The sequence below is a fragment of the Rhodanobacter sp. OR92 genome (assembly GCF_000427545.1).
Taxonomy (GTDB): domain Bacteria; phylum Pseudomonadota; class Gammaproteobacteria; order Xanthomonadales; family Rhodanobacteraceae; genus Rhodanobacter; species Rhodanobacter denitrificans.
This window is the reverse complement of record NZ_ATYF01000001.1, coordinates 110,777-328,045: the sequence shown is the minus strand read 5'-3', so window position 1 is coordinate 328,045 and position 217,269 is coordinate 110,777. Positions and strand designations below refer to the sequence as shown.

Below are 217,269 nucleotides of genomic sequence, written 5' to 3'. Positions count from 1 at the left end.
GCTCGCGCGCCAGCACGGCTTCGGGCATGCCGGTCATGCCGACCAGGTCGCAGCCATCGCGCTTCATGCGGGCGATCTCGGCGCGGGTTTCCAGCCGCGGCCCCTGGGTGGCGCCATAGCAGCCGCCATCGACCACCTCGACGCCCGCCGCGCGCGCCGCCGCCAGCAGTTGCCGGCGCAGCGCTTCGGTGTACGGCTCGCTGAAGTCGATGTGCCTCACCTCGGCGCCCTCGACGTCGCAGTAGCTGGTGATGCGGCCGTGGGTGTAGTCGATCAGCTGGTCGGGCACCACGATCATCCGCGGCCCCATGTCGCTGCGGATGCCGCCCACCGCGTTGACCCCGACCACCCGGCGCGCGCCCAGGCTGTGCAGCGCCCACAGATTGGCGCGGTAGTTCACCCGGTGCGGCGGCAGCGTGTGGCTCTCGCCGTGGCGGGCCAGGAAGGCCAGCCGCTTGCCGGCGAAGTCGCCGAGCACCACGTCGCCCGAAGCGGGCCCGTAGGGCGTGTCGACCGCCTGTCGCGTGGCGTTTTCCAGGCCCGGGAAGTTGTACAGGCCGCTGCCGCCGATGACGGCGAGGTCGAGGGGGGCCTGGTCAGGGTGAGGCATCGTGATGATCCATGTCCGGGTGAAGCCAACGGGGGGAACCTGCTTTGCCCCCTCCCCTGCACAGCAGGGGAGGGTTGGGGTGGGGTCGCTCTTGATCTTCAAGTCAAAGGCAAGAGCTTTACCCCCTCCCGGCCTCCCCCTGCAAGCAGGGGGAGGAGCAAAACCCTATTCCGCGCTCTCGGCTTTCAAGGCATAGATCCCCGGCAAATTGCGGCCCTGCTCGTAGTAGTCCATGCCGTAGCCGAACACGTAGCGGTCCGGCAGTTCGACACCGTTGAAATCCGACGCGATGCCTTCGACCAGGCGGTCGTGCCGCTTGGTGCACAGGCTGGCGATCAGCACGCGCTTCGCGCCGCGCCGGTAGCAGTCGTCGCGCACCGCCTTCAGCGTGTGGCCTTCGTCGAGGATGTCGTCGACCAGCAGCACCGTGCGGCCGGCCAGCGGCACCGCCGGCTCGCGCAGCCAGTGCAGCTCGCTGCCGCTGGTGGCGCCGCGGTAGCGGGTGGCGTGCACGTAGTCGAACTCGAGGTCAGTGCGGATCGCCAGCGCCAGATGCCCGGCGAAGATCAGCGCGCCGTTCATCACGGTGAGGAACACCGCGCGCTCGCCGTCCAGCGCGGCGTCGATCTGCCGGCCCATGTCGGCGATCACGCTTTCCAAGGTGCCGCGGTCGTGCAGCAGTTCGGCCTGCGCCAAGGCGTCGGCCAGGGAAGGGGTTGGGGTGTTCATGCAGTTCCTTGGTCAACGTGCAGTGCCGTGATGCGCGCGACGAAACGGTCGCGCTGCGGGTTGTCCAGAAGGCCGGCCCAGCTGGAACCCAGCGACCCGCGCAGGGCGGCCAGTGGCGGCGGCACCGGCGAGGCGTCGGCCGGCAACGCGGCGATCGCCTCGTCCACCACCTCGGGGAAGCAGGCCAGCACCAGGTCGCAGCCGGCGTCCAGGTGCGCGCGCACGCGCTCGCCCACGCTGCCGGCGGCACCGGCGGCGGCCATGCTGATGTCGTCGCTGACCACCGCGCCGGCGAAACCCAGCTCGCCGCGCAGGATCTGTTCGATCCACACCTTCGAGTAGCCCGCCGGCCTGCTGTCCACCGCCGGATAGGTGACGTGCGCCATCATCACCGCCTCGACCCGCGCCTCGATGCACTCGGCGAACGGCAGCAGGTCGTCGCGGCGGATCTGCGCCAGGCTGCGCCGGTCGATCGCCGGCGCCTTGTGCGTGTCGGTGGCGACCGAGCCGTGCCCCGGAAAATGCTTGAGCGCCGCCGCCATGCCGCCCAGGTGCATGCCGCGCACGTAGGCCTGGCCCAGCTCGGCGGTCACCGCCGGATCGGCGTGAAACGCGCGCAGGCCGATCGCGGCATTGCCGCGGGCCAGGTCCACCACCGGCGCGAAACTGAAATCGACGCCGCTGGCGCGCAGCTCGCTGGCCATCACCCAGGCGTGCTCCTCGGCCAGGCGGACCGCCTCGGCGGGGTCGCGGTCGTAGACCGCGCCGATCGCAGCCAGCGGCGGCAGGCGGGTGAAGCCGTCACGGAAGCGCTGCACTGGGCCGCCTTCCTGGTCCACCGCGATCAGCAGGTCGTCGCCGCCGGCCTCGCGGATCGCCTCGCACAGCGCGATCAGCTGTTCGCGCGACGCATAGTTGCGCGCAAACAACAGCACCCCGGCCACCCCCGCCGCACGGAGCCAGCGCTTCTCGTGTTCGGCCAGCTGCAGTCCGGCCACGCCGATCATCAGCATGCGGCGTCCTCCGCGGCGCGCTCCGCCAGCGACCACTGTCGGTACGGATGCGCGATCAGGTTCACGTTGTAGTAGCGCGCCAGCGCGCTCACCTCGCGGCCCAGCCATGGCGGGCGCGGGAACGGCGCGTCGACCGCCGGCAGCTCGACCTCGGCCACCACCAGGCCCGCGTTGTCACCCGCGAACTCGTCGACCTCGAACAGTGTGCCGTCGACCCGCACGTGATGGCGCGTCTTCTCCAGCACGCCGTTGCACAGCGTGACCAGCATGGTCTGCGCCTCGTCGGGCGGGATCGGATACTCGAACTCGGCCCGCGCGATGGCGAGCGTGGCGGCCTTGATGTTGAGCCACGCGCGCGCGCCCGCCACGCGCACACGCACCGACGCATGCGCCAGCCCGGCGCGCAGCGCCTGCGCATCCACCAGGTAGCCCTGCGCCATCGGCTCGCTGCGCTCGACCTGCGCGTGCCAACTGTCGTCGCGCAACAGGAATTTCCTCTCGATCTCTACAGGCACGGACAGACGCTCTCAGCCAATGACAAAAGCCGGATGAAGCGAGGCTTCATCGAAGAGTGCGGCCATGGATGGCCGCTTCTTGATCTTCGCATTCACGGACGAATGCACAAGCATCACCGCACAAATACCGCTATGGATTCGACGTGCGAGGTATGCGGGAACATATCCATGACGCCGGCCGAGGCCAGCCTGAAGCCATGCCGCTCGACCAGGATGCCGGCGTCGCGCGCCAGCGAGGCGGGATGGCAGGAGACGTAGACGATACGCCGCGTCTGCTTGTGCGGCAGGTATTCCAGCACCTTGTCCGCGCCGGCACGCGGCGGATCGAGCAGCAGCTTGTCCCATGGCTGCTTCGCCCAGTCGGCGGCGCGCTGGTCCTCGAACAGGTTCGCCACGTGGAAGCGCGCGTTGCCGATGCCGTTGCGCACGGCGTTCTGCGCGGCGCGCTCGACCAGGCCGTGCTCGCCTTCCACGCCGACCACCTCGGCCACGCGGCGGGCGATCGGCAGGGTGAAGTTGCCGAGGCCGCAGAACAGGTCCAGCACGCGGTCGCCCGGCTGCGGGTCGAGCAGTTCCAGCGCGCGCGCCATCATCAGCTGGTTCATGCCGGCGTTGACCTGCACGAAGTCGAGCGGCTGGAACTCCAGTTCGACGTCGGCAAAACGCGCGTCGCCGCTGGCGATGCGGAACGCCAGCCGCGGGTTCTCCGGCCACAGCGGATGCACGCTGCTGGTGCCGCCCGGCTGCAGGTAGATCGCGAAACCGTGCTGCCCGCCGAACGCGATCAGTGCGGCACGGTCGCGCTCGCTCAGCGGCTGCATGTGGCGGAACACCAGCGCCATCAGGTCGTCGCCGGCGGCGAACTCGATCTGCGGGATGTCGTTGACCGCGTCCATCGTGCCGAGCAGGTCGGCGAGCAGGCCGACCTTGGGGCCGAGCGCCGGGTGCATCACCTCGCATTGCCGGATCTCGGTGACGAAGCGCGGGTTCTGTTCCTCGCGGAAACCCACCAGCACGCGCTCCTTCTTGGCCACATGGCGCACCGACAGCCGGCCCTTGCGCCGGTAGCCCCACGGCTCGGCCGTGAGCGGCGGCAGCCATGCCTGCGGCGCGACCTTGCCGATGCGCTCGAAGTTTTCCGCCAGCACGCGCTGCTTGGTCTCGATCTGGGTGGCGGCGTCCAGGTGCTGCAGCGAGCAGCCGCTGCACTCGGCGAAGTGGCGGCAGCGAGGCTCCACCCGGTGCGGCGAGGCAACGATCACCTCGACCACGTCCGCCTCGTCGAAGTGGCGGTGGCGCTTGCGCAGCTTCGCCGTCACCTGCTCGCCGAGCAGGGCGCCGCTGATGAACACCGCCTTGCCGTCGACCCGCGCCACGCCACGGCCGTCGTGGCCGAGATCGGTGATGTGGGCTTCGAAAAGCGTCGACGGAACGGAGTTGGATCGGGACATGGGGTGCGGATCGTGAGGCTGGCTCCCGATTATCCCAGATCAGTCCTCGCTGCGCCTGCGGGAGCGCACCCTGTGCGCGATGCTTGCCGTGACGTGACGCAAGGCATCGCGCGCAGGGTTGCATTCATTTTTTCTGCCAGGCGCCGGAGGCGTCCTGGTAGTACCAGCCTGCGTGCGCCTTCTCGATCCAGCTCTTGGCGAAGGTGGTGCGGATCTGCGCCTCCCACTCCGGATGGTTGTTGGCGTTGGCGATTTCGCGGTACAGCGCGGTGCGGTCGCGGTTCTCGTCGGCCACGGTGGCATTTGCCTGCGCGCGCTGGCTCAGCGGCACCTTGGCGGCGTCGCGCATGGCCACCATGCCGTCGCGGGTGAAGCCCACCGCGCCGCTGTCGAGCAGTTCGCCCAGCGCGCCCTGGAAGCGGCCCTGCATGCGGCCACGGATCGCCTCGGTGGCGGCGGTCTGGATGCGGATGTCCGGCGTGTCGGCGGCATGCGCGGCCGGCACCAGCAGGTCGAGCAGCATCGCCGACGGCTGCGCGCCGCCATCCTTCGCCGCCGGCTGCTGCACCTTCGGTGCCGGCTTGGCGGGCGCCGCCTGGTTCAGCACGTTGCCGATGAACTGGTCGGCGGCCTTCTGCGCGGCGGCCTCGGGAAAGTACACGTTGATGGTGACGCAGCCGACCAGCGCCACGGCCAGCGAGGTCAGAATGACGTAGACGAGCTTGCGCATGACGAACTCCTGTCGTTGAAAGGGGTGGAAGAGCCGCCATCCGCAGCTGGGTTCAGCGGATCTGCGGCGCTCCTCCGTGGATCGCATCCTGCAGGCGCCGCACCAGGGTCGGCCAGTCGACCTGGGTCTGGTGACCGACCACCTGCAACCGCGGCAAGCCGCTGCCTTCGACGATAGTGTAGCCGTCGTCGGTGGCCTCCAGACCGCTCATCCGGCACAACGTGCCCTGCAGCGTGCAGTTGAGGCCGATGCGCTTGTAGCCGAAGGTCTTGAACAGCTTCAGCACGGCGCCCTGCAGGCCGGCCGCCATGCCGCCGCCACCGACCGCAGTGAGGTTGTTCACCGCGCGCTGGCTGATCCGGCCGCCCTCGCCTGCCAGCAGGCTGGCCTTGAACGCGACCGGGCTCCAGTTGACCAGGCGCAGATCCTCGATCGAACCGTCCAGCGGGCCGGTGATGCCGCCGAAGTCGAACACGCTGGTGATCGCGGCCAGGTCCAGCTGCTTCAGGGTGATGTTACCCGTCAGTACCGGGGTGGCGCCGAACGGCTGTTGCAGCGAGAGATCGGTGATGTCGACGAAGCCGCCGAACAGGCTGGCCGACAGGCCGCCGTCCAGCTCGAAACGGTCGTCGACCCAGCGCAGCGACGGAATCGCCCCGCCGAGCGTGCCGGGAAACGCCGGCCAGCCCATCGCCTGGCTGAAGGCGGCCATGTCGACGCCGGTCAGCGCCAGCGAGGCCGCCAGCCGCTGTCCCTTGGCCGCTGCCGGGCGCCAGTCCAGCTGGCCAATGCGCAACTGGCCCTGCAGCACCGGCACCAGCAGCGGCTGCTGCAGGCTGAGCATGCCGGCGCGGCTCCGCCACTGCGATTGCGCGGCGCCGTTCGCTATCCGGTGGAACTGCAGCTTGTGCCAGCTCAGCGTGGTAGCCGGCCGTTCGCCGTCGATCGCCCAATCCAGCCCGCCATGCAGGCCATCGACCGCCAGCCGGCCATCGGCGTCGGCCAGGTCCAGCCCGTCGGTGTCGAACGCGAAGCCGTGCGGGCCATCCGCACGCAGGTCCAGCCTGCCACTCAGCTGGCCGGTGATGCGCATGTCGCGCAGGCCCAGCGTGCTCAGCCACGCCTCGCCGTAGCGCTGGTAGGCCGCCGGGAAGTTCGCGCGCAGGCGGTCCAGCCGCAGGCTCTTCAGCGTGCCGTTCGCGTCGAAGGCCAGCGCGCCGTCGAGCTGCAGCGCGTCGGCATCGTTCAGGCGCAGGTGGCTCAGTTCGAAGGCGCCGTTCTGCGCATTCGCATGCAGGGCCAGCTGGACCGGATGACCCGGCAGCTTCGCGTAGATCGGCCCCAGCAGCAGCTCGCCGCCACGCAGGCTGGCATCCAGCTCGATCCGCGCCGGGCCGGCGGTGGTGTCGAGGCTGAAGCGCCCGCTGCCGTCCAGTCCCTGCCCGGCCAGGGTGCCGCTTGGGGTGTCGAAGCCCAGCTTGACCAGGGTGAACTGCCCGGACGACTGCAGGCCGGGATCGCGCAGGTCCAGCGCCAGTTCGGCATCCAGCCGGCCGCCAGTGGGACGCCCCGACCAGACCGTGCCGAGCAGGCCTTGCAGCCAGCCGACGGGGAGATTGTCCAGGCTGATCTGCGCATGCGTGGGCTGGTCCAGCGGCAACGCGGTGCTGGCATGGGCCTTGCCCTGCACGATATCGACGAGCAGGGTGTTGGCCGCTTCGCTGAGCACGATGTTCACGTGGGCGTCGCTGAGCGCACCGCCCGGCGCACCGGCCAGGCGCACGTTGCCGTCGAGGCTCCAGCGCAGGCGGGCGTCCCGTTGCAGGTTGCCATCGAGGCTCAGGCCCAGCCGCCGCCAGCCCATCGCCGGCACGTCGGCCTGCTCCGCGCTCAGTTGCAGCCGCAGTCCGCCGGCGGCATCTTCGCCGAGGCGCAGGGTGACCGCCTGCAGGCGGGCGCCGGGCACGCTGATCGACTTCGCCGTCAACAGCACCTCCGCCCGCGCAGGCAGCGTCCAGCCGAACCCCAGCAGCAGGCAGCAGCACAGCAGGAAGTGGCTTGAAGTCGGGCGCATGTCAGGCCATTCTGCCAAATCAAGATGAACGATATGGATTTCGTCATGAACAGCCCCCTTGCCAACACCGATTCCGACCCGATCGGCACTGCCCGTGCCCACGTACTGGTGGCCGACGACGATCCCGGCAGTTGCCGTTTCCTGTGCGACGGGCTGGACTCGATGGGCGCCCAGACCGAAGCCTGCATGGACGGCATGGCGGCCCTGCAACGGGCACGCGCCGAACCGTTCGACCTGCTGCTGCTGGATTGCCGCATGCCCGGCGCCGGCGCGCTGCAGATCCTGACCGCGCTGCGCGCGGACCAGCGGGCGTGCTCGGCGGAAAGCATCGCGGTGGCCACCACGGCCGAGCTGGAACCCGGCGGCCGCCAGTCGCTGCTCGACGCGGGCTTCAGCCAGATCCTGCTGAAGCCCTGTGGCCTGGCCGAGCTGCAGCAGGTGCTGGCACTGGTGCAGCCGGATCGTCACCCCGCCGGCATGCTGGACGACCGGGCCGCGCTGACCGCCACCGGCGATGCCACCACCATGCGCGCGCTGCGCCTGCTGCTGCGCGAGGAGCTGGCCCTGCTGCACCAGGAGCTGGATGCGCTGAGCCGCGACCGTGCCGGTTTCAGCGAGCGCCTGCACCGGCTGCGTTCGTCCTGCGGTTTCTGCGGCGCGACCGCGCTGTCGGCGCAGACCGTGCTGCTGCAGCAGCAACTGCTGCAGCGCGGCGCCACGCCGATCGCGCTGGCACGCTTCCGCCAGGCCCTGCTGGCGACGCTGCAGGCGCTGGACAGCTAATCAGGCGTTGCCCTGCGCCCCGAGACCGCCGTCGCCAGCACCCGCCAGGCGCGCAGCTCGCCGCCGCCCAGGTGGAAGCGGATCACCTCACGCATCATGTCGCGCAAGGCCTTGAGGCCACGGGCGTCGGGCACCCGGTCCTGGCCGAGTGCCAGCAGGTCGCTGCCGCGCAGCGCATGGGGGCGGTCGGCGGCGCAGCGCACCGCCCCCTGCTCGACCAGGTAGCGGTAGCTGGCCGCCGCCGCCAGCGGTTCGCCGGAGTCCGAGTCGTGCTGCAGTTGCAGGCCGTAGCCAATCGCCTCCAGCAGATCGCGCTCGAAGCGGCGCAGGCTCCAGGCCAGCGATTCACCGGCAGCCAGCCGCGCCAGGGTGCCGGCATAGGCGTCGAACAGCCGCGGGTACGGGTCCTGCCGGCCGGTCAGGCGCACCACCAGCTCGTTGAGATACAGCCCGGCCAGGCCGGCGTCGCCCGGCAGGCGCAACGGCGTGCCTACCGTTTCGACTCCGGTCAGCGTGGCCATCTCGCCGCGCAGCAGCAGGTCCATTGCCAACGGCTGGAACGGTTCCAGCTGGGCCCGGCGCAGGCGCGAGCGTTCGCCGCGCACGCCGCGCGCCACCACGCCGAGCCGGCCATGCTCACGGGTCAGGCATTCGAGCAGCAGCGACGTCTCGCGATAGGGGCGCGCATGCAGGACGTAGCTGGGTTGCTGTTCGAGGCGCATGGCTGGTGGGCAGGGAATAGGAAATCGAGCATGGGGAACAGGAACAAAGCCGCGATCCCGACGATTCCCGATGCCCTCAATCGGTATAGCCGAACTTCTTCAGCATGTTCTCGTCGTCGACCCAGCCTTCGCGCACCTTCACCCACAGCTTGAGGAACACCTTGCGCTCGAACATGCGTTCCATGTGACGCCGCGCGCCCGTGCCGATCGCCTTGAGCTGGGCGCCGCCGTTGCCGATCACGATCGCCTTCTGGCCGGCGCGCTCGACCCAGATGATCGCGTGGATCTCGGCGATGCCGTCGGGACGGTCGTTGAACTGCTCGATCTCCACCGTGGTGGCATAGGGCAGCTCCTGGTCGAGCCGCAGCATCAGCTGCTCGCGCACCATCTCGGCAGCGAGGAAGCGCTCGCTGCGGTCGGTGACCTCGTCCTCGCCGAACACCGGTGGGCGCACCGGCAGGCGCTGCAGGATCGCCTGCTCCAGTTCCTGCAGGCCCTGCCCCTTGAGCGCGCTGACGTAGTGGATCTCGTCATAGCTGTGCTTCGCCACCAGTTCGGCCACGAACGGCAGCATCACCGTCTTGTCCTTGTTGAGGTCGACCTTGTTGATCACCAGCAGGCGCGGCGACGACTGCTCGACCAGGGCGGCGTACAATGCCTCGTCCTCGTCGGTCCAGCGGCCGGCCTCGATCACCTGCACCACCAGGTCGACATCGCTGATCGCCGAGCGCGCGGCGCGGTTCAGGCTGCGGTTCATCGCACGCTTGGCGCCGCGATGCAGCCCGGGCGTGTCGACGTACATGATCTGCCCGGCCTCGCTGGTGTTGATGCCGAGGATGCGGTGGCGGGTGGTCTGCGGCCGCGGGCTGGTGATCGACAGGCGAAAACCGATCAGCGCGTTGAGCAGGGTGGACTTGCCCACGTTGGGACGCCCGGCCAGCGCGACCGTGCCGCAGCGGAAGTTATCGTGCGGCAGGCTGCCGGCGGCGGAGTCCAGTTCTTGGTTCATGACGCGGGTTGCTCGACGGGTCGGGTGGCAAGTGTAGTGCTTCGCCGGAAGCGGCAGGCGGGCGGTTCAGGTGGCGAGGCGGCGAGGTCAGGCGTCGCGCTGCTGCTCCAGCAGCTGGTTGAGCACGGCCTCGGCCGCGTCCTGCTCCGCGGCGCGGCGGCTGCCGCCATGGGCTTCGGCGGTGAATGCGATCGGCTCGCCGATGCTGCAGCTGACCTCGAAGGTCTTGGCGTGGTCCTCGCCGTGGCTGGCCACCAGTTCGTAGTGCGGCAGCGGCAGACCCTTGGCCTGCAGCCACTCCTGCAACCGCGTCTTGGCATCCTTGGAGGAGCGGCGCAAGGCGGCGATGCGCTCGGCGAACAGCCCGCGCACGAATTCGCGGCAGGCATCGAAGCCGCCATCCTGGTAGACCGCGGCGACCATCGCCTCGAACGCATCGGCGAGGATCGAATCGCGTCGGAAGCCGCCGCTCTTCAATTCGCCCGGGCCGAGCTTCAGCCCGTCGCCCAGGTCCAATTCGCGGGCCACCACGGCCAGCGCCTGGCCATTGACCAGTTGCGCGCGCAGCCGCGACAGCTCGCCTTCGCTGGCCCGGGGATGCGCTTCGTAAAGCATCTCGGCGACGATCGCGCCGAGCAGCGCATCACCGAGGAACTCCAGCCGCTCGTTGTTCGGTTTGCCGACGCTGCGGTGGGTCAGTGCCAGCTGCGCCAGCGTCGGGTCGCGAAAACGGTAGTTCGGTTCCAAATTTACTCGCCCACGTTGCCCTGCAGCGGCACGCTCTTGTCGAAGTGCAGCAGGAAGTCGATGTTGTACATGAACGGAATCTGCTTGTCGTAGGCCACGCGCAGCTGGTTGGCGCCGCCGCTGTTGCGCACGATGGTGATGTTCGCCGGCTTGATGGTGGCGTCGTCGACGTACTGGAAGCCCATCTTGAACATCAGGCCACGGCGAATATCGTCCAGCGACTTGCCGTTGGTGCCCTCGGTGGCGACCTGGTTCATCGCCTTGACCACGCCCATATACTCCGAGTAGGACGGCAGCAACTTCATGCCCATATAGGCCAGGAAGCCAACGATGGCCATGATGATCAGGAACCCGATCAGGGTGACGCCGGACTGCTTCGATTTCATAGTCCCCTCGCTATGCCGCCTGTTCGGCGTGCCTGTCTGTGAATGGTGATCCGGGCATGGCGACCGTGGCCGCCCCCGCCGGCGTGCCGATTATGCCTGCGGATTCTCGCACTGTCGGCGGCCGCGCGTGCGCAGCGGTTCGATCCCGTCACGCTTTCGCCCACCGGCCGGCCGCGGCCGGCCTCAGTGGATCACCGTGCCGATGCGCGAGAAGTCCACGCCGCCCGTGCCCCAGCCCTTCCAGCTCATCCAGATCAGGAACGCCTTGCCGGCCAGGTTCTGCTCCGGCATGCAGCCCCACCAGCGGCTGTCCAGGCTGTCGTAGCGGTTGTCGCCCATCACCAGGTAGCAGCCCGGCGGCACCTTCGAGGGCACCCGGTCGTTCGGGATCGAATTGGGCGTGGTGTAGGCCGGCATGCGCGCGATCATGTGGTTGACCTTGCCCAGGTGCTCGGTCCATACCGTGGCGCCCATGTTCAGCATGATCTGGTCCACGCTGCGCTGCGGGTTGCCCACGTACGGGCCGATCTCCTCGGCGTTCACCCGCTGGCCGTTGACCCACAGCTCGGCACCGTGCACCTCGATGCTGTCGCCCGGCAGGCCGATCACCCGCTTGATCCAGTTCTGCGCCGGTACCGGCGCATGCGGGTCGTTGCAGCTCATGTCGCCGCTGCGCACCAGCGTGTCGCCGTCCTGGCACAGGTAGCCGGGGAAGCGGAACACCACCACGTCGCCGCGCTGCGGCTCGCCGAGGTCGACCAGCTTGTTGTTGAACGCCGGCATGCGCAGGCCGTAGGCGAACTTGTTGACCAGGATGAAGTCGCCCACGTCCAGCGTCGGCATCATCGAGCCGGACGGGATGCGAAAGGGTTCTGCCACGAACGAGCGCAGCAGCAGCACCGCCAGCACCACCGGGAACAGCGAGCGCGACCAGTCCACCGGCATCGGGTCGCGGTATTCCTCGCCGGCCGCCTCCAGCCGCGCCTTGCGCTTCTTGTACAGGAACAGGCGGTCCAGACCCCACACCACGCCGAACAGCACGGTGAGGCCAAGCAGAATCGCCGAGAAATCGAATTCCATGCCTTAACTCCAGGTTGCCTGACGGATCATCGCTGATCGCACTTGTTATTTGTCGACCTTCAGTACAGCCAGGAACGCTTCCTGCGGAATCTCCACGCGACCGACCTGCTTCATGCGCTTCTTGCCTTCCTTCTGCTTTTCCAGAAGCTTCTTCTTGCGGCTGACGTCGCCGCCGTAGCACTTGGCCAGAACATTCTTGCGCAGGGCTTTCACCGTGGAGCGCGCGATAATTTGGGCACCCACGGCGGCCTGGATCGCCACGTCGAACTGCTGGCGTGGAATCAGATCCTTCATCCGCTCGACCAGGTCGCGTCCGCGGCGGTCGGCGTGGCTGCGGTGCACGATCAGCGACAGCGCGTCGACGCGATCGCCGTTGATCAGCACGTCCACGCGCACGAACGGGCCGGCATCGAAACGCTCGAAGTGGTAGTCCATCGAGGCATAGCCGCGCGAAACGGATTTCAGCCGGTCGAAGAAGTCCATCACCACTTCGGCCAGCGGCATTTCGTAGCTGATCTGCACCTGGGTCGCCAGGTACTGGATCGAACGCTGCACGCCGCGCTTTTCCTCGCACAAGGTGATCACGTTGCCGATGTAGTCCGGCGGGGTGAGGATGTTGGCGACGATGATCGGTTCGCGGATTTCCTGCACCAGGCTGGAATTCGTCGGCAACTTGGCCGGGTTGTCCAGCATCATCGTCGAACCGTCGGTCTTGAGCACCTCGTACACCACGGTCGGCGCGGTGGTGATCAGGTCAAGGTCGTACTCGCGTTCCAGCCGCTCCTGCACGATTTCCATGTGCAGCATGCCGAGGAAGCCGCAGCGGAAGCCGAAACCCATCGCCTCGGAGGATTCCGGCTCGAAGAACAGCGCGGCGTCGTTCAGGCGCAGCTTGTCCAGCGCCTCGCGCATCGCCGGGAAGTCGTCCGACGAGACCGGGAACAGGCCGGCGAACACCCGCGGCTGCATGGTCTGGAAACCGGGCAGCGCCTTGTCGGCCGGCTTGCCGGCCAAGGTCAGCGTGTCGCCGACGGGCGCGCCGTGCACGTCCTTGATCGAGGCATTGATCCAGCCCACCTCGCCGGCGCCGAGCTTGTCCAGCTTCTTGCGCTTGGGCGTGAACACGCCGACGTCGTCCACCTCGTGGGTGCGCCCGGTGGACATCACCAGCAGCTTGTCGCCGGGCTTGATCTCGCCCTGCATCACGCGCACCAGCGAGACCACGCCCAGGTAGTTGTCGAACCACGAGTCGATGATCAGCGCCTGCAGCCGGTCGGTGTCGCGCGGCTTGGGCGGCGGGATGCGCGCCACGATCGCCTCCAGCACCTCGACCACGTTGAGGCCGGTCTTGGCGCTGATCGCCACCGCATCGGTGGCGTCGATGCCGATCACCGCCTCGATCTCGCCCTTCACCTTCTCGATGTCGGCCGTCGGCAGGTCGATCTTGTTCAGCACCGGCACCACTTCCAGCCCCATCTCCACCGCGGTGTAGCAGTTGGCGACGGACTGCGCCTCCACGCCCTGGGCGGCATCCACCACCAGCAGCGCGCCTTCGCAGGCGGCCAGCGAGCGGCTGACCTCGTAGGAGAAGTCGACGTGGCCGGGGGTGTCGATGAAGTTGAGCTGATAGGTCTTGCCGTCGCGCGCGGTGTACGGCAGCGACACCGATTGCGCCTTGATGGTGATGCCGCGCTCGCGCTCGATCGGATTGTTGTCCAGCACCTGCGCCTCCATCTCGCGGTCGGCCAGGCCGCCGCAGAGGTGGATGATGCGATCGGCCAGGGTCGACTTGCCGTGGTCGATGTGGGCGATGATGGAGAAGTTGCGGATCAATTCCATGGAGCGCGGGCGGCCTGTCGGGCTTGGGCTTGCCGCCACGCACCATGCGTGGCGGCGCATCGGCATGAAGCGATGCTAACCCGGTATTGTCGCACGGAACCCGCCAGCGCCAAGCACGCCCCCCGCGGCGCGGGGTACCCCGCGGGGTGTCATGCGAACCGCGGTTCGATCACTTGTCATCCGGCACGGTCAGGCCGACGAAGTTGCTCTGCTCGCCGCGGCGCACCAGCAGCAGCACCGTGCTGCCAGCCTTCACGCCCTTGGTGGCCGCCTCGAACTCGGCCACGCTGCCGATCTTCTGCTGGTTGACCATCAGGATCACGTCGCCCGCACGCAGCCCGGCCTGTGCCGCCACCGGCCCGGCGATGTCGCCGATCACCACGCCCTGACCCGGCTTCAGTCCGAGCTGCGTGCGGGTGCCGTCGTCGATCGACTGCACGGTCAGGCCCAGCGCGGCCGAGCCGCTGTGTGCCAGCGACGGGGCGGTGCCCTGGCCGTTCACCGCGTTGCGGTCGCGCGCGGCCTCGCTGATGGTGACTTGAAGCGTCTGCTTCCTGCCGTTGCGCAGGATTTCCACCGGCACCTTGCTGCCCGGCTTGGTCATGCCCACCAGCGGCGGCAGGTCCGAGGCCTGCTGCAGCGTGCGCCCGTCGTAGGCCAGGATGACGTCGCCGGACTGGATGCCGGCCCTGGCCGCACCGCTGTTCGCCGTGACGTCGACCACCGCGGCGCCCACACCGTTGTCCAGGCCGAACGCCTTGACCATGTCGTCGTCGACCGGCTGCACCGTCACCCCGAGCATGCCGCGCGACACGTAGCCCTTGCTCTTGAGCTGCTGCACCGCGTTCATCGCCACGTCGATCGGGATCGAAAACGCCACCCCGGAGTAGGTGCCGGTGTTGGAATAGATCTGCGAGTTGATGCCGACCACCCGGCCCTGCAGGTCGAACAGCGGACCGCCGGAATTGCCGCGGTTGATCGGCACGTCGGTCTGGATGAACGAGGTGTACGGCTGGTCGCGCTGGCCCAGGTTGCGGCCCACCGCGCTGACGATGCCCTGGGTCACGGTGTAGTCGAAACCGAACGGCGAGCCGATCGCCAGCACCCACTGGCCGGGCTTCAGGCTGCGCGAATCGCCGAGGGTCACCGCCGGCAGGCTGCCGCCGGCATCCACCTTGAGCAGGGCGATGTCGTAGGTCGGGTCGGTGCCGATCACCCTGGCCGTCAGCGTACGCCGGTCCTGCAGGCGCACGGTGACCTTGTCGGCATGGTCGACCACGTGATTGTTGGTGAGGATGTAGCCGTCGCCCGAGATGATGAAGCCCGAACCCAGCGAGGTGTGCCGCTGCTCCTGCGGCGACGGCATCATCGGCATGCCGAAGAAGCGCCGCAGGATCTCCGCCTGCGGGTCGTCCGGCATGCCTTGGCCGGGCATCATCTGCCCGCCGATGCTGCGGCTGCTGCCCTGCCGCTCGCCGTTGTAGCGGGCCTCGACGTGCACCACGGCCGGCGCGTTCTTCTGCACGATGCCGGTGAAGTCCGGCAGCGCCGCTGCGGCCGGCGCCTGCGCCTGCACCGTGCCGGCAGCGGCGATGCCCAGCAGCGCGCAGCACGCCAGGCTGCGCAAGATGGAATGGTTCATGACTCCTCCTTGGTTGATTTCGGTCGACACGCTTCAAGTGGATGGATGACTCCGGCGGCGCCGTGCCCGCTCCGCACGCGCACCACCGATCGACCCGGGCGGCGGGTCGATGGAGGCGGGAACAGCGAGAACGAGCCGCGGGCAATCACACGCGGACCCGTGTCATTGCGCGACGGCGGAAGCCCGGCGCGAGGTGTCCGGGGCCACCGGCTGCTCCGGCTCGAGCAGCAGCAGGTAGCTGCCGTCGTTGTTGTCGAGCGTGCGGTAGCGGGGCATCGAGGGGTAACCGGACAGGCGCCGCGCATACGCCGACTGGCTCTGGCCGAACGGCGTACCGAAGGTCGCCGAGGCCTGCTGGCTGAGCAGTCCGGCGGAATTGCCGCTGAGCCATGGCGGCACGGCGGCCGGAGCGACCGGCTTGTTCGCCGGCGCGGCGGCAACTGCACTGGCCTGCCGGGCGGTCGACGCGGTCAGGCGTTCGGCATCGCCGGTCGGCTGGCCGATCATCAGGGCGGCGGCGGCCACGCTGGCGGCGATCGCGCCGCCGGTGGACCAGCGCAGCCAGTGGCTGCGCCGGGGCGACGTCGCGGCCGGCGACGACTCCTGTTCGATCGCCAGCATCACCCGCGCGGCAAAACCGGCCCCGGCCAGCGGCGGCAACTGCTGGCGCAGGCTGTCGCGGGCGATGTGGTAACGGGTCCAGGCCTGCTGCAGCGAAGCGTCATGGTCGAGCCGGCGCAGCAGGAAACGCAGCTGCTCCCTCGACAATTCGCCATCGATGCCCGCGGAAAGGCTTTCCCGGGTGTCCTGATTCATGCCTGCCTGCTTCATGTCTGATCCTCGCGGTCCGACAACAGGGGCCGCAGCTTCTCGTCGATCGCCTCGCGCGCCCGGAAGATGCGCGAACGCACCGTACCGATCGGGCAGCCCATCGCTTCGGCGATTTCATCGTAGCTGAGGCCATCCACTTCGCGCAGCGTGATGGCGGTCCGCAGCTCTTCGGGCAAGGCTTGGACAGTGGAAAACACGGATTGTTCAATTTCCTGGCGCATCAGCTCGCGCTCGGGCGTGGCGCTGTCGTGCATGCGTTCGGCGCCGGCCATGAACTCCGCGTCATCGGCATCGATGTCGCCGGCCGGCGGCCGCCGGCCCATCGCCACCAGGTGGTTCTTGGCCGTGTTCACCGCGATCTTGTACAGCCAGGTGTAGAACGCGCTGTCGCCGCGGAACGAGCCGATCGCCCGCCACGCACGGATGAACGACTCCTGCGCGATGTCCTCGCATTCGGCGTGGCTGCGCACGTAGCGCGAGACCAGTCCGATCACCTTGTGCTGGTACTTGCGCACCAGCAGGTCGAAGGCCCGCTTGTCCCCCTGCTGGACCCGCTCGACCAGCAGGCGATCCAGTTCGTTTTCGCCCGTCCGGGCCGTATCCGTCGTCAATGCCGTCTTCCGCTGCGGGAGCTGTTTTGAACTGAACGCGGCGCTCAGACCACGATCCGGCGCCCGAGTTCAGCATGCACCGGGTCTCGCCTCCACCACAACGTACAGCCTGTCGACTGCCTGTCGTGCCTGGCCCGCGCCCCGGACCCGTGCCGGGTCGGCTTAGTTATGGGGACGCCTGCCGCCGGCTCAAGCCGGTTCGGCCACGCGCGCCTCCAGCAGGCGTTGGCGCTCGGCCAGCAACTTGTCGAAACTGACCGGCGGCAGCGGACGGCAGAACAGGTAGCCCTGCAACTCGTCGCAACCGTGCTGGCGCAGGAACTGCAGGTGCTGCTCGATCTCCACGCCTTCGGCCACCACGGCACGCTTCAGCCGGTGTGCCATTTCGACGGTGGCACGCACGATCGCCTCGTCGTCGGGGTCCACCCCGATGTTGCGCACGAAGCTCTGGTCGATCTTGATGCGGTCGGCCGGCAGCCGGCGCAGGTAGTCCAGCGAGGCCGCGCCGGTGCCGAAATCGTCGATCGCGATGTGGCAGCCCAGCCGGTGCAGCGCATGCAGGTTCTCGACCAGGTTCGGCGCCTCCTTGATGCTGATGCTCTCGGTGACCTCCATCTCCAGCAAGGTGGGGTCCAGCCCGGTTTCGCGCAGCACGGCCGCCACGGTGTCCAGCAGCTGCGGCTCCATCAGCTGCACCGCGGACAGGTTCACGCCCAGCCGCAGGCGCAAGCCGTAGCGTTGCTCCCATTCCTTCGCCTGGCGACAGGCGGTGCGCATCACCCACTCGCCGATCGAGACGATCAGGCCGCTTTCCTCGGCCAGCGGGATGAACACCGCCGGGCTGATCATGCCCAGTTCGGGATGCTCCCAGCGCACCAGCGCCTCCATCCCCATGATGTCCTCGGTCTCGGTGTTGACCTGCGGCTGGTAGACCACGCGCAGTTCGCCGTTGCCCTCAGCGTGGCGCAGGCGGGTCTTCAGCGCGATGCCGTGCTGCTGGGCGTACTCCGGACTCACCTCGTAGATCTGGAACGTGTTGCGGCCCTGGTGCTTGGCCGCGTACATCGCCTCGTCGGCATGCTTGAGCAGGGTCTGCGCGTCGCCGGCGTCGTCGGGGAAGAAGCTCAGGCCCATCGAGGCGGTGACCTGCAACTCGGTGCCGTCCTCCAGGAACAGCGGCGTCTCCATCACCTGCACGATCTTCTCGGCCACGCGCAGCACGTCGTCGTTCTTCACGATATGGCGCAGCACGACGGTGAACTCGTCGCCGGCATAGCGGGCCACCGTGTCGGACGCGCGAATGCTGCCGCACAGGCGCTGGGTGACCGAGCGCAGCACCTGGTCGCCGGCGGCATGGCCGTAGGTGTCGTTGATTGCCTTGAAGCGGTCGAGGTCGACGAACAGCACTGCGAAGCACTCGCCGTTGCGGGTTGCCTCGCGGATGATGGTGTCCAGCCGGTCGTTGAACAGCAGCCGGTTCGGCAGGCCGGTCAGGGCGTCCACCAGGCCCTCTGCACGACCCTGCTCGCGGGTGCGGCCCAGTTCCAGCATCTGCGCGAAGCGCGCCGCGGCGCAGCGCAGTACCGGTTCGATGATGCCCATCTTGCCGAAACCGCGCCGGCTGCCGGCCAGCATCGCGCCGAGTACGGTGTGACGCTCGTCGTACAGCGGCAGTCCGGCAAACCCGGCCAGGTCGAGCTGCTGCAGCAGCGGGTCGACCGACGCCAGCCGTTTCGCATCGGTGCGATACAGGATCGGCTTGCCGCCCAGCACCAGCTGCAGCGAGCTCTGCAGCTGCGCCGGCGGCCACGCCGGGGCATCGCCGTTCCACAGCTGCAGCATCTGGGCCGGCGCGTCGGCGCCGTCCTGGCGCGCCGACCATACAGCGAGGTAATCCAGCCCCAGCTCGTCGAACAGCAAGCGACCGGAGGCAGTCTGCGCGTCGACGCCGCTGGTCGAGGCGAAGATGCGCGACAGCAACGACAGGGCGGCTTCCGCCCGCAGGTCGGCGCGATCGCTGCGGAACATCAAGGCCAGCGCCTCGCGCCCGGCGTGCCGGATGCGCCGCACGCTGGCCTGGCCGGTGTCGGCACCCTGCGCCGACTTGCGCTGGCAGGGATACCAGCCGCGGTTGGCCTCGGCCAGCACCTGGTCGATCGTGATGCCCTCGAAACGCAGCACTTCAGCCAGCGGCAGGCCCTCCCACTGGCTGGCGTGCATGCGGCTGTGCCGTGCCACCGTGGGACTGACCTCGAGCAGGCGGCCGGTTTGCGCATCGGCGATCAGCCACTCGCTGTCGCCCTCCTCGAACACGTAGCGGTAGTCCTCGTGCGCACTGCCGTCGGACGTGGCGGCCAGCGGGCGCGGCCGCTGGCCGTTGCCGGCCTGCCAGCGCCGCCAGCGCGGCACCAGTTCGCTGCCGATCTGCGCGGCCGAAAGCCAGTCGGCGATGTCGGCAGGCAGGTCGGCCGCACTCAGCGTGGCATCCTCGCCCAACACCACGATCAGCGGCGTGTCCGTGCCGCCCGGCAGACGATGCAGTTGCTCGCAACTGATGCGCGCCTGCTGTTCGTCGCCGGACAGCACCGCCACGATCAGCTGCAGCGGCGGCAACGATGCGCGGCCCTCGAGCAGGATGGCTGCGTGCGATACGTCGCGCGCACTGTGGATCTGCGGATAACCCGCCTGGTCGAGCGCATCGAACAGGCTGCGGCGCAGTTCGCGCTGGGCGGCAACCACCAGAATGCCGGAACTCATCTGCGTGTCGGCCTCAGACCAGCCAGCGGCCGTCGCGCAGGCGCAGGCGGCGCGGCTGGCTGTCTTCGCTGCCCACGTGCGCCGCCAGTTCGCCAAGGTGCTCGACCAGCGCCACCGGCGCGTCGATCAGCACGACACGGCGCAGATGACCCTTCGGCGCGCGTGCAAGCTGGCGCAGCAAGGTGGCGTCCATCGCCGACAGCGGCAGCTCCAGCCCGAGCAGGAAGTAAACGCCGAAATGCATGCTCTGCTGCATGTAGCGCAAGGCGTTGCCCAGCCGCTGACAGTCCGGCACCCGGACCTGCGCATCGCGCAGGCTGCCGAGGCCGGTATCGGGCTGCCACAGGTACACCGCCTGCCCGGTGTGCCGGGCGATCGCGCGGAACTGGTCGATCAGGACGTGCACGTCCTTGCAGTCCAGCACCACCAGGCCGCTGGGAGCCGCCAGGATACGCTCGAAAATCTCGGCGCCGGCTTGTGGCGGAACGGAGGCCAGTACTGAGGTCATTGCGTCTCCGTCCTGCCGTGTCGGCGATAGTGCACTGGTGAATCCGGCCCGCTGGCAACCACCCGTGGCTCAGCCCATCGAACCATGCGTGGCCCATTGAACCACGACGGATGGCTCCGCGGTCCGACGGTCCCGCGCTGCGCCGTGACACGATCGGCCCGCCGCACCGCCCGGCTGGCCACGACAGGCGGTTTCCCCGAAGAAGGCTCGATTTCACACCGGCGCCGGTACAGGGTCAAGCAAGCACGTCACATCTCGCAATCACGGCGGCGGGACGGTATGGTTCAGGCCTCGACCACCACGCCTGTACGCCCATGTTCGAAGGATTGCGTTTCAACCACTGGAAGACCAGCCAAGGCGACGACGGCGTCGTCACGCTGACCCTCGACCGCGCCGACAGCAGCGTCAATGCGATCTCCCGTGCAGTGCTGGACGAGCTCGAACAGATCGTCGAGCGGCTGGCGATCGACAAGCCGGCCGGCGTCATCGTGCATTCGGCCAAATCCTCGGGGTTTGCCGTCGGTGCCGACGTGAAGGAATTCATCGAGTACGCGAAGCACGACAGCGTGCTGGAGAACATCGAGCACGGCCAGCGCGTCTACGAGGCACTGGCGCGACTGCCCTGCCCCACCGTGGCCGCCGTGCACGGTGCCTGCATGGGCGGCGGCACCGAGCTGATCCTGGCCTGCCGCCAGCGCATCGCCGCCGACGACGAGAGGACCCGGATCGCCCTGCCCGAGGTGATGTTGGGCATCCACCCCGGCTGGGGCGGCACCGCGCGCCTGCCGCGACTGATCGGCGCCACCGAGGCGCTGCCGCTGATGCTGACCGGCAAGTCGCTGTCGGCGAAACGCGCGCTGGGCCTGGGCGTGGTCGATCGGCTGGCCCGCGCCGACGAACTGCTGGCCGAAGCGAAACTGCTGCTGCGCCATCCCGCCTCGCGCCCGTTCGCCCGGCGCGCCAGGGCCTGGGCCAGCAACACCTGGCTGGCGCGGCAGATCCTGGCGCCGATGGTGTTCAAGCAGACTGCCGCGAAGGTGCGCAAGGAACATTACCCCGCGCCGTTCGCGATGATCGACGTATGGAAGCGCGGCGGCTCGGCCATCCAGCAGCGGCTGAAACTCGAGGCGCGCTCGGTGGCGAAGCTGGCGCAGACGCCGACCGCGCAGAACCTGATCCGCATCTTCTTCCTGCAGGAACGGCTGAAGGGCCAGGGCGGCGGCATCGAGCACGGCATCAAGCACGTGCACGTGGTCGGCGCCGGCGTGATGGGCGGCGACATCGCCGCATGGGCTGCGCTCAAGGGTTTCGAGGTGACCTTGCAGGACCGCGAGATGAAATTCGTCCAGCCCGCGCTGGACCGCGCCCGGGCGCTGTACGAGAAGAAGCTGAAGGCGCCTGAGAAGGTCGAGGTGGCCATGCGGCGCCTGCGTGCGGACGTCGAAGGCAGCGGCGTGGCTTCGGCCGACCTGGCGATCGAGGCGATCTACGAGAACGCGCGGGCGAAGGAAGCGCTGTACGCCGGCATCGAGCCGCAGTTCCAGGCCGACGAAATCCTCGCCAGCAACACCTCCAGCATCCCGCTGGACGAGCTGCGCAAGAACCTTGCCGCGCCGCAGCGCTTCCTCGGCCTGCACTTCTTCAACCCGGTGGCGCAGATGCCGCTGGTCGAGGTGGTGCGCCACGACCGGCTCGACCCGGCCATCGAAAAACGCGCGTTGGCGTTCTGCAAGGCGATCGGCAAGCTGCCGGTGGCGGTCAAGGGCACCCCGGGCTTCCTGGTCAACCGCATCCTGATGCCGTACCTGCTGGAAGCCATGCGGCTATACAGCGAAGGCGTGCCCGGCCCGGTGCTCGATCGCGAGGCGAAGAAGTTCGGCATGCCGATGGGCCCGATCGAACTGGCCGACACGGTAGGCCTCGATGTCTGCGCCTCGGTCGGCAAGGAACTGGCGCCATTCCTTGGGCTGGAAGTGCCGCCCGGACTGGACGAAAAACTCGCGGCCGGCAAGCGCGGCAAGAAGGACGGCCAGGGCCTGTACGTGTGGCAGGACGGCAAGCCGCAGAAGCCCGAGATCGACAAGGATTACGTGACGCCGCCGGACGTGCAGGAGCGCATGATCCTGCCGATGGTCAACGAGGCGATCGCCTGCCTCGCCGACGGCGTGGTCGACGATGCCGACCTGCTCGACGCCGGCGTGATCTTCGGCACCGGCTTCGCGCCGTTCCGCGGCGGCCCGATCCAGTACACGCGCAGCGAAGGCGCCGACAAGCTCAAGGCCAGGCTTGAACAGCTGGCGCAGCGCTACGGCGACCGGTTCAAGCCGAAGCACGGCTGGGAGCTTCCGGCGCTGGCGCAGCGTGGTTTCGGGTTGCCGGCCGCTTCCGCCGACTGACCGGTTTGCGATGACCGGCGTGAAAACGCCCGGCACGGCCGGGCGTTTCCGTTGACGCAGACCGGCATCACCACATCAGGTCGTCGGGCACGCCGTCATCGCCCGCGCCGGCGGCATTCGGGTCGACCAGCAGCGCCAGCTGGTGCGGATCGATGTCGCGTACCTGCTCGGCAATCTCGCGACTGACCAGCAGATAGCGACCGCCCTGCTGCACCACGCCCAGTTCGCCGGCATTGAGGGCCGCCAGTTGCGCGGCATCCACGTGCACGCGGCGGATCTTGCCGCCGTATTCGAAATTGCGCGGCTGGTCGGCATCGGCCTTGTTCAACGCCTTGCCGTCCAGCAACTGCTGGATCTTCTGCTTGCGCTCGCGCCGCAGCCTGGCCTGTTCGGCGGCCTCCCGCTCGACCCGCTGGCGTTCGCGGGCTTCGGTTTGTGCGCGCAACGCGTACGCCTTGGCCAGGTCGATGTCCTGCTGGCTCTGCCCCGACGGTCGTGCGGCGTGCGACGCGGCATGTGGCTTGCCGCCCTTGCGCACGGGCTTGCCGGACGACGGCGCAGCCGGGCGTTTCGGCTCGCGCGCCCGGTCCTGTTGGACCTGTTTGACGATGCCGCTCTTGAGCAGCTGATCGCGCAGGGAATCGGCCATGCGGGAGTTCCGTGATCGGTAGGCTGGATGGATCGGATCAGTAATGCGGCGGCGGCGGTTCGTCGTGCGGATCGTCGCCCTGCGCGATGCGCATCGACGCCATCTCGCCGCGCAGGTCGCGCAACGCGCGCTCCAGCGCGGCAATCCGCTGCGACTGGTCGGCATCCGCCGTGGTCAACGCCTGCACCGCCTCATCGATGAAGGTCAGCTTGACCTCCATCTCGTCGAGCCGCCGGGCAAGCATGTCGTTCGAGTCGTTCATCGCGATACTTGCAGGCTGCGGCCGCGGCCGATGCCGTAATAGGCCAGGCCCGCCTCCTCCACCACGAGCGGGTCGTACAGGTTGCGCCCGTCGAAGATCGCCGGCACCGCCAGCGTGGCGCGGATGGCCCTGAAATCCGGGCTGCGAAAGGCCTTCCACTCAGTGACCACCGCCAGCACGTCCGCGCCTTGCAGGGCATCCATGGCGTGCTCGCACAGCACCAGGTCATCGCGATCGCCATACAGCCGCTGCGCTTCTCCGCGTGCCTCCGGATCGAACGCGCGCACCTTCGCGCCGGCTTCCCACAGCTGTTCCATCAGGCGCCGGCTGGAGGCCTCGCGCATGTCGTCGGTATTCGGTTTGAACGCCAGGCCCCACAGCGCAATCGTGCGGCCGGCCAGCCGGCCGTCGAAATGGCGCGAGATCAGCTCGAACAGCTTGCCCTTCTGCTGCCGGTTGACCGCCTCGACCGCACCGAGCAGGCGCGCCTCGTAGCCGTGCGCGTGCGCGGTGCGCTCCAGCGCCTGCACGTCCTTGGGGAAGCACGAACCGCCGTACCCGGCGCCTGGATAGATGAAGCTGTAGCCGATGCGCGGATCCGAGCCGATGCCCTGGCGCACCAGTTCCACGTCGGCGCCCACCCGCTCGGCGATGTTCGCGATCTCGTTCATGAAACTGATCTTGGTCGCCAGCATCGCGTTGGCGGCGTACTTGGTCAGCTCGGCCGAACGCTCGTCCATCACCACCATGCGGTCGTGGTTGCGGTTGAACGGTGCATACAGCTTGCGCAGCAGCGCCACCGCGCGCGTGCTGGACGTTCCCACCACGATGCGATCGGGACGCAGGCAGTCCTCCACCGCGGCGCCTTCCTTCAGGAACTCCGGATTCGACACCACGTCGAACTCCACCGTGGCCTGGCGCACCGCCAGCTCGGCCGCAATCGCCTCGCGCACGCGGTCGGCGGTGCCCACCGGCACGGTCGACTTGTTCACCACCACGGCGTAACGCTGCAGGTGCCGGCCGATCGTGCCGGCCACCTTCTGCACGTACTGCAGGTCGGCGCTGCCGTCTTCGTCCGGCGGCGTACCGACGGCGATGAAGATCAGCTCGCCGTGGGCGATCGCCGGTGCTGCCTCGGTGGTGAAATCGAGCCGGCCGCCGGCGTGGTTGCTCTGCACGATCGCTTCCAGACCCGGCTCGTAGATCGGGATCTCGCCACGCTTCAGCCGATCGACCTTGCCCGCGTCGATGTCGACGCAGACCACGTGGTTGCCCATCTCCGCCAGGCAGGCACCGGTGACCAGGCCGACGTAGCCGGTACCGAAAATGGTGACTTTCATCATCGTCGCAGCAATCCCTTGAAAACCGAGCCGTCTATTCTAACCGCTCAAACGCACCGCACGGCACCGCGCCGCCATCGGCGAAAACGCAGAAGGGCGCGAATCGCTTCGCGCCCTTCTGCTTGGTCAACGCCGCACAACGGCGATGGACTTCTGATTACTTGTCGGCCGGAGCCGCACCAGCCGGCGTCGGGCCGGTCTTGACCAGGGTCACGTCGAAGATCAGCGTGGCATTCGGCGGCATCGGCGGCTGCGGCTCTGCGCCGTAGGCCAGCGCTGCCGGGATGAACAGCTTGTAATGACCGCTCACCTGCATCAGCTGCAGGCCTTCGCGGAAACCGGGGATCACGCCGGCCAACGGGATCTTGGCCGCGCCCGGCGGATTGTGCTTGGCGGAGGCATCGAACACCTGGCCATCGACGAAGGTACCGGTGTAGTTGATCTCGACGGTATCGTTCGGGCCCGGGCGAGCGCCGGTGCCCTGGCTGATCACCTGGTACTGCAGGCCCGAGGCGGTCGTCTTCACGCCCGGCGCAGTCTTGTTCTTGGCCAGGAAGGCGTCGCCCTCGGCCTTGTTCTTGGCCGCCAGCTTGGTCATCTCGGCCTGGTACTTGGCCTGGATCTTGGCCATGAAGGCCTCATGCACCTGCTTGGCTTCGGTTTCGCTCATGGTCGGCTTCTGGCCGGACAGCGCCGCCTTCACCGCGTTGGCCACCGCATTCGGATCCAGTTCGTCGCGCATGATCGGCGGAACCTGGGAAGCAATCTCCCAGCCCACAACGTAGCTGGCCTTCGCCTTGTCGACGGTACCGGCAGCGCCGGCCGTCTGGGCGGCAGCGCCGGCCGTCATGCCCAGCGCAACGGCCATCGCCACCGCCGTCAGCGTGGGACGCAGAAAGTGCTTCATTCGTAACTCCCTCATGTATGGATATGCCGGCGTTGCCGGCCGGGCCCCCCCGATGGGGGCAGGCCTCGCATTGTGCGGTGCTTGTCCGGTCTTGGCAACGATTCAGGGTTCAGACCGTCAGTCGGGATAAAGGTTCACGCCACTGCCGGCCGGCCCCGCCGATCAGCCCGCGCCGCCCCCGGAAGGGCCCGGCTTCTCCAAGGTCTCCTTCAGCGCCGCCTGCAGACGCGCATGCATCTTTACCAGGCCGCGCCACAACACCACCGCCACCACCACGCCCAGCACGATCAGGGACAGCGCGATACCGCGGGGCGGCAGAATCGCCGAACTGAGCCCACTTACCAGCAACGCCAGCGCCAGCAGCGTCGCCAGCGGGATGACCCTGGCCAGCACGTTGCGGATGGCCAGGGTATACGAACCGGCAAACCGCTCGCGTATGCCGATCTCCGCCAGCAGCATGCCCAGCGCCTCGGCCTTGCGGTAGACCGCGATCAGCATGGGCAGGGACAGGAACAGCGCACCGGCCCAGATCAGCGTATGGCGCAGGTTCCGGTCGATGCCGAGCATCGAGAACCAGCTCCAGTTGTGCGTATTGATGTAGGCGCCAATGACGAACAGCGCCACCACCAGCAGCACGTTGATGCCGATATGCCAGAGCAGGCGCCGGAACATGGCGGCGATCGCCGCGTTCTCGTTGACCGGCTTGAGGTTTTCCAGCCAACCGCTGTAGCTGGTCGCCAGCAGCCTCAACGAGCGCGGCGTCACCCGGCGCAAGCCGTTCGCCAACCCGTCGGCCGAACGATTCATGTACGGCGAGGCGGCCATGCACAGCACCGAAACCGCCACCGCAATCGGATAGATGAAATCGCTGATCACGCCAAGCGAAAGCCCGAGCGTGGCGATGACGAAGGAGAACTCGCCGATCTGCGCCATGCCCAGCCCCGAGCGCAGCGCCGTGCGCGCGTCGTGCCCGACCACGAAGATGCCCAGGCTGCACGCCAGCGTCTTGCCGACGATGACGACCGCCGCGATGAGCAGCGCCGGCAGTGCGTACTGCAGCAACATCGCCGGATCGATCTTCAGGCCGATCGCCACGAAGAACAGCGCCGCGAACATGTCGCGCAGCGGTTCCACCAGGTGCAGCACGCGCCCCACGCTGCGCGACTCGGCCACCACCGCGCCCGCCAGGAAGGCGCCCAGCGCCACGCTGAAACCCATCCAGGCCGCGAGCAGGCTGGTGCCGAAACAGATGCCGAGCACGCTGACCAGCAGCGTTTCGTCGCGATCGAAGCCAGCCACGTAATCCACCAGCCGCGGCAGCAACAACAGGCCGAGGATCATCCCGACAATCACGAACAGGCCCAGGTGACCGACCAGGGTGAACGCGGTCTCCGCCTGCACCGAGCCGCCGATCGCCACCGCCGTGAGCAAGGTCAGCATGACGATGGCCAGCATGTCCTCGGCCACCAGCAGCCCCACCACCAGTTGGGCGAACGGTTGATGCCGCTGCCCGCTCTCCGCCAGCGTGCGGGTGGCCACCATCGTGGACGAGAGCGAGATGATCGCGCCAAGGAACAGCGCGTCCATGCCGGTCCAGCCGAACAGGCCGCCGATGCCGTAGCCGATCCACAGCATCAGCCCGACTTCGGCCACGGCTGCGGCCAGCACGCCGATGCCGACCTCGCGCAGCTTGCGCACGCTGAATTCAAGGCCCAGCGTGAACATCAGCAACACCACGCCGAGATTGGAGATGTCGTCGATCGTGCGCGGATCGCCGACCAGCACGCCCGGCGTGTGCGGCCCGATCAGCACGCCAGCCAGGATGTAGCCCAGCAACACCGGCTGGCGCATCCGCTGGAACAGTATCGTGGTGGCGCCTGCCACGATCATCACCACGGCAAGGTCGCGAATGAAGCCGATTTCGTGCATTCGTCAACTCTTCGAAACGACGCAAGTCGCTGCAGCTTAAACGAAGCACGGCAGTACCCGGCCGGCCGTCGAACGAGGCGATGGGCGACGGATGATTCCTGCGCCGGGATGCTGAAAAAAAGCTTGACGGATATGTGGCCCGCACCTATTCTTCTCGGCTTCCAGCGGCGGGGCCATAGCTCAGCTGGGAGAGCGCCTGCATGGCATGCAGGAGGTCGGCGGTTCGATCCCGCCTGGCTCCACCATTGATTCAGTGCAAGTGTCCTTTGCGAGAACCCGCACTTCCATGTGCGGACTTTTCGAAAAAGCAACGTCCCCATCGTCTAGAGGCCTAGGACATCACCCTTTCACGGTGGCGACCGGGGTTCGAATCCCCGTGGGGACGCCACTTTAACCCGGCAGTCGACGTTGGCTGTCGAGGTCAAATGGCAAGTTGGTTGAGACGCTGGAAGATGCTGCAAATGCGGAGTGGTAGTTCAGTCGGTTAGAATGCTGGCCTGTCACGCCGGAGGTCGCGGGTTCGAGTCCCGTCCACTCCGCCACTATTCAAGTAGAAAGCCCGCCTTGCGCGGGCTTTTTGCTGCGGTGTATTTGTGCGCTCATCCATGTGCGCAAAGATCAAGAAGCAGCCATCCATGGCTGCACTTGCTGTACTTGTGCGCTCATCCCTGAGCGCGAGAAAGTCAAAAGGCGGCCATCCCTGGCCGCACTTTCAAACGAGGCCGCCGCTTTCTGATTGTCCCGGTTGCGGCTCCAGCGTACCGATGGAATGCCCCTGCTCGGCCAGGTACTCCAGCCAGCGCGACAGGAATCCGTTCATGCGCAGGCGATGCTGGAACACGGTGTGTGCCGGCGAGAACGGCCCCAGCACCTGCCACAGGTGCCGACCGGGATGGCAGTGCAAGGCTTCCGCCACATGCGCATCGGTATACATGCGCAATTGCGCCGAGGGCGCGCGCTGACCGGTGTGCGCGTCCACGAAGTCGTAGGTGAGTTCCAGTTCCAGCGTGTACGGATGGCATTCCTGCACGTGCAGGTGCACGTCCAGTCCGTCGCCCACGTCGGACACGTATCGGCCTGGCGCCAGCTGCTGCGGCGCGAACAACCGCGCCAGCCGGTGGTAGTTTTCCGCATACAGCCCCATCAGGAACTCGAAGCGTCCGGGCAGCAGGCTGTGGCGGTTGTCCAGTACGACGCTCATGCGGAGTGCAGGCTCCAATCAGAACATGGTCCGCTCGATGCCGAAGCGGTCGAAGATCTTGCTGGCGATTTCCTCGATCGACACGTGCGTGGTGTTGAGGCTGGGGATGCCGGCCTGGCGCATCAACCGGTCGGCCTGCTCCAGTTCCCAGCGGCACTGCTGCAGGGTGGCGTAGCGGCTGCCGGCGCGACGCTGTTCGCGGATCTGCGCCAGCCGCACCGGGTCGATGGTCAGGCCATACAGCCGGTCCCGGTACGGCCCCAGGCGCGCCGGCAGTTCGAGTTTCTCGAGGTCCTCGTCGGTAAGCGGATAATTGGCGGCGCGTACGCCGTAATGCAAGGCCATGTAGAGGCAGGTCGGCGTCTTGCCCGAACGCGATACGCCAACCAGGATCAGGTCGGCCTCGGCATAGTTCACGTCGATGCCGTCGTCATGCGTGAGTGCATAGTTGGTGGCGTTGATGCGCGCCTCGTACTTGTCGAAATCGACCAGGCCGTGCGAGCGGTTCACCAGGCCGGTGCGCTTGCTTCCCAGCTCGTCCTCCAGCGGGCCGATGAACGGCGCAAACACGTCCAGCATCAACGCGCCGCTGGCGGCGACGATCTCGCACAGCGCACGGTCGGCCATGGTGTTGACCACGATCGGCCGCTGCCCGCTCTGCGCATAGTTGGTCTTGATCCGCAGCGCAGCGGCTTCCGCCTTGTGCGCGTTGTCGGTGAACGGCAGCCGGTGCTTGTCGAACCGCACGCCCTCGAACTGCGCCAGGATGCTGTTGCCGATCGTCTCCGCGGTGATGCCGGTGGAGTCGGAGATGAAGAAAACCGTTCGCTGCATACAAGGTCCTGGTTCGTGGAAAGAGCCGTTTGCCGGCACCTTAGCGCAAGCACGAAATCCACCGCCAGCTGACTGGTATGGCGTTGGAATGACATCGGTCGGCAATGGTCTTCTTGTGCCGCGCACCATCCGCAGCGGACAATACCAGTTCTTTGCAACCCGCTCCGGGCCTTCGTGCCGCGCCCATTCCACTTATCCGCGTTTTCCCTGAGGAGACACCCTTGAACGACCTGGTGCTTTGGCTCGACCAACTGCGCATGACCGACCTGGGCAAGGTCGGCGGCAAGAACGCCTCGCTCGGCGAGATGATCGGCAACCTCGCCAAGCTCGGCGTGTCGGTGCCCGGCGGCTTCGCCACCACCGCCAGCGCGTTCCAGCAGTACCTGGAAAAGAGCGGCCTGGCCCGGCGCATCCAGGACCGGCTGGCCACGCTCGACGTCGATGACGTCGACGCGCTGGTCGCCGCCGGCAGGGAAATCCGCAGCTGGATCATCGACACCGCGCTGCCGGCCGAGCTCGAACAGGCGATCCGCGCGGCCTACCTCAAGCTGTGCAAGGACGCCGGTGCCGACGATATAGCCGTGGCCGTGCGTTCCTCGGCCACGGCCGAGGACCTGCCCGACGCCTCGTTCGCCGGCCAACAGGAAACCTTCCTCAACGTGGTCGGCATCGACGACGTGCTGCACAAGGTGAAGGAGGTCTTCGCCTCGCTGTACAACGACCGCGCGATCGCCTACCGCGTGCACCAGGGCTTCAAGCACGAGGAGGTGTTCCTCTCCGCCGGCGTGCAGCTGATGGTGCGCTCGGACGTGGGCGCCTCCGGCGTGCTGTTCACGCTGGACACCGAGTCGGGCTTCCGTGACGTGGTGTTCGTCACCGGCAGCTACGGCCTGGGCGAGATGGTCGTGCAGGGTGCGGTGAATCCCGACGAATTCTACGTGTTCAAGCCCACGCTGAAGGCCGGCAAGCCCGCCCTGCTGCGCCGCAGTCTCGGCGCCAAGCAGCAGCGCATGGTGTATTCAGGCGCACCGGGCGAGCGGGTCAGGATCGAGGAGACCCCGGCCGAGTTGCGCCGCACGTTCTGCGTCAGCGATGCCGATGTGCAGGAGCTGGCCAAGCAGGCGCTGGTCATCGAACAACACTACGGTCGGCCGATGGACATCGAGTGGGCGAAGGACGGCCACACCGGCAAGCTGTACATCGTGCAGGCACGTCCCGAGACGGTGAAGTCGCGCGCACACGCCACCCAGCTGGAGCGCTTCAGTCTCGGCGAAAAAGGCAAGGTACTGGCCGAGGGCCGCTCGATCGGCCAGAAGATCGGCGCCGGCAAGGCCCGCGTGATCCGTTCGCTGGCCGATATGAACAAGGTGCAGGTCGGCGACGTGCTGGTCGCGGACATGACCGACCCCGACTGGGAGCCGGTGATGAAGCGTGCCTCGGCGATCGTCACCAACCGCGGCGGCCGCACCTGCCACGCAGCGATCATCGCGCGCGAGCTGGGCGTGCCGGCGGTGGTCGGCACCGGCAACGCGCTGGAGCTGATTCCGGACGGCGCCGACGTCACCGTGTCCTGCGCCGAAGGCGACACCGGCACGATCTACGAGGGCATCCTGAAGTTCGAGCGCATCACCGCCGACCTTGGCGCGATGCCCGAGGCGCCGCTGAAGATCATGATGAACGTGGCCAACCCCGAGCGCGCGTTCGACTTCGGCATGCTGCCGAACGCCGGCATCGGCCTGGCCCGGCTGGAGATGATCATCGCCAGCCACATCGGCGTGCATCCGAAGGCGTTGCTGGAATATGCCGAACAGGACGCCGAGACCAGGGCGAAGATCGACGAGCGCATGGCCGGCTACGCCGATCCGGTGTCGTTCTACGTCGAGCGCCTGGCCGAAGGGATCGCCACGATCGCCGCCTCGGTCTACCCCAAGCCGGTGATCGTGCGCCTGTCCGACTTCAAGTCGAACGAGTACGCCGGCCTGATCGGCGGCTCGCGCTACGAACCGCGCGAGGAAAATCCGATGATCGGCTTCCGCGGCGCGAGTCGCTACGTCGACCCGAGTTTCGCCGAGGCGTTCGCGCTGGAGTGCAAGGCGGTCAAGCACGTGCGCGAGGTGATGGGTCTGACCAACGTGTGGGTGATGATCCCGTTCGTGCGCACGCTCGGCGAAGGCCGCAAGGTGATCGAGGTGCTGGCGAAGAACGGCCTCAAGCAGGGCGAGCACGAACTCAAGGTCATCATGATGTGCGAGGTGCCATCCAATGCCCTGCTCGCCGACGAGTTCCTCGATATCTTCGACGGCTTCTCGATCGGCTCCAACGATCTCACCCAGCTCACCCTGGGCCTCGACCGCGATTCGGGCATCGTCGCCAGCCTGTTCGACGAGCGCGACCCGGCCGTGAAGAAACTGCTGGCGATGGCGATCAAGACCGCCCGCGCCAGGGGCAAGTACATCGGCATCTGCGGCCAGGGTCCCAGCGACCATCCGGACCTGGCCGAATGGCTGATGGAACAGGGCATCGAATCGGTATCGCTGAACCCGGACACCGTCGTCGACACCTGGCTGCGGCTGGCGAAAAAGAAGGCCGGCTGAACCGACGGACCCCGCATTCGCCCCACCGATCGACCAAAGGGCCGGAATCATCCGGCCCTTTTTGGTGACGGACGGCGCGTGGCCGGGTTCAGCTGGAACGCACGAGCAACACCGTGACGTTGTCGTCGCCGCCGCTGTCGAGCGCACTCAGCAGCAACTGGTCCACGCACTCCTGGGCGGCCAGGTCGGTGCGTGCCACCACACGCGCGATCGAGGCGTCGCTGACGCCCTCGGTCAGTCCGTCGCTGCATAGCAGGAAGCCCATGCCCGGCTCCAATTGCCCCCGCGCCATGCCGACATGCAACTGCTCGATGGCGGTCACGCCCAGCGCCTGGGTCAACACATTGCGCTGCGGATGCTGGGCAACCTGCGCCGGATCGAGCTGGCCGGCCTCGACCAGCGCCTGTACCAGCGAGTGGTCGTGGCTGATCTGCCGCAGTTCCTTCTTCCACAGGTAGATCCGGCTGTCGCCGACCCAGGCGACCTCATAGCCCTCGCCGCTGATCCGCAGCGCGGCGATGGTCGTGCCCATCGGCAGCACGTCGAAACTGGGCCGGGTATGCGCCAGCAGCCGTTCGGCGGCAGCGTGCACGGCTTCGATCAGGCCGTGCCCCTTGCCGACCAGCTCGACCACCCCGTCGCGCACCAGCGCCGACGCCACCTCCCCATGCTGGTGCCCGCCCATGCCGTCGGCCACCAGGAACAGGCCCAGTGAGGCATCAGCGTAATAGGTGTCCTCATTGCGCGTGCGGCGCAAGCCGACATGCGTTCCGTGTCCGAATTCGATCATGGGTTTTCAGTAGGTGCGAGCCGTTGCAGCATGCCGGAAGACCGGGCTGTTGTCACGGCAAGTTCGCTCGCGTATGATTCCCGGCTCGCATGCGCCACCATGCACCGCACCGGAGAGGTGGCAGAGTGGTCGAATGTACCTGACTCGAAATCAGGCGTACGTGCAAGCGTACCGTGGGTTCGAATCCCACCCTCTCCGCCAGAAAAGCATTTAGGCCCCTGATTATAGGGGCTTTTTTGTGCCTGCCTGATTTTGTTCCCTTGCAAGTTCCCCACTGATCGCAATGGCAGGTGTTCGCACTCTTCAGTGCTGCCGGTTGTGCGTACAGCCTCGATCAGTTCCCGGTCGCTGCAGCTGAAGCAGCCGCACCGCGATCAAGTCCTGGTCGCGGAAGTCTTTACGGGCCCACACTCGCAGCACCTGATTTAGGACACGGGAAGGCTTGTATCTGCGACAGAATCGCAACGGCAGCATCGGGCATCTGATGGCTTTTGGGGTTTGCGTCCATGTACTTCACGTACAGCTTGGCCAAGGTGAGCCTCGGCGCCGCCACTGACGGGCAAACGGCCATGGGGTATCCGGCCTGGCCATTTGTAATCAACGCCGCATGGATGCCGTCAAGCCATCCTGCCGCGCCAATTGCGGCGTAATCTTCATCCGTGTCAGGTATCGATATTCGGCCTTCGGCCAGATCAATCGCTCGTGTCAGGTCGTGATATCTCAGGTCAGCACTGGGCATCTGAGCAAAGCTATTCCGCGCCAGCAAAGCTCCAAGAAAGATAAGGAAAAAGACGATTCGTTTCATGGCTTTCCCTGTTAAGTCAATCGTCAATGGCTCGTGCCCAGCAATGTCAGTGACCGTAGCTCGGTGCCGCATAAGGGTCTTTCATGCCCGCCTTGCCGTTGTATGGGTTGACGTTCGGCTTGCTCGACCAGTTGTCAGTTTTGGTCTGATTCGGCGCTGTCCGGTAGCTGGGCGCCACATAAGTTCCCGCCCTGGTTACATGTCCGCTAACGCGAACCGGGGCGGAGCGGGCGGATTTGTGCGTAGGGGCGCGGTAGCGCGACGTTCTAGGAAAGGCGAGTGCTGTCGAGCAAAAGAGTAGGGCAGCAACTGCGATAGCGATCTTCATGATGTTTGCTCCATCGTGAGTGTATGGGTATAGCCGGTGCCATCGTCAGTGAGTTCGATTTCTACCGATCCGCTACTGTCGTCAATGGAATCAATCGTTGCCTCATGATCCTCACCATCAGCGTCGTTGTGGTAAGTGATGCTTTGCCCCACGCGGACTAAATTGCCATCTTCAATGGTTACCGAGTTACCGTTCTCGTCTGTGCCATCCCAAGCAAGCGCCGGGCCGGCGAAGAAAAGCGCCAGCACAGCAGCCACCATAGCAATTCGTTTCATACCCCCCCCCCGGAGTAGCCGCGCGTTTCATGGCGGCTGCATTAATCTTGCGCTGATCCGTTCACGTCGTCCAACACTGTTGTCCGCATAGCGCCCACCTCTCGCAGCATGGACGCTCCGACTGCGTTACGTGTTCATCGGCTGTCCTGCTGCGCCTGCTGGATGAGGTCAGCCGCAGCCTTGAGGTCAGGATCGCCGTTGCTCCTGGCCATTTGATACAGGTTGACCAGATTCGGGATCTGCCCGCTATAGGGCACGTCGATGCTGCGCTTGAGGAATCGCACGAACGCAGGGTTCGTCATCAGACGCGCGGCAAGGTTCGCCGATGCTGCCCCGGCGGCAATGCCTCCTGCTGTCCCTGGGTGCCCAGTGAGCGCCGACATGATGAAGGCGCCAGCGGTTCCCAATTGCAGGCCAGCCGTCGCCGTCCCCGACGGGTTGGCGAACACCTTCGACCCCGCGCGCACGTTCGCCGCCATGCGTGCCACTGCGTCCATATCGTCGCTGAAACCGCGGCCGAACCGACCGAACAGATTGGACTTCGCCTGCGGACTGAGCTTGTTCCAATTCGTGAGGAACGTGGCCATGCTGAACTGATCGCCGGCCGCGTTCTGCTGGCCCGGTGTGGCCTTGCCAAGTCGGCGGACGATGGTCGATGCAAGTACCTTCTGCTCATCTGGCTTCAAGCTCTGCATGACTGTACGCAGCGTAGTTGCTCCGTACTTCGTCCCGGACGTGGCGGCGTTGAATACCGACTCCGGGCCGCCGTTCTTGTCGATCACGCGGGATAGCGCGTCGATGCGCGACATGCCGGCGGCGTGATAAGCGTTCGCCCGGTTCAGCGCTGACTTTGCCTCGGGAATATTGCTCACCGCCTCCTTCATGTCCTGCGACAGCGCTGCATACAGGCGCTTGAGATCGGAGCGGGCAATGGAGCTGTCCCCGATACCGAAACCCATGTCCGCCAACTTCTCGCCGATGCGCGTGCGCAGCTCCTTCATGCCCTGATATGGCACGGTGCGGCCGCGGCCCATGATCGCGTTCCAATCCAAGTCTTCGCCCAGCGCTGTCCGGATGTTGGCCAGCTTGTTGTCGATGAACTGGCCGGATGTGGCCTGCATGCGGCTGGCCGGTGTCGTCATGCGCGACAGCATGGTTTCGGTGTTGTTAGCGAAGATCGGTGTATTCGGCGGAAAGACCTGATCAAGCTTGCTGTAGAGCTGGCGAGACTCTTCCTTGAACCGGTCCATGAAGCCACCCGCTCCGGAAATGCCGCGCTCGATCACTCGGCCCGCCTTTGCCGGGTCGGTAGCCGGCGACAGCCTGCTGGCGATCGACTCCATGCCTTGCGATACCTGATCGGCTTGGCGTTCGGCGGCACCGCGCATGTAACCGGCCGCGCCGGGTGTCTTGGATAGCAAGGACTCAGCGCCTTGCATGCGTGCGTTCTGCGTGGCTTGCGCGACGGTCGGCATGGTGCCAGACGCCTCGAAGTCGGCGATGTTTTGGGCCACCCGTTGCCGGCCAGCTTCGCCGCCACGAAAGACACCCTGAAATCCGACTTGTGCCAATTGTTTCGCCGATGGCACCGCGCCGCCCAGCAACCCGGCTGCCGTTTGCAGGACCGGCCCCGCGCCGGCCTCGTGCGCCGCTTCCGCCGATGCCGCGCCAGTCGCTGTGCTAGCGATCTGGGTTCCGGCGTTTGCCGTCATGGATTCACCCAAGCCGGCAAGCAGCGGCTGTGCGGACCCCATCAGCGCCTTGCCGGCACCGATGAAGCCGCCAGCACCAGCCACGCCGCGATCCACGGCATTCACCACGCGCTCCGTCGCATTCTCCGGCTGCGGGTTCGGGATACCCATGGCGTTCATGTACGAATCGAGCTGTTGCCCGCCCGGGTTGATACGCGAGTCCGAGCCGACGGCCGAGGCGATGGCGTTGTATGGCGTCATCACCAGCGCGTCGTGCAGCAGCGCAGGAATGCCAGCGGCACCCTGGACGACGTTGCGGCCGGTCATGATCGCCGCGCGACCCAGGTCTTGACCGATGGTGCGCGGTGGCGTGACATAACCGCCTTGGACATCGCTGAAGTCGGCATGCTGCACCGGATGGCCGGCCTGCACGTCAGGATGCTGATAATTCGCTTGCGCATAGGCCAGCACCTGGTCCTGCGTAGCCCCTTCGGGCGCGGTGACCGTGTAGCTATTGCCGTCCGGCGCAGTGATTTTGTACTTCTGGGACTTCGATTCGGTTGCGGCATTATTGATCTGCCCCGTGTCACGCATTTGCACATACGCCTGTGCAAGTCGGCGCGCATCGTCCGAGTTTCCGGCTGCGTCGGCTCGGCGCAGTGCTTCTCCAATCTGTTCAAGGGTCGGCATGATTATTTCTCCATCTCATTGGTGCGTGGTTTGTGTGGTATGTGAGGTTCGCTTGCCTCGCGCTCGGTTAGAGAAGCCAGCAAGCGGGCTTTCTGCTGGTGGAATGAACCAACCAGCTCAGGTGATGCGGCTGAAAGCGCATCTTTGATCTGGCGATAATTCAGGGTGAATTCGTCGCCTTCGTTGATTTCGCGTATCGCAATTCCGACTAAAACGCCGGTGTCAGCAGCGGCCTTTATATTTGGATTGAGGTCGTGATTCATGTACCGCCCGCAGACCGTCCACTTGCCGCTAGTCATCAACGTGCATACACGGTCCCCCGCCTTGAAGTAGCCGCCACTGACGACACCAAGCCCTTCAATGGTGGATGGCAACACGCGATGCCTGCGATCGCCGTCGATATCAATTGGTTTCGGCATCGTCAGTGCGGCAGCGTCCATCTGCTCTTGCGTTACCCCGATTTCGTTCAAGAAATCTTTGAAATCGTCGGGCTGTCGTTGCGCGCCGCGTCGCTTCCGCAGGTTCGCCGTCACCCTAGCCTTGCCATCGACGGTGCGCGGGCCTGTGGAACAGCCGCCGTGCCACTTGCAGCGGCGTTTGCCGGGCACGCTCAGCGCGGTACAGGGCTGCCCATCGCTGCGCCGTCGGCCGCCACAGGGCACGCGCATATGTGCCGCCAGCCGGCCATGCTTTTGCAGGTAGGTCACCGCCCAGGCGGGCAAACCAACTAAGTCAATCGCGCATGTGCGTACTGATGTCGAATCTTGGTTGATCGTCATGGGTGATCCCTAAGTTGTTCGCGCGCACGGATGCGTCCATAAACTCTCATGGCCCGCCCTCCCCAATTGGCTTGTGACCGGCGCACGTATGCCGCTGCATCGGGTAGTGCGCGCCCATGCTGGCGCCACAGGCGCCCATGCCCGCGCCCGGGTTGATCGTGTCCCGGCTGAAGTGTCCGCAGCCCTCACAGGTCACGGCTGGCCGCGGGATATAGCCGCCTGCCTTGCGAACGAAGCACCACGGGCAGCCCAGTGCACGCGGCCAGCCGTCGACCACGGGTAACACCGCCGCAATGTCGGGATGAATCCATACCGGGCCGCACCCTCTGCACAGCATCCGTGCCGTGTCGCCAGCCGGCACACGTCCGGTGTGGCGGTCGTCGGTGTCACGTTGCATCGACTCCAGCGCACCGCCTGCACCAAGCGCACCAGATGCACCAGAAGTGGCACCCGAACGCGCACCAAGCGCAGCCTCCTTTGGTGCGCGGTCATTTCCTTGCAAAGCGTTGTCTGCCAAGGCTTTGAGTGATGTTTTAGGGCTTTGGTGCGTTGGTGCGTTCCCTAGTGGTGCACCAGCGCACCAAGCGCCATTCTGGTCAGGCGTCATAGTCGTCACCTCGCGGCGTCGCGGGCTTGTTTGCCCGCTTAGGCTTCGGGGTGTAGCGGCCCGCGTCCTTAGCCTTATTCAGTGCGCGCACCACGGTCGAATGGTTCACGCCCAGCTCGCCGCCGATCTCGCGCATGGTCAGGCCCAGCCCGGCCAGCTCGATCATTTGTTCTTCGCTGGCATCAGATACCGCGCGTGTCGCCCATGTCTGGGTGCCGTCCGGCAGCGTGGTAAGCGCAGCCTCGAAGGGGGACACGTCTTGCCCGTACAGCGCGCGGGCTTTCTCGAAGTGAACCTCGAACCGTGCACCTTGGTCGGGTTCGTAATCGGCGGGCTTGCGGAGTGCGATAACTGTGTCCAGTACATCCTCGCGCTTGGACGTGCCGCGTTGCTGACCACCCTTGCCGGCGTGGTGAACGAAAACCACGCTAAGACCTTGCGAGCGCATCTGTAACGCCCACTCCTGCACGGGCTGCCAGGACTCTCCCTCGTTCTCCTTGCCGCCGCGCACCAGACAGCTGAGGTTATCCACGATAATCACGCGAGCGGCTCCTATCGCCGCGTTGATGGCTTCCCGGCCTTCCGGCTGATACAGGTTCGGCATCACGCCGTCTTCTTGCAGATCGGGCGTGACAAACCGCAGGTATCCAGCCGCCGCTTCTTGGTCATTGCTGGCGATGACGGTCGCAACGCGGGCTTTCAGGTCCGCGCCGGGCATCTCGCCGTCCAGATACAGCACCGGGGTTTGCGCCGTTGCCTGCCAGCCCAGGAACTCGCCCCCCGACGCGAGCGCGTAAGCCACGCCCAGCGCCATGTGCGTTTTACCGATGCCCCGCGGTGCATAGATCATCGCCAGCGATTGCGTGGTCAGCCACGGCTTCAGAAGCTTGTCGCGCGGCGGGAACTTCGCCGATAGCAGGCGGGCAGCGTCGACCACCACCACCTTACGCGGCGGTTTTTCGTCTTGGTGCGTTGGTGCATTCTCAGGGTTTGCACCAGTGCACCAAGATTCCCGCGCCGCCAATTCCTCGATTGCGGCAACCTGTTCAGCGGCCATGGGTCAGCACCTCCCGTGCGTCGCGGATGCGGTCACGGGCGACGCCTACGCGCTTCAGGTCGTCATCGGTCAGGGCCTGTCCCTCGGCGAGCGTGCGGGCAGCGATATGCACCACGCCGACTTCAAGCTGCAAGGCGTTCAATGCCGCTTTCCATTGCGCCTGTTTGGCGTGTTCGCGCAGGGCATCACGTTGGGTGGGCGACATGTTCGCGGTGATCCGTGGCGGGAACAGATCAGGCACGCCCAGGCCAACAGCAGCCAGCACGTCATGTACCAGGCAGCCCGCGAAGCAATGCAGCAGCACGCGGCCGTCATCGCCTTGCGCGATGCTCAGTGACGCGGAACGGTCAGAGTGCGCGGGACACTTGGCAATCCAGCCCTTGCCGGATTTGCGCACGCCGTCCAGTCGCCCCAGTAGACGGTCGACATGGTTGGCGATAGGATGAGCGAACGAAGTGTTTGACATGCCCCCGGAACGGTTGCCGCCGTTGCCGGGGGTTTTCGTATGCGCGGCGTTCAAACTTCACCCGCCTTGCCCAGCCGCTCGGGTAGGGTGCGCAGGCTCTCTACGATGACGTAGCGTTTTGCGCCTAGCTTGAATGTTTCGACCAGGCCGGCGTTTGCCAGCTCATAGGCGACGGTCTTGCTTATGCCGTGTTCGCGGCAGGCTTCCAGAAACGGGCGGTATGCGGGGGTGTTCGGTGTTGCCATGTTGTCGTTCTCCGGCCGCACGGGGTTGTGCGGGTTCGGATAGACAAGCTATGGCTCTTTCTCGATACGTTGCAGTCCGCGTGCATGCATACGCACTGTGGATGCATGCAGGCGCCCCCCGTATGCGTGCACACCCACCTACTTGATCCCCGCCTTTCGGAACCAATCGGTAATGGTTGTTTTTGGATCGGCGCCGGTCAGTGGCTCGCCAGCTTCGCGCGCAGCAGCAACAATCTCGGCCTCCATGCGGCGTATAGCCTCGGCGCGCGAAAACTTCGGCGCGGGCATCTCGCGTCGGCGCTGAAACGCCAGCTCTTTGACCGGATCAAGTCTCGACCAGCGCGCAATAGATGCTAGCGTTCTTTCTGATCTACGTTCGGCATAGTTCATGGCATCCATCGCAGGCAATATCAATGTCAACGTCCCAACAACATTAGATAGAGAATTGAGCGTTCTACCAGCTTGTGCCTCTTTAGATGCATGCTTAAGCATTCTGTAAAGCCACGGGAATATTGAATCTATTGAATCATCATCGAAACATTCCGATAAACTCTTAAACATTCCATTTTCCTTGCGCCCGTATTCGGCAGACATTTTTTCGGCAGATTCTTCATCGTTAGCACCCATCATGGCACCAACTTCGCTCATTATTCCTTTAATCTGATATATGGTTCTTTTCAACTACTTGGCTACATCATCAGGCAGTTTCAGTTCAGCGGCTAACTCGTGATAGCCACTCTCGGCGCGCCTCTGGGTTGCGTCCAGTTCCGCATCGCTCGGGGCGTCCGTTGAGCATATTTTTGACTTGCTATTCGGCTTAATCATCACGCACCTCACGCCCCTGTAAAGGAACCGCGCCAGCCGGGCCAGCTAGCGCGGAGTGAAGGGTTAGGACCGTTTCAACGGCAACCGATGCAATGCGCGACGCGCCAGGAATAGCAGCCGATCCCTCTCCGGCAGCAACTCGCTTTCGCGCTTGTCCGCTATCTCTGCCTCGATGTGGCCCGCCGCATCCCTTGCGCTCATTCCATTGACCACCAGGTGAGCGAAGCAATGCTCATTGAATGCAGTCCAGTGGCCGCGATTCACGACTGGAAAGGGGATGATCTGCGCACTCATGCCAGCTCCCTCACCCAACGATCCGCTTTGCGGCGTGCGGAGCCTTTCAAGTGTGCGATAGGGACGATCAGAGACACGACCGGCTCGTCACGCTTGCTGGTGAATGCTGCGACGATGGCCAGCCATTCGCCGTTGGCACGCATCAGGGATAGCACCTTGCCCCTGCGGGTGGGCTTCATGCGCTGCTTGCGGCGTTCTTCTCTTGCGGCGCCGGCCGTCATGGTGGAAAGAAATTCACTGAATGTGGTGCTCATGCCGTCACCTCCGGCAAGAAGCGGATAACTGACTGGCGCTGCTTTGGCGTCCAGGCCTCAACCTGTGCGGCGCTGTGCGGGAACAATCCAGCCTTGACGGCACGGAGGATGCGTAGCACGTCTTGCCGCTCTTCGGCGTTCATGGCCTCCATGTCTCGCATGAGAGACGCCGCGGCCGGCGTGACGTACAGCACCTCACCGCCCGGCTCATCCGGGTGCTGCTGGAAGATCACGGTCACGGTCTTTTCGGAATGCTTGGCCATGATCATGATTGCGCCGCCTTGCGCGGGTACGCGCCATGCACGCTATTCGACAAAGCCCGGATGACGTCGGCTGTGAACGCCACCAGATAGGCGATCTCAGAGGACATGCCGTCCTCCACGGCTTGATCGGCGATGTGCCCGATCGATTCGGCAAGGCAGGCCGCCAGACTGGTGGCTTGATCGACATCAATGCCGGCGCGAACCTCGAACAGATCGTTGTCGATGACCGGGATATTGCCGAAGGTGGCTCGAATGGTGAGGCCGTTGGCTTCGTTCTTCATGACTTCACCTCCGCTGTGCCGCAACACCCGCTTGCGTTCTCACGAACTTCACCGAGGACTCGTTCAGCATGGTCACCCAGCTCGACCATTGCTAGGCTCAACGCTTCCACATCGCAAACATTGAGGCCGTGATAGCTAACATCGTCGTTTTCGCGCGCATCACTTTTCCCACGCTGATCACGGATCAACATTTCGGCGATTCGGTTGCTGGCATACAAGGCACGATCTACAGTAGCCAGCCGACGCCATACACCCACGGATAACGCCGGCTCTCTCTCTCGCCACTGCGTGTCATTACACCATTCCGTTACCGCCTGAAGTTCGCCGTCATGCACTACCCTACTCGCCATGATCCACCTCGTCTTCGTGACTGAAGGAACCACCCTCTGCATTGCGCAATCAGGGTGGCGGACGTACAGGTTTGGCGAACCGGGGATCAAGGAAGCCCGGCCAGCCCGAGGGCTGCCCTGCACGCCCGCCATAGAAGCGGGCATGACGCAACGGGCACAAAAAAAGCGCCATCGGCGCCGTTGCGCCTTGATCCAATCAGGTCGCCAAACCTGGTCACCGATTTTGCGGCGACGATTGGATCGTACTCGTCGTTTTGGATACAGGCAAGCGACATAGGACTCATCTTCCCAAGTGGCTAGCGTGGGTGATATCTCATGGCTACAACAATGCATAAGACAGTCGAGTTTTCCCGCGAGGAACTCTTCGATAAGGTGTGGCAAACGCCCGTGCTCAAGGCGGCACAAGAGATAGGTGTTTCTGATGTCGCACTTGCCAAAGCTTGCCGCAAAGCAGGTATTCCTTTGCCTGGGCGTGGTCATTGGGCCAAAAAAGAACGAGCGAGATCGAAAAGGCCGCATTTGCCCAAGATCACAACTCACGCTAACGAGATCATCCAGTTCACTGTGTTCGATCCGACGTTAGCCCCTCGCCGTCCAGTGAAACCCAAGGCCCCGTCGGTGGATGTGCCTGATGTTCTTATAGCGCCTCACGCGCTGGTGCAAGCAACGCTCAAGGCAGCCAGTAACACAGACGCTGTCGAAGGGCGCGTTCGACTCGACCGAAAGCGGACCTTGAATATACGTGTTTCGCCGATCCTTCTGGATCGGGCGGTTCGTATCTTCGATGCTCTTATCAAAGCTTCCGAACAGATGGGGTGCGTTTGGAAAATCACTTCCGAAGGCACGACGATCGTCACAACGAATGGCCGTTCCATAAAGGTTGAGCTAAAGGAGCGACTGTCGAAACGCGAGCTACCACCCCCACCACCTGTTTTGCCTGACCGCAAACGCAAAGGCATATGGGGACCGAGCTATTCCGCGATTTTTTCTGCTCCGGTGTATGAATGGATTTCTACCGGACAGCTGACCTTTTTGCTAGACGAAGATCTAGACGGGAGCACACGCAAGACATGGAACGATACGGCTAACACCAAGCTTGAAGAGAAGCTCGGTGACATCTTGGTCACGTTCCCTGTGGCTGCTGCAGTGCTCGATAGGTTGGATGAGGAGCGTGCCGAATGGCGTCGAAAATTTGAAATCGAGGAGCGTCAACTAGTCGAAGAAGCTAGGCTGGTAGAAGAACAAAGGCGATTGCGTAAGAAGCTTGTTTCCGCCATGCAAAGCTGGGAAAGGGCAGCGCGCATTCGTGCTTTCTGTGCCGCCGTTGCGGCAGACGTCGTTGAGGGAACGGCAGAGCATCAGATGGCTGTACCGTGGATAGCATGGGCATTGGAACAGGCAAAAGGCCTCGACCCATTGTGCAGCGACTTAAGCGATCTCCTTCGCCTCAGAGCCCCTGTTGAGGAATGGTTTACGGGAGATCAAGCTTATTCAGGAAACGGCGTCGACTGGTGGGGTGAGAGGCGCTAGCTCCGAAGCTCGCGCATTGCGCGACTCAGCCAGCTTTTCGCTTGATCGCAATGACGTCGCCGCCGACCCTCAGCGTGTCCAGGTAGGCCGCCCAATCAGCCATCAGGCGCTTGCGCCGTTGCAGCAGATCCCCGCGCTGATACGCGGCCTCGGCAGCATCCTTGAGTCGGTGCGCCATCGCGGCTTCAATCACTTCGCGGGGGTGTTGGGTCGTCTCGGCTGCCCAGTCGCGGAACGTGCTACGGAAGCCGTGCGCGGTGATACCGGGCTGCATTTCTTTCAGCAGCGCCATGCCGGCAGCGGTCGTGATCGCCTTGCCCTTGTTGCCGGGGAAGATGTAGCCGTGCGGTTTGACGGGCTTTCCCTTGGTTTTGGGGATCATGGAGCGCAGCAGCGCCACGGCAGCGTCAGACAGAGGCACGCGATGTTCCTTGCCGGCCTTCATGCGTTCTTCGGGGATGATCCACAGCGCGCCGTCCAGGTCGATCTCTTCCCATCGTGCGCCGGATGCTTCACCGGGCCGCGTGGCGGTCAGGATTTGCAGTTCCAGCACGCGAGCGGCTAGCCCGGCACGATCGCGCAGCCGTTCCATGAACTCGGCAATGCCGACATAGGGCAGCGCGGGACGATGCTCGACCTTCTGCACCTTGGAACGCTTGGGGAGTAGTTGGTCTAGATGGTTGCGCCACGCGGCAGGGTTGTCGCCGATGCGATACTTGCGCACGGTCGCCCACGCCAGCACGGACTCGATACGGCCACGCAAGCGGCTGGCGGTTTCGGTCTTGGTCGTCCAGATGGGGTCAAGGCATTTCATGACCAGCGCGGTATCGACCGCAGCCACGTCCAGCGGCCACAGGGGCGCGCAGTAGGTGCGCAGGGTGCTATCCCACTGCTCGGCATGCTTGGCGTTGCGCCAGCCGCTTCTATGGGCCTCGATATACAGCTCAGAGCATCGCCCGAACGTCATCCGCTTGGCCTGCTCGGTACGCGCCTTCTGTTTGACCTCGTTTGCGGAGTCGATGGGGTCGATGCCGTCGCGGAGCATGCGGCGATACTCGGCGGCACGTTCGCGGGCTTCCGGCAGGCTCACGTCCCACGCCGGCCCCATACCCTTGTCCCGTACCTTGCCGGTCAGCGGAGCGCGATAGCGGAACGTCCAGGTTTTGCGCCCGTCGCCCTTCACCAGCAGGTAAAGGTTGCCGCCGTCGCCGTGACGGCCGGGCTTGGCGTTCTTGATCGCCAGGGCAGTCAGACGGTTGATTTTGTGCGCCATGAAAAGTGTCCACCAAAGTCCAGCATACCACTCGCCGTTCCCATCACGCTGCTCCGGCTTTAGGCGGCTGTCAAGGGTCTAGCGCGAACTGCTGGGAACGTTGTATGACAACGCCTACAGGGGTTTTACTGTCCCTAGACGTTCGGGCGGTTTCATGGGTCTACTTTGACGGATGACACCCTCTCCGCCAGAAAGGCAAAACGCCCCCATGTGGGGCGTTTTGCCTTTCTGGCGGTGATGGCTGGGTGAGAACCCACCCAGGTTATTCGGCGCATCCTGTGCCTCACCCTTCGGGCCGTCGGCTTCGCCGGGTTCGCTCCGGCATCCTGCCTTCGCAGTCGACAAATTCGTCAGGAACAAATCTGGACAGCCGCAGGCTGGCCCCGCAGCGCCCAGCGCGGAGAGGTTCGGCCCAAGGATGGGCCGAACAATCTCGCCAGCAACCCCGCGGTATCCGCCCTCCTGCCCTTCCGACCACCACGGTCGTCGCCAAGCACCGGCGCCGCACCACCTCACAACCGCCGCCACACGCTCTGCCCATCCGCACTGCTCTTGTCCAGCGCGGCCAGGCGCTGCTCGTGCGCCGATATCTCCTCTGCCGATGCACGCAGCACACGTGGCCGCGCATGCAGCACCGCCGGTACCATCACCATCACATCGCGCTGCTCGGCGGCGCCCTCGAAGCCCAGGTCGAACGCCACCTGCCCCGAAGTCATCGCCAGGTACACGTCGGCCAGCAGTTGCGCGTCGATCAGGCCCCCGTGCAAATCGCGCCGCGAGTTGTCCACACCCAACCGCTTGCACAGGGCATCGAGGCTGTTGCGCTGCCCCGGGTAGCGCTCGCGCGCCATCGCCAGGGTATCCAGCACGCTGCAGCGGTCGCCGATCCGGCCCGCGGCATTGCCCAGTCGGGCCAGTTCGGCGTCGAGGAAGCCGATGTCGAAGCTGGCGTTGTGGATGATCAGCTCGGCGCCGTCGATGAAGGCCAGGAACTCCTCCGCCACCTCGGCAAAGCGCGGCTTGTCGAGCAGGAACTCGTCTTCGATGCCGGTGACCAGCCGGGCGCCCTCGTCGATCGCCCGATCCGGGTTCAGGTAGGTCTGGTAGTGCCGGCCGGTAAGCCGGCGCTCGACCAGTTCGACACAGGCGATTTCCACCAGGCGATGGCCCTGGCGCACTTCCAGGCCGGTGGTTTCGGTATCGAGAACGATCTGCCTCATGCCCTGCCCTTCATCAGCTCGGCCTGTTTGCGCGCGGCCTGGTCGACCTGCTCGTTTTCGATGTGGCCGTTGTGGCCCTTCACCCACTTCCAGCGCACCTGATGGGCGCCGACCGCATCGGACAGCCGTTGCCACAGGTCCTGGTTCTTCACCGGCTTCCGGTCGGCGGTACGCCAGCCATTCGCGCGCCACTTCGGCATCCACTGCTCGATGCCCTGCATCACGTAGCGCGAGTCGGTGGTGAGCGTCACCCGACACGGCCGCTTCAATGCTTCCAGCGCGCCGATCGCCGCCATCAGCTCCATCCGGTTGTTGGTGGTGGCCGGCTCGCCACCGGACACCATGCGCTCGCTACCCTGCGCCCGCAACAGGGCGGCCCAACCGCCAGGGCCCGGATTGCCGAGGCAGGCACCGTCGGTAAATGCTTCCACTTCGCTCATCGTTGCTCACGTATTCCATTGGAAATCACGGCGCCGCACTGCGCCGGGTACCCGGCGACAACCGGCCGTTCGCCGGCACGCGTACCGGTACCGGCGCAAGCCGCAGCGGCATGGCCGGACGCCGACGCTTGCGTGCCACCAGCACGTAGCCGCCACCGAAAGCACCGGCCAATGCGCCCCACGGTGCCTTCCGCCCCGGCCACACACCACCTACCCGCTGCAACTGCTCGACAGTCAGACCAGCCCGTTCGAGTTGATGCCGGAGCCGCCACGGCATCTGCAATGCCGGCGGCTTGCGGCGTGCATGCCAGTAGCACCACGGCGACCAGCCGCCGAGCGGATGCACGCCGGTCAACGCCAGCACGCCACCGGGTGCCAGCACGCGCATCGCTTCGTCGAGCAGGCTCGAAGGCAGCGGCGCCACCTCCAGCGCATGCCGTAACAGCACCAGCTCGAACGCGTCGTCGATGAAGGGCAACGGCTCGTCCGCGGCGGCCCGCAGATCGCCCTGGTAACGCCCGTCCCGCAGCTGCAAGCAGGTCCAGCAGCCGAACATCGGCAACGCCGGTGGCGCATCGTCACGGGAAGCGCCCAACAGCAGGGCGTGAGTGCCGAAGCAGCGCTGCAGGACCGGCTTCAACGCGCACGTCTGCGCATCCAGCAAGCGGCGCAATGGCGCGCTGGCATAGATGTCGTCACCCCGTTGCTGCTTGCGGTCGACCCGGTCATTCATCTGTATCGAGAGTGTAGCGGCTGACGACAACGGGCAGCAGTTCGAAGGCGGAGCGGAACTGCCGCACGCGGCTGAACAGCCGCCCGGCGTGTTAACGTTCTGCTAACGAGCCGGCACCGGCGCCCCTTTATATTCGACCGCCTCATGCGCGCCCCGGACGGTTGCGTCTGTCGTTCCCCAGGAAAGGCACCCGGCCTGCCGGGTGCTCCTCAAACGCAGCGGAGCCCGCCTTGCACCTCATCCCGTTACCGGCATTGGCCGACAACTACATCTGGCTGCTGCACGATGACCATGGCAACGCTGTCGTGGTCGACCCGGGCGATGCTGCGGTCGTCGAGCAGGCGCTGGTCGCGCATCGGCTGCAACTGCGCGCGATCCTGCTGACTCATCACCACCACGATCACATTGGCGGCGTGCCGGCCCTGCGTGCGCACCACGACGTACCGGTTCATGCGCCGGACGACGAGCGCATCGGCGAAGCGACTGCGCGAGTGCGCGATGGCGACCGGGTCGAGTTGGCCGAGCCCTCCGTGCAATTCGAGGTGATTGCGGTTCCCGGTCACACGCTCAGTCATGTGGCCTACGTCGGCGCCGGTATTCTGCTGTGCGGCGATACCTTGTTCAGCCTCGGCTGCGGCCGCCTGTTCGAGGGCACGCCGGCGCAGATGCTCGCCTCGCTGGATCGCCTCGCCCAATTGCCGGGGGACACCCTGGTATGCGGCGGCCACGAGTACACCGAGGCGAACGGACGTTTTGCACGCACCATCGAGCCGGCCAATGCCGATTTGCAGCAGCGGCTGCAGGAAGTCGCCGCGCTGCGCGCGCGCCTTCAACCCACCCTGCCGGTACTGCTCGCCAGCGAGTGGGCGACCAATCCGTTCCTGCGCGTCGACACCGACGCCGTCATCGCCTGGTGCGAACGGCAAGGCGCTGGCAACGACCGGGTCGCCCGCTTTGCTGCCGTACGCCGTGCCAAGGACGGGTTTCGCGCATGAGACGGTACGCTCGATTCCTGCCGCTACTGCTGTCGATGTTGCTCGCTGCCTGTGCCGGCATGCCATCGCACGGCCCACGGCCACCCTCCGTCGAGAGCTTGCCGGCACCGACAGCCTCCCCCGAAGCCGCACCGCCACCCGCCGAACCAGGGGCGCCCTCTCCCGCAGCCGACGTCTGGGAGCGACTGCGCAGCAGCTTCGCCATGCCCGGCTGCGACGCCGATCCCGCCGTGCTGGCCTGGGCCAGGCACTACACGCGCCACCCCCGGCAGTTCGAAAGCCAGCTGCAGGCGGTGATGCCGCGCCTGGTCTACGTGCAGCAAGTGGCGGACCGCTACGATGTCGCCGGCGAATTCGTGCTGTTGCCATGGGTGGAAAGCCACTTCCAGCCGGTACCCGCCCGCAAGCGCCGGCCGGCCGGCATGTGGCAGATCATGCCGGTGACGGCCGGCGCGATGGGGCTGCGTGTCGATGGCCACTACGACGGCCGGCTCGACGTACCCGCCGCCGCCAACGCGGTGATGAAACTGCTTGAGCAGTACCACGAACAGTTCCACGACTGGCGCGTGGCCGACTACGCCTACAACGCCGGCGAATTCACGATACGCAAAATGGTTCAGGCGCACGGCATGCCGGCGGCGCAGCCAGCGATTCCCCAATGGCCGGTGCGCAAGGTGACGCGCGAACACCTGGCCAAGCTGCTCGGCATGGCTTGTGTGGTGCGCGAGCCGGAGCGCTTCAACGTCAGCTTGCCCACGCTGCCGGACGAGCAGCAGCTGGTGCAGACCGGGATCTCCCACTCGATGCCGATCGCGCGGGCAGCCGATCACGCCGGCATGTCGGTGGAGGCGCTGAAACATCTCAACCCGGCATTCCGCAACAACACGATCGATACCAGCGCCGCCCCCTACCTGATCCTGCCTGCCCGGCATGCCCGGCAGTTCCGCGATGCCCTGCTGGAACAGGCCGACAGCTCCGGCGGCGATCTGCTGGCCAGCGCAAGCCGCGGCGACACTGCGCCCAGCCCGATGCCGGCCGCGAGCCCGCCGTGGAAGGTCCACACCGTGAGGCGCGGCGACAGTCTGTGGCAGATCGCGCGCAAATACTCGGTCGGCGTCAGCCAGTTGCGGCACTGGAACCACCTGAACGGCCACGCGCTGAAGCCCGGCCAGACGTTGACGGTAGGCGCCCCGGACTAGTTTCGTTGCCCGAACGGCGGGCGCCCGGCCGCGCCCCCGCCTCACCCGCAGCGTCGACCTTCATGGCGTCGCCCGGCAAGCCATCCGCCACACACGAAAAGGGGCAGCCCAAGGATGGCCACCCCTTCCTGCGCGGCGTCGGCCGTGCCCGACCGCCAGCGCCTACAATCGCTGCTGGTTGATCTTGATCTTGGTCTTCGCCTTGAGCTGGTCGATCAGCTCGCGCGTCGTCTCATAGCCGTAGGCCTGGGCCATCTGCTGGCGCAACGACTCGCGCTGCTCCGGCGGCACCTTGGACCGGTCGCCAGGCTGCACCTTGTCCACGGCCAGCAGCACATAGCTGCCGTCCAGCATGTCCACGGCGGCGAACTGCGGCTTGCCCTCCGTCGGGTGCGGCAGCAGGAACGCCTGCGTCAGCAGCGGCGCCGGGATCTGCGCGCGCCTTACCACCTCGTTCGCGGTGGTGATGCTGGCGCCCAGCGACTTGGCCACGGCGTCCATCGACTCGCCCTTGCGCAGGCGCGCCAACGCTTCGTCGGCCTGCTTCTTCTCGATGGCGGCGACGCGCGCGTCGAGGATTTTCTGCTGCACGTCGGCCCGCACCTCGGCCAGCGGCTTGGCCGCCGCCGGCACATGCCGGTCGACATGGATCACCACGGAGTGGTTGTTGCCAAGATCGATCAAACCGGAGTTGTTACCCTGTACCAGCACGTCATCGCTGAACGCTGCCGCGACCACCTTCGGATTCGCGGCCACGCCTTCGCCGCCCTTGCGCGTGAACAGGGCCGTGGTCTTGATCGGCAGCTTCAACGCAACCGACGCCGGCTCCAGCGAAGTCGGATTCTGGTAGGTGTTGTCGGACATCTTGCCGGCGACTTCGTTGTACGTGCGGTCGCGATCGGCCGTCGTCGCCTCCTTGACCAGCTGCTCGCGCACTTCCTCGAACGGCTTGGATTCGCCGCTGCGGATGTCGCGCAGCCAGATAATGTGGTAGCCGTCGGACGACAGCACCGGCTTGGAAATCTGGCCCTTCTGCATCGCGAACAGGGCCGAATCGAAGGCTTCGTTGGTCACGCCTTTTTCCAGCCAGCCGAGGTCGCCACCCAGGCGGCGGGAACCCAGATCCTGCGAATCCTGTTCGGCCAGCTTGGCGAAGTCGCCCGGATCGGCTTGCGCGGCGATCTTCTCGGCCTGGGCCAGGGCCGTCTTCTGCTGCTCCGGCGTGGCGTTGGCTGGCACGTTGATCAGGATGTGCGAGACGAGCCGCTGCTCCGGCTGGACGAAACGCTGCTTCTCGCTCGCGTAGCGCTTCCTCAGGTCCTGGTCGCTCGGCTCGGCAGCCAGCGGCAGATCCGCACCAACGACCTCGACGTACTTCACCGAGACCTGCTCCGGATTCATGTAGTCGGCCTGGTGCGCCTTGTACCAGGCCTCGATCTCGGCATCGCTGACCGTGCTGTTGTCCAACGCGGGACGCGGCAGCTGGAAATAGCGCAAGTCGCGGCGCTGGCCCAACAGCTTCAGGAAGCTGTCGAGCTGGGCATCGCTGGCGCCAGTGCTGGCATTGATCGCGGCCGGCAGCAACTGGGTAGCCAGCGACGTGCGGATCTCGTTCTCGAACATTTCCGGCGTCTTGTACTGGCTGGTGAGCCACGAGCGGTAGCTGGTGCCGTCGAACTGGCCGTTGACCTGGAACGCGGGGATCGAGGCGATGTAATCGCGCATGGCCAGATCCGATACCCGCAGCCCCCAGTCCCCGTTGGCCTGCAGCAGCAATTGCTCGTCGATCATCCCGTCGAGAATGCGCAGCTTCGTCTCGTTCTTCTCGAAGGCGCTGGAGTCGAACTGCTCGCCCTGCTGTTCGGCTGCCTGCTGCCGCAGCTGGTTCACGCGATCCTGGTAGGCGCGCTGGTCGATCTCGTGCTTGCCGACCTTCGCCACGAAGGCGTCGTCGTTCGACATGAAGTAGCTCTCCATGCCGAACAGCGACATCGCCAGGACGGCGAGGCCAAGCACAATGATGGACGGCCATCCGTGCATCTTGTTACGCATTGCCTGCAGCATTGAAATCTTCCCGCAAGGTGGTGAAAGCGCGTGGCGCGCGGATGGCACAAGCCGCCGTGCCGACGTGCCGACGTGCGTCCGACAACGGTACGGACGCTCATCGCTCAAATGACAAGGGCGCCACACGGGCGCCCTTGCGAACTGTGGCGGAGTGGACGGGACTCGAACCCGCGACCTCCGGCGTGACAGGCCAGCATTCTAACCGACTGAACTACCACTCCGCATTTTTCTGGTGGGTGCTGTAGGGATCGAACCTACGACCACCGCCTTGTAAGGGCGACGCTCTACCGCTGAGCTAAGCACCCGAAACCAAGCGTTAGCCGCTTAGTTTAGGGCATCCTTGAGGGTCTTGCCAGCCTTGAAGGCAGGCACCTTCGAGGCCTTGATCTTGATCGCTTCGTTGGTGCGGGGATTGCGACCGGTACGGGCTGCGCGCTTGCGCACGGTGAACGTACCGAAGCCAACCACCGAGACATCCTCGCCTTTCTTCAACGACTTCTGCACGGTCTCGAAGAAGGCTTCGAGAGCACGACCAGCGTCGGCCTTGGTCAGCTCGGCCTTCTCGGCGATGGCATTGATCAGATCGGTTTTATTCATTGAAAAACTCCCTTGTTCGGATTTCGTCAGTGCGGTCTGCCCGGAGACGGGACAGCAACGACATGGATGGTTGGCTCTTGCCTGGGCCGTAACGCAACCCCGCATCGCTGCGCTGACCTACAACGCCGGGACTGCGGTATCGCCTTTATACCAGCGCCTTGCCGGACTCCGCAACACAAGCCACAGCAACGTTTCCGCAAGATTCGCGACTTGCGGAAACGCTTGCAAAACCGACTCCGGGGGACTAGGGGAAATTTCGTCGACCGACGGCGAAAAACAAAAAGGTGCCCTGCACGGCAGGGCACTTCGAAGGGAGCACGGCAGGATGAAGCGGAGCCGGCGAATCAGTGCGTCAGCGAGTGCCCTTCCGCCGGCTCGCCGGCAACCGCCGCAGGAGCCGCCTCTTTGGCCGGATTCGGCTGCAGCGGGCGCTCCAGGGCGATATCCAGCACCTCATCGATCCAGCGCACCGGATGAATCTCCAGCGACGAGGTGATGTTCGCCGGCATGTCCACCAGGTCCTTCTTGTTGTCCTCCGGGATGATCACCGTGGTGATCCCGCCGCGATGGGCCGCCAGCAGTTTCTCCTTGAGGCCGCCGATCGGCAGCACGCGACCGCGAAGGGTAATCTCGCCGGTCATCGCCACTTCGGAGCGCACCGGCACCCTGGTCAGCGCGGACACCAGCGCAGTGCACATGCCGATGCCAGCGCTGGGGCCATCCTTCGGCGTGGCGCCCTCGGGCACATGGATATGCACGTCGAGCTTCTGATGGAACTCCGGATCGATGCCCAACTGGTCGGCGCGCGCACGCACCACCGAAAGCGCCGCCTGGATCGATTCTTTCATCACGTCGCCAAGCTGGCCGGTATGCACCAGCCGGCCCTTGCCCGCCACCACCGAGGCCTCGATGCTGAGCAGCTCGCCGCCGACCTGGGTCCAGGCCAGGCCGGTGACCAGGCCTACTTCGTTCTGCAGTTCCTTGCGACCGAAATCGAACCGGCGCACGCCCAGGTACTGGTCCAGGTTGGATGAATCCACCTTGATCCTGTCGGGGCTGGCCTTCGCCCTGCCCTTGGTTGCCTTCGCGGGCGAGGCTTTCGCCCGCGCCTTCTTCACCTGGCCCAGGGTCAGCTCCTTGACCACCTTGCGGCAGATCTTGGAGATCTCGCGCTCGAGGTTGCGCACACCCGACTCACGCGTGTAGTAGCGCACGATGTCGCGCAAGGCGTCCTCGGTGACGCTGAGTTCCTCCGGCTTCAAGCCATTCGCCTTGAGCTGCTTGGACAGGAGATACTTCTGCGCAATGCCCAGCTTCTCGTCCTCGGTGTAGCCGGGGATGCGGATGACTTCCATGCGGTCGAGCAGCGGGCCGGGGATGTTCAGCGAATTGGCGGTAGCGATCCACATCACCTCGGAAAGGTCCAGGTCGACCTCCAGGTAATGATCGTTGAATGCATGGTTCTGCTCCGGATCGAGCACCTCCAGCAGCGCCGACGACGGGTCGCCGCGGAAATCCATCGACATCTTGTCGATCTCGTCCAGCACGAACAGCGGGTTCTTGGTGCCCACCTTGTTGATGTTCTGCACGATGCGGCCAGGCATCGAACCGATATAGGTGCGCCGATGACCACGAATCTCGGCTTCGTCGCGCACACCGCCCAGGCTCATGCGCACGAACTTCCGGTTGGTCGCCTTGGCGATCGACTGACCCAGCGAGGTCTTGCCCACACCGGGCGGGCCGACCAGGCACAGGATCGGCCCCTTCATCACGGATACGCGCTGTTGCACGGCGAGGTATTCGAGGATGCGGTCCTTGACCTTCTCCAGGCCGAAGTGATCGGCGTCGAGCACCTCCTGCGCCAGTTGCAGGTCCTTGCGCACCTTGCTGCGCTTCTTCCACGGCACGCCAACCAGCCAGTCGAGGTAGTTGCGCACCACGGTGGCCTCGGCCGACATCGGCGACATCTGCTTGAGCTTGCCAAACTCCTGCCGCGCCTTGGCCAGCACGGCCTTGGGCATGCCGGAACCTTCGATCTTCTTCTGCAGTTCCTCGATCTCGTTGGGGCCGTCCTCGCCGTCGCCGAGCTCCTTCTGGATCGCCTTCATCTGCTCGTTGAGGTAGTACTCGCGCTGGCTCTTCTCCATCTGCGACTTGACCCGGCCGCGGATGCGCTTCTCCACCTGCTGCAGGTCCATCTCGCCATCGACCAGGCCGATCAGCAACTCCAGCCGCTGGCCGACGTCGGCGGTCTCCAGCACCTTCTGCTTGTCGGCCATGCGCACGGACAGGTGCGCGGCGATGGAATCGGCCACGCGCGAGGGGTCGTCGATACCGGACAGGCTCGCCAACACTTCCGGCGGCAGCTTGCGGCTCTGCTTGACCAGTTGCTCGAACAATGAGATCAGCGTGCGCGAGACCACGTCGAGCTCACGTTCCTTGGCGTTGTAGACCGGCTCGATCACGCGCGAACGGGCGGTCAGCATGCCGTCTTCTTCCTTGAAGCCCTCGACCGACACGCGCGACTGGCCCTCGACCAGCACCTTGACCGTGCCATCGGGCAATTTCAGCAGTTGCAGCACGCCAGCCAGCGTGCCGACCTGGTGCAGGTCGGTGATCTCCGGGTCGTCGATATCCGGACTCTTCTGCGCGACCAGCAGGATCTGCCGCTCGCCTTCCATCGCGCGCTCAAGTGCGCGCATGGACTTGTCGCGGCCGACAAACAGCGGAATGACCATGTGCGGATAGACCACCACGTCGCGCAACGGCAACACCGGCAGAGCGTCCAGCGCAACAGGAAGGGGGGCGTTCTTGGCCATGAAAGAGGGGTCCCTCGGGTTCAGATCTGGTTTCGTCCCGACACTGCGCCGGGCCCGTCAACTCGTCAAGTGGAGGCGACCGGGAGTCTACTCAAGGCGGGCTGGCCGCAAAAAACAGAACGGCCCCGGCGAAATCACCGGAGCCGTCGTCGCCGCAGACAGGGCTTGCAGGGGTCAGGCAGCGTCGCCGCCGTCACCGGCAACCCGTTGCTGCAGGTTGCCGCGATAGATCAGATAGGGCTCGGCCTGGCCCTGGATCACAGCATCATCCACCACCACCTTGCTGACGTGCTCCAGTGACGGCAACTCGTACATCGTGTCCAGCAGCACCTGCTCCAGGATGGTGCGCAGGCCGCGGGCGCCGGTCTTGCGCTTGAGCGCCTTGCGCGCGATCGCCTGCAGTGCCTCGGGGCGGAATTCCAGCTCCACCTCCTCCATCTCGAACAGCCGTTTGAACTGTTTGGTGACCGCATTCTTCGGCTCGGTGAGAATCTTCACCAGCGCCGCCTCGTCCAGTTCGTCCAGCGTGGCCACCACCGGTAGGCGCCCGACGAACTCCGGAATCAGGCCAAAGCGCACCAGGTCGGCCGGTTCCACGTCGGCCAGTACCTTGCCCAGGTTCTCGGTGCGCTCCTTGCTGCGTACCTCGGCCGAAAAGCCGATGCTGGTGTTCTCGGAGCGCTGCTGGATGACCTTTTCCAGGCCGGCGAACGCGCCGCCGCAGATGAACAGGATGTTCTTGGTGTCGACCTGCAGGAATTCCTGCTGCGGATGCTTGCGCCCGCCCTGCGGCGGCACCGAGGCCAGCGTGCCCTCGATCAGCTTCAGCAGCGCCTGCTGCACGCCTTCGCCGGATACGTCGCGGGTGATCGACGGGTTCTCGCTCTTGCGCGAGATCTTGTCGATCTCGTCGATGTAGACGATGCCCGACTGCGCCTTCTCGACGTCGTAGTCACACTTCTGCAGCAGTTTCTGGATAATGTTCTCGACATCCTCGCCCACGTAGCCGGCTTCGGTCAGCGTGGTGGCGTCGGCGATCGTGAACGGCACGTTGAGCAGGCGCGCCAGCGTTTCGGCCAGCAGCGTCTTGCCCGAACCAGTCGGGCCGATCAGCAGGATGTTGGACTTGCCCAGTTCGATATCGTCGCTCTTCTGGCGCGACTCGATCCGCTTGTAGTGGTTGTATACCGCCACTGCCAGCGCCTTCTTGGCGCGGGTCTGGCCGACCACGTACTGATCCAGCGATTCGCGGATCTCCTTGGGCTTGGGCAACTGGGTGCGGCCGGAAGCCGCCTTTTCCTCCAATTCCTCGCGAATGATGTCGTTGCACAATTCCACGCATTCGTCGCAGATGAACACGGACGGACCCGCGATCAGCTTGCGCACTTCATGCTGGCTCTTGCCGCAGAAAGAGCAATAGAGAATCTTGCCGCTGTCGCTGGAACGCCCCTGCCGGTCGTCGCTCATACTCTCGATCCCGCTGGTAAATCTGAATGCGTCGCGAGAATAACACAGGGCCCCGCGTCTGCCTGCAGACGCAGAGCCCATCCCGCGACCCTGGGGTAAAACCTCGAAATCAGGCCGATTTCACCGTTTCGCCGGCGCGCTTGTCGAGCACCTCGTCGATCAGGCCATAGGCCTTGGCGTCGGCAGCGCTCATGAAGCGGTCGCGCTCCATGTCCAACTCGATCTTCTCCAGCGTCTGTCCGGTGTGCTGGACATACAGCTTGTTCAGGCGCTCGCGGATATACAGGATTTCGCGCGCCTGGATCTCGATGTCGGTGGCCTGGCCCTGCGCGCCGCCGGAAGGCTGGTGAATCATGACGCGCGAGTTAGGCAAGGCGAAACGCTTGCCCTTGGCGCCGGCCATCAACAGGAACGAACCCATGCTGCAGGCCTGGCCGATGCACATCGTGCTGACGTTCGGCTTGATGAACTGCATGGTGTCGTAGATCGCCAGGCCGGCGGTCACCGCACCGCCTGGACTGTTGATGTAGAAGTTGATGTCCTTGTCCGGGTTCTCCGACTCCAGAAACAGCATCTGCGCAACGATCAGGTTGGCGACCTGGTCATTGACCTCGCCCACCAGGAAGATCACCCGCTCCTTCAACAGGCGCGAGTAAATGTCATAGGAGCGCTCGCCGCGAGCGGTCTGCTCGACGACCATCGGCACCAAATTGAGGTTCTGGATCGGATCCATGGCCATGTTTGCAGCTCTCCGCTCGATGGGCCCGATTGCTCAGGCGTTGGCTGGGCGCATCACGTCGTCGAAGCTCAGGTCCAGCTGAGTGGTCTTGGCGTGCTCGGCCACCCATTCGGCCACCTGATCTTCCATCACGCGATTCTGCAGCCCGGACATCAGTTGGGGGTCGCCGTTGTAGAGTTCAATGACCTTTTCCGGCTCCTCGTAGGTGGAGGCGATCGCCGCCAGCTGCTCGGCCACGCGCTTGCGGTCGATCTTGATCTCCTGCTTGCGCGCGATCTCGCCCATCAGCAGGCCGGCGATCACCCGCTGGCGCGCGATCGGCATGGCGGCCTCGATCAGCTGCGGCGGTGGCTGCTGGCCCTGCGGCACGCTGCCGGCAGCCATGTTGCGCGCCTCGGACTGCACCATCAGCTTCGGCACGTCCAGTCCGGCATGCGCCAGGGACAGTTTCTCCGCCACCTCGGACTTCAGGCGCGCCATCAGCGCCGCCTTCAGTTCGCGTTCGAGGTTCGCACGGACTTCCTTGCGGAACGTTTCCAGGTCGCCATCGGCGATACCGAACAACTTGGCGAATTCGGCATCGATCTCGGGCAGCTTCGGCTCCTGCACCTTGAGGATGCTGAAGCTGACCTGGGCGTTCTTGCCCGCCAGCTGCGCATTGCGGAAGTCTTCCGGGAAAGCAATCCCGGTCTCGAAACTGTCACCCATCTTGCGGCCAATCAGCGCCTCGTCCAGCGCTTTGAACAAGGTGCCCGAGCCCAGCACGCTGCCGGCACGCTCCAGGCCCTCGGTCGGGAAGCGGTAGTCGCCAGCCTCGGCCGAGTACTCGAACATCACGAAGTCGCCCTCGGCGGAGGCGCGATCCACCTCGTCGAAGCTGCGGCGCTGCTGGCGCAGGGTCTCCAGCATCTTGTCGATATCGGCGTCGGTCACCACCGCCATCGGCCGGCTGATCTCGAGCGCGGCCACTTCAACCACCGGGAACTCCGGCATGATCTCAAACGTCGCGGTATACGCGATTTCACCGTTTTCCGGCTCGCCGGTGGTGTCGATCGCCGGATTCGCGATCGGCTGCAGCTTTTCCTGCGCCACCGCCTCGCGCAGCGTGCTGCCGATCAGGTCGGACAACACCTCGCCGCGGACCTGGTCGCCGAACCGCTGCTTGATCACCGTCGTCGGCACCTTGCCCGGACGGAAACCTTTCAGGCGAACCGTACGGCCCATCTCCGCGATGCGCGCGCTCACCTGCGTCTCGAACCGCTCCGCGGGGAATTTCACCGTGAGCTTGCGCTCGAGCGTGCCGATGTTCTCAACCGAAACCTGCATGACGTCTCCTGGTACTACCTGATGTTGTGGGCCTGCCACAGGCGCCATGGCGGCCGTGCCGCCCGAAAACAAAGAAATCAACGGGGTATGGTGCGAAAGGGGGGACTCGAACCCCCACGGGGTTAACCGCCAGAACCTAAATCTGGTGCGTCTACCAATTCCGCCACTCTCGCCCTGCACCCTCGCCAAACGTGCGTAACCACCGGATTCTGAAACCGATTGTCACTTGCCGGAGCAACTCCGCAAGCGCCTCATCCCCATGGCCACGCCTGCCTAAGTCGATGATTCCCTTATACGAAAGCAGACCATTTTACGGTCGCGCGACCTTGCAGCACAAGCGCTGGCGGCTGCGAACGCGCCATCGCCGACGTGTCGCAACGTTCCGGCTGCGCAAAGCAAAACGCCGATCGCAAGCGATCGGCGTTTTGTCGATTGGTGGGCCGTGAAGGATTCGAACCTTCGACCAATTGATTAAGAGTAACCGCTATTTTGCCGGCGAGACAATGGCATAGCTCTTTGTTTTATCAGGAGTGAAGGCTCCGGAGAGGTTGATGGCGCTGGACCATCCCCGGAATTTTCAGGATACCAGACACCTTATATAGTAGCTGCGCCTGGGCATCATCCGGGCTGTTACAGCAGCCCGGCGCTCCGTTTTCTATGCGGCCGGCGCGACCGGCCAGTCGATGGTTTCGGGGAAGCCGGCCTGCTCGGGCACGTCGCGCAGCGCCTGGCGGTAGGTGGCCCATGCGGCTTGCGTCGCCGCCTCGAGCGGTGAATCGGCCGATTGCGTCCAGTCGCAGTTACGAAGCGCGCGATCGCGCTGCAGGCGCATCTCCGCGGCATGCAGCGCGGTGAGCAGTGATTCGGGCAGCACGTCCACGGCGGTCTCGCCGGGTTGCACGTCGTCGGCGGACGCGATTGCGCGGAAGCTGGTGGTGGTGATGGCGTACATGGTCAGCGCTCGAAAATGTAGCCAGTGGCGTACAGCGAGAAAGATGCTGCGTTGCCGGTGAGGTAGGTCAATGTTTGCGTGCTGGTTAGAACAAAGTCGCCCAGCAGCGTGCGCGAGGCCCTAATGAATTCCAGGATATTGGCGCTCGCTGGACTGCCAACATCGGCATTGGATACATAGACGATGCCAGTGTCATTGTTCTCAGCAAAGCCGGAGAGCACCATCGACGTGACCGGCACGGCACTCGAGCAATTCACGGTCGCATCCGTACCCACCGACGTGCCACTGGCTACGAGCTTGAGATCGGGGTTATTCAGATCGACGAGATACTTGATCGCTCCGGTTTGCGCATTGTGGGTGAATTTATGCAGCTGCGACGTAGCATTCGCGCGCACGCTACCGAGATACCGCCGCGACGTGTCGCCTGTCTTCGTGCGCGCCGTACCGTTATAGGCCGCTGCTGGCGCCGCGATGACAATCTCGATGTCCGGCACGCCGGCGTTGAGGTAAAGGTAGACGTGATACCAGGTGCTGGCCGCGAGTGCGAGACCAGCCTTCGCGGCGTTCGCGCCCAGGCGAATCACCCGCCCCAGGCTCGGGATATACGCGGCGCCGCTGGTCACGGTGAGCGCCGTGCCGCTCACCCACGTCAATTTGAGCCCTTTGATATAGCCAGGCGGAAGGAAGGCGCCGTTCGGCGCGCTCTTGTCGCCGGTGATGCCAAGCTCGATGGGTTCGCTGCCGTCGAGCGTGCCGGTGGCTACGGGCGCCAGTTGCGAGATTTTCAGGGCCATGATGATCAGGTCTCCACGATGCGCTGGGCGCCGGATTCAGTGACGCGCAGCTCGCCGGATTCGGTGAGTCGTCGCGCGGTGCGGTAGTAGTCGAAGGTGGCGGTGAGCGCCTGCCAGCTGGTGTAGCCATCGCGCTGGGCGGTGACCTCCACGCGCACGGTGCCGTCGCCGCTCACTGCCGGCGTGAGGGCCGTTGCGGCGATGCCGCTGGCGGTGCTGTCGAGCACGCCGTTGAGGTACACGGCGACGGTGTAGGTGGTGCCGGCCTCGGGGCCGATGTTGCCGGTGGTGGTGTCGATCAGCTGGTCGGCCTGGCCGCGGCGATCGCGATGCGACCAGGAAAGCGCGAGCGCGCCTTCCACGGTGGCGGGGTAGGCCACGCCCTGCACCTGCAGGTTGCCGGGTGCATAGGGGCGAATCTGGCGCTTGTTGAGCAGCAGGCTGGCGATGGTGGCCAGCGCGGGGTCCAGCGTACCGGCGCCGGCACGCGTGAGCAGCTTGGCGTTGATGGTTTCGCCGGTGGTGTACTCGGTGCGGTCGGCCGCGGTGTAATCGTCGGTGAACCACACGCGGGCGCCGAGCGCATGCTGGGCCGGGACGGTGTCGACGCAGCCGCGGGCCAGCGTGGCGGTGCCGGCAATGGGATCGAGCGCGTCGACGCGGTAGGTTTCGTCGTCGATCAGCGCCTCGCTGCCAATGGCAACAAGGTCGAGGTTGCGGGCGCCGGTCAGCGTGATGGCGACGGGCGCGGCGCCGGCCGGCATGGCGGCGCCGAGCAAGCCGGTCGGGGTGAAGTCACCGCTGGCGACCTCGGTGAAATTCCCGGTGGTGCCGATGCGGGTAGTGAGCGCGTAGTTGATCGGCACGCCGGTCGGGCGGGCTGCCAGTGCGCCCACATAGCCCGCCAGCGCCGTTACGGCGGCCAGGTCAGCCGGACGCAGGTTGGCGGCCAGGTCGCGGTAGCTGGCCTCCATCAGGCGCTGCACGGTGATCGGGTGCGGCGCGGTATCGGGCGGCACCCAGCCGGTGGGCTGGCTGGCGATGTACACGGTCTGCGGCCGGCCGTATGCGTCCTGGGCGAACGTGATCGTGATCGGGCGGTTCGGGCGATCGCCGCGACGAACCTCCAGCACGCGCAGCGGCATCTTGACGATGCCCTTGCGCTGCCACGAAAACGCGATCACATCGCCGCGTTTGATGCGCCATAAGCTGCTCTTCACTACCAGTTCGCCCGTGGCACCCAGGAAGCTCTGGGCGTTGCAATCGCGCGTGGCGGCCAGGTTGGCCTGGCTGGACTTGTAGAAGCCGGGGTATTCGACGCTCCGGGAGACTTTTCGGCCTTGGGCTTGGATGTTGGCCAGGTTCTGCGCTGGCGCGGTGTTGGCGTCCTTGTTGCTCGGCTGTTCGTGGTACTTCACGATCACTTCGTTGACCGTGTCGGCCAGCAGGGTCTGCTTGAACCGGGTCAGCTCGATGATGTTGCTCTCGTCGACCTGCACCAACGAATCGACGTCATAGCCGCCGCGCACCAATACGATCTGCTGCTTCAGCGTCTCGGGATCTTCCGTCATCATCGCGCCGAGGTGATCGCAGACGGTAGCCACGAAGTTGTCCACTGGCGTGGATGCGCGCCACCCGAGGCACAATCCGAGATCCTCGGCCTTGGCGGTCACGGCGGCCGCGCGGAAGTTGTCCAGGTCGATGTCCGTGTTGCGGTCCATGCCGCTGCCGATCTCGGGGTCGGTCAGCACCTGCATGATGATGTGCACGCCGTTCATGCCACGATCGACCTGCGCCAGCGTGGGCTCCCAGCAATCATCGTCGTACCAGCCCTTCAGCGCGCGCCGCACGCGCACGCCGATGGGCTTGATGTAGGGCGTAATGGCGCCGACCAGGCCAACGAACACGGCGGTAAACAGATCGCGGTAAGCCGGCTGCAGGCCGCCCTGCTGGGTAGCGAGGTAATCGTTGGGCAGCTGCGTGGCCTCGCCCATCATCACGTGCAAGGTGCCTTGCAGGCCGCCCTCTTTCTTGTCGCCGCCATACAGGTTGGGTGCGTTGATGGCGATCACGCCGGAGGTGGTCTGGTTGCCCGACCACGCCGTCTTGCCGTCGCCGGTGACCTCAAGCAGCACGTCCACGGGGCCCCGGCAGAAACCCAAGTGCAGGCCCATGTCCTCGCGATAGCCGATGGTAACCGCGCCGCCCTTACCCATTGCTCGATGCCTCCGCCTCGGCGCGCGCGATGGCCACCACGCGCCGTGCGAACGCGTCGTCGATGGCCTCGGCCTGGCTGATCGGCAGGCCTTCCTCAGCCAGTTGGCGCAGGTCGACGTTGTAGCGGACGCACCAGTCGCGAATGCCGTCGGCGCATAGCACGCCGACCCCGCCGAGCTTGGCCGCGCGCACATGTTGCATGGTGATGAGGATCTCGGCCATTACTTGCCGCTCTTGGTCTTGATGGGCGTCGTCTGTAGGTCGCCATTCCACAGTTCGTTGTTGTCGTTGATCACCACCTCGCCAAAGACCATGAGGATCTCGCGGCCATCCTCCACGGTAGGCGTCTGCAGATCCGCTAGGCTCGGCGGCTTTTTCGACGGCGTGCTCGGAAGCGACGAATAGACGTAGACGGCGGCGAGCAACGCAACGATGAGAGCGGCCCAGATCACGTCAGAACCCCGGATTATTGTTCTGGGCGCCCTTGTCGGGGATATTGAGCTGGCCGCCGTAATTGAGGATGTTGTGGTGCTTGGTGTCGCAATCGCTGCCGGTATGATTGCAACCGGGGTACGCCGTCACGTCCGTACCCACGGGTACCAGCGAAGGCGTCAGCAACGTCAACATGTCGCCCACGTGCGCGATTACCCAGCGCAGCTCAACCAGGCCTGTCGACGTGGTCCATGTGATGTAGCCGCCTGCGAACCAGCCGTCCGGATATGCGGCGAATGCCGCACCTTGCACGGTGGCTGCACCGACAGATGTGAGCGTGGCATCCACGCGCACCGCCTCGCGGCTGGCCTTGCAGCCCGGGCCATACAACACATGACGGCAGTTCTTTTGCCAGCATTCGCTCAGGCCGGCGGTGTTGGCGCCAGCGCTGGGCGGCAGGCAATGGATGATGGCGCGGCGGACATTGTCTTCCACGCTGGCCAGCTTTCCGCCCCAGATGCCCCGCGCCAGGGTTTCATTGGCCGGCAGCACGCGCAGCAGCACGCTGATTTTCGCCAACGGAGGTGCCGGCTGGAATTGCTGTAGCACCGGCAGATCCAGCGGCACGGTGAGGTCGAGCACGTTGCGCGACAGGTCTTGCGTCTGTGCGATCTCGCTGCGCTTGATCGTCGCCGGCTCGTAGGTCTGGCCCAGATACACCAGCGGCTTGCGCCGGACTACATAGCGCCATGCGACGGTGCCGCGGCGGAACTCGTAGAACTCGACGTCACTCATTGCCCGGCGCCCCGGCGAATTGCACGCTGCAGGCGGCGGCGCCCTCGCTGTCGGTGAGGTGCTGGATCTCCACGGCGTCGCCGGCGAGCCGGCGCAGGCTGAGGAAGCTGATGCGCGCCACCTGCTCGGGCGACACGTCGCGGGCCAGCTGGGCGTTGATACCAAGCCGCTCGGTAGCGACGTCGACCTCGGCCCACGTGGTGATTGCGCGGTGGAATACCGTGCCGTCGACCAGCTCGATGCGCAGGTGCTTGCGGCCAGCCTGGCCGCGCCCGAATCGGGTGTAGCCGCACCAGGCAATGTCCATCGTGGCGGCGGTGGCCCCGACCAATGCCGCCAGCTCGATATCGTCCTGCCCGCTGGACAGCCATACGAAGTTGGCACGGCCGGCGAAGTAATAGAGCAGCGAGCGGTGCGAGGCGCGTGCTGCGCGGCCGTTGAGCTTCCACGCATGCGATTGCTGCGGCCACGCCAGGCCGGTCAGATCATCCACGCTGATCGGGCCGATGTCGTCGTCGAGCACATCGAGGTCGCGTTCGTATACGACGGTGGGCACCGTGCTGACTTCGTCGGCATGTTCCAGGACCGGGTAGCCGGCATACATCGTCGCCGGCGGCACGGCTGGCCAGTCGCACGGTTCGATGGCCTCCATGCGCACGTGCGCGTCCGCGCGACGGCTGGTCGGGCGTTGCAGCTGCGGGCGATCGGCCAGCTGCGCAATGCGCGTCGGATACACGCGCGACCCGCGCGGCCACTCGCTGACCGTGGGGCGCACCAGCAGCAACGCGTTGGCCTGAATGTCGGCGATCTCGACGAGTTCGTACGACGTCGGACTGGACCACAACATCGCGAGACCGCCGATCGCATAATCCAGATTCGCGGTGGCCAGCGGGATGCTGGATGACGCCGCGGGGAGCAGCGCCGCCAGCACGCTGGCATCCGGCGACACCGGAAACGCCCAGTTGCGCGCCGACCAGTCGTACAGCGTGGCCTCGAGGAGCCAGCGGTTGGCCGCCGCCACGCGCACGTCGAACTCCCACGTGCGCCGCGGCGTATCGCGCAACGGGTACGCATCCTCGCTGCCATCGGCGCCGCGCTGCACTTCGGTGAGCCACTCCAGGCGCTCGAGCACGCCGTTGTGCCAGACCGGCGGGATGGTCCATGCCGTGAGCCGGTTGCCAGTGATCTCGACCGGGATGGGATCGAGCCCAGCGAACAGCCAGCTCAGCGTCGCCGCGATGACCGCGGGGCCATCGGTGCCGACCGCGATGGACCAGGTGCGCTGCTGCAACGGCGCGAACGCGAGCGGCAGCGCGCCCTCGCCGGTGGCCGTGATGCCACCGGCGGCGACCAGGTCGAGTGCCGTGAGCGATCGCGACTGATCGGGCCATGCATTCCACACGACGACACTGCGGGTCTGCACGCTGATCAGGTTGCCCAGGTCGATGCGCGACGGCGCGATGTGGATGCGGTTGTAGAAGTCGTCGAAATAGCTGACCGCCGCGACCGCACCCACCACCTTCGGCACGGCCGGCGGCCAGGCCGGCGCCATCGCGTAGGCGCCGGGCACCAGATCAGCATCCGCGGTATGCGTGGGCCAGTAATCGACCGCGAAACTGCGCAGCGCCGCCGTCACGTTCGGATTGACGTAACCCGCATTGGCGCTGGCACCTTCGGTGGCGAGGATCACGGCCATTCGCTATGGCCCGTTGTAGCGCACGGCGTAACCGAGCGTGCCGGTGCCCTGGCCGGCCGCCGTGGGGCTCAGCGTGCGCGCGCTGCGGCGCCACAGCGGGTACATCTTCCAGCGATCGGGGCCCAACGTGACGATCTGGCCGTCGGTGAGGTTATCGAGCATCACCCAGCGGAGATGGCGCGTCTGCAGCACCTGCGAAAACAGTGAGGAGGGTCGCGCTGCGTAGACAATGATGGGCGACAGCACCGACTCGCCGTTCCACGCGCTGGGTGAATTCGCCTGCACCGGCCAACGATCGCTCGCGGAGTAATAGCCGCTCCAGTTGCCGGCCGCATCCAGCTGATGGTCGATGCCGCCTACGCCCGCGTAATAGCCGGACAGGGCGTCGAACAGTCCGCAGTTGAAGCTCGACCCGTTCGTATAGCCACCGCCCAGCGTGCGGAAGTCCCAGCTCGACCCGTTGGTGTTCGTGCCTGCCGTCCCGTAGTACCAGTTGCCCGTGCCGACCAGGCCAGGCTGATCGCTCTGGCCGAACGCCAGGTACTGGTAGCAGGTGGCCTCGTAATTGATGAACAGGTACACCTCGTCCGGCGCCGCGTTGAGGTGCACCTCGTAGGTCACCGGAAAAACGATGGGGTGATTGACAATCGGCGACGCCGTCGCCACGGTCAGCCCGATGATCGACGGCTGCGTATTGCTGCGGCCGCTGAGCACGCCGCCGGCTTGCCCGCTGCCGCCCTGGATCTGCAGCGTGCTGCCCACGACCTTCGCTTCGATGAACAACGTGCCTTTGGAGAGCACGTTGCCGGTGAGCGTGAAGCCGTTCGCGGTGCACGCGGTTTGCAGCGCGGCGAGCAGATCCGCGTAGGAGTTGGCGGTGCCGGTGACATATGCGCCCATCAGCTCAGCTCCAGCAAGAAGTAGTCGGCGAACCCGGTGCGCGTCACGTCGCGCAGCACCACGTTGGTCTTGCCGTTGATGACGCAGGTGTTCTCGACGACCTGGTTGAAGCCGCTGATGAAGCGCACGCCGTCCAGCTCGCCCCAGACCTGGTTGGCCTGATACAGCACGATCTTCTTGCCGAGGTAGTAGCCGCCGGTGTCGCGCATGTTCATGCCCGTGTTCCAGGGCGCGCTAAACACCTGCTGCCAGACGCCAGCGACGTCTCGGATGCGAGCGTTGGGGCCGTTGTAGGCAGCGGTCGCGGCGATGTAGCCCTTCAGGCCCATCGAATAACTGGTGTCGGAATAGCGCGTGGCGGGCACGCCGTTGAGCATGCCGAACACCGCGATCGGGTATGGGTGCTGGCCCGGTGTGCCGTAGCGGAAGAAGAACCCCGTATAACCGTGCTGGTAGCTGCCCACGCCGACCTTGAGCCCGAACGTGATGCACTGGGCATTCACGCGCAACCAGTAGTCGATGCGCTGGTTGTGCGCGCACACGCCGCTTTCCATGTAGCTCGGCTGCGCGGTGAAGGCGGCGGCCGCCACGTAGCCGGTGAACGCGGCCACGCTGAGGTTGTAATAGTCGGCGCCGACATTGTGGTAGCTACGGAAGCCGATGAAGATTTCCTCGGTGCCGCTCAACCCCACGCCCTTCATGATCAGCTCGCGGTTGCTGCCGTCTGTGGGGTTGACGTAGCGCAGCGTGGTCCAGCCGTTGGCTTCGGCCAGCGTCTTGATCTTGAGCAGCATCTGCCAGTGGGCGAGGCCCTCGGTGCCTGTGTTGTCGACGAAGCCGATTTCGTAGGCCATCAGCGCACCGCCTGGCGAATGAAGGATGGGTTGCGACCGATGGTCACCTTCACGGCCCGCTCGAAGCTGCTGCTGGTGGCCCAGTCGTCGAGCACGCCGGTATCCAGGCCGACGACGATGCGCTGGTTGATCTGCGGCGGCTGGCTGTTGCCGTTGTCGGTGGTGGCGGCAGGCGACCGCAGGCTGCCCATGGCATCCATGCCTGGTACCACCGGCCCGGGTATGCCGGCCAGCGGGTGCACGTAACCGCCGTCGGCGTAGCCGTGCAGGCCGCGCCGGAAACGCTCGAATGCGGCGGGGCCGCCGATCGCGGCGATGTCCTCCTGGTTCAATACGCCCTCACCGGCATGCACCATGCCGGCGGGCTGGTACTTCCCGCCGGGGCCGGTGTAGCCACCGCCGGCAAAGCTGGTGCTGTTGATGGTGGCGAGCACGGAAACGCCCTGCGCGACGGCACCGGCAATGGTGACGATGTTCCAGGGGAAGCCGATCTCCGATGACGCGGCAATGCTTTTCTGGATCGACAGAATGGCCTGTGCCAGCGCTGCCGCCTTCTGCAGGGCGAAGGCGACGCGGTACTGCTTGCTCTGCTCGCCGTAGGCGGTTTGCATGGCGCTGGCCAGCGCGCCGAAACCGGCGACCGCCGTATCCACGGCCAGCTTGGTTTTGGCTTCGTCGATCGCCGCTTTCTCGGCGGCGTACTTCTTTTCGATCGCCAGCAGGTTGTCGTAGTAGCCCTGGTTTTCCGCCAGCGACTTGGCGTGCCACGCTTCCAGATCGGCGCCCGCCTTCACGGCCTTGATGAGTTCGCCCTCGGGGCCGCCGACTACGGCATCCACGCCCTGGAAGGTGGGCGCGGATTGCATGGCATCGTCCAGATGCTTCTTCGCTTCGGCCTGTTGCGCCGACGCGATGGCGGCTTCGCGTGCTGCCGCGGCCAGCTGCAATACGGCGTCGCGGCGCGAGTCGATGGCGGCCACGTCGGCGCCGGCCGCGGCCTTTTGCACGTCCGCCAGGCCGTTCTGCTTTTCGACCTCGGCGTTGTAGTCGGCCCAGGCTTTCGCCGTGGGATCGAGCGCGGCCTGCAGGCTGACCAACGATGCGATCTGTTCGTGCTGCGCTGCGCTTGCCGCTTTGGCGGCGGCGGCTGCCGTGGCCGCGACTTTCGCGGCGGCCGCCGCGGCCTTGTCGGCGGCGGCCTTGTCGGCGGCCTCTTGCTTGGACAGGCTGACGGTGACGGTGGGCAGCGTGTCGATAACGCTGGCGGGAGCGGCCGGCTTCGTAGCGGGTGCCGCGGGGCGCTGCAGCTCTGCGCCGATCTTGAGCAATGTGTTGTTGCGTTCCAGCTCGGCGTTCAGTTCGGCGGTTGACTTGCGGGCCAGGTCAACGTTCTGCACTTCGTTCTCGCCGAGCACCTGTTTCAGCGCACCACCCGGGCTGATGGCTGTGGCCAAGGCATTCACGCGGTGGAAGTAACCTTTGAACAGGCCCTCACGCGCTGCCAGCTCTTCCTTGATGGCCGCATTTCGGTCTTCAATGCCGACGGTGTCGCCCAGTGCCGCCGCGCCCGTAGACCGAGCAAGGGCTTCGCCGATGTATTTGCTGAAGCCCGCCACTTCGGCGATCGCCTTGGCTGCTGCGCCCGCCACGGCCACCAGGCCACCGACCATGATGGCGAAGCCTTCCTTGACGCCGGGGTCCTGCAGTGTCTTGGTCAGTTCTTTGATCGACCCGGTCATCTCGGGAAGGTTGCCGCCGTCGCCTTCCAGCAGGTCGCCGGCGGCGTTCTTGAGTTGGGCCAGCGCGCCGCCGAAGGTGTTGGCGGCAGCTTCGGCGGCGCCGCCAAAACTCACCTTGAGTTGATCAAGAATCAACTGTTGTGCCGCAGCGGTTTGTCCCGTATCGACCAGCGCCTGGATAACCTCCTTCTGCGTGTCAGTGAATGAAATGCCGATCTTCTGCAGTCCAGTCAGACCCTTGATGGGGTCATTCAACGCCTTGCCGATCTGCGTAGCAGCGCTAGCCAGATCCATACTCTTGGCAATTGCGAGATCCATTACCGCAGTAACGGCACCCTCGAACTGTCCTTTCTTGATGTTGCCGAAACTGAGCAGAAGGGTTTCCATGCTCAGCACAGCTTCATCGCCGAACGTCGTGACCTTCTGCATCGACTGAGACAGATCGATCAGCTCGTCGCGGGTGAGGCCGGCGGAGCCCCCGGTGGACTTGAGGCGCGCGTCGAGTTGTGCGACGGCGTCTTCCGACTCGGTCACGGCACCGAAGATGGCCTTGATGCCGGCGGCGATGGCCAGCCCGCCGATCAGCGTCTTGAGCTTGCCGAACTTGTCGGACATGCCATCGGCGGCCTTGCCGGCCTTGTCGCCCATGTCCTTGGCTTGCTTGCCGGTGTCGTCGAGTTTCTTGCGTACCCCGTCCAGGCCGTTGATGGCCTGAATCATGTCGGCGCGTACGCGCAACAACAGTTCGTAATCCTGAACGCTCACAGTTTGCTCCGCGACTTGCTCAAGGTGGCTATCCACTGGTCGGCCGACTTGCCGCCGGCGTGTGCTGCCGCGCCGTCGACAATCGCTTCCATGCGTTGTTGCAACCGCCGCCGTTCCGCGGCAGCGAGGTACAACATCAGTTGACGACGCGTGTACTTGCCGATGCGCGCGGCGTCGTGTCCGGCGCCGATGAGGCTGGCGTAGGCGTCTGACCAACGGAGGCCTGTGTCATGTGGCGTACCGTGACGGCCTCGATCACGCGCCGCACGAAAAAATCCGCATTGGTCACCCACCACAGCAGCATCAGTGCCTGGCCGTCGGCGTCGTTGAGGCCGCGCACCCAGGCTTCAGGCTGGTCGCTGGCGGCGGCCATCAGGGTGATCACGTCATCAAGGTGCTGCGTGAAGGCGGGGCGCAAGGCGTGCGGGGTCAGCAACTCGCCGCTGAACGCCACGTCGCTCAAGGCATCCACGACGTGCCGCACCGGCTCGGCCAGCTGCACGCCTTCGATGAAGCCGTACTCGCGCATGGTGACCGCCACGCCAGCGATGGTCTGCTGGCGTTCCGGGTGAAGGATGGCAATGTCGTCCGCACCATCCTGCTTTTCTGTCGGCTGCTTGGTCATGGTTAGGCGACCGCGCCGATCTTGGTAATGCTGCCGAACTGGCCGAGGCCACCGGTGGCCGGCTTGGTCTGGTCGGCCAAGGCGGCCGCCGTGATCTGCATGCCGGCGACGTCGGTGCCCGTGGTGATCAGGTCCAGCTGCTGCAGCACGCTCGGCGCGACCTTGTAGAAGTCCACCATGACCGGCGCGTTCTGGTTGGCCAGGTCCAGGCCTTCGTAGCGCAGGGCGTAGTTCTTCTGGGGCGCGGTGAACATGCCGACGGCCTTGCGGTCGGCGTAGGTGTAGGCCGCCTTGAACGGCTGCACGTAGGTGCCCACGTTGAGGATGGCGACACGACCGAACGGCTCATCCACCGCGTAATCGGTGTCGGCCACGAGGGTCAGCGGCGTGCCGGTACTGTCGGTGATCACCAGGGCGGACACGCCAGGGTTGGCCAGGTACACGACGTCGCCCACGACCAGCCCGGTGCCCAGCGATTCCGCGGTGGCAGTGCCACCGGCGGTGGTGACCACGGCGCTGCGCAGCGCAAGCGCGAGGTTGTCGGTATCCAGGCTGTGCATGGTCAGGTCAATCGCCACCGACTTGCTGATGTCGAAGCTGGCCACCTCGACGCGCTGGCCGCTGTTGCTCTCGATGTGCTTGACCTGCTCGGTGGTGAACTTGGGCGTGAGCGCGCTCACATCGCCGATATAGCGCCACTTGCCCAGCGCACCGGTGGTGGCGTTGATCTCGGCGAAGGAAACACGGCCCTGGCCGTAGAAGAATTGATCGAAACTCATGGCGTATCTCCGGTGTCGTCGGTGGACGGTTGATCAGCGCTGCGGGACTCACCGGCGGCAGGCTCACCGGCCGCCGGGCTGACACGCACTGCTGAGGGGCTGTTGCCCGCGCGCCTGTGCACGCCGGGCTTGAAGTTGGCGACGCCGATGGACACCAGCCATTCGGCGTCGCGCTGGGCGAGGTCCAGCGGCGTGCCGGCGGGGTACGGCGTGCCGGCATGGGTGTGCGGGTGGTTGAGGATGATCTGCATGTTCACTTGCTCCTCAGCAGGCGCTGCTGTTCGGATTGCAGAACGCGAAGGGCGAACTCGGCGAGACGCTCGGGACGGCGGCCGTGCTTGAGCATCTGTCCGACGCTGGGGCCGTAGACAGCCTGGATCGGCAGGCGCTTGTCTCCGCTGCGCTCGAACACCAGCCGATTGCTGCTCTTGCCGGTGGCGATGAAGGCGCCGTCGCGACCGCCGCGATCGCCGCCGCGATGGATGCTGTAGCGCGCACCGCCTTTCATCCGGCGCGACCAGGTGGCGCCGAACTGGATCGCGTTGATGCCGCGCGAGCGGCCGATCAGTGCGATGCCATCGGGTGTATTGCGCACGTTGAGGCCATCGGCGATGCGGCCGGCCTTGAGGTTGTATTCCGCCGCGATGTCGCGCTTGGCTTCGGTGGGGAGGCGCCGGCGCACGGTGCCGAGGGCGCGCTTCTGCACCTGCAGGATGCGGCCGGGAATGGCGCTCATCTGCTGCGCGGCGTCGAGCGCGCCGGTGAACTCGACGGCGAAACTGGTGTAGCGAGCCATCAGTCGCCCTCCCCTTCGATTTCGGGAAGGTCGACGGTCTGGCCAGCGAGCGCATGCGTGCAATCGCCGAGGAACTGAATGCGGCCATCCCGGACGAAGGAATGGCAGATGCCACACGGGACGTCCCACGGCTCCTCATCCGGGAATCGTTCCTGGAAGTCGCAGGCGCAATTGCCGATTGTCTGGCCCGGATTGCAGTAGTGCCCGGTGGTGGCCTTGATAGACGGGCTGAAGGTCGGTGCATCCAGATTGCCGTTGAATCCCCATTGCGCGTGGCCGATATGAGGCGACCGTTCCATGCCAGCGGGAGTCCAATCGGTCTGCATACCGTGGACACGGCCGCAGCCCGGACAGTTGATCCGCACCTGCCAGAAGCGCCCCTCGGCATCCAAAGCGATCTGCGCGCGGCTCATCGGAAATACCTCACGATGATGCGGGCCTGCATGGCGACTTCGGCGGCGCCTTCGGGGCGGTCCAGGATGGCGATATCGGCGACGTGCACGCTTCCTGCGCCCGGCGGCAACTTCACTTTTCCCTGGCCATAGGCAGCGATGCAGTTCTCCACGTCCTCGATCAAGGCGTGGATCTGTTGCTGGGCATCATCCAGCGACGTGCTGAGGGATCCCTCCACCAGCAGGCTGAAGATGCGCACGGGCTTGCCCGGCCGTTCATTGTCCAGCCCGGGGCCAAGGATCGGTTCGCTGTAGATCATCAATCCCAGCGCATCGGTGCGCTGGTGGTCGGTGGTCCAGACATTGCTGCCGGCGTCGGTCAGATAGCCGTTGGCCACGGTGATCGTGGACAACTGTGCCTGCAGCGCGAGGATCAGGAGCCAGCTGCGCGATGCGGTGGCGATGGGATCAGCCATGCAACACCACCCGGGCGACGATGCCGTCGTCGGTGTCGATGGATTCCACCTTGCGGGTACTACCGTCGATGGTCAGCAAGTCGCCGCGCGCGGGCACCCATTGCGCGCGCAGGAAGTTGGCGAGCGTGTTGCGGCCAATCACCTGGCCGTACTCGCCGACGCGGGCCACACCGTCCTCCACGACCACGCGCACGGGCACCGCGGCATCGGTGCCGCGCTGCATGAAGGCGTCGACGCCCAAGGCGTCGAAGAGCTCGACGTGGGCGTCAGCAAAGATGGCGGCAGCATCGTTCACGGCTGCACCTCCGTGCCCTGGATCGTGCTGATCTGCGTCAGCTTGGCGTTGGCCCGTTGCAGCGCGGCGCGGCGCTTGGCGGCCACGTCGAAGCACTGCGCAATCGGGCCTTCCGCCACAGGCTCCGGCTTGGTCAGGTAGGGCTTCACCCTGACGTAGACGAAGCGCTCGACAGTGACGATCGTGGGCGTGACGATCTTGTCCGCACCCGGCAGGTCGGGCTTCACTGCGGGCTTGCACGCGGCCAAGGTCAGCAGAACGGCGATCAGCAGCAGCGCGCGCATGTCAGTACCCTTCCAGGGCCGGGCAGGCCCGTTGCACTACGTTCAATGCGCCGGCGCAGTCCGGGTTGCTGAGCTGCCTGGCGTAGCGATCGATGAAGTCCTTCAGCGTGCGATCGGCATCGGCGACGGCCGCTTGTGCGGCAGCGATGGCACGCTCGCCCTCTGCCTGCAGTCGACGCTTCTCGCCCTGCGCGGCCTTCAGTTCGAGCTGCAGGGTGCCGATGGTTTTCTGGCCGGCGAGGTTGGCCAGTGCCAGTTCGTCGGACTTGTTCTTCCACACCTGCTTTTCGGTGTTGGCGACGCGAAGGTTGGCGACAGCGACATCCCTGGACGCATCGGCCATGTCACGCTGTAGGCCCAGCGACGAGTCATGCGCCCACCAGCCGAGGTTGCTCAGCAGCAGCGACAACGCCAGCACGGCAATGGCGTACAGCAGCGGTTTGACCGTGAGGGTCGGCAGCAGGCTCATGCGCCGGACTCCGCCAGCTGCGCTTCATCCTTGCGCCGATCGCACAGGCCCTGGCCGTTCGGCGTGCCCGCCCACAGCCGGCACATGGCTCGCAGCTGGGTGGCGATGCAGCGCACGTCGGCGGCAGGCAGGCACACATCACGGATCTCGCGCTTCTCGGCATTGCGGCTGCCGATCATCGAGGTACCGCGGTTATAGGTGAGGCTGACCAGCGCGCCCTTCGCGCCCGATGGCAGCGCATCGAACGGCTGAGCGCGGAAGGTGTCACGCGTGGCGACACGGTAGGCCGGCAGCGACACGCTGGCGAACACGTCGTAGGCCAGCGGATACGGCGTGACGATGTCACGGTAGTTGGCTAGCGCACTGCGGGCGCGATCGCCCACGATGCCGGCGGCACCGGCCAGGCGCGACACATCGGCATGCGCGGCCCAGGCCGAACTGATATCGCGCGGTGTCTGCATGCCGCCGTCATAGCCAATGCCCCAGGTGATGCCCGACGCACCACCCGGCCACACGGGATGTAGCAGCTTGCGGGTGTAGTTACCTTCGCCGGAGATCTCCCAGCGCACGATAAGGGCGACCGCCGCCGGCGAGACCAGGGGAGGCTGGATCTGCACCGGCGACGGCACCAGGGTCTGCACGACTTCGCGCACGTCCACGGCGGTGGGCGCGGCGACATCGGCAATGGTGGATTGCACATGCTCGACGGCGGCGTCCACCGGCGCGGCGTCGGAAGCCGGCGTCGTCTCGACGTGCGGCACCTGTGCCTGCGGGGAGGCAGGCACATGGCAGGCAGCCAGCAGCGCGATTAGCGCGCCGGCCAGAAAAAGGCGAAGGCGAGAATGATGCATGCGAACGTCTCCAGACGGTCCTTGATGAGCAGCCACCGCGCGCCGGCGTCGCCATCGCGCGCAGCGGCATGCAGTGCGACTTCCTGCTGGGTGTCGATGTCGTGCAGGTAGAGCTTCTTCATGACCCACGACGCGCCAAGCGCAGCGGCCGCATAAGCGCATAGCGACGGCAGCTCGGCCAGCCAGGCCAGCGCGTCGCCGGTCATCGGCGTCAATGCGCCGAACACGGTGAAGGCGAGCACGGACAGCACGACCATGCCCGGCAGCCAGAGGGTGAATTCCTGGCTGTGGTAGACGGCCGACGCGATGCGGCGACCGATATGGGTCAACAGGGTTTTCATGGTGTCTTCTGCGCCTGTTCGACGCGGTTGAGGCGCCGTTCGATTTCGCCGATGCGCCAGATCAGGCCGGTATCCAGCGTGGCCTTCATCTCGCGCACGTCGCCCTTGAGCTGCTGCAGCTGCTGGCCCTGGCTGGCGACCTCGGCACGGATGTCGGTCATGATGATTCCGCTCAGCGTGCCGATGACGGTCAGCAGCACGGGTACGCCGAAGGTCGAGATGACCTTCGCGAGCGTGCTCTGCGTCGCCGATTCGATGCTCATGTTCTTGTCAGCCATCGCCCTGTTCCGGTGCACCCCAACAAGCCCGCCGACACGCGCATGGCATGCCGGCGGGAACGGCGCTATCAGGTGCGCTTGCCCTGCAGCAGCGATTTCGGCCGCGTGCAGTAGTTCAGCGCGTTCATCTGCACTTCCAGGCTGCGGCCCTTGCCGTTCGGCGTCGGGTACTGCTTGGCGTAGCGCGGCAGGCCGATCGTGTTGACCGTCTCCTCGTAGTCCGCCGGCGCGTACACCGTCCGCCACAGGCCGGGCACGCCGGTCGGGAAGATGTGGCACTTGTCGGTGTTGATGAACGACGTGGCGCCCACCGCTCCGCGGTAGTTCTCCCAGACGATTCCGCCGAACTCAAATACGCCGTAGACGGCACCGTTCGGCGTGACGTAGCCGTCGCGCAGCACGGTGGCCATCGGCGTGCCCTTGTACGATTCGACGACTTCGGGATGCGAGAGCAGGTCGTCGAAGAAGTTGTCGCCGCACTCGGCGAAGATCGGGCCGACGATGGTGCCGCCGAGGTTCTTGGCCACCAGACGCACCGCCGCGGCGCACTTCTTGCGCAGGGCACCCGACGCCGGGCTGGCGTTGTCGAGGTCGAAGTCGATCTCCGCTTCCTGCGACACCCCGAACTCGGTGAACAGGTTGTACAGCGTGCTGCCGTCACCGTTGAGGATCAGGCCCTTCAGTGCACCCACACGCTGGTATTCCAGCGTCGGGTCCAGCTTGAGCTGCACGTGGGACTGCATGCGCGCATTGACGCGGTCGGACAGTACTTCGAGCTGGCTGGTCTGGCCGAAGGCACGCACGTTCTGCACGCTGTCGGCGCTGATGTAATCGTCCACCTGGTAATGCGGGATGACCAGGCTGCGCGCGGTGCGGCCACTGGGGGCATCGGACTGGCCGGGGCCGCCACGCGGGGTCGGGTTGACCAACTTCAGCTCGCCGCCATCTTCCTCGATCATGATGGTGGTGGTCGGCACGCCCTCTTCCTGCCAGCCAGCGACCTGGCCGGCGCGGCCGGGAACAAACGGCATCGCATTAATGCTGTCGGTGAGCGAGACAACGCTGAAGGCGTCGCCGTTGAAGACATCGGACATCGGTTCCATGGGGTTCTCCTGGGATCAGCGCAGGACGATGCCCAGCTCGGCGAGCTGTGCAATCGCGGTGGATTTCTGGGGCTCGGTGATGGCGGCAGGCCACACCAGGCCATCGGCCCGCGCTTCCGCCTGGCGACGGATCACGACGCAGGCGGCGTCCGCATCGGCGGCATTGGTGTTGTCCCACAGCACGCCGGCCGCGATCTGCGAGCCATCGGTGCCGGCGGGATTGAGCACGGTGAACTCGCCGGCCGTGACGACCACGTTGATCACCGCGCCCACGGCCCAGTCGGCCGCGCCGTCGGCGACGGTGAGGTTGATGTGGGGCGTGGCATAGGCCACCGCGACAGTCAGGTTCGGGAGGTATTCGCCGGAGGGCGTCTGCACGCTGAAGGTGCCGGCACCCGTGGCCGCAGCCGTGCAAGTCAACACGTAGGTGCCGACTTCCGCGGCGCTGCCGAGGGTCACGGCGCCAACGGCACCATCGCCGGTGCCCGAAATCTTGGTGCCGACGGCGGTGAGCAGGGCCGCGACGACGGCGCCGGCCAGCAGGTTGTTGCCGCTGGACAGGATGCCATTTTCGCGCGAGTAGGTGCCGTTGGCTTCCGAGAGCAGGAAGTCGCCAGCGCGGGGGTTTTCGGTCTTGGAACTCATAGGGGCGGCTCCTTACTTCTTGGCCAGGGAGGCTTCGTTCGCGGCCTGGCGGCGCGCGGCGAAGATGTTCTTGGGCGACAGGTTCACGACCTTGGCGCCTTCGCCGCGGTCGTCGCCGGGGCGCGCGTGGGTCGCGGCGGGCGGTGCATCGCGGCGGATCGCTTCGAGCGTGATGCCGCGGTCCTGCGCGGCCTTGACCATCGCCAGGGCGAAGGTCGCCGGGCTGTCGCCGTTTTCGATCGCCGCGTTGGCCTCGGCGGTGAAGCCTTCACGGGTGAGCGCGTGGATCTCGGCGATGCGGGTGCGCTCGGCGGTGATGGCGCCAGCGGTGCTGGCCTCGCGACCGGAGGCCTCGCCTTCGGCACGGGCCTGGGCTATGGCCGCGTCGTTGGATGCGATGACGATGTGCTCGGCGGCGTGGCCCGCGGCGAGCGCGCTGCGCAGGTCTTCGGTGGTAGCGACCGTGACCTGTCCTTTGTCGTTGGACATGGTGGTATTCCTCTTCGGAAGGCTTGCGGAGCCGGCAAGCTCGGCGATCACGGATTCAAGCGATCCGATGCGATCGGCCATGCCGGCTTTCACCGCGGCGGCGCCGATCAGCACGCCGCCGCGGCCAAAATCGGCCAGCACTGTCTGGGGGGTGACACCGCGGTTGGATGCGACGGCGTTGACGAATACTTCGGCCAGGGCGTCGACGATCGACTGCACCTTCGCGCGGCCTTCGTCGGTGGCCGGGTTGATGCGCTTGTCGGGCGACTGGCTGCTGACGATCTCGACCGTGCGCACATCGGACTTCGCATCGCGTGCGCTGGTGTCCAGGTAGGACATCAGCACGCCGATGGAACCGAGCACGGCGGTCTCATCGATGATGACTTCATCGGCCGCGCTGCCAAGCCAGAACGCCGCCGACGCCATGGTGCCGCCCGCATACGCCTTGATGGGCTTGATGTCGCGGCCGGCGCGGATCAGCTTGCCGAGCTCGTTGATGCCGGTGGCCTCGCCGCCGGGCGAGTTGATGTCCAGCACGATGGCGCGCACGTACTTGTTGTCCAGCGCAGACTGGATGTCGCGCGCCAAGGTGCCGGTGGACGTGGCGCCAGAGATCTCGGTGAAGAGATTGGCATAGCGGAAGATGGGGCCGGTGACCGGGATCACGGCGACGCCGTCACGCATGGAGACGGTGCGCGCGTTGTCGAGCGGCCGACCCAGGCGCGTCTGCAGTGCCTCCGGATCACCGCAGCGGTTGGCAACGGCCAGCACGGTTTCCAGCGCTTCCTGCTGGATCAGCCACGGCCGCGAGGCGGCCAGTTCGAAGGCGTCGATCATGGGGCGGGTGCCTCGCTCGGGTTGGCCGGGTCGTCGGCGCTGTCGTCTACGACCGTTGCCGCGGCGGCGGACGGCACGGGCGTTGGAGCGAACGGGAGCCTGAGTTCACGGCGCAGTTGCATTTCGCGCGCACGTTGCGTGATCACCGTGGTCCAGTCTTCGCCGGACATGGCCGCGGTTTCCATGGCTTCGTTGCTGACACCTGTCTCGATGCGCGTCTTGGCGGCATTGGCCTCTTTCTGTTCGTCCATCGAGCCACGCGCAGGGCCGACCCATACCGCGCGCTGCCAGGCGCGTCGACGGATCGGGTCGCCATAGCCGGGAAGACGCAAACGGCCGGAGGCGACTTCCTCGTCCATCTGCAGGCAATACAGCGGCTGGCAGAACTGCTGCACCAGCATCTGGCGGCGGAAAAGAAACATGCGCCAGGCTTCGAGCATCGCGGCACGCGCGGCCGAATAGCTGGAGTTGAATTGCAGCAACAGGACGTCGGTGGGGATCTCGGTGGCCGCGCCGATCTGCTTCACGATGCTCATGAAGAACGGATCGAAGTTGGCGTTGGGGCGTGACGGGTTGACCGCGTTTGCCGTCTCGCCAGGGGCCAGGTCGACGATGGCGCCGTTGCCCAGGGACAGCGCACCACCCTCGCCGAAGGCCGGCAACGGGTTGCCGTTTTCGTCGGTCTCTTCGCCGGTCTTTTCGATGAAGACGGTGAGCATCGCGGAGATCACGGCGGCCATCAGCTCGGCGCCGCTGAAGCGCTCCAGCTGCTTCAGCGGCTCCAGGATTGGCGCGAGGAACGGCGCACCGCGCAGCTGGCCGGGCCGTTCCTTGTCGTTCCAGACCTGCAGCACGCGGCGACGGCCGGTGGTTTCGCCGAACATCGGGTAGTACGTCCAACGCGCCACGCGCAGGTCGATACGATCGCCGGGGTGCGTGTTGCGAATCCACACGCCGACCGGCATGACGCCATCGAGTTGGATGCCGTCGATGCAGGTGGCGGTGTCGCCGGCGTTGTTCGGGTTGCTGATGCGGTCCGCCTCGATCAGCTGGACTTTCAGCTCACCGACGCCGCCCGGGCGCATCTCCATCGGCGTGATCGCGAACAGGTCGCCGCTGGACATGGCCGACAGCAGCGCCAGGCCCTGCAAGCCATAGATGTCATGCGTGCCTTCCACGTCGCATTCGCGTGGATCTTCGGCCCAACGCTCCCAGCCGGCACGCAGCTGGGCATTGAAGACCTCGCCCTCTTCTGCCGTGATGCCCAGCGCCTGGTAATCAACCGAGGGACGACAGACCACGCCGGTGCCGACCACAGCGGTGCGCGGGCGCAGCAGCGCGGCACGCGCGATCGGGTAGTTGCGGAAAGCATCGCGGGATCGTGCGCGCAGCGTGCGCAGCTCATGCGCCGGCATGTCGCTGGTCGCGCTGCCAATGCTGGCGAACCAGTTCTGCAGGCTGCGCAGGGTGCGCGAGGCGCCGCGCCAGCGCGTGCCCTGCACTTCCGTCGGCGCCGATGCCTGGGCGACCGGGAGCGCGGCGCGCTCGTCGCGGTCAACCGGAATGATCGCTCCCAGGCGATCGGCGGCAACGCTGGCGGAAGCGTGGCCAGCCATCAATCGGGCACCGCATAGGTGACGCGATTACGCGTGCGCGTGGTGCCGGCCAGGGTGCGGCGCAGTTCGGCAATGTAGGCGTCGATCTGCTTCAGACCCTCGACGGAATACTGGATCGTCCGGTCGCCGAAGGTCACCGACGAGCGCGTGGCGCCCGTGCGCCAGGCGTGGCGGGCGGCGATCGCTTCGTCGAGCTGGTCTTGCAGTGTGGCCATGCCATCCGGTCGGTGTGCCGGGGCCAACAAAAAGCCCCGCGCGATGGCGGGGCTTTCGATATGTCGGCAGGCCCTGCCGACACCTGATTATTGTCAGATCGCGTCCGGACGCACGCAGTTATCTGAACGAATGATAAATGCTTAAATCACGGCGCTAAGGCGGACGACGCGCTGGCGCCGCTTAGCTCCAGGCTGGGCGACGCAGGACGCGTCGGGATTTTGATCCATTCCGAATACGGCAATCCGATAGTCGCCTCGGCATACCGCAACGCCATCCCATACCAGTCATCGTCCAGCTTTCCACCATCGCTCCGGTTTTCGCAGAAAACGCTGTCGATCACATGATGCAGCTGCAATGGTTCGAATGCGGCGCCGTCGACATGCGGCACAAACCGAAACGTCACGCCACCGGCCCGGAAATTTCGCGGCTCACCCCATTGGCTCATGGTCTACTCCTTGATTAGGCGGCTCATCGTACAAGTCGGTTTCTTCTCCGGCCAGACAACCTCGTAGCCGAGCATCTCGCCGAGCTCGCACATGGCAACCTGCGAGTTGTAGCGGCCGCGCGCCGTGAAAACCTTGCGAGCGGCCTTCATCACGGCGGCCGGCAAGCAATCCGCGCACCACTGCACCTCGACTTCATGTCTGCACTTTTGCATGCGTGTTTTCCGGAAGGAACCTTTACCGTCTCGACGTGGAGCTCAACGGTCATGCGGCATCCTCATTCCGTTTCCTCGAACGCCTGATATTCGAGGTCGTGTCCCTCTGTGTCATTGCAGACCACGACCAGCGCCTTACCGCGGGTGATCTCCAGAAATCGACCGAGACGAGACATCGTCTCAGGATCGCCTGCGTAAAAGTTAGTCATCGCGCCGCGGTGCCCCTGGCCGATCCATAGCAATTGTTTGGTCTCATGACATACCAGCGAGAAAGTCTGACTCATCAATTGCACCTGCTCATCCTAGGAAGTCGCCGGGTTTTCAAAGAAGCCGTCCGGTCTCGGTGTAGTCCCCTCCTGCATGATCACCGCAGGAAAGCCAGCAGCGTAGCATTCACTAGCCTCCTGCTCAGCCAGCTCATACGTTTTGGCGGCCGAGTTCATTTCCCAATCTGACGGGGTGTATCCGAGATTGGTGTCGATCCACACCACGTAGAGCTTCGGCGGCGCGACCGACTCGGCTTGCTCATGTTTCCTCTCGATCGTCGCTTGCATGCCGCTACCTCATTGTTATGCGTTTGAAGTCGACCACCCATACCCACGGGTTGGCGTTCCAGCTGCCTGCGCCGTTGATCGACTCCCACAGATCGCGGAACGCACGGCATGGATCTTCGCGACCGGCGTCACTTTCTACGACGTCGGCCCAAGCCAGTGGTTCGGCACTGAAGCGATCCTGGTAACCGGAACCGATGGACAGGCGGTGGATACCTTCGGCCTCAGCTTGCGCATCGCTGATGTCCTGCAGCCGCTCCACGCGCACGCCGGTCACTTCCAGCGTGATGCGGCTGGCCCAGCGGGGCATGTGGATGGATGGCTTGCACCTGTACTGAGTGCTTCGCAGTTCGTCGCGATCGTGGTCTTTCAGGTCCGCGTCGTACTCCAGGTGAACACGCGCCTTCGCACCGAGTAGCAATGTGGGTTTGAAGCCTGACTCATCTTTCCAGAACGTTTCGCGCACCCATAGCCGATCGCCTGGCTGGCCGTAGGGGTTGCGCACCAGCACCTGCGCTCCAGTGTCCTTGTCGTGGAAAGCCGCATGCGAAGTGCCCGGTCCGCTGACCATGCCAAGGAACTGGTAGCGGTCCGGCTCGGCATTGATGACCTGGAGACCAGACACCCGCCGAGTCACCGTCTTGCGGCAGTCGAGAATGGCGCGAACCATCGTCGCGCTGAAAAGGATGGGGCGCTCTTTCATGATCAAGCCCTCGCCAATGCATGATCGCGTGGCACCCGGAAGCCAGCGGCATTCGCATGGCCACCACCGCCGAATTGCGCGGCGATCGCGGATACATCGAGGCCGTCAGCAGCGGAGCGCAAGCTGAAGACCCGCATGTCGGAGGTGTCCCAGTAGCACGCAGCGAAAGGCTCGCCCGCGGCCATCCGTTCGCCCGCATCGCTGGTGAGGGTGTGCGGAAGGCTGGCCACCGGCACGTCATGGCCGGCGATCGTCATGCGACGTTTGCACAGGTCGACGAGTTCGGCCACGTCCTTGTGGTGTTTGCGTTCGATGGCTTCGCCTTGGAGCTGGAGCAAATCCGCCGGGGCACGGGCGAGCACGTCCCACACGTCGAATCGGTATGGGTAGCTGAAAAGCGTCGCGCTGATCTCGCGGGTGCCCGGCAACGCGAAGCGCCACAGGTCGCGATCCTCCACATGATTGACCAGGGCGGGACGTGCCACGCCGGGGTGGAAGAAGTCCCAGGCAATGCCGGCGCCGCTGCGGTTCATGTCGAACAGTGCATAGACGACGGAGCGGCCGATGTTTTCGCAGCGGTCCATTTCGACGCAGGCCTGGATCTGTTCCCAGTTGCGTGGAGCGGTCCGCTCGGGCGCATCGATGCGCGCACAGGTGAGGTATTCCGGCCCCGTGCGAGATTCCCGTGGAACATCCGCTTCCGCGCTTTTGTGATGATCGAGCAGCAGGATCGACCGGGCGGTCAAGGCTATGGCGCGCAGCACGTCCGGGCTGTAGCTGAAGTCGACCAGGATGACATCGCGCCCGGCGACATCGGGCGGTGGCGACTGATACGCGGCGGGCATGTAGACGGCACCGGCGCCAAAGCGGCGCCAGACGGCCCAAGCCGCGGTGAAGCCGTCGGCGCAGTTGGCGTGGTAGATGACGAGTGGCTGTGCAACAGGATTCATGCGGGTTCTCCGGTGAGCGCCCCTTCGACGAAGGCGATGGCGGACTTGAGGTAGGCGTAATACGCAGACCTGCCGATGGACACGCCGATGCGCGACAGGCGCTGCAGGCGTTCGCTTTCCGGCAGGCCGGCCATGAAATATTCGGCGCGCAGCACGCGGGCTTCGCGCCAGCGGCCCTGGCTTTCCATGCGTTGGACGATGCGCTCGACGCGATCGGCTTCGGGATCGACGCAGCGCGGCGCCGTGCCCGCCAACGCCTCGGCGCCGGCGTAGCCGGTCCTGGCCAGCTGGTCGCCGCCGTAGGCGCTGGCCCAACACTGGAGCTGCTGTTTCGGGTCGTGCGGGTCGGGCATGGCGGATCTCCTATTTCAGGCCGGCGTGACGGGTGCCACGGGCTGGGCGATGCGTAAGGGGTTGACTGGGGCCGCGCAGCACTTCGCGGGCGCGTTGCACCAGGGCGGCATCGAGCAAGGCAACGATGGGTGAGCCGGGTTCACCGAGCTGGTCGGTGAGCGCGCCGAGCACGGCGACTTCATCAGCCAGGCCGCCTGTCGCGCGGCGCCACTGGTCAAGGCGATCGCCGTCGATGGTGGACATGGGCTCGCGATCGATCTGGCAGAGGATCTCGTCGATCGCCTGGCGTACCGGCATGCCCCGGAGCCCGATATATGTTTCACGGGAATCACCCGCTATGGCTGGCGGTTCCGGTAAGACCGACGCGCCCTGCTGCGCCCGTTCCATCAGGCGCGCCTCGCGCGCCGCCCAGTCGGCCAGGCTCAACCGATGCAGGCGCAGCTCATGGTGGTGCGCGGCCGCGTAGGCGTAGACGAAGGTGTCCAGCGGTTCGTTGCGGACACTGCTGCGGTTCTTTTCGAAGCGGCCCTTGCGCGGGTTGAAGGTTTCACTGACTAGGCCGTCCAGGTAGAAATCATCCAAGTCTTCGGAGAGGTGGATGAGGCGTGCCTCGGGCGCGGCGTCGGCATCGCTGGACAGGCGCTGGAACAGCCAGTGCTTCACGCCTACCGTGCCCACGTGATAGATGTGCACGCCCTTCTTGTCGAGCTTGCCTTTGTAGTTGACGTCTTCCAGCTTGGGTCGGTTGATCACCGGCGCGTTGTTGGGTACCGCGCCGAAGATACACATGGGCCGAAGCACGCGACGCGATCGAACGAAGTGCTTGACGTGTTCGGTGCGGTGGCCGCCCGCGTCGATGGCAGTGGCTTCGATGCGCAGCCAGCCACCCAGTTCGTGGGCCAGCGGGCGGTTGAGCAGGTCGGTGAGCTTCGCCCAGACCTCGTCCTCGCCGGGGTCGCCCGCTAGCTCGACGTAATCCAGCACCCAACACGTCATGCCGCGGCCCCAGCCGAGAATGGTGACGGCCAGGCGATCGTCCTGGGTATCCACCCCGGCGGTGAGGGCCAGCACCCCGCGCGGCGCCGTGCGCAGGCGATACAGCTCGCGGCGATCGCGGATGAGGTTGACCTTGACCTTGCGCAGGGAAGGGTCTTCCCAGGCTTCGGCGAGACGGTCGTTGATGAAGGTTTTCAGCTTGGCGGGATCGCCCTGGGCATCGAGCCACATGCCGACCAGGTCGACCCAGCGCGGGCCCAAGCCCATGGGGTAGTACAGGCAGTTGGCGTGATAGCCGCGGATCTTCCGGTCTGGGTAGGTCGGCACCCATCGGCCGCGGGCGATGAGGTCGGTCTTCTGGTGTTCCTCGATGACGACGCCGCACTCGCGGCAGCCGTACCAGCAGCGCTTGCCGTCGGGCGTCCAGTGCAGCCCGCTCCATTCGAAGGACTGCTCGTGGCCGCAGTCTGGGCACGGCCAGAGCCAGTGGCGCTGGTCGGATTTCGCCCATAGCGCGGTCAGGCGACACAGGCCGAGGATCTCCGGCGTGCCGACCTTGAAGCGCTTGTAGGTGCTGGGGAAGGCCGAGGTGCGGCCATCGAGCATGGCATCGGGGTCGTCGCCGCTTTTCAGCGCGCTGGCGAAACTGGAGAACTCGTCGACCAGCAGCAGCCCGACCGCGGTGGACTTGAGGCGCACGGGGTTGCCGGCGTGCTCGATATAGAGCTGGCCACCCTGGAAATCCTTGAAGCTTCGCCGGTTGCTGGATTCGCGGCTGGCGATGCTGGTGAGCACACGCTGCACCGAAGGGGTTTCGTCGATCAGCGGATTGAGCTTCTGGTCGATCCACTTGTTCATCGACACTTCGCCCGGCAGCGTCACCATGATCGGCTGCGGGTTTTCTTCCATCGTGTAACCGAGGATGTTCGTCTCGATTTCGCTTTTGCCGAACTGGATCGGGAAAAGCGCGACGGCTTCATGCACGGGGCTGCGCGCGCTGAAGCAATCCATCACCTCGACTTGCAGCGGGTTGCGGCTGTTGTCCCAGGCGCCGGGGATGGCGCTGCCTTTTCGCGACAGCCGCCGCTTCGCCGCAGCCCATTCGCTGACGCGCAGGAGCTTGCGCGGTGCGATGGCACGAGCCACCGCGCGGGCGATCTCGGTTCGGGCGACGGCGTAGGCAGCGCTCAAGGTTTTACTGCCCGCCGGCGGCGAGGGAGACACGCTCGGTGCGTGAGCGCTTCACGGTGACGACGTAGACGATCCCGTCGCCATCCATGCGACCCGCTACGCGGACGCTTTCCCGATCCGCCTTGGGACAGGCCAGGCCTTCGCCGGTGGCATCGCAGAAGGTCAAGTGCACCGCCGCGGCGGCGTGCTTCGGCGTGGGCAGCGAGCTCGCCTGGAATGACCAGCGCGGATGGTCTTTCGCACTGTAGAAGCTGAGGTCATGGTAGTCGAAGTTCCTGCCGCGCCGGATACACCACCAGCCCGCCTCGCCGGCCGAGGTTCCGCGCAGGAAGGTGACCGAGACGAGACCATCGCCCAGGTCGGTTGTTTGACACTGCTGATTCATGCTGACGCCTCGCTCTTGCCGATGGATGTGAATTTGCGTGCGAGCTCTTCGAGCGCCTGCTCGATGCCGTCGCGGAGTTTCTGCCGCACGACGTCTTCGTCGTCGGTGGCGGCCAGTTGGGGCGCCAGGACGGCAGGCAGCAACTCCAGACGGCTGCGCAGTTGGACGATCGCGTCCGCGGCGCTGGCCACGACTTCGTCGCGCTGCATGAGGCCGCCCATTTCGAGCTGTTCGTCGCGTAGCGCCTTGCGCGCCAGGGCCTCTTCGCGCTCGGCCTGTGCCCGGGATCGACGGAGGGAAAGGGGATCGACCGGAAACGCCGGTGAATCCGCGTCCGGGATAGCGCCGTCGTCAGCCGGCGGCGCTATCGGCGCCGCCGCCGAAGCGGGACCGCGGGCGGCGGCATGCCGGGCGCGCACGCCCTCTTTCGCCGGGTCACGCGTGGAGGCGATGAGCTGCAGGGATTCGGCTACGCGCACGCGGCGGCCATCTTCCGTGAGCACCAGGCGGCCGGCCTGGCGAAGCGCCGTCACGTAACCTGGCTTGCAGCCCAGCCGGGACGCGAACTCGCGAAAGCCTTCGGTTTCCGGCAGGTCAGCCATGGACTTCACCCTCTTCCTTTTTTTTCAGAGTTTCGAAAGAAGAGAGAAATGCGCGCGCGAGCGCGGGCAGTCTGCGGCGACAGCGCGTATCTGCGGGCAGGTTTGCGGGGAGCGCGAATCCGCAAACCCGCACCACGACTGCGTGTCTGCGGCTTTGCGGCGTCTGCGGGCACGTGCCTCGTGTGCGCGCATGTATGCGCGCGAGCGGACGCAGGGTCGTGGCGCCACCCCTCGCGCGGGCGGGCGCTCGATAGGCCGCAATGCCGCAGAAGGCCAGTCGCAGAGCCATTCTTGCCAGCAAACTTGCCCGCAGGTTTGCGGGCAAAGGCCGCAAAGTGGAGGTCGCGAGCATCAGAAGTCCCCCTCTTCCCAGGTGGGACCGTCGGTCTGGCCGGCCTTGTAGTCGCCCGCGCGGTTTCGCATGGCCGTGATTTGCTCCCCGAGCCAGTCGGACTCGACCGCACCTTCAGGCGGGCGCTGGCCGAACATCAGTGTCGAGAGCGGATTGGAGAGGGTCTGCAGCTTGCGGTGCCCTTTGCGCTGTGCTTTGACGCCGCGACGCTTGTCGAGCAGATTCACGAACCGCTTGATCGACGCCGGTCGGACGCCCTGGTTCGCGCACCAGTTTCCGTAGACGCGGAACCAGTCTTCGGTCAGCCCCGGCATGGGCTTGAGCGGCGGGATCTCGAGCGCGATCAGCGCATCGACGAAATCCACCGGGCTGTCCTGTGCGAGCTTGACGAGATCGCGCTTCGCTTCGGTGTCGGGGGGAAGCACGCCTGGATTGAAGTCGCCGAGGTCGAGGTGCAAGAGGTAGTCATGCAGCGCGGCGATGCCGCCATTAGCCAGCTCGTCCATGATGGCTTTGTAGTAGGCGGGGTCTTTCTTCGGTGGCGTCCAGATGATGCAGTGGCGGCGATCGTCTTCTTCCAGCACGACCGGCATCGACTCGTTCGAGAGGAACACCAGGTTGAGATGGTTGACTTCGTCGTAGGCGGCGATGTGCTTCGGGTTGATACGGATGCGCTGGCCGGTGACTAGGACCTTGAGCAGGTTCTTCTGCTCATAGCGGTGCGCCTGCGCGACCACTTCGTCGGCGATCAGGAACAGCTTGCGGCTGGCCCAGTCGTTGTGTTTGTCGACCAGGGCATTCTGGTCGAGGATCGAACCGTACTGGCCGTAGATCGCCATGATCGTTTCGAAGAACAAATTCTTGCCGGCGCCCTGCCCACCGTGTACGACGATGGTGGATTTCATCTTGGCGCCAGGATGCTGGATCGGGTACGCGCACCAGCGCAGCACCCACTGATACAGCGCGTGGCTGTTGCGCTCTTCGCTGCACAAATAGGCGAGGAGGTCGAGCACGCGATCGCACTTGCCAGCTTTTGGCTCGGTCGGCCAGCCACCCCAAAGGTTGCAAGTGACGGCTGGGTCGGCGCACGGCGGATCGAAGCCCACTTCCATCATGCGCACGATGTCGCGGTCCGCATGCTCCATCCAGGCCTTGTGCAGTTCGGGCCGCACGCAGGCGTTCTTCATGTCGCTGATGGGCAGCAGACAGTGTTCCTGCGCATCGAACACCGCGCCGCCTCCACCGTAAACCAGCGAATAGCGCTCGAGCAGTTCATCGAGCGTCTGGATCGGACGCAGCTTGGCGCCCTTCCCCCCGGGTGCGGAGGATGAAACGGCGCGCAATGCCGGAGGCGCCCAGCGCAGATCCGAGAGACGGGCGGCCACCTGGGCGCCGACCACGGCCAGGCCTTCCGCAGCATGGACGTCGTTGAAGTCGGAATCCTTCGCGCCGCGATCGAGATATGCCGCCCTGCGCTCGTCTTCCAGCGCGAACGCTGGCAACAACCATTCGCCACCCACTGACATGGCCGCGGCACTGGCGCCCTCGACGCCGGCGTTGCGGTATAGGTGAGGCTTACCGCACGTGGGGCAATCCACCGGGTGCAATGGCAGAACGATGCGGGCCTGGCAGTCCTTCTGTTGGCACTTGCCCAGGGCGTCGTCATCCGCGCAGACCAGGATCTTCGCGCGCTTGTATCGCCGGTGCAGTTGCTCGGCTACAGCCTTCAGGTTGCCGGCATCGAAAGCGCACGCAACCGGATATCCCGTTGCGGCGTGCAAGGTCGCCGCCGTGGCGTATCCCTCGGCGATCAGCACGATCCAGTGCGGCTGATGTCCCAGGAGGTGGTAGTGGTTCTTCTTCTCGCAGCCAGCTGGCCAGAACTCTTTCACCGGCCGCTTGCCCTCGCGGGCCTGGGCGTCGGTTCGAAGGAACTGAAGGCCGTGGATCTTGCCTGCGGTGTCAATGAGCGGCACTACCGCGGTGCCGTTCTTCGTGTACTTCAGGCCGTATCCAGGCACGCCCTTGCGCTGCAGGTATGGCGAATCGCCATCCGGCAATAGCCGGCCCCAGGCCTTCATCGCGGTGTTGGCGGCGACGGCGGCTTCATGTTTGCGCTGCCGCTCGGCTGACTTCTCTGCTTCCGCCCACATGCGGCGCATGGCGTCGCGTTGCTCGGGCGTGATGCGGCCGGTGTCGTCGCTGGGTAGCGTGACCTTCTGCGCACCGTTGCTGTTGCCGCGCCATACCCCGTAGGCGCCGACGATCAGCGAGCGGTCGACGCTGGGCGACCATTCCTTGAGCAAGTACCACCCGCGCTTCTCGCGACCCCCATCACGAACAGCTACGCGTACGGGCTTGTGTGTGCCGATGCGCAGGCGATCGCCAGGAGGAACGACGAGGCCAGCATCCTCGAGCTGGCGGAGCACGTCGTCATAGTTTGTGGGGCCTGCCATTTCAGTAACCCACGACGACACTAACTACACAGGAATTGCGGCTGTGCGACCCGCATAGGCCGCCCCAGGGGGAGGACCCATGCCCGGCCGAACCTGAATAACCTGAACGACACGCCACGGCGGCCGCGCCCCGCGCCATCGTGGGCGCCGCATTCGCATCACCCGGGGAGCGGGGTAACGAGCGCGTTTGGGGGCGCATCATTCGGCTGGCTCCAACCATTCGACACGCCGCGCCCACTGTTCGCGCATGTCTTGCCGGAGTGCTTCCGCGGCCGCTTGTCCGCGCTGCGCAGCAATCTTCTCCATGAGCGCTTCGACCTTGACCTTGCGGGTATAGCCGCGGCGCAGCCAACCCCTCGCCTCGCACTCGCGGCGCCTCAGTTCCTGCGCGAGCATCGAGGCGATGTAGGCGCGACAGCCCATGCCGGTGGTGCAGTCGGCGTGACTGCAGGTCTCCGGCAGCTGAGCAATCTCGGCATCGTGCTGGGTGCATGGAATCCTCGACAGGCGCTGCAGCGCAGCGCCCAGGCAATAACTAACTGTCAACGCCCACCCCGCTGTGTCACGTGCGCACCTTGAGCGGCAACGCACCCTGCCGAGGCGCCTTGTTCATCGCGTCCAGTTGGGCGCGGGCCTGCGCTACTTCCTCGGCCGTGCAGCCGGAAACCAGCATGCGTTGAATGGTGGCGATCGCGGCACGTGCCGTCGCCGACGGCTGCAGACGTCGTGGCCATCGCGTCAGGCGTTCCCGCGCGTGCATGGCTGCGGCGTCTCAGCATGGAAGGCTGGCGGACGGGCGATTACCACCAGCGTCACATCGTTAGGCTGGTTCATGTCGCGCTGACCTCCGGCAGGATCGCCTGCACCTGGCGACGCACCGCCAGCACCGCGCAAATCAGATCGTCCGATTGGTCGAGGATGCGTCGCGCAAATGGCAGATCCGCCACGTCGACGCGGCCATCAGCCAGCGCCGGCGCGATGGCCTCGAGCAGCTGGCCGAACTCCGACGCCAACTCGGCCAGGCCAACCGCACGCGCAGGCCCATCGGCCATCACCATCCTCACCGGCAGCAACCCGCGCCGCCGCGAAAGATCGCGCTCGCACTCGGCGCGGAAAGGTTCTGGCAGTGACAGCACCCAAGCATCGATCAGGTCGGCAGGCAGCACTTTGACCGTGCCGTCCATGTAGCGACGCAGGATCTGCGCGTTGTTGCGCATATCGGCTGCCAGATCGTCGCCGAGCCGGAACGGCACGGTGCGCACATCGGGCGCCGTCAGCGCCAGGTACTTGTCCGCCAGCGACATGGCAAACGACTGCGCATTCATCGCGGTCTCGTCGAATACGCGGCGGGTGTAGCCGTAGATCACGTTCTGCAGCGGCGGCAGGAAATGAGGCACAGGCTTCATGCGCCACCGCCTTGCGCGCCGGCATGCTGCGCGCCATGAACCACGTGCTGCCCTTCCCTGCCCGCCGGTTTTTCCGGTTCAGCGCATTGCGCCACTACGACGCGCGGCGCGGCGCCGGCCGTATCGCCGCAGTGCTGTTCGACCTGGACGGCCCACCAACCCGCGGCGAAAGCCTGCAGGGCGAACCCGAGCAACAGCGCGGCGAAGATCCACCAGAGGAACACGGCCGTGTCATCGACTGAGCGCGGCACTGGACGCAAAACATGCCGAAGAATGATGCGCTCACCCGCGGTGTTCGAAAACGCCGCCAGCAGCTCACTCTCGGACAATACATTCACCACCTTCATGCGTGGCGCGGCATGGTCAGCCATGGGCCACCTCCGCGAAGGCGCCGGCCTGCCGGTAGGATGGGAGTGCCAACCCACCACCACTACCGGAGACCGGCGATGCAGCAATCTGTTCAAGCCATTGGCATGGCATGGTTTGAGGAAGACGATTACGAGGCATTTCGCTCAGTCCTCCCCGACCGCAACTGGCACGCGACTTTCGGCGAATGGGAAGCCGCTGCGAACAAGGGATTCGAACGCCTCAAGCACCAGGGCGTCCGGGCCATCAAAGCCAAGGCTCGATCCGCTGACTTCGTTGCCTGGTGTCGGCATACCGGCCGAGACGTCAACACCCAGGCACTGCTGGACTTCGCCAACGAAGCTGCATACCGGGAAATTGTGGGCGACCATTGAGATCCGCACCTCAGGCCACCCCGCTCTGGAAGGCGCCGGCCTGCCGGTAGGATGGGGGTGCCCACCCGCCACCACTACCGGAGACCGACATGGAGCCGACAACCGTCACGCTGGAGAACGCGGCCGAGCGCCTGGCCGCCTTGGAATATATGCTGGAGAACATCCTGCCCATGCTCATCGAGGCATCTCCACATCTACCGGATATTCGGGCGACGCTGCAGGAGATGCTCGATTCGCCGCCGCCAAAGCTCGCATCGAGCACGGCGTTGCAGTGCCTTGTCGAGAACGTGCTGGATACGATTCCTTCAGCGCCTTGAGTCTCGACAGCATTGCAGCGCGCTCGGCCGCTGTGGGTGCGTTGAGCCAATCGCGCACGGCGATGCGTGCGCGTTCGATCAGTCGTTGCACGAGGTTTCTCCGGTGGACCGGCTTTCACGGGCGCCGACGTATTCGGCATCGGGGAGTTCTTCCGCAAGGAGGGTCGCGACGGGACAAGTCACTAGCATCGACTTCGCCGTGTCAGCGCACAGGACTGACCGCACTTCGGCTTCATCCAGGTAGCGGCCCAGTTTCCGGGACATCGCGATCAGCTCCGCGTGCTGCGCGGGCGTGGGAGTCGGCACCTCACCAATCACGTAGCCGTAGCCGCAGATGACGACCCCGCCCTGCACACTTGCGGCCGCGGATTCGAGCTCGCCTGGCAGCAGGTCATCCATGGGCTGCCACCGCGAAAATGCCGGCCGGCCGATAAACTGGTCGATACCAACCCATCATCACATCGGAGATCCGCATGCCGTTGAAATCCGTCGATACATCCAGCCCGGACTTCCTGGACTTCGTTGCGACCCAGATCGACCTGCACAGCACGGCCATCGCCATGCTAATGGGCAAAACCAAAGCGCTGGAATACGCGGTGGACGTACTCATTGCCGCCCACCCCGACCGCGCAGAAATGCACGACAAATGGCAAGCCGTTGCGCCAGAGCTGATCGACAGCGAGATGGGAAAGTCGATCTTCGACGAACAGGCATATCGCCAGACGTTTCAGGTGACCATGGCTTCGCTGTCGCGGCTGATCGGTCAAGGATTCGACGGGCAATAATTGCCTCACCTGCCGAGGCGTCCAAGAAGCCATCCACGGTGGCTGGATCAAGCACAGAGATAACGCGCAGGTTCGTGTCAGCCATGGGCCATCTCCTGCCGACCGGCAGCGCTTGCGTCGCCGAAGACGTCGGGACGCAGGTCGTGGCGCGTGACCTGGCCGGCCGTGGCGTGTTCGATGTCCGCGCACCGGTCGGCCGGCACTTTGTTCCGGAGCCAATAATGAATATGCCCAGTGCGGACCTTGCCGCCGATTCGACGTGCAAGCTCGCTCTGCGAGCCGCAAATTGTGATGGCCTTCTCGAGCGCAGACATTACCTGAACCTTGCAAGATTTCTTGCAACAGTAATGCAAGCATTTTTGTCAGTCAACAATGCAAAATGTTTTGCATGAACCCGCTAGGCGAAAACATAGCGGCTCTTCGGGCGGCCAACGGATGGACGTTGCAGGAACTCGCCGCCAATGTGAGGCGTTGCGGGGCCCCAAAGGTGCAGCACCAGCATCTGCAGCAGCTCGAAGCCAAGCCGAATACGCGACCGCGCTACCTCATCGAACTTGCCTGCGCTTTCGGCAAGACGGTGGAGGAGCTTCGCGCCTGGCAATCTGGCATGCCACATTACGGTCCGAACAACAGTGCGCGATCAGTGCCTCGCGTCGAGGAAGGCGGCGTGCATGCCTATCTACCGCTGCTCACCCCCGATGAGCAACGTTTGATCGACGCCTATCGTCAGTGCAATGACGACGTGCAGAAAGCCGCTCTCACACTGATCCACGCCGCGCGAACTGGTCGGCCGATAGCACGCAAGCATCGCACCTGACCAATTCTGCGTCAGAGAATCGTCTTGCCGTCGACCGTCAGACTAGTGATCGTCTTGCCGTCTGCTGTCGTGATGCATGAGGCGCTGGTGTCCAGGTTCGCGCCGAACGCATTCATCATCGTCAATCCGGAGCCCTTAGGCCACGCGAAATAATGTTCGGCCGCCGTGCCTCGATCCGTCGCATAAGGAACATGCGCTGATGATGGATTTTTCGCTACTTGCCTGATCGCCTGCTGGCACAGATATAGCGCATCCAGATGCCCGTCGCCGGCTGTTGATGGATTGCCATTGTTGGCCGTCTGCGAACACGAGTACACGGCCCAACCGAACAAGCCAGCGATCAAAAGCTTCCCGATCAGCGCACCCTGAACTGAACTTTTATTCGGCGTTGTGATCCCGCAATGCGGGCAAATCTTCGCACTGGATGCGACCTGCTTGCCGCACTCGCGACAATTGATCAGAGCCATATAACCTCCCCTGTTATTCCACGCTGGCGAGCCATCTCCAGTATAGCGATGTGGCGCGTTCGCCCAGGAATGCAAAAAAACTTGTTGACTTTGTTTGCAAGATAGTTTGCAATCCAATCCGCCCCGGCCATCCGGGGCGGGCGACCGGCGGGTCGCCAACCCGCCGGAACCCCTGACCGGCACGCTATGGCCTGAACCCCTGCAGGCCCGCAGACGACCCGCCGGCGCCCTCCACTCACTGGAGAGCGCCGATGAACACCAGCACCACCCCGCTGAAAGTCCTGGCCGACGGCACCGAGGTGCCGGCCACCGATCCCCGCACCGACCACGTCGCCATTCTCTTTCCGGATACCGGCTGGATGGTGGCGCGCGACGCGCTGACGAACGCCGATGGCGAGGCGCATGCAAACGCCGACGCCGTGGACGCTGATGCCAGGCAGTTGCACTTGCTCGGCTTCAACGACTGGTTCAATGCGCCACTCGATGAGGTCTGGCTGCGTCATGTGCTGAAGCACGATCGCTACGCACCCGCCGTCGACACCAATCTCTTCCCCGACCTGCCCACCGACGACTGGTACTGGACCGGCACCGCGGCTCCCTGGTCTTCGGGTTCCGCCTTCAGCGTCCTTCTCCTCGGCGGCGGCGTGGGCTTCCTCCGCCGCGACAGCAGCGGGTTCGGTCTCGCGTGCCGGCGTGCCCGTCAGTAATTGGCTCCTTTGCTGACGGAGATCGCCGACATGGCCAGTTCGACCACTCATGCCACACATACGCCCGGTGAATGGCGTGCGGAGTCCTGGATCGACGCGCCGCTTGCCGGCGCCACCACCGTGCTGGTGGACGATCCGAGCACAGTACTCGGCAAGCGCGTCATCGCGCATTGCCAGTCAGAGGATGCCGTCGCCGATGCCCAGTTCATCGCGGAAGCTCCCGCGATGCTCTCGCTCGTCCAGGCATTCGTCGAGAACATCGACGAGTGGGATGGCGAACCCACGCCAGGCCAGCGGTGGCACAAGGAATACGTTGCCGCCCGCGCCCTGCTCGCGAGGGTGATGCGTCCATGACCACCCATTGCACGGACGATCAGGCTACCCACGATCGCCAAGCCCAGGCACGGCTCGAGCGAATGCTCGCGGCACGCCATGCCGCCGAAGCAGCACGGGAAGCACGATACAGGCGGCTCGCCACGCCACGCAGCCAATTCCGTGCCGGCGCGAAGATGCCGATGAAAGACGTCACTCCCGTTCGCCAGTCGCCTACGCGGCAGGCGCGGTCCGCCTGGAAAGACGCCACCACGTTCCTGACTCCGATCGCCATCGCGGTCACGCTGTTCGTGCTTGCGCACTGGGCCGGGTGGTTGCCATGAACGGCCAGCTCCGCCCCACCATCGCCCAGCGCCGCCGTCTCGCTGCCGCTCGCGCGCATCGCCCCCCGACTACGCCGCCGCGACTGTCGCGCCGGCAGATCACTGTCATCGCGACCATCTGGCTGGCGTTCTTCGCCGCTGCATTGTGGCTGGCCGCACATGATCCGGACTATCTCAGCCGCGTCGTCGAGCATGCCATTGGTGGTGCCGCATGACCGCTTATACGCCCACCGTGCGGGCGGCGCTCATGGCCGCCCTGAACACGCCCGCGCACACCCTTCGCCGCACCCGTGGCGGTTTCGTTTCCAGCAAGCCGACACAGGTCGCGCCCATATCGCGGCGCTGCGCCAACCAGCTGGAACGCGACGGCCTGTTCGAGTTCGACAACCCAGGCTTCCCGAGCGCCATGACGCTCACGCGGGAAGGGCTCGACGCCGCGCGGCTATTGCAAGACACCGACCAGACCAAGGCAACGCGGCGATGAGCATCAAGCCGCTGCCGTCGCCCAAGGACTATGCGCGTGCGTTGCGTCGCGCCAAGCGCACGTTGCGGACGGCCAGCGAGCTGCTGGCCCAGGCCGAACGATTCCTCCACGACCTTCCCGACTCCCAGTGCCCCACCGAGCTGCTGGAGCACATCCGCCGTTTCAACCACGCCCAAGGAGATACCCCATGAACCAGGCTGCGCCGCAACCGGAAGCGATCACGACAACACCCGGCATTCCGTTCATCCACGTAGCCGGCGACCTGATCGTCCGGCTTGATTCCAACCCGATCCATAGCCTCGCCCATTTGCCGGCCACTCCCGTGGCGGGCGCCCTCGCCGTTGCCGAACGCTCCACGCATGACGACGAAGCCGCACCGCTGAAGATCCTGGCCGATGGCACCGAAGTGCCAGCCGCCGATCCCCGCACCGACCACATGGCCGTCCTGTTTCCGGCCACCGGCTGGATGATCGCGGTCAAAGCACTTTCGAAAGACGGCCGCCCCCTTGAAACGCAGCAGGCCGCAGAAGAAGCCGGCAAAGCCCTGCAGCTGCTCGGCCACAACAATTGGATGCTGGCGCCGGACAAAGTCTACGAACGGCACGTCATCGACCGCCGATATCACGAACCCGCGGCGGACAAGAACCTCTTCCCCAACCTGCCGCTGAGCGACTGGTATTGGACCAGCACCGCGGCTCCCTGGTCTTCGGGTTCCGCCTTCCTCGTCAATCTCCGCCTCGGCTTCGTGGACGGCCTCCTCCGCAGCTTCAGCGGGTTCGGTCTCGCGTGCCGGCGTGCCCGTCAGTAATCGGCCTTTGGCTCAGCTGACATGACCTCACGCTTTCAGCCGCCGCCCATTGTCGATGCCGCGCGCAACCTGTGCGCGGACATCGAGCAGGTCGTGCGTAAGTTTCCCCGCTACCACCGCTACCAGTCGGGCGCCGCGTTGCGGCTTCAGGCCGAAACGGTGATGCGGTGCGCGACCCGTACCTGGCAGCGTCAGGACCAGCGGCGCTTCTACGCCGATAAGCTGGTCGACGCCGTCGACGACCTGAAGGACCGCCTGCAGGTCTGCAAACTGGTGCGCGCCTATCAGTCCTTCGCGCAATTCGAGCGACTGATGGTGCGTGCCGGCGCGATCGGCAAGCAGGCCGGCGGCTGGAAGCGAAGCCTGGAAACGCACCCCAATGCCCAGAATGTGCAGGCTGAGGCCTCCGCACAGCGTGGCAAGAAACTGAGTACCCGCGCCGCCCGATCGGGGGCCAACACATGACGACGCCGCGCTATCCGCTACAGGCCTGCGCGGCAGGGTCGCAAGTGCGCGGGGACGCGGCTCCCTGGTCTTCGGGTTCCGCCTTCAGCGTCCTTCTCCACGGCGGCGGCGTGGGCAACCTCCGCCGCGACAGCAGCGGGTTCGGTCTCGCGTGCCGGCGTGCCCGTGAGTTTCAGGGTGCCGAGGGTGTGCAGTTGCGCCCCCTCTACGATGCCTACATGGCCGCGCGTCGCGGCAAGAAACCCAGCTACGACAAACTTGCCTTCGACGCGCATTTCATCGACGGCCTGCTGGATCTGCAGGCCGAACTCGACGCCGGCAGTTGGTCGCCCGGCCCCACCACCACCTTTGTAGCGACCAGGCCCAAGGCGCGCGAGATCCACGCACCGCCGTTTCGCGATCGCGTCGTCCACCACCTGGTCGTGCCGCCGCTCGAAGCCATCTACGAGCGCCGCTTCTACGCGCACAGCTATGCCAACCGCAAGGGCAAAGGCAGCCATGCCGCCGTGCGTTATGCCCAGGCATGCGTACGGCAAGTCCACTCCGGCCAGGGCGGCGGCTACTACCTGCAGCTCGACATCGCCAACTTCTTCATTTCCATCCGCCGGGACAAGCTCTGGGCGATGGTGAAGCCAGTGCTGCTCCGCGCAGGACTGCCGCCGCCGATCATTGCGGTCACGCACGCACTGCTGCGCGGCAACCCGCTGCGCGCCGGCGTGCGCGAACGAGCGACGCCGGCCCAATTGGCTCTGGTGCCGCCCCACAAGCGGCTCTGCCATGCGCGGCCGCGATGCGGCCTTCCGGTAGGCAACCTGTCCAGCCAGTTCTTTTCGAACATCTACCTGGACGCGCTCGACCAGTTCGTCAAGCACAGGCTGAAGGCCAAGCGGTATCTGCGCTACGTCGATGACTTCGTGCTGTTCCATCACGATCGCGAGCAGCTGATCCGGTGGCAGCAGGAGATCGAAGCGTTCTTGGCCAGCGAGCTCGACCTGCAACTGAAGGCGGACGTCAAACTGCGGCCGCTGAGCGCCGGGCTCGACTTCCTTGGCTACGTCATTTTCCCCACGCACATGCTGGCGCGCCGGCGCGTCGTTGCCCATCTGCGCCAGGCCCTTGCCGATTGGGAATCCGCCCACGTGCGCGGCGGTTGCCTGCGTGGCACCCCCGCCGACTTCGACCGTATTCGCACCGTGCTGGCCAGCTACACCGGCCACCTGAAGCACGCCGCCACCCATCGCCTTTGCCGTCGGCTTGAGCAGCGCTTCCCGTGGATCGCCACCGCCGCGCAACCGCGCCGCTTTTCCCATCGCCTGCAGGGCAGGCATGTCTCGATCAGGAGCAACTACGCGCCATGAGCATCCAGAGCATTCAGCTTGACCACCTGTATCCGTCGCCTCGCAACGTCCGCAAGACTGGCGGCGCATCCATCGACGCGCTCGCCGCGAGCATTCATGCCCACGGCCTGCTGCAGAACCTGACTGTGTCGTCGGCCGGTGATGACACCTACGTGGTCGAGGCGGGCAACCGCCGGCTGCGCGCACTGCTACATCTCGCGCAGGCTGGCCACATCGCTACCGACTGGCCCATGCCCTGCCAAGTCCTGGCCGCTGATGACGAACGCAGCTTGGCGGAAGCGTCGTTGGCCGAGAACGTCATCCGCCACGCGATGCATCCGGCCGACGAGTTCGACGCCTTCGCCAGGCTGGTGCAAGACGGCCTGACCGTCGGCGAGATCAGCGCACGCTTCGGCCAGCCCGAATTGTTCGTCAAGCAGCGACTGAAGCTGGCCCACGTCGCGCCCGATATCCTCGCCGACTACCGCGCCGGCAACGCGACCCTGGAACAGATGATGGCGTTGGCGCTCACCGACGACCAAGCCATGCAGGCGCGCATCTGGAACGGTGCAAAGAACGCCTGGCAGCGCGAGCCGGAGCGCCTGCGAAACCAGATCACCGCGCAGGAAACCAGCACTGAGTCACGCCTGGGCAAATTCGTCGGCCTCGACGCCTACGAAACGGCCGGAGGGTCCATTCGCCGCGACCTGTTCGGCGAAGAAGCATTCATGCAGGACGCCGAGCTGCTGGCCACTCTCGCCCAAGCAAGGCTGGAACGCACCGCCGAGAAAATCGCCACCAAGGAAGGTTGGCTCTGGGCGGAGGCACGCACGGACTTCGACTACAGCGACGAACGCGCCTTCGGCAAGATCTACCCCACGTACAAGGGCAGCAAAGAAACCTGGACTGCCGAGTCCAAGGCCGCCGCCGGCGTGATCGTCACTATCGGCTTCAACGGCCAGACCGAGATCAAGCGCGGCCTAGTGCGGCCGCAGGATCGCAAGGCAGCGGCAGCGGCTGCCGGCGAAGTTGAGGTCAAGAGCGGCGGCAAGAAGATCAACGTGCCTGGTGAGCTGTCCTTCGCCGCGATCCAACGCCTGCAGGCGGAAGCCACCGGTATCCTGCGGCCGGAGGTCGCCGGGCTGCCACGCACCGCGCTGGCGCTGCTGGCGGCGGAGCTGGCCGGCCGCGAGCTCTACGACTACAGCATCGACTACGGCTCCGCCCAGCGCCGATGGGTGCACGTCACGCGCGATGCCAGCGGTCGCATGAACGGCGGCATCCGGGTCGCCATGGAGCAGTCGCCGGCCGGCCAGCGCTTCGAAGCCATTGAAGCCGATTGGCGCGATCGGTTGCCCAAGAAGAAGGCCGACTTGCGCGCGTTCCTGCTCCTGCAGGATTTCGATTTCATCGCCAAGCTGCTCGCGTTCCTGGCTGCGCGTGAGCTCGACGTGGTCGACATCAGCGCCGACGCCAAGCAAAGCGTTGTGGATCTGGCCATGGCCGCTCAGGTCGACCTTGCGGCGCACTGGAAACCCACCGAGGAATGGCTGGCCACGCTGCCCAAGGCCGTCATCATCGCCATGGTGACCGAAGCCGCCGGCGAGACCGCCGCCGCGTCCCTGGCGAATCTCAAGAAGGATCAGCTGCCGCACGCAACGATCGGGCTGCTGCCAGTTGGCTGGCTTCCGAAACCGCTGCGCGGGCCCGGATATACCACCGGTGCCGCGACCGGTCAGCCGGCCAAGTCGAAACCGAAGACGAAGGCGCCGGCGAAAAAGAAGCCCGCGCCGAAGAAACCGGCTGCGCCGGCCAAGTCCAAAACCAAGGCCGCGACGAAGAAAGTCGCCGCCAAGAAAGCGCCCGCGCAGAAGCCGGCGAAGGCGGGTGCAAAATGAGCACCGACCTCAACAACGCCGTCCACCGCCTACGGCAAGACCACTATCCCGACGATCAGGATGGGCGTGATGCTCGCCAGGCTGACATCGAGCATCTCTCGCACGCACTCGGCCTAGCAGAAGACACCATCGAGCGCCTGGTCGGAGCTCTCGCGAGGGAAGTCAACGGCCCCATGCTCATGGGCGAACCGGCACTACCCCACCCCGATGACGTGGCTGTCGACCGGTTCGCCCGCGCGCTGAAGTTGAAGCTCTCCGCCGCCCGCGACAAGGGTCGCGGCGGCTGGAGCAACGATGAGCCGGACATGCACCAGCGGCTATCCGACATGCTGCGCGCGCACGTCGAGAAAGGCGACCCGAGAGACGTGGCGAACTTCTGCATGTTCCTGCATCAGCGTGGCGAAGGCATTCTTCCGACGCGCTCACAGAACCAAGTGGAGGTGCTGCCCGGAAGATATTTTGCGGCCGATCCAGCGATGGGTGATTTTAACCTGTATGCCACGCTGGCCGATGCGCGCACGAACGCACAGCGAATGCTTGACGAGGCAACCGATGAAGCCGCTGACGGCGGCTGGCCGGATGAACCTCCGCAGATTTGCTACGGCACAGTCATTGGCAAATGCGTGGAGCGAGAAGGCTCCCGTCGGCCCGCTCCGGAAGGCAGCGACTTCACCGAGATAGTCGATTACCGCCTGGTCAAGTTCGCCGACAGCACGCCCAACGATGACGGCCATGAGTATGAGTAAACACATACCCACGCGCCAGCAACGCGAAGACCGCCGCCTCACCGCCGCGGCCGAGCAAGCCACTGGCAAATTCCACTGTAGTTCGTCCGCGCACTGGGCCACCGGCACGCCAATGATCATCCGCGGTCGGAAAGTGTGCCAAGCGTGCGCCGCTAAGCGGCGCGCCACGCTGGCAAGGAGGCATGATCATGTGTGACCTTCAGACCACGCTGTCGCTGATGACGCGGCACGGGCGCGTATCCCTGCATCAAATGGACGATGGCCGCTGGTGGTGCACTGTGCAGATGCACGTGGCCGCCGCCGGCGCATCATTCAAGGTTGGCAGCGATCTGCTCCCCAACATGCTCGAGGCCGCGGACCAGTGCCTTGACCGCATCCACGCCATGCTCGGCGACTTCGCCGCCAGGGCGGAATGGGAGCAGCACACAAGTCGTCGCGTGGTATTGCCGCCGGATGCCGACGCCGCTGGCGCCAAGGGTCTGTCCCATGACTGAGCAGACTTCGCCGCGCCCCTCGCTGCAGTTCACCCTCGGCCAGGTCGAATCGCTGCTGGAGATCTTCGGCGGCGAGAACGGCACGCTCACCGTCGAGTACTTCCCTGCACGCCACTGGCCCGACCAGCCCGACGCGCCCGCCGGGCTCTATGCCTACTCCAATGACCGCCCTTCCGAAGGCGCGTTATGGCTCGGCGAACATAATGCCAGCGAACGTATCCGGCCGACCTGGCAACACCTGCCTCCCGACTCGATCGCGCAACCGATGGCGTTTCTGGATCACGCCGTGCACGCCTACAAGGTCGCCAGCATTGCCCGCATGGCCATGGAAACCGCCCCCGATGGCGTACCAGCCACGGCCGTACTGGATGCCTCGATCCGCGAGGGCGTACGAGCGGCGCTGGCCGTTTGCAACATGCACCCGACCTCCGACCTTCTGCTCGAAGTGCTGGTCGAGATCGACCGCGCCACGGCCAAGTTCCCCACCTGGCCGAATGATCCCCTGCACGCCATTGGCGTGCTCGGCGAGGAATTCGGCGAGCTGACCAAGGCCGTGATGCAGGCGACGTACGAGCCGCACAAGAATGGCCCGGGCGACGTGCGCAACGAAGCCGTGCAGACCGCAGCCATGGCCCTACGCTTCCTAGCCAGCCTCGACCGCTACGAGTACGCCGGCAGCGTCCAGCATCCGCAGGCGCTGGCATGAGCACCAAGACATTATGGTTTCGCAGTTGGAACGACGCCGTGTCTTACGCGGCCAACGCGGGGCTCAAGCAACGCCCGCAAAAGCGGCGTGTCTGGCTCGATCGGGCATGGCGCGAGAAATGGTCGCTGGTGGTCCCGACCGACGCCACCGAAAGCCTCACTCCACCGCAGGCCGAGGTGTCCGCATGAACGCCCAGCCCGCCCCGCTGAAGTGCCGCCTCTGCACCGTGCGCCTATCGCACGACAACCCGCGTGACGACTTCACGCGCGCCATCTGCGGCGATTGTCGGCAGCATCCGGCCGCGCGCCGCCTCGGGCCGGTTTCCGCCTCTGGTGGATCCATCGGTGCGCCCCGTGGGTTCACCACTGCCGAGAAGGCGCTGATCCGCAAGGTATACGGCTACATGGCCCCGCTACAGCTGCTCGCGCTCCTCAACGAACGCCTGCAGGCTGACCTGGGCGACGCCGCCAACCTCTATACGCTCGACCAGCTGCACGCGGAAATCCAGGGCCTGCCCGCCGGCGTCGTGAACACCGGAGACTGGTCTGCCCTGCGCAAATACCTGGCCAAGGCCCGGCGCGCCGGGCTGCTGGAACAGGTGAACGTGCAGGTGATTGACGACTTCGCCGTGGTGTTCGCGCTCTCCACCGCCCAACAGCTGCGCCTGAAAGACATCGCGCTTGGCGCACGGGAGACCAGCCATGACTGACATCACTTCCCGCCGCGTCATCCGGCGCATCGAATTGGCCGACGCCTACCTGGACCTCGGCGGCCAACTGGTCGACCTCGAGGACTACGCTACCACCGGCCTGCGCGTCGTGGCTGTCGGCCCCAGCGGCGTCGGGAAGACCAACGCGGGCCTGCTGATCGGCGAGCAGCTAGCCGAGCAGGGTTGGGTAAGCGTGCTGGTGGATCCGGAGGGCGAGATCGAGTCGATGTACGGCGAGTCCGTCGACGCGCCGGAGCTGAAACGCGCGCTGGAGAAGCGCGACCGCAAGACCGTCGTCGTGTCCGCTCGCGATGCCACGGAGTTCATCCCGTTCGGGCGAGTGATCCTCGATGCCGCCGACGCGCACCGCAAGCCCATGTTCGTCATGGTCGACGAGGGCCAGGTGTTCAGTGCCAGCCGCAAGCGGAAGAACGACGTGGGCATCGCATCGGACCTGGTGAACGAAATCGCCCAGCGCGGCCGCAAGCGGGCGCTGGATCTGTTCATGACCGCAACCAGCTTCACCGGTTCGCTGCACCGGCACATCTTCGCCAACAAGAACCTCAGCCTGATCGGCTGCCAGGAAGATCCGGCCGCGTGGGCGGCGCTGGCGCCTCAGTTCCGTTCCTCCAAGATCGAGTTTCGCGACCTCGCGGCGCTGGGCCCAGGTGAGTTCTTCTGCTTCAGCCGGCGCGGCGTCGAGAAGGTGCGCATGCCGATGGCGGCCGCCATGAAGCAGGTGGCCATCGAGGCACCGAGGATCAAGCCCGCCCTGCCCACCACCTTCAGCCAGTGGGACCGCGCCATGCGCGACATCCCCACGATGCGCCTGCAGGTGCTCACCGACCCGGTGGTCAACCTGCTGGCAACCGTCGCCGGGCTGTCGCCCCAGCAGGTCATGTCCGGTCGCCGCGCGCTGGAGGACGAGCTCGAATGCCGATGACCTGGCAAAGCTTCGTGGCCAACGCACCCGCCGGCTTCTCGGCGCATTACCTGGCGGCGATTGTCGGCCAGCCCATCGCCGCCGTGCGCAAGGCCCGACCAGCCGGGTCGGCGGCCCGTACCCGCGTGTCGGACGTGGCTATCTTCGCCGACCTGTTCGCGCGCTGGCATGGTCGCTCGCCTGGTGCCGCGGATTGGCCTTCGCCATTGCGCAGCGCCCGCAGCGCTTACCAATGGCTACCGCCGGAGGACGAGTTGCTCGCGAGCTTGGTCGGCCGCCTGAGCAAGCCGGAGATCTCGGCGATCCTGACGGAGCGCCTGCGGCGCGTCACTGGCGATGAAAGCGCCGTGCGCAATGAGCAATCGGTCCAGATACGCATCAACCGCCTCGGCATGCAGGCGAGCGACGTGGTCGGTGGTATCACCATCCAGCAGGCTGGTGCCGAGATCGGCTCAGTCGAGATCGTCCGCAACGCCATCCGCGCCAAGGGCGGCTTGAAGACGCATCGCGTCGGTCGCCTCATCGTGATCCCGCACGCCGAGTGGAAGCGCTGGAAGTCCACCCGCGCGATCGCCCCGCCCGGCTACGTCCACCTGGCCAGCCTCCGCGAGCCGTTGGGCATCAGCAGTGATTCGAAACTGCCGGAGTTCGCCCAGGCCGGCTACATCCCCACCGCCATCCGCTGCAACCCCGCCAAGCCGGGCGTGCACAGCGGCAGGTTCGGCACCTGGTACATCGACCCCAAGGTTGCGCGCCAATTGATCGCCGATCGCCACGCGGGTCGGCCAATGCCGTGGCATGGCAAGCCGCTGCTGGGCAACCTGAAACATTCCTACGCGCGCTGGACGGATCGCCAGCATCCGGCGAGCTGCCCGACCTGCAGGACGATCTGGGGGCTGGCGGGCGCTCCAGGCAACTTCGCGGATTACTGCGAGCGCTACCCGTCGCTCGCCCACGGTGCCAAGCGCCACCTGACCATGCCATGGGCCCCGGGGCTGACGGCGGCGGAAGTCGCACAGCAGGCGCGGCAGCCACGCCAGCATGTCCTGACCGCCATTCGCAATGGTGCGCTCCGCGCGCAACGTGAAGGCAAGGGCTTCCGGGTCACGCAAACCGATGCCACGCGCTGGATTGCCCGCCGCTGTCCCAATGGCAGCGGCAAGGGCTGCTGGATCTCCATCCGCACCGGCGCGCGCTGGTATGACTTCACGCGCAAGGAGATCGAGGGCTTCATCGAGGCATGTCAACTCAAGGATCGTCGGGCAGCCGGGCAGCGCCTGGTCATGCGTCAGCAATTGGCCGAACTGCGCCAGGACGCCGGTTATACCGAGGCGCAGGCGGCAGTGAAGGTCGGCGTGACCGTGCCAGCGCTGCGCGAACTGCTGGACGGCGTGCACTGGCGCCAAGCGGGATTGATTCCGCTGGCCACCGTGCAGGCCGTCATCAAGCGCATGCACTCGCAGCAGGGTTGCACGATCGCTGAAGCAGCCGATGCGGTGTGCAAGACCGAAGCGTGGGTACAAGATCGCATCAAGGACGGCACCATCCGCATCACGCGTGCGCGATGGGATCGCCGGCGGCTCTACATCACGGCACCGATGTTCGAGCGGTTGAAAATAGCCGCGCAGCAGGAGTCGCCAGCAAAGCTGGAACTCTCATCGGCATGGATCAATCTCGCCGCGGCTGCCCGGCTCGCAGGCGTTTGTACCGGCACGGTCAATAACTGGCGTGTCGCCGGCGAAGTGCGCACGAGGCAAGCCGCCAAGGGAATTGGTGCGCGCTTCGCGCGCACGTCGATCATGGCACGCGCCCGACGCTACTGGAAAACCTGCCGCTTCCATCGCGCCTCGCCACCCGAGTGGTTGCAGAGCGAAAGGAGGCTGACTTGATCGGTCATATCCTCCAGTTCTCAGATCTGCAGGAGCTGTGCCAGCCGGGTAAGAGACCCCGGCCGGCGACCGTGGAGTCGTGGGCAAAAAAGATCGGGCTGCGTTATACCTACGATGGCGCCGGCGGGATCGTGACCACCGTCGATGCGCTCAATGCGGCGCTTGGACTCACAGGTGCCGCCAACGATCAGGCCTATTCTCCGGACGACGTGCTATGACTCGTGGCCGCAAACGCAAGTTCGACCCCACCATCCCGAAGCATATCGACCAGGCGGGCATTCCACGGGGCTTCTACTGGGATCGCACCGGCAACGGTCGCTGGTACGTGCGCGACCCGGACGAGGATGGCCGGATGCGCGCAAAGCGGATCGCGGGACCGGATGCACGTCTTTCCGACCTGCATACTCTGGCCGAGGCCCGCGCCGGCAACGCCGTCGGTACGCTGGGCTACATCCTCGACAAATTCCACGACAGCGCTCAGTTCAAGAATCTCAGCGTCGGATCGCACCGGGACTACAACTGGTGCAAGTCGATCCTGAAAGACCGCAAGCTGGCCAACGGCTTGACCTGGGTCCAATTGGAACACCGCCGAATCGACACGGCCCTAATCCAACGACTGGTAGACGCCATCGAGCGCGAGGGCACACCGGCCAAGGCCAACCACGTACTGCGCTACATGCGCCTGGTATTCACCTGGGCTGTGCAGCGCGGCCATGCCAAGAGCAACCCGGCACGCGGCGTGGGACAGGCCACAGAGCGTGGCCAGTTCAAGATGCCCGACCATACCGCCATGGCTGCGGTCATCGCCTACGCCCGTGCTGGCGGCGCCCTGAAGCCCCATACCAAAGGCAGCTGTCCACCCTATCTGGCGCCCCTGATGGAACTGGCCTACCTCTGCCGGCTCCGCGGCATCGAAGCCGTTCGCCTGACCGAAGCCCATGCCACCGACGAAGGCGTGCTGGCCAGCCGCGTGAAAGGCAGCCGCGACAACATCACCCGCTGGATTCCCCGCTTGCGCGCGGCCTGGGCTGAGGCCCTGGCAGTCCGGGCAAAGATCCTCGCCCGGAAGCGAAACAAGTCCCGGCCGGTGCCATTGCGGCCCGAGGATCGCTTCATCTTCCTGTCCGAGGACGGCACACCGATCACCAAGAGCGCCGTGGACACCGCCTGGCAGAACCTCATGCGCCGCGTCATCGCCGACGGCACCATCGCCAAGGAACAGCGCTTCACGCTGCATGGCCAGAAACACCGCGGCATCACTGACAGCACCGACAAGAAATCGGGTGGTCACAAAACCGAGGCTATGCGCCAACGCTACGACCATGAAGTGCCGCTGGTGGATGCGCCGATCCAGCCTGAATTGTCAGGAGAATTTTCAGGACAAAAGAAAACAGGCACCCCGGACGAACCGTAAGTGCCTGTTTGGATTGGTGGGCCGTGAAGGATTCGAACCTTCGACCAATTGATTAAGAGTCAACTGCTCTACCAACTGAGCTAACGGCCCAGGAAACCTGGGTTGAAACTGGGGTGGATGATGGGATTCGAACCCACGACAACCGGAATCACAATCCGGGACTCTAACCAGCTGAGCTACATCCACCATCGACCGATACTGGTGCGCCAGACAGGACTCGAACCTGCAACCGTCGGCTTAGAAGGCCGATGCTCTATCCGGTTGAGCTACAGGCGCAGTCGCTGCAGGTAGAACGTTTCGCTGGTCGGGGTAGAGGGATTCGAACCCCCGACTTTTGCGTCCCAAACGCAACGCTCTACCAGACTGAGCTATACCCCGCTTTCGAATCACCGGCCGTGCCACCACCGGAGCCTTGAAATGTTACGGGTGCCGCCTCGCTCAGTCAATCCGTATCGAAGCACACCTTGTGTTTCTTGATCATCCTTTTCGCGGAGAACCGTACAGCTTCCCGTTGAAAACAAAACGGGGCGCAAGCACCCCGTCTCGCAGAATAAAAATGGTGCGCCCGGAGAGATTCGAACTCCCGACCACCTAGTTCGTAGCCAGGTACTCTATCCAACTGAGCTACGGGCGCACTAAAAAAACCTTTGCCTTGCAGCTTTCGATGTCTGGACACCGAGGCGGTGAAGCAAGGAGCGGAATTATTCAGGCTCCGCCCGCTTGCGTCAACCCTTTTCGTGAAATTTCTTCTCTGGTTTATTCACATCCGGCAGGTGACGGCTTGCGGCGCGCCACGCCTCCAGGCAGCACCTGCACACAGGCGCCACAAAAAACGCCCGTACACGAAAGAGGGCAACCACTCGCTGCCCTCTTTCGTTGCATCGTATGGCCGTCCAAACCGCGCTCAGCCGTCCAGGCCAATCCGACTCTGCGGTGCCGGGTCGCCGACCTTGCCGACGGTCGAGTCAGCGCCACCCTTCGGCGGAGGAGGCGGCGGCGTAGCGCCAGTCGATGCGTTCTTCGTCCAGTCGGACGGCGGCCCGGGTACGCGCCCGGCCATGATGTCGTCGATCTGGTGAGCGTCGATCGTCTCGTACTGCAGCAGGGCTTCGGCCATGGCATGCAGCTTGTCGAGGTTCGCGGTCAGCAACTCCTTGCTGCGTGCATAGGCACGATCGAGGATGCCGCGCACCACTTCGTCGATCTTGCTGGCGGTCTCGTTGGAGATGCTCTTGTGCTGGGTCACCGAACGGCCGAGGAACACCTCGTCCTCGTCCTCGCCGTAGGTGATCGGCCCCAGTTCGTCGGAGAGCCCCCACTTGGTCGCCATGTTGCGCGCCATCTTGGTCGCCCGCTCGATGTCGTTGGAGGCGCCGGTGGTGACCTTGTCGGCGCCGAAGATCAGCTCCTCGGCCACCCGCCCGCCGTACAGCGAGCACAGCTGCGACTGGATCGCCACGCGGTTGATGCTGTACTTGTCGCCCTCGGGCAGGTACATGGTGACGCCCAGCGCACGCCCGCGCGGGATGATGGTGACCTTGTAGACCGGGTCGTGCTCGGGCACCAGCCGACCGACGATGGCGTGGCCGGCCTCGTGATAGGCGGTAAGCTTCTTCTCGTCCTCGCTCATCGCCATCGAGCGGCGCTCGGTGCCCATCAGGATCTTGTCGCGCGCCTTGTCCAGGTGGCTCATGCGCACTTCGCGCGCGTTCTCGCGCGCGGCGAACAGCGCCGCCTCGTTGACCAGGTTGGCCAGGTCGGCGCCGGAGAAGCCGGGCGTGCCGCGTGCGATGGTCATCGCATTGACGTCGCTGGCGGTCGGCACCTTGCGCATGTGCACCTTGAGGATCTGCTCGCGGCCTCGCACGTCGGGCAGGCCCACCACGACCTGGCGGTCGAAGCGGCCCGGGCGCAGCAGCGCCGGATCCAGCACATCGGGGCGATTGGTCGCGGCGATCACGATGATGCCTTCGGTGCCCTCGAAGCCGTCCATCTCGACCAGCAACTGGTTCAGAGTCTGCTCGCGTTCGTCGTGACCGCCGCCCAGGCCGGCGCCGCGATGGCGGCCGACCGCGTCGATCTCGTCGATGAAGATGATGCACGGCGCGTGCTTCTTGGCCTGCTCGAACATGTCGCGCACGCGGCTGGCGCCGACACCGACGAACATCTCGACAAAGTCGGAACCGGAGATCGCGAAGAACGGCACCTTGGCCTCGCCCGCGATGGCTTTCGCCAGCAGGGTCTTGCCGGTGCCGGGCGGGCCGACCATCAGCACGCCGCGCGGAATCTTGCCGCCAAGCTTCTGGAAACGGCCCGGGTCACGCAGGAACTCGACCAGTTCGCCGACCTCCTCCTTCGCCTCGTCGCAACCGGCGACGTCGCTGAAGTTGACCTTGATCTGGTCCTCGCCCTGCAGCTTGGCGCGCGAACGGCCGAAGCTCATCGCGCCACGCCCGCTGCCGCCGGACTGCATCTGGCGCATGAACCAGATGAACACGCCCACGATCAGCAGCACCGGCAGCCAGCTGACCAGCAAGCCGATCAGCGAGAAGCCCTCGGACGGATCCTGGCGGACCTCGACGCCCTTGTCCTGCATCTGCTTGACCACCTCGTTGGTGGAGAAGCCGAGCATCGGCGCGACCGTGCGGAACGGGCTGCCATCCTTCAGCTTGCCGCTGATGGTGGCCGGCTGGTCGGCGCTGATCGTGGCATTGGCGACGTTGCCGTTGTCCACGCTTTGCACGAACGAGCTGTAAGGCAGGTCGGACGAGGTCGCGCCGCGCGGATTGAAGCTCTGGAACACGGTGAACAGGACCACCGCGATGATCACCCAGAGCAACACGTTTTTCGCTGTTTCATTCATGCACGGTTCTCGCCCGGTGACACCGGGGCGGGCTTGCGGCCCACCGCCAGTGCGTACACCTCACGCGAACGTGCGCGGGAGGCCTTAGGTTTACGCATGGTTACGCGGGTGAAGTCCGCGCGCAAGCTGCGCAAGTAATCGTCAAAGCCGACGCCCTGGAACAATTTGATCAGGAACGAGCCGCCCGGCTTCAGCCACTGCCGGCCGAAATCCAGCGCCAATTCGGCCAGATCCATGGCGCGGATCTGGTCGGCCAGTGCCACGCCACTCATATTGGGGGCCATGTCGCACAGTACAAGATCCACCTTGAGCCCTGCCAGGCGCGATTCCAGCTCGTGCAGCACCGCTTCCTCGCGAAAATCGCCCTGCAGGAAGTCCACCCCGGCGATGCTCTGCATCGGCAGGATGTCCAGCGCGAACACCTTGCCGCTGTCGCCCAGCCGGTTGCGCACCAGCTGCGACCAGCTACCCGGCGCGGCGCCGAGGTCGACCACGTTGATGCCCGGCTTCAGCAGGCGGTCGCGCTCGATCAGCTCCTCCAGCTTGTACACCGCACGCGAACGCAGGCCCTCGGACTGGGCTTTCTTCACGTATTCGTCGTTGAAGTGTTCGCGCAGCCAGACTGCGCTGCTCTTGCTGCGGGCCATGTTGTCACGGTCGCCGATTGGGGAACGGGTTGGCGCATGATACCCTTTGCCGTTCATTGACCGCGAATCGAGCACTGCCGCATGGCCCTTTCCCCCTCGCAGATCCGCTACCTGCGCAGCCTCGCCCATGACCTGAGCCCGGTCGTCCTGCTCGGCAACAAGGGTGCCAGTGACGCCGTGGTGAAGGAACTGGGCCAGGCGCTGGATATCCACGAGCTGGTCAAGGTGAAGCTGTCAGGCGGCGACAAGGACGAGCGGCAGGCCCAGATCGACGTACTGACCCATGGCACCGGGGCCGAGCCGATCCACCAGATCGGCCACGTCGTGGTGCTGTTCCGGCGCAACGCCGACGAGCCGAAGATCGCCCTGCCACGCTGATGGACCTGTCGCTCGAACGCCCCGAAGGCTATATCTACGTGCGTCGTGTCGGCGCACGCGGCATCACCCTGATCGACCGCGAGATCACCCGCAGCTTCCTGCTGGCGCCGGACCGGGCCGTCGAGGACTGGCCGGTCACCGCCGTCGAGGCGCTCGACGCCGGCCACGTGGAAGCCGTGCTGGCATTGCGGCCCGAACTGGTGGTGCTGGGCACCGGCGAACGCCAGGCGTTCCCGGCCGCGGCCTTCATGGCCGGTTTCCTGCGCAAGGGCATCGGCATCGAAGTGATGGACAACGCTGCCGCCGCACGCACCTACAACCTGCTGGCCGGCGAAGGGCGACGGGTGATCGCCGCGTTCATTCTTTAGCGCTCGTCCCTGCTCGCGAAAATCACACGGGCGGCCATCCATGGCCGCACTATTCACAAAGAGCTTACCTTCCTGGCAGATAGCCCAGTGGGTCGACCGGATTGCCGTCCTTGCGGATCTGGAATTCCAGCTCGTTGCGGGTAGTCCCGGTCGACCCCATCTCGGCGATCTGCTGACCCATGCTGACCCGCTGGCCTTCCTTGACCAGGCGCTTGCTGTTGTGGCCATAGGCGGACAGGAAGCTGTCGCTGTGCTTGATGATCACCAGCTCGCCGTAGCCGACCAGGCCGTTGCCGCTGTACACCACCACGCCATCGGCGGCGGCACGCACCGGGTCGCCGGACTTGCCGGCGATCTCGATGCCGGGGATCGCGTCGCCACTCTGGAAACGCCCCACCAGGCTGCCGTCGGCCGGCCAGCGCCATTGCACGTGGCTGACCACGCGTGACACCCCGGCGGCCGCGGGCGCCGGCGGCGGCATGCTCGCCGGCGCGGCGGTCGGCACGCCTGCCACCGGCACGACGGACGTCGCTGCGACGGCGGGCGCGACCGGCCTTGGCGGCACGTTCGCCGTGGCGGTGCCCGGCACCTCCACGGACGGGGCCGCGGAGGGAGAAGCCGGCGCCGCCACCGGCTCGAATACCGGCGCCGACGTCGCCGGCGCACTCGACGCGGATGCGCCGGCGGCACGCACGGATGCGCCACCGGCATGCACGGGCGCGGCTGCCGGCGGTGCGGCGGCACGTCCTGCCGGCGGCGAAAGCGTCAGCCGCTGCCCCGGCCAGATCGTGTACGGTGCGGCGATCCCGTTCCATTGCGCCAGGTCGCGGAAATCCACGCCCTTGCGGAACGCGATCGAATACAGCGTGTCGCCCTTGGCCACGGCATAGCTGCCGCCGGGAATCGGGGTACGGGCCGGTGTCGACGCGACAGGTCGGTGCTCGTCGTAGCCGCCAGCCACCGGTTCCACCACGACCGAGCTGCGCATGGTGCCGCAAGCGGCAAGCAGCAGCGTCACGGCCAGGGTTGCGCAGCACGAAAGATATCGGTCCATGCGCACCAGCATAGCGAGGCGGGCGGCCTTTTTCATGCGACGCTGCCCTCCGCGTCGCGGCTGCTCAATGCAACCAGAACCACCACACCAGCAGCAGCAGGGCCAGCAGCACCAGCGCGGCCCAGCCGATCCGTTCGATGTGTTCGTGCAGGATCCGCTCGGCACGCTCGCCGACCAGGCGGATCAGCAACGCCAGCAACCACACGCGCTTGCCGCGGCCAACACCGATGCAGGCCAGGAACGGCAGGATCGGCACGCCGATGATGCCGCACGCCCAGGTGACGAACTTCATCGGCACCACCGGTTGCAGCGCGGCCAGGATCAGCACGCCGTACATGCCCCAGCGATGCTCGACCATCTGCCGGCTCAAGGTCGCCACGCCCTGCTCGATCGGTGCCAGCAGGTGCAGCGCATCGAGCACCGGCCGCAAGGCATGGAACGCCCAATGGCCCAGCACGTAGCCGACCAGCGCGCCCAGCAGCGAGAACAGCAGGCTGACGTTGGCGAAGAAGAACGCCTTGTGCCGCTTGCCCAGCATCATCGGTGCCAGCATCACTTCCGGCGGAATCGGGAAGATGAACGATTCGACGAAGCTCAGCCCGGACAGGTAATACAGCGCCCGCGGCTCGCGCGCCCAAGTCAGTGCACGCGCATAAAGTGCCCCGAACAGACGCATCAGCCGATCCCGCCCAGCAGCGGCACGAAACTGACTGCGCCCAGTTCCTCCTGGATGAAGTCGCCCTTGCCATCGCCGTGCATGCGGATCAGGGTCTGCCGGCTCGGCGAGCCGACCGGCGCCACCAAGACGCCGGTGGGACTGAGCTGGTCGAGGATGCGGGTCGGAATGGTGTCGCCGGCGGCAGTGAGGATGATCGCGTCGAACGGCGCTTCGTCCGGCCAGCCGAGCTTGCCATCGTCGTAGCGCGAACGCAGGTTGGCCAGGCCGAGCTGGCGGAAGCGCCGGCGTGCCTGGCGCAGCAGCGCCTCGATCCGCTCCACGGTGAACACCTGCGGCACCAGCGCGGCCAGCACCGCCGCCTGGTAGCCGGAGCCGGTGCCGATCTCCAGCACCTTCTGCGGCACCCCGAACTCGAGCAGCGCCTCGGTCATGCGCGCCACCACCCACGGTTGCGAGATGGTCTGGCCGTGGCCGATCGGCAGCGCGTCGTTCTCGTAAGCGCGCGAATGCAGCGCCTGGTCGATGAAGTGGTGGCGCGGCAGGTTGCGGATCACCTCGATCACGCGCAGATCGCGGATGCCGCCATCCTTCAGGGTCGCCGCAAGGCGATCGCGCGCGCGCTGCGAGGTCATCCCCTCGCCTTTCAGGTCCGCGGCAGGCAATGGATACGTGGTCATGGCTCAGGCCGCCTCGTCGTTGCTGGTCCGGCCTACCGCCATCGCGTCGCTCAGCGGCTGCATCCAGCTGCTGACCTTCTCCAGCGCCTGGAAGCGGGTCAGGTCGACATGGATCGGCGTGACCGAAACAAAGCCGCGCCGCACGGCATTGAAATCGGTGCCGGGACCGGCATCGTCCACCTCGCCGGCCGGACCGATCCACCAGATCGGCCGGCCGCGCGGGTCGGTCTGCGCGATGCACGGGGCGGCACGATGGCGGCGACCCAGCCGGGTCACCTCGAAGCCCTCGATCTGCGCCCACGGCCGGTCCGGCACGTTGACGTTGAGGATGGTGTCGGCCGGCAGCGGATCGACCAGCAGCCGCTGCATCAGCAGCAGCACCGCCTTCGCCGCCGAGTCGTAATGCACGCCCTTGTGGTCGTGGCTGACCAGCGACACCGCGATCGCCGGCAGCCCCAGGAAGCGCCCTTCCATCGCCGCCGACACCGTGCCGGAATAGATCACGTCGTCGCCGAGGTTCGCCGAGTTGTTGATGCCGGAGACGACCATGTCGGGCTCTTCGTCCAGCAGTCCGGCCAGCGCCAGATGCACGCAATCGGTCGGCGTGCCGGCGACGCGGTAGTAGCCGTTGCCCATCGGCAGCACGCGCAGCGGCGCATCGAGCGTGAGCGAATTGCTGGCGCCGGAACGATCGCGGTCGGGCGCCACCACCGTCACCTGGGCCACTTCGCCGAGGCGCTCGGCAAGCACGTGGATGCCAGGTGCATCCACGCCATCGTCGTTGCTGACCAGAACTCGCATGATGCTCCGTCGAAAGCTGACTGCGGACACGCTGGTCCATGACCTCACGGCGCGCGCCACACCCGTCGAGTTTACCGGAGCGCGGCATGGGTTTCACATCGTCCGGGCATCCGCTGCGCGCTTTGACTTAGCATGCCGACATGAAGCGCCGCCCACCTGCACGGGTCAACGACGACGACAGCCGCCTGTTCCGCGAGGCGATCGGCGACGTGCGCCCGCTCGACCCGGTGGCGCCGCCACCAGCGGCGGCGAAGCCCGCGCCGCATCCGCACATGCTGGACGCGGACGAAGCCGCCGTGCCCGGCGAACTGCTGGACATGGCGTTTGACCCGGCCCTGCTCGAAGTCGGCGAGGAACTGGGCTACTTGCGCGATGGCTACCCGCCGAAGCTGCTGCGCCAGCTCAAGCGTGGCCAGTTCAGCGTGCAGGACGACCTCGACTTGCACCAGATGAACGCCGCCGCCGCGCAGGCCAGCATCGTCGCCTTCCTGGCCGAGGCGAAACAGCACGGCCTGCGCTGCGTGCGCATCGTGCACGGCAAGGGCCTGCGCTCGAAAGCCGCCGGACCGGTACTGAAAGGCCTCACCGACCGCCTGCTGCGCCGACGCGACGACGTGATCGCATTCGCCTCGGCACGACCGGCGCTGGGCGGCACCGGCGCGGTGATCGTCCTGCTCAGGGGCTGACTGCAGGAGCGCGTCCGGTGCGCGAATGCTCTTCCCGATGCGAGATCAAAAGCATCGCACGCGATGAAGGAAGTCCCTTGCGGACAGGCTGCGCTCCTACGCGATCGAGGCCACTTCGCGCACGACCACCGTGGCGTACGCGCCGGCCGGCAGCTCGAACGACAGTTCCAGCGCGTCGTCGCCCAGCCAGCGCCAGCGCAGGTCCTTCGGCAGCAGCCGCAGCGGTCGGCGTTCCTGGTCCATCCGCGCCGCCGCCAGGCCGGCGGCCAGGTCGTCGTTCGCCGCGCCGATCTCGCGCTCCAGCGCGCCCGCCTCGCCCTGGCTCGGCGGCTCGCCCTGCCCCCACAACGGGCCGGACGGATGGATGTCGGCGCGGGCCAGCCGTTCGGCCAGCAGTTCGGTGAACGGTTCCGGCCCGAACCACGAGCGCGAGCCGGCCAGCGACCAGATCTCGCCATCCAGCGGGCTGTCCCAGGCGCCGCGCTCGACCCGCGCCGCCAGCACGGCATTGAAGATGTGCGAGCGTGCCGCCGACAGCAGGAACGAACGCTGGCCGCGATCCACCCGACGCCCGCCGAACATCGCCCGCGCCTGCGCCACGTTGCCGCCCTCGCGGCCGAAGCGCTGTTCGCCGAAATAGTTCGGCACGCCGCGCGCGGCGATCTGCTGCAGCGCCTGTTCCGCCGCGCCGCGGTCGCCCTGCACCTCGCGCAGCACAAGCACGAAGCGGTTGCCGCGCAATGCGCCGCGCTTCAGTTTGCGCGAATGCCGCGTCGCCGCCAGCACCTTCACTTCCGCGTGCGGGAACGCCGACCAGTCCGGGTCGGGCTTGCCCGCCAGCTGCACGGAGAAGGTCTGCCGGGTCACCGCGTGGCGATCCTTCAGCCCTGCGTAGCCCACCGCGACTGGCGGCACGCCGGCGAACTTCGCCAGTTCTCGCGCCACCCAGTCGGTATTCGCGCCGCGCTTCTCCACCCACAGCAGGGCGTGTTCGCCGGCACCGTCGGCGTCGTAGCCGAGGATCTCCTCGACCTGGAAGTCCTCCGGCGCGCTGCGCAGTCGGGCGGTCAGTGGCGGTTCGCCGAAGGCGTGGGGAAGTTCTTGCACGTCGAAAGGTCCGGTCAGTTTTGTAGGAGCCCACTCGCGGGCGATGCTCTGCTCTGAATCTCCACCGAAGTACCTAGAGCAAAAGCATCGCCCGCAAGCGGGCTCCTACATCAAGAAGATGGTGGCGAGGCCAAGAAAAATGAAGAAACCGCCGCTGTCGGTCATCGCGGTGATCAGTACGCTGGAGCCCAGCGCCGGATCGCGGCCGAACTTCGTCATCAGCACCGGGATGCCGACGCCGGCGAACGCGGCCAGCAGCAGGTTCAGCGTCATCGCCGCGGTCATCACCAGGCCCAGCGAGGCGCTGTCGTACAGCAGCCACGCGACGACGCCGATCACCCCGCCCCAGACCAGCCCGTTCAGCAGCGACACGGTCAGTTCCTTGCGCCATAGCCGCTTCGCGCTCTCGGTGGTGATCTGGTTCAGCGCCAGCGCGCGCACGATCATGGTGATGGTCTGGTTGCCGGAGTTGCCGCCGATGCCGGCCACGATCGGCATCAGCGCGGCCAGCGCCACCAGCCGCTCGATCGAGCCTTCGAACAGGCCGATCACGCGCGAGGCGATGAACGCGGTGACCAGGTTGATCGCCAGCCACGCCCAGCGGTTCTTCAGCGAGGCCCATACCGAGGCGAAGATGTCCTCCTCCTCGCGCAGGCCGCCGCGGCTGAGCGCTTCGCTCTCGCTTTCCTCGCGGATCACGTCGACCATCGCATCGATGGTGATGCGGCCGATCAGGTGGCCGCTCTCGTCGACCACCGGCGCGGTCACCAGGTCGTAGCGCTCGAACGCCTGCGCCACGTCGTACGCATCGTCGGTGGGGTGGAAGGTGTTGACGTCCGGCGCCATCACCGCACTGACCATTTTTTCCGGCGGGTTCACCAGCAGCCAGTGCAGCGGCAGCACGCCGGTGAGCAGGTTGTCGTGGTTGATCACGAACAACTTGTCGGTCTGCGCCGGCAGCTCGTCCCAGCGGCGCAGGTAGCGCAACACCACTTCCAGGCTCACGTCCTCGCGGATGGTGACCATCTCGAAGTCCATCAGCGCGCCGACCTGGTCGTCCCCGTAGGACAGCGCCGACTGCACCTGCTGGCGCTGCTGCGTGTCCAGGCTCGCCATCAGCTCCGGCAGCATCGCGGTCGGCAGATCCTCGACCAAGTCGGCCAGCTCGTCCGCGTCCAGTGGCTCGACCGCGGCGAGGATCTCCTGGCGGTCCATGTCCGCGATCAGCGATTCGCGCACCGCATCGGATACTTCCAGCAGGATCTCGCCGTCGCGGTCGGCCTTGACCAGCTGCCAGACCGCCAGGCGGTCGTCCAGCGGCAGCGATTCGAGGATGAAGGCGATGTCGGCCGGGTGCAGTTCGTCCAGTTGCCGGCGCAATTCGGCCTGCGATCCGGCCGGCAGCGGGCCTTCGTCGTCATGCCGGCGCAGCACCTCGACGATGGCTTCGAGCTGGTCGTGCAGCCGGCTGGTGGCGCTGCGGGCCTCTACTTCAGTCACGCGCGCTCCAGCAGGACGCACGCCTGCGCAGCGATCCCCTCGCCGCGGCCGCAGAAGCCGAGTCTTTCGGTGGTGGTGGCCTTGACGCTGATGCGGCCGACCTCGCTGTCCAGGTCGACAGCGAGGTTCTCGCGCATCGCCTGCGCGTGCGGGCCGATCTTCGGCGCCTCGCCGATCACGGTGATGTCGGCATTGCCCAGCGTGTAGCCATGCTGCGCCATCAGCATCGCCGCATGGCGCAGGAACTGGCGGCTGTCGGCATCGCGCCAGCGCTCGTCCGAGGGCGGGAAATGCCGGCCGATGTCGCCCAGCGCCAGTGCACCGAAGATCGCGTCGCACAGCGCATGGATCACCACGTCGCCGTCCGAATGCGCCACCACGCCGCGACGATGCGGTACGCGCACGCCACCCAGGGTGACGTGGTCGCCCTCGCCGAATGCATGCACGTCGAAGCCCTGTCCGATCCTCATGGGGCGGCCCTCATGCGACTGTCCTTGCAAGCAGGAACTCGGCCAGCGCGAAATCCGCTGCCGTGGTCACCTTGATGTTGTCCTCGGCGCCCTCGACCAGCAACGGCGTGCAGCCGGCCAGCTCCATCGCCATCGCCTCGTCGCTGACGTTCACGCCGCGCCGTGCGGCGTCGCGCAGCGCCGCCGCCAGTTGACCACGCCGGAACATCTGTGGCGTGAAGGCGCGCCAACGCAGGTCGCGCGGCTCGGTCTGCACGCTGCGGCCGGCCGCATCGGCGCGCTTCAGCGTATCGCGCAGCGGCGCGCCGAGCAGGCCGCCGTCGGCCGCCCCGGCCAGCTCGATCAGCCTGCCGATGTCGGCCAGCCGCACGCAGGGCCGCGCGGCGTCGTGCACCAGCACGAAATCGTCCGCACCCACCGACGCCGGCAAGGCGTCGATTCCGGCGAGCACCGAATCGCTGCGCTCGGCCCCACCGACCGCGGTCAGCACCGGCTTGCCGCTGAGCGTGCCGATCCTGGACCAGTGCGCATCGCCAGCGGCCAGCGTCACCAGCAGGCCGCCGATCCGCGGATGCACGGCGAGCCGCTCCAGCGTGTGCGCGATCAGCGGCCGGCCTGCCAGCGGCAGGTATTGCTTCGGGCAGTCGCCGCCGACCCGGGTGCCGCGCCCCGCGGCCGGCACCACGCACCACAGCGCCGGCGCGCTCATGGCGACCCGGCGGGCGTGGCGGGTGGCGGCGGCGGCAGCGAGCTGGCGGCGCGGGCCGGTTGCTCGACCACCTGGTAGAACACTTCGCCCGGCTTGATCAGCCCCAGTTCGGTGCGCGCACGCGCCTCGACCGCCTGGTCACCGTGCTTGAGGTCCAGCACATCGGCTCCGACCGCCTGGTTGCGCTGCAGCAGCTTCGCGTTCTCGTCGGCCTGTTTCTTCACCGCCACGCGCAGGCTGTCCACCTCGTGCATGCTGCCGCTGCCGGTCCACAGCTTCAGCTGCAGGCCGATCAGCAGCAGGATCAGAACCAGGGCGATCCAGCGCAGCATGGGCGGCCGTTCAGCCCGGCAGGCGGGTCAGGTTCGGAAACGCCCCGCGGCCGGCATAGCGTGCGGCCGAACCCAGCGCCTCCTCGATGCGCAGCAGCTGGTTGTACTTCGCCACGCGATCGCTGCGGCACAGCGAGCCGGTCTTGATCTGGGTCGCCGTGGTAGCCACCGCGATGTCGGCAATGGTGGTGTCCTCGGTCTCGCCGGAGCGATGCGAGATCACCGCCGAATACTTCGCCGCGTCGGCCATCGCGATCGCTTCCAGGGTCTCGGACAGCGTGCCGATCTGGTTCACCTTGATCAGGATCGAATTGGCGATGTGCTTCTCGATGCCCTCGCGGAAGATCGCCGGATTGGTCACGAACAGATCGTCGCCGACCACCTGCACGCGCTCGCCGATCGCATCGGTGAGCAGCTTCCAGCCGTCCCAGTCGCCTTCGGCCATGCCGTCCTCGATGGTGACGATCGGGTACTGCCTGGCCCAGCCGGCGAGCAGGTCGACGAACTGCGCCGAGCTGTACTGCTTGCCTTCGCCGGCGAGGTCGTACTTGCCGTTCTTGTAGAACTCCGAGCTGGCCGCGTCGAGGCCGAGCAGGATCTCGCTGCCCACCTTGTAGCCGGTCTTGCCGATCGCCTCCAGGATGGTGTCGATCGCCTCGACGTTGGAACGCAGGTTCGGCGCGAAGCCGCCCTCGTCGCCCACCGCGGTGGCGAGGCCGCGGCCGTGCAGCACGCTCTTCAACGCATGGAAGATTTCCGCACCGGCGCGCAGCGCCTCAGCGAACGTCGGCAGGCCCACCGGCAGTATCATGAACTCCTGCACGTCCACGTTGTTGTCGGCGTGCGCGCCGCCGTTGATGATGTTCATCATCGGCACCGGCAGCACGCCGGGCTTGCCGTGCGACAGGTACTGCCACAGCGGCTCGCCGCGCGACGCGGCCACCGCGTGCGCCGCCGCCATCGAGACGCCGAGCAGCGCATTCGCGCCCAGCTTGCCCTTGTTCGGCGTGCCGTCCAGCGCGATCAGTTTCGCATCCAGGCCTTTCTGGTCAGCCGCATCGAAACCCTTCAGCGCCGCGGCAATCGTGGTGTTGACGTTCGCCACCGCGTTCTTCACGCCCTTGCCGCCGTAGCGTGACTTGTCGCCGTCGCGCAGCTCGACCGCCTCGCGCGAACCGGTGGAGGCGCCGCTGGGCACGGCGGCGCGGCCGAAGCCGCCGCCGGCCAGGGTGACTTCGGCTTCCAGCGTGGGGTTGCCGCGCGAGTCGAGGATTTCACGGGCGTGGATGCGGGTGATCTGGGTGCTCATGCGGTGTCCGTCTGCCTGGGTGGTGAATGAGTTGGAACGGGCGCATCGCTGCGCCCGGTGTTTCAGGAAACATCCTGCTCCAGGAAGCGGTGCCGCTTGGTTACGGCATCCAGCTCCAGCAGGGTTTCCAGCAGCGCCTCCATCTTGCCCAGCGGCCACGCGTTGGGGCCATCGCTGAGCGCCTTGCTGGGGTCGGGATGCGTCTCGGCGAACAGGCCGGCCACGCCCACCGCCACCGCGGCGCGCGCCAGCACCGGCACGAACTCGCGCTGGCCGCCCGAGGTGGCGCCCTGGCCGCCCGGCAACTGCACCGAATGGGTGGCGTCGAACACGACCGGGCAGTTCGTATCGCGCATCACGCTCAGCGAGCGCATGTCCGACACCAGGTTGTTGTAGCCGAAGCTGGCACCGCGCTCGCACACCATGATGGCATCGTTGCCGACGGCTTTCGCCTTGGCCACCACGTGCTTCATGTCCCACGGCGCGAGGAACTGGCCCTTCTTGATGTTCACCGGCTTGCCGGCACGCGCCACCTTCTGGATGAAGTCGGTCTGCCGGCACAGGAAGGCCGGCGTCTGCAGCACGTCGACTACCGCGGCGACCTCGTCCATCGGCGTGTACTCGTGCACGTCGGTGAGCACCGGCACACCGATCTGCCGCCTCACCTCGCCCAGGATGCGCAGGCCTTCCTCCAGCCCCGGCCCGCGGAAGCTCTCGCCGGAGGAACGGTTCGCCTTGTCGAAGCTGGACTTGAAGATGAAATGGATGCCGAGCCGGCCGGTGATCTCCCTCAGCGTGCCGGCGGTGTCCAGCTGCAGTTGCTCGGACTCCACCACGCACGGGCCGGCGATCAGGAACAGCGGCCGGTCCAGGCCGACGTCGAAGCCGCACAACTTCATGCCACGCGCTCCCGGGCCAGCTTCTCGCCGTCGCGCACGGCCTTGAACTCGCGCGCCGCGCGCACGAAGCCGATGAACAGCGGGTGGCCGTCGCGCGGGGTCGAGGTGAACTCCGGGTGCGCCTGGCAGCCGAGGAACCACGGATGCCGCTGTTGCGGCAGCTCCACGATTTCCACCAGCAGGTCGTCCATCGACTTGCCGGAGATCACCAGGCCCAGGTCCTCGAACGGCTGGCGGTAGCGGTTGTTGAACTCGTAGCGGTGGCGATGGCGTTCGCGCACCACGTCCTGGCCGTACAGCTCGCGTGCCAGCGTGCCGGCCTTGAGGCGGCATTCCTGCGCGCCCAGGCGCATGGTGCCGCCGAGGTCGGAGCGGTCGCTGCGCTGCTCGACCTCGCCTGCCGCGGTGGTCCATTCGGTGATCAGCGCGATCACCGGGTTCGGCGTGTTGCGGTCGTTCTCGCTGGAGTCGGCATCGGCGAGGCCGGCCACGTGGCGGGCGAAATCCACCACCGCCGCGTGCATGCCGTAGCAGATGCCGAAGTACGGCACGCCGTGCTCGCGCGCGTACTTCGCGGCCAGCACCTTGCCCTCGAAACCGCGCTTGCCGAAGCCGCCGGGCACCAGGATCGCGTCGGCCTTGCCGAGCACCTTGGCGGCGCCTTCGGCCTCGACCTGCTCGGAGTCGACCCAGTCCAGGTTCACCCGCGTCAGCTGCTTGATGCCGCCGTGGCGCAGCGCCTCGCCCAGCGACTTGTAGGCGTCCTTGTGCTCGACGTACTTGCCGACGATGGCGACGGTGATCTCGTCCTTCGGATGTTCCACCGCATCGACCGTGCGCTGCCATTCGGACAGGTCGGCCGGCTTGGCGTCCAGGCCGAGGCGCTTGACCACGATGTCGTCCAGGCCTTGCTGGTGCAGGTACAGCGGCTGTTTGTAGATGATGTCCACGTCGGCCGCGCTGATCACCGCCTGCTCCGGCACGTTGGTGAACAGTGCGATCTTGCGCCGTTCGCTCTCGGGCAGCGGCTGCTCGCAGCGGCACAGCAGGATGTCCGGCTGGATGCCGATCGAGCGCAGTTCCTTCACCGAATGCTGGGTCGGCTTGGTCTTGATCTCGCCGGCGGCCTTGATGTACGGCACCAGGGTGAGATGCATGAACACCACCTTCTCCGGCCCGTGCTCGATGCGCAGCTGGCGGATCGCCTCCAGGAACGGCAGCGATTCGATGTCGCCCACGGTGCCGCCGATCTCCACCAGCGCCACGTCGAAACCGCGGGTGGCCTCGTGGATGCAGTGCTTGATCTCGTCGGTGATGTGCGGGATCACCTGCACGGTGGCGCCGAGGTAATCGCCGCGGCGCTCCTTGCGGATCACGCTCTCGTAGATCTTGCCGGTGGTGATCGAGTTCTTGCCGGTCAGGCGGGTGCGGACGAAGCGCTCGTAGTGGCCGAGGTCGAGGTCGGTCTCGGCGCCGTCGTCGGTCACGTAGACCTCGCCGTGCTGGAAGGGACTCATCGTGCCCGGATCCACGTTGATGTAGGGATCGAGCTTCATCATGGTGACCGAAAGGCCGCGTGCTTCGAGAATGGAAGCGAGCGACGCCGCAGCAATGCCCTTGCCAAGCGAGGACACCACACCGCCGGTGACGAAAATCAGGGGGGTCATGGAAAGCAGCCGTGCTGGAAATTGGCATTTTAGCTGCAGAAGCGTCCCGCTGCGAGATGGAAGCGCAGAATTTGTCGCGATCGGTTCATTTCCAACTGTCCGCCACGGATGAAACGGCCTCGGACCGCCTGCTAGCATGGTCGGATGAACAACCCCGTCCCCGCCCGTCTCGCCGCCCTGCGTGCGGCCATGCAGCAGCACGGCGTCGCTGCCGTGCTGGTTCCCAGCGCCGATCCGCACCTGTCCGAATACCTGCCCGCCCACTGGGCCGCGCGCGAATGGCTGTCCGGCTTCACCGGTTCGGCCGGCACCCTGATCGTCAGCCGCGAGCAGGCCGGGCTGTGGACCGACTCGCGCTACTTCTCGCAGGCCGAACAGCAGCTCGCCGGCAGCGGCATCGGCCTGATGAAGCTGCGCATGCCGCACACGCCCGAGCATCTCGAATGGCTGCAGCAGCATCTGCACGAGGGCGACGTGCTGGCCATGGCCGGCGACAGCGTGGCCGCGACCACCCAGCGCCAGATCGAGCGCCGGCTTGCCGACAGCGGCGCCACGGTGCGCACCGACCTGGACCTGCCCGGTGCGATCTGGGCGGACCGCCCGGCCCTGCCGCAGGCGCCGGTGGTCGAACACGAGCTGGCCTGGGCCTGCATTCCGCGTGCCGACAAGCTGGCCCGCCTGCGCAAGGCGATGCACAAGCTCGGCGCCAGCCACCACCTGCTGTCCAGCCTCGACGACATCGCCTGGCTGACCAACCTGCGCGGCAGCGATGTGGAGTGCAATCCGGTGTTCCTGGCCCATCTGCTGGTGCAGGCGGACCACCGCGCCACCCTGTTCGTGGGCCGCGCCAAGCTGAGCGATGCGCTGGTCGCGAAACTGGCTGCCGACGGCATCGGCATCGCCGATTACGCCTCGATCACCTCGACCCTGCAGGAACTGGATGCTGCCGACCGCCTGCTGCTGGACAGCGGCCGGGTGGTCAGCGCGATCGCCGCGGCGATCCCGTCAGGCGTGAGCCGGATCGAGGCAGCCAATCCGAGCACCGCGTTCAAGGCGGTCAAGAGCGTCGCCGAACTCGACCACATCCGCGACGTGATGCGCCGCGACGGCGCCGCCCTGGTGCGCGCTTTCCGCCGGCTGGAACAGCGCCTCGCCGCCGGCATGACGGTGACCGAGCTGGACGTCGACACCTTGCTGCACGAAGAGCGCTCGGCCCAGCCCGGCTGGGTCGGCGAGAGCTTCGCCACCATCGCCGGCTACCAGGCGAACGGCGCGCTGCCGCACTACCGCGCCACGCCGGAATCGCACGTCACGCTGCAGGCGAAGGGCCTGCTGCTGATCGATTCGGGCGGCCAGTACCTCGGCGGCACCACCGACATCACCCGCGTGCTGGCGCTCGGCGAGACCACCGCCGAACAGCGCCGCGACGCCACCCTGGTGCTGAAGGGCATGATCGGGCTGTCGCGCGCCCGCTTCCCGAAGGGCGCCAGCGGCCCGCAGCTGGACGCCTTGGCGCGCGCGCCGCTGTGGGCTTCGGGCATGGATTACGGCCACGGCACCGGCCACGGCGTGGGCTACTTCCTCAACGTGCACGAGGGTCCGCAGTCGATCCGCCCGCCGGTCGCCGGCGGCGCGTTGGTGGCGCTGGAGCCGGGCATGATCAGCTCGATCGAGCCGGGCCTGTACAAGCCCGGCCGGCACGGCATCCGCCACGAGAACCTGGCCGTGGTGGTCGAAGCCGACCGCACCGAGTTCGGCGAATTCCTCGCCTTCGAGACGCTGACGATGTGCCCGTTCGACCGCCGCGCGCTGGAACCGGGCCTGCTCAACCCGGAGGAACGTGCCTGGCTGGACGACTACCACGCCAGCGTGCGCGCCGCGCTCAGCCCGCTGCTGGAGGCCGCCGACCTGGAGTGGCTGAGCCGCCACTGCGCGCCGCTGTAGCTCCTCCCCGAACGCGCAGGGCGGACAGTGACCGCCCTGCGTCGCGCAGCCGGCCACGCGTGACCGCCTCAGCGAAAGTGCGTGGCGCCCACGTCGACAGCGGCTGGCTGCATGAAGTACTCGTGCAGGTACTTTTCGCCCTCGTCGCAGAACACCGTCACCACCGTCTTCAGTTCCGGGAAATTCTGCCGGATGCGCTTGGCGGCGAGCAGGTGCGCGCCGGAGCTCGGTCCGCAGAACAGCCCGTAGCTGCGCGCCAGCCGCTTCATCTCGCTTACGGCATCGGTGCTGGACACGCTCAGCACCTCGTTCACCAGCCCCGCGTGGCGCTGGAAGATGCCCGGCACGAAGCCGTCGGAAATGCCTTCGATGGTGTGCGCGGCAATCTCGCCGCACAGGATCGTGCACGACTCGGACGGCTCCATCGCGAACAGCCGCACATTCGGGTTGACCTCGCGGAATGCCTGGCCCACGCCGATCAGCGTGCCGCCGGTGCCGACGCCCAGCACCAGCGCATCGGGCACGCGGCCCGGCGGCAGCTGGGCCAGGATTTCCGGGCCGAGGATCAGCCGGTTCTCCTCCACGTTCCATTCCGACTCGAACTGGCTGGGGCAGAAGTAGCCGGCCTGCTGGCCGAGCCGCTGCGCACGCACCAGCGCCTCGTTGACATGGAAATTGCCGCAGAACAGCACGTCCGCGCCGTAGGCCCGCGAGATCGCCACGCGCTCGCTGGACAGGCCCTCGGGCATCACCACCAGCATGCGGTAGCCCTTCACCGCCGCCACCATCGACAACGCGTTGCCGGTGTTGCCGCTGGTCGCCTCCACGATGGTGTCGCCGGGCTTGAGCAAACCTTCCTGCTCCGCCCGCTCGATCATGTACTTGGCGATGCGCGCCTTGATCGAGCCGGAAGGATTGAGGAACTCGATCTTGGCGTAGACGCCCTCGATCTCCAGCAGCGGGGTGTCGCCGACCGCGTCGAGGATGCTGTCCGATACTGTGGTGAAGCGCGTGGCCATCTCAGGCAGCCTCGTGCGCGTGACGCATCGTGTCCAGCGCCAGCGCGGAATGGGCGTAGGCGCCGCCCGCACGCATCTCGGCGGCGACCCAGATCGCCTCCATGATCTGCTGCTCGCTGGCGCCCTGCTTCAAGGCGCCGGCGGTATGTCCCTTGATGCAGTACGGGCACTGGGTGACGTGCGCCACCGCCACCGCGATCAGCTGCTTGGTGACCGCCGGCAGCGCGCCGTCGGCGAACACCGCGGCGCTGAACGCCTTGAACGCATCCAGCGGCGCAGGCGCCAGTTCGCGGCGCTTGCGCGCCAGTTCCGCCGTCGCCGGCGGGTATATCGTCGTGTCCATGCCATCCTCCTTGGATGAAGCCGGGTGGAAATTCAATGCTGCGCCGACACCGTGCCCTGCACCCAGCTCGGCGGGTCGCTGGCCGGGAAACTCTGGGCGAGCTCGTCGTCGACGCGCTGCTCCTGCGCCAGCACGGACTCGCCGGCCGGTGCAACGAAAAGCTTGCGGCCCGGCGCCAGCACGGCGCCGGCGGCGTCGGGCCCGGTCAGCGAGCGGCGAAGGGAACGTCGTACGAAGAAACGGAACATGGCGGTACCTCCTGATGTCGATGGACATCGAAGTGATGGACCGGCCCGGCGCGCCGCGGGTCACAGCCCCAGATTGTTGTGCTCCAGCACGCGTTCGGCGCGATAACTCGAACGAACCAGCGGTCCTGCGACCGCCTCCAGAAAACCCTTGCCGAGCGCCAGCTTGCGATAATCGCGGAACTCGTCCGGCGTGACGAAGCGCTCCACCGGCAGGTGGTGCGGGCTGGGCCGCATGTACTGGCCCAGGGTGACCACGTCCACGTGGGCGGCGCGCATGTCGTCCAGCGCCTGCTCGACCTCGGCGTCGGTTTCGCCCAGGCCCAGCATCAGGCTGGTCTTGGTGAGCGTCTTGGGCGCGTGGCGCTTGGCGAACGCCAGCACGCCCAGGGTCTGCTCGTAGCCTGCGCGCGGATCGCGCACCGGATGGGTGAGGCGGCGCACGGTTTCCAGGTTTTGCGCGTAGGTGGCCAGGCCGGCGTCGAGCACTGTGGCGACGCTGGCATGGTTGCCGGCGAAATCGGGCGTGAGCGCCTCCACCGCGGTATCGGGCGAGCGCAGGTGGATAGCCTTCACGCAGGCAGCGTAGTGGGCGGCACCGCCGTCCGCCAGGTCGTCGCGATCCACCGAGGTGAGCACCACGTACTTCAGCCCCATCAGCGCCACCGCATCGGCCACCTTGGCCGGTTCCAGCGGGTCGAGCCAGCCGTTCGGGTTGCCGGTGGAGACCGAGCAGAACTTGCACGCGCGCGTGCACACTGAGCCCATCAGCATCAGCGTGGCGGTGCCGCTGCCCCAGCACTCGGCGATGTTGGGGCACTTGGATTCGGCGCACACGGTGTTGAGCTGGTGCGTGCGCACGATGTCAGCCACTTCCTCGTAACGCGCGCCGCTGGGCAGCTTCACGCGCAGCCACGGCGGCTTGCGGCTGACGTCGGGCTCATGGCTGTGCGCATTGGGCTTCTGGCCGCCCTTGACCGCGCGGGTGCCCTGCGCACTGACGTACTTGCTGCCATCGGGGATGGAGTGACTGCTGGACATGAACGGTCGCGGCTGGCTGGACTGCAGCCAGTGTCCCGCTCCACGCAGCCGCCTGCCCTGATGCACATCAAGGCAGGCGGGCCGGCGCCGTCCACCGGGCGCCGCTCAACTGCGTTTGGGCGGCACCAGCTTCAGCCGCATCGGCACCGACGGCTGGCTCGGGCACAGCAGGCGCTGCACTTCCTCGGGCCGCAACGGGTAGGAGTACAGATAGCCCTGCCCCTCGATGCAACCGCTGCGCAGCAGGAACTCATGCTGCGCCTCGGTCTCGATGCCCTCGGCGATCGTGATCAGACCAAGGCTTTTCGCCATCGCCAGCATCGCCACGGTGATCGCCGCGTCGTTGCCGTCGCCCGGCAGGCCGGTGACGAAGGAGCGGTCGATCTTCAGGCAGGTCACCGCCGGCAGTTTCAGGTAGGCCATCGAGGAATAACCGGTGCCGAAATCGTCGATCGCCACCGCGATGCCGAGCGTGTGCAGGGTCTGCATGGTGCGCTCGATGTCGTCGCCCAACCGCAGCATTGCGCTCTCGGTGATCTCCAGCAGCAATCGTCCGGGCGCCAGCCGCCGCGACTGCAGGTTGCGGCTGACCCCGTCGACGAAGGCCGGGTGGCCGAACCAGCGCGCCGAGATGTTCACCGCCACGCGGATCGGCGGCACGCCGGCCAGGTCCCAGGCCTGGATCTGGGCGCAGGTGGTCTGCATCACCCACTCGTCGATGCGGCGGATCAGGCCCAGGCTTTCGGCCACCGGGATGAACTCGGCCGGCAGTACCTCGCCGCGTTCCGGATGCTGCCAGCGCAGCAACGCCTCCACCGCCACGATGCGGCCGCTGCGCAGCTCGACGCTGGGCTGGAACACCAGATGGAATTCGTTGCGCGCCAGCGCCTGGCGCAACTCGGCCGCCAACTGCAGGCGCCGGCGGGTATCGGCGTGCATCATCGGCGTGTAGAAGCGGAACGCATTGCGCTCCTCGGTCTTTGCCGCGTACATCGCCGCGTCGGCGTTCGCGATCAACGCCAGCGCGTTGTCGCCGTCCAGCGGATAGCCGGCCACGCCGATGCTGGCGCTCAGCACGATCTCGTAATCGTCCACCAGCAGCGGCTCGGACAGGCTGGCCAGCAGCCGGCTGACGATCGCCCGCGCGTCCTCGCGCAGGATCAGCCGCGGGATCAGCACGGTGAACTCGTCGCCGCCGATGCGCCCGGCCACGTCGCCCTCGGACAGTTGCCGGCGGATCCTTTCGGCCACCTTGACCAGCAGGCGGTCGCCGATCGCGTGGCTGTAGCTGTCGTTGACGATCTTGAATGCGTCCAGGTCGATGAACAGCACCACCGCCGCCAGCCGCTCGCGTTCGGCCACCGCGATCGCCTCGGCGCAATGCCGTTCGAACTCCGCCCGGTTGACCAGGCCGGTCAGCGGGTCGTGCCGCGCCATCTGCTCCAGCCGATGCTGGTTCGCCTTCGCCTCGTGGATGTCGGTGAGCACGGCGACGTAGTAGACCACCTGGTCGTCGGCATCGCGGATCGTGCTGAGGCTGAGGTGCTCGGGATAGCTGCTGCCGTCGCTGCGCAAACTCACGACCTCGCCCATCCAGTTGTGGCCGGCGGCCACGCTGTCCCAGATCGACCGCGGCAGCGGCTGGCCACCGGGCAGGCGACGGGTGTCGTCGAGGCGCCTGCCCTGCAGCGCCTGGCTGGTGAAACCGGTCAGCTCGGCATGCGCCGCATTGGTCGAGATCACCAGCCGCCCGGCATCGGCGATGATCACGCCTTCGGCGATGCTGGCCAGCGCCTCCGCGGCGATCCGGCGCTCGCGCTCCATCGCCACCCGCTCGGAAATGTCGCGGATGATCGCCTGGCGCACCGGCTGGCTGCCCCAGTTGACCAGGCTGGTCTGCGTTTCCACCGGACGGGTCTGACCCTTGGCCCCGAGCAGCACGTTGGCGGCGGCCCGCCCGGTCTGCTGCCCCGCCATGGACTGCGTGAACAGGTGCACGAAGCGGTCGCCGACCAGCTCGTCCGCGCTGCGCCCGGTCCACGCCGAAGCGGTGCGGTTGACGTCCAGGATCCGTCCGCTGGCCTCGTCGACCATCACGATCGCATCGGCGGCGCTGTCGAACAGCAGGCGATAGCGCTCCTCGCTGCCGCGGATGCTGACCAGCGTGCGGCGCGCCATGTCCAGCCACAGCAGAACGGCAATGCAGGCGGCACTCAACACGCCAATGAACAGCATATGCCCCATCCACGTCGTGCCACGGGCGATTTCGAGCGAAAACCGGTTGGCCTTCGGCTCGATCGAATCATTCAGGGCATGAATGCGGCCACGCTGGATGGCTGCCTGTTCAGCCGAAGAGGCTCCGGCGGCATGCGTGTGTTCCAGCTCCTTGGCAATCGAGGCCAGCTGGGCAATCTCCGCATCACTGGAGCGCCACGCTGCCAGTGCGTCACGCAAATAAGGTGCTCCGGAGAAGTGCTCCAGCACGAAAATCATGCCGGGCTTCGCCGTCGGCATGACGTTGCCATGGACAAAGGCCCTGTCCACCACTTCCTGGTCGAAACTTCCCGACGCGATCTCGTCGCGCGCCAACCGATCCGAATCGAGGACAGAGTAGTTTTGCCAGAACCCGGCAAGATCGGCGGGGCTGCCGGTGACTGCATAGGCATCCAGGGCGATCACCGCCTGCTTCTGGGCCTTGGACCAGACACTCTCGCTGTTGAGAAATCCAGCGAGAGTGACCTGGGTCTGCAGGGCAAACCATGTCAGCCCGAGGATCGTGGCCAACATCACCACCAGCGCGTAGGCCAGCGGCAACATGCGTCGGGACAAAGGTTGCTGCAACATGGGAGACACCTTGCGCATGCGCAAGTTATCTCATGCCTGACCCGTCAATGGAACGCCCTGCCCGTTGTCTCGACAGCCGTCAGGCAGCCGCTTCCTTCATCCATGTGGACGGCCGATGCGTCTGCATGCAGAGGTCGCCGACGATGCGCATGCTTGTATAGCTTCTGCGGACGCACTCACCCAGATGAGCCACTTCGTCAGCCTTGGGCGTCATGCCCAGCAATGTGCAGACAATTTCCAGTGCCTCCCAGGGGTGGATGTCGTCGTAGGCCGCGTGCAGCTGGAGCCAACGCAGGCTGCCCGTCCTGATCCTGGGGGGAAAGCTCTCGGCATAAGCGGTGCTCTCATAGATGGGCCGCGACCACTCGCCGGTGACGCCCTCGATGGCATAGTTGGTGGCGATCATGCCCGCAGCCAGGGTTCCGTTGGCACTGATTTCCTCGCACCAGTTGGCCAGCGTCTGAGTGCCATGCGGGGGCCGCGCGTTCAGCACGTCGTCACGAGGCACACCGGAGCCCTCGGCCCAGGCAAGCCAGTACTCGGCATGATTCTGTTCGACCCGTATGTTGCGCACCAGCCAGCGACGCGCCACGTCGTCGCCAAGACTGCGCCCGTAGCGGGTTTTCAGCAGATTCAGTGCCATGAAGCTCGGGAAGCGCTCGATGAACGGCCAGACCCCCACCATGAAATTGGCGGTGGAAGCGTGATCAAGCCGAACCTCCCGCATCATCGCCCACAGCTCGTGATCCAGCACGCTCTGCTTGGTGCTTTCGCAGTCAACCACCATATCTTGCGCCCACTGCGGATAGCTGCTCAGTTCGGTCAGGGGGCCGGTACGCTCAAAACGAGTATGCATGACGGTTTTCCTCGGTCGTCAATGGGTGCTGCAGTCGGCTGCAGCGTCGTTGGCCGGCACGCAAGGCTGAAGCCCCGATACCGGCCGCCACCGGCATCGCGGTGATGCCGGAATTCTGTGGTGCATGACCCCGGTGGCGGCGCCCTCTCGCATGCGATGCCCGCATCGTGGCCGCCGCCGGTGCGGTGCGGGGCCATGGCGACGCTTCACATCCGGCTCCATCCCCCCGATGGATGGCCAGTGCGGTACAGCCTTCACACGTCATGCACGGAAAGAAGAAAAAGCTTGCCGCGGCCATCTTGGCTGAATCCGTACAAGACACGATCCTGTTTCAGCACGGGCGGGCAACCGCGTTCCCGATACCGCCCGATACTCGCCCACACATCGCGGAAGGGGAAGCGCCATGAGCATCGCCGCCCAGCCATTGACCCCGGAAGATCCCGAACTTTCCCCCTGGTGGCTGCGCACGGTGCTGATCGTGATGGTGCTGGGCTTCGCCGGGCTGCTCGCGATCACCGCATTGGCCTACCGCAATGCCCCGCCGATTCCTGCCCGGGTGGTGGATGCGCAAGGCAGTCCGTTGTTCAGCGGCGACGACATCCGCGACGGCCAGGCGGTGTTCCTGAAATACGGCCTGATGGACAACGGCAGCATATGGGGCCACGGCGCCTACCTGGGGCCGGACTATTCGGCCGCCGCGCTGCACCGGATCGGCGAAGACACCGCGGCCGCTGCCGCGCAGCAGCAGTACCAACAGGCGCTGGCCGTGCTGACGCCCGCACAGCGCGCCGCGGTGCGGGCGGAGACGGCGGTGGAGCTGAAGACCAACCGCTACGACGCCGTCAGCGACACCCTGCAGCTGACCGCTGCGGAAGCGGCGGCATACCGCCAGCAGCTGCCGTACTGGACCGACTACTTCCTGCACCCGGAGCGCAACGGCGGGCTGAAAGCCGGGTTGATTACCGACCCGGCCGAGCTGCATCAGTTCACCGCGTTCGTGACCTGGGCCGCCTGGGCTTCGGTGGCGAACCGCCCCGGCGAGAACTACTCGTACACCAACAACTTCCCGTACGACCCCGCCGTCGGCAACACCCCGGTGCCGGGCGCGCTGCTGTGGAGTGCGCTGAGCCTGATCGTGCTGCTGGCCGGCATCGCCGTGGTGCTGCTGATGTTCGGCAAGTTCGACTACCTCGGCTGGATCAGCCGCGGCCAGCACATCCATCCGCACCTGCTGCCGGGCGTGGCCAGTCCCGGCCAGCGCGCGCTGGTGAAATTCTTCGTGGTGGTGGCGCTGCTGTTCCTGGCGCAGACCCTGGTCGGCGGCGCGGTGGCGCACTACCGCGCCGATCCGGGCAGCTTCTACGGCTTCCAGCTCGAAACGATCTTTCCCAGCAACCTGATGCGCATCTGGCACCTGCAGACGGCGATCTTCTGGATCGCCACCGCCTACGTGGCGGCCGCGCTGTTTCTCGGCCGCACGCTGCGCGGCGACGAACCGCGCTGGTTCGCGCCGTGGGTGCACCTGCTGTTCGGCGCGTTCGCCGTGGTGATCGGCGGCAGTCTGCTCGGCGAGTGGCTGGGCATCGCGCAGATGCTCGGCAAGTGGTGGTTCTGGCTGGGCAACCAGGGCTGGGAGTTCCTCGAACTTGGCCGGATCTGGCAGCTGCTGCTGGTGGTCGGCCTGCTGGTGTGGTTCGCGTTGCTGTGGCTGCTGGTGCGCCCGCGCTCGCTGGCCAACCCGGAGTCGAAGCCGCTGGTGAAGATGTTCCTGTTCGCCGCGGTGGCGATCCCGCTGTTCTACATCCCCGCGCTGTTCTTCGGCGCGAAGACGAACTACACGGTGGTCGATACCTGGCGCTTCTGGATCATCCACCTGTGGGTCGAGGGCTTCTTCGAGTTCTTCGCCACCACGGTGGTGGCGCTGACCTTCTACCAGCTGGGGCTGACCCGCCGCAACGTGGCGCTGCGGGTGATCTATCTGGACGGCATCCTGTACTTCCTCGGCGGCCTGATCGGCACCGGCCACCACTGGTATTTCACCGGCCAGACCAGCGTCAACATGGCGATGTCGGCGATGATCTCGGTGCTGGAGGTGGTGCCGCTGACCCTGCTCACGCTGGACGCGTGGGATTTCGTGCGCACCACCCGCGGCCACTGCGACGTCTGCGGCAAGTCGGTGGCGGTGCCGCACCGCTGGACGTTCTACTTCCTGATCGCGGTGGGCGTGTGGAACTTCGTCGGCGCCGGCATCTTCGGCTTCCTGATCAACCTGCCGATCGTCAGCTACTACGAAGTCGGCACCCAGCTCACGCCGAACCACGGCCACGCCGCGATGATGGGCGTGTTCGGCATGCTGGCGCTGGCGCTGATGGTGTTCGTGCTGCGCCAGACCAGCAGCGACGAGCGCTGGGCCGGCATGGAGAAGTACGTGCGGACCGGCTTCTGGGGCACCAACATCGGCCTGGCCATGATGGTGGTGTTCAGCCTGTTCCCCAGCGGCGTGCTGCAGGTGTGGGACGTGATCCAGCACGGCTACTGGCACGCCCGCGCGCTCGACTACATCGCCAGCCCGCGCTCGCACCTGATCGAATGGATGCGCCTGCCCGGCGACCTGGTGTTCATCATCTTCGGCGCGATCCCGCTGACCATCGCCGCAGTCAAGGGCTGGCTGGGCGTGCGCGCGACGCCGCCATCCGACTGACCCGGCACCGGCGACCCCGGCGCGGCGCGCCTCGCCGCACCCGGCCTCAGCCCGACGCCACCCGGGTGAAGCCGTCCGCGCTCCATGCCTCGCTACCGACGCCGTGGTGCACGAAGAACAGCCCGGTCGGGTCGTAGCTGCGCTTCACCGCAGCCAGCCGCGGGTAGTTCGCGCCCCAGAACGCGTGCTGCCAGTCGCGCTCGAAGTAGTCGCTCTCCGACACGTACGAACCCGCGTCGGGTGCCGCCTACCGCAGGGCGGCGATCGCCCGGCCCATGGCGGCGGCGCGCTCGCGGGCGTGCGCCAGATCCGGTTTCGGGCCGGGCATGCCGGGAAAAGCCGGCGGGCCGTCGCCGGCGATGATCGCCAGCGCGAACGCGTCCAGCACCTGCGGATTCGTCGCGGTGTTCCGCGCCGCGGCCAGCTCGGCCTTCGGCGCGCCGGCCAGGCCCTTGTTGAAATGCAGACCCACGCCCCAGTGGCGGCTGCAGGCGAACAGCGCATCGGCCAGCCGCGCCTGCTGTTTCCTCCGCAGCAGCGACGCCGGCAGCCATGCCGACTTGTAGCCATGGATGAACCAGCCTACCTGGCCCTGATCGCCCGCCCACAGCACATGGTTGCGTGGCGCGCCGGGGCGGTCGTCGTCGACCTGGACGCCGGGCGCGTGCTGCCGGAAGAACTCGGCATCCCACATGTACCTGGCCGGCAGCGCGCGCGCCTGGATCGGTTTGACCAGCTCGTATTCCTTACGCGCGCGAACCCAGTCGAGCAGCGGCGCCCAGGCCTGCTCCGCCTGCGCCTGGCTCAGGCCCTGGAACACCATGTCGACCCGCACGGTGTTGTCCGAGCCGAAGCCGATCTGCTCGCCCCAGTGCGGGTTGAACAGGCTGCTTTGGTAGAAGCCGATCACCCGTGCGATCAGGGCGCGGTACGCCGCATCCGACACGGCCTTGATCGAACCGGACACCCCGCCGAAGAACTCCGGCAGTTCGCGCGTGCGCAAGGTCAGTCGGGTGACCACCCCCAGGCTGCCGCCACCGCCGCCCTTGATCGCCCAGAACAGGTCCGGGTGGGTGCAGGCGTTGGCGATGCACGCCCGGCCGTCCGCGGTGACGACCTCCGCCTCCAGCAAGCCCGCCGCGGCCATGCCGTAGTGCTTCGAGAAGCTGCCGAAGCCGCCGCTCTGCACCAGCCCGGCCACGCCCACCGTGGTGCAGCCGCCGCCCTGCACGTAGCGGCCGCCGCGGGTGGTCACCGCGTCGTAGGCGTCGATCCACATCGCGCCGGCGCCTATCGACACCGCCGGCTGCGGTGCCTGCACGCCAGCGCAGCCCTGCGCCGTGAAGGCGTCATGCAAGCTGATCTCGTTCATGTGCCGCGTCCACACCAGCAACGAATCCGGCGCGTCGGAGGTGCCCTGGTAACTGTGTCCGCCGCCCTTCACCACCAGACGCAGGTGATGCTCGCGCGCGAAATTCACCGCCGCGACCACGTCCGCCGTGCCTTCGGCGGCCACCGCGTACGCGCTCGGCTGCGAGGTCCACGCGTCGACCCAGCCGCTGGTCTGGGTCAGCGCCGGCTGGTCGCCGCGGTAGAACGGGTTGTCCAGGTGCTTCAGCGCTTCGTCGCAAGCGGCGCCGGCCGAGGTCGGGCCGCAGCCGGCAAACGGCGACTCCAGTTTGAGCAGGCGCCCGCCCACATCGTGCTTCAACCGGCCCCAGTCGGCAGCGGAAGGCCAGTCCGGCTCGCCGGGGCGCACCCGCGAACGCAGGCGCGCAGGCAGCGGGTCAGCCGCCTGCGCCATCGCCGGGATGCCGGAAAGAAGGCCCGGCAGGAGGGGAATCGCCAGTGCGGCCTTCAGCAGGTCTCTTCGTTTCATCGCACCGTCCTTCAGGGGGATCGCCGTGGAAGTCGCCACGATGCGACGCAAACGCTCCGCGCGCCAGCCGCCAGTGACGAACCGCACCGCACCGGTGACCGGTGGCGGCCAGCCGGGGCGGGCCGTGCCGGCAGGTTCGCAGGCATGCCCGCTCAGTCGTGGTGCTCGCGCAATTGCGGCGGTGTCCCGGCGCGCTCCAATCCCCCTCGTTCCAGCCAGCGGCTGGTCTGGGTCCTGGCACGGGCGATCAAGCCGGCCGCCGCGGAATAGTCGTACGGCGAGACACCCAGCGGACACAGGCTCGGCACGATGCGCAGTTCCACCGCACTGCCGGCAAAATGATCGGCGTCGTAGACCAGCTGGCGTGCCACCAGCAGGCTGAGCGCATGCATCGCGCGCGCGATCGCGCCCGAGGGTGCCCGCTCGAGCGCGCAGGCAAACCCGGTGGGCAGCACGATCACCCGCGTGGCGCCCAGGCCGACCGCCACCGAGATCGGCGTGTTGTTGGCCACGCCCCCATCGACCAGCCAGCGCCCGTCGATCCGCACCGGCGGGTACACGCCCGGAATCGCGGCACTGGCCAGCACGGCGTCGACGACCGGACCGGCCGACAGCAGTGCCTCCCGCCCGCTCAGCATGTCCGACGCCACCAGGTGAACCGGCAGGGCCGCATCCTCCAGTTGCCGATAAGGCAGGTGGCGCTCAAGCAGACGCCGCAGCCCCGACGAATCTACCAGATGGTCGCGCCGGCGCAGCAGGCCGAACACGCTGCCCAGGTTGAACGGGAACACCTCGCGCCGCTTCAGCGCGCACCAGATCCGTTCCAGTTCGCGCGCGCCGGCGCGGCTCGGGTCGCCGGCGAAGTACGCGGCGTTGATCGCACCGGCCGAGGCGCCGACCAGGAACGCCGGCGCCTCGCCCCACTCGAGCAGCGCCTGCAGCATGCCCACCTCGACCGCGCCGAGGCTGCCGCCGCCAGCCAGCACGAAGGCGGTGCGCTGCTGCGCACCGCCGACGACCGGAATTGCCTCTGCCATCCGAGCCACCTGCCTGCGCCGAGATGGCGGCGCACCCGGTCATCTGATGCACGCCGCAGCCGCGGGTTCCTCGCGCCGGATGGCGGCATGCGGCGACACCGCCGCCGAGGATCGAACAGGCCTGTCCGGTTGCCCCGGCAGGCCGTGACCCTCAGCCGGCCCGCTCGCTCGGCACCAGCACCATCCACGACACGCCGTAGCGGTCCGCAAGCATGCCGAAGCTGGAGGCGAAGAAGGTCGACATCAGCGGCTGCTGCACCTGGCCGCCGTCGGCGAGCGCATCGAACAGGCGCCTCGCCTGGGCATCGTCATCGGCGGTGAGCGCCAGCGAGAAGCCGTCGAACGTCGGCGTGCCGCCGCTGTAGCCGTCCGAGACCAGCACCTGGCTGGCGCCGATCTGCAGGCAGGCGTGCATCACCTTGTCCGCCGGCAACTGCGTGCCGTCGGGGCACTGGGCGGAGCCTTCAGGGCCGTCGGCGTAGCGCATCAGCATGACCACCTCGGCACCGATCGCCTGGCGGTAGAACGCGATGGCCTCTTCGCAATGGCCGTCGAAGAACAGGTAGGGCTGGATTTGCATGGGGGCATCCTCGTCGTGGTCTGGGCACGCCGAGCCGACACATCGGCTCGGAGGGACGACGAATGGCCCGGGCGCCAATCGACAGCGCTCACAGCCTGTGAAGAAAACCGCTTCCTGCGGATTTCTTCGATCGCGAGTCCGGTACAGGCCCGGACTCGCTCACGCGAATCAGGCACTGGCGTGCCCGATCCGCACCCGGCCATCGGGCAACCGCTCCTGCATTGCCTCGACTCGGGCATCCATGCCCTCGCCCTGGCCGCACTTCGAGGTTGAAAAATTCGCCACCTCTCAGCGCATGCTGCCGCTGTCCAGGTAACGCTGGTGCCAGGACAACGCCTCGTTCAGCAGGTGCGGCGTGTGCTTGCCGTAGCTGTCACGGCAGGCGCGGTCGAAGTAGTCCTGCAGCATCGGCCGGTAGTCCGGGTGCGCGCACTGCGCGATCACCGCCCGCGCGCGCTGCTTCGGCGACAGGCCGCGCAAGTCGGCCAGGCCCTGCTCGGTGACCACCAGGCCCACGTCATGCTCGGTGTGGTCGACGTGGCTGACCATCGGCACGAGTGCGGAGATCGCTCCATCCTTGGCCGTGCTCGGGCTCATGAAACAGGACAGGAAACCGTTGCGGGCGAAATCGCCGGAACCGCCGATGCCGTTGATGATGCGGCTGCCCGCAACGTGGGTGGAATTGACGTTGCCGTAGATGTCGGCCTCGACCATGCCGTTCATCGCGATGCAGCCGAGCCGGCGCACCAGTTCGGCGTGGTTGGACATCTCCTGCGGCCGCAGCACGATGTGCTGGCGGTAGAAGTCGATGCGGCGCACGAACTCTTCCACCCCCTCGGGGCTCAGCGACAGCGAGGTGGCCGAGGCCATCTCGATGGTGCCGTCGCCGATCAGTTCCAGCATGCCGTCCTGGATCACCTCGGTGAACGCGGTCAGCCCGCGGAAGCCGCCCTCGCGCAGGCCGCCCAGTACCGCATTGGCGATGTTGCCCACACCGGATTGCAGCGGCAGCAGCTGCTCGCCCAGTCGCCCCGCGGCGATCTCGTGACGGAAGAACTCCACCAGGTGTCCGGCGATGCGCCGCGACGCCTCGTCCGGCGGCGCGAAGCGGCCCAGCCGGTCGGGTGCGTCGCTTTCCACCACCGCGATCACCTTGTCCAGGTCGCAGCGCAGGTACGGCTCGCCGATGCGATCGCCCGGCTGCAGCAGCGGGATCGGCTTGCGATGCGGCGGCAGCGCGGTGCCGTAGTAGATGTCGTGCATGCCGTCGAGCCCTTCGGGCTGGCGCCGGTTCACCTCCAGGATCACCTTGTCGGCCAGGTCCAGCCAGGTCTTGTTGTTGCCCACCGAGGTGGACGGCAGCAGCCGGCCATCCGGCAGGATGCCGGCGACCTCGATCAGCGCCACGTCGATCTTGCCGAGGAAACCGCACCACGCGTACTGCGCCACCTGGCCCAGGTGGATGTCCATGTACTCGATCTGGCCGGCATTGATGCGCGCGCGCAGCTCGGGGTCGGACTGGTAAGGCAGGCGGAAGTCGATGCCGCCCACGCGCGCCAGCGCACCGTCCAGTTCCGGCGCCGTCGAGGCCCCGGTGAGGATGCGCAGCGCGAACTTGTCGCCGCGCTCGTGCGCCGCGGCGATGCGCGCGGCCAGCGCCAGCGGCACGGCCTTGGGGTAGCCGGCGCCGGTGAAGCCGCTCATGCCCACGGTCATGCCCGGCAGGATCAGCCCGGCCGCCTGCTCCGCCGACATGCGGCGTGCGGCCAGGCCGGCATGTGCAATACGTGTCGTCATGGTTTTCCAACTCGGCAAAGGAACCCGGACCCGCCGCAGCTGCGCGCACTGCCGTGTGCCGCGGCCAGATCCGGGAACCATTCTGGGCGTGCCGGCGCGGCCCGCCAAGGCGACCTTCGGCGCATGCGTCAAATCACCGCCACCCTGCGCCCTTTTGCAAGTAGGGCGCAGTAATGGTCAACTCCACGCCACACGGTGGCACCGACAAGCCGCAGGGGAGATGACAGACCGATGCGCACGCACACAGCGAACGAATCACGCCCTCGGGCGCCCTGGCGACGTCTGCCGCGCCCGCTGCTGGCCGTGGCGCTGCTTGCGTACGGGCTGCTTGCCGGCGCGCAGGCTGCGCCGCCCACCGGGCAGGTGCGCTGGCAGCGCCAGGCGCAGGCCGTCACGATCACCCGCGACGACTGGGGCATCGCCCATGTGCACGGCCGCACCGACGCCGACGCGGTGTTCGGCATGGCCTACGCCCAGGCCGAGGACGACTTCAACCGGGTCGAAACGAACTACCTCAACTCACTGGGCCGGCTGGCCGAGGCCGAGGGCGAATCGGCGATCTGGAGCGACCTGCGCCAGCAGCTGTTCATCGACCCGGTCGAACTCAAGGCGCTGTACGCGAAGAGCCCGGCATGGCTGCAGGCACTGATGAACGGCTGGGCCGACGGGCTCAACTACTACCTCGCCACGCATCCGGACGTGCATCCGCGCGTGATCAAACATTTCGAACCGTGGATGGCGCTCAGCTTCAGCGAGGGCAGCATCGGCGGCGACATCGAGCGCGTCTCGCTGGAGCAGCTCGCCGCCTTCTACGGCACGGACGGCAAGCAGCTCGCCGGTGTGACCACGCCGTCCAGTTGGGTCGAGCCGACCGGCTCGAACGGCTTCGCGATCGCGCCGAAGCTGACCGCCGACGGCCACGCGCTGCTGTGGATCAACCCGCACACCTCGTTCTTCTTCCGCTCCGAACTGCAGATGAGCAGCGACCAAGGGCTGGACGCCTACGGCGCGGTGACCTGGGGCCAGTTCTTCGTCTACCAGGGCTTCAACCACCATATCGGCTGGATGCACACCTCCACCGGCGCCGACGTGGTCGACGAATTCGCCGAAACCATCGTGCACCAGGGCGGCAAGCTGTTCTACCGCTACGGCAAGGAGTTGCGGCCGGTCACCACGCGCACGATCCGCGTGGCGTATCGCGCGAAGGACGGCACGATGGCCACGCGCAACTTCGACGCCCGCTTCACCCACCACGGCCCGATCGTGCGCGCGGCCGACGGCAAGTGGATCGCCACCGCACTGATGAACAAGCCGCTGGAAGCGCTGGAGCAGAGCTGGCTGCGCACCAAGGCCAGCGACTATGCCAGCTACATGAAAGTGGCCGAGCTCAAGGCCAACTCGTCGAACAACACCATCTTCGCCGACGACAAGGGCGAGATCGCGTACCTGCACCCGCAGTTCATCCCGCGGCGCGACAACCGCTTCGACTATACGAAACCGGTCGACGGCAGCGACCCGGCCACCGACTGGCAGGGCCTGCACAAGCTCGACGAGGCGCCGCACCTGCTCAACCCGCCGAACGGCTGGATCATGAACACCAACAACTGGCCGTACTCCGCCGCCGGCGCGTTCAGCCCGAAGCAGGCGGACTACCCGCGCTACATGGACAGCTTCGGCGAGAACCCGCGCGGCATCCACGCCACCCGCGTGCTGGACCGCGTGCGCGATTTCAGCCAGGCCTCGCTGATCAGCGCCGCGTTCGACTCCTACCTGCCGGCGTTCTCGCGACTGGTGCCGGTGCTGGTGCACGACTACGACACGCTGCCCGACAACGATCCGCTGAAGCCGCGCCTGGCCGGCCAGGTCGCGCTGCTGCGCAGCTGGGACTACCGCTGGGGCATCGCCTCGATGCCGACCACGCTGGCGGTGTTCTGGGGCGACATGCTGTGGGACAAGGTGCACGCCGCGGCCGAAGCCGAACACCAGTCGGTGTACGACTACATGGCCGGCAACGCCGGTGCGAAAGCGCGCCTGGGCACGCTGGCCGAAGCGTCCGACCGGCTGGAAAAGGATTTCGGCAGCTGGGGCGTGCCGTGGGGCGAGATCAACCGCTTCCAGCGCAACGATGGTGCCATCGAGCAGACCTTCGACGACGCCAAGCCGAGCATTCCGGTGCCGTTCGTGTCCTCGCGCTGGGGCTCGCTGGCCTCGTTCGGCGCGCACCGCTGGCCCGGCACGAAGAAGTACTACGGCACCAGCGGCAACAGCTTCGTGGCGGTGGTCGAGTTCGGCCCGAAGGTGAGCGCCCGCGCGATCACCGCCGGCGGCGAGAGCGGCCACCCCGGTTCGAAGCACTTCAACGACGAGGCCGAGCGCTACACCACCGGCAACCTGCGCACGGTGTACTTCTGGCCGGAGCAGCTCAAGGGGCATACCGAGCGGGTCTACCACCCGGGCGAATGAGCCGCCGCGCTACGCGGCGGTGCCAAACAGCATGCCCACGCCGGTGGTGATCGCCATCGCCAGCGCGCCCCAGAAGGTGATGCGCATGGCGCCGACGCCCATCTTCGCGCCGCCGGCCCACGCCGCCACGGCACCGAGCACGGCGAGGAACACCAGCGAGGTGGCGAACACCAGCCACAGCAGGCTCGCCGCCGGCGTCAGCGCCACCACCAGCAGCGGCAGCGCGGAACCCACCGCAAAGCTCAGCGCCGAGGCGCCGGCAGCCTGCAGCGGCCGCGCCTTCAGCACCTCGGTGATGCCCAGCTCGTCGCGGGCGTGCGCATCGAGCGCATCGTGCGCCATCAGCTGCTCGGCCACCTGCCGGGCCAGCTGCGGGTCGAGCCCGCGGCCGACGTAGATCGCCGCCAGTTCGCGGTGCTCGGCTTCCGACTGGGTCTGCAGCTCCAGGTGCTCGCGCGCGAGTTCGGCGCGCTCGCTGTCGGCCTGCGAATGCACCGACACGTACTCGCCGGCAGCCATCGACATCGCGCCGGCGACCAGCCCGGCGACGCCGGCGACCAGGATGTTCTGCCCGCTGGCATGCGCCGCCGCCACGCCCAGCACCAGGCTGGCGGTCGAGACGATGCCGTCGTTCGCGCCCAGCACGGCGGCGCGCAGCCAGCCGATGCGGTCGGTACGGTGGCGTTCGTGATGGTGTCGGGGCATGCCGGTAATCTCGCGGGTCGGGTGGCGCATTGTGCGCAGGTTGGCCGGCGGCCGTGCAAACGCTTCTCGTCCCGCCGGGGCCGGCAACGGCGGAACTAAGCCCGCGCCTTCGCGCCGCCCTTCAGCAGGCCCAGCTGCAACAGGCTCTCGGCGGTGGCGACGACGGCCTCCTGCGGCGAGCGCGGCGACCAGCCCAGCACGCGGCGGGCCTTGGCACTGCTGGCGTTCTTGGGCATGCCCAGCTCGGGCAGGATCTGCCTGACCGCCGGGTCGCGCAGCGCCGCCAGGCGCACCAGCCAGTTGGGCAGTTGCCGCGTGGGCACCTTGCGCGCCGACGCGCCCAGTTGCTGGCGCAACGTCGTGGCGATCTCGCGAATCCACAGGAAGTCGCCGGCGACGGCGAGAAAGCGCTCGCCGGCCGCGGCCGGGTCGGTCATCGCGCGCAGGTGCAGGTCGGCCACGTCGCGCACGTCGACCACGCCGAAACACAGCTGCGGGCAGCCGGGCATGGCGCCATCCATCAGCCGCTGCACCAGCAGGATCGAGGTGGAATAGTCCGGCCCCAGCACCGGCCCGAACACGCCCACCGGATTGACCACCGCCAGCTCCAGCGCGCCGCCCTCGCGCGCGATGAAATCCCACGCGGCGCGCTCGGCCAGCGTCTTGGACTTGACGTAGGGCAGCACGCCCTCGCCGTCGAGGTCGGTCCAGCGGGTCTCGTCGAACGGCGCCGGCTGCGGTGCGTGGCCGTAGCCGACCGCGGCGAACGAGGAGGTCAGCACCACCCGCCGCACGCCAGCGTCGCGCGCGGCATGCAGCACGCGCAGCGCGCCCTCGCGCGCGGGCACGATCAGTTCGTCCTCGTGCTTCGGAAGGTCCGGCGGGAACGGCGAGGCCACGTGCAGCACGTGGTCGCAGCCGGCCACCGCTTCCGGCCAGCCCGCGTCGCGTTGCAGGTCAGCTTCGACGAAGTCCAGCCGCTCGCCCGGCTCGGCGCCGCCCTGCCTGAGCATCCCGCGTACCGCGCTCTCGCGTCCGAGGCTGCGCACGCTGGTGCGCACCCGATATCCGGCGGCCAGCAACTGCAGGATGCAGTGGCTGCCGATGAAACCCGACCCGCCGGTGACCAGAACCGTACCCATGATGACCTCCCGATGTGTCCCGTTGTCGCGCCGGATCGCCGCTCAGGTGCGGCTGGGAATCGTCAGCCCGCGCTGCACCGCCGGGCGTGCCAGGCCGCGTTCGAGCCAGCCGGCGACGTTGGGGTAGCGGTCGTAGCCGACCAACTCGCGCGCCTCGTAGAACGTGATCAGGTTGTTCACCCAGCCCAGCGTGGCGATGTCGGCGACGGTGTAGTCCTCGCCCATCAGCCAGCGCCGGCCGGCGAGCCGCCCGTCGAGCACGCCGAGCAGGCGCTTCGATTCGTTGACGTAGCGCTCCAGCGGGCGCTTGTCCTCGTACGCCTTGCCGGCGAACTTGTTGAAGAAACCGACCTGGCCGAACATCGGGCCGATCGACGCCATCTGGAAGAACAGCCACTGGATCGTCTCCCAGCGCCGCGCCGGGTCGGCCGGAACGAACTGCCCGGCCTTGTCCGCCAGGTACAGCAGGATCGCGCCCGACTCGAACAGCGCCAGCGGTTCGCTGCCGGGGCCGTGCGGGTCGATGATCGCGGGGATCTTGCCGTTCGGGTTCAGCGCGAGGAACTCCGGCGTGCGGTTCTCGTCCTGCATGATGTCGACCAGATGCGGCTCGTACGGCAGCCCGGTCTCCTCCAGCATGATCGACACTTTCACGCCGTTCGGCGTGTTCAGCGAATACAGCTGGATGCGTTCGGGATGCACGGCGGGCCAGCGCGTGGTGATGGGGAAGTCGGACAACCGGGGCACGCGCCACTCCTGCAATGGGCAATCTGTGCAAGGTGGGTGCTCGTCCCGGTCGATTCAACCACAGGAAGGGTGCGCAGTCGCACACCCTCCATTCTGCTCAGCCTTTCGCCAGCGCCTTCACGTCACTGGTAGTCAGCGGATTGCCGCCAATGCCCCAGTCGCCGCTGTTGACCTCTTCGATCACCACCCAGGTCACCGGCCGCATGTTCTCGCCTTCGATCGAGACCATCGTGTCGGTGAGCTTGCGGATCATCTCCTGCTTCTGCGCCTGCGTGAAAACGCCCTCGATCAGTTTGACGTTGAGGAATGGCATGCGGGTTCTCCTGTTCGCTGTTTGAGTTGCCCGGGCGACTCACCCGGGTTCGTTGCTGCGGTTGATTGCGTGTCCATCGCCCGGCGCGGTGGCAGTCACGATGACGAACTCGCCCGGGAGCCGGTAACCGCGGTGGCGCCGCCACGCCGCGATCGCCTCGACATAGCGCCGGCGAACCCGTGCCCGCGTGGCCTCGTCGAAGTGCGACCAGGCCAATGCGACCGGCCCGCCGACGAAGGCCGCACGACATGCCGCATCGGCATTGGCCCAGGTCAGCGTCGTCGCCACGCGGCGCAGCTCGATCGCCTCGAACTGCGCGTCGGCACAGGCGTGTGCCAGCATGTCGCCCTGGCCAAGGCGGAAGAACAGCGGGCATACGTCGCTGGCCACCTCGGCGTCGACGATCGGAAACAACGCCGACCACGCGCAGCGCGATCGCTCGCCCCACACCGCGACAACCAGCCGCCCGCCCGGCCGCAGCACCCGCCGCATTTCGCGCACGGCCTGCTCCGGGTCCGGCAGATACATCAGGCCGAGCGCGCACAGTGCGACGTCGAAACTCGCATCGGGCAGTGACAGCCGCTCCGCGTCCATGCGTTCGAAACGCACGTTCCGTACCTTGTGCTGCACGGCGCGCTGCGCGGCGATGCCGACCATCCTGCCGGACAGGTCGACACCGACCACACGTCCGCATGGCCCCACCGCCACGGCGGCGCGGAATGCGATCAGTCCGCTGCCGCACGCCACGTCGAGCACGCGCTCGCCCGTCGCCAGCGCCGCGCGCGCGATCAGCTCGTCGTGCGCGACGGCCAGCTGCGCCTGCCACAGCGGCTCGTAATCCGCCGCGGCCAGGTCCCAGCCGTAACGCTGCACGCGTCGCTGCAGTCGCGGCTGCATGCTCAGCACCGGTGTTGCCGGTTTTCCGCCGCGCTGAAATCGAGGATGGCATGCATGTTTCTTCAATCCGACAAGGTGCGGGTATGCAGGGGTGAACGGCGGCAAAGGCTGCCGCCCACTGACCGGCCTGACGCCGGGATGCAAGATGGTGCACGATCCCGCATGGCGTCCTGCCCGGGCGTCGCCGATACCTGCCCGGGCGTCCCTGCCTCATCGCGTGATTACCGCTTCCTGCCCTGGCGTCTGCGAGTCCTGCCCGATCGTCCGGCCGACCGCCATCGATGCCGCTGGATCTTGGCCTGGCGCCGCGGAGGGAACACAATCGACCACGGCCCACACGCGAAGCACTGACATGGCGACCGGCGACCTGGCGACGGCAATGCAACGGGCGGCAAAGGCACTGCAACGCCGTCCCGCAACGGGCATCCACGACGACGCACCGGCGACGGCGCGCTGGCAGGCCGGCACGCGCATCGTGGCGAGCCATGCCAACGGCACGCAGATGCTGACCGACATGCCCGGCGAACTCGGCGGCAGCGGCGACCAGGTCACGCCGGGCTGGCTGTTCCGTGCGGGTCTCGCCTCCTGCCTGGCCACCCGCATCGCCATGGGTGCCGCCGCCGAAGGCATCGAACTGGGCAGACTTGAAGTGCTCGCCAGCAGCCGCTCGGACACCCGCGGCCTGCTCGGCATGGTCGACGCCGTCGGCGCCCCCGTGTTCGCGGGACCCTGCGACGTGCAACTGCACGTGCGCATCGCCGCCCCCGGTGTCCCGTCACAACGACTGCGAGCCCTGGTCGAAGACAGTCATCGCCATTCGCCGATCCCCGCGGCCGTGGAGCACGCGGTGCCGGTGGACCTGCGCATCGACGTCGACGCCGGCTGAGCCGCCGCCGACCATGGACGCGCTATCGGAAATCCTTCGCGTGGTGCGTCTGGTCGGCGCCGTCTTCATCCACGCCCGGTTCACCGCGCCGTGGTGCTACCAGTCGCCCAGCGCCGACACCGCGGCACCGCTGCTCGAGCCGGGCGCCGAACGCGTGGTGATCTTCCATCTGGTCACCGAAGGCGAGTGCTTCGTCGATCTGGCCGGGCAACCGCCGATGCACCTGTGCGCCGGCGACGTGGTGCTGTTTCCGCGCGGCGATGCCCATCTCATGGCTTCCGCTCCCGGCCTGGCACCTGCGCAAGGCGCGCGCCTGGAAGCGGTGCTGTCGCGACGGCCACGCCAGCTGGCTTACGGTGGCGGCGGCCCCACCACGCGCATCGTCTGCGGCTACCTCGCCTGTGACGCCCGTCTGGCGCGGATGCTGCTCGCCGGGCTGCCGCCGCTGGTGCGAGTGAACGTGCGCGGATCGAATGCTGGTGTGTGGCTCGAGGCCTCGGTGCGCTATGCGCTGGCCGAGGCGCGCTCACCCCGGCCCGGCGGTGCCGGCGTGCTGGCCAAGCTGGCCGAGGTACTGTTCATCGAGGTGTTGCGCCTGTACATGAACGAACAGCAGGCCACTCGCACCGGCTGGCTGGCAGGTCTGGGCGATGCCGTCGTCGGCCCCGCCCTGAATGCGCTGCACCACCGCCCGGCCCATGCGTGGACCCTGGAAGAACTGGCCGGCGCCGCCGCCACCTCGCGTTCGGTGCTGGCCGAACGCTTCCGTCAGCTCGTCGGCGCCACGCCAATGCAGTACCTCGCCCAGTGGCGCATGCTGCTTGCCGCCAACCTCCTGCGCCGCAGCAGTTCCCCGCTGGCGCGCATCGCCGAAGACGTGGGCTACCGGACCGACACCGCTTTCAGCCGGGCCTTCCGCCGTGAGTACGGCACGCCGCCCGCGACCTGGCGGCGACACCAGTCCACGCACGGGCGCTTGGACTGAGCAGCATCATCGGGTGTTGCGCCGGCGTCTTTACCAGGTTGCCTTCAGCGCACGCCCGGTTTCTTCCAGCGGCGCACGGGCCGGCCCCGGGCGACAGCTTGCAGCGACATTCCAGCGCCCGGGCTAGCGCGCCGTCAGCACCTGCCGCAGGCGATCGGGCGCGCCCGGAACGCGTTCGAGATGTGGATGGCGCACGCCGCCGTGGTAGTCGATCCGCTGCGTGGTGAAGCTGTCGCCCTGGCGCAACAGCAGCTCGACCGGCGGCTTCGCGGTTTTCGCAGCGGTCAGCGCGTTCCGCAACCGCTCGGCGCTGTAGGCGGTGCCGTCGACCGCCAGCACGCGCATGTCACGCGCCAGCCCGGCCTTGAATGCGGGGCTGTCCCACAGCACCTCGTTGATCCGGCCGTCCGCACGGGCGATCTTCAGCCCCAGCGAAAAACGGAAATCGTCGTAACCGTCCGCATCTTCGGCCGCCGTGATCGCGGCATTCGGTTCAGCGGTGAAGGCCAGCCGCCAGCCGCTGCGCGCCAGGCCGTCGAGCGGGGCCGGCGTCGCGTCGAGACGCCCATGCAGGAAGGCCGCCCAGTCGAATGGCTGCAGCGCATTCAATGCCGCCACCACGTCGCCGAAGCCGTAGGTCGACACCTGCACGCGCCCCTGCGAGCCGCCGAAGAAGCGCTGCGCAAAATCGTCCAGCGATCGCTTGCCGCGCGACAGCTCGCGCAGCTTGCCATCCACGTCCAGCCACAGCAGCGCGCCCTCGCCGTAGAAATCGTAGGCGCGCTGCCAGCTCTCCCAGGCCTGTGGCGCATCGTTGAAGTCGATGATGCCCTGGCTCACCGTGTCCTGCAGGCTGCGCCAGTCGCGACCGCGCCGCTGCGCCTGCGTCGCCACCAGTTCGGCCAGCAGCGCATGGGTCTGCTTCTCGTCCAGCAAACCCGAACGCGCGGCCAGTACCAGCGCCCAGTAGTTGGTCTGGCCTTCGTACAGCCACAGCAGATCGTCGTGCATCGGGGTGTTGAAGTGCGGCGTCCACGACGGCGCGGGGCGCCGGTATTTGCCGTTCCACGCATGCGAGTACTCGTGCGGCAACAGGTCGTTGCCGGTGAACGGCGCGCTGCCACGCAGGTAGCCGGGGTAGGTGCCGTTCTCGCTGGACTGGTGGTGTTCCAGCCCGATCCCGCTGAACTGGTCCGACAGCGCCAGCAGGAAGTCGTAGTGCGCGAACGGACGCGTGCCGAACACCCGGTCGGCCTGGCGCACCAGCGCACGGTGCGCGTCGAGCATCGCCGGCGTGGCATCGAGCTGTTCCGGCGCATCGGCGATCACGTCCAGGTGCACCGGCTGGCGCGCGCCGGGATCGAGGTCGTAGCGCTTGAACCAGCGGCCCGCGTACAGCGGCGAATCCACCAGGTCGACCAGCGCCACCGGTGCGAAGCGCACGGTGTCGCCCTCGCGCGAAGCGACGTCCAGCGCAGTGCCGAACTGCCATCCGGCCGGCAGGGTCAGGCTTGGTGCGAACCGGATCCGACGCGCGTCGAAGCCTGCCGGATACAGCAGCACGCGATGCCACTGCAGCGACAGCAGCGCCGGCGTCATCGCCACGCGGCCCTGCGCGTCGGAGGTGGGCGACAGGTACTGGAATTCAACATCCAGCGCCGTCACGTTCGCCGGCACCTCGAGATGGAACGCATACATGTCCACCGCGTCGCGCCGCCACGCGATGCGCGCGCCGTTGCCGCTAATGACGAGTCCGGCGAGCTGGTTGATCGGCCCGGTCGGTGCATGGTTGCCGGGGATCCACTGCGGATACCACAGCGTCAGCGGCCCCGGCCGCACCGGGATACGCTCGTGCACGCGCTGGATGCGTCGCGACACGTCGCTGGCGTCGACCGCCAGCGTGATCGTGCCCGGCCAGTCGGCGTCGGCCACCGACGCGGCCGATGCCGGCCCACCATCGCCACCCGCCCACACCGGCGCCGGCAGCCACAGGCTGCAGGCCAGCACCACGATCCATCCCATGCGAACCATGCCGGATCCCCTGAAGCGGCGATTGAACCGGCATCCTACGACAGCAACGACGCGATCCGTACCCCACCTCGCCGAACGCGCGTCACCCGGCCCGCCGCATGCAGCGCTGCCAGCGTTCGTCGACGCGCTTGGCGAACCACGCGGTGGTGAGCTTGCGGGTGATCTTCGGGCTCTTCAGCGTGATGCCCGGCAGCATCGCGCGCGGCAGCGACTTGCCATCGGTCCGTTCGGCCAACGCGAACACGCGGGCGTAGAGTTTCGTGTCCGCGAAATCCTGGCGCTCGCCCTGCTCCAGCGCGCGATGGATCGCCGGGGCGCCCATGTCGAGCCGTGTGGCCAGCGAACGCACCGCCAGTTCCGTCGCGCCGGCCGGATCGCCGAAGCCGGCATCGGGCGACACCAGGTCACCGTCCAGCGCCAGCGGAATGCCCGATGCCACGCTCATCGCATTCTGGAACGCCGCATTGCGGCTGGCGTAGCGGCCCGCATTGAAGTCGGCGAAGCGGTAGAGCAGCTGCGAATAATCCGCCGGATAATCCAGCAAGTGCGCGATGCCGAAATACATACCGCCGCGCCGGCTGAACACCTCGTCGCGAATCGAACCCCGCAGCGGGTACGGATAGTCCCGTGCGTGCGCTTCGGCGAACGCGATGCTCACCTGCATCGGCCCGCCGGTGTGCACCGGGTTGAGGCCGCCGAACAGGCGCTTGCCCAACGGCACCATGCCGATGAAATCCTGGAAGATCGCGCTCAGCTGCTGCTCGGTGCGCGCCGCCGCCAGCCGCTCGCTGTAACGCCGACCGTCCGGCGACTTCAGCCACAGCGCGGCGTCCACCACGAAGCCCGGCACGTGCTTCGAGGCGGCGCGGCGGTCGATCTCCTGCCGCGCGATCTTCGCCAGCCCCGGCACCACCGGGTCGACCTGGAAGCCGGATTCCTGTTCCGCCACGGCCAGTACCGCGCACAGGTTCGCGGGGGTCGGCGCGAGGTCCCTCGCGGCGAACGCAGCCTGGATGTCGGTGGCCCAGCCCTCGCGGTCGCGCGCGGTCGCCGGCATCAGTCGCATGATCTCGGCGCGCACCTGCGCCGGGCTGCGCGGCGGCGCTTCCTGCGTGCGCTGGGAGGCACAGCCGCCCAGCAACAGGGCGACGGCCAGCAGCAGCGTGACGGAACGGCTGCGCACGCCCCGTCCTTTCGCCGAGGAAGCGACCATGCCTATGCCCGCCGCAGCGACCAGAAACCGATGTCGCGCCGATGGCCGTAGCCGAGCTGCTCGTACAGCTGCTTCGCGCGATGGTTCTGGTGGCTCACGTGCAGGAACGGCAGGCGGCCGCGTTCGAGGTTGTCGTTCGACAGCAATGCAATCAGGCGCCGCGCGTAGCCGCGGCCATTGAAGTCGGGATGCGTGCAGACCGCGCTGACCTCCTGCTGCGCGTCCGTGCCCAGCCGCTCGCCGATCATCGCCGCCAGCCGGCCATCCTGGTAGATGCCGAAGTAGCGGCCCAGCTCCATCGTGCGCGGGCGGAAATAATGCGGATACACCAGCGCGGTCAGCGCCAGCACGTCGGCGCGATGCGCCTGGGTCAGCTCGATCACCGGCGGCCCGTCGATCACCGCGATCGGCGCCGGGCAGATCATCTGCGCCAGCGGGGCGAACGCCTCGATCAGCCACCCCACCGGCGGCTTCGGCGCCACGCCGAGCAGGTAGACCGATTCGCCCGGCTCGACCAACGACGCCAGCGCTTCGGTCACGCTCGCCTCCGCGCTGGCCACGCCGAGAAACGGGGCAAATGCGGCGGGATAACGCGCCACGTCGCCGTGGCGCAGCGCGATGGCCCGGTGCCGGCTGCACAACGACGCCCAGAAAGGATTGTCCAGCTCCGAATCGATCATGTCGCCATGCTTCCGCTAGCGCAGGCCCACCGTGCCGTTCGCCGCCTTCACCAGTCTGGCCGGGTCGTAGCCCACGCCGTCCTTGAACACCAGCGCGACGTGCTCGACGTCCTTGATGTTTGTTGCCGGGTTGCCGTCGAGCAGCACCAGGTCGGCGGCCTTGCCCACTTCGATCGAGCCGATGCGCTGGTCCTCGCCCATGAAGCGCGCGCCGTTGAGGGTGGCGATCCGGATCGCTTGCAGCGGCGTGAAGCCGGCTTCCACCAGCAGTTCCACTTCGCGCTGGTCGCCGTAGCCGGCGATCACGCCGCCATAGCCGGTGGGGTCCAGGCCGGCCAGCAGAATGCCGCCCTGCTGCACGAACGCGCGCTCGAAGTCCTGCTCCAGCTTGAACACCTTCGGCCACGGCGAATCGTGCATGCCGGCGACGCGCTCGCGGCTGGCCAGGTACTCCACCCGCGTTTCCGGCAGCATTGCGTCCAGCACGCGCGGGTCCACCGGCGCGCGGCCGGGCACGAAGGTCTCGAACACCGGCAGGGTCGAGGTGACCGCCACGTGCTTCGCCACCAGCGTCCTGATCAGCTGCCGGATGCGTGGATCGTCCGCGCGCATCGTCGCCAGCTGGGCCAGCGCGGCCTTGGTGTCGGGGCAGACGTCGGGCTGCTTGCCGGCGCTGAACTCGGTGTCCACCGGCAAGCCGTGCTCCAGGTCGTCGATGCCAAGCCCGGCCGCCTCGGTGAAACCGATCGCGCACAAGTGGCCGGTCACCTGGATGTGCTTCGCATGCGCCGCCGCGATCGCCGCCGCCAGCTCGGCGCGGGTGATGTGCATGTACGCCTTGAACGAGGTCGCGCCCTCGCCGATCCAGTAGTCGACCGTGCCGGTGGCGTCGGCCGCATCCGTCAGCTCGTGCATCTGCGGCGTGAAGCTGCCCTTGCCCTCCAGGTACGGCCCGGTGGTGTGCATCTTCGGCCCGGGGATCTGTCCGGCGTCGATCGCCTTCTTCAACTCCAGGTCGGTATACGGCTCGGTGCTGCCGGTGGTGCGGATGCTGGTGACGCCGCCAGCCAGGTACAGCTTGGGAAAGCTCGACGCCTGCTCGGGGTAGATCGCCTCCTTCGCCTCCGGGTTCACCTTCGGCGCCGGATAGAACATGTGGTCGTGCATGCCGACCAGGCCGGGGATCAGCGTGTGCCCGCTGGCGTCGATCACGGTCGCGTCCTTCGGCAGCTTCACGTGCCTGCCGGCCGCCGCGATGAGGCCGTCGCGCAGCAGCACCGTCTGGTTCTCCCGCGCCGGCGTGCCGGTGCCGTCGATCACCCGCACGTGAGTGATCGCGATCAGCGGCTGCGCGTATTTCACGTACTGCAGCGTCCGCGCCGACAGCTGTGGCGCCTGCGCCCAGGCGGACGAAACGGCGCACAGCCCGGCCAGCGCGGCGGCCAGCAGGGCATTCCGACGGGGGTGTGGCGGCGCCAGGACGGGCGCGGGGCGGCGGGCTTGCACGGGCATGATCGGATTCCCCAGTGGCAGGGCGGGCAGCGGCCCGCGAGCGCGCCAAGTTACTCCGATGAAATCCGCGATGTAACAATGGCGCGACGTCGTTCGGTCTACCCCCGTTCTGTTTTCCGGCCCACCGCGCCCCCATATCCAGCCGATGACTCCGTTGCAGCGATTCCTCGAAGCCCATCCGCGCCTGTTCGTGCTGACCGGCGCCGGCTGCAGCACCGACTCGGGCATTCCCGACTACCGCGACCGCGACGGCCAGTGGAAGCGTCCGCCGCCGGTGAACTACGGCGCGTTCATGCACGAGCCGGCCACACGCCGGCGCTACTGGGCACGCAGCATGGTCGGCTGGCGGCGCTTCGGCAGCGCGCAACCGAACGCCGCCCACCGCGCCTTGTCCAGGCTGGAGCGACGCGGCCAGGTCGAGTTGCTGGTGACGCAGAACGTGGACCGCCTGCACCAGCACGCCGGCAGCGAACGGGTGCTCGACCTGCACGGTCGCCTCGACCAGGTGCGCTGCATGAGCTGCGACTGGCGAGGCGCCCGCCACGCGTTCCAGCAGGCGCTGGTCGAGCGCAATCCAACGTGGACCCGGCTCGACGCCGTCGACGCGCCGGACGGCGACGCCGAGCTGGAAGGCCTCGACTTTGCGTCGTTCGAGGTGCCGCCCTGCCCGCGCTGCGGCGGCATCGTGAAACCCGACGTGGTGTTCTTCGGCGAGGCGGTGCCGCGCGAGCGCGTGGAGACCGCCACGCGCGCCTGGCAGGCCGCCGATGCGGTGCTGGTGGTGGGTTCCTCGCTGATGGTGTATTCCGGCTACCGCTTCGTGGCGGCTGCGGTGCAGGCCGGCAAGCCGGTGGCCGCGGTGACGCTGGGGCGTACCCGCGCCGACGCGCTGCTGACCTTGAAGGTCGACGCGCCCTGCCAGGAAGCGCTGGCGTTCCTGCACGCGGACGAGCCGGCGGCCAGCGTGCCGCTGCCCTAGCGCGGCGTTCCGCCGTCGCAGCGCGCGTTGCCGCGCGCTGGCAGCAAAGATCACCTGGCGCAACCGTAAAGTTGCATTTCATGCGGTGCCGGCGCAAGCTCATATGCAACCCTGAGGTGGCGCATGAGCGATCGCATCGAGAAACGCATCGAGCTGAGGGCGCCGGTGTCGCGCGTGTGGCGCGCGCTGACCGACTACCGCGAGTTCGGCGCATGGTTCCGCGTGGACCTGTCCGGGCCGTTCGAGCCCGGCCGGGAGGCCATCGGCCACATCACCTGGCCGGGCTACGAGCACGTCGTCTGGCGCGCCGTGGTGCAGGTGATGGAGCCGCAGCGGCTGTTCAGTTTCAGCTGGCATCCTTACGCCATCGAGCCGGGCGTGGATTACTCCGCCGAACCGCCGACCCTGGTCGAGTTCCACCTCGAAGCGCACGGCGAGGACACCGTGCTGACCCTGGTCGAGTCGGGCTTCGAGCGCATCCCGGCCAGCCGCCGCGCCGAGGCGTTCCGCATGAATGACGACGGCTGGAGCATCCAGCTGGAGAACATCCGCCGGCACGTCGAAGACAGCGTGATGACGGACGGCCATGCCGGCTAGCGCACGCTCGCGCCTGGCGCGGCGACTGCCGCGGGCCGCCACGGTGTTCGCCGCGCTTGGCGACCCCACGCGGCTGGCACTGGTGACCCGGCTGTGCGACGGCTCGCGCCGCTCGATCACCCAGCTCTGCGACGGCCAGCCGCTGACCCGGCAGGCGATCAGCAAGCACCTGCGCGTGCTCGAGGACGCCCGCGTCGTGCGCAGCGAGCGTACCGGACGCGAAAGCCTGTACACGCTCGATCCGCAGCCGATCGGCGAACTGCGCGAGTACATCGACCTCGTGTCGAGCCAGTGGGACGACGCGCTGGCGCGGCTGAAATCCTTCGTGGAGAAGTGAGCGCCGGTCAGCTGGTGTGATCGAGGATGATCTTCCAGCCGTCGGCGGTCTTTTCCCACAGCAACGAGAACACGCCATCGTCCTGCGCCACCTCGCCGTGCGTCGCGCGGTCGAGGTGGAAACGGCCGGTCACCACGGCGTAGCGCAACTCGCCGCCGGCGCCCGGCAGCAGGCGCACGTCCAGTTCGGAGAAGGTGAGCCGGCCCATCTGCTGCGCCGTCGCATAATGCCTGCGGTAGCTGTCGAGGATGGCGCGGTAGCCCTGGCGTACGCTGCTGCCGATGAAGGTGGTGTCGGGCGCGTCCTTGTAGCCGCGCATGTAGCCTTCCACGTCGCCGCGATTCCACGCCGCCGCCTGCTGCGCCATCACCTGGCGGATCGCGGCACCTTCATCGGTGGCCGCCGCCACCCTTGCCGGTCCCGCCAGCGCCAACGCCAGCAGGACCTGCAGTCCGACCAGGAACATTCTTGTTGCCACGATGTACTCCCCTGCGATGCGCGCGGCGGCCTGCCCCGGCGCAGAACCGGCTCGGCGCCGGCCGCGCCATCAGATGAAGTGGAAGATCCGGTGCAGCGTTCCCAGCACCAGCACCTCGGCAGCCACGAACACCATGAAGCCGAGACAGAACTTGCCGACCGGCTTTTCGATCCAGAGCTTGTACGAACCCTTTGCGGGGCCGGCGTCGTTTCCCTCGTCGAGGGCAAAACCTGTCGCGTTGCCCGCACCTGCTTTCGTCGAAGCCATCTGCATGCTCCTGCCTGAAGGTGGTCGTTCCGATGCCACGGTTCCGTTGCGGACTGTACCGCGGCCATCGCCATGGCGACCACGTTGCGGCGATCGGAAGAAACTGCAGCCCGACCCGATCGGCAGCAGCGGCGCGCGGCGGGTTGCGCCTGTCCACCGGTCTGCCTACTCTCGACAGACCTTGCCCTGGAGCCGCCTGCATGCGCCCGATCCACATCGCCACGCTATGCGCCGTAATGACCGTGGCGTTCGCCGCCGGTTGCCATCGGGAAGCGCCCAACGCACCGCCCCACAGCGCTCCCTCCTCCAGTATCGCGGCGGTCAATGACGACGCCCCACTGGAGCGCGCCGTCGACGACTTCATCGACGGCATGTTCCGCCGCCACCCCACCTTTGCCGCCAGCGCCGGCAGGCACGAGTTCGACGGCAAGCTGCCCGACTACAGTCCGGCCGGGCTGAAGGCGGATACCGACTGGCTGCATGCGCAGCGCGCCCGGTTCGCCGCGTTCGCCGACGACCGGCTCGATGCGAGCGGCCGCTTCCACCGCGACTACGTGCTCGCGGTGATCGACGGCCAGCTGTTCTGGCTGGAGGACTCCGGCTTTCCCTACGGCAACCCGGCCTTCTATACCGACGATCTGTCGCCCAGCATGTACCTGACCCGCCCCTATGCGCCGCTGCCGCAACGGATGGCGGCCTTCGTCACCTACCAGGAAGCGCTGCCCAAGGCGATCGCCCGGATCAAGGCGAACTTCAAACTGCCACTGCCGGCGTCGTACATCGAGCTGGGCGTGAACAGTTTTGGCGGGTACGCAAGCTTCTTCAAGACCGACGTCCCGGCGATCTTCGCCGGGGTCAAGGACGACGCGCTGCAGGCGCGTTTCAAGGCGTCCAACGCCGCCGCGATCAAGGCCACGCAGGACCTCGCCGACTGGCTGAAGGCGCAGCAACCCCATGCCACCCAGGACTACGCGCTGGGCGCGGCGAAGTTCTCCAAAATGCTGCACGCCACCGAGCTGGTCGACCTGCCGCTGGACCGGCTCAAGGCCATCGGCGAAGCGGACCTGCAGCGCAACCTCGACGCGCTCAAGGCGGCCTGCGGCAAGTTCGCGCCGGGCCAATCACTGAGCGCGTGCGTCGCCAAAGAGGGTGCGGACAAGCCGGCCGGCGGTGCCGTGGAAGGTGCGCGTGCGCAACTCGCTGGCCTGCGCCAGTTCATCGTCGAGAAGGACCTGGTGAGCATCCCCGGCCCGGAACAGGCCAAGGTCGAGGAAGCGCCGCCGTTCAACCGCTGGAACTTCGCCTACATCGAGATCCCCGGCCCGTACGAGAACAACCTGCCTTCCGTCTACTACATCGCCCCGCCGGATCCGGCCTGGAGCAAGGCCGACCAGCAGGCCTACATACCGGGCAAGGCCGACCTGTTGTTCACGTCTTCGCACGAAGTGTGGCCGGGGCACTTCCTGCAGTTCCTGCACGCCAACCGCGCGCACTGGAAATTTGGCCAGCTGTTCGTCGGCTACGCCTTCGCCGAAGGCTGGGCGCACTACGCCGAGGAAATGATGTTCGACGCCGGCCTGGACGGCGCCACGCCGGAGGTCCACATCGGCCAGCTCACCAACGCCCTGCTGCGCGACGTGCGCTACCTCTCCGCCATCGGCCTGCACACCGGCGGCATGACCGTCGCCCAGTCCGAACAGATGTTCCGCGACAAGGCCTTCCAGGACCCGGGCAACGCGCGCCAGCAGGCGGCCCGCGGCACCTACGACCCGGCCTACCTGAACTACACGCTGGGCAAGCTGATGATCATGCAGCTGCGCCAGGACTGGATCGCCGCGCACCCGGGCCCGCACGCGCTGAAGGCGTTCCACGACCAGTTCCTCGGCTACGGCGGCCCGCCGATCCCGCTGGTACGCGCGCAGATGCTGGGTGGCAAGCCGGCGGCCAGCCTGTGGACGGCGCCGGCGGCGGCCGCGGCGGAAACGGCCGCGGCCACGTCCAGGTAAGGCCAGACGCCGGTCGATTTCCGCCGCGCCCGTTCGTCAGGGAGAGAGCCCCTCCTCCGCCACGGAAAACCGCCATGACCACCAACACGCTTCGCCTCCACCGCGTGCTGCGCGCCCCGCCCGAGCGAATCTACCGCGCCTTCCTCGACGCCGAGGCGATCGCCAAGTGGCTGCCGCCGCACGGCTTCACCTGCAAGGTGCACGAGCTGGACGCACGGGTCGGCGGCCAGCACCGGATGACCTTCACCCACTTCTCCAGCGGCCACGGACACAGCTTCGGCGGCACCTACCGCGAACTGGTGCCGGGCGAACGCATCCGCTACAGCGACCGCTTCGACGACCCCAACCTGCCCGGCGAGATGACCACCACCGTCACCCTGCGCGCGGTGTCCTGCGGCACCGACGTGCAGGTGGTGCAGGAAGGCGTGCCCGCAGTCATCCCGGTCGAGCAGTGCTACCTGGGCTGGCAGGAATCGCTGCTGCTGTTGGCGCAACTGGTGGAGCCGGACATTCCGGGCTGACCGGCGCCGCATGCGGAATCGGCGCCGACCGCTGTCGATTCCGCACGCGCCCGTTCGTCGTCAGCAAAGAAGACGGCCCCGTCGGCCGTCGTTTGCGCAGGAGTCCGCCATGTCCTATGTCGATGGTTTCGTGATCGCCGTGCCCGACGCCAACCGCGAGCAGTTCATCGCGCATGCCCGCCACTTCGACGCCATGTTCCTGGAGTTCGGCGCCACGCGGGTGGTGGAGTGCTGGGGCGACGACGTGCCCGACGGCAAGCTCACCGACTTCCGCCGCGCCGTGCAGGCCGAGCCGGGCGAATCGGTGGTGTTCTCCTGGATCGAATGGCCCGACAAGGCCAGCCGCGACGCCGGCATGGAGCGGATCATGCAGGACCCGCGCATGCCGGGCGCCGGCGACATGCCGTTCGACGGCAAGCGCATGATCTTCGGCGGCTTCGCGCCGGTGGTCAGCCTGCCCGCCTAGCGTGCGGCGCGCTCACTCCTCTTCTTCCTCGAACTCCACCAGCGCGTCCAGCTCGAACGCCAGCGCCTCGACCGCCTCGCGCACCTTGCGCGCGGTGGAGGCGTTCGGCGCCTCGATCTCCAGCTCGTGCGCGTCGGGTCCGTGGGTGTCGCTCAGGCCGGCGGAGCTGGAATCCGCGTCGTCCATGCGATCCATCATGTCCGCGACCTCCTCCACGCGTTCGATGCCGTCCAGGCTCTGCAACAGATTCATCACGGCCCGGACGTCATCGTCGCTTCCGGTCAGGCGCAGGCGTAGTGTCGGCATGGCGGCATCTCGTGGCGGGATGCAAATCAGCCTAGGCACGCCCGGGCCAAGGCGGCGTGACGATGGCCACCCAAGCCGTCCGCGAAGAAGCTGGCCCCGCTAGTGGCCCAGGGCGTCGCCGCAACCCAGTGCCGCCGTCGACGGCAGCGCAGCCGGGCCGCGCGTCCGCTGCAGGTGCGCCAGCCCCCAGACCCTCGCCTCCTCCACCAGCGGCAAGACCGTTGCTCCGTAATCGCTCAGGCGGTACTGCACCGGCGCCGGTACCGGCCCGGCCACCAGGCGCTCGACCAGGCCATCGCTTTCGAGCTCGCGCAGCTGCTCGGTCAACACCTTGTGCGAGATCGGCGCGACGCGGCGCAGCAGGGCGGAAAAGTGATGGGGCTCGCGCGCCAGCCAATACAGGATGGTGAGCTTCCATTTGCCGCCGACCGCGACGAAGGCCGCGTGCAGCGGGCAATCCGCCAGCGGATGGGCCGTGGCCGGCGGATACGCACCTGGACGTGCCTTATTGTCGCTGGACATGGCTGCCTCTAGCTTCAGTCGATCGAACCGCGTTGGAGCATGCCATGCCGAGCCGTTACCGCGCCTTGCTGCCGTGGCTGGCCATCGCCTGGCTGCCGTTGCTGCCGGCTGCGTCTGCCTGCGCACAAGCGGCGCAGGCCACCAAGGCTGGCGCGGAAATTCCGCGCGACGGCCAGCACGATTTCGACTTCGAGATCGGCACCTGGCGCACGCACCTGAAACGGCTGGCGCATCCGCTGTCGGGGTCCGGCGAATGGGTGGAATACGAGGGCGTCACCACCGTGCGCAAGGTCTGGAACGGCCGCGCCAACCTGGTCGAGCTGACGGCCGATGGCCCGGGCGGCCATTTCGAGGGTCTGAACCTGCGGCTCTACAACCCGCGCTCGCGCCAATGGAGCCTGAACTTCGCCAACAGCAGCAGCGGAACGCTGGGGCAGCCGACGATCGGCCAGTTCGTCGACGGCCGCGGCGAGTTCTACGACCAGGAAGACTTCAACGGGCGCGCCATTCTCGTCCGCTTCGTGATCACGCCGCTCGACGCCGACACGATCCGCTTCGAGCAGGCCTTCTCGGACGACGGCGGCAAGACCTGGGAGGTCAACTGGGTGGCCACCGATACGCGGATGAAGTAGCGAGCCGAAGCGAAGGGCCAGGTTTCCCGGCGCCAAAAACGAACCCGGCGCCGTTTCCGCCTTCGGCGGCCGAACGGCTAGAACAGCGTGCAGCCCCGGCGGCCCGAAAGCACCCTGGCCTCGTGGATGTCCTTGTTGACCCGGCCGGAGTGCCGCAACGGCTCCTTCTTCATGGCGTCGTCGCCCGGGCCTTCTTCAAGCATGGCCCAGAGGCTGCTCGCGCGGTCGTCCCCCACGTACTTCTCGACCGTGGCGCCGTTGTGCAGCCGGCTGAGTTCGGCCGTCCATTCGCCGTCGCTTCCGACGAAGATCGACGGCTTTCCGTCGTCCTGCCCGGCCCTGCAGAACTGGCCGACGGTGGAATCCACGATCACCGGATGTTCCTCATCGGACCACTTGAGACTGACGGCCTTGTGCTCCTGATGGCTGCCCTTGATCATGACCGTCACCAGGGAAGCCTTCGGGATGGCGTCGGGATATGGCAGGCCGGCGATGTCCCGAAGCCGGTGCGACATGGCATCGCACGATCCCGGCTCGTGGCTGATACAGCGCGTCGCCCAGGCACGCAGCTTCTCGTCGCTCGATCGAGGCATGCCGCTCTCCCGCCGCCAGGGAGACGGCATCGTATTCCCGGGCCTGGGGAGGGCGACAAGTGACCTGCCGCGGCCCGTGTGACTAAATAAGCCGTCCGCGAAACCGGAATTGCCCGGCACCTTTCCCAAGCGAGGAACCCGCCCATGCCTTATCCGCGCCAGCTTCCCGCCACCGGCACCTGCCGCTGCGGCCGCGTGCGCCTGCGCGTCACCAAGCCGGCCATGCTCAGCATGGCCTGCCACTGCCACGGCTGCCAGAAGATGACCGGCAGCGCGTTCTCGCTGTCGCTGGCGATGCCGGCCGATGGCGTGGAAGTACTCGAGGGCGAACTGGTCCGCGGCGGCCTGCAGGGCGAGCACAGCCACCTGTACTGCGCGTTCTGCAAGTCGTGGGTGATGACCCGCCCGGCCGGGCTCGACTGGCTGGTCAACCTGCGCGCCTCGGTGCTCGACCCGCACGCCGACTTCGTGCCGTTCATCGAAACCTGCACCGACGCCCGCCTGCCCTGGGCATCGACCCCGGCGAAGCACAGCTACACCGGTTTCCCGGCGATGGAGGATTACCAGCCGCTGGTCGCGGCCTACGCCGCCGAGACCGCGGATGCCTGATCGACGCGCCCGAGCCAGCCGGCTCCGGGCGCGCCGCGATGGCCGTGAACGGAGTACCGCATGCGCCTGCATATCCTGTCCGACCTGCACCTGAGCACGCACGGCATGCCGTCGCCGGAAGTGGCGGCGGACCTGACGATCCTCGCCGGCGACATCCGGCGTCCCGCCGCCGAGGCGATGCAGTGGGCGGCCGGGCTGGGGCGCCCGGTGCTATACGTGCCCGGCAACCACGAGTTCTACGGCGGCGCGATCCCGCAAGTGCGCCAGGCGCTGGCCCGCAGCGCCCGCGAGCACGGCATCGGTCTGCTGGACCAGGGCACATGCACGATCGGCGGCGTGCGCTTCGTGGGCACTACCCTATGGACGGATTTCGAGCTGTTCGGCGCCGAGGGCAAGGACCTTGCGATGACGGCGTCGGCGCAGTTCATGCGCGACTTCGCCGCCATCCGCAACGCCGACGGCAGCGTGTTCACCCCCGCCGACGCCGCCGCGCTGTTCGCCGAACAGTACGCATGGCTTGCGGCCGTGCTGGAAGAGCCGTTCGCCGGGTCGACCGTGGTCATCACCCACCATGCGCCAACCCCGCGCAGCGTCCACCCGCGCTTTGCCGCTTCGCCGGTCAGCGCCGCCTTCGTGTCCGACTGCAGCGCGTTGATGGGCCGCGCCGTGTTGTGGGTCCACGGCCACACCCACGACAGTTTCGACTACACGGCGAACGGCACCCGGGTGGTGTGCAACCCGCGCGGCTACAGTACCGGCGGGGTGAACGAGAACCCGCAGTTCGATCCATGCCTGTGCATCGAGGTGGCGACCGGCGCGTAAAAACGCGTCCCAGGGGCGCCGTTTTTCGCGACGGACAAACGCCTCTTCCGGGCCTCGGCCGCGCAGCCCTGCCTTGGGTGACCATGGGCCCGACCGGCAACCGCCCCTGGCCTTCCGGCCTATCGACACTGCGGACAGGGGTCGGCACCATGCCTGCCGATCCTCGAGGAGACGCGCAAAGATGGCTATCGGACCGACCTGGATACTCGCCACCGCCGCGCTGACGATCGTCGCCGGCCCGCTGGCGCTCGGGCTGGCCGGGTTCATCTCCGCCCGCGCCCCGCATGCCGCACCCGCGGCGCCCGTCCCGGGCTGGCGCCTCACGGCAGCCTCGACCCTGCTCTACGTGCTGGCCTTCAACCTGACGTTCTTCCTGCAGGAACTGGCCCTGGTGCTGCCGAAGGCGCTCACGCCTGGCCTGCAGCCGACCCTGTACCACAATAACCACAGCTGGGAAGGCACGAACCCGCTCGCCGCCCTGTTCCAGGGCACCGGTGCGCTGGCGACGCTGGCGGTCGGCCTGTTCTGCCTGTGGCTGCTGCGGCGCCCGCGGCCATGGTCGAACAGCACCCGGCTGGTGCTGTTCTGGATGGCCTATTGCGGCTGCTTCATGGCGCTGCCGCAGGTCGTCGTCGGAGCGCTCAGCCCGGGCAGCGACGTCGGCATGGCGATGGGCTATCTGCAGCTCGACGCCGGCGCCCGCCTCGGCGCGGGCCTGCTCGCGCTTGGCCTGATGCCGCTGGTTGCCCTGCTGCTGCGCCAGCCTGCGCTCGCGATCGCGGATTCGCCGGCAGCCATCGGCAGCCCCGGCGCCCGCACGCGGTTCGTGTTCCGGACCGCGACGCTGCCCGCCCTGCTCGCCACCGCGCTGGTCATCCCGTTCCGCATCCCGCGCGAGTGGCTGGAGGTCGTCCTGGTGCCGCTGCTGGTGGTGCTGCCCGGCATACCCTGGATCCAGGCGGGGGCCTGGCGCACGCGCGGGGCCGCGGCCAACGGCGCGGCGACCACCTGGCCGCTCGCCTACCTGTTCGCCGCCGTCGTGGCCTTGCTGCTGTTCTTCCAGCTCGTGCTCAGGGCGGGCATCCGGTTCTACTGACCAGACACCGCCCTCCTGCGCCGTCGAAACACGCCCCGGCCGCGCGGCGCGTGTCGATCCACGCGCTGGCCATTCGTCGCAGGCATGAACGGCACCCTCGCCGCCCTTGAACCAGGAGAAACGACATGCGCAGCAAGAACACGATCTGCCTCTGGTATGACGGCACCGCGCTGGAGGCCGCGACGTTCTACGCCAGGACGTTTCCGGACAGCGCCGTGGGCGCCGTCCACCGCGCGCCGGGCGACTATCCGGCGGGCAAGCAGGGCGACGTGCTGATGGTGGAGTTCACGGTGATGGGCATCCCCTGCCTGGGCATGAACGGCGGCCCCGGCGTCCCGCACACCGATGCGTTCTCGTTCCAGGTAGCCACCGACGACCAGGCCGAAACCGACCGCCTGTGGCACGCGATCATCGACCACGGCGGCCAGGCCAGCGCCTGCGGCTGGTGCAAGGACAAGTGGGGCCTGTCGTGGCAGATCACCCCACGTGCGCTGATGGCCGCGGTCACCGACCCGGACCCCGCCGTCGCCAAGCGCGCGTTCAACGCCATGATGGAGATGACGAAGATCGACATCGCGGCGATCGAGGCGGCACGGCGCGGCTGACGACGGCCGCGGTCGGCCTCGCCCTCGGGGAGAGCGCACAAGCCAGCCGGGCGTCGTTGCCCATCAAGCCACCAGGAGCCGCCCATGGTCCCCACCATCACCGCCTTTGAAAGCTCGCCCGATCGCGGCCGCGGCCTCGCGCGCGACATGCGCGTGCGCTGGGCGCTGGAAGAAACGGGTCAGCCTTACGAGGTTCGCCTCGTCTCGTTCGAGGCGATGAAGAACCCCGCGCACCGCGCGCTGCACCCGTTCGGGCAGATTCCCACCTACGAGGAAGGCGAGCTGGCGCTGTTCGAGTCCGGTGCCATCGTGTTCCATATCGCCGAACGCCATGCGGGCCTGCTGCCGGACCAGGCGAATGCGCGGGCGCGCGCCATCATGTGGATGTTCGCCGCGCTCAACACGGTGGAGCCGCCGATCCTCGAACTGCAGACCGCCAAGTTTGCCGAAGCCGACCAGCCATGGACCACCGAACGCCTGCCGCTCATCAAGGAGCGCATCCGCACCCGGCTGGGCGAGCTTGCCGTTCGCCTGGACGAGGCCGACTGGCTCGACGGCGGGTTCAGCGCAGGCGATCTCATGATGGTGCACACGCTGCAGCGGCTGAAGCCCTCGGGCCTGCTGGACGGCTACCCGAAGCTCGCCGCCTACGTCGCCCGCGGCGAAGCGCGGCCGGCCTACCAACGCGCCTTCGCCGCGCAGCTGGCGGTGTTCACCGGGAAGAACTAGGGCCTGCGTTCGGCTACTAGAAAAAATCGACGCTGCTTCCCCGCATTGTCCGGCCCCGGCCTGCCCCGCCTCTGATCAAGCCGGGGGCGCCTCTCTATACTTGCAGCCCCGCCATCGCCCGGTCCGGTGCCACGCCCATGCCACGCCTACGCCTTGCCGAACCGCTCGTGATGCTGGCGACCGTGGTGCAGTGGCTGGCGCTGTCGATGCTGACCGGCGCCGTGGTCGGCGTGGGCTGCAGCGTCTTTCTCCACCTGCTGTTCGCCACCGAGGGCCACGTTTACGCCGTGCCGCTGGGGGTGCAGATGAGCCTGCTGGTCGTGGGTGGCTTCGCCAACGGGCTGTTGCTGCATTACGGCTATCGGCTGAGCCGCAGCGGCTACAGTGATTCGCCGATCGTTGCGGTGAACGAGCAACGCGGCAGGATGCCGTTCCGGACCCTGTGGGTGAAGCCGGTCGCCGCGCTGATCACCCTGGGCTGCGGCGGCTCGGCCGGCAAGGAAGGGCCGTGCTCGCACATCGGCGCCAGTCTGGCGGCCGGCATCGGCCGGGTGCTGCACCTGAACCCCGAGCTGCGCAAACGGCTGCTGGCGTGCGGGGTGAGCGCCGGCTTCGCCAGCGTGTTCGGCACCCCGATCGCCGGCGCCATCTACGGCGTGGAGATGCTGGCGATCGGCCGCATCCGCCACGACTTCCTGTTCCCCGGCATCGTGGCCGGCGTCACCGCGTTCCAGGTCAGCAAATACCTGGGCGTGCCCTACCCCCATTACCACATCGCCTTCATCAGCGACTTCACCGAGCTGCTGTTCCTGAAAACCGTGCTGATCGGCATCCTGTGCGGCGCGGCCGCGTGGGTGTTCGTCGAGCTGTTGCAGCAGGCGAGGCGGCTGTTCGGGCGTCTGCGCGATCGCTACGTGCTGTGGCCGCCGCTGGTGCCGCTGCTGGGTGGCGTGGTGCTGGCCCTGCTGGTCATGGTCGTGCCGTCCGATTACCTCGGGCTGAGCCTGCCGATCATGGAACGCGCCCTGCACGGCGAGACGATGCCGTACCTGGGTTTCCTGTGGAAAGCCCTGCTGGTGGCGATCACGCTGGGCTCGGGCTTCTATGGCGGCATCGTGACCCCGCAGTTCGTGATCGGCGCCGTGCTGGGCGGCGCGTTCGCGCACCTGCTGGGGCTGGCACCGGCGCTGGGCGCGGCGGTGGGGCTGGTGGCCGTGGTCGCCTCGGCATCCAACGCGCCGATCGCCGCCATCCTGATGGGCATCGAGCTGTTCGGCGCCGATTCGACGCTGTACGTGGCCGGCGCCTGCGTCGCCGCCTATCTCATCATCGGCCACCGCAGCGTCTACCCCGCCCAGCAGATCGCGTTCAGCAAATCGTCGTGGATCTTCGCCCACACCGATCTGCCGGTCGGCCAGGAGAAGACCCGCCTGTCGTACGGCTTGCTGCGCTGGTGGAGCAAGCGCCGCCGCGCCCTGCAAGGCCCAGGGCGGCCGGGAGCGGCGAAAGGGGAACGTGACCGATGACACCGCGGACCACAGGCAATCAGCCGCGTCCTTTCTGATCGCTTTTTCTATTCCAGGCTCAGGTCGTAGATCACCGTGGCCGGATCCCGCGGATCCAGGCGGCGCTGGAATCCGATGTTCGCCGCAAGGCGATCGCCGCCGCCGGATCGGCTCGGGGCATAGGCGCGCATGTGCCGCATGCCGCGTGCCCTTGCCGCGGCGATCAGGTGGCGCATCAGGAAGGAACCGACACCGCGCTTTCGCCATTCGTCACTCACCGTGAGCGAAGCATCGCAGCTGTCGCCGGCGGCATTGACATGAAACTGCGCGGCGCCGATCTGATGCTCGCGTCCCCGCTGCGAGACCAGGGCGATGAAGCCCACGGCGCAGGCCGGATCGAGACAGGTGAGCTCGCGCGCCACCTCCGGCGTCGGGTCGCGGACCAGGCCGAGAAAGCGCGAACTGCGGAACGCGGGCGACAGATGGGTGAGAAATTCAAGCTCGAGCTCGGCGTCCTGCTCGCCGATCGACCGTATCTGCACGGTCGTGCCGTCCTGCAGCTTCTCGTTCCAGCCCTTGCCCGGGGGTGCGTCGGTCTGTGCCATGACATGCTCCGTCATCAAGCAATCAAGCAGGTGCTTCAGCCTAGCAGTTGCCTCTTGCGGTCAATTGACCAGCATCAATGGAGCGGGCGTTGCCGCGCCGCTGGCGGAACCGGGCGGGCCAAGTCGAGCTGGCTCCGCTGGTTGCCCTGCACGTGCCGGGCAAAAAAGCGCCGCCCCGGCGTCGGCCGTCGCCACCGACCAGATGGCAGCGACATGGCTCTTCCCGGCCACGGGCACCAAGGTCCTGTCGGCCGAGCCGGCCGCAGCAGAATCGGCACGCCCTTCCTCGATGGGAATGGCCTCGACCCGCTTTCCCGCGCACCACCCACCATGGTCGGTGGTAGCGCCGCAGTTCCTCGGCGTCGCCCACGCCGTCCTTCACGCTGACCGCAACCCCCGCGTTGCCCGCCTCCACGAAGCGCAACCATCGCCATGGCAGACATTCCCCCAACGCCCCACGTAGCGGCCACGACAAACTCGCCACTCGTTGGGAAGCCGAACCTGACCCTTGTTTCGCCTGACCTGCCGCCATGATGCATGCATAACCGCCTGGCGCGGTACGCACGACGCATACGGCGGCGGCAGCGCACGAAGTGGACCGGATTCCCGGATCGCCGGGGCGTGGCTGACGGCCGCCATGGGTCTTGGCCAGCGCACGGGCACGGATCGCATGCCAGCGATACCGGTGACCATCTTTTCATGACTTCGCACCCCTCAACGACGCGGCCGGCTTCGTTCAGGAAAATCGCCAACACTGGTTGCGGGCCGGTGCATGCGCACCGCAAGTGCGGACAGGCCGCAGGCCGGATGCCGACCTTCGTTTTCGGTATCGCTTTTGTTGATCCCAGTCAACAGCCATCCATGCCGATGAACCGAATATCCGGGTGTTGCCACACTCCCGGCGACATCCCTGCAACTCGAGGCGAGGCTACTTCCATGCGAATCAGATACGTATTCATGTCCGGTATCTCTGCGTTTTGCCTGCTCGCCACCCTGCCGGCATTTGCCTACCAGAGCGGCGGCGGCCAGCGAGGTGGCCAATCCGCACCTGTCGGACAGCCGGCAGGCGGCATGATGCAGCGGGATCAGCTGCACACACAGGACCGAACCACGCAGAAGGATCGCAGCCAGATCTATGGTTCCCAGCTGATGACTCCGGCCGAGCGCAAGGCGTATCGCGACCAGATGCGCAGCCTGAAGACGGCCCAGGAGCGCGAGGCGCTGCGAAAGCAGCACCATGAGCAGATGCAGAAGCGTGCTGCCGAACGTGGCATGAGGCTGCCCGACATGCCGCCCGGGCAGGGTGCGGGCATGGGTCCGGGTGCCGGCATGCGGCAAGCTACGCAGCAACAGACTATGCAGCAACAGCAAAACCAGGGCACGGAAAAGCAGGTCGAGCAGAAGCAGAGCACCGAGCAGCGGACCCGGCAGCAGAAGGATGACGGCAATCGCTGACCGCAAGATGTCTCGCACCGTGCCCGGCGCCGGTGGTTGCACCGGCCCACGCGCCCTGGCATCGACAGCCGCGGCCGACGACTGCGGTCGAACCAGGACGACAGATGGGGCGACGACCCCGACGACATCGCCGGGGCGTCCGTTCCGCGCCGCGTTCCCCGCATCTCCATGGTTTCCTTGATACGCCACAGACATTGATGATCTCGATTGACACCCAACTGCGGAGGGTCAGCACATGCCGTCGATCAAGCTGGTTTCACTGATGGTTCTCGCCTCCCTGGCAACAGGCCAGGCATGGTCGCAAACCGCATTGATGAAGCAGGCCCAGGGCCTGTTCAAACCGATACCCGCCAACGCGCCGCCATTGGCGGGCAATGCGGCGACCCCGGCCAAGGTGGAGCTCGGCAAGATGCTGTACTTCGAGCCCCGGCTGTCCGAAAGCCACGCCATCAGCTGCAATTCATGCCACATGGTCGGCATGGGCGGGGTCGACCTGCAGGAGACTTCGCTGGGTCATCGCTGGCAGCATGGCGGTCGCAACGCGCCGACCGTCTACAACGCGGTGTTCGACGTCGCCCAATTCTGGGATGGGCGTGCCAAGGACCTTGAACAGCAGGCCGGCGGTCCGCTGGTCAACCCGGTCGAGATGGACACCACCGAGGCACATGTCGTCGAACAGCTCAAGGGGATTCCCGGCTACGCCGCCGTGTTCGCCAAGGCCTATCCGGCCGTGCCCGATCCGATCACGTTCGACAACGTGCGCAAGGCCATCGCCCTGTTCGAGGCCACCCTGACCACGCCGAACGCGCCGTTCGATCGCTACCTCAAAGGCGACGAGAAAGCACTCGACGCGAACCAGCAGGAAGGCCTGGCGCTGTTCATCAACAAGGGCTGCGCGGCATGCCACAACGGCATCAACGTGGGCGGGGGCATGTACGCCCCGTTCGGCGTGGTCGAGCGGCCCGGTGCCGACATTCTCCCGCCGGGGGACAAGGGGCGCTTCGCGGTGACCAAGACGGTCAGCGACGAATACGTGTTCCGGGTACCCTCGCTGCGCAACATCGCGCTGACCGCGCCCTATTTCCACACGGGCAAGGTGTGGGACCTTCGCCAGGCCGTCGCGATCATGGGCAGCAGCCAGCTCGGCGCTAAGCTGAGCGACGAGGAGGTCGGCAAGATCGAGGTTTTCCTCGGGGCTCTGACCGGCGACCAGCCGAAGGTCGCGCTGCCGATCCTGCCGCCCAGCGTGGCGACCACCCCGCGGCCCAAGCCGTAACCTGCACGAAGAGGATGCCCGCATGGTCGTGAAATCGAGCCGCTACCACTGGGTGGTCCGCTACGCACACTGGCTGACCGTGCTGGCCATCGTGCTGGCCTACGCGCTGGTGGACCTTGTCGATGACGAGGGCTCCGAAGGGAACTCCCCGCCCTCGCTGATGCTGCAGGGCCATTACCTGGCCGGGCTGGCGGTACTGGCACTTCTGCTGCCGCGGATCCTCGCGCGGCTCGCCACCCCGGTACCGCCGATCGTGCCGGCGCCGAAGACCGTCATCGCCCTCGCCGCACACGGCCTGCACCTGGCGCTGTATGCGTTTCTGCTGGTGCAGCCGATCCTCGGCATCTTGCAGGTGAACTACGCCGGGCAGCTGGTCAGCTTGCCGTGGGTGGGCTGGAGCCTCCCTGCGCTGGTCGGCCCCGACCATGCGGCACATGAATTCGTCGCCGAGGTCCACGAGACACTCGGCGAGGTGTTCTATTGGGTCATCGGTGCCCACATCGCCGCCGCGCTGTGGCATCACTTCCTGGTTCGCGACAACACGTTGCGACGGATGCTTTGAGCCGGGACGGATTCGGCAAAGAACCGGCTGCATGGAGTTCGCCGGCAATTTCCCCTTGCCCCGCTCGGTGGGCCGTGCCGCTTCCCTGGCGGGCCGTGCGGCAAGCTCGGTCGCCGCGGCTCTACCGCCGGCGCGCCGGGTTTCGGCGGCGCCGCGGAAACAGGAAGGCCCGGCGCATGAGGTGGTTTGCCTCATGCACCGGGCCGCATGGTGCCGCTGTTGCGTGTCGTGCCGGATCGTCAGAGCGTGGCGGGCACCGGCTCGGGCGAAGCGCGCGAACTAGGTGGCCGTCAAAGGTCCGGCGACCTTGTACGTACTGAGGATGATGCCGGACGGAAATGCTTGCGTGCTGACGAGCTCGAAGGAGCGTGGCGGGGTTCCTTCTGCAAAAAAGCGCTTGCCCTTGCCCAGCAGGACCGGATAGACGACCAGCAGGACTTCATCCGCCAACCCATGTTCGAGCAGCGTCGATGTCAGCGTGGAGCTGCCCGAGAGAACAAGGCTCGGGCCGTCCTGCGACTTGATGCGGCGAACGCCCGCGACGAGGTCCGGTCCAAGGCCCTCGAACGGGCCCCATGCAAGACTTTCCGGACGATGGGTAGCGACATATTTCGTCGCCGCATTGAGGGCGTCCGCCATCGGACTGCCCGGCGCCTTGGGCCAGAAGCCCGACCAGATATCGTAGGTGAGACGGCCAAGCAGCAGATCGAAGCTCGCGCCATACGCGGCGAGGATCGCATCCCGACCAGCAGGGGTCCGATAGGGCGCGGTCCAGTCGCTATAGGGGAAATCGCCGTCATCATCGGAGTGCTGGATCACGCCATCCAGCGAGATGTGTTCCATGATCTTGAGCTTTCTCATTGGAATCTCCGTGTTCCGGGGTTGGCGTTTCTATTCCGTTGGCATGACGAGGAATTCGCGCACCTCGACCGATGCGCGGCAAGCGACGACGGCTTTGCGGCCCCACGCCAGGGCCTCATCCATGCTGGCTGCGTCGAGTATCCAGAAGCCGCCGATGTATTCCTTGGCCTCGATGTACGGTCCATCGGTGACCACCACCTCTCCGCCGGGCCGCTTGCGCAGCGATTTCGCGAGGGACGCCGATTGCAGGCCGCCGGCGAAGAACCAGGCACCGGCAGCCGCCATCTCGTCATTGAGCGCCTGGATGTCGCGGACCATCGCATCGTCTTCAAGCGACGGGTCGTAGTTGTCGGGGTGGTGGATCGCCACCAGATATTGCGGCATGTCTGTTCCTCGGATGATCTGCAGGCTGACTGGTCACCGGCCTTCACTGCAGCGACGAACGGCCGCAACCGATTTCGACAACCGATCGGGATGTTGTTTCCGACCCCGGGCGTTTGCCGGGTAGCAGGCGGCGGACAAGGCGAAGCTCGGGGTGCCGAAAAAGCTCGGGGCGTGAGGGCCCGCCCCGGTCGCGCGTCATGCTCATTCCTCGATGGCTTCGACACCCTGTTGCCTGAGCTCTTCGATGCGATCGAGCATCTGCTTGAGCCGCCCGGGCGAATGACCCTGCCAGTCCGCCACCTCGCCGACGACGCAGAACGGACTTCCGGAGCGATACGACCGGGTGATGTTGCCGGGGAATTTCTTGTCCGTCAGGTTGGGATCGTCCTCGATCGGCCCGGTGGGCTCCACGATGTCGATCCGCCCCCGCCCTGCCCCCACGGCCAGCTCGGCGCCCCCGGTGGCGACGTCCAGTGTCGCCCTGGCGTAAAGCACGATCTGGCAAGCGATCGCCGCGACTCTCAGCTACTGCCAGGTTGGATGCTGCCGCACGACGTGCGACGCGCTGCCCATGGGCAAACACGCGGGCAGCGCAAGATAGGCGGCCCACTCTTCACGCACACCGGGTTTCGTCCGGTGCGAGGGCTCCAACTCCTGCGCATTCACGTCTCTGTTGATGTCTCGCAGCTTCTCCACGTCGCGGACGATGGCATCGCCCATGATCGACAGCGTGACGTCGGATAACTCGGCGTGATCGCTGCACGTCACCACATTGCCAAGGGCCCGCAGGCTGCTCAGCAGCAGGTTGATCTCGTCGACCTGATCCAGGGTGACGCCGAAGAGGAAGCGGTTGCCGGCCTCTTCCATCACCGGCTCGGCGGCGTCCGGTTCTGCAGCTTGCGTGCAAGCCTCCGCTTCCGCTTCCGCTTCCGCTTCCGCTTCCGCCTCCGCATCGGCCTTGGGTGCAGCCGCCCTCTCGCCACGCTCGGCCGGCCAGGAGAGTTCGTCCAGCACCTGAGCGATCTGCTCCTCCAGCAGTTCCAGGCAGATCGCCACCTCGCCCGGGCGAATCTCCGAGAACCATTCCTGATCCTCGTCCGGCCTGCGCGGTCGCGCCAGGTTGGTCAGGAACCCCACGTACTCGCGTAGCTGCTTCAGCCGCAGCTGGCTGTCCTCCGGCAGGAAATAGCCCGTCGTTCCCAGATCATCCGAATCGAACGTCGACATGGTCGCCTCCTCGTTCCATGAAATGCCGTCGGAAGCAGGAGTCAGGGAAACAGGGGCAGAGTCGGCTCTACGCCCCTTCCTTCAACAAATGCATTCCGACGCCCGTTATCACCCCCACCATCCATGGCCATAATCCAACTATAAATTGCCCATGTCAACAACCATAAATGGCATATCCGCAAATGCGCGTGCGCAACAATGGACCGCACGTGCCAAGCCTCGCCGCGCGCAAGCGCGGGGACGATGCGACAACCAGGAATTGGAATGGCAGCACCCTACGAGCACTTCGCGAACCGCCTGCGCAAGGCGCTGGACCGGACCGATTTCGTTCCTGGGCGCGGAAGGACAAGTGCCCTGGCCGCCCGCTACGCGGTATCGCGGGAAACCGCCCGCAAGTGGCTCACCGGCCTCGCCCTGCCCGAGCTCCCGCGCATCATCGAACTGGCCAAGGATTTCGACGTCAACCTGGAATGGCTTGCCACCGGACGAGGCCCCATCGCGCCGGGCGTGGGTGAAGCCAGCGCCCTCTATCGTCGCCTGAGCGACAACGAGAACCACCTGCTCGATGCATTCCGCAAGCTGCCCGAATCGAAGCGGCAGTTGCTGGTGAAGTTCCTTTCCTGAAGACGAGACAAAACAGTGTCGAGGACAATCAACGAATAGGGAAGAATGGTGGATTCAACTACGAAGTGCACCACGGTTGAAGGAAGCATCGAAGACTTGCTGTGGTGTACCGAAGCCTAAACGTTTTCGGTGCCGCCGGTTGATCTTGTCTTCAATCGCCTGGATGTCGGCATCGGTGTAAGCACCGAGATCGCACCGCTTTGGCAGGTACTGCCGCACCAATCCGTTGGTGTTCTCGTTGCTGCCGCGCTGTCACGAGGAGCACGGGTCGGCGAAAAAGCTCTTCGCGTGGAGGGCGATATCGATCACCGCGTGTTCGGCGAATTCACTGCCGTTGTCCCAGGTCAGGGTGTGCACGCGAGTCTGTAAGGGATGCAGGGCGTGGACGACGGCGCGCATGACCGTGTCCGCCTCGCCGTTGGGTACGCGACGCATCCGCAGCAGGCCAGATTTGCGGTCGACCAGGGTCACCACGCGCGAGAGCCCCTTGCCCACGATGGTGTCGCCCTCCCAGTCGCCCACCCGTTTGCGGCTTTCCACGATGGCCGGTCGCTCAGCAATACGCCGTCCACGGAAGCGCTGCCGCGGTGTGCCGCAACGATGGCGGCGCCGTTGCTTGCGGCAGCGCAGGTGCCGCCAGAGCTTGCCGCCACGCTGACGATCGGCCGCGATGTGTTGATAGATGCGTTCGTGGCTGATGGATACCTCGTTGGCGATCTGCGCGGGACTCCACTGCTCAGCGACCAGGCGTGCCTCCACAGCAACCCACTGATCCGGGTGAATCCGCGCCAGCGTGCTCGCAGCACGCCGCCGTGTTGCGCTCTGGCAATGGGCGGGTCGTGCTTGATACTTGCCTTCATCGCTTGCGTTACACCGAAGCTCCCGGCTGATCGTGGTCGCCGCGCGCTGCATCTGCGCACCGATCTCGCCGGCCGAGAAGCCACCGTTGTGAAGGTGCTGAATCTGGTAGCGTTCGTCTTGGCTCAGATGCGCGTAGCTCATGTGCAGTTCCACTTGGCGGTGAAGCTGTGCAGGCTACCGCGCCTGAGCCGCTCTACCGCATCGGGTGGTGCACTTCAGAATTGAATTCGCCACTCTTTGTCGTCAATTGCCTCCAATAGCGCCACTTTTTTCCGTTCGTGTTTGTTCCGTACTTACGGGCTCGGGCGGGAAAAATGTAAGTACGATGTTTCGCCGAAAGACGCTTTCGAATCCTTTGTACGGCAAGTTTTCGGTTCGCAACACGGCATTCACGACCGAACGTCGCCCCTGATCGTCATACGGGCAGCTTGTGTCCGCCGTGGCACTCTCGACCTTGCCACCCGGCAACTGGACAACATTGACCCTGCATGTCGCCTTGGGCAAACCATCGGGTAAAAGCCAGTTCTTTGTCACCGCTGTTTGAATGGCCAATGCATAACTGTCCATAAGGGAATTTCCCGCCACACCGGGCGACCTGCCTATCGTCGCGGAGGCCTGATCCATCCGCTTCAAAAGCCCAGCCATCCGAGTCAACTCGCACTCTTTTACGGTCATCTCTGGTCTGCACTTGGATTCGCCACCAGAAGGAACATCGCTTTGCTGACCCGACGTGCTCACTGCCAACCCAGCCAAACCGGCCGTCAGTGCAAAGTTCACCGGTTCCCGTACGTAACAGGCTACGGGCTGGCGATATCGGGTACAGGGCGCATACTTCCAGTTGCTCACCGCGGCAAGAGCGCTGGCATCAAGTTCAGGATATCCGCTGCTGCTCTCAACCTTCGCATCCTCGACCTCGCCGTTGGACGTCAGGACGGCCAATACGACAACACGTCCTTGATGGCGTGCGGCAACCGCTTCCTTGGGATATTGCGCAGGGTGTGCGCGCTGATAGGTCAGGTCTATGCCTGCCGGCAGGATTCCTGCCGAAGGAGGGGGAGGGGCGCGCGGCCTGGTCGGATCCAGCATGATTTGAGGTAGCGCGATCCCGCGCTTGGTCAACGTCGGCAGTATCCCTTCGACCCGCATCTGACTGGCGAGTAACTTGCTTGCTTCGAGCTGTGCCGGCGTCATCAAGCCGGCAACCACCTTGCGGTTTCTGGCTGATCCGCCGGCGACTCCGCTACTGGCATCAAGGGTGGGTGCGGAGAGCACGAGCAATGCATAACCCACCGCCACGTCCCTTGGCACTCCGCGTCCTGAGGCATACATGAGCCCGAGGTCGGTTTGCGCATAGGCGTTTCCGCCGGTGGCTGATGCGAAAAACCAACCCGCAGCCTTGGCGAAATCTTGTGCTGTGCCCAACCCTCTCAAATACAGCATACCCAGATTGCTCTGCGCAGCGACGTCCCCTTGCTCTGCGGCCTTGCCCAGCCACTCGAACGCCTTGGCGTAGTCCTGGTCACCGCCCTTACCATCCATGTACAGATGCCCAAGGCGGCTCTGGGCCGGACCAAACCCTTGAGTGGCAGCCTTGAAGTACCACTGACGGGCTTGAGTGACGTCCTTTGTTACACCCAATCCCTGTTGGTACATCGAGCCAATATCAGCCTGCGCGGCAGCAACTCCCTGGGTCGCCAGCGGCCGCAATTCGACGAGCGCGACAGCGTAGTCGCCGCGTCGGATCGCCGCTTCGCCTGCCACCAGATCGGAGGCATGCGCGGCTCCGATCGTCCATAGCAACATGCAACCGAGGATCAGTCCCTTTGCTTTCATCGAGATACTCCTGCTCGCTTGCACATTGGAAGATGTCTACCACGCGTCATTCATCAGCTGCACGCGTCGCCATCCTAAAAAGGGGACTCCTAAAAAGGGAACGGAAGCAATTATCCGAGTTTAATTACCGTCCCCTCATCGGCAGCTCGCCTTCTTGTCCTTCAGCAGCCACCTTTGGCAGGCACGATCTTGAGATAGTCGACATCGATGTCTTTCGGAAGGTTGGGGTACGCCCGGGAGAGATATGCCCGGGCATCGTCAACGGTGATCGACGGATCGCGGGTGATGCCGAAGCGGCCGTCTCGCTGAAAAATGCCGATCGAACCGACGAAGGTGACCCTGCCCGGGTGCGCATGAAAGGCTGGAACACTGACGCCTTTTGTGACCACGAAGCTTTCGCCGCCGATACCGTCGGGCAGGATCTGGCCGATGCCATAGTCCTCCGTTCCAACGCGCGGCTTCAGCTTGAGTACGATGAACTTGTTTTCCGACCACACGTTGGCGACATTGATGAGCCCCGTGCAATTCCACGACGAGTCGTCAAGCTCACCCTTGAACACCGACAATCTGACCCGCTCGGAAACTCCAAGAACGATGAACGTATCACCTTGTAAGTAGGGCAGCGTGGGTCGCGCCTGGCTATTTTGAATGCAGCCACTCAGTCCCGTCGTCATTGCCAGAAGCACGCACATCCAACTTGGTTTCACGTCAGGTCCTTGTGGCTAGTGGCCTATCCGGAAGAGCATCGAGCAGGGACAGAGCCACTTGATGGAACAAAAAGGGGCTGAAACCTGGGTCAGAGTCGACTTCCAGGGGATCGAAGAACGGTGTCCGAAGAACGGTGTCAGGGACAATTTGACGACTCCTGTTGCCGCCCCGAAATTGTCCCTGACACCTTTTCGACACCTTTTCGGATTTTTTTTAGGCGGCTCGCGAGCGTTCTTCGTCCAGATTGATGGTCTTCAAACGCTCGCTGAAGAACATGACCTCATCTCCGACGTAGCGCCGCTGCGCCGTATAGTTCAAGCCGTAAGTGAAGGATGAGGAGAATGCATACATTTCCTGAATTTCATTCACGTTGTCGTAGGAAACTATCCAAGGCCTACGGAACCGGTTGCTAGCCATAAGCCGAGCTATTCTTGCGTGGTCCTCGTGTTTGTAGAAGTTGCGATACAAGCCTGCACCTTTGACGTAGTAGGGCGGATCTAGATAGACCAGGGACTTACTAGGAAGGAAATGATGGCAAGTCAGTAGAAGTGCATGCGCATCTTCTTCGTATACGTGCACACGTGTTGCTTGCTCCCCGATGCGCGTCAACCTTTGGCAAAGATCATCTCGCATGAACCGCGCGTCCAACTTGTATGCGCCGCTCTGCGCTTTTCCGCCAATCACTCCACCCTTGAGGATTCCTGAGCGATTAGTGCGATTCATGAACAATGTGGCGAAACCACGTTCCAGTTCGCTGGCTTGCGTGATGCCTAACATCACCGACCGCCAATGATGCCAAGCATCCATATTGACAGGCTGAGTTGCCACCATAGAAACGAGTTTCTTGTTCTGGTGTATGACTGATCGCCAAAAGACAGCAACCGCTGGGTCTACGTCATTGATGTGGATTGCATCGACCACGTTGTCCAACAAAAGGATGAGTGCAAGACCCGCCCCGCCGGCATAGGGCTCAAAGTAGTGCCCACCATCAAGCCCGTTGTCACGCATCAGGAGCTCGATCAAGGAGGCGAATCGGGCTTTGCCTCCCGGATACCGCAATGGTGTGTAAAGCTTGTTTGAGTACATAAAGATAGAAAGACCGAGTTAGGGAGAGCCTATTGGGCTACTTGAGGCGGCGCGATGTTGCCGCTACAGCTTTCTCGAACTCGTCAAGAAAGTGATCAACTACTACGGAATGATGAGCAATCCACGTATTGAGTATTCCCCACCGTTTCAACTTCTCCCAGTGGCCTGTCCACCAACTTTTGCTGGAATCCCGATCGTTACTTTGTCCGGTATTGTCCGGAAAGAACGCCGCCAAGAGCTTGTCGCTAGACGGGTTAGGCGGGCTTAGCTGGAGAAGTGCTTGTCGGAGGTGGCCGTCAGTTGCCGTTATCATTGAACGAATGAAGTTCTTGATGACGTTCTCAGGCGAGCGATCGGTACCGGAGGCTCCCGCCGGGCACGGTAGCTTCAACGTGTTCTTTCGTCTCGCTGCCCTTTCTGGTATCGAAGTATCGGCGTCAACGATCAATACCCGGTCTTTGAAAATGGGATCGTGATCCGGAAGCTTGATCAGGTTCGATCCGCCTACACCCAAGCCAATTGGCCGAATCCTTACGCCGTATTTGTTGCCAAGAGCGGCCTTCCTAGCGGCCGGAACCAAAGCATCGAAGAACTGCTTACCTTCTTCGTCTTCAAAGTACACACCGAGAACTGGCTTCGAAGCTTTGACGGGCATGTCCTCTCGAAGAGACATATCGTCGATGATGGCTTGGAGTGACTGATCTTCTGCGATGCGAGGAGTGGTTGTGTCCAGCAAATACACCACTGTATCCGGAGCGCGCCGATCCCCAGCCCCATCCGGATGAATTGCCTCAATCAGGCGCGGAGAATGCGTAGTAGCAATGATCTGCAAGTTAAGCTTCTTTGCATATGCCTTTAGATTTTTTGCGAGGCGATCAATTGCATGCGGGTGAAACCCGACGTCCAACTCATCGATGACCAAGAGGCCACCTCTATAACCTGCATCATGCTCACGCTTAAGTTTGCTGAATGATGCGAGAGCTGTAGCGATACTCCCAAGGCTATCCTGACCCATCGACACGGCAAGGGCATCGTGATGCTTGTAGCCAGGTTGGCTGGTTCGCTTATTCGCGCCTTTAATACTTTGCTCGGTGACGTCAGTCGTGACCTCGACTCCAAGAATCACGGCATTCATGAAGTCAACCATGACTTTGCGATCATCAACATGCATAGTTGACTCACTGACTGCCACGTCGCGGTCATTAGCTTCGCCAATCGACGCAAGCCGACGAATGCCGAGGTAAAGCGTGGGAAGAGGGATCTTGGCATCTTGTCCGACCGGATCATTATCCGCTCGGTCGACGGTTCTCGGAACGACGCGCGCGCGCTTCTCTTTCACACGCTTTGTCATCGCGCATCGCTTCCTGACAATAACTCCTTCAACATCGGAGACAACTATTGGCTGAGAGGATAATTGTTTTTGCGAAGGCTCTACTTCGTCCAGGGCCAGATATACGATCTTCTCGATGTTCGCGTAGAAGTGATCGCCGAAGTAGCTCTTGGGCCCCTCCGTTAATCCAAAAGTGTTCGTGAGAAGTCCAAGAATCGTGGACTTCCCGATGCCATTGTGGCCTGCTATCAATGTCAACCTTTCGGCAATCGAAAGCTTCAGATTGGATAGCTTACGAAATGGGGGATGACCGAACTCGATCGACCGCACCAAGATCCTTGAATCGTTATTTGTTGCCACGATTTGGGTTTTTGCCATGATTCGAGCTCCCCTGCAGCTTCGTTGGCGTCCAGCTTGTCTTTCAGGATTCTAAGGCTTGTTACCCGTTCTTCCTCGACCAGCCCCACTCGCACTAACACTCATCAGTCAAACCAGCACCCCGCCTCATCATCTCGCGCTTTCTCGCTTTCTTACGCGCGTATAGAAGAGAGCGGGTTCATTCCGCGACCGTTTTCACCGGGTCAAACCATCGGCAACTTCAACCCCTGCTCTTTCGCACACTCCACCGCAATCTCATACCCCGCATCCGCATGCCGCATCACGCCAGTCCCCGGATCATTCCACAACACTCGCGCAATCCGCTTGTCCGCCTCAGCCGTGCCGTCGCACACGATCACGATGCCGGAGTGCTGCGAATACCCCATCCCCACCCCACCCCCATGATGCAACGAAACCCACGTCGCCCCACCGGCCACATTCAACATCGCATTGAGCAACGGCCAGTCGGACACCGCATCGCTGCCGTCCTTCATCGCCTCGGTTTCGCGATTCGGTGAAGCCACCGAGCCGGAGTCGAGGTGATCGCGCCCAATCACCACCGGCGCCTTCAACTCCCCGTTGCGCACCATCTCGTTGAACGCCAGCCCCAGCTTGTCGCGCAGTCCCAGCCCCACCCAGCAGATACGTGCCGGCAAACCCTGGAAGCTGATGCGCTCCTTCGCCATGTCGAGCCAGTGGTGCAGGTGGGCGTCGTCGGGGATCAGCTCCTTCACTTTCTGATCGGTCTTGTAGATGTCTTCCGGGTCGCCGGAGAGCGCGACCCAGCGGAACGGGCCGATGCCGCGGCAGAACAGCGGGCGCACGTAGGCGGGCACGAAGCCGGGGAACGCGAACGCGTTGTCGCAACCGACGTCCTGCGCCATCTGGCGGATGTTGTTGCCGTAGTCGAAGGTGGGGATGCCTTGCGCATGGAACGCGAGCATCGCTTCCACGTGGGTCTTCATCGACAGCTTGGCCGCCCGCGCGGTGCCGACCGGGTCGTTCTTGCGGCGCTCGAACCACTGCTCCACCGTCCAGCCCTGCGGCAGGTAGCCGTTGACCGGATCGTGCGCGCTGGTCTGGTCGGTGACGGCATCGGGGCGCACGCCGCGGCGCACCAGTTCCGGCAGCACGTCGGCGGCGTTGCCGAGCAGCGCGATGGATTTCGCCTCGCCGGCGGCGGTGTACTTCGCGATGCGCGCCAGCGCGTCGTCGAGGTCGCTGGCCTGCTCGTCGACGTAGCGGGTCTTCAGGCGGAAGTCGATGCGGCTCTGCTGGCACTCGATGTTGAGGCTGCACATGCCGGCCAGCGAAGCGGCCAGCGGCTGCGCGCCGCCCATGCCGCCCAGGCCGGCGGTGAGCAGCCACTTGCCCTTGAGCTTGCCGCCGTAGCTCTGCCGGCCCATCTCGACGAAGGTTTCGTAGGTGCCCTGGATGATGCCCTGCGAGCCGATGTAGATCCACGAGCCGGCGGTCATCTGGCCGTACATCATCAGGCCCTTTTTATCCAGCTCGTTGAAGTGCTCCCAGGTGGCCCAGTGCGGCACCAGGTTGGAGTTCGCGATCAGCACGCGCGGCGCGTCGGCATGCGTGCGGAACACGCCGACCGGCTTGCCGGACTGCACCAGCAGGGTCTCGTCGTCGTTCAATTCACGCAGCGCTTTCAGGATCGCGTCGAAGCACTCCCAGTTGCGCGCCGCCCGCCCGATGCCGCCGTACACCACCAGCTCGGCCGGGTTCTCCGCCACCTCGGGGTCGAGGTTGTTCTGCAGCATGCGGAACGGCGCTTCGCTGAGCCAGCTCTTGCAGGAAAGCTCGCTGCCGCGCGGTGCGCGGATGGTGCGGGTGGTGTCGATGCGGGTGGGTGCGTTCATGCCTGGAAACTCCGATAAGACAGACTCCGGAGTATAGGCCAGCACCCGCACGGGTCGAACCCGCCGCAGGCGGGTCAGGCGGCCGTTGGCAACTGCAGGCGCGGGAATGCCATGGTCATCGTGGTGCCGTGGCCCGGCACAGATTCCACGTCGACAAAACCACCCACCTGGCGCACCACCCCGTACACCTGGGCCAGGCCCAGGCCAGTACCGGCGCCTTCGGCCTTGGTGGTGAAGTAAGGCTCGAACAGGCGCTCGCGCACCGCTTCATCCATGCCGCTGCCATCGTCGGTGACAGCCAGGGTGACGTAATCGCCCGCCGGCCGCGGCGTGCTGTTCTCGGCTTCGCTGACGGTCAGCTCGCCGAGACGAACCCGGATCGCACCCTGCCCGTGGCAAGCGTCGCGCGCGTTGGTGCACAGGTTGATGAAGGCCTGTTCGATGGAATGCCTGTCACCCAGGGTCGTCAGTTCCGCGCCGGCCGGTTCGACCTGGAAATCCATGCCGGCCCCCAGGCTGTGGCGGGCGAAGCCCTCGATGTCGTGGACGATCGCGACCAGCTCCACCGGCTCGGCTGTATGGCGGTGCACGCGGGCAAACGCCAGCAGCCGCTTGGCCAGCACCGCTGCGTGCTGCACGCCGTCCATGCTGTAGCCGAGCAGGCGGCGCTGGGTAGCGGTGAGGTTGCCTGGATCGTCCTGGATGCTGCTCAACGCCACGATGGCTATCTGCAGCATGTTGGCGAAGTCATGCGAGAGACCCGCCACCAACTGACCGATCGCCTCGTTCTTCTGCGCCTGCTGCGAGGCGTGCTCCGCCACCGCCTGTGCCGCACTGGCCAGGCCCAGTTGCAGCTTCAGCGAGTGCTCGCGACCGGCCGCTTCCTGCTGGAATATCCGCGCACGCGCCAGTTGCCGGGCCAGCGCCTCGTTGCGGGCGGCACCGTTTTCGCCAGCCAGTTCGCTGAGGCTGAGCCGGTTGTGCAGGCCGTGGATCACCCGATCCAGCGCCAGCTTGGCCTGCACCGGCTCGTTGATGTCGTGGCTGATCACGGCGATGCCATCGACCTGGCCAGCCGCATCCAGGTAAGGATGCACGCTGACCAGCCACCAGCCGTCGTCGCCGCTGGCCGACGGCAGGATCTGGGTGAATTGCATCGACTGCCCGTTGCGCGCGGCGACCAGCGCCGCCTCGATCGCGGCATGCGTCGGCTCGGGCCAGAACCTGGCCAGTGGCTGGCCGATCGCGGCAACCGGATCGGCGATGCCCAGCGCGGCACGGCCGCTGTCATTCATGTACACGACACGGCCGCACACATCCAGCTCGTGCACACCGTCGAGGGAAAATCCAATCAACTGCCGGTAGCGTTCGAGATCGTTCATGCGTGGCTGGCCGCCGAGGAGGCCTAGCATAGACACAATCCGCCCCTCACTGCGTGTTTACGCCAGGCAGGCCATGGTCGGACATCATCTGCCGAGATCAGCCATGACCCACGTGCAGAACAGGACCATCCTGCTGGCCGAGGACGACCGCAGCGCACGGGAGGTCACCACCATCGTACTGGAGGCCGAGGGATACCATGTCCTCACTACCGCCAACGGCACCCTGGCGTTGAAGCTCCTGCTGAGCGACGCCACGATCGACCTGCTGATAAGCGACATCCACATGCCCGGCGGCATCGATGGGATCGAGCTGGCGCAGCGCACGCAGATGAATCGGCAGATCCGGATCATGCTGATCTCGGCCGACCCCCGCAGCAGCTTCCCCTATTTCCCGGAAAACGTGGCGTTTCTCGCCAAGCCCTACGATCGCCGCGCCCTGCTCGGCGCAGTGGACGGCCTGCTGCGCAACACCGGCAGCTGACGACGAACGCACGGACGGCTCGTACAGGGAGGTGGTGGGCTCACGCCTGATTCCGTGAGCGCTCGATCGCCTGTCGCTGCTGCTGGGCACGTCGTTGCGGCTGCCGCCGATCTTTCCGGCCAGCCCGGGCGCGTTCGCCGTGCTGCGCCACCTGCACACTTGGTTCGCGATGCTGCTGTTCCTGACGTTCCTGGCGCACATGGCGGCGGCGCTGTACCACGGCCTGAAGCGCCGCGACGGCGTGCTGTCGGGCAGGCTCGGCCGACGTCGAGGCGGCACTGGCACGTCGTCGGCTGTCGCGGGAAGCTGCCGCACCGCGCCACGAACGAGGAGAACACCGATGCCACGCCGAGCCGGGTTGTTGCTGTTGCCGTTATGGATCGCCTGCGCGCCAGCCGCGTTCGCTGCCGCGCCGCCGGCGGCGGGTACGCCCGCATGCCAGGTCTGGCAGCGCGAGCTGTCGTTTGCGCAGAGCGTGCAGCGACACGACGCAGCGGCGTTCGCCGAGCACGTCATGGCGGACGCGATCTTCGACGCGAACACGCCGCAGCCGACGCGCGGGCTGGCCGCGGTGCGGCAGCACTGGGCCGCGTTCATCGCGGGCAAGACGCAGCGGGTGGACTGGTACCCGCAGCAGGTCGTGACCTCGGGCGACGGCACGCTGGCGTATTCCAGCGGTGCTTACCTGTTCGAGAATCCGGCGCCGGGCGCGACGCCGCGTTACGTGGCCGGCCGCTTCGCGACGGTGTGGCGCCGCGCCGGCGATGGCGCCTGGCGCGTCGTATTCGACGGCGGCGACGCCGGCCGGCCGGCGAGCGACGCGGATGTCGCCGCGTTCCATGCCGGCCGCCGGCCCGATTGCCCGGCCGCCGCAGGCACGCGCTGATCCGTGCCGGCCGGTACGCACGCCCCGGGCGGTCCTGGACCGCTGCCCGGCCCGGCCAGCGCGCCGATTGACCGCGCCATGGCGCCGGCACAGACTTCCTGCCGGGAACCCCGGCGTGACCGTCACAAGTCACTGTGAGGAGGTTGTCATGCGTACCGCAGGCCTGAAAAAACCGAGCTGGAAAAACGGAGCCATCGTCGCCGCTGCCCTGTTCGCCGTCGGAGGCGGCGTGAGGGCCGCGGAACACCCGGCCATGAGCGATGCGCAAATGATCGCGAGCGCGATGCACGCGGCGCCGGCACGCGTCGCGAAGGACGCGACGATCATGGCAATGGGTGCGGATGGCACGATGCGCACGTTGCGCAAGGGCACGAACGGGTTCACCTGCATGCCGGACAACCCGTCCACGCCGGGGCCGGACCCGATGTGCATGGACCAGAACGCGCTGGAATGGATCAACGCGTACATGGCGAAGAAGACGCCGCCGACCGGCAAGCTCGGCTTGATGTACATGCTGGCCGGCGGCACGGACGCGAGCAATACGGACCCGTACGCGCAGAAACCGGACAGCAGCAATCACTGGATCAAGACCGGACCGCACGTGATGATCGTCGGCGCGGATCCGGCGTTCTATGCGAACTATCCGAAAAGCGCCGATCCGGATACGGCGGCACCGTACGTGATGTGGGCCGACACGCCGTACGAGCACCTGATGGCGCCGATCAAGTGAAATGCCGCAACGAAACACATGCACCGCTTGCGTGGATCGATCACGCGAACTGATGTCCAGGCCGGTCGAGCGTACCGTCCCGACCGGCCCGTTTGCATGCCGCTGCCCGCGCCGCGGACCACGATAGCCAGCCTGCGCCATTGATGTCCGAAAACGGCGAGTGCGGCCACGGCGGCGGTGTTAGCCTGCCGCCATGAACGAACTGCCCACCCTGCCCGCCACGCATGTCTGCGAACAGGCCCGACTGAGCCGCGACGCGCGCTTCGACGGCCTGTTCTTCACCGCCGTCGCCAGCACCGGCATCTACTGCCGACCGGTATGTCCGGCGCCGGCGCCGAAGCGCGAGAACGTGCGCTACTACGCGAACGCGGCCGCCGCGGAAGCGGCCGGCTTCCGGCCGTGCCTGCGCTGCCGGCCGGAACTGGCGCCGGGCAACGAGCAGTGGCAGCGCGGCGATCATGTGGTGGCGCGCGCGCTGAAGCTGATCGAGGCCGGCGCGCTGGCGGAGCAATCGCTGGACGCACTGGCGGCGCGCGTCGGCATCGGCGCGCGGCAGTTGCGCCGGCTGTTCGTCGAGCGCATCGGCGCGCCGCCGGTCAGCGTGCACACGACGCGCCGACTGCTGTTCGCGAAACAGCTGCTGACCGAGACCGCGCTGCCGGTGACGGAAGTCGCGCTCGCCTCCGGCTTCCGCAGCCTGCGCCGGTTCAACGCGGCGTTTGCGCAGGCGAACCGCATCGCGCCGCGCGAACTGCGCCGGCACCCGCGCGCGGCAGTCGGCGCGGCGCTGCTGCTGCGGCTCGGCTACCGGCCGCCGTATGCGTTCGACGCGCTGCTCGCGTTCCTGCGCACGCGCGCGCTGCCAGGCGTGGAACAGGTCGACGAACACAGTTATGCGCGCGTGTTCGGCCCGGCGGACGCACCGGGCTGGCTGCGCCTGAGCGCGTGGCCGGGCGGCGAGCATGCGCTGCAACTGCAGCTGCACTGCCCGCAACCGACGCAGCTGCTCGGCGTGGTGACGACGCTGCGGCGGATGTTCGACCTGGACGCGAACCCGCAGGCGATCGCGGACACGTTCCGCCGCGACGCCGTGCTCGGCCCGCTGGTGACGCGCCACCCTGGCCTGCGCCTGCCCGGCGGCTGGGACGGTTTCGAGATCGCGGTGCGCGCGATCCTCGGCCAGCAGATCAGCGTGGCCGCGGCGCGCACGCTGGCGACGCGCGTCGTGCAGCGCTGGGGCGAACCGCTGCCGGCGGCGCCGCTGCCGGGGCTGGAACGGTTGTTCCCGACGCCGGCCGATCTCGCGCAGGCAGACCTGCGCGAGATCGGCCTGACCACGACGCGCGCCGCGACGATCAGCGGTATGGCGCAGGCGCTGCTGGACGGCCGCGTGGATTTCCGCGCGGAGCAATCGCTGGATGCGTTCGTGGCGCGCTGGGTCGCGCTGCCCGGCATCGGCGCATGGACCGCGCATTACATCGCGATGCGCGCGCTGAGCGACCCGGACGCGTTCCCGGCGGCGGACCTGATCCTGCGCCGCGAGGCGGCGCCGGATGCCGCGCCGCTGAGTACGAAGGCACTCACCGAACGCGCGGACGCGTGGCGGCCGTGGCGCGCGTACGCCGTCATCCACTTGTGGCGCGGCGCATCGGAAGCACCGTCGCCGGCACGCCGGAAAAAACCGGAGGCGACCGCATGACGAACGAACCCGACACCGTTTACTACGACGAGATGGACAGCCCGGTCGGCACGCTGCGCCTGGTCGCGGACGGCCGCGGCCTGCGCGAGGTCTGGTTCGAGCGCGAACGCCATCCGAAGAAGGCGCACCCGGGCTGGGTCCGCGAGGCCACGCCGCTGAAGTTCGCGCGCGTGCAGCTGGAGGAATACTTCGCCGGCGAGCGCCAGCACTTCGAGCTGCCGCTGCACCCCGTCGGCACGCCGTTCCAGTTGGAGGTGTGGCATGAGCTGGGGCGGATTCCGTACGGCGTCACGATCAGCTACGGCGAACTGGCCCGGCGCATCGACAAGCCGCTGGCGGTGCGCGCGGTCGGCGCCGCGAACGGGCGCAACCCGCTGCCGATCGTGCTGCCGTGCCACCGGGTGATCGGCGCGGACGGCAGCCTCACCGGCTTCGGCGGCGGCCTGCCGACGAAACGCTACCTGCTGGATCTGGAACAGCGCACCGCGCACGGCGACCTGTTCGGCTGAAACTGAAGCCCCGTGGGAGCGCCCGCTCAGCCGCCGCTGCGTCCGGATGCCGGCAACGGCTGCGGCAGCACCCGCGGCAGCTCGCTCGCATCACGCGCGCGGTCGAGCAGATCCTGTTCCCGGGCACGGTCGCGATCGCGTTGCGCCTGCTCGGCCTGGTCGAGCTGCCGCTGGGCGCGTGCATCCTTCGCCGCCGGAAGCTTCGCGTTGTCCGACACGCTCTGGCGGAGCTGCTGCTGCAGCTGGCTCTTCTGCAACTCGTCGCGTACCTGCTGCTGTTGGGCGTCCTGCTGGAAGCGCACGCTCGGCGGCACCGGACGGATCACTGGCTGCGCGCCGGACTGCTGCCAGGCGCAGGCGGCGCCGAACGGGGCCAGCGCCAGCGCGCCGACGAGCAACGTGCGCCGCAGCGGGAAATGTCCAACGATACGTGTAATGGTCATGGCGGTGCGCGATCATGCGATGGCTTGAATCCATCGTAAGGTCCCCTGCATGAAAATCCTGTTTCGCCTGCTGCTGTGTTCGCTGGCAGCATTCAGCTTCGGCTGCGCCACGCAGCGCCCGGCCCTGCCCGCCACTGCCGCCGCGACGCCGACCGGCCAACCCGTCCCGCTGCTGCTGATCTCGATCGATGGCTACCGCCCCGACTACCTGCAGCGCGGGCTCAGCCCGACCCTGGCGATGCTGGCGCAAGGCGGCGTGCAGGCCACCTCGATGCAGCCGGCGTTTCCGTCGCTGACGTTCCCGAACCACTACACCCTGATCACCGGCCTCACCCCGGACCATCACGGCGTGGTCAACAACACGATGTTCGACCCGCAGCTGGGCAAGTTCTCGCTGAGCAGCCGCCACGCAATCAGCGACGGCCGCTGGTGGGCCGGTGGCACGCCGATCTGGGAGACCGCGGACCAGCACGGTCTGCGCACCGGCATCATGTTCTGGCCCGGCTCGGAGGCGGACATCCACGGCCATCGGCCGGATTACTGGAAGCCGTTCGACGGCAACGTCACACCCGACCAGCGGGTGGACCAGGTGCTGGCCTGGCTGGACCTTCCGGCCGCCGAGCGCCCCGGCTTCCTCACCCTGTACTTCGACGCGGTCGATCACGCCGGCCATCTCTACGGACCGGACACGGCGCAGGTGAACGCGGCGCTGCGCGAGACCGACACCGCGCTGGCGCGGCTGGTCGCGGGACTGCAACAGCGCGGCCTGTTCGACCGGATCAACCTGATCGTGCTGTCCGACCACGGCATGGCCGGCGTGCCGGAGGCGAACAGCGTGCTGATCGACCAGCTGGTCCCGCTCGACCGGGTGCACACGGTCAGCCTGGGCATCCTGGCCGGTTTCAACCCGGCGTCGGACAGCGCCGCGGCGCGCGCCGATTTCGCGCAGATCGAACGGACCCTGGAGCAGCCACAGCCGCACATGCAGTGCTGGGACAAGACCCGCGTGCCGGCGCGGCTGGCCTACGGCAGCAACCCGCGCGTGCCGCAGCTGCTGTGCCTGGCGAACGTGCACTGGCGCATCACCACCAGCGAGCACGCGGCGAAACGCAAGGGCCGGCTGAGCCTGGGCGAGCACGGCTACGACAATGCCGAGCCGCTGATGCAGGCGCTGTTCGTGGCGCACGGCCCCGCGTTCCGCGTCGGCGCGCAGCTGCCGGCGTTCCCGAACGTGGACGTCTACCCGCTGATGACCCACCTGCTCGGCCTGCCCGCCGCCGCGAACGACGGCGACTACGACGCGGTGAAGGGCATGCTGAAGCCCGCCGCGCAATAAATCCCTGCAGGAACGCACCCTGTGCGCGATGGCTCGGGGGCTTGATCAAAGCCAGCAGCATTCGCGCACAGGGGCGCGCTTACCCCATCGCGCCCTTGCTCATCGGCGTGGGCGGCGTGGCCACGTCGGCCAGCGGCGGCAGGCGGAACAGCGCCAGCGCGATCGCGAGGCCGGCCAGCACCAGCAGGCCGACGAACAGCGCCACCCCGCTCCAGCCGAACGACGCGTAGAACAGCCCGCCGCTGGCGCCGGCGATGCTCGAACCCATGTAGTAGCAGAACAGATACACCGACGCGGCCTGCGCCTTCGCCGCACCGGCGCGGCGGCCGACCCAGCTGCTGACGATGGAGTGGCCGCCGAAGAAGCCGAACGTGATCGCCACGATGCCGAGCATGACCAGCGGCAGCGGCCGCGCCATGCTCAACGCCACGCCGGCCAGCATCAGCGCGAACGCCGTCCACAACACCTTGCGCCGGCCGCGCTTGCCGGCCAGGTGGCCCATCCACGCGGAGCTGAACGTGCCGATCAGGTAGATGGCGAAGATCGACCCGACCACCGCCTGGCTCAGCTTGTACGGCGGCGCCATCAGCCGGTAGCCGAGGTAGTTGTAGACGGTGACGAACGCGCCGAGCAGCAGGAAGCCCTCGACGAACAGCCACGGCAGGCCGCGGTCGCGGAACATGCCGGCGAAGCGCCCCGCCAGCGTGCGCCAGCGCAGCGGCTGCGCCATGAAATGCCGCGACGGCGGCAGCGCGCGCCAGAATACCAGCCCGGCCAGCACGCCGATCACGCCGACCACCGCCACGCCGATGCGCCAGCCGAAGAAGTCCGCCAGCACGCCGGAAATCAGCCGCCCGCCCATGCCGCCGACCGCGCTGCCACTGATGTATAGGCCCATGCCCAGGCCGATCGAGTCGGCGTCCATCTCCTCGCCGAGATAGGTCATCGCCACTGCCGGCAGCCCGCTCAGGGTCAGCCCGAGCAGCGTGCGCACCACCAGCAGCGCGGTCCAGTCCGGCATCGCCGCGGTCACCAGCACCAGCAGCGCCGAAGCCAGCAGCGAGGCCACCATCACCGGCTTGCGCCCCCACGCGTCGGAGACGCCGCCGGCGAACAGCATCGCGAACGCGAGCACGCCGGTGGTCAGCGACAACGACAAGGCCGCCGCCGCCTCGCTCACCGCGTAGTGGCGACTGAACTCCGGCATCAGCGGCTGCACGCAGTACAGCAGCCCGAAGGTGGCGAAGCCGGCGGCGAACAGCGCGAGGTTGGTGCGCCGGAACGCGGGCGTGCCGTGGTGGACAAGCCCGTCTGCAGAATCGGTCATCGGCTCGCATCAATCCGGGGGAGCAGAGGCGCTCCCGTCCGCGGCGAGTGTAGCTCGCGCCGAAATGCCCGCCATCCGTGACCGGCGCCGCTCAGAGCCTGCCCCGGACTTGATCCGGGGGCGAGCGGGGCCGGATGCCGCGGGCGAAGAACGCCACAATCAGGCCGAACAGCAGCATCGCCAGCAGGTTCTCGACGAGGGAGAGTGCGCTGAAATGCGGCTTCGCCGCCGCGGACAGCGGCACCACCACGTACTCCATCACCACGAACACCACCACACCATAAAGCAGGCCGGCCGCGATCCAGCGCCGGCCCAGCCAGGCCATCCGCCCGGCGGCGAACACGAAGATCGCCGCAATCAGCAGCGACATCGCCCACTGCAGCAGCAAGCCCAGCGCCGCGACCGGCAAGCCGCCCTGGAACGCGGCGCGACCGAGCAGGCCGCTGGCGATCGCGCGCAGGATGATGGGCGGATCGACCCGGTTGATCAGCGCCGCGGCAAGAATGTCGAGCGAGCCGGCGACGAAACCGCCGTAAAGGACGGCAAGCCTTGGCGAAGGACGGATGTCTGTCGGCATGGGTTTCTCTGCAGGCGGTCCGGAACGTTCCGGGATACGCCGTCGCCACGATGCCTGCACGTGCCGGCAGTCATGTCCTTCAGGCACTGCGGTCGCCGCGCAACGCGCGCACTTCCTCGTCATGCCCGGCCGCACCGCGCCCGCTGACCCAGCCGAACAGCGCGATGCCGACGATGATCGCCAGCGCGCCGAACGCGGCGTAGCCGTGCGGCCACGCCTCGCCGAGGAACAGCACGCCGAGCAGCGTGGCGAACAGCAGCTCGGCCGCCTGCATCGCCTCCACCGCGGCCAGCGCGGTCGGCTCGCGGCGCACCATGTCGGTGGCGCGGAAGAACAGGATGGTGGCGATGGTGCCCGACGACAGTGCCACGCCGCCGGCCAGCAGCGCCTCGCGCAGCGTCGGCGGGCCGACCGCGAACCACGCGACCAGCGCGAACGCCAGCCACAGCGGCCAGCTGCACAGCGTCATGCCGACCACCCGCTGCACCGCGTTGAGCCGGCTGTCGCAATGCTCCAGGTGCAGCAGCAGCTGGCGGTTGCCCAGCGGATAGGCAAAGGCGGACAGCACCACCGCGCCGATCGCCAGCCAGTCGCCGGCGTGCAATTGCCCCTGCGCATGGCCCCATTGCAGCGCGAACACGCCGGCCACGATCAGCGCGCCGAGCGCCAGCGTGTGCCACGCCAGCCGGCGCCGTTCGTCGCGATAGATCAGCGGCGCCAGCAGCGGCCCGGCCAGCACGGTGGTCTGGAAACTGCCGGCGACCAGCCACGACGGCCCGCTGCTGGCCGCCCAGGTCAGCGGCACGCCGAACAGCACGAAGCCCACGCTGCTCCACAGCAGCCACGGCCGCGCATGCCGGCGCAGTTCGCGCGGCAATTCGCCCAGCCCGCCTTGCAGCGGCAGCACCACGGCCAGCAGCGGCAACGTGATCAGGTAGCGCAGGATCACCGCCCACGCCCAATGCCCGCCGCCAGCGACCAGGCTGCGGTTGAGCACGTAGGTGAGCGTGAAGAACAGCGCCGAGCACAGCGCCAGTCCCACCGCGGCAAGGGCATTCGTACGCATGCGGTGCCATCGGGCCAAACGTCGAGTGTGGCAAATCGCGCCGCGCCTGCGAAGCACCCGGGCACGGCAACGGTGGAGTGCATGCGAAACGCCCGCCGTTACAGGCGGGCGTTCCGGTCAACCGATGGCGGACGAAAGGCCGCTCAGTTCCAGCGGCCGTTGCTGCCGCCGAGGCTGTAGCGGCCGGCGCCGAGCAGCATGATCGCCAATGCGGTGCCGAGGAACATGCCCTGCAGTTCCAGCGCCCAGCCGCCGGTGTCGGCCAGCGTGGCGAGCTGGCCCATGTGCACCAGCCCGATCGCCACCAGCATGTTGATCACGATGATCAGCCCGCCGACCCGGCTCCACCACCCGGCCAGCAGCAGCAGCGGCGCCAGCACCTCGCCGACATACACGCCGTAGGCCAGCATCGACGGCAGGCCGGCGCCGGTGACCACGCCGATGATGTAGCCCGGCCCGTGGATCAGCTTGGACACGCCATGGAACAGGATCAACCCACCCAACACGACACGAAGCACCAACTTGCCCAGATCCGCAGAACTTTGCATGGGACTCTCCCCCGGTGGTTTTCGGAAAACCGTCGTCGACGGCACGCAACGCGCACACAGGCTAAACCGATTGCCCGACCGCCGCACGGGCCGCTCCCCGCGAACGGCGCCCGCGCCTTCACGGCGAGGCGGCCAGCGGGCGCACGCGCAAGCCGTCGGCGATGCGGTCGTCCGGATAGGCGACCACCCGTTCGCCCTGGCGCAGACCCGCCACGATCTCCGTCGCGCCATCGCCCTGCATCCCCGGGGTGACCGCCGTCAGCCGCGCGCGGCCGCCGGCCACGCGGTACACCGCCCAGCGCCGGCCGTCGCGGAACAGCGCGCTGGACGGCACCTGCAGCACGTCGGGGCGACGCCCCACCTCGAACTCCACCTCGACCCGGTAGCCGTCGCCCAGCGGCTCCCACTGCGCGCGCGGCGCGGTGATGTCCAGCCACACCAGGGTGCGTTGTTCCTCCACACCCAGCGCCGAGACCTTGGTGAAACCGCCCGGCTCGATCCGCGTCACCCGCGCCGGCAGCGCGCCTTCGCCGCCCCAGCGCAGGATCCGCGCCGGCGAACCCGGCCGCAGCGCGATCGCCTGCTGCGACAGCGCCTGCACCATCACCTCGAGCTGGCGCAGGTCGCCCAGTTCCAGCAGCGACTGCCCGGCCTGCACCGGCGCCGCGCTTTCCTGGAAACGATGCAGGACCACGCCGTCGATCGGCGCCCGCAGCTCGACCACCTGCCCGCCGCTGCGGCCCTGGCCGAGCAGCAGCGCCGCCAGTGCCGCGCGCTGCTGCTCGGCGGCGCGGCGCTCGGCCTGCGCCGCCGCGGCCGCCGCGCGCGCGCGGGCCAGCCGTGCCTCGACTTCGTCGAGCGCGGCCACGCTCACCACGCCGGACGCGCCGAGCGCGCGCATGCGGCCAGCGTCGCGCGCGGCCAGGTCGGCATCGGCCTGGGCGGCCGCCAACCGTTGCTGCGCGGCCTGCATCGAGGCCTGCGCGGCCTGCTCCTCGGCCAGCAGGCGGGTGCGGTTGGCCGGGTCCAGCAGGGCACCCTGCAGCGGCTCGATCACCGCCACCAGCTGCCCGGCCTTCACCGCGTCGCCTTGCAGCAGGTCGATCCGCCGCAGCGTGCCGGCGATCGGCGCCGTCAGCACCCAGCGCCGCGGCAACTGCGTGCGGCCCTCTTCCTCGAACCGCTGCACCAGCGGGCCGCGCGTGACCGCCACCACGTCGAGTGGCCGCGGCGCGGACTGCAGTGCCCACCACGCCGCGGCAACGACGGCGGCGACCGCGACGGCGGCAACGATCCAGCGGCGGTGCTTCACACTCATCAGGCAGTCCTCACTCGCGGGTCTTCAATACGGCGATCAGGTCCAGCCGCGCGATGCGCCGGTGCACCAGCAGCGCGGAGACCACGCTGGCGCCGAGCACCATCAGCCCGGCGAACGCGTAGGTGGCGGTGGTCAGCCGGATCGGGATGCGGAACAGCTCGGACTGGAAGCCCTGCACCATCACCCAGCACAGGCCCCAGCCCGCGGCGAAGCCGAACGGCAGCGAGATCGCCACCAGCAGGCCGAGCTGCCCCAGCAGCAGCGCGCTCACCTCGCCCTCGGTCATGCCCAGCACGCGCAGGCTGGCCAGTTCGCGGCCGCGTTCGGACAGGCTGATCCGCGCCGCGTTGTAGACCAGTCCGAAATTGATCACCCCGCCGAGCAGGGCGGCCACCCAGGTGAACACCAGCAGGCTCTCGCCCATGGTGGCGTAGAAGCTGCGCACCGACGCCAGCCGCGAGCTGATGCCGGCCACCCACGGGCGGCGATCCAGTCGCGTGTAGACGTCCGCTTCGGCACCGGGCAGCACGCCGAGCAGCACGCCGGAAACCACGTCGCCGTCGCCGAGCAGCCGGTTCAGTGCGTCCAGATCCATGTAGCCCTGCGCCCCGATCGTCTCGTGCACGAAGCCGGCCACGCGCACCTCGCGCACGTGGCGGTGCCCCTGCAGGGCCTGCACCTCGATCGTGTCGCCAGGCTCAAGCGCCAGCATGCGCTGCAGGTAGTCGGTCAGCAGCACGCCATCGGCCGGCGGCGTCACCGCGCCCAGCCGGGCATCCAGCGGCCGGCGCAGGCGCGCCGCCGGCGGCAGCCCCTCGATCACCGTGCGATAGCTGCGCAGGCCATGGACCAGCCGCACCGGCGCCGTCCGGATCGGCTCGGCCTCGCGCACGCCGGGCAGCGCGGCCAGCTCGAACAGCACCCGCCGCGGCGCCGCTTCGATGAAGGTCACCGCCAGGTCATGGTGCTGCGCGAGGCTGAGCTGGGTGTCGACCATGTAGCCGACCGCATCGCCCTGGAAGCGGCCGACCATGATCACCGCACAGGCCAGCGCCAGCCCGAGCACGGTGAACGCGGCGCGGCCGGGGCGGCGCTCCAGGTCGCGCAGGATCATCCGCGCCGGCTGCGACAACCAGCGCTGCAGGCCCAGCCGCTCGACCAGCGTGGGGCCGAAGCGCGGCGGCGCCGGGGCGCGCATCGCCTCGGCCGGCGGCAGGCTGGCAGCCGCACGCAGCGCCATCAGCGCACCGGCCGCGGCGGCGGCCAGGCTGACCGCGGCACCGGTGGCGATCGCCCCGGCGCTGAGCCGATAGGCGAGGAACGGAAACCGGTAGATGCCCTGGTAGACGTGCGCCAGCCAGCTGCCCAGGGCGGCGCCCAGCGCGATGCCCAGGCCCGCGCCCAGCAGCGCGATCACCGCGGCCATGCCCAGGTAGTGCGCCGCCAGCGCGCGATGCCCGTAGCCGAACGCCTTGAGCACGCCGATCTGCTCGCGCTGGGTGCCGATCAGGCGCATCAGCACCACGTGCAGCAGGAACGCGGCCACGCCCAGGAAGATCGCCGGGAACAGCCGCGCCATGGTCCGCAGCTGGCGCATTTCCTCTTCCAGGTAGCGCGCCGAGGTCTGTTCGTGGCGGCCGTAGGCGCCGACGCCGCCGTAGCGCGCCAGCGCGGCGTCCAGCCCGACGATCACCGCGGCGGGCCGTGCCGCCGGCAGCAGGCGCAGCACCACGTTGTTGAACGCGCCATCCATGTCCAGCGCCCTTTCCATCGCGTGGCGGTTCATCCACAGCACGGCATAGCGCTTGAAGTCGGGAAAGACCGCACCCGGCGGACTCTGGTAGACGTACTCCGGCGAGGTGCCCACACCGACCACGCGCAGCCAGCGCTGGCGACCGCGCAGGGTCAGCCGCAGGCGGTCGCCGACACGCAAGGCGTGCGCCGCGGCGAACGCCTCGCCCACCACCACCTCGTTGTCGAGCTCCGGAGCCGGCAGGCGGCCGCTGCGCAGCTGCACCCGGTTGAGCAGCGGCTGGCCACCCTGCAGCGGCAACGACACCACCTCGGCGCGCACCGGCTCGTCGAAACCGGGCACACCCAGCGTGCCCAGTGCCAGCAGCCGCGCCTGCACGGTCTGCACGCCGGGCAGCGCCGCCAGGTGTGCCAGCAGGGTGTCCGGCGCACGCGCCAGCGGCGCCCACAGGTCGGCCAGCGCGCCTTGCCGGTAGAACTGCTCGCGCGTCGCGGTGAGCGATTCGTAGGTGGACTGCGACATCACCAGCGTGGCGACGCCGCTGGCGATCACCAGCGCGATCGCCAGCGCCTGCCCGCGCAGGTGCCACAGGTCGCGCCATGCCTTGCGCGTCAGCGCGCTCACCAGCGCAGCTCCTTCGCCGGCGTGCGCTGCGCCGGGCGCTCCTCGCGCACGACACGGCCGTCGCCCAGGTACAGCACGCGATGCGCCATGCGCGCGATGTCCGCGTTGTGGGTGATCACCACCGTCGTGGTGCCGAGTTCCGCATTGACCCGTTCCAGCGCCTCCAGCACCCGCACGCCGGTGGCCGAATCGAGCGCGCCGGTGGGCTCGTCGCACAGCAGCACCGCCGGCCGCTTGGCGATCGCGCGGGCGATCGCCACCCGCTGCTGCTGGCCACCGGACAGCTGCGCCGGGAAGTGGTCCATGCGGTCGGCCAGGTCCACCCGCGCCAGCGCCTCCTCCGGCGTCATCGGCTGCTCGGCGATCTCGGTGACGATCGCCACGTTCTCGCGTGCGGTGAGGCTGGGAATCAGGTTGTAGAACTGGAACACGAAGCCGACGTGTTCGCGGCGAAAGCGGGTGAGCTCGCGCTCCGTGGCGCCGGTAAGGTGATGCCCCTCGTACCAGACCTCGCCAGCGGTGGGCGCGTCGAGCCCGCCCAGGATGTTCAGCAGGGTCGACTTGCCGCTGCCCGAGGGCCCCAGCAGCACCACGAACTCGCCGCGGAACAGGTCCAGGTCGATCCCGCGCAGGGCATGCACCTCGACCTCGCCCATGCGATAGGTCTTGGTCAGGCCGCTGGCACGGAACACCGCCTCCCCGACCGGCAACGGCGCGACCACAGCCATGCATGCACTCCGCCCGGCAACCGCCCGAAGGCGGCGATGGCGTTCAGGCTAACCGCGGCGCGCGTGCCGGTTCATGACTTCAGGCAACTTCGAGCGAGTCGACCACGCGCCGATAACGCTGCGCGATGCGTTCCTCGTCGCGATGGCGGAAGTCGCGCACCTGCCAGCGCCCGCCGACCATCACGTCGCGCACCAGCGGCGTGTTGCCGGCGAACAGGAAGCTGTCCAGCAGCGAGCGGGCGTCGCGCGCGGCGAGCAGCGGCGAGGCGTCGTCCAGCACGATCAGGTCGGCGCGCGCGCCGTCGCGCAGTTCACCCACCGGCCGACCCGCGGCCTGGGCACCACCACGCAGCGCGGCGCGCCACAGCGTCTCGCCCACGCTGTCGCCCGGCTGCCGCGCGCCGATGTTGCGGTGGCGGGTGGCCAGGCGCTGGCCGTATTCCAGCCAGCGCAGTTCCTCCACCGGCGAGATCGAGATGTGCGAGTCCGAGCCGATGCCGAGCGTACCGCCGGCATCGAGGTAGTCGGCCAGTGGGAACAGGCCGTCGCCCAGGTTCGCCTCGGTGGTCGGGCACAGCCCGGCCACCGCGCCGCTGCGCGCCAGCTGCGTGGTTTCCGCCGCCGTGAGGTGGGTGGCATGCACCAGGCACCAGCGCGCGTCGACCGCGGCGTGCTCGAACAGCCATTCCACCGGCCGCGCGCCGCGGGTGGCCAGGCAGTCCTGCACTTCGCCGACCTGCTCGGCGATGTGCAGGTGGATCGGCCCGCTGGCCGCCAGCTCGCTGGCCAGCACTTCGCGCAGCGCGGACTCCGGCACCGCGCGCAGCGAATGCAGCGCGATGCCCACGCACACCTCGTCGTTCTGCTGCCGGCGCAGCGTCTCCAGCAGGCGCAGCCAGGCATCAACGGCATGGCCGAAACGGCGCTGGCGCGCACTCAGCGCACGGCCGTCGAAGCCGCCGCTGAGGTACAGCACTGGCAGCAGGGTCAGGCCGATGCCGGCCTCGCGTGCGGCCTCGATCAGCGCCAGCGACATCGCCTCGGGCCGGGCGTACGGCGTGCCGTCCGGCTGGTGGTGCAGGTAGTGGAACTCGCAGACGCTGGTGTAGCCGGCCCTGAGCATCTCGACGTAAAGCTGGGCGGCGATCGCCTTGAGTTCATCCGGGCCGATCGTGGCGGCGAACGCGTACATCGTTTCGCGCCAGCTCCAGAAGCTGTCCTCGGCCTTGCCGCGCCGCTCGGCCAACCCCGCCATCGCGCGCTGGAACGCGTGCGAATGCAGGTTCGGCATGCCCGGCAGCACCCAGCGGCCGAGCGCTTCGGCGGCCGCGCCGGTCGGTGCCAGCAGGCGTCCATCGGCGGACACGCCCAGCGCCGCATCGGCCTGCCAGCCATGCGCGCGCCATAGCTGGCCGGCCTTGAAGTGGGCAACGGCAGTGCTGTCATTCATGGATCGGCTCCGGTACGCGATGCTGCGCAGTGTAACCGCCTCCGTGAAATCCCCTTCACCCGCGTTTGCCGCCGGCCTGGGCATGATCGGGCGATGATCCGCAAGACCAGCGAGAACGCCCCAAAACTGCAGCTGCGCCTGGCCACCCCGGCCGACGTGCCGGCCCTGGTCCTGCTGACCGCGCGCATCTACACGCCCGAGTGGGGCCACTCCGCCGAGATGCTGCGCTCGCAGCAGACGCACTTCCCGGAAGGCCAGTTCGTGGTCGAGTACGAAGGCGTGATCGTGGGCTACTGCGCGACCTTCCGCATCGACGAGGCCACCGCGCTCAGCACCCACACCTGGATGCAGATCACCGGCGGCGGCATGGGCTCGCGCCACAAGCCGGACGGCAACTGGCTGTACGGCATGGAAGTGGTGGTGCACCCGGACTACCGCGGCATGCGCATCGGCCAGCGGCTGTACCAGGCGCGCAAGCGCCTGTGCATGGACCTCAAGCTGCGCGGCATCGTGTTCGGCGGGCGCATCCCCGGGCTGGCGCGGAACATCCAGCGCTACGGCAGCGCCGAGGCCTACGTGCAGGCCGTGGTGGAAGGCAGGCGCCGCGACCAGACGCTGAGCTTCCAGCTGTCCAACGATTTCGAAGTAATCGGCGTGTTGCGCGCCTACGTGCCATCCGACCACGAGTCGCTGGGCTACGCCGTGCATCTGGTCTGGCGCAACCCGCAACTGCTCGACCAGCCCGACATCCCGCCGATCACCTCGGCCCGGCTGCTGCCCGATTCGGTGCGGGTGGCCTCGGTGCAATACCAGCAGCGGCGAATCGCTTCGTTCGAGGAGTTCGCCACCCAGGTCGAATACTTCACCGACATCGCCGCCGACTACAGCGCCGACTTCGTCACTTTCCCCGAGCTGATCACGCTGCAGCTGCTGTCGATCGAGAACACCGAGCTGTCGCCGGTGGAATCGATCCGCAAGCTCAGCCACTACACGCCACAGGTGAAGGAACTGTTCGGCCGGCTGGCGGTGCACTACAACATCAACATCATCGCCGGCACCCACCCCACCGAGCAGGCCAACGGCGACATCCACAACGTCTGCTACGTGTGCCTGCGCGACGGCTCGCTGCATGAGCGCGAGAAGCTGCACCCCACGCCGAGCGAGCGCAACGTGTGGAACATCACTGGCGGCGACAGCGCGGCCACCGTGCAGACCGACTGCGGCCCGATCGGCGTGATGATCTGCTACGACGCGGAGTTCCCCGAGGTGGCGCGCTACCTGGTCGACCAAGGTGCGCTGATCCTGTTCGTGCCGTTCTGCACCGACGTGCGCGAAGGCTACCTGCGCGTGCGCTACTGCGCGCAGGCGCGGGCGATCGAGAACCAGTGCTATGTGGTGCTGTCCGGCAACGTGGGCAACCTGCCGGGGGTGAACAACTTCGACATCCAGTATGGCCAGAGCTGCATCCTCACGCCGAGCGACTTCCCGTTCGCGCGCGACGGCATCGCCGCCGATTCCACCCCGAACATCGAGACCGTGCTGTTCGCCGACCTGCGCCTGGAAAGCCTGGCTCGCGCGCGCAACGCCGGCGCGGTGACCAACCTCAAGGACCGCCGCTTCGACCTGTATGAGACGCGCTGGCGGCCGCGCTGACGCGGCCGTGGTGGCTGCAGGGACATACCCTGCGCGCGATGCTCTTGCTCTTGTCGCATTCAAAGCGACGAGCTTTCGTTCACGAGCACCTGTAGGAGCGCACTTGTGCGCGATGCTTTTGCTGCATTCATGGCGATGAGTTTTAGAGCGAAGAGCTTTCGGCTGCCGCAGGCGCACGAAAGCTCCTCGCTCTGAATGCAGCAAGAGCATCGCCCGCGAGCGGGCTCCTACAGGTGGATACGCGGTCTGCGATAATTGCGCCACGGCCGCAGGCCTCTTGCGATCATCCCACCACCCACGCGGAACCGGCACCCCATGAACGACCCACGCTGGGATCGACTGCTGCTCAACGCCACCCTCGCCACGTTCACGGGCGACGCGCCCTACGGCCTGATCGAGCGCGGCGCGATCGCGCTGCATCACGGCCGCATCGCCTGGGTCGGTCGGCAGGACGAGCTGCCGGATGCACCGGATGCCCTCGCCGCCACGGTGGAATCGCTGGACGGCGCGCTGGTCACGCCGGGATTGATCGACTGCCACACCCATCTGGTGTTCGGCGGCAACCGTGCGCACGAGTTCGAGCTGCGCCTGAACGGCGCCAGCTACGAGGACATCGCCCGCGCCGGCGGCGGCATCGCCTCCAGCGTCGAGGCCACTCGCGCCGCCAGCGAGCAGCAGCTGTTCGAGCAATCGCTGCCGCGCGCCCGTGCGCTGCTGGCCGATGGCGTGACCACGCTGGAGATCAAGTCCGGCTACGGGCTGGAGCTGGACAGCGAACGCCGCATGCTGCGCGTGGCGCGCCGTCTCGGCCGCGAACTGAGCATCACGGTCCGCACCAGCTTCCTGGGCCTGCACGCGCTGCCGCCGGAATACAAGGACCGGCGGGACGAATACGTGGCGCTGGTCTGCGACGACATGCTGCCCACGCTCGCCGCCGAGGGCCTGGTCGACGCGGTCGACGCGTTCTGCGAAGGCATCGGCTTCAGCCGCGAGGAGACCCGCCGCGTGTTCGAGCGCGCAAGGCAGCTTGGCCTGCCGGTGAAGCTGCACGCGGAGCAGTTGTCCGATCTGGGCGGCGCCGCACTGGTCGCCGAGTACGGCGGCTTGTCGGCCGATCACCTGGAGCACCTGAGCGAGGCCGGCATCGCGGCGATGGCGCAGGCCGGCACCGTCGCGGTGCTGCTGCCCGGCGCGTTCTACGCGCTGCGCGAAACGCAACTGCCGCCGGTCGCGGCACTGCGCGAACAGCGCGTGCCGATCGCGATCGCCACCGACTGCAACCCCGGCACCTCGCCGCTGCTGTCGCTGCGGCTGGCCGCCGGCATGGCCTGCACGCTGTTCCGGCTCAGCCCGGAAGAAGCGCTGCGCGGGGTCACCGTCAACGCGGCCCGCGCGCTGGGACAGCGCGATCGCGGCACGCTCGCCGCGGGCCAGCGCGCCGATCTGGTGGTGTGGAACGCGCGCAAGCCCGCCGAACTGTGCTACTGGATCGGCGGCGGCCTGGCGCGTCGGGTCTACGTGGCCGGCGAACCCGTTTCGCGGCGCAAACCGCCCAACCGTTCGACCAGCGCCGCGTAGAACGCGTCCGGCAGCTGCGCCTGCACCGGCACCCGCCACCAGTTCGGCCGGGCGAAGCGGCGGCACTTGACCGCATCCTTGTCGGTCATCAGCAGCGGCAAGCCGTCGCCGAATTCCAGCTCGGTCGCGACGAAATCGTGATGGTCGGCGAACGCATGCTCGATCGGTTCGATGCCGTACCCGCGCAGGCTGTCGAAGAAGCGCCGCGGGTTGCCGATCGCGGCCACCGCGTGCACGCGCTGGCCGGCAAAGTTCGCCAGCGCCTGCATGCGGCCGCCATCCAGCGCCACCGCCTCGCCGCCGCGCAGCTGCATCGGATACTCGCCGGCTTCGGCCGCACCGCCGTTGCACACGCGCAGGTCGACGCGGCGCAGCCGATCCAGCGGTTCGCGCAACGGCCCGGCCGGCAGCAGCCGCTGATTGCCGAAACGGCGCACGCCATCGATCACGCAGACCTCCACGTCACGCGCCAAGCGGTAGTGCTGCAAGCCGTCGTCGGCGATCAGCACGTCGCAGCCGGCATCCAGCAGCAGCCGCGCCGCCGCCGGGCGGTCGCGCCCGACCGCCGCCGGCACGCCGCCGGCACGGATCAGGCAGGGCTCGTCGCCGACCTGCGCCGGCTCAGGCGCGTCGCCGAGCAGCAGCGGTTCGCGCTGGCGGCCGCCGTAGCCGCGGCTGACCACGCCGGGCCGGTAGCCGCGCTCACGCAAGGCCTCGGCCAGCGCGATGGTCAGCGGCGTCTTGCCGGTGCCGCCCGCCGTGATATTGCCGACCACCACCACTGGCACCGGCAGGCGCACGCTGCGCAACCAGCCGCGCCGGTAAAGCGCGCCGCGCAGGCTAACCGCGCCGCCGTACAGCGCCGCCAGCGGCGCCGTCCACCACGGTGCGTGACCGCTGCCGTACCAAGCCGATTCGAGCGTGTCGATCAGCGCCACGGGCGTCCTCAATCGCTGCCGAGGTTCACGGCATGGTCGTGGAACTGCATCCGGTGCAGCGCGGCGTACTGGCCGTTCAGCGCAATCAGCTCGGCGTGGGTGCCGCGCTCGATGATGCGGCCCTGCTCCATCACCGCGATCTGGTCGGCACCCTCGATGGTGGACAGGCGATGCGCGATCACCAGCGTGGTGCGGTCGCGCATCAGGCGCTGCAGCGCCTGCTGGATCAGCTGCTCGGACTCGGTGTCGAGCGCGCTGGTGGCCTCGTCCAGCACCAGGATCGGCGCGTTCTTCAGGATCGCGCGGGCAATCGCGATGCGCTGGCGCTGGCCGCCGGAAAGCGTGTTGCCGCTCTGCCCGATCGGCGTGTGGATACCCTGCGGCAGGCGCGCGATGAACTCCATCGCGTTGGCCGCCTCGGCGGCGGCGACGATGTCCGCCTCGCCGGCGCCGGCCAGTTCGCCGTAGGCGATGTTGTTGGCCACGGTGTCGTCGAACAGCACCACGCTTTGCCCGACCCAGGCGATCTGCCGGCGCAGCGAGGTCAGCGTGTAGTTCCGGTAGTCCTCGCTGTCCAGCACGATGCGCCCGCCACTGGGCTCGTAGAAGCGCGGCAGCAGGCTGGCCAGGCTGCTCTTGCCGCTGCCGGAACGGCCGACCAGGGCGGTCACCGTGCCGGGCGAGCAATGCAGGTCGACGCCGCGCAGGGCCTCGAAGTCGTTGCGCGGGTAGGTCAGCCGCACGTCCTCGAAGCGCAGGTCGCCACGCGTGCGCGCCAGCTCGCGGGTGCCCTGGTCGATCTCCGGCGGCATGTCGATCACTTCGAACAGGTCGGTGGCCGCGGACAGGCCGCGCTGGATGTTCGCCTGCACCGTGGTGAGCCGTTTCAGCGACGGCATCATGGTGCCCATTGCAGTCAGCACCGCCACGAACACGCCCGGCGAGATGTTGTCGATCACCCCCGGCCGCGTGCCCAGGTAGACCAGCGCGGCGAGCGCACATGCCGCCACCGTCTGGATCGCCGTGCTGGAGAGAGCGTTGGTGGCCGCGATCTTCAGGTTGAACCGCTTGGTGCGCTGCGTGACCACGTCGAAGCGATCCGACTCGTGCCGCTGGCCGCCGTAGATGCGCACCTCGCGATGCGCGCCCACCGATTCCTCCACGGTGCCGGTGACCGAGCCCATGCTGCCCTGGATGCGCCAGCTGATCTGCCGGTAGCGCCGGCTGACCACGGTGGCGATCAGCGCGATCGCCGGCACCATCACCAGCAGGGCCAGGGTCAGGTAGGCGCTGTAGTACAGCATCACGTACAGGCAGCCGATCACGGTGACGCCTTCGGTCACCACGATCTTCACCGCATCGGTGGAGGCCGAGGCCACCTGTTCGCTGGTGTAGGTGATGCGCGACACCTGGTGGCCCGAGGCCTCGGCGCCGAAGAACGTCGCCGGCAGGCGCAGGTAGGCGCCGAACACGTCATGCTGCATCACCTGCACCACGTTGCGCCCGATGTAGGACACGCCGTAGCTGCTGACGAAGGTGCCGACGCCGCGCACCGCGAAGATCGCGATGATCCAGATCGGCATCCAGAAGATCAGGTACGGATCCTTCTGGGCGAACAGCTTGTCGATCAGCGGCTGCAGCAGCTTGGTGAACACCACCAGGCCGCCGCCGTCCACCGCCATGCCGGCCAGGGTGACCAGCCCGATCAACCAGTAGCGACCGGTATAGCCCAGCAGGCGCCGGTAGATGCGCAGGCTTTCGGCATCCCATACACCGGTCCCGCCGGTGCTCACTGGCTGCTACCCGGCTTGGTTGGCGTGGTGGCGATCGACAGCCGGGTGAAGCCGAGCTGGCCCAGCGCATCCATCGCGGTGACCACATTCTGGTTCGGCGTCAGCGCGTCGGCGCGGATCGTCACCTGGCGTGCGCGATCGTCACCTGCATTGCGGGCGATGGTCTGCTTCAACGCCTCGATGCCTTCGCCCATCACCTCGTCGCTGCCGACGTAGAAACGGCCGTCGCGGTCGATCATGATGGTCAGCGCCGGCGTATCCATGTCGCGGTCCTGCGTGCTCGCCTGCGGCAAGGTCACCTGCAGGCGGGAGTGCTGGATGAACGTGCTGGTCAGCACGAAGAACATCAGCAGGGTCAGCAGCACGTCGATCAACGGGATCACGTTGATCTCGAAGTCGTCGCCGCGGCGGTCGTTGCCGATACGCATCGGTGCGCCTCAGCCCGCGCTCGGCGCGGTCGGCGCCGGTGCTCGCCGCGGCCGCACCGGTACCCCTGCGGCGGGCGTCAGGGTCAGGTCATCGAGCAGCGCCGTCGCCTGCTTCTCCATCTCCACGCGGTAGCCGGCTATGCGCGAGCGGAAATAGCGGTGCAGCACGTAGGCAGGAATCGCCACGGTCAGGCCCGAGGCAGTGCAGATCAGCGCCTCACCGATGCCGCCGGCCATCCTGGCCGGATCGCCGATGCCGCCGGCCATCACCTCCATGAACATGCGGATCAGGCCGATCACGGTGCCGAACAGACCCAGCAGCGGGCCGATCAGCGCGATCGTGCCGAGCGTGTTGAGGTAGCGCTCCATGCGGTGGACGACGTGGCGGCCGGTATCCTCGATGCGCTCCTTGATCAGCTCGCGCGGCTGCCGGCGCACCACCAGCGCCGAGGCCAGCAGTTCGCCAAGCGGCGAGCCGTTGGCCAGTGCCTCCAGATGGCCCGGATCGAGCTGACCGGAGCGCGCCCACTGGCGCACTTCCTCGCCCAGCCCGGGCGGCAGCACCGACCTGCGACGCAACGTCCAGCAACGCTCCAGCACGATCGCCAGGGCAATCGCCGAGCAGATCAGGATGGGCACCATCGCCCAGCCGCCAGCCATCAGAATTTCCAGCACTTTTCGACCCCGACGCATGACCTGACAGGAAGCGCGCATGATAGCAGTCTCGCCCCGATGTACTGCGGCATGCGTGGCATTCCCCGCCGGCCCGCTCACTCGCGCCAGTAACGCGCCTGCCGCTGGCGCCAGCCCGGTTCGCGCCGCGGCGGCGCGTCGGCGGGGAAATCCAGCGCCATCGCACCCTGCCCGGCGGTATCGAACACCGGCACGCGGGCCGCGGCGTAGCGCGCCAGCACCTCTGGCCGGGGGTGGCCGAAACGGTTGCGCCAGCCCGCCGACACCAGCGCCAGCCGTGGCCGCACGGCGGCGATGAAGGCGGCGCCGGACGAGGTCCGGCTGCCGTGGTGCGGCACCAGCAGCACCGGCGCCGGGCCGGGGCCGAGTGCCGCCGCCACCAGCGGTTCCGCCGCGGAGCTGATGTCGCCGGGCAGCAGCAGGCGCCCGCCGCGGCCCTCGACCAGCAGCACGCAGGAGCTGTCGTTGTCGCGGTCGCCCGCGCCGCGGGGTGGGTTCAGCACGCGAAAACGCACGCCATCCCATTGCCATGCCTGACCCGCCACGCACTGCCGCATCGGCACTCGCACCCGCGACGGCTCGCCGGCGTAGCGCTGCGCCTGCGGAAACGCGTTCGCCACCGCTTCGGCGCCGCCGGCATGATCATTGTCGCCATGGCTGATCACCAGCATGTCCAGGTGGTCGATGCCCAGTGCATGCATCGACGGCAACACCACCGCTTCGCCCACATCGAAACCGGACGGATAGCGCGCGCCGGCGTCATACACCAGCGCGTGGTCGCGGGTGCGCAGCAGCACCGACAAGCCCTGCCCCACGTCGAGCACCCATACCTGGAAGGCCCCCTCCACCGGCCGCGGCAACGGCGGCCACAGCAGCGGCAGGAACAGCAGCAGGCCGAGCCCGCGCAGCGGCACGCCGCGCGGCAGGAACAGCCACAGTGCGCCGAGCACGGCCAGCAGCAGCGCAGGCGCCTGCACCGCGGGCAGGTACCAGTGCGCGCCGGGCCACGTCGCCATCTGTTCCAGCAGCCACCATTGCGCATGTGCGATCCGCGCGGCCAGCCACAGCACCGGCGCAGCCAGCGGCGGGCACAGGCCCAGCAGCAGCATGCCGAGCAAGGCGCATGGCACGATCACGAAGCTGACCACGGGCACCGCGATCAGGTTCGACAACGCGCCCACCAGCGAAGCCTGGCCGAAGAACCACAAGGTCAGCGGCAGCAACGCCACCGTCATCAGCAGCTGCCCGGCCGACAGCTCGTGCAGGAACGCGCGCACGCCGCGGCCACGCGACTGCAGGCACAGCATCAGGAACGCCACACCGACGAACGACAGCCAGAACCCCGCCGCCAGCACCGCCAGCGGATCGGCCAGCAGGATCGCGATCAGCGCCAGCGCCAGCGATTGCGCACCACTGCTGCCGCGACGGCTGCAGCGCGCCAGCGCCACCACCGCGATCATCAGCAGGGTGCGCACCGTGGGCAGGCCGAAACCGGCCAGCGCGCTGTACATCGCGGCCACCAGCAGTGCCGCCGCGGCCTGCGCCTGCGGCCGCGGCAACCACAGTCCCAGCCGCGGCCACAGCGCGTAGACCAGCCATGCCAGCCACACACCGAACACCGCCGCCACGCCGACGTGGAAGCCGGAGATCGCGATCAGGTGCGAGACCCCGTTCGCACGCGCCACCGCCCAGTCGCGCTGCTGCAACCCGCGCGTGTCGCCGACCGTGAACGCCTGCAGCAAGGCCGCGTCATGTCGGTCGTGCACGCGTACCGCGATGCCGCGGGCCACTGCATCGCGCACCCCGTCGACGCACCAGGGCGTGCCGGCCAGTGGCGCGTTGTCGGCAACGTCGCGCACGTAACCGGTGGCGACGATACCCCGCTGCAGCGCCGAGCGTTCGCTGTCGGCGCCGCCGGGATCGAGCAGCCCGCGCGGCCGCCTCAGGCGCAGCGACAGCCGCCAGCGTGAACACGGCCGCAGCGGCGGCGCATCCTCGTACCAGGCCACCGTGATGCGCCCGTGCAACGCGATCGGCTGGCCGTCCAGCGTGACCTGTTCCGCCTGCAGCGTGAAGCGGCTGGCATCCGGCTGCGCCAGCGGCAGGTCGGCGATCGTGCCGACGACGACGAAATCGCGCCCTTCCAGCACCCGCGGCAGCCGCGCGTCCATCGCCACGCCGCCGCGCCACGCCGCCCACGCGATGCCGAACAGCAACCAGGCCAGCCAGCGCCAGCGCGGGCAACGCCAGGCCAGCCACGCGGCCGCCAGCAGCACCAGGACCAGGCTCCAGTAAGGCGGCAACTGCGGCAGCCACTGCACCAGCAGCACGCCGCCGAGCAAGGCCGACGCCGCCGTGATCGCCCCGAGTCGCGCCATGTCGCGTGCCTCATTCCATCCTGGAAGAGTCCGAGCCTAGCGCGGTGGCGGCAGCGACGAAGATGAAAAGCGTGTAGGCGCCCGCCTGAAAGCACGAAGTCGGCCCTCTTCCCGGTGCCACGGGGAAACAAGCCAGAGCGTCAGGCTTTCGGGCTTTCCTGCAGCACGCCGTTGTGCAGCACCAGGGTGCGGTCCATCTTCGCCGCCAGCTGCGGATCGTGGGTGACCAGCACGAAGCTGGTGCCGATCTCGCGGTTGAGCTCCAGCATCAGCGCGTAGACCTGCGCAGCATTGCCTTCGTCGAGGTTGCCGGTGGGCTCGTCGCCGAGCACGCAAGCCGGACGGGTCACCAGCGCGCGCGCCACCGCGCAGCGCTGGCGTTCGCCGCCGGACAGCTCGGACGGCTTGTGCTGCGTGCGCCCGCCCAGGCCGACCCGTTCCAGCAAGGCCATGGCCTGCTTCTGCGCCTCGGCGATCGCGGTGCCGCGGATCAGCAGCGGCATGCACACATTCTCCAGCGCGGTGAACTCGGGCAGCAGGTGGTGGAACTGGTAGATGAAGCCGAGCGAGCGGTTGCGCACGCGGCCGCGCTCGGCGTCGGACAGCTTCGACAGCACGCGGCCGTCCACTTCCACCTCGCCGGCGGTCAGCGTGTCGAGTCCGCCGATGATGTGCAGCAGGGTGCTCTTGCCCGAGCCGGAGGCGCCGACGATCGCCATCGTCTCGCCGCGCTTCAGGGTGAAGCTGACGTCGCTCAGCACCTCGGTGCGCAGGCCGCCCTCGTCGTAGGTCTTGGCGACGTGGCTGGCACGCAGCACGTTTTCGGTCGTGGAATTCATGGCGGCCTTATTCATAGCGCAACGCCTGCGCCGGCTGCGTGCGCGAGGCGCGCCACGCGGGGTAGAGGGTGGCCAGCAGCGAGAACGCGAAGGTGAGCAGCGCGGTCCAGCCCACGTCCTGCCAGTCGAGCCGGCTCGGCACCTCGCTGATGTAGTAGACGTCCGGCGACAGGAAGGTGACGTGGAAGGTGTGCTCGATCCACTTGATGATGCCCGGCAGCTTCCACGACAGCAGCGAGCCGAAGCCCACGCCGAAGCCGATGCCGACGAAGCCCACCAGCACGCCCTGCACCATGAACATGCCCATGATGCTGCGCGGGGTGGCGCCGAGCGTGCGCAGGATCGCGATGTCGGCCTGCTTGTCGGTGACCAGCATCATCAGCATCGAGATCAGGTTGATCACCGCGACCAGGATGATCAGCGACAGGATGATGAACATCACCATCTTTTCCATCGACAGCGCGGCGAACAGGTTCGCGTTGGTGTCCATCCAGGTCTGCACCCGGTAGACCTGGCCCAACTGGTCGGCCAGCTCGCGCGCGACCGGACGGGCGTTGAACAGGTCGTCGAGCTTCAGGCGGATGCCGGTCGGGCCGCTGAGGTCGTTGAGCTTCTCGGCGTCGCTCATGTTGACCAGGGCCAGGCCGGAGTCGAACTGCTCCATGCCCAGCTCGAACGTGCCCACCACGTGGAAGCTGCGCATCCGCGGCACGCTGCCCATCGGCGTGGCGCGCAGCTGCTGCACGACCATGGTGATGCGGTCGCCGACGGTAACGCCGAGCGTCATCGCCAGCTCGCGGCCCAGCACGATGTTCCAGCTGCCCGGGGTCAGCTCGGCGAGCTTTCCCTCCAGCATGTGCTTGTCGATGTCGACGACCCTCGGTTCCTGCGCCGGCTCGACGCCGCGCACCAGCGCGCCGCTGGAGCGACGGGCATTCAGATAGGCCTCGGTCTCCACGTACGGCGCGGCGCCCAGCACGTGCGGGTTGGCCTCGGCGATCTGCAATGCACGCGGCCAGTCCTGCACGCTCTCGCCGATGCCGGACACGGTGGCGTGCGAGATCGCGCCGAGGATGCGCGAGCGCATCTGGTAGTCGAAGCCGTTCATCACCGACATCACCGTGATCAGCGCGACCACGCTGATCGCGATGCACACGATCGACACGGTGGAGATGAAGGAGATGAACTGGTTGCGCCGCTTGGCGCGGGTGTAGCGCAGGCCGATGAAGAGTTCGAGCGGTCGGAACATGGGCGGGTCGCTTGTGGGAATCGCAGGGCGGGCCGCCCGGTCGCCCATTATCGGGCATTCGCTCGGACCGCGCTGCAGCGTCGAAGTTGCCGCCACGCTCAAAGGTGCGGCACGGCCTCGTCGGGCTGCATGGCCGCCAGCCGCATGCGCAGGCGCCGGCGGATGTCCGCATCGCTGTTGTCCGGCGCCAGCAGCAGCATCTGCACGCCCTGCTCCGCCGTATGCAGGCGCAGCAGCACGAACACGCCGAGCACGCGGAACGAGGCCAGCGTGGCTGGCATGTCCTGGTGATCGGCCAGGTGCAGCGTCCAGGCATCGTCGGCGCTCCAGCCGGCCGCCGTGACCGGGGCGGCGGCCAGGCGTCGAAGCGTGTGCCAGGTCGCCATTGCCACGGCTGCCGCCAGCAGCAGCTTCAGCCATGCGGGCAGCGCGCTCAACGCCACGGCGAGCCACGCCAGGGCGGCAACCAGTACCAGGGCTTGCCGCAGCCGTCGCGACGGCCGGTACTCAAAGCCGATGGCGGGCGCGGATGTCATCGACGATCGCCTGCCAGTCTGCCCGCTCGGGGCGCGCGTGACCCATCACCCAGTCCCACAGGTCCGGGTCCTGCACGTCGAGCAGTTGGTCGAAGGCCTGGCGTCGCGCCTCGTCCGCATCGGCGAAACATTCGTCCAGCCAGCCGCCGAACAGCGCGTCCAGTTCGCGCGTGCCGCGGCGGGTGCGCCAGCGCAGACGCTTGATGCGTGCTTCATCCATCACGAGGCTCGGTCGTTGTCCATGAAGGCGGAGTGTAGCCGTTGCACCGGAACGCTACAGGCCGCGCATGGCGGCCTGTAGCGTACGAAACCCGGTAGCGCGCTCAGGCCGAGCGCCGCTCCACCATCAGCTTCTTGATCTCCGCGATCGCCTTGGCCGGGTTCAGGCCTTTCGGGCAGGTGCGCGTGCAGTTCATGATGGTGTGGCAGCGGTACAGCTTGAACGGGTCTTCCAGATCATCCAGGCGCTCGCCGGTGGTTTCATCGCGCGAGTCGACGATCCAGCGGTAGGCCTGCAGCAGGATCGCCGGGCCGAGGTACTTGTCGCCGTTCCACCAGTAGCTGGGGCAGCTGGTGGAGCAGCAGGCGCACAGGATGCATTCGTACAGGCCGTCGAGCTTCTTGCGGTCTTCCGGCGACTGCAGGCGCTCCTTGTCGGGCACCGCGCTCTGCGTGCGGACCCACGGCTTGATCGATGCGTACTGGGCGTAGAAATGGGTGAGGTCGGGCACCAGGTCCTTCACCACCGGCATGTGCGGCAACGGGTAGATCTTCACGTCGCCGGCGGCGACGCTGTCGATCGCGCAGATGCAGGCCAACGTGTTGGTGCCGTCGATGTTCATGGCGCACGAGCCGCAGATGCCTTCGCGGCAGGAGCGACGCAGCGTGAGCGTGGGGTCGATCTCGTTCTTGATCTTCAGCAGCGCGTCCAGAACCATCGGGCCGCAGGCGGCCAGGTCGACCTCGTAGGTGTCGATGCGCGGGTTCTGGTCGTCGTCCGGACTCCAGCGATAGATCCGGAAGGTACGCGGCTTCTTCGCGTTCTTCGCCGGGTAGTGCTTGCCCGGCTGGATCTTGGAGTTTTTCGGCAGTGAGAATTCAGCCATTGGTATGCATCCGCAGTAGACAGAAAGGACCGGGACGGATCAGGTTCGCACGCAACACGATGCCCTGTTCCCCATTCCCCACTCCCGCACTCAATACACGCGCTTCTTCGGCGGCACCACTTCGACCTCGTCGGAGAGGGTGAACATGTGCACCGGGCGATAGTCGAAGCTGGTCTTGCCGTTCTCGTCCACCTTGACCAGGGTGTGCTTCATCCATTCGGCGTCGTTGCGCTCGGGGAAGTCCTCGCGCGCATGGGCGCCGCGGCTCTCCGGGCGCTGCTCGGCCGAGTGCATGGTGCCCACCGCCTGGTCGAGCAGGTTGGCCAGCTCCAGCGTCTCGATCAGGTCGGAGTTCCACACCAGCGAGCGGTCGGTGACCTTCACCTGCTTGAACGAGTCGCGCACCTTGTCGATCTTGGTGCAGCCTTCCTTCAGCGTCTCGCCGGTGCGGAACACCGCGGCGTCGGCCTGCATGGTGCGCTGCATGTCGAGGCGGATCTGCGCCGTCGGCAATTCGCCGCCGGCGTGGCGCAGGCCGTCGAAACGGGCCAGCGCCTTGTCCAGTGCGCTGGCCGGCAGATCCTTGTGCGCGGCGCCGGGCTGGATGAGCTCGGCGCAGCGGTGCGCCACCGCGCGACCGAATACCACCAGATCGAGCAGCGAGTTGGAGCCCAGGCGGTTGCCGCCGTGCACCGACACGCAGGCCGCTTCGCCGATGGCGAACAGGCCCGGTACCACGGCGTCGACGTCGTCGCCCTTCTTCTGCACCACTTCGCCGTGGTAGTTGGTGGGGATGCCGCCCATGTTGTAGTGCACGGTGGGCAGGATCGGGATCGGCTCCTTGGTCACGTCCACGCCGGCGAAGATGCGCGCCGACTCGGCGATGCCCGGCAGGCGCTCGTGGATAACTTCCGGACCGAGATGCATGAGGTTGAGGAAGGCATGGTCCTGGTGCTCGCCCACGCCGCGGCCTTCGCGGATCTCGATGGTGATGGCGCGGCTGACCACGTCGCGCGAGGCCAGGTCCTTCGCGCTGGGCGCATAGCGCTCCATGAAGCGCTCGCCCTTGGAATTGGTGAGGTAGCCGCCCTCGCCGCGCACGCCCTCGGTGATCAGGCAGCCGGCGCCGTAGATGCCGGTGGGGTGGAACTGCACGAACTCCAGATCCTGCAGCGCCAAGCCCGCGCGCAACACCATGCCGCCGCCGTCGCCGGTGCAGGTATGTGCGGAAGTGGCGCTGAAGTAGGCACGGCCGTAACCCCCGGTAGCCAGCACCACCGCCTGGCCGCGGAAGACGTGCAGCGTGCCCTCGTTCATGTCCAGCGCCAGCACGCCGCGGCAGACGCCTTCCTCGTCGAAGATCAGGTCGGTGGCGAAATACTCGACGAAGAAGGTGGCGTCGTGCGCCAGCGCCTGCTGGTACAGCGTGTGCAGGATCGCGTGGCCGGTGCGGTCGGCGGCGGCGCAGGTGCGCTGCGCGGTGCCCTTGCCGTAGTGCGTGGTCATGCCGCCGAACGGGCGCTGATAGATGTGGCCGTCCTCGGTACGCGAGAACGGCACGCCGTAGTGCTCCAGCTCGATCACCGACTGCGGCGCGTTCTTGCACATGTACTCGATCGCGTCCTGATCGCCCAGCCAGTCGCCACCCTTCACCGTGTCATAGAAGTGGAAGCGCCAGTCGTCCTCGCCCATGTTGCCAAGCGCGGCGGCGATGCCGCCTTGCGCCGCCACGGTATGCGAACGGGTGGGAAACACCTTGGTGACGCAGGCCGCCTTGAGGCCCTTCTCGGCGAGGCCGAAGGTGGCACGCAGGCCGGCGCCGCCGGCGCCGACCACCACCACGTCGTACTTGTGCTGCTGGATCTTGTAGCTTTCCACGGTCTCAGACTCCCAATGCGATGCGCAGCACGGCCAGCACGCCCGCGAGCGCGCCCAGCACCGCGAAGAACTTGATCGCCACCAGCAGCACCACTTCCTTCCAGCGGGTGTGCACGTAATCCTCGATCACCACCTGCAAGCCAAGCACGGCGTGCCAGAACGCGGTGACCACGAACAGCATCAGCAGCAGCGCATTCCACGGCCTGGCCACCATGGCCTTTGCCGTGGCGTAGTCGGCGTGCAGCAGGGAGAGCACGGTGACCACGAACCACAGACCGAGCGCGATCAATGCAGCGGCGGTGACGCGCTGCACCCACCAGTGGTCCACGCCATGCTGCGCCGAGCCCAGGCCACGCGCATGCTTCATCGGGTGGCGCAGCTGGCTGCGCACATCATCGGTACCCACGCGCAGGTTCATGCCGCACCTCCTTGAGCGAGCACGCAGGCCCAGATAATCACCGTGAGCACGAAGCTGCCGATCACCGACAGCCAGCTTGAACGCACGAACTGGGGAATCTTGTAACCCGCGCCGGTGTCCTGCACCAGGTGGCGGATGCCGTTGCACAGGTGATAGCCGAGCGCCCAGGTCCAGCCCACCAGCAGGATGAGGCCGATCGGGCTGCCGGTGCAGGTCTTGAATTGCTCGAAGGCCGCCTCGCCGGAGGCCAGCGCCAGAATCCCCCACACCACCAGCAGCGTGCCAACGGCCAGGGCGATGCCGGTGGCACGATGCAGGATGGAAGTCACCATCTGTATCTGCCACCTGTAAACCTGCAGGTGCGGGGAGAGCGGTCGTTGCTTGTCTGCCATGGCGGCTATCCTGTGTGGAATCGCTGGTGCCCATGCCGCACCTTCCCCTGTCCTGATGCGCGACGACGACGAGCGCCGCGCGGTCGTTCAGAAGTCGATACAGCGTCCGTTCTTTTCCCAATCGCCATAACGCGTGGGATCGGGAGCCGGCTTCTCCCCCGATACCTTGTCCACCGCCGGCCTGACAGGCACGACAGTCGTTTCCGCCGGAACGGAAACGGGTGTGGATTCGGCTGGAGAGGAGGTAGTGGACATGGTTTTTTGTAAGCCGCCAAAGGTTAATACTTGCGGCAATGCAGTACAACCATGCATCACGCACCGGTGTACTCGCATCGCGCGCCGTCACTTGTGTCTCGCGCCATGCACCCCCAACTCCAGCAGCCTCATGCCGACACACCACTCCGCCGAAACCCTGCTGATCGAAGGCCCCGACGCGAGAGCTTTCGCGCACGCGCAGTTCAGCAGCCCCGTCAGCTCGCTCGCCATCGGCCAGTGGCAATTCAGCGCATGGCTCGATCCGCAGGGACGCGTGCGCGCACTGTTCCAACTGGCCCGACTCGCCGACGAGCGCTACCTGCTGCTGCTGCGCGGAGGCGACGCCGCGGCGATGGCCGATGCACTGCACCGCTTCGTGTTCCGTTCGAAACTCAGCGTGACGGCATGGCAGCCGCGCCGCCTCGCCACCGGCGCGGTGCTGCCGCTGCACGCGGTCGCCGACGACGGCGAGAACGTGTCGCTCGGCTGCGGCACGCACAGCCTTCGCCTCATCGCCACCGGCGCGGGCGACGACGCGTGGCGCCTGCCGCAGTTGCGCGCAGGCTGGCCGTGGCTGCCGGCATGCTTGCTGGGCGAATTGCTGCCGCCGGCCTTGTCGCTGCAGCGCCTGCATGCCGTCGCCATCGACAAGGGCTGCTACCCCGGCCAGGAAATCGTCGCACGGCTGCATTTCCGCGGCGGGCACAAGCGACATCTGCATCGCGTCACTTTGTCGCAAGCAGCGGTCGCCGGCGACACGCTGCGGCGAGATGGGTGCGAGGCTGGTTGCGTGCTCGATGTCGTCGGCACGGATGACGGCATCGAGGCACTCGTCGTGTTGAGCGATGACATCGCCGCAACGGTTGGCGCCGGGCATCCGCATGCATTCGACGACAACCTCGCGCTCGACATCATCGCGTCGTGGCCGGCGTGAGCGACGACCGGCGACGCAGATGAATTTCGCGTGCAATGCGCATCAAGGGATCGTGAGCGTCAACTGAACTTCGGCATCCCGGCACTTGCCAGCTACGAAATCCGCCACTAGGCTCCGCCGATCGAATATCGCGGCAGCCGGAACACGGGGTGCCGATACACGCGACGAACCGGAAGAATCCGAATCGGCGCGACCCGGCAGCAACAACGCCGGATGGAACACCGCCTCGCAGCCAACGAGTGCGTAGTAGTCGAAGGCAACACGGCCGACGCGGCCGCGCAACGCCCGACGACAGCCAAATCCCCCGACCGGCCTGAACCGCCGTTCGACCCGCCACAATCCCGTGGCAAAGCGTCTTGGCCACAAGTTTCGGCCACGACGATTGATCCAGGTGGAACGGCCTGCCCGCCCGTCCACCGCAACGGCGCTCGAAGCTGCAACTGCTTCGCGCGTACAGCACGTTGGAGGCAGAACCATGAAACTTTCCATGCTGTTGTGGCTGACGACCCTGATGCCGCAGCCCGTCGCTGACCAGGCTTGCCTGGCCACCACCGTCTACCTCGAAGCACGCAGCGAACCGACCAATGGTCAGCTCGCCGTGGCGGAAGTGGCGCTGCGTCGCCGCGACCGCGGGCGCTGGGGCGACACCGTCTGCAAGGTGGTGACCTCGCCCCACCAGTTCGCCACCACGACCACGCCCGGCTCGTTCGAAATCACCAACCTCGAAGCCTTCAACAAGGCATGGCAGATCGCCGGCATGTCGATCCGGAACTGGCAGCTGCCGGTGGCGCAGCGTCGCATGCTGGTGCCGCGCGCCGACCACTTCGCCACCACCGCGATCTCGCCCGCATGGTCGCGCAACCGCCCAAGCGTGACGATCGGCGAGCACGCGTTCTACGCAGTGAACTGACCGCTCATCGGCGACCAAACAAAAAGGCCCTCTTTCGAGGGCCTTTTCTGTTTTGGACGTCCAGACGTCCATATGTCATTACTCAACGCGCATAGACGTGATCGCCACGAACCTCGACGTAGTCGCCGCTGCGGACACCGGGGTTCTCGCGCTGGGTCACCGTGGCGTACTGGCCATTGTCCAGTCGAACCACGATGCGCCAGGCGACGTCGCTGCCGCTGTTGCGCTTGCCGATCTGGTTGCCAACGACGCCACCGGCGACCGCGCCGACCACGGTGGCGGCCTTGCGGCCGTCACCCTTGCCAACCTGGTTGCCGAGCACGCCACCGGCCACAGCGCCGATGATCGCGCCCAGCGTACCGCCGTTGCCGCTGCTGCCATCGATGTAGACCTGCTGCACCTCCTGCACCACGCCGCACGTCTGGCAGCGCACGCTGCGGTCGCCGTAACCGTTCTGTCCCTGATAACCGCGGTTGTAGGTGCCGTCGTTGCCGTACGGCGAGGTCGCGCAGCCGGCGAGGGCCAGTCCGGCGCTCATCGCGGCGGCCATGGCGAATTTGCTGGTCAGTGCATTCATGGGCTCGTTCCTTTTCCGGGGTTGCTTCAGTGGGCGTCGGACACCGCCGTCACGCCTTCCTGCACCTGCACCCGGTCGCCCGGGTCATGATCCATCCGCACCGTGCGGGTGACGCCGTTGTATTCGTAACGAACGTCGTAACCGACGATCTTGCTGCTGGTGTTGTTGACGGTTTCGCACTTGCGCTCCACCGTCGAGCTCACCTGGGCATGCTGCCGGCTGGCCTGGATGCGGTTGCCGGCATAGCCGCCACCGACCGCACCGGCCACCGTGGCCAGCGTCTTGCCCTTGCCGCCGCCGACCTGATTGCCGACCAGGCCGCCGACCACCGCGCCGATCGCGGTACCGGCGATGCGGTGCTCATCCTTCGGCGGCTCGGTATGCGTGACCGTCTCGTCATGGCAAACCTGCTTCGGATTGTTCACCGTCGAACGCACCGGGTCGACGCTGACCACCTTGGCGTACTTGACCCCGGCGTCCGCGCTGGTGCCCGCGTCGGCGGAGGCATTGGAAGCGCCGGCGTCCGCATTGCGGTTGCAGGCCG

At 66.8% G+C, this 217,269-nt stretch carries 232 protein-coding genes, 12 tRNA genes and 1 pseudogene (2 of these 245 only partly in view); 68 read left to right on the top strand and 177 right to left on the bottom strand.

Features of this window, described 5'->3' with window-relative positions; genetic code table 11:
- The 7 genes from RHOOR92_RS0101735 to RHOOR92_RS0101705 all read right to left on the bottom strand — a co-directional run.
- On the bottom strand, positions 1-610 hold the 5' portion of the coding sequence (locus RHOOR92_RS0101735) for an S-methyl-5'-thioinosine phosphorylase (protein ID WP_027489404.1). It extends 152 nt beyond the left edge of the window; the window shows 610 of its 762 coding nt (coding positions 1-610); its start codon is at positions 608-610; its stop codon lies beyond the left edge, outside the window.
- Positions 611-775: 165 nt separating this feature from the next.
- Entirely contained in the window at positions 776-1,339 is a 564-nt protein-coding gene (locus tag RHOOR92_RS0101730) for a hypoxanthine-guanine phosphoribosyltransferase (protein WP_027489403.1), read from the bottom strand.
- Entirely contained in the window at positions 1,336-2,352 is a 1,017-nt protein-coding gene (gene nagZ, locus RHOOR92_RS0101725; protein WP_027489402.1) for a beta-N-acetylhexosaminidase, read from the bottom strand. Before nagZ ends, RHOOR92_RS0101730 begins: the two co-directional genes overlap by 4 nt.
- Positions 2,346-2,867, bottom strand: coding sequence for a CYTH domain-containing protein (locus RHOOR92_RS0101720; RefSeq protein ID WP_027484360.1), 522 nt, complete (start codon positions 2,865-2,867; stop codon positions 2,346-2,348). Before RHOOR92_RS0101720 ends, nagZ begins: the two co-directional genes overlap by 7 nt.
- Positions 2,868-2,980: 113 nt before the next feature.
- On the bottom strand, positions 2,981-4,318 hold the full coding sequence (gene rlmD / locus RHOOR92_RS0101715; protein ID WP_007511296.1) for a 23S rRNA (uracil(1939)-C(5))-methyltransferase RlmD: 1,338 nt from the start codon (positions 4,316-4,318) through the stop codon (positions 2,981-2,983).
- Positions 4,319-4,442: 124 nt separating this feature from the next.
- Positions 4,443-5,048: a YdbL family protein gene (locus RHOOR92_RS0101710; RefSeq protein ID WP_007511294.1), complete on the bottom strand. Its 606-nt coding sequence runs from the start codon at positions 5,046-5,048 to the stop codon at positions 4,443-4,445.
- Between the two features lie 52 nt (positions 5,049-5,100).
- On the bottom strand, positions 5,101-7,122 hold the full coding sequence (locus RHOOR92_RS0101705) for a hypothetical protein (protein ID WP_007511292.1): 2,022 nt from the start codon (positions 7,120-7,122) through the stop codon (positions 5,101-5,103).
- Between the two features lie 45 nt (positions 7,123-7,167).
- Between RHOOR92_RS0101705 and RHOOR92_RS0101700 the strand changes: the two genes are divergently transcribed.
- Positions 7,168-7,905 (top strand): response regulator, encoded by a 738-nt coding sequence (locus tag RHOOR92_RS0101700; RefSeq protein ID WP_231378287.1) that lies wholly within the window; start codon positions 7,168-7,170, stop codon positions 7,903-7,905.
- Here the strand turns inward: RHOOR92_RS0101700 and recO are convergent.
- The 11 genes from recO to RHOOR92_RS0101640 all read right to left on the bottom strand — a co-directional run bounded on the left by recO (position 7,902) and on the right by RHOOR92_RS0101640 (position 20,037).
- On the bottom strand, positions 7,902-8,627 hold the full coding sequence (recO, locus tag RHOOR92_RS0101695; protein ID WP_027484357.1) for a DNA repair protein RecO: 726 nt from the start codon (positions 8,625-8,627) through the stop codon (positions 7,902-7,904). The genes RHOOR92_RS0101700 and recO overlap by 4 nt on opposite strands.
- Positions 8,628-8,703: 76 nt before the next feature.
- On the bottom strand, positions 8,704-9,636 hold the full coding sequence (gene era, locus RHOOR92_RS0101690; protein ID WP_007511287.1) for a GTPase Era: 933 nt from the start codon (positions 9,634-9,636) through the stop codon (positions 8,704-8,706).
- Between the two features lie 87 nt (positions 9,637-9,723).
- Positions 9,724-10,383 (bottom strand): ribonuclease III, encoded by a 660-nt coding sequence (gene rnc / locus RHOOR92_RS0101685; RefSeq protein ID WP_015447999.1) that lies wholly within the window; start codon positions 10,381-10,383, stop codon positions 9,724-9,726.
- Positions 10,384-10,385: 2 nt separating this feature from the next.
- The gene (locus tag RHOOR92_RS0101680; protein ID WP_007511284.1) at positions 10,386-10,769 is read right to left on the bottom strand and encodes a DUF4845 domain-containing protein; all 384 of its coding nucleotides are present in this window, start codon (positions 10,767-10,769) and stop codon (positions 10,386-10,388) included.
- Positions 10,770-10,952: 183 nt separating this feature from the next.
- Positions 10,953-11,849 carry a signal peptidase I gene (lepB, locus tag RHOOR92_RS0101675; RefSeq protein ID WP_027489401.1) on the bottom strand — a complete coding sequence of 299 codons (897 nt, stop codon included), beginning with the start codon at positions 11,847-11,849 and terminating at the stop codon, positions 10,953-10,955.
- A 45-nt stretch (positions 11,850-11,894) separates the two neighbouring features.
- Entirely contained in the window at positions 11,895-13,688 is a 1,794-nt protein-coding gene (gene lepA, locus RHOOR92_RS0101670; protein WP_007511281.1) for a translation elongation factor 4, read from the bottom strand.
- A gap of 169 nt (positions 13,689-13,857) precedes the next feature.
- A complete protein-coding gene (locus RHOOR92_RS0101665) occupies positions 13,858-15,330 on the bottom strand; it encodes a Do family serine endopeptidase (RefSeq protein WP_027484354.1) in 1,473 nt (490 codons plus the stop codon).
- Positions 15,331-15,492: 162 nt separating this feature from the next.
- Positions 15,493-16,161: a sigma-E factor negative regulatory protein gene (locus RHOOR92_RS0101655; RefSeq protein ID WP_015448002.1), complete on the bottom strand. Its 669-nt coding sequence runs from the start codon at positions 16,159-16,161 to the stop codon at positions 15,493-15,495.
- The gene (rpoE, locus tag RHOOR92_RS0101650) at positions 16,158-16,772 is read right to left on the bottom strand and encodes an RNA polymerase sigma factor RpoE (RefSeq protein WP_007511277.1); all 615 of its coding nucleotides are present in this window, start codon (positions 16,770-16,772) and stop codon (positions 16,158-16,160) included. The genes RHOOR92_RS0101655 and rpoE overlap by 4 nt, the downstream gene beginning before the upstream one ends.
- A 189-nt stretch (positions 16,773-16,961) precedes the next feature.
- Positions 16,962-19,529, bottom strand: a complete 2,568-nt coding sequence (locus RHOOR92_RS0101645; RefSeq protein WP_027484353.1) for a bifunctional diguanylate cyclase/phosphodiesterase — start codon at positions 19,527-19,529, stop codon at positions 16,962-16,964.
- Between the two features lie 13 nt (positions 19,530-19,542).
- Positions 19,543-20,037 (bottom strand): hypothetical protein, encoded by a 495-nt coding sequence (locus RHOOR92_RS0101640; RefSeq protein WP_007511273.1) that lies wholly within the window; start codon positions 20,035-20,037, stop codon positions 19,543-19,545.
- 314 nt (positions 20,038-20,351) lie between these two features.
- On the opposite strand from RHOOR92_RS0101640, the gene RHOOR92_RS0101635 reads away from it, so the two are divergent.
- Positions 20,352-22,433 carry a 3-hydroxyacyl-CoA dehydrogenase NAD-binding domain-containing protein gene (locus RHOOR92_RS0101635; RefSeq protein WP_027489400.1) on the top strand — a complete coding sequence of 694 codons (2,082 nt, stop codon included), beginning with the start codon at positions 20,352-20,354 and terminating at the stop codon, positions 22,431-22,433.
- Between the two features lie 67 nt (positions 22,434-22,500).
- Here RHOOR92_RS0101635 and RHOOR92_RS0101630 read toward each other — a convergent pair whose 3' ends face one another.
- The 5 genes from RHOOR92_RS0101630 to RHOOR92_RS0101610 form a co-directional block, all read right to left on the bottom strand.
- On the bottom strand, positions 22,501-23,082 hold the full coding sequence (locus RHOOR92_RS0101630) for a DUF2058 family protein (protein WP_027489399.1): 582 nt from the start codon (positions 23,080-23,082) through the stop codon (positions 22,501-22,503).
- Positions 23,083-23,119: 37 nt separating this feature from the next.
- Positions 23,120-23,344 carry a SlyX family protein gene (locus tag RHOOR92_RS0101625; protein WP_007511267.1) on the bottom strand — a complete coding sequence of 75 codons (225 nt, stop codon included), beginning with the start codon at positions 23,342-23,344 and terminating at the stop codon, positions 23,120-23,122.
- Positions 23,341-24,684 (bottom strand): UDP-glucose/GDP-mannose dehydrogenase family protein, encoded by a 1,344-nt coding sequence (locus RHOOR92_RS0101620; RefSeq protein ID WP_027489398.1) that lies wholly within the window; start codon positions 24,682-24,684, stop codon positions 23,341-23,343. Before RHOOR92_RS0101620 ends, RHOOR92_RS0101625 begins: the two co-directional genes overlap by 4 nt.
- Positions 24,685-24,841: 157 nt before the next feature.
- Complete coding sequence (locus tag RHOOR92_RS0101615) at positions 24,842-25,591, bottom strand: FKBP-type peptidyl-prolyl cis-trans isomerase (RefSeq protein WP_015448007.1); 750 nt, start codon at positions 25,589-25,591, stop codon at positions 24,842-24,844.
- Positions 25,592-25,753: 162 nt separating this feature from the next.
- Positions 25,754-27,520 carry a cation:proton antiporter gene (locus RHOOR92_RS0101610; protein ID WP_027484350.1) on the bottom strand — a complete coding sequence of 589 codons (1,767 nt, stop codon included), beginning with the start codon at positions 27,518-27,520 and terminating at the stop codon, positions 25,754-25,756.
- Between the two features lie 169 nt (positions 27,521-27,689).
- On the opposite strand from RHOOR92_RS0101610, the gene RHOOR92_RS0101605 reads away from it, so the two are divergent.
- From RHOOR92_RS0101605 to RHOOR92_RS0101595, 3 genes are all read left to right on the top strand, one after another.
- A tRNA-Ala gene (locus tag RHOOR92_RS0101605) sits at positions 27,690-27,765 on the top strand.
- A gap of 67 nt (positions 27,766-27,832) precedes the next feature.
- Positions 27,833-27,908 (top strand) — tRNA-Glu (locus RHOOR92_RS0101600).
- A gap of 77 nt (positions 27,909-27,985) precedes the next feature.
- Positions 27,986-28,062, top strand: a tRNA-Asp gene (locus RHOOR92_RS0101595).
- A gap of 170 nt (positions 28,063-28,232) precedes the next feature.
- Here the strand turns inward: RHOOR92_RS0101595 and RHOOR92_RS0101590 are convergent.
- Positions 28,233-28,721, bottom strand: a complete 489-nt coding sequence (locus RHOOR92_RS0101590) for a DUF1249 domain-containing protein (protein ID WP_007511260.1) — start codon at positions 28,719-28,721, stop codon at positions 28,233-28,235.
- An 18-nt stretch (positions 28,722-28,739) separates the two neighbouring features.
- On the bottom strand, positions 28,740-29,555 hold the full coding sequence (locus RHOOR92_RS0101585) for a pyruvate, water dikinase regulatory protein (protein WP_007511258.1): 816 nt from the start codon (positions 29,553-29,555) through the stop codon (positions 28,740-28,742).
- 221 nt (positions 29,556-29,776) lie between these two features.
- Between RHOOR92_RS0101585 and ppsA the strand changes: the two genes are divergently transcribed.
- Positions 29,777-32,149: a phosphoenolpyruvate synthase gene (gene ppsA, locus RHOOR92_RS0101580; protein WP_027484349.1), complete on the top strand. Its 2,373-nt coding sequence runs from the start codon at positions 29,777-29,779 to the stop codon at positions 32,147-32,149.
- Between the two features lie 88 nt (positions 32,150-32,237).
- On the opposite strand, the gene RHOOR92_RS0101575 is transcribed toward ppsA, so the two are convergent.
- Positions 32,238-32,939 (bottom strand): protein phosphatase 2C domain-containing protein, encoded by a 702-nt coding sequence (locus RHOOR92_RS0101575; protein WP_027484348.1) that lies wholly within the window; start codon positions 32,937-32,939, stop codon positions 32,238-32,240.
- 111 nt (positions 32,940-33,050) lie between these two features.
- On the opposite strand from RHOOR92_RS0101575, the gene RHOOR92_RS0101570 reads away from it, so the two are divergent.
- Positions 33,051-33,140 (top strand) — tRNA-Ser (locus RHOOR92_RS0101570).
- Positions 33,141-33,336: 196 nt separating this feature from the next.
- On the opposite strand, the gene RHOOR92_RS19500 is transcribed toward RHOOR92_RS0101570, so the two are convergent.
- The 13 genes from RHOOR92_RS19500 to RHOOR92_RS19485 form a co-directional block, all read right to left on the bottom strand.
- Positions 33,337-33,744: a Rap1a/Tai family immunity protein gene (locus tag RHOOR92_RS19500; RefSeq protein ID WP_155950196.1), complete on the bottom strand. Its 408-nt coding sequence runs from the start codon at positions 33,742-33,744 to the stop codon at positions 33,337-33,339.
- A 324-nt stretch (positions 33,745-34,068) separates the two neighbouring features.
- Positions 34,069-34,347: a DUF5334 family protein gene (locus RHOOR92_RS18355; protein WP_155950195.1), complete on the bottom strand. Its 279-nt coding sequence runs from the start codon at positions 34,345-34,347 to the stop codon at positions 34,069-34,071.
- 134 nt (positions 34,348-34,481) lie between these two features.
- The gene (locus RHOOR92_RS18350; RefSeq protein WP_155950194.1) at positions 34,482-36,728 is read right to left on the bottom strand and encodes a hypothetical protein; all 2,247 of its coding nucleotides are present in this window, start codon (positions 36,726-36,728) and stop codon (positions 34,482-34,484) included.
- Positions 36,729-36,730: 2 nt separating this feature from the next.
- The gene (locus RHOOR92_RS19115; protein ID WP_155950193.1) at positions 36,731-37,507 is read right to left on the bottom strand and encodes an SET domain-containing protein; all 777 of its coding nucleotides are present in this window, start codon (positions 37,505-37,507) and stop codon (positions 36,731-36,733) included.
- A 596-nt stretch (positions 37,508-38,103) separates the two neighbouring features.
- On the bottom strand, positions 38,104-39,171 hold the full coding sequence (locus RHOOR92_RS18345) for an AAA family ATPase (protein WP_081660193.1): 1,068 nt from the start codon (positions 39,169-39,171) through the stop codon (positions 38,104-38,106).
- Positions 39,161-39,691 carry a hypothetical protein gene (locus tag RHOOR92_RS19110; protein ID WP_196801994.1) on the bottom strand — a complete coding sequence of 177 codons (531 nt, stop codon included), beginning with the start codon at positions 39,689-39,691 and terminating at the stop codon, positions 39,161-39,163. Before RHOOR92_RS19110 ends, RHOOR92_RS18345 begins: the two co-directional genes overlap by 11 nt.
- On the bottom strand, positions 39,688-39,882 hold the full coding sequence (locus tag RHOOR92_RS19495) for a hypothetical protein (RefSeq protein ID WP_027484699.1): 195 nt from the start codon (positions 39,880-39,882) through the stop codon (positions 39,688-39,690). The genes RHOOR92_RS19110 and RHOOR92_RS19495 overlap by 4 nt, the downstream gene beginning before the upstream one ends.
- 138 nt (positions 39,883-40,020) lie before the next feature.
- Complete coding sequence (locus tag RHOOR92_RS19490) at positions 40,021-40,530, bottom strand: hypothetical protein (RefSeq protein ID WP_155950192.1); 510 nt, start codon at positions 40,528-40,530, stop codon at positions 40,021-40,023.
- Positions 40,531-40,770: 240 nt separating this feature from the next.
- Positions 40,771-41,001, bottom strand: a complete 231-nt coding sequence (locus RHOOR92_RS18340) for a hypothetical protein (RefSeq protein WP_037114670.1) — start codon at positions 40,999-41,001, stop codon at positions 40,771-40,773.
- Positions 40,998-41,255 carry a hypothetical protein gene (locus RHOOR92_RS0101540; protein ID WP_027489396.1) on the bottom strand — a complete coding sequence of 86 codons (258 nt, stop codon included), beginning with the start codon at positions 41,253-41,255 and terminating at the stop codon, positions 40,998-41,000. Before RHOOR92_RS0101540 ends, RHOOR92_RS18340 begins: the two co-directional genes overlap by 4 nt.
- Positions 41,252-41,524, bottom strand: a complete 273-nt coding sequence (locus RHOOR92_RS0101535) for a hypothetical protein (protein WP_027489395.1) — start codon at positions 41,522-41,524, stop codon at positions 41,252-41,254. Before RHOOR92_RS0101535 ends, RHOOR92_RS0101540 begins: the two co-directional genes overlap by 4 nt.
- Entirely contained in the window at positions 41,521-41,799 is a 279-nt protein-coding gene (locus RHOOR92_RS0101530) for a hypothetical protein (RefSeq protein ID WP_027489394.1), read from the bottom strand. Before RHOOR92_RS0101530 ends, RHOOR92_RS0101535 begins: the two co-directional genes overlap by 4 nt.
- Positions 41,796-42,017 carry a hypothetical protein gene (locus tag RHOOR92_RS19485; protein WP_231378285.1) on the bottom strand — a complete coding sequence of 74 codons (222 nt, stop codon included), beginning with the start codon at positions 42,015-42,017 and terminating at the stop codon, positions 41,796-41,798. The genes RHOOR92_RS0101530 and RHOOR92_RS19485 overlap by 4 nt, the downstream gene beginning before the upstream one ends.
- Positions 42,018-42,476: 459 nt before the next feature.
- Between RHOOR92_RS19485 and RHOOR92_RS19480 the strand changes: the two genes are divergently transcribed.
- Positions 42,477-43,679 carry a hypothetical protein gene (locus RHOOR92_RS19480; protein WP_155950190.1) on the top strand — a complete coding sequence of 401 codons (1,203 nt, stop codon included), beginning with the start codon at positions 42,477-42,479 and terminating at the stop codon, positions 43,677-43,679.
- A gap of 25 nt (positions 43,680-43,704) precedes the next feature.
- Here the strand turns inward: RHOOR92_RS19480 and RHOOR92_RS0101525 are convergent, their stop codons facing one another.
- From RHOOR92_RS0101525 to RHOOR92_RS0101510, 4 genes are all read right to left on the bottom strand, one after another.
- Positions 43,705-44,952 carry an integrase arm-type DNA-binding domain-containing protein gene (locus tag RHOOR92_RS0101525; RefSeq protein WP_027489393.1) on the bottom strand — a complete coding sequence of 416 codons (1,248 nt, stop codon included), beginning with the start codon at positions 44,950-44,952 and terminating at the stop codon, positions 43,705-43,707.
- Positions 44,953-45,464: 512 nt separating this feature from the next.
- A complete protein-coding gene (gene dnaQ, locus RHOOR92_RS0101520; RefSeq protein WP_007511251.1) occupies positions 45,465-46,172 on the bottom strand; it encodes a DNA polymerase III subunit epsilon in 708 nt (235 codons plus the stop codon).
- Positions 46,169-46,612, bottom strand: coding sequence for a ribonuclease HI (rnhA, locus tag RHOOR92_RS0101515; RefSeq protein WP_007511249.1), 444 nt, complete (start codon positions 46,610-46,612; stop codon positions 46,169-46,171). The genes dnaQ and rnhA overlap by 4 nt, the downstream gene beginning before the upstream one ends.
- 25 nt (positions 46,613-46,637) lie before the next feature.
- On the bottom strand, positions 46,638-47,345 hold the full coding sequence (locus RHOOR92_RS0101510; RefSeq protein ID WP_007511247.1) for a methyltransferase domain-containing protein: 708 nt from the start codon (positions 47,343-47,345) through the stop codon (positions 46,638-46,640).
- A gap of 230 nt (positions 47,346-47,575) precedes the next feature.
- On the opposite strand from RHOOR92_RS0101510, the gene gloB reads away from it, so the two are divergent.
- Both gloB and RHOOR92_RS0101500 read left to right on the top strand, forming a co-directional pair.
- Positions 47,576-48,340 carry a hydroxyacylglutathione hydrolase gene (gloB, locus tag RHOOR92_RS0101505; RefSeq protein WP_027484346.1) on the top strand — a complete coding sequence of 255 codons (765 nt, stop codon included), beginning with the start codon at positions 47,576-47,578 and terminating at the stop codon, positions 48,338-48,340.
- Between the two features lie 203 nt (positions 48,341-48,543).
- Positions 48,544-49,539, top strand: coding sequence for a transglycosylase SLT domain-containing protein (locus RHOOR92_RS0101500; protein ID WP_027484345.1), 996 nt, complete (start codon positions 48,544-48,546; stop codon positions 49,537-49,539).
- A 162-nt stretch (positions 49,540-49,701) separates the two neighbouring features.
- Here the strand turns inward: RHOOR92_RS0101500 and RHOOR92_RS0101495 are convergent, their stop codons facing one another.
- From RHOOR92_RS0101495 to RHOOR92_RS19470, 51 genes are all read right to left on the bottom strand, one after another.
- Positions 49,702-51,603 carry a SurA N-terminal domain-containing protein gene (locus tag RHOOR92_RS0101495; RefSeq protein ID WP_027484344.1) on the bottom strand — a complete coding sequence of 634 codons (1,902 nt, stop codon included), beginning with the start codon at positions 51,601-51,603 and terminating at the stop codon, positions 49,702-49,704.
- 144 nt (positions 51,604-51,747) lie between these two features.
- Positions 51,748-51,824: transfer RNA gene (locus RHOOR92_RS0101490), tRNA-Asp, on the bottom strand.
- Between the two features lie 9 nt (positions 51,825-51,833).
- Positions 51,834-51,908, bottom strand: a tRNA-Val gene (locus tag RHOOR92_RS0101485).
- A 19-nt stretch (positions 51,909-51,927) separates the two neighbouring features.
- Positions 51,928-52,200, bottom strand: coding sequence for an HU family DNA-binding protein (locus RHOOR92_RS0101480; RefSeq protein WP_007511239.1), 273 nt, complete (start codon positions 52,198-52,200; stop codon positions 51,928-51,930).
- 344 nt (positions 52,201-52,544) lie between these two features.
- Positions 52,545-55,019, bottom strand: coding sequence for an endopeptidase La (gene lon, locus RHOOR92_RS0101475; RefSeq protein ID WP_007511236.1), 2,475 nt, complete (start codon positions 55,017-55,019; stop codon positions 52,545-52,547).
- A 174-nt stretch (positions 55,020-55,193) separates the two neighbouring features.
- Positions 55,194-56,486, bottom strand: a complete 1,293-nt coding sequence (gene clpX, locus RHOOR92_RS0101470; RefSeq protein ID WP_007511234.1) for an ATP-dependent Clp protease ATP-binding subunit ClpX — start codon at positions 56,484-56,486, stop codon at positions 55,194-55,196.
- A 109-nt stretch (positions 56,487-56,595) separates the two neighbouring features.
- Complete coding sequence (gene clpP / locus RHOOR92_RS0101465) at positions 56,596-57,225, bottom strand: ATP-dependent Clp endopeptidase proteolytic subunit ClpP (protein ID WP_007511232.1); 630 nt, start codon at positions 57,223-57,225, stop codon at positions 56,596-56,598.
- Between the two features lie 33 nt (positions 57,226-57,258).
- Positions 57,259-58,551 (bottom strand): trigger factor, encoded by a 1,293-nt coding sequence (tig, locus tag RHOOR92_RS0101460; protein WP_027484343.1) that lies wholly within the window; start codon positions 58,549-58,551, stop codon positions 57,259-57,261.
- A gap of 88 nt (positions 58,552-58,639) precedes the next feature.
- Positions 58,640-58,724 (bottom strand) — tRNA-Leu (locus tag RHOOR92_RS0101455).
- A gap of 482 nt (positions 58,725-59,206) precedes the next feature.
- Positions 59,207-59,503 carry a tail fiber assembly protein gene (locus RHOOR92_RS18335; protein ID WP_037114667.1) on the bottom strand — a complete coding sequence of 99 codons (297 nt, stop codon included), beginning with the start codon at positions 59,501-59,503 and terminating at the stop codon, positions 59,207-59,209.
- A 2-nt stretch (positions 59,504-59,505) separates the two neighbouring features.
- A complete protein-coding gene (locus RHOOR92_RS0101445; protein ID WP_027489392.1) occupies positions 59,506-60,297 on the bottom strand; it encodes a hypothetical protein in 792 nt (263 codons plus the stop codon).
- A 5-nt stretch (positions 60,298-60,302) separates the two neighbouring features.
- Positions 60,303-62,513 (bottom strand): phage tail protein, encoded by a 2,211-nt coding sequence (locus RHOOR92_RS18330; RefSeq protein ID WP_051281112.1) that lies wholly within the window; start codon positions 62,511-62,513, stop codon positions 60,303-60,305.
- The gene (locus tag RHOOR92_RS0101435) at positions 62,506-62,736 is read right to left on the bottom strand and encodes a hypothetical protein (RefSeq protein WP_027489391.1); all 231 of its coding nucleotides are present in this window, start codon (positions 62,734-62,736) and stop codon (positions 62,506-62,508) included. The genes RHOOR92_RS18330 and RHOOR92_RS0101435 overlap by 8 nt, the downstream gene beginning before the upstream one ends.
- Positions 62,736-62,966, bottom strand: coding sequence for a hypothetical protein (locus tag RHOOR92_RS0101430; RefSeq protein WP_231378284.1), 231 nt, complete (start codon positions 62,964-62,966; stop codon positions 62,736-62,738). Before RHOOR92_RS0101430 ends, RHOOR92_RS0101435 begins: the two co-directional genes overlap by 1 nt.
- 1 nt (position 62,967) lies before the next feature.
- Positions 62,968-63,741 (bottom strand): phage BR0599 family protein, encoded by a 774-nt coding sequence (locus tag RHOOR92_RS19815; RefSeq protein WP_051281110.1) that lies wholly within the window; start codon positions 63,739-63,741, stop codon positions 62,968-62,970.
- Positions 63,734-65,431, bottom strand: a complete 1,698-nt coding sequence (locus RHOOR92_RS19810; RefSeq protein ID WP_196801993.1) for a hypothetical protein — start codon at positions 65,429-65,431, stop codon at positions 63,734-63,736. The genes RHOOR92_RS19815 and RHOOR92_RS19810 overlap by 8 nt, the downstream gene beginning before the upstream one ends.
- Positions 65,432-65,440: 9 nt before the next feature.
- Entirely contained in the window at positions 65,441-66,337 is an 897-nt protein-coding gene (locus RHOOR92_RS0101415; RefSeq protein ID WP_027489389.1) for a hypothetical protein, read from the bottom strand.
- A complete protein-coding gene (locus RHOOR92_RS0101410) occupies positions 66,337-67,191 on the bottom strand; it encodes a hypothetical protein (RefSeq protein ID WP_027489388.1) in 855 nt (284 codons plus the stop codon). The genes RHOOR92_RS0101415 and RHOOR92_RS0101410 overlap by 1 nt, the downstream gene beginning before the upstream one ends.
- A complete protein-coding gene (locus RHOOR92_RS0101405) occupies positions 67,191-69,695 on the bottom strand; it encodes a phage tail length tape measure family protein (RefSeq protein WP_027489387.1) in 2,505 nt (834 codons plus the stop codon). Before RHOOR92_RS0101405 ends, RHOOR92_RS0101410 begins: the two co-directional genes overlap by 1 nt.
- A gap of 136 nt (positions 69,696-69,831) precedes the next feature.
- Entirely contained in the window at positions 69,832-70,320 is a 489-nt protein-coding gene (locus tag RHOOR92_RS0101395) for a DUF6631 family protein (protein WP_027489386.1), read from the bottom strand.
- A gap of 2 nt (positions 70,321-70,322) precedes the next feature.
- Positions 70,323-71,099: a hypothetical protein gene (locus RHOOR92_RS0101390; protein ID WP_027489385.1), complete on the bottom strand. Its 777-nt coding sequence runs from the start codon at positions 71,097-71,099 to the stop codon at positions 70,323-70,325.
- Positions 71,096-71,350: a hypothetical protein gene (locus RHOOR92_RS18315; protein ID WP_037114664.1), complete on the bottom strand. Its 255-nt coding sequence runs from the start codon at positions 71,348-71,350 to the stop codon at positions 71,096-71,098. Before RHOOR92_RS18315 ends, RHOOR92_RS0101390 begins: the two co-directional genes overlap by 4 nt.
- A gap of 2 nt (positions 71,351-71,352) precedes the next feature.
- Positions 71,353-71,895 (bottom strand): phage tail protein, encoded by a 543-nt coding sequence (locus RHOOR92_RS18975; protein WP_027489384.1) that lies wholly within the window; start codon positions 71,893-71,895, stop codon positions 71,353-71,355.
- On the bottom strand, positions 71,895-72,308 hold the full coding sequence (locus RHOOR92_RS0101375) for a DUF6527 family protein (protein ID WP_027489383.1): 414 nt from the start codon (positions 72,306-72,308) through the stop codon (positions 71,895-71,897). Before RHOOR92_RS0101375 ends, RHOOR92_RS18975 begins: the two co-directional genes overlap by 1 nt.
- Positions 72,305-72,763, bottom strand: a complete 459-nt coding sequence (locus tag RHOOR92_RS0101370) for a hypothetical protein (RefSeq protein ID WP_027489382.1) — start codon at positions 72,761-72,763, stop codon at positions 72,305-72,307. Before RHOOR92_RS0101370 ends, RHOOR92_RS0101375 begins: the two co-directional genes overlap by 4 nt.
- A complete protein-coding gene (locus tag RHOOR92_RS0101365) occupies positions 72,756-73,058 on the bottom strand; it encodes a hypothetical protein (RefSeq protein ID WP_027489381.1) in 303 nt (100 codons plus the stop codon). The genes RHOOR92_RS0101370 and RHOOR92_RS0101365 overlap by 8 nt, the downstream gene beginning before the upstream one ends.
- Positions 73,055-73,342, bottom strand: coding sequence for a hypothetical protein (locus RHOOR92_RS0101360; RefSeq protein WP_027489380.1), 288 nt, complete (start codon positions 73,340-73,342; stop codon positions 73,055-73,057). Before RHOOR92_RS0101360 ends, RHOOR92_RS0101365 begins: the two co-directional genes overlap by 4 nt.
- Position 73,343: 1 nt before the next feature.
- Positions 73,344-73,811: a hypothetical protein gene (locus RHOOR92_RS0101355; RefSeq protein ID WP_027489379.1), complete on the bottom strand. Its 468-nt coding sequence runs from the start codon at positions 73,809-73,811 to the stop codon at positions 73,344-73,346.
- Positions 73,808-74,662, bottom strand: a complete 855-nt coding sequence (locus RHOOR92_RS18300) for a hypothetical protein (protein WP_231378283.1) — start codon at positions 74,660-74,662, stop codon at positions 73,808-73,810. The genes RHOOR92_RS0101355 and RHOOR92_RS18300 overlap by 4 nt, the downstream gene beginning before the upstream one ends.
- Positions 74,620-75,003, bottom strand: a complete 384-nt coding sequence (locus RHOOR92_RS0101345; protein ID WP_027489378.1) for a hypothetical protein — start codon at positions 75,001-75,003, stop codon at positions 74,620-74,622. The genes RHOOR92_RS18300 and RHOOR92_RS0101345 overlap by 43 nt, the downstream gene beginning before the upstream one ends.
- Positions 75,000-75,281: a hypothetical protein gene (locus RHOOR92_RS0101340; RefSeq protein WP_027489377.1), complete on the bottom strand. Its 282-nt coding sequence runs from the start codon at positions 75,279-75,281 to the stop codon at positions 75,000-75,002. Before RHOOR92_RS0101340 ends, RHOOR92_RS0101345 begins: the two co-directional genes overlap by 4 nt.
- Before the next feature lie 68 nt (positions 75,282-75,349).
- Complete coding sequence (locus RHOOR92_RS0101335) at positions 75,350-76,384, bottom strand: major capsid protein (RefSeq protein WP_231378282.1); 1,035 nt, start codon at positions 76,382-76,384, stop codon at positions 75,350-75,352.
- Positions 76,385-76,399: 15 nt separating this feature from the next.
- Positions 76,400-77,029: a head decoration protein gene (locus RHOOR92_RS18970; RefSeq protein WP_051281106.1), complete on the bottom strand. Its 630-nt coding sequence runs from the start codon at positions 77,027-77,029 to the stop codon at positions 76,400-76,402.
- A 12-nt stretch (positions 77,030-77,041) separates the two neighbouring features.
- The gene (locus RHOOR92_RS0101325; protein WP_027489375.1) at positions 77,042-78,355 is read right to left on the bottom strand and encodes a S49 family peptidase; all 1,314 of its coding nucleotides are present in this window, start codon (positions 78,353-78,355) and stop codon (positions 77,042-77,044) included.
- On the bottom strand, positions 78,352-79,971 hold the full coding sequence (locus RHOOR92_RS18290) for a phage portal protein (RefSeq protein WP_051281104.1): 1,620 nt from the start codon (positions 79,969-79,971) through the stop codon (positions 78,352-78,354). The genes RHOOR92_RS0101325 and RHOOR92_RS18290 overlap by 4 nt, the downstream gene beginning before the upstream one ends.
- Positions 79,971-80,186 carry a gpW family head-tail joining protein gene (gene gpW, locus RHOOR92_RS0101315; protein WP_027489374.1) on the bottom strand — a complete coding sequence of 72 codons (216 nt, stop codon included), beginning with the start codon at positions 80,184-80,186 and terminating at the stop codon, positions 79,971-79,973. The genes RHOOR92_RS18290 and gpW overlap by 1 nt, the downstream gene beginning before the upstream one ends.
- A gap of 146 nt (positions 80,187-80,332) precedes the next feature.
- Positions 80,333-80,632, bottom strand: a complete 300-nt coding sequence (locus RHOOR92_RS18285; protein WP_037114655.1) for a hypothetical protein — start codon at positions 80,630-80,632, stop codon at positions 80,333-80,335.
- Positions 80,633-80,635: 3 nt separating this feature from the next.
- Positions 80,636-80,845, bottom strand: coding sequence for a hypothetical protein (locus RHOOR92_RS0101310; RefSeq protein WP_027489373.1), 210 nt, complete (start codon positions 80,843-80,845; stop codon positions 80,636-80,638).
- 62 nt (positions 80,846-80,907) lie between these two features.
- Positions 80,908-81,129, bottom strand: coding sequence for a hypothetical protein (locus RHOOR92_RS0101305; RefSeq protein WP_155950189.1), 222 nt, complete (start codon positions 81,127-81,129; stop codon positions 80,908-80,910).
- Positions 81,130-81,147: 18 nt separating this feature from the next.
- A complete protein-coding gene (locus RHOOR92_RS0101300; RefSeq protein WP_027489371.1) occupies positions 81,148-81,399 on the bottom strand; it encodes a hypothetical protein in 252 nt (83 codons plus the stop codon).
- 4 nt (positions 81,400-81,403) lie between these two features.
- Complete coding sequence (locus tag RHOOR92_RS0101295; RefSeq protein WP_027489370.1) at positions 81,404-82,099, bottom strand: hypothetical protein; 696 nt, start codon at positions 82,097-82,099, stop codon at positions 81,404-81,406.
- A 2-nt stretch (positions 82,100-82,101) separates the two neighbouring features.
- Positions 82,102-83,049, bottom strand: coding sequence for a phosphohydrolase (locus tag RHOOR92_RS18280; RefSeq protein WP_037114650.1), 948 nt, complete (start codon positions 83,047-83,049; stop codon positions 82,102-82,104).
- The gene (locus tag RHOOR92_RS0101285) at positions 83,046-83,402 is read right to left on the bottom strand and encodes a hypothetical protein (protein WP_027489369.1); all 357 of its coding nucleotides are present in this window, start codon (positions 83,400-83,402) and stop codon (positions 83,046-83,048) included. Before RHOOR92_RS0101285 ends, RHOOR92_RS18280 begins: the two co-directional genes overlap by 4 nt.
- 10 nt (positions 83,403-83,412) lie before the next feature.
- Positions 83,413-85,590: a phage terminase large subunit family protein gene (locus RHOOR92_RS18275; RefSeq protein WP_081660192.1), complete on the bottom strand. Its 2,178-nt coding sequence runs from the start codon at positions 85,588-85,590 to the stop codon at positions 83,413-83,415.
- Positions 85,591-85,594: 4 nt separating this feature from the next.
- Positions 85,595-85,975, bottom strand: a complete 381-nt coding sequence (locus RHOOR92_RS0101275) for a hypothetical protein (RefSeq protein ID WP_027489368.1) — start codon at positions 85,973-85,975, stop codon at positions 85,595-85,597.
- Positions 85,972-86,577, bottom strand: coding sequence for a hypothetical protein (locus tag RHOOR92_RS0101270; protein WP_027489367.1), 606 nt, complete (start codon positions 86,575-86,577; stop codon positions 85,972-85,974). Before RHOOR92_RS0101270 ends, RHOOR92_RS0101275 begins: the two co-directional genes overlap by 4 nt.
- A 351-nt stretch (positions 86,578-86,928) precedes the next feature.
- Positions 86,929-89,235 (bottom strand): DUF5906 domain-containing protein, encoded by a 2,307-nt coding sequence (locus RHOOR92_RS18270; RefSeq protein ID WP_231378281.1) that lies wholly within the window; start codon positions 89,233-89,235, stop codon positions 86,929-86,931.
- 348 nt (positions 89,236-89,583) lie between these two features.
- A complete protein-coding gene (locus RHOOR92_RS0101260) occupies positions 89,584-89,808 on the bottom strand; it encodes a hypothetical protein (protein ID WP_231378280.1) in 225 nt (74 codons plus the stop codon).
- Between the two features lie 139 nt (positions 89,809-89,947).
- Positions 89,948-90,145: a hypothetical protein gene (locus RHOOR92_RS19475; protein WP_027489365.1), complete on the bottom strand. Its 198-nt coding sequence runs from the start codon at positions 90,143-90,145 to the stop codon at positions 89,948-89,950.
- Between the two features lie 70 nt (positions 90,146-90,215).
- A complete protein-coding gene (locus tag RHOOR92_RS0101250; RefSeq protein WP_231378279.1) occupies positions 90,216-90,752 on the bottom strand; it encodes a hypothetical protein in 537 nt (178 codons plus the stop codon).
- 35 nt (positions 90,753-90,787) lie between these two features.
- Complete coding sequence (locus RHOOR92_RS19470; protein WP_155950188.1) at positions 90,788-91,162, bottom strand: hypothetical protein; 375 nt, start codon at positions 91,160-91,162, stop codon at positions 90,788-90,790.
- Between the two features lie 75 nt (positions 91,163-91,237).
- Between RHOOR92_RS19470 and RHOOR92_RS19465 the strand changes: the two genes are divergently transcribed.
- Positions 91,238-91,531: a hypothetical protein gene (locus tag RHOOR92_RS19465; RefSeq protein ID WP_037114645.1), complete on the top strand. Its 294-nt coding sequence runs from the start codon at positions 91,238-91,240 to the stop codon at positions 91,529-91,531.
- Positions 91,532-91,620: 89 nt separating this feature from the next.
- A complete protein-coding gene (locus tag RHOOR92_RS0101235) occupies positions 91,621-91,848 on the top strand; it encodes a hypothetical protein (protein ID WP_027489361.1) in 228 nt (75 codons plus the stop codon).
- Between the two features lie 78 nt (positions 91,849-91,926).
- On the opposite strand, the gene RHOOR92_RS0101230 is transcribed toward RHOOR92_RS0101235, so the two are convergent.
- The gene (locus tag RHOOR92_RS0101230) at positions 91,927-92,247 is read right to left on the bottom strand and encodes a hypothetical protein (protein WP_027489360.1); all 321 of its coding nucleotides are present in this window, start codon (positions 92,245-92,247) and stop codon (positions 91,927-91,929) included.
- A 74-nt stretch (positions 92,248-92,321) separates the two neighbouring features.
- Between RHOOR92_RS0101230 and RHOOR92_RS0101225 the strand changes: the two genes are divergently transcribed.
- Positions 92,322-92,633 (top strand): hypothetical protein, encoded by a 312-nt coding sequence (locus RHOOR92_RS0101225; protein WP_027489359.1) that lies wholly within the window; start codon positions 92,322-92,324, stop codon positions 92,631-92,633.
- A 77-nt stretch (positions 92,634-92,710) separates the two neighbouring features.
- Here RHOOR92_RS0101225 and RHOOR92_RS19095 read toward each other — a convergent pair whose 3' ends face one another.
- Positions 92,711-92,947, bottom strand: a complete 237-nt coding sequence (locus RHOOR92_RS19095) for a YdaS family helix-turn-helix protein (RefSeq protein WP_037114643.1) — start codon at positions 92,945-92,947, stop codon at positions 92,711-92,713.
- Positions 92,948-93,075: 128 nt separating this feature from the next.
- Here RHOOR92_RS19095 and RHOOR92_RS0101215 point away from each other — a divergent pair, with 128 nt between their 5' ends.
- A complete protein-coding gene (locus RHOOR92_RS0101215; protein WP_155950187.1) occupies positions 93,076-93,450 on the top strand; it encodes a hypothetical protein in 375 nt (124 codons plus the stop codon).
- A gap of 11 nt (positions 93,451-93,461) precedes the next feature.
- Here the strand turns inward: RHOOR92_RS0101215 and RHOOR92_RS19460 are convergent, their stop codons facing one another.
- Entirely contained in the window at positions 93,462-93,917 is a 456-nt protein-coding gene (locus RHOOR92_RS19460; protein ID WP_155950186.1) for a hypothetical protein, read from the bottom strand.
- 251 nt (positions 93,918-94,168) lie between these two features.
- Between RHOOR92_RS19460 and RHOOR92_RS0101205 the strand changes: the two genes are divergently transcribed.
- The 19 genes from RHOOR92_RS0101205 (at position 94,169) to RHOOR92_RS18240 (ending at position 107,173) form a co-directional block, all read left to right on the top strand.
- Positions 94,169-94,624 carry a hypothetical protein gene (locus RHOOR92_RS0101205; protein WP_027489357.1) on the top strand — a complete coding sequence of 152 codons (456 nt, stop codon included), beginning with the start codon at positions 94,169-94,171 and terminating at the stop codon, positions 94,622-94,624.
- Between the two features lie 30 nt (positions 94,625-94,654).
- On the top strand, positions 94,655-94,978 hold the full coding sequence (locus RHOOR92_RS0101200) for a hypothetical protein (RefSeq protein ID WP_155950185.1): 324 nt from the start codon (positions 94,655-94,657) through the stop codon (positions 94,976-94,978).
- Positions 94,975-95,280, top strand: a complete 306-nt coding sequence (locus RHOOR92_RS19455) for a hypothetical protein (RefSeq protein WP_155950184.1) — start codon at positions 94,975-94,977, stop codon at positions 95,278-95,280. The genes RHOOR92_RS0101200 and RHOOR92_RS19455 overlap by 4 nt, the downstream gene beginning before the upstream one ends.
- Positions 95,277-95,495 carry a hypothetical protein gene (locus RHOOR92_RS18260; protein ID WP_037114641.1) on the top strand — a complete coding sequence of 73 codons (219 nt, stop codon included), beginning with the start codon at positions 95,277-95,279 and terminating at the stop codon, positions 95,493-95,495. Before RHOOR92_RS19455 ends, RHOOR92_RS18260 begins: the two co-directional genes overlap by 4 nt.
- Positions 95,492-95,764, top strand: a complete 273-nt coding sequence (locus RHOOR92_RS0101190; RefSeq protein ID WP_027489355.1) for a hypothetical protein — start codon at positions 95,492-95,494, stop codon at positions 95,762-95,764. The genes RHOOR92_RS18260 and RHOOR92_RS0101190 overlap by 4 nt, the downstream gene beginning before the upstream one ends.
- On the top strand, positions 95,761-95,955 hold the full coding sequence (locus RHOOR92_RS0101185; RefSeq protein ID WP_027489354.1) for a hypothetical protein: 195 nt from the start codon (positions 95,761-95,763) through the stop codon (positions 95,953-95,955). The genes RHOOR92_RS0101190 and RHOOR92_RS0101185 overlap by 4 nt, the downstream gene beginning before the upstream one ends.
- Positions 95,952-96,572 carry a DUF1566 domain-containing protein gene (locus RHOOR92_RS0101180; protein ID WP_027489353.1) on the top strand — a complete coding sequence of 207 codons (621 nt, stop codon included), beginning with the start codon at positions 95,952-95,954 and terminating at the stop codon, positions 96,570-96,572. Before RHOOR92_RS0101185 ends, RHOOR92_RS0101180 begins: the two co-directional genes overlap by 4 nt.
- Positions 96,573-96,593: 21 nt before the next feature.
- Positions 96,594-97,037, top strand: a complete 444-nt coding sequence (locus RHOOR92_RS0101175) for a four helix bundle protein (protein WP_027489352.1) — start codon at positions 96,594-96,596, stop codon at positions 97,035-97,037.
- A complete protein-coding gene (locus RHOOR92_RS0101170; protein ID WP_027489351.1) occupies positions 97,034-98,395 on the top strand; it encodes an RNA-directed DNA polymerase in 1,362 nt (453 codons plus the stop codon). The genes RHOOR92_RS0101175 and RHOOR92_RS0101170 overlap by 4 nt, the downstream gene beginning before the upstream one ends.
- Complete coding sequence (locus tag RHOOR92_RS0101165; protein ID WP_027489350.1) at positions 98,392-100,272, top strand: ParB/RepB/Spo0J family partition protein; 1,881 nt, start codon at positions 98,392-98,394, stop codon at positions 100,270-100,272. Before RHOOR92_RS0101170 ends, RHOOR92_RS0101165 begins: the two co-directional genes overlap by 4 nt.
- A complete protein-coding gene (locus tag RHOOR92_RS19805) occupies positions 100,269-101,018 on the top strand; it encodes a hypothetical protein (protein WP_051281100.1) in 750 nt (249 codons plus the stop codon). Before RHOOR92_RS0101165 ends, RHOOR92_RS19805 begins: the two co-directional genes overlap by 4 nt.
- 188 nt (positions 101,019-101,206) lie before the next feature.
- Positions 101,207-101,512, top strand: a complete 306-nt coding sequence (locus RHOOR92_RS0101155; protein ID WP_027489349.1) for a hypothetical protein — start codon at positions 101,207-101,209, stop codon at positions 101,510-101,512.
- Positions 101,505-102,218 carry a hypothetical protein gene (locus tag RHOOR92_RS19800; protein WP_051281098.1) on the top strand — a complete coding sequence of 238 codons (714 nt, stop codon included), beginning with the start codon at positions 101,505-101,507 and terminating at the stop codon, positions 102,216-102,218. The genes RHOOR92_RS0101155 and RHOOR92_RS19800 overlap by 8 nt, the downstream gene beginning before the upstream one ends.
- Complete coding sequence (locus RHOOR92_RS0101145) at positions 102,215-102,406, top strand: hypothetical protein (RefSeq protein WP_027489348.1); 192 nt, start codon at positions 102,215-102,217, stop codon at positions 102,404-102,406. Before RHOOR92_RS19800 ends, RHOOR92_RS0101145 begins: the two co-directional genes overlap by 4 nt.
- Complete coding sequence (locus RHOOR92_RS0101140) at positions 102,403-102,927, top strand: hypothetical protein (protein WP_027489347.1); 525 nt, start codon at positions 102,403-102,405, stop codon at positions 102,925-102,927. Before RHOOR92_RS0101145 ends, RHOOR92_RS0101140 begins: the two co-directional genes overlap by 4 nt.
- Positions 102,920-103,870 carry an ATP-binding protein gene (locus tag RHOOR92_RS18245; protein WP_037114636.1) on the top strand — a complete coding sequence of 317 codons (951 nt, stop codon included), beginning with the start codon at positions 102,920-102,922 and terminating at the stop codon, positions 103,868-103,870. The genes RHOOR92_RS0101140 and RHOOR92_RS18245 overlap by 8 nt, the downstream gene beginning before the upstream one ends.
- Positions 103,861-105,759 carry a hypothetical protein gene (locus RHOOR92_RS0101130; protein WP_027489346.1) on the top strand — a complete coding sequence of 633 codons (1,899 nt, stop codon included), beginning with the start codon at positions 103,861-103,863 and terminating at the stop codon, positions 105,757-105,759. The genes RHOOR92_RS18245 and RHOOR92_RS0101130 overlap by 10 nt, the downstream gene beginning before the upstream one ends.
- Positions 105,756-105,977, top strand: a complete 222-nt coding sequence (locus tag RHOOR92_RS0101125) for a hypothetical protein (protein ID WP_027489345.1) — start codon at positions 105,756-105,758, stop codon at positions 105,975-105,977. The genes RHOOR92_RS0101130 and RHOOR92_RS0101125 overlap by 4 nt, the downstream gene beginning before the upstream one ends.
- Positions 105,974-107,173, top strand: a complete 1,200-nt coding sequence (locus RHOOR92_RS18240) for a hypothetical protein (RefSeq protein ID WP_051281096.1) — start codon at positions 105,974-105,976, stop codon at positions 107,171-107,173. Before RHOOR92_RS0101125 ends, RHOOR92_RS18240 begins: the two co-directional genes overlap by 4 nt.
- A 14-nt stretch (positions 107,174-107,187) precedes the next feature.
- On the opposite strand, the gene RHOOR92_RS0101115 is transcribed toward RHOOR92_RS18240, so the two are convergent.
- From RHOOR92_RS0101115 to rlmE, 7 genes are all read right to left on the bottom strand, one after another.
- Positions 107,188-107,263 (bottom strand) — tRNA-Lys (locus RHOOR92_RS0101115).
- A 19-nt stretch (positions 107,264-107,282) separates the two neighbouring features.
- Positions 107,283-107,359 (bottom strand) — tRNA-His (locus tag RHOOR92_RS0101110).
- 13 nt (positions 107,360-107,372) lie between these two features.
- Positions 107,373-107,449 (bottom strand) — tRNA-Arg (locus RHOOR92_RS0101105).
- 25 nt (positions 107,450-107,474) lie between these two features.
- A tRNA-Pro gene (locus tag RHOOR92_RS0101100) sits at positions 107,475-107,551 on the bottom strand.
- A gap of 179 nt (positions 107,552-107,730) precedes the next feature.
- Positions 107,731-107,807 (bottom strand) — tRNA-Arg (locus RHOOR92_RS0101095).
- A gap of 270 nt (positions 107,808-108,077) precedes the next feature.
- Positions 108,078-110,036, bottom strand: coding sequence for an ATP-dependent zinc metalloprotease FtsH (ftsH, locus tag RHOOR92_RS0101090; RefSeq protein WP_027489344.1), 1,959 nt, complete (start codon positions 110,034-110,036; stop codon positions 108,078-108,080).
- The gene (gene rlmE / locus RHOOR92_RS0101085) at positions 110,033-110,683 is read right to left on the bottom strand and encodes a 23S rRNA (uridine(2552)-2'-O)-methyltransferase RlmE (protein ID WP_007511227.1); all 651 of its coding nucleotides are present in this window, start codon (positions 110,681-110,683) and stop codon (positions 110,033-110,035) included. Before rlmE ends, ftsH begins: the two co-directional genes overlap by 4 nt.
- Positions 110,684-110,764: 81 nt before the next feature.
- Between rlmE and yhbY the strand changes: the two genes are divergently transcribed.
- Both yhbY and RHOOR92_RS0101075 read left to right on the top strand, forming a co-directional pair.
- Positions 110,765-111,061, top strand: a complete 297-nt coding sequence (gene yhbY / locus RHOOR92_RS0101080; protein ID WP_007511225.1) for a ribosome assembly RNA-binding protein YhbY — start codon at positions 110,765-110,767, stop codon at positions 111,059-111,061.
- On the top strand, positions 111,061-111,429 hold the full coding sequence (locus tag RHOOR92_RS0101075) for an Mth938-like domain-containing protein (protein WP_007511223.1): 369 nt from the start codon (positions 111,061-111,063) through the stop codon (positions 111,427-111,429). Before yhbY ends, RHOOR92_RS0101075 begins: the two co-directional genes overlap by 1 nt.
- A 64-nt stretch (positions 111,430-111,493) precedes the next feature.
- Here the strand turns inward: RHOOR92_RS0101075 and RHOOR92_RS0101070 are convergent, their stop codons facing one another.
- From RHOOR92_RS0101070 to surE, 4 genes are read right to left on the bottom strand one after another with little or no spacing between them, the layout of a single operon-like run.
- Positions 111,494-112,495, bottom strand: a complete 1,002-nt coding sequence (locus RHOOR92_RS0101070) for a peptidoglycan DD-metalloendopeptidase family protein (protein WP_027489343.1) — start codon at positions 112,493-112,495, stop codon at positions 111,494-111,496.
- A gap of 52 nt (positions 112,496-112,547) precedes the next feature.
- Positions 112,548-113,159: a VTT domain-containing protein gene (locus RHOOR92_RS0101065; protein ID WP_007511219.1), complete on the bottom strand. Its 612-nt coding sequence runs from the start codon at positions 113,157-113,159 to the stop codon at positions 112,548-112,550.
- Entirely contained in the window at positions 113,159-113,839 is a 681-nt protein-coding gene (locus tag RHOOR92_RS0101060) for a protein-L-isoaspartate(D-aspartate) O-methyltransferase (RefSeq protein ID WP_027489342.1), read from the bottom strand. The genes RHOOR92_RS0101065 and RHOOR92_RS0101060 overlap by 1 nt, the downstream gene beginning before the upstream one ends.
- A 3-nt stretch (positions 113,840-113,842) precedes the next feature.
- Entirely contained in the window at positions 113,843-114,640 is a 798-nt protein-coding gene (surE, locus tag RHOOR92_RS0101055) for a 5'/3'-nucleotidase SurE (RefSeq protein WP_027489341.1), read from the bottom strand.
- A 140-nt stretch (positions 114,641-114,780) separates the two neighbouring features.
- On the opposite strand from surE, the gene RHOOR92_RS0101050 reads away from it, so the two are divergent.
- Positions 114,781-115,326 carry a Smr/MutS family protein gene (locus RHOOR92_RS0101050; protein ID WP_027484339.1) on the top strand — a complete coding sequence of 182 codons (546 nt, stop codon included), beginning with the start codon at positions 114,781-114,783 and terminating at the stop codon, positions 115,324-115,326.
- A gap of 96 nt (positions 115,327-115,422) precedes the next feature.
- On the opposite strand, the gene truD is transcribed toward RHOOR92_RS0101050, so the two are convergent.
- The 8 genes from truD to RHOOR92_RS0101010 form a co-directional block, all read right to left on the bottom strand.
- A complete protein-coding gene (gene truD, locus RHOOR92_RS0101045; RefSeq protein WP_027489340.1) occupies positions 115,423-116,433 on the bottom strand; it encodes a tRNA pseudouridine(13) synthase TruD in 1,011 nt (336 codons plus the stop codon).
- A gap of 105 nt (positions 116,434-116,538) precedes the next feature.
- Positions 116,539-117,933, bottom strand: a complete 1,395-nt coding sequence (gene mgtE, locus RHOOR92_RS0101040; RefSeq protein WP_007511176.1) for a magnesium transporter — start codon at positions 117,931-117,933, stop codon at positions 116,539-116,541.
- Complete coding sequence (gene ispF, locus RHOOR92_RS0101035) at positions 117,930-118,403, bottom strand: 2-C-methyl-D-erythritol 2,4-cyclodiphosphate synthase (RefSeq protein ID WP_007511174.1); 474 nt, start codon at positions 118,401-118,403, stop codon at positions 117,930-117,932. Before ispF ends, mgtE begins: the two co-directional genes overlap by 4 nt.
- Before the next feature lie 10 nt (positions 118,404-118,413).
- Entirely contained in the window at positions 118,414-119,112 is a 699-nt protein-coding gene (ispD, locus tag RHOOR92_RS0101030; RefSeq protein WP_027489339.1) for a 2-C-methyl-D-erythritol 4-phosphate cytidylyltransferase, read from the bottom strand.
- A complete protein-coding gene (gene ftsB, locus RHOOR92_RS0101025) occupies positions 119,109-119,444 on the bottom strand; it encodes a cell division protein FtsB (RefSeq protein ID WP_027489338.1) in 336 nt (111 codons plus the stop codon). Before ftsB ends, ispD begins: the two co-directional genes overlap by 4 nt.
- 10 nt (positions 119,445-119,454) lie before the next feature.
- Positions 119,455-120,753, bottom strand: a complete 1,299-nt coding sequence (gene eno, locus RHOOR92_RS0101020) for a phosphopyruvate hydratase (RefSeq protein WP_027489337.1) — start codon at positions 120,751-120,753, stop codon at positions 119,455-119,457.
- Between the two features lie 62 nt (positions 120,754-120,815).
- Complete coding sequence (gene kdsA / locus RHOOR92_RS0101015; RefSeq protein WP_027489336.1) at positions 120,816-121,652, bottom strand: 3-deoxy-8-phosphooctulonate synthase; 837 nt, start codon at positions 121,650-121,652, stop codon at positions 120,816-120,818.
- Entirely contained in the window at positions 121,649-123,319 is a 1,671-nt protein-coding gene (locus tag RHOOR92_RS0101010; RefSeq protein ID WP_027489335.1) for a CTP synthase, read from the bottom strand. The genes kdsA and RHOOR92_RS0101010 overlap by 4 nt, the downstream gene beginning before the upstream one ends.
- A 144-nt stretch (positions 123,320-123,463) precedes the next feature.
- Between RHOOR92_RS0101010 and RHOOR92_RS0101005 the strand changes: the two genes are divergently transcribed.
- Positions 123,464-125,263: an aminopeptidase P family protein gene (locus tag RHOOR92_RS0101005; protein WP_007511162.1), complete on the top strand. Its 1,800-nt coding sequence runs from the start codon at positions 123,464-123,466 to the stop codon at positions 125,261-125,263.
- A 68-nt stretch (positions 125,264-125,331) separates the two neighbouring features.
- Here the strand turns inward: RHOOR92_RS0101005 and RHOOR92_RS0101000 are convergent, their stop codons facing one another.
- From RHOOR92_RS0101000 to RHOOR92_RS0100975, 6 genes are all read right to left on the bottom strand, one after another.
- The gene (locus tag RHOOR92_RS0101000; RefSeq protein ID WP_027489334.1) at positions 125,332-126,282 is read right to left on the bottom strand and encodes a cysteine synthase family protein; all 951 of its coding nucleotides are present in this window, start codon (positions 126,280-126,282) and stop codon (positions 125,332-125,334) included.
- Between the two features lies 1 nt (position 126,283).
- Complete coding sequence (locus RHOOR92_RS0100995) at positions 126,284-126,625, bottom strand: carboxymuconolactone decarboxylase family protein (RefSeq protein ID WP_007511159.1); 342 nt, start codon at positions 126,623-126,625, stop codon at positions 126,284-126,286.
- Between the two features lie 32 nt (positions 126,626-126,657).
- Positions 126,658-126,873, bottom strand: coding sequence for a hypothetical protein (locus RHOOR92_RS0100990; RefSeq protein ID WP_007511158.1), 216 nt, complete (start codon positions 126,871-126,873; stop codon positions 126,658-126,660).
- 60 nt (positions 126,874-126,933) lie between these two features.
- Positions 126,934-127,911, bottom strand: coding sequence for a lipoyl synthase (gene lipA / locus RHOOR92_RS0100985; RefSeq protein ID WP_015448021.1), 978 nt, complete (start codon positions 127,909-127,911; stop codon positions 126,934-126,936).
- 105 nt (positions 127,912-128,016) lie between these two features.
- Positions 128,017-130,755: an EAL domain-containing protein gene (locus tag RHOOR92_RS0100980; RefSeq protein ID WP_015448022.1), complete on the bottom strand. Its 2,739-nt coding sequence runs from the start codon at positions 130,753-130,755 to the stop codon at positions 128,017-128,019.
- A gap of 79 nt (positions 130,756-130,834) precedes the next feature.
- Complete coding sequence (locus RHOOR92_RS0100975) at positions 130,835-131,611, bottom strand: iron-containing redox enzyme family protein (RefSeq protein ID WP_007511155.1); 777 nt, start codon at positions 131,609-131,611, stop codon at positions 130,835-130,837.
- A gap of 403 nt (positions 131,612-132,014) precedes the next feature.
- On the opposite strand from RHOOR92_RS0100975, the gene RHOOR92_RS0100970 reads away from it, so the two are divergent.
- Positions 132,015-134,312, top strand: a complete 2,298-nt coding sequence (locus RHOOR92_RS0100970; protein ID WP_027489333.1) for a cbb3-type cytochrome c oxidase subunit I — start codon at positions 132,015-132,017, stop codon at positions 134,310-134,312.
- A gap of 46 nt (positions 134,313-134,358) precedes the next feature.
- Here the strand turns inward: RHOOR92_RS0100970 and RHOOR92_RS18235 are convergent.
- The 4 genes and pseudogenes from RHOOR92_RS18235 to RHOOR92_RS0100950 form a co-directional block, all read right to left on the bottom strand.
- Positions 134,359-136,191, bottom strand: a pseudogene (locus tag RHOOR92_RS18235) (FAD-binding oxidoreductase).
- 152 nt (positions 136,192-136,343) lie between these two features.
- Positions 136,344-137,228, bottom strand: coding sequence for a patatin-like phospholipase family protein (locus RHOOR92_RS0100960; protein ID WP_007511152.1), 885 nt, complete (start codon positions 137,226-137,228; stop codon positions 136,344-136,346).
- Between the two features lie 151 nt (positions 137,229-137,379).
- Positions 137,380-137,808: a VOC family protein gene (locus RHOOR92_RS0100955; protein WP_007511151.1), complete on the bottom strand. Its 429-nt coding sequence runs from the start codon at positions 137,806-137,808 to the stop codon at positions 137,380-137,382.
- 288 nt (positions 137,809-138,096) lie between these two features.
- Positions 138,097-139,605 carry an acetyl-CoA hydrolase/transferase family protein gene (locus RHOOR92_RS0100950; RefSeq protein WP_027489332.1) on the bottom strand — a complete coding sequence of 503 codons (1,509 nt, stop codon included), beginning with the start codon at positions 139,603-139,605 and terminating at the stop codon, positions 138,097-138,099.
- Positions 139,606-139,836: 231 nt separating this feature from the next.
- Here RHOOR92_RS0100950 and RHOOR92_RS0100945 point away from each other — a divergent pair, with 231 nt between their 5' ends.
- Positions 139,837-142,068 (top strand): penicillin acylase family protein, encoded by a 2,232-nt coding sequence (locus RHOOR92_RS0100945; RefSeq protein ID WP_027489331.1) that lies wholly within the window; start codon positions 139,837-139,839, stop codon positions 142,066-142,068.
- Between the two features lie 9 nt (positions 142,069-142,077).
- On the opposite strand, the gene RHOOR92_RS0100940 is transcribed toward RHOOR92_RS0100945, so the two are convergent.
- The 5 genes from RHOOR92_RS0100940 to RHOOR92_RS0100920 form a co-directional block, all read right to left on the bottom strand.
- Positions 142,078-142,773 carry a VIT family protein gene (locus RHOOR92_RS0100940; protein ID WP_015448025.1) on the bottom strand — a complete coding sequence of 232 codons (696 nt, stop codon included), beginning with the start codon at positions 142,771-142,773 and terminating at the stop codon, positions 142,078-142,080.
- Positions 142,774-142,868: 95 nt separating this feature from the next.
- Positions 142,869-143,915 (bottom strand): aldehyde reductase, encoded by a 1,047-nt coding sequence (locus tag RHOOR92_RS0100935; protein WP_007511143.1) that lies wholly within the window; start codon positions 143,913-143,915, stop codon positions 142,869-142,871.
- Positions 143,916-143,957: 42 nt separating this feature from the next.
- Complete coding sequence (locus RHOOR92_RS0100930) at positions 143,958-144,662, bottom strand: glutathione S-transferase N-terminal domain-containing protein (RefSeq protein WP_007511141.1); 705 nt, start codon at positions 144,660-144,662, stop codon at positions 143,958-143,960.
- Positions 144,663-144,759: 97 nt separating this feature from the next.
- Positions 144,760-144,975: a 4-oxalocrotonate tautomerase family protein gene (locus tag RHOOR92_RS0100925; protein WP_007511139.1), complete on the bottom strand. Its 216-nt coding sequence runs from the start codon at positions 144,973-144,975 to the stop codon at positions 144,760-144,762.
- Positions 144,976-145,014: 39 nt separating this feature from the next.
- The gene (locus tag RHOOR92_RS0100920) at positions 145,015-145,872 is read right to left on the bottom strand and encodes a methyltransferase domain-containing protein (protein WP_037114735.1); all 858 of its coding nucleotides are present in this window, start codon (positions 145,870-145,872) and stop codon (positions 145,015-145,017) included.
- Between the two features lie 352 nt (positions 145,873-146,224).
- On the opposite strand from RHOOR92_RS0100920, the gene RHOOR92_RS0100915 reads away from it, so the two are divergent.
- Both RHOOR92_RS0100915 and RHOOR92_RS0100910 read left to right on the top strand, forming a co-directional pair.
- Positions 146,225-146,758: an OsmC family protein gene (locus RHOOR92_RS0100915; protein WP_007511135.1), complete on the top strand. Its 534-nt coding sequence runs from the start codon at positions 146,225-146,227 to the stop codon at positions 146,756-146,758.
- A gap of 13 nt (positions 146,759-146,771) precedes the next feature.
- Complete coding sequence (locus tag RHOOR92_RS0100910) at positions 146,772-147,743, top strand: AraC family transcriptional regulator (RefSeq protein ID WP_007511133.1); 972 nt, start codon at positions 146,772-146,774, stop codon at positions 147,741-147,743.
- A 123-nt stretch (positions 147,744-147,866) separates the two neighbouring features.
- Here the strand turns inward: RHOOR92_RS0100910 and RHOOR92_RS0100905 are convergent, their stop codons facing one another.
- The 4 genes from RHOOR92_RS0100905 to RHOOR92_RS0100890 all read right to left on the bottom strand — a co-directional run bounded on the left by RHOOR92_RS0100905 (position 147,867) and on the right by RHOOR92_RS0100890 (position 153,179).
- Positions 147,867-149,774 carry a peptidase M61 gene (locus RHOOR92_RS0100905; protein ID WP_231378278.1) on the bottom strand — a complete coding sequence of 636 codons (1,908 nt, stop codon included), beginning with the start codon at positions 149,772-149,774 and terminating at the stop codon, positions 147,867-147,869.
- Positions 149,775-149,856: 82 nt separating this feature from the next.
- Positions 149,857-150,957 carry a DUF1615 domain-containing protein gene (locus tag RHOOR92_RS0100900; protein ID WP_007511129.1) on the bottom strand — a complete coding sequence of 367 codons (1,101 nt, stop codon included), beginning with the start codon at positions 150,955-150,957 and terminating at the stop codon, positions 149,857-149,859.
- A 32-nt stretch (positions 150,958-150,989) separates the two neighbouring features.
- A complete protein-coding gene (locus RHOOR92_RS0100895; protein WP_027489329.1) occupies positions 150,990-151,667 on the bottom strand; it encodes a GNAT family N-acetyltransferase in 678 nt (225 codons plus the stop codon).
- Between the two features lie 15 nt (positions 151,668-151,682).
- Positions 151,683-153,179, bottom strand: a complete 1,497-nt coding sequence (locus RHOOR92_RS0100890; protein ID WP_037114630.1) for an amidohydrolase family protein — start codon at positions 153,177-153,179, stop codon at positions 151,683-151,685.
- Positions 153,180-153,324: 145 nt separating this feature from the next.
- On the opposite strand from RHOOR92_RS0100890, the gene RHOOR92_RS0100885 reads away from it, so the two are divergent.
- The 3 genes from RHOOR92_RS0100885 to RHOOR92_RS0100875 all read left to right on the top strand — a co-directional run bounded on the left by RHOOR92_RS0100885 (position 153,325) and on the right by RHOOR92_RS0100875 (position 155,092).
- Complete coding sequence (locus RHOOR92_RS0100885) at positions 153,325-154,158, top strand: NAD-dependent protein deacetylase (RefSeq protein WP_027489327.1); 834 nt, start codon at positions 153,325-153,327, stop codon at positions 154,156-154,158.
- A gap of 123 nt (positions 154,159-154,281) precedes the next feature.
- The gene (locus RHOOR92_RS0100880) at positions 154,282-154,755 is read left to right on the top strand and encodes an SRPBCC family protein (protein ID WP_015448032.1); all 474 of its coding nucleotides are present in this window, start codon (positions 154,282-154,284) and stop codon (positions 154,753-154,755) included.
- A complete protein-coding gene (locus RHOOR92_RS0100875) occupies positions 154,745-155,092 on the top strand; it encodes a metalloregulator ArsR/SmtB family transcription factor (protein ID WP_007511119.1) in 348 nt (115 codons plus the stop codon). The genes RHOOR92_RS0100880 and RHOOR92_RS0100875 overlap by 11 nt, the downstream gene beginning before the upstream one ends.
- Before the next feature lie 7 nt (positions 155,093-155,099).
- Here the strand turns inward: RHOOR92_RS0100875 and RHOOR92_RS0100870 are convergent, their stop codons facing one another.
- Both RHOOR92_RS0100870 and RHOOR92_RS0100865 read right to left on the bottom strand, forming a co-directional pair.
- A complete protein-coding gene (locus tag RHOOR92_RS0100870) occupies positions 155,100-155,570 on the bottom strand; it encodes a nuclear transport factor 2 family protein (RefSeq protein WP_231378277.1) in 471 nt (156 codons plus the stop codon).
- Positions 155,571-155,639: 69 nt separating this feature from the next.
- Positions 155,640-155,837, bottom strand: a complete 198-nt coding sequence (locus RHOOR92_RS0100865; RefSeq protein ID WP_027489325.1) for a hypothetical protein — start codon at positions 155,835-155,837, stop codon at positions 155,640-155,642.
- A gap of 200 nt (positions 155,838-156,037) precedes the next feature.
- Here RHOOR92_RS0100865 and RHOOR92_RS0100860 point away from each other — a divergent pair, with 200 nt between their 5' ends.
- The 3 genes from RHOOR92_RS0100860 (at position 156,038) to RHOOR92_RS0100850 (ending at position 158,830) form a co-directional block, all read left to right on the top strand.
- Positions 156,038-157,843 carry a DUF885 domain-containing protein gene (locus tag RHOOR92_RS0100860; RefSeq protein ID WP_027489324.1) on the top strand — a complete coding sequence of 602 codons (1,806 nt, stop codon included), beginning with the start codon at positions 156,038-156,040 and terminating at the stop codon, positions 157,841-157,843.
- A 74-nt stretch (positions 157,844-157,917) separates the two neighbouring features.
- Positions 157,918-158,364, top strand: a complete 447-nt coding sequence (locus RHOOR92_RS0100855) for an SRPBCC family protein (protein WP_027489323.1) — start codon at positions 157,918-157,920, stop codon at positions 158,362-158,364.
- Between the two features lie 109 nt (positions 158,365-158,473).
- A complete protein-coding gene (locus RHOOR92_RS0100850) occupies positions 158,474-158,830 on the top strand; it encodes a DUF1428 domain-containing protein (RefSeq protein WP_015448037.1) in 357 nt (118 codons plus the stop codon).
- Between the two features lie 12 nt (positions 158,831-158,842).
- Here RHOOR92_RS0100850 and RHOOR92_RS0100845 read toward each other — a convergent pair whose 3' ends face one another.
- Positions 158,843-159,136: a hypothetical protein gene (locus RHOOR92_RS0100845; protein WP_007511108.1), complete on the bottom strand. Its 294-nt coding sequence runs from the start codon at positions 159,134-159,136 to the stop codon at positions 158,843-158,845.
- A gap of 99 nt (positions 159,137-159,235) precedes the next feature.
- Positions 159,236-159,658: a helix-turn-helix domain-containing protein gene (locus RHOOR92_RS0100840; protein WP_037114628.1), complete on the bottom strand. Its 423-nt coding sequence runs from the start codon at positions 159,656-159,658 to the stop codon at positions 159,236-159,238.
- A 44-nt stretch (positions 159,659-159,702) separates the two neighbouring features.
- On the opposite strand from RHOOR92_RS0100840, the gene RHOOR92_RS0100835 reads away from it, so the two are divergent.
- Complete coding sequence (locus tag RHOOR92_RS0100835; protein WP_027489322.1) at positions 159,703-160,290, top strand: hypothetical protein; 588 nt, start codon at positions 159,703-159,705, stop codon at positions 160,288-160,290.
- A 77-nt stretch (positions 160,291-160,367) separates the two neighbouring features.
- Here the strand turns inward: RHOOR92_RS0100835 and RHOOR92_RS0100830 are convergent, their stop codons facing one another.
- Positions 160,368-160,883, bottom strand: coding sequence for a hypothetical protein (locus tag RHOOR92_RS0100830; protein WP_155950183.1), 516 nt, complete (start codon positions 160,881-160,883; stop codon positions 160,368-160,370).
- A gap of 144 nt (positions 160,884-161,027) precedes the next feature.
- Here RHOOR92_RS0100830 and RHOOR92_RS0100825 point away from each other — a divergent pair, with 144 nt between their 5' ends.
- The 6 genes from RHOOR92_RS0100825 (at position 161,028) to RHOOR92_RS0100800 (ending at position 166,270) form a co-directional block, all read left to right on the top strand.
- On the top strand, positions 161,028-161,492 hold the full coding sequence (locus tag RHOOR92_RS0100825; protein ID WP_027489320.1) for a GFA family protein: 465 nt from the start codon (positions 161,028-161,030) through the stop codon (positions 161,490-161,492).
- A gap of 60 nt (positions 161,493-161,552) precedes the next feature.
- A complete protein-coding gene (locus RHOOR92_RS0100820) occupies positions 161,553-162,314 on the top strand; it encodes a metallophosphoesterase family protein (protein ID WP_027489319.1) in 762 nt (253 codons plus the stop codon).
- 181 nt (positions 162,315-162,495) lie between these two features.
- A complete protein-coding gene (locus RHOOR92_RS0100815) occupies positions 162,496-163,410 on the top strand; it encodes a hypothetical protein (protein ID WP_027489318.1) in 915 nt (304 codons plus the stop codon).
- 125 nt (positions 163,411-163,535) lie between these two features.
- Positions 163,536-164,015 carry a VOC family protein gene (locus RHOOR92_RS0100810; RefSeq protein WP_027489317.1) on the top strand — a complete coding sequence of 160 codons (480 nt, stop codon included), beginning with the start codon at positions 163,536-163,538 and terminating at the stop codon, positions 164,013-164,015.
- An 84-nt stretch (positions 164,016-164,099) separates the two neighbouring features.
- A complete protein-coding gene (locus RHOOR92_RS0100805) occupies positions 164,100-164,744 on the top strand; it encodes a glutathione S-transferase family protein (protein ID WP_007511091.1) in 645 nt (214 codons plus the stop codon).
- 137 nt (positions 164,745-164,881) lie between these two features.
- Positions 164,882-166,270: a chloride channel protein gene (locus RHOOR92_RS0100800; protein WP_015448044.1), complete on the top strand. Its 1,389-nt coding sequence runs from the start codon at positions 164,882-164,884 to the stop codon at positions 166,268-166,270.
- A gap of 47 nt (positions 166,271-166,317) precedes the next feature.
- Here the strand turns inward: RHOOR92_RS0100800 and RHOOR92_RS0100795 are convergent, their stop codons facing one another.
- A complete protein-coding gene (locus RHOOR92_RS0100795) occupies positions 166,318-166,854 on the bottom strand; it encodes a GNAT family N-acetyltransferase (RefSeq protein WP_007511087.1) in 537 nt (178 codons plus the stop codon).
- Positions 166,855-167,811: 957 nt separating this feature from the next.
- Between RHOOR92_RS0100795 and RHOOR92_RS0100790 the strand changes: the two genes are divergently transcribed.
- The 3 genes from RHOOR92_RS0100790 to RHOOR92_RS0100780 all read left to right on the top strand — a co-directional run bounded on the left by RHOOR92_RS0100790 (position 167,812) and on the right by RHOOR92_RS0100780 (position 170,147).
- Positions 167,812-168,309, top strand: a complete 498-nt coding sequence (locus tag RHOOR92_RS0100790) for a hypothetical protein (RefSeq protein WP_231378276.1) — start codon at positions 167,812-167,814, stop codon at positions 168,307-168,309.
- Positions 168,310-168,544: 235 nt separating this feature from the next.
- On the top strand, positions 168,545-169,585 hold the full coding sequence (locus tag RHOOR92_RS0100785; protein ID WP_015448047.1) for a cytochrome-c peroxidase: 1,041 nt from the start codon (positions 168,545-168,547) through the stop codon (positions 169,583-169,585).
- A gap of 22 nt (positions 169,586-169,607) precedes the next feature.
- Positions 169,608-170,147: a cytochrome b gene (locus RHOOR92_RS0100780; RefSeq protein ID WP_027489316.1), complete on the top strand. Its 540-nt coding sequence runs from the start codon at positions 169,608-169,610 to the stop codon at positions 170,145-170,147.
- A gap of 279 nt (positions 170,148-170,426) precedes the next feature.
- Here RHOOR92_RS0100780 and RHOOR92_RS0100775 read toward each other — a convergent pair whose 3' ends face one another.
- The 4 genes from RHOOR92_RS0100775 to RHOOR92_RS0100760 all read right to left on the bottom strand — a co-directional run bounded on the left by RHOOR92_RS0100775 (position 170,427) and on the right by RHOOR92_RS0100760 (position 172,619).
- The gene (locus RHOOR92_RS0100775) at positions 170,427-171,008 is read right to left on the bottom strand and encodes a dihydrofolate reductase family protein (protein WP_027489315.1); all 582 of its coding nucleotides are present in this window, start codon (positions 171,006-171,008) and stop codon (positions 170,427-170,429) included.
- Between the two features lie 30 nt (positions 171,009-171,038).
- Entirely contained in the window at positions 171,039-171,392 is a 354-nt protein-coding gene (locus tag RHOOR92_RS0100770; RefSeq protein ID WP_007511076.1) for a YciI family protein, read from the bottom strand.
- Between the two features lie 201 nt (positions 171,393-171,593).
- The gene (gene arr, locus RHOOR92_RS0100765; protein WP_007511074.1) at positions 171,594-171,887 is read right to left on the bottom strand and encodes an NAD(+)--rifampin ADP-ribosyltransferase; all 294 of its coding nucleotides are present in this window, start codon (positions 171,885-171,887) and stop codon (positions 171,594-171,596) included.
- A 30-nt stretch (positions 171,888-171,917) separates the two neighbouring features.
- Positions 171,918-172,619 (bottom strand): hypothetical protein, encoded by a 702-nt coding sequence (locus tag RHOOR92_RS0100760; protein WP_027489314.1) that lies wholly within the window; start codon positions 172,617-172,619, stop codon positions 171,918-171,920.
- A gap of 264 nt (positions 172,620-172,883) precedes the next feature.
- On the opposite strand from RHOOR92_RS0100760, the gene RHOOR92_RS0100755 reads away from it, so the two are divergent.
- Positions 172,884-173,243 carry a helix-turn-helix domain-containing protein gene (locus RHOOR92_RS0100755; RefSeq protein ID WP_007511070.1) on the top strand — a complete coding sequence of 120 codons (360 nt, stop codon included), beginning with the start codon at positions 172,884-172,886 and terminating at the stop codon, positions 173,241-173,243.
- A gap of 252 nt (positions 173,244-173,495) precedes the next feature.
- Here the strand turns inward: RHOOR92_RS0100755 and RHOOR92_RS18230 are convergent, their stop codons facing one another.
- From RHOOR92_RS18230 to RHOOR92_RS18220, 7 genes are all read right to left on the bottom strand, one after another.
- Positions 173,496-174,245: an IS30 family transposase gene (locus RHOOR92_RS18230; protein WP_231378275.1), complete on the bottom strand. Its 750-nt coding sequence runs from the start codon at positions 174,243-174,245 to the stop codon at positions 173,496-173,498.
- Positions 174,246-174,347: 102 nt separating this feature from the next.
- The gene (locus RHOOR92_RS19085; protein ID WP_081660190.1) at positions 174,348-175,937 is read right to left on the bottom strand and encodes a TonB family protein; all 1,590 of its coding nucleotides are present in this window, start codon (positions 175,935-175,937) and stop codon (positions 174,348-174,350) included.
- Positions 175,938-176,098: 161 nt separating this feature from the next.
- Positions 176,099-176,644 carry a hypothetical protein gene (locus tag RHOOR92_RS0100745; protein ID WP_231378274.1) on the bottom strand — a complete coding sequence of 182 codons (546 nt, stop codon included), beginning with the start codon at positions 176,642-176,644 and terminating at the stop codon, positions 176,099-176,101.
- A 214-nt stretch (positions 176,645-176,858) separates the two neighbouring features.
- Entirely contained in the window at positions 176,859-177,731 is an 873-nt protein-coding gene (locus tag RHOOR92_RS18225; RefSeq protein WP_015448051.1) for a DNA adenine methylase, read from the bottom strand.
- A gap of 37 nt (positions 177,732-177,768) precedes the next feature.
- Complete coding sequence (locus RHOOR92_RS19080; protein ID WP_081660189.1) at positions 177,769-179,439, bottom strand: AAA family ATPase; 1,671 nt, start codon at positions 179,437-179,439, stop codon at positions 177,769-177,771.
- 203 nt (positions 179,440-179,642) lie between these two features.
- Positions 179,643-181,313 (bottom strand): urocanate hydratase, encoded by a 1,671-nt coding sequence (gene hutU / locus RHOOR92_RS0100730; RefSeq protein ID WP_027489312.1) that lies wholly within the window; start codon positions 181,311-181,313, stop codon positions 179,643-179,645.
- Positions 181,314-181,387: 74 nt separating this feature from the next.
- A complete protein-coding gene (locus RHOOR92_RS18220; protein WP_037114732.1) occupies positions 181,388-182,695 on the bottom strand; it encodes a PAS domain-containing sensor histidine kinase in 1,308 nt (435 codons plus the stop codon).
- Between the two features lie 103 nt (positions 182,696-182,798).
- Here RHOOR92_RS18220 and RHOOR92_RS0100720 point away from each other — a divergent pair, with 103 nt between their 5' ends.
- From RHOOR92_RS0100720 to RHOOR92_RS0100700, 5 genes are all read left to right on the top strand, one after another.
- On the top strand, positions 182,799-183,176 hold the full coding sequence (locus RHOOR92_RS0100720; RefSeq protein ID WP_027489311.1) for a response regulator: 378 nt from the start codon (positions 182,799-182,801) through the stop codon (positions 183,174-183,176).
- Between the two features lie 94 nt (positions 183,177-183,270).
- Complete coding sequence (locus tag RHOOR92_RS0100715; RefSeq protein ID WP_231378273.1) at positions 183,271-184,062, top strand: nuclear transport factor 2 family protein; 792 nt, start codon at positions 183,271-183,273, stop codon at positions 184,060-184,062.
- 115 nt (positions 184,063-184,177) lie between these two features.
- The gene (locus tag RHOOR92_RS0100710; protein ID WP_231378272.1) at positions 184,178-184,792 is read left to right on the top strand and encodes a hypothetical protein; all 615 of its coding nucleotides are present in this window, start codon (positions 184,178-184,180) and stop codon (positions 184,790-184,792) included.
- Positions 184,793-184,985: 193 nt separating this feature from the next.
- Complete coding sequence (locus RHOOR92_RS0100705) at positions 184,986-186,491, top strand: DNA-3-methyladenine glycosylase 2 (RefSeq protein ID WP_027489308.1); 1,506 nt, start codon at positions 184,986-184,988, stop codon at positions 186,489-186,491.
- Positions 186,488-187,000, top strand: coding sequence for a methylated-DNA--[protein]-cysteine S-methyltransferase (locus RHOOR92_RS0100700; protein ID WP_027489307.1), 513 nt, complete (start codon positions 186,488-186,490; stop codon positions 186,998-187,000). The genes RHOOR92_RS0100705 and RHOOR92_RS0100700 overlap by 4 nt, the downstream gene beginning before the upstream one ends.
- Positions 187,001-187,026: 26 nt before the next feature.
- On the opposite strand, the gene RHOOR92_RS0100695 is transcribed toward RHOOR92_RS0100700, so the two are convergent.
- The gene (locus RHOOR92_RS0100695) at positions 187,027-187,443 is read right to left on the bottom strand and encodes a hypothetical protein (protein ID WP_027489306.1); all 417 of its coding nucleotides are present in this window, start codon (positions 187,441-187,443) and stop codon (positions 187,027-187,029) included.
- A gap of 49 nt (positions 187,444-187,492) precedes the next feature.
- Between RHOOR92_RS0100695 and RHOOR92_RS0100690 the strand changes: the two genes are divergently transcribed.
- Positions 187,493-188,779 carry an ectonucleotide pyrophosphatase/phosphodiesterase gene (locus RHOOR92_RS0100690; protein WP_027489305.1) on the top strand — a complete coding sequence of 429 codons (1,287 nt, stop codon included), beginning with the start codon at positions 187,493-187,495 and terminating at the stop codon, positions 188,777-188,779.
- Between the two features lie 79 nt (positions 188,780-188,858).
- Here the strand turns inward: RHOOR92_RS0100690 and RHOOR92_RS0100685 are convergent, their stop codons facing one another.
- The 8 genes from RHOOR92_RS0100685 to RHOOR92_RS0100650 all read right to left on the bottom strand — a co-directional run bounded on the left by RHOOR92_RS0100685 (position 188,859) and on the right by RHOOR92_RS0100650 (position 198,170).
- Positions 188,859-190,106 carry an MFS transporter gene (locus tag RHOOR92_RS0100685; protein ID WP_027489304.1) on the bottom strand — a complete coding sequence of 416 codons (1,248 nt, stop codon included), beginning with the start codon at positions 190,104-190,106 and terminating at the stop codon, positions 188,859-188,861.
- Positions 190,107-190,197: 91 nt separating this feature from the next.
- Entirely contained in the window at positions 190,198-190,683 is a 486-nt protein-coding gene (locus RHOOR92_RS0100680) for a hypothetical protein (protein ID WP_027484289.1), read from the bottom strand.
- A 79-nt stretch (positions 190,684-190,762) separates the two neighbouring features.
- Positions 190,763-191,749 (bottom strand): multidrug resistance efflux transporter family protein, encoded by a 987-nt coding sequence (locus tag RHOOR92_RS0100675; protein WP_027484288.1) that lies wholly within the window; start codon positions 191,747-191,749, stop codon positions 190,763-190,765.
- 143 nt (positions 191,750-191,892) lie between these two features.
- The gene (locus tag RHOOR92_RS0100670; RefSeq protein WP_007511037.1) at positions 191,893-192,297 is read right to left on the bottom strand and encodes a DoxX family protein; all 405 of its coding nucleotides are present in this window, start codon (positions 192,295-192,297) and stop codon (positions 191,893-191,895) included.
- Between the two features lie 118 nt (positions 192,298-192,415).
- Entirely contained in the window at positions 192,416-193,615 is a 1,200-nt protein-coding gene (locus RHOOR92_RS0100665) for an efflux RND transporter periplasmic adaptor subunit (protein ID WP_027489303.1), read from the bottom strand.
- A gap of 10 nt (positions 193,616-193,625) precedes the next feature.
- Positions 193,626-195,992 (bottom strand): FtsX-like permease family protein, encoded by a 2,367-nt coding sequence (locus tag RHOOR92_RS0100660; RefSeq protein ID WP_027489302.1) that lies wholly within the window; start codon positions 195,990-195,992, stop codon positions 193,626-193,628.
- Positions 195,989-196,720 (bottom strand): ABC transporter ATP-binding protein, encoded by a 732-nt coding sequence (locus RHOOR92_RS0100655; protein ID WP_037114624.1) that lies wholly within the window; start codon positions 196,718-196,720, stop codon positions 195,989-195,991. The genes RHOOR92_RS0100660 and RHOOR92_RS0100655 overlap by 4 nt, the downstream gene beginning before the upstream one ends.
- Before the next feature lie 79 nt (positions 196,721-196,799).
- Positions 196,800-198,170: a formimidoylglutamate deiminase gene (locus RHOOR92_RS0100650; protein ID WP_007514891.1), complete on the bottom strand. Its 1,371-nt coding sequence runs from the start codon at positions 198,168-198,170 to the stop codon at positions 196,800-196,802.
- A gap of 93 nt (positions 198,171-198,263) precedes the next feature.
- Here RHOOR92_RS0100650 and RHOOR92_RS0100645 point away from each other — a divergent pair, with 93 nt between their 5' ends.
- Together RHOOR92_RS0100645 and hutI are read left to right on the top strand one after the other, a co-directional pair.
- Positions 198,264-199,823, top strand: a complete 1,560-nt coding sequence (locus RHOOR92_RS0100645; protein WP_007514892.1) for a bifunctional GNAT family N-acetyltransferase/carbon-nitrogen hydrolase family protein — start codon at positions 198,264-198,266, stop codon at positions 199,821-199,823.
- A gap of 315 nt (positions 199,824-200,138) precedes the next feature.
- The gene (gene hutI, locus RHOOR92_RS0100640; RefSeq protein WP_027484283.1) at positions 200,139-201,401 is read left to right on the top strand and encodes an imidazolonepropionase; all 1,263 of its coding nucleotides are present in this window, start codon (positions 200,139-200,141) and stop codon (positions 201,399-201,401) included.
- Here the strand turns inward: hutI and lpxK are convergent.
- The 14 genes from lpxK to RHOOR92_RS19880 all read right to left on the bottom strand — a co-directional run bounded on the left by lpxK (position 201,338) and on the right by RHOOR92_RS19880 (position 214,223).
- On the bottom strand, positions 201,338-202,339 hold the full coding sequence (lpxK, locus tag RHOOR92_RS0100635; RefSeq protein ID WP_027484282.1) for a tetraacyldisaccharide 4'-kinase: 1,002 nt from the start codon (positions 202,337-202,339) through the stop codon (positions 201,338-201,340). The two genes, hutI and lpxK, sit on opposite strands and share 64 nt — an antisense overlap.
- Positions 202,340-202,347: 8 nt before the next feature.
- Positions 202,348-204,132 (bottom strand): lipid A export permease/ATP-binding protein MsbA, encoded by a 1,785-nt coding sequence (msbA, locus tag RHOOR92_RS0100630; RefSeq protein ID WP_027484281.1) that lies wholly within the window; start codon positions 204,130-204,132, stop codon positions 202,348-202,350.
- Positions 204,129-204,560 carry a biopolymer transporter ExbD gene (locus RHOOR92_RS0100625; protein WP_007508927.1) on the bottom strand — a complete coding sequence of 144 codons (432 nt, stop codon included), beginning with the start codon at positions 204,558-204,560 and terminating at the stop codon, positions 204,129-204,131. Before RHOOR92_RS0100625 ends, msbA begins: the two co-directional genes overlap by 4 nt.
- Positions 204,561-204,569: 9 nt before the next feature.
- Positions 204,570-205,220 (bottom strand): MotA/TolQ/ExbB proton channel family protein, encoded by a 651-nt coding sequence (locus RHOOR92_RS0100620; protein WP_007508929.1) that lies wholly within the window; start codon positions 205,218-205,220, stop codon positions 204,570-204,572.
- 110 nt (positions 205,221-205,330) lie between these two features.
- Positions 205,331-207,631: a DNA internalization-related competence protein ComEC/Rec2 gene (locus RHOOR92_RS0100615; protein WP_007508930.1), complete on the bottom strand. Its 2,301-nt coding sequence runs from the start codon at positions 207,629-207,631 to the stop codon at positions 205,331-205,333.
- Positions 207,632-207,771: 140 nt separating this feature from the next.
- Positions 207,772-208,470, bottom strand: coding sequence for a lipoprotein-releasing ABC transporter ATP-binding protein LolD (gene lolD / locus RHOOR92_RS0100610; protein WP_027484278.1), 699 nt, complete (start codon positions 208,468-208,470; stop codon positions 207,772-207,774).
- Positions 208,471-208,477: 7 nt separating this feature from the next.
- Positions 208,478-209,719 (bottom strand): lipoprotein-releasing ABC transporter permease subunit, encoded by a 1,242-nt coding sequence (locus tag RHOOR92_RS0100605; protein WP_007508934.1) that lies wholly within the window; start codon positions 209,717-209,719, stop codon positions 208,478-208,480.
- Between the two features lie 98 nt (positions 209,720-209,817).
- On the bottom strand, positions 209,818-210,255 hold the full coding sequence (locus tag RHOOR92_RS0100600; protein WP_007508937.1) for a protein YgfX: 438 nt from the start codon (positions 210,253-210,255) through the stop codon (positions 209,818-209,820).
- Positions 210,227-210,475, bottom strand: a complete 249-nt coding sequence (locus tag RHOOR92_RS0100595) for a succinate dehydrogenase assembly factor 2 (RefSeq protein ID WP_007508938.1) — start codon at positions 210,473-210,475, stop codon at positions 210,227-210,229. Before RHOOR92_RS0100595 ends, RHOOR92_RS0100600 begins: the two co-directional genes overlap by 29 nt.
- Positions 210,476-210,578: 103 nt before the next feature.
- Complete coding sequence (locus RHOOR92_RS0100590; RefSeq protein WP_007508940.1) at positions 210,579-211,361, bottom strand: succinate dehydrogenase iron-sulfur subunit; 783 nt, start codon at positions 211,359-211,361, stop codon at positions 210,579-210,581.
- Positions 211,362-211,451: 90 nt separating this feature from the next.
- A complete protein-coding gene (gene sdhA / locus RHOOR92_RS0100585) occupies positions 211,452-213,239 on the bottom strand; it encodes a succinate dehydrogenase flavoprotein subunit (protein WP_007508942.1) in 1,788 nt (595 codons plus the stop codon).
- Positions 213,240-213,243: 4 nt separating this feature from the next.
- Positions 213,244-213,657, bottom strand: a complete 414-nt coding sequence (gene sdhD / locus RHOOR92_RS0100580) for a succinate dehydrogenase, hydrophobic membrane anchor protein (protein WP_027489300.1) — start codon at positions 213,655-213,657, stop codon at positions 213,244-213,246.
- On the bottom strand, positions 213,654-214,049 hold the full coding sequence (gene sdhC / locus RHOOR92_RS0100575) for a succinate dehydrogenase, cytochrome b556 subunit (protein WP_027489299.1): 396 nt from the start codon (positions 214,047-214,049) through the stop codon (positions 213,654-213,656). The genes sdhD and sdhC overlap by 4 nt, the downstream gene beginning before the upstream one ends.
- 87 nt (positions 214,050-214,136) lie before the next feature.
- Positions 214,137-214,223: a DUF1674 domain-containing protein gene (locus tag RHOOR92_RS19880; RefSeq protein ID WP_231378305.1), complete on the bottom strand. Its 87-nt coding sequence runs from the start codon at positions 214,221-214,223 to the stop codon at positions 214,137-214,139.
- Here RHOOR92_RS19880 and RHOOR92_RS0100570 point away from each other — a divergent pair.
- Together RHOOR92_RS0100570 and RHOOR92_RS0100565 are read left to right on the top strand one after the other, a co-directional pair.
- Positions 214,216-215,238, top strand: a complete 1,023-nt coding sequence (locus RHOOR92_RS0100570) for a folate-binding protein (protein WP_231378271.1) — start codon at positions 214,216-214,218, stop codon at positions 215,236-215,238. The two genes, RHOOR92_RS19880 and RHOOR92_RS0100570, sit on opposite strands and share 8 nt — an antisense overlap.
- Before the next feature lie 475 nt (positions 215,239-215,713).
- Positions 215,714-216,148, top strand: a complete 435-nt coding sequence (locus RHOOR92_RS0100565) for a cell wall hydrolase (RefSeq protein WP_015448071.1) — start codon at positions 215,714-215,716, stop codon at positions 216,146-216,148.
- Positions 216,149-216,230: 82 nt separating this feature from the next.
- On the opposite strand, the gene RHOOR92_RS0100560 is transcribed toward RHOOR92_RS0100565, so the two are convergent.
- Positions 216,231-216,725 (bottom strand): glycine zipper 2TM domain-containing protein, encoded by a 495-nt coding sequence (locus RHOOR92_RS0100560; protein WP_027489297.1) that lies wholly within the window; start codon positions 216,723-216,725, stop codon positions 216,231-216,233.
- A gap of 26 nt (positions 216,726-216,751) precedes the next feature.
- On the bottom strand, positions 216,752-217,269 hold the 3' portion of the coding sequence (locus tag RHOOR92_RS0100555; protein ID WP_007508956.1) for a glycine zipper 2TM domain-containing protein. The gene runs 64 nt beyond the window's last position; only the last 518 of its 582 coding nucleotides appear in the window; its start codon lies off the right edge, out of view; the stop codon is at positions 216,752-216,754.

What these genes read in the sequence shown, in the direction of transcription:
- RHOOR92_RS0100885 (WP_027489327.1), top strand. Translation starts at nt 153,325, where the DNA reads ATGACTCCGTTGCAGCGATTCCTCGAAGCCCATCCGCGCCTGTTCGTG.
- RHOOR92_RS0100785 (WP_015448047.1), top strand. Translation starts at nt 168,545, where the DNA reads ATGCCGTCGATCAAGCTGGTTTCACTGATGGTTCTCGCCTCCCTGGCA.
- RHOOR92_RS0100680 (WP_027484289.1), bottom strand. Translation starts at nt 190,683, where the DNA reads ATGCCGACAGACATCCGTCCTTCGCCAAGGCTTGCCGTCCTTTACGGC.
- RHOOR92_RS0100560 (WP_027489297.1), bottom strand. Translation starts at nt 216,725, where the DNA reads ATGAATGCACTGACCAGCAAATTCGCCATGGCCGCCGCGATGAGCGCC.
- RHOOR92_RS0101225 (WP_027489359.1), top strand. Translation starts at nt 92,322, where the DNA reads ATGCCGTTGAAATCCGTCGATACATCCAGCCCGGACTTCCTGGACTTC.
- RHOOR92_RS0100980 (WP_015448022.1), bottom strand. Translation starts at nt 130,755, where the DNA reads ATGTTGCAGCAACCTTTGTCCCGACGCATGTTGCCGCTGGCCTACGCG.
- RHOOR92_RS19475 (WP_027489365.1), bottom strand. Translation starts at nt 90,145, where the DNA reads ATGCACGCGCGGGAACGCCTGACGCGATGGCCACGACGTCTGCAGCCG.
- RHOOR92_RS0101190 (WP_027489355.1), top strand. Translation starts at nt 95,492, where the DNA reads ATGACCGCTTATACGCCCACCGTGCGGGCGGCGCTCATGGCCGCCCTG.
- RHOOR92_RS0101070 (WP_027489343.1), bottom strand. Translation starts at nt 112,495, where the DNA reads ATGCTGGTGCGCATGGACCGATATCTTTCGTGCTGCGCAACCCTGGCC.
- surE (WP_027489341.1), bottom strand. Translation starts at nt 114,640, where the DNA reads ATGCGAGTTCTGGTCAGCAACGACGATGGCGTGGATGCACCTGGCATC.
- RHOOR92_RS0101530 (WP_027489394.1), bottom strand. Translation starts at nt 41,799, where the DNA reads ATGAAGAACGAAGCCAACGGCCTCACCATTCGAGCCACCTTCGGCAAT.
- RHOOR92_RS19495 (WP_027484699.1), bottom strand. Translation starts at nt 39,882, where the DNA reads ATGGCAACACCGAACACCCCCGCATACCGCCCGTTTCTGGAAGCCTGC.
- RHOOR92_RS0101640 (WP_007511273.1), bottom strand. Translation starts at nt 20,037, where the DNA reads ATGACCTCAGTACTGGCCTCCGTTCCGCCACAAGCCGGCGCCGAGATT.
- RHOOR92_RS18280 (WP_037114650.1), bottom strand. Translation starts at nt 83,049, where the DNA reads ATGAATCCTGTTGCACAGCCACTCGTCATCTACCACGCCAACTGCGCC.
- RHOOR92_RS0100700 (WP_027489307.1), top strand. Translation starts at nt 186,488, where the DNA reads ATGACGAACGAACCCGACACCGTTTACTACGACGAGATGGACAGCCCG.
- RHOOR92_RS0101235 (WP_027489361.1), top strand. Translation starts at nt 91,621, where the DNA reads ATGGAGCCGACAACCGTCACGCTGGAGAACGCGGCCGAGCGCCTGGCC.
- RHOOR92_RS19460 (WP_155950186.1), bottom strand. Translation starts at nt 93,917, where the DNA reads ATGGCTCTGATCAATTGTCGCGAGTGCGGCAAGCAGGTCGCATCCAGT.
- RHOOR92_RS0100675 (WP_027484288.1), bottom strand. Translation starts at nt 191,749, where the DNA reads ATGCGTACGAATGCCCTTGCCGCGGTGGGACTGGCGCTGTGCTCGGCG.
- RHOOR92_RS0101540 (WP_027489396.1), bottom strand. Translation starts at nt 41,255, where the DNA reads ATGAGCACCACATTCAGTGAATTTCTTTCCACCATGACGGCCGGCGCC.
- RHOOR92_RS0101170 (WP_027489351.1), top strand. Translation starts at nt 97,034, where the DNA reads ATGACGACGCCGCGCTATCCGCTACAGGCCTGCGCGGCAGGGTCGCAA.
- RHOOR92_RS18300 (WP_231378283.1), bottom strand. Translation starts at nt 74,662, where the DNA reads ATGCATCATTCTCGCCTTCGCCTTTTTCTGGCCGGCGCGCTAATCGCG.
- RHOOR92_RS0101615 (WP_015448007.1), bottom strand. Translation starts at nt 25,591, where the DNA reads ATGAAGCACTTTCTGCGTCCCACGCTGACGGCGGTGGCGATGGCCGTT.
- RHOOR92_RS19500 (WP_155950196.1), bottom strand. Translation starts at nt 33,744, where the DNA reads ATGAAACGAATCGTCTTTTTCCTTATCTTTCTTGGAGCTTTGCTGGCG.
- RHOOR92_RS19800 (WP_051281098.1), top strand. Translation starts at nt 101,505, where the DNA reads ATGACTGAGCAGACTTCGCCGCGCCCCTCGCTGCAGTTCACCCTCGGC.
- RHOOR92_RS0101495 (WP_027484344.1), bottom strand. Translation starts at nt 51,603, where the DNA reads ATGCTGCAGGCAATGCGTAACAAGATGCACGGATGGCCGTCCATCATT.
- RHOOR92_RS0101175 (WP_027489352.1), top strand. Translation starts at nt 96,594, where the DNA reads ATGACCTCACGCTTTCAGCCGCCGCCCATTGTCGATGCCGCGCGCAAC.
- RHOOR92_RS0101680 (WP_007511284.1), bottom strand. Translation starts at nt 10,769, where the DNA reads ATGAAATCGAAGCAGTCCGGCGTCACCCTGATCGGGTTCCTGATCATC.
- RHOOR92_RS0100565 (WP_015448071.1), top strand. Translation starts at nt 215,714, where the DNA reads ATGAAACTTTCCATGCTGTTGTGGCTGACGACCCTGATGCCGCAGCCC.
- RHOOR92_RS0101435 (WP_027489391.1), bottom strand. Translation starts at nt 62,736, where the DNA reads ATGGCCGAGATCCTCATCACCATGCAACATGTGCGCGCGGCCAAGCTC.
- RHOOR92_RS19490 (WP_155950192.1), bottom strand. Translation starts at nt 40,530, where the DNA reads ATGAGCGAAGTTGGTGCCATGATGGGTGCTAACGATGAAGAATCTGCC.
- rlmD (WP_007511296.1), bottom strand. Translation starts at nt 4,318, where the DNA reads ATGTCCCGATCCAACTCCGTTCCGTCGACGCTTTTCGAAGCCCACATC.
- RHOOR92_RS0100860 (WP_027489324.1), top strand. Translation starts at nt 156,038, where the DNA reads ATGCGCCCGATCCACATCGCCACGCTATGCGCCGTAATGACCGTGGCG.
- RHOOR92_RS0100655 (WP_037114624.1), bottom strand. Translation starts at nt 196,720, where the DNA reads ATGGCTGTGGTCGCGCCGTTGCCGGTCGGGGAGGCGGTGTTCCGTGCC.
- RHOOR92_RS19115 (WP_155950193.1), bottom strand. Translation starts at nt 37,507, where the DNA reads ATGACGATCAACCAAGATTCGACATCAGTACGCACATGCGCGATTGAC.
- RHOOR92_RS0101590 (WP_007511260.1), bottom strand. Translation starts at nt 28,721, where the DNA reads ATGAGCGTCGTACTGGACAACCGCCACAGCCTGCTGCCCGGACGCTTC.
- RHOOR92_RS0101700 (WP_231378287.1), top strand. Translation starts at nt 7,168, where the DNA reads ATGAACAGCCCCCTTGCCAACACCGATTCCGACCCGATCGGCACTGCC.
- RHOOR92_RS18285 (WP_037114655.1), bottom strand. Translation starts at nt 80,632, where the DNA reads ATGAGCCAATGGGGTGAGCCGCGAAATTTCCGGGCCGGTGGCGTGACG.
- RHOOR92_RS0101575 (WP_027484348.1), bottom strand. Translation starts at nt 32,939, where the DNA reads ATGATCGAATTCGGACACGGAACGCATGTCGGCTTGCGCCGCACGCGC.
- RHOOR92_RS0100815 (WP_027489318.1), top strand. Translation starts at nt 162,496, where the DNA reads ATGGCTATCGGACCGACCTGGATACTCGCCACCGCCGCGCTGACGATC.
- RHOOR92_RS0100800 (WP_015448044.1), top strand. Translation starts at nt 164,882, where the DNA reads ATGCCACGCCTACGCCTTGCCGAACCGCTCGTGATGCTGGCGACCGTG.
- RHOOR92_RS0100850 (WP_015448037.1), top strand. Translation starts at nt 158,474, where the DNA reads ATGTCCTATGTCGATGGTTTCGTGATCGCCGTGCCCGACGCCAACCGC.
- rnhA (WP_007511249.1), bottom strand. Translation starts at nt 46,612, where the DNA reads ATGAGCGAAGTGGAAGCATTTACCGACGGTGCCTGCCTCGGCAATCCG.
- RHOOR92_RS19465 (WP_037114645.1), top strand. Translation starts at nt 91,238, where the DNA reads ATGCAGCAATCTGTTCAAGCCATTGGCATGGCATGGTTTGAGGAAGAC.
- RHOOR92_RS0100975 (WP_007511155.1), bottom strand. Translation starts at nt 131,611, where the DNA reads ATGCATACTCGTTTTGAGCGTACCGGCCCCCTGACCGAACTGAGCAGC.
- RHOOR92_RS0101140 (WP_027489347.1), top strand. Translation starts at nt 102,403, where the DNA reads ATGAACGCCCAGCCCGCCCCGCTGAAGTGCCGCCTCTGCACCGTGCGC.
- RHOOR92_RS0100795 (WP_007511087.1), bottom strand. Translation starts at nt 166,854, where the DNA reads ATGGCACAGACCGACGCACCCCCGGGCAAGGGCTGGAACGAGAAGCTG.
- ftsH (WP_027489344.1), bottom strand. Translation starts at nt 110,036, where the DNA reads ATGAATGAAACAGCGAAAAACGTGTTGCTCTGGGTGATCATCGCGGTG.
- RHOOR92_RS19805 (WP_051281100.1), top strand. Translation starts at nt 100,269, where the DNA reads ATGAGCACCGACCTCAACAACGCCGTCCACCGCCTACGGCAAGACCAC.
- RHOOR92_RS0100950 (WP_027489332.1), bottom strand. Translation starts at nt 139,605, where the DNA reads ATGACGACACGTATTGCACATGCCGGCCTGGCCGCACGCCGCATGTCG.
- RHOOR92_RS0100920 (WP_037114735.1), bottom strand. Translation starts at nt 145,872, where the DNA reads ATGCAGCCGCGACTGCAGCGACGCGTGCAGCGTTACGGCTGGGACCTG.
- RHOOR92_RS0101200 (WP_155950185.1), top strand. Translation starts at nt 94,655, where the DNA reads ATGGCCAGTTCGACCACTCATGCCACACATACGCCCGGTGAATGGCGT.
- RHOOR92_RS18350 (WP_155950194.1), bottom strand. Translation starts at nt 36,728, where the DNA reads ATGCCGACCCTTGAACAGATTGGAGAAGCACTGCGCCGAGCCGACGCA.
- RHOOR92_RS0100760 (WP_027489314.1), bottom strand. Translation starts at nt 172,619, where the DNA reads ATGTCGACGTTCGATTCGGATGATCTGGGAACGACGGGCTATTTCCTG.
- RHOOR92_RS0101305 (WP_155950189.1), bottom strand. Translation starts at nt 81,129, where the DNA reads ATGAGTCAGACTTTCTCGCTGGTATGTCATGAGACCAAACAATTGCTA.
- eno (WP_027489337.1), bottom strand. Translation starts at nt 120,753, where the DNA reads ATGAGCACCCAGATCACCCGCATCCACGCCCGTGAAATCCTCGACTCG.
- RHOOR92_RS0100945 (WP_027489331.1), top strand. Translation starts at nt 139,837, where the DNA reads ATGCGCACGCACACAGCGAACGAATCACGCCCTCGGGCGCCCTGGCGA.
- kdsA (WP_027489336.1), bottom strand. Translation starts at nt 121,652, where the DNA reads ATGAAGTTGTGCGGCTTCGACGTCGGCCTGGACCGGCCGCTGTTCCTG.
- RHOOR92_RS0101645 (WP_027484353.1), bottom strand. Translation starts at nt 19,529, where the DNA reads ATGAGTTCCGGCATTCTGGTGGTTGCCGCCCAGCGCGAACTGCGCCGC.
- RHOOR92_RS0100775 (WP_027489315.1), bottom strand. Translation starts at nt 171,008, where the DNA reads ATGAGAAAGCTCAAGATCATGGAACACATCTCGCTGGATGGCGTGATC.
- RHOOR92_RS0100690 (WP_027489305.1), top strand. Translation starts at nt 187,493, where the DNA reads ATGAAAATCCTGTTTCGCCTGCTGCTGTGTTCGCTGGCAGCATTCAGC.
- RHOOR92_RS0100805 (WP_007511091.1), top strand. Translation starts at nt 164,100, where the DNA reads ATGGTCCCCACCATCACCGCCTTTGAAAGCTCGCCCGATCGCGGCCGC.
- RHOOR92_RS0100780 (WP_027489316.1), top strand. Translation starts at nt 169,608, where the DNA reads ATGGTCGTGAAATCGAGCCGCTACCACTGGGTGGTCCGCTACGCACAC.
- lepA (WP_007511281.1), bottom strand. Translation starts at nt 13,688, where the DNA reads ATGGAATTGATCCGCAACTTCTCCATCATCGCCCACATCGACCACGGC.
- sdhC (WP_027489299.1), bottom strand. Translation starts at nt 214,049, where the DNA reads ATGGCAGACAAGCAACGACCGCTCTCCCCGCACCTGCAGGTTTACAGG.
- RHOOR92_RS0101610 (WP_027484350.1), bottom strand. Translation starts at nt 27,520, where the DNA reads ATGCACGAAATCGGCTTCATTCGCGACCTTGCCGTGGTGATGATCGTG.
- RHOOR92_RS19455 (WP_155950184.1), top strand. Translation starts at nt 94,975, where the DNA reads ATGACCACCCATTGCACGGACGATCAGGCTACCCACGATCGCCAAGCC.
- RHOOR92_RS0100830 (WP_155950183.1), bottom strand. Translation starts at nt 160,883, where the DNA reads ATGCCTCGATCGAGCGACGAGAAGCTGCGTGCCTGGGCGACGCGCTGT.
- clpP (WP_007511232.1), bottom strand. Translation starts at nt 57,225, where the DNA reads ATGGCCATGGATCCGATCCAGAACCTCAATTTGGTGCCGATGGTCGTC.
- RHOOR92_RS0101005 (WP_007511162.1), top strand. Translation starts at nt 123,464, where the DNA reads ATGAACAACCCCGTCCCCGCCCGTCTCGCCGCCCTGCGTGCGGCCATG.
- recO (WP_027484357.1), bottom strand. Translation starts at nt 8,627, where the DNA reads ATGCGCCTCGAACAGCAACCCAGCTACGTCCTGCATGCGCGCCCCTAT.
- RHOOR92_RS0101360 (WP_027489380.1), bottom strand. Translation starts at nt 73,342, where the DNA reads ATGCGCGCGCTGCTGCTGATCGCCGTTCTGCTGACCTTGGCCGCGTGC.
- RHOOR92_RS0101060 (WP_027489342.1), bottom strand. Translation starts at nt 113,839, where the DNA reads ATGACCACGTATCCATTGCCTGCCGCGGACCTGAAAGGCGAGGGGATG.
- clpX (WP_007511234.1), bottom strand. Translation starts at nt 56,486, where the DNA reads ATGAGCGACGACCGGCAGGGGCGTTCCAGCGACAGCGGCAAGATTCTC.
- RHOOR92_RS0100935 (WP_007511143.1), bottom strand. Translation starts at nt 143,915, where the DNA reads ATGGGTACGGTTCTGGTCACCGGCGGGTCGGGTTTCATCGGCAGCCAC.
- ispD (WP_027489339.1), bottom strand. Translation starts at nt 119,112, where the DNA reads ATGAGCGCGCCGGCGCTGTGGTGCGTGGTGCCGGCCGCGGGGCGCGGC.
- RHOOR92_RS18240 (WP_051281096.1), top strand. Translation starts at nt 105,974, where the DNA reads ATGACTCGTGGCCGCAAACGCAAGTTCGACCCCACCATCCCGAAGCAT.
- RHOOR92_RS18230 (WP_231378275.1), bottom strand. Translation starts at nt 174,245, where the DNA reads ATGAGCTACGCGCATCTGAGCCAAGACGAACGCTACCAGATTCAGCAC.
- rlmE (WP_007511227.1), bottom strand. Translation starts at nt 110,683, where the DNA reads ATGGCCCGCAGCAAGAGCAGCGCAGTCTGGCTGCGCGAACACTTCAAC.
- RHOOR92_RS0100615 (WP_007508930.1), bottom strand. Translation starts at nt 207,631, where the DNA reads ATGGCGCGACTCGGGGCGATCACGGCGGCGTCGGCCTTGCTCGGCGGC.
- RHOOR92_RS0100820 (WP_027489319.1), top strand. Translation starts at nt 161,553, where the DNA reads ATGCGCCTGCATATCCTGTCCGACCTGCACCTGAGCACGCACGGCATG.
- RHOOR92_RS0100840 (WP_037114628.1), bottom strand. Translation starts at nt 159,658, where the DNA reads ATGTCCAGCGACAATAAGGCACGTCCAGGTGCGTATCCGCCGGCCACG.
- lolD (WP_027484278.1), bottom strand. Translation starts at nt 208,470, where the DNA reads ATGAATTCCACGACCGAAAACGTGCTGCGTGCCAGCCACGTCGCCAAG.
- RHOOR92_RS0101000 (WP_027489334.1), bottom strand. Translation starts at nt 126,282, where the DNA reads ATGGCCACGCGCTTCACCACAGTATCGGACAGCATCCTCGACGCGGTC.
- RHOOR92_RS0100845 (WP_007511108.1), bottom strand. Translation starts at nt 159,136, where the DNA reads ATGCCGACACTACGCCTGCGCCTGACCGGAAGCGACGATGACGTCCGG.
- RHOOR92_RS0101260 (WP_231378280.1), bottom strand. Translation starts at nt 89,808, where the DNA reads ATGGGCTGTCGCGCCTACATCGCCTCGATGCTCGCGCAGGAACTGAGG.
- yhbY (WP_007511225.1), top strand. Translation starts at nt 110,765, where the DNA reads ATGGCCCTTTCCCCCTCGCAGATCCGCTACCTGCGCAGCCTCGCCCAT.
- RHOOR92_RS0101525 (WP_027489393.1), bottom strand. Translation starts at nt 44,952, where the DNA reads ATGGCGCACAAAATCAACCGTCTGACTGCCCTGGCGATCAAGAACGCC.
- RHOOR92_RS0101500 (WP_027484345.1), top strand. Translation starts at nt 48,544, where the DNA reads ATGCCCGGCTGCGACGCCGATCCCGCCGTGCTGGCCTGGGCCAGGCAC.
- RHOOR92_RS0101445 (WP_027489392.1), bottom strand. Translation starts at nt 60,297, where the DNA reads ATGGCCCTGAAAATCTCGCAACTGGCGCCCGTAGCCACCGGCACGCTC.
- RHOOR92_RS0101310 (WP_027489373.1), bottom strand. Translation starts at nt 80,845, where the DNA reads ATGCAAAAGTGCAGACATGAAGTCGAGGTGCAGTGGTGCGCGGATTGC.
- RHOOR92_RS0101145 (WP_027489348.1), top strand. Translation starts at nt 102,215, where the DNA reads ATGAGCACCAAGACATTATGGTTTCGCAGTTGGAACGACGCCGTGTCT.
- RHOOR92_RS19480 (WP_155950190.1), top strand. Translation starts at nt 42,477, where the DNA reads ATGCATAAGACAGTCGAGTTTTCCCGCGAGGAACTCTTCGATAAGGTG.
- sdhD (WP_027489300.1), bottom strand. Translation starts at nt 213,657, where the DNA reads ATGAACCTGCGCGTGGGTACCGATGATGTGCGCAGCCAGCTGCGCCAC.
- RHOOR92_RS0101655 (WP_015448002.1), bottom strand. Translation starts at nt 16,161, where the DNA reads ATGAAGCAGGCAGGCATGAATCAGGACACCCGGGAAAGCCTTTCCGCG.
- RHOOR92_RS0100595 (WP_007508938.1), bottom strand. Translation starts at nt 210,475, where the DNA reads ATGGATGAAGCACGCATCAAGCGTCTGCGCTGGCGCACCCGCCGCGGC.
- ftsB (WP_027489338.1), bottom strand. Translation starts at nt 119,444, where the DNA reads ATGCTGCGCTGGATCGCCCTGGTTCTGATCCTGCTGCTGATCGGCCTG.
- RHOOR92_RS0100665 (WP_027489303.1), bottom strand. Translation starts at nt 193,615, where the DNA reads ATGAGTGTGAAGCACCGCCGCTGGATCGTTGCCGCCGTCGCGGTCGCC.
- RHOOR92_RS0101705 (WP_007511292.1), bottom strand. Translation starts at nt 7,122, where the DNA reads ATGCGCCCGACTTCAAGCCACTTCCTGCTGTGCTGCTGCCTGCTGCTG.
- RHOOR92_RS18970 (WP_051281106.1), bottom strand. Translation starts at nt 77,029, where the DNA reads ATGAGTTCCAAGACCGAAAACCCCCGCGCTGGCGACTTCCTGCTCTCG.
- RHOOR92_RS0100915 (WP_007511135.1), top strand. Translation starts at nt 146,225, where the DNA reads ATGGCGACCGGCGACCTGGCGACGGCAATGCAACGGGCGGCAAAGGCA.
- RHOOR92_RS0101370 (WP_027489382.1), bottom strand. Translation starts at nt 72,763, where the DNA reads ATGGCTGATCCCATCGCCACCGCATCGCGCAGCTGGCTCCTGATCCTC.
- RHOOR92_RS18260 (WP_037114641.1), top strand. Translation starts at nt 95,277, where the DNA reads ATGAACGGCCAGCTCCGCCCCACCATCGCCCAGCGCCGCCGTCTCGCT.
- RHOOR92_RS0101620 (WP_027489398.1), bottom strand. Translation starts at nt 24,684, where the DNA reads ATGAAAGTCACCATTTTCGGTACCGGCTACGTCGGCCTGGTCACCGGT.
- gpW (WP_027489374.1), bottom strand. Translation starts at nt 80,186, where the DNA reads ATGGCCACACTGCAAGACCAGCTCGACGAAGCGATCGCCGCCCGCCAC.
- RHOOR92_RS0101340 (WP_027489377.1), bottom strand. Translation starts at nt 75,281, where the DNA reads ATGGCTGACAAGAACATGAGCATCGAATCGGCGACGCAGAGCACGCTC.
- RHOOR92_RS0101345 (WP_027489378.1), bottom strand. Translation starts at nt 75,003, where the DNA reads ATGAAAACCCTGTTGACCCATATCGGTCGCCGCATCGCGTCGGCCGTC.
- RHOOR92_RS0101710 (WP_007511294.1), bottom strand. Translation starts at nt 5,048, where the DNA reads ATGCGCAAGCTCGTCTACGTCATTCTGACCTCGCTGGCCGTGGCGCTG.
- RHOOR92_RS0100810 (WP_027489317.1), top strand. Translation starts at nt 163,536, where the DNA reads ATGCGCAGCAAGAACACGATCTGCCTCTGGTATGACGGCACCGCGCTG.
- RHOOR92_RS0100895 (WP_027489329.1), bottom strand. Translation starts at nt 151,667, where the DNA reads ATGATCGATTCGGAGCTGGACAATCCTTTCTGGGCGTCGTTGTGCAGC.
- RHOOR92_RS0100605 (WP_007508934.1), bottom strand. Translation starts at nt 209,719, where the DNA reads ATGTTCCGACCGCTCGAACTCTTCATCGGCCTGCGCTACACCCGCGCC.
- RHOOR92_RS0101300 (WP_027489371.1), bottom strand. Translation starts at nt 81,399, where the DNA reads ATGCAAGCGACGATCGAGAGGAAACATGAGCAAGCCGAGTCGGTCGCG.
- RHOOR92_RS0100590 (WP_007508940.1), bottom strand. Translation starts at nt 211,361, where the DNA reads ATGGCTGAATTCTCACTGCCGAAAAACTCCAAGATCCAGCCGGGCAAG.
- RHOOR92_RS0101295 (WP_027489370.1), bottom strand. Translation starts at nt 82,099, where the DNA reads ATGAAAGAGCGCCCCATCCTTTTCAGCGCGACGATGGTTCGCGCCATT.
- RHOOR92_RS0100645 (WP_007514892.1), top strand. Translation starts at nt 198,264, where the DNA reads ATGATCCGCAAGACCAGCGAGAACGCCCCAAAACTGCAGCTGCGCCTG.
- lon (WP_007511236.1), bottom strand. Translation starts at nt 55,019, where the DNA reads ATGGCCAAGAACGCCCCCCTTCCTGTTGCGCTGGACGCTCTGCCGGTG.
- RHOOR92_RS0101415 (WP_027489389.1), bottom strand. Translation starts at nt 66,337, where the DNA reads ATGGGCGCATATGTCACCGGCACCGCCAACTCCTACGCGGATCTGCTC.
- RHOOR92_RS0100995 (WP_007511159.1), bottom strand. Translation starts at nt 126,625, where the DNA reads ATGGACACGACGATATACCCGCCGGCGACGGCGGAACTGGCGCGCAAG.
- RHOOR92_RS19470 (WP_155950188.1), bottom strand. Translation starts at nt 91,162, where the DNA reads ATGGCTGACCATGCCGCGCCACGCATGAAGGTGGTGAATGTATTGTCC.
- RHOOR92_RS0101585 (WP_007511258.1), bottom strand. Translation starts at nt 29,555, where the DNA reads ATGCAGCGAACGGTTTTCTTCATCTCCGACTCCACCGGCATCACCGCG.
- RHOOR92_RS0100925 (WP_007511139.1), bottom strand. Translation starts at nt 144,975, where the DNA reads ATGCCATTCCTCAACGTCAAACTGATCGAGGGCGTTTTCACGCAGGCG.
- RHOOR92_RS0101185 (WP_027489354.1), top strand. Translation starts at nt 95,761, where the DNA reads ATGAGCATCAAGCCGCTGCCGTCGCCCAAGGACTATGCGCGTGCGTTG.
- lepB (WP_027489401.1), bottom strand. Translation starts at nt 11,849, where the DNA reads ATGGAATTCGATTTCTCGGCGATTCTGCTTGGCCTCACCGTGCTGTTC.
- RHOOR92_RS0100880 (WP_015448032.1), top strand. Translation starts at nt 154,282, where the DNA reads ATGAGCGATCGCATCGAGAAACGCATCGAGCTGAGGGCGCCGGTGTCG.
- RHOOR92_RS0100865 (WP_027489325.1), bottom strand. Translation starts at nt 155,837, where the DNA reads ATGGCTTCGACGAAAGCAGGTGCGGGCAACGCGACAGGTTTTGCCCTC.
- RHOOR92_RS18330 (WP_051281112.1), bottom strand. Translation starts at nt 62,513, where the DNA reads ATGGGTAAGGGCGGCGCGGTTACCATCGGCTATCGCGAGGACATGGGC.
- RHOOR92_RS18315 (WP_037114664.1), bottom strand. Translation starts at nt 71,350, where the DNA reads ATGCAGATCATCCTCAACCACCCGCACACCCATGCCGGCACGCCGTAC.
- RHOOR92_RS0100835 (WP_027489322.1), top strand. Translation starts at nt 159,703, where the DNA reads ATGCCGAGCCGTTACCGCGCCTTGCTGCCGTGGCTGGCCATCGCCTGG.
- RHOOR92_RS18225 (WP_015448051.1), bottom strand. Translation starts at nt 177,731, where the DNA reads ATGTACTCAAACAAGCTTTACACACCATTGCGGTATCCGGGAGGCAAA.
- hutI (WP_027484283.1), top strand. Translation starts at nt 200,139, where the DNA reads ATGAACGACCCACGCTGGGATCGACTGCTGCTCAACGCCACCCTCGCC.
- tig (WP_027484343.1), bottom strand. Translation starts at nt 58,551, where the DNA reads ATGCAGGTTTCGGTTGAGAACATCGGCACGCTCGAGCGCAAGCTCACG.
- RHOOR92_RS19085 (WP_081660190.1), bottom strand. Translation starts at nt 175,937, where the DNA reads ATGAAAGCAAAGGGACTGATCCTCGGTTGCATGTTGCTATGGACGATC.
- hutU (WP_027489312.1), bottom strand. Translation starts at nt 181,313, where the DNA reads ATGAACGCACCCACCCGCATCGACACCACCCGCACCATCCGCGCACCG.
- RHOOR92_RS0101270 (WP_027489367.1), bottom strand. Translation starts at nt 86,577, where the DNA reads ATGGCTGACCTGCCGGAAACCGAAGGCTTTCGCGAGTTCGCGTCCCGG.
- RHOOR92_RS0100825 (WP_027489320.1), top strand. Translation starts at nt 161,028, where the DNA reads ATGCCTTATCCGCGCCAGCTTCCCGCCACCGGCACCTGCCGCTGCGGC.
- ispF (WP_007511174.1), bottom strand. Translation starts at nt 118,403, where the DNA reads ATGAGGATCGGACAGGGCTTCGACGTGCATGCATTCGGCGAGGGCGAC.
- RHOOR92_RS0101390 (WP_027489385.1), bottom strand. Translation starts at nt 71,099, where the DNA reads ATGAGTTTCGATCAATTCTTCTACGGCCAGGGCCGTGTTTCCTTCGCC.
- RHOOR92_RS18290 (WP_051281104.1), bottom strand. Translation starts at nt 79,971, where the DNA reads ATGGCTGGCCACGCTTCCGCCAGCGTTGCCGCCGATCGCCTGGGAGCG.
- RHOOR92_RS0101075 (WP_007511223.1), top strand. Translation starts at nt 111,061, where the DNA reads ATGGACCTGTCGCTCGAACGCCCCGAAGGCTATATCTACGTGCGTCGT.
- RHOOR92_RS0100960 (WP_007511152.1), bottom strand. Translation starts at nt 137,228, where the DNA reads ATGGCAGAGGCAATTCCGGTCGTCGGCGGTGCGCAGCAGCGCACCGCC.
- RHOOR92_RS0101375 (WP_027489383.1), bottom strand. Translation starts at nt 72,308, where the DNA reads ATGAGCCGCGCGCAGATCGCTTTGGATGCCGAGGGGCGCTTCTGGCAG.
- RHOOR92_RS0100625 (WP_007508927.1), bottom strand. Translation starts at nt 204,560, where the DNA reads ATGCGTATCGGCAACGACCGCCGCGGCGACGACTTCGAGATCAACGTG.
- RHOOR92_RS18245 (WP_037114636.1), top strand. Translation starts at nt 102,920, where the DNA reads ATGACTGACATCACTTCCCGCCGCGTCATCCGGCGCATCGAATTGGCC.
- RHOOR92_RS0100990 (WP_007511158.1), bottom strand. Translation starts at nt 126,873, where the DNA reads ATGTTCCGTTTCTTCGTACGACGTTCCCTTCGCCGCTCGCTGACCGGG.
- RHOOR92_RS0100790 (WP_231378276.1), top strand. Translation starts at nt 167,812, where the DNA reads ATGTCCGGTATCTCTGCGTTTTGCCTGCTCGCCACCCTGCCGGCATTT.
- RHOOR92_RS0101205 (WP_027489357.1), top strand. Translation starts at nt 94,169, where the DNA reads ATGAACACCAGCACCACCCCGCTGAAAGTCCTGGCCGACGGCACCGAG.
- dnaQ (WP_007511251.1), bottom strand. Translation starts at nt 46,172, where the DNA reads ATGAGGCAGATCGTTCTCGATACCGAAACCACCGGCCTGGAAGTGCGC.
- RHOOR92_RS0101275 (WP_027489368.1), bottom strand. Translation starts at nt 85,975, where the DNA reads ATGAATCAGCAGTGTCAAACAACCGACCTGGGCGATGGTCTCGTCTCG.
- RHOOR92_RS0101355 (WP_027489379.1), bottom strand. Translation starts at nt 73,811, where the DNA reads ATGAGCCTGCTGCCGACCCTCACGGTCAAACCGCTGCTGTACGCCATT.
- RHOOR92_RS0100910 (WP_007511133.1), top strand. Translation starts at nt 146,772, where the DNA reads ATGGACGCGCTATCGGAAATCCTTCGCGTGGTGCGTCTGGTCGGCGCC.
- RHOOR92_RS18340 (WP_037114670.1), bottom strand. Translation starts at nt 41,001, where the DNA reads ATGAGTGCGCAGATCATCCCCTTTCCAGTCGTGAATCGCGGCCACTGG.
- RHOOR92_RS0100890 (WP_037114630.1), bottom strand. Translation starts at nt 153,179, where the DNA reads ATGCCCGTGCAAGCCCGCCGCCCCGCGCCCGTCCTGGCGCCGCCACAC.
- RHOOR92_RS0100670 (WP_007511037.1), bottom strand. Translation starts at nt 192,297, where the DNA reads ATGCAAAGTTCTGCGGATCTGGGCAAGTTGGTGCTTCGTGTCGTGTTG.
- RHOOR92_RS0101165 (WP_027489350.1), top strand. Translation starts at nt 98,392, where the DNA reads ATGAGCATCCAGAGCATTCAGCTTGACCACCTGTATCCGTCGCCTCGC.
- RHOOR92_RS0101395 (WP_027489386.1), bottom strand. Translation starts at nt 70,320, where the DNA reads ATGACCAAGCAGCCGACAGAAAAGCAGGATGGTGCGGACGACATTGCC.
- RHOOR92_RS0101480 (WP_007511239.1), bottom strand. Translation starts at nt 52,200, where the DNA reads ATGAATAAAACCGATCTGATCAATGCCATCGCCGAGAAGGCCGAGCTG.
- era (WP_007511287.1), bottom strand. Translation starts at nt 9,636, where the DNA reads ATGAACCAAGAACTGGACTCCGCCGCCGGCAGCCTGCCGCACGATAAC.
- RHOOR92_RS0101230 (WP_027489360.1), bottom strand. Translation starts at nt 92,247, where the DNA reads ATGGATGACCTGCTGCCAGGCGAGCTCGAATCCGCGGCCGCAAGTGTG.
- RHOOR92_RS0101325 (WP_027489375.1), bottom strand. Translation starts at nt 78,355, where the DNA reads ATGATCGACGCCTTCGAACTGGCCGCCTCGCGGCCGTGGCTGATCCAG.
- RHOOR92_RS0101335 (WP_231378282.1), bottom strand. Translation starts at nt 76,384, where the DNA reads ATGGAACCGATGTCCGATGTCTTCAACGGCGACGCCTTCAGCGTTGTC.
- RHOOR92_RS19080 (WP_081660189.1), bottom strand. Translation starts at nt 179,439, where the DNA reads ATGGCAAAAACCCAAATCGTGGCAACAAATAACGATTCAAGGATCTTG.
- RHOOR92_RS0101065 (WP_007511219.1), bottom strand. Translation starts at nt 113,159, where the DNA reads ATGCGTCTGTTCGGGGCACTTTATGCGCGTGCACTGACTTGGGCGCGC.
- RHOOR92_RS0100620 (WP_007508929.1), bottom strand. Translation starts at nt 205,220, where the DNA reads ATGGCTGGCGGCTGGGCGATGGTGCCCATCCTGATCTGCTCGGCGATT.
- RHOOR92_RS0101410 (WP_027489388.1), bottom strand. Translation starts at nt 67,191, where the DNA reads ATGGCCTACGAAATCGGCTTCGTCGACAACACAGGCACCGAGGGCCTC.
- RHOOR92_RS19095 (WP_037114643.1), bottom strand. Translation starts at nt 92,947, where the DNA reads ATGTCTGCGCTCGAGAAGGCCATCACAATTTGCGGCTCGCAGAGCGAG.
- RHOOR92_RS0100695 (WP_027489306.1), bottom strand. Translation starts at nt 187,443, where the DNA reads ATGACCATTACACGTATCGTTGGACATTTCCCGCTGCGGCGCACGTTG.
- RHOOR92_RS0101180 (WP_027489353.1), top strand. Translation starts at nt 95,952, where the DNA reads ATGAACCAGGCTGCGCCGCAACCGGAAGCGATCACGACAACACCCGGC.
- RHOOR92_RS0100940 (WP_015448025.1), bottom strand. Translation starts at nt 142,773, where the DNA reads ATGCCCCGACACCATCACGAACGCCACCGTACCGACCGCATCGGCTGG.
- RHOOR92_RS0101510 (WP_007511247.1), bottom strand. Translation starts at nt 47,345, where the DNA reads ATGAATGACCGGGTCGACCGCAAGCAGCAACGGGGTGACGACATCTAT.
- RHOOR92_RS0101010 (WP_027489335.1), bottom strand. Translation starts at nt 123,319, where the DNA reads ATGACCCCCCTGATTTTCGTCACCGGCGGTGTGGTGTCCTCGCTTGGC.
- RHOOR92_RS0101285 (WP_027489369.1), bottom strand. Translation starts at nt 83,402, where the DNA reads ATGCCCGACCCGCACGACCCGAAACAGCAGCTCCAGTGTTGGGCCAGC.
- RHOOR92_RS0101050 (WP_027484339.1), top strand. Translation starts at nt 114,781, where the DNA reads ATGAAGCGCCGCCCACCTGCACGGGTCAACGACGACGACAGCCGCCTG.
- RHOOR92_RS0101635 (WP_027489400.1), top strand. Translation starts at nt 20,352, where the DNA reads ATGTTCGAAGGATTGCGTTTCAACCACTGGAAGACCAGCCAAGGCGAC.
- lipA (WP_015448021.1), bottom strand. Translation starts at nt 127,911, where the DNA reads ATGTCCAGCAGTCACTCCATCCCCGATGGCAGCAAGTACGTCAGTGCG.
- RHOOR92_RS0100755 (WP_007511070.1), top strand. Translation starts at nt 172,884, where the DNA reads ATGGCAGCACCCTACGAGCACTTCGCGAACCGCCTGCGCAAGGCGCTG.
- RHOOR92_RS18975 (WP_027489384.1), bottom strand. Translation starts at nt 71,895, where the DNA reads ATGGCTCGCTACACCAGTTTCGCCGTCGAGTTCACCGGCGCGCTCGAC.
- RHOOR92_RS0101665 (WP_027484354.1), bottom strand. Translation starts at nt 15,330, where the DNA reads ATGAACCATTCCATCTTGCGCAGCCTGGCGTGCTGCGCGCTGCTGGGC.
- RHOOR92_RS18220 (WP_037114732.1), bottom strand. Translation starts at nt 182,695, where the DNA reads ATGAACGATCTCGAACGCTACCGGCAGTTGATTGGATTTTCCCTCGAC.
- RHOOR92_RS0101630 (WP_027489399.1), bottom strand. Translation starts at nt 23,082, where the DNA reads ATGGCCGATTCCCTGCGCGATCAGCTGCTCAAGAGCGGCATCGTCAAA.
- RHOOR92_RS0100970 (WP_027489333.1), top strand. Translation starts at nt 132,015, where the DNA reads ATGAGCATCGCCGCCCAGCCATTGACCCCGGAAGATCCCGAACTTTCC.
- RHOOR92_RS0100600 (WP_007508937.1), bottom strand. Translation starts at nt 210,255, where the DNA reads ATGACATCCGCGCCCGCCATCGGCTTTGAGTACCGGCCGTCGCGACGG.
- RHOOR92_RS0101625 (WP_007511267.1), bottom strand. Translation starts at nt 23,344, where the DNA reads ATGAACGACTCGAACGACATGCTTGCCCGGCGGCTCGACGAGATGGAG.
- RHOOR92_RS0100720 (WP_027489311.1), top strand. Translation starts at nt 182,799, where the DNA reads ATGACCCACGTGCAGAACAGGACCATCCTGCTGGCCGAGGACGACCGC.
- RHOOR92_RS18335 (WP_037114667.1), bottom strand. Translation starts at nt 59,503, where the DNA reads ATGTACGCCATCACCACCACCAGCTTCCGCGCAATCGCGTCCGCCGAC.
- RHOOR92_RS0100685 (WP_027489304.1), bottom strand. Translation starts at nt 190,106, where the DNA reads ATGACCGATTCTGCAGACGGGCTTGTCCACCACGGCACGCCCGCGTTC.
- RHOOR92_RS0100955 (WP_007511151.1), bottom strand. Translation starts at nt 137,808, where the DNA reads ATGCAAATCCAGCCCTACCTGTTCTTCGACGGCCATTGCGAAGAGGCC.
- RHOOR92_RS0101730 (WP_027489403.1), bottom strand. Translation starts at nt 1,339, where the DNA reads ATGAACACCCCAACCCCTTCCCTGGCCGACGCCTTGGCGCAGGCCGAA.
- RHOOR92_RS0101130 (WP_027489346.1), top strand. Translation starts at nt 103,861, where the DNA reads ATGCCGATGACCTGGCAAAGCTTCGTGGCCAACGCACCCGCCGGCTTC.
- RHOOR92_RS0100705 (WP_027489308.1), top strand. Translation starts at nt 184,986, where the DNA reads ATGAACGAACTGCCCACCCTGCCCGCCACGCATGTCTGCGAACAGGCC.
- RHOOR92_RS18345 (WP_081660193.1), bottom strand. Translation starts at nt 39,171, where the DNA reads ATGGCCGCTGAACAGGTTGCCGCAATCGAGGAATTGGCGGCGCGGGAA.
- RHOOR92_RS18355 (WP_155950195.1), bottom strand. Translation starts at nt 34,347, where the DNA reads ATGAAACGAATTGCTATGGTGGCTGCTGTGCTGGCGCTTTTCTTCGCC.
- RHOOR92_RS0100650 (WP_007514891.1), bottom strand. Translation starts at nt 198,170, where the DNA reads ATGAATGACAGCACTGCCGTTGCCCACTTCAAGGCCGGCCAGCTATGG.
- RHOOR92_RS0100855 (WP_027489323.1), top strand. Translation starts at nt 157,918, where the DNA reads ATGACCACCAACACGCTTCGCCTCCACCGCGTGCTGCGCGCCCCGCCC.
- RHOOR92_RS0100875 (WP_007511119.1), top strand. Translation starts at nt 154,745, where the DNA reads ATGCCGGCTAGCGCACGCTCGCGCCTGGCGCGGCGACTGCCGCGGGCC.
- RHOOR92_RS19815 (WP_051281110.1), bottom strand. Translation starts at nt 63,741, where the DNA reads ATGAGTGACGTCGAGTTCTACGAGTTCCGCCGCGGCACCGTCGCATGG.
- RHOOR92_RS0100770 (WP_007511076.1), bottom strand. Translation starts at nt 171,392, where the DNA reads ATGCCGCAATATCTGGTGGCGATCCACCACCCCGACAACTACGACCCG.
- nagZ (WP_027489402.1), bottom strand. Translation starts at nt 2,352, where the DNA reads ATGCTGATGATCGGCGTGGCCGGACTGCAGCTGGCCGAACACGAGAAG.
- RHOOR92_RS0101155 (WP_027489349.1), top strand. Translation starts at nt 101,207, where the DNA reads ATGTGTGACCTTCAGACCACGCTGTCGCTGATGACGCGGCACGGGCGC.
- RHOOR92_RS0101535 (WP_027489395.1), bottom strand. Translation starts at nt 41,524, where the DNA reads ATGATCATGGCCAAGCATTCCGAAAAGACCGTGACCGTGATCTTCCAG.
- RHOOR92_RS0100905 (WP_231378278.1), bottom strand. Translation starts at nt 149,774, where the DNA reads ATGGTTCGCATGGGATGGATCGTGGTGCTGGCCTGCAGCCTGTGGCTG.